This window comes from Pseudemcibacter aquimaris, from assembly GCF_028869115.1.
Taxonomy (GTDB): Bacteria; Pseudomonadota; Alphaproteobacteria; order Sphingomonadales; family Emcibacteraceae; genus Pseudemcibacter; species Pseudemcibacter aquimaris.
This window is the reverse complement of sequence record NZ_CP079800.1, coordinates 115,344-346,029: the sequence shown is the minus strand read 5'-3', so window position 1 is coordinate 346,029 and position 230,686 is coordinate 115,344. Positions and strand designations below refer to the sequence as shown.

Genomic DNA, 230,686 nt, shown 5'->3' with positions numbered 1-230,686 from the left:
AACAACAACCGGGCAGCGGACATACCGCTGAACAGGAACAAGAAAAACACGCTTCGCATCATGACCCGGCTGTGACCCTAGCGTCAACCTTATCAAAACTTGATGCTGGCAGTAATTTTGTCGCCACTGTTACGGGAAAAGATGCCGACGGGCGTCAGATTATTTCATCGGATATTGGAACCTATCTGGTTGATGTTAGTGCAAGCTATGCAGATGATATTCAAAAAATTCCAAGCGAAGCCCATATTGAATTACGCGTAATATCGGTAGGCAAAGAAATAAAAGCGGAAATCATTCGCCCCCCTATTCCTGACAGTGAAAGTTTCAAACCAAACATCATTCCTGTTAGCTTGCTGCTTACTGAACTGGCGCAGCCACTGGATAAAGATTCTTTGAAAACACAAGCCACCGCGGCAAGACAAGACACCCCTATTGATGATGTAAGATCGCAATATCAGGCGACAACTTTGTTCAAGGCGGAACGGATCGCACGGGAAATTTCAGACAAACTGGATAACCTTCCCTTACCGACATCATCACCAAATTACACAATTTTCGGTGCTTCCACGGAAGGGACTATGTCATCCGTCCCAGCACCAAAACAGGTTTCCACTAATATATTTGTTCAGGAAGTAAAGAAACAAGCACCCGTAGCAAGCAAACCTAACACACCACAATCACAGGTCAATCTGGGACAAATTCTTGGAAAAACAGTCGCCGCAGAAGTCATTAAATCTGTTCCAAAAACACCAACTCCATTACCCGCAGGATTGCCGGCATCTGTTGTTAAAGACATAAATGCCTTAACTCCACTGGATTATGTGAACGTCGGTCAAAAAATAAATATCGACATTGCCGCCGTGGCAATTCCCGAGACGGATGATATATCGCTTGCACCACCAACGGATACCCCACCCATAACAAATACAGGGAAAGCGACATCCTTACAGGATACGGTTATGTCTGGCATTATCGTTGAAAATGAGAAGAACAAACAAACAGACAGTAGATCCCAAAAACCGGACAATGAATATTTGCTAGCGACACCGACATCTGTGATGAAATTTAAAAGTGACACGCCGCTTGTACCCGGTACAATTGTTAGCTTTACAATGGCTGCTAAAGAAAGCCGCCCCGAAAAAGCGGCGGTTGAACTGCAGGAAACAAATCCGGGTGCATCATCACAACAAACGGTACAAACACCAACATCTACACCCCAAAGTGAGTTTCAACCATCTAGCCAACCACAAAGTAATGAAATTTCATCAACGCTTGCAAAACAGATAGAACATTTTTATCCGCAACCGGTTGAAAATTTAATCGAAGAATGGAACAGCATTTCACTGGCGATGAGCGCGCTTGCGTCAACAAACTCAGCGGCAGCATCCACCGCGATGATGAGCAGGATACCAAACATTCAAACGCCGGAACAATTTACGGCCACCATGTTTTTCTTCCTTAGTGCCATTAAAGTCGCCAATCCAACCAGAACTTGGTTGGGTAAGGATGTAACCCAAAGGCTCACGCAAATTGGTGCTGATAAAATTATTGAAAAAATTGATGCGGATTTATCCAGAATTGCGCGTCTCTCTTCTGATGTGCCGCAATCAGAATGGCGTCCACATTTAATTCCGGTTCAAAATGGGCCTGACGTAAATGCGATCCCGATGCTCACCAAACATATCGTTGATGAAGATGAACAAAATAAACGCCAGAATGAAAATGATGACGAGGCCGCGAAATCATCTAAACGGTTTATCATCGAGATTAATTTCAGCCAATTCGGCCTTATGACAATTGATGGCATGTTAAGACACGAACGATTGGATATTATTTTAAAATCGAAAAAACAGGTTCCTTTCGCAACCAAAATGAAATTATCACGACACTTTACGGAAGCTCTAAATAAAAGCGACTTCGAAGGAGAACTTGTTATAATTGATAATTCACCTGACGAAGCAAGCGTATCAAAAATAGTCGCTAACATGATCCATAATAAAAAATTTGAAAGTTCGGTTTAAAGGAAAAATATGGTTCAAACATATACAAACCCAGACCCCAGAAAAAAATGGGTCATTAAAGTTGCTGTCCAAAATCCCGTTTCAATATCGCTTAAATTTATTCCGGATAAATTCATGGCCAGTCACGAAGATTTGCAAAATTGCATTATGTCTATCGTGAATAAGGGATATGACACACCGGAAGATCTTGTTCTAAGTATCATGGAAGCCATTAATAATGAGCTGATACCTGACTGGCTTGAGGTTATTTATGAAAAGGATGGTTTAACCATTCAGGCAGAAGACCGCCAACCCGGCAAAGAAAATACCGAGTATCCATCAACACAGATTTAAATGATTAAATTATCTTTGTCCTGAACGGAACATATTTAAGGAAAGCTCATCCAGTCTTTCCTGCTCTTTATGTTTTAGTTTTTCACGTTCACGCTCTTCGGCGCGTTCCTGGGCAATTTCATATTTCTTAAGTTCTTTGAATGCATCTGCCAGTTCGTCTTTCATTTCTTCGATAGAAACGTCGACCTCATTTATTGATGATTCAAGATTCTCTTTTCGGCGCATAACAGAATTGGCATAGTTCGCGTAATTGATATCAACCACATTACTTTCAGCAAGTTGTCTTTGCTCTCTGGCCAGTTCCTGGTCGAGCCTCTCCATTTTCTGGATAAGTTCTTCGCGCATGCTTTCAAGTTCGGCAATTTGACGTCTTTTTTCATCCACTTGCCACTTATGTAATCTGATTACGCCGCTTAAACCTTTAGCCATTATGATACTCTTATTGTTTTTATTGTTATCTTAGTCTCATATCAGAGAACCTATTGTTCAGAATCAGTATTTTCGAACTGAGGTTGATTATGCAATATATTACTTAACAACTCGTATCCAGAAGCCAAATTACTTTGTTCTTCTTTATTTTGTGCAAGAAACCCTTCTAATTCCGGATGGAAATAGATGGCTTCGTCAATTTCACGGTTTGCACCGGGCCTATATGCACCAAGTCTGATCATTTCTTCCATGTCATTATAATCGGCCATATATTTCCGGGCCAATCGTAATAACTGATTTTCATCATCATTATTACAGCCGGGTAATGTACGGCTAACGGAACGTAAAATATTTACGGCTGGGAAACGCCCCCGTTCAGCAATGGACCTATCTAGCACAATATGGCCGTCCAAAATACCCCTCACCGCATCTGATATTGGTTCGTTATGGTCGTCACCCTCTACAAGCACTGTGAACAATCCTGTTATTGAACCCTGATTTGTACCTGGGCCAGCGCGTTCCAATAGTTTCGGAAGCTCTGAAAATACGGTTGGTGTATATCCTTTACTTGCCGGTGGTTCCCCCCCCCGCAAGACCAATTTCACGCTGTGCCATCGCAAAACGGGTTACACTATCCATTAAACAAAGAACATCACGTCCCTGATCACGGAAATATTCACTTATCGCCAATGTCAGATAAGCCGCCTGCCTTCTCATGAGGGCTGTTTCATCTGATGTGGCAACCACAACCACACTTCGTTTTAAACCTTCTTCACCAAGATCATCTTCGATAAATTCCTGAACCTCACGTCCACGTTCACCGATCAAGCCAATAACGGTGATGTCGGATGCCGTATATTTTGCAAACATGGAAAGTAGTACAGATTTACCAACACCGGAACCCGCAAACACTCCCATCCGTTGCCCTTTACAGCATGTGACAAATGTATTGATGGAACGCACACCTAAATCCACTTTACCGCGTACCCGGCCACGCATGTGTGCTGGTGGTGGCCCACTTCTGATTGGATAGGATTCTGGGCCATATTTAATCGGCCCTTTGCCATCAATCGGTTCACCCATGGCATTAACCACACGACCAAGCCATGCTTCGCAAGGATGTACATGGGCGGTATCAGTATCCACAAACGCTTTGCAGCCGACACCAACACCTTCGATCATGGTGTATGGCATTAATAATGCTTTATCGGAATTAAACCCAACCACTTCACACGGGATCATTTTGTCATTTCGTGATTGAATATTTATACGTGAACCAATGCTTAAGCTTCTGGAAGCGCCAGCGACCTCAACCAATAAACCTTGAATACCAGATACACGGCCATAAACCTTTGTTGACTGGAGTCGTTCTATCTCTTTTTGTAAGGTATGCACCGGTTTTGCCCGTTAGATTCTATTAAAATTAACAAATTATACGATGTTAATTGGTTAAAATCCAAAAAATTATCATAAAAATTAACCAAAGTTACTTTTTAATTTAAACCCACTCACATAACCTCAAAATAAAATTTATCCTTTAATATCAATAAATTAATTATTTAACCATAATATAAGCACAAAATAATTCTTTAACATCACGTTATATTAGAGTGAAAATTTTGACATTGATAATACTTTGTTAACCATTTATATTAACAATGGTTAACGTTATATGGTTAACAACGCCTTTGAAAGGTTAATAATAATAACAAGAAAGGAACCTCAAAATGCGGGTTTTACTCATAGAAGATGATCCTTCCACTTCAAAAAGTATTGAGCTGATGCTCTCTGCTGAAGGTTTTAATATTTACAGTACCGACTTGGGAGAGGAAGGTATTGATCTTGGAAAATTGTATGATTACGACATCATCCTGCTTGATCTAAACTTGCCGGACATGCACGGCTATGATGTTTTGAAAAAATTACGCATGTCGAAAGTGAATACACCAATTCTTATTCTTTCCGGCATGGTAGAGCTTGAAAACAAAGTTAAGGGCCTTGGCTTTGGTGCTGATGACTACCTTACAAAACCATTCTATAAAGAAGAACTCGTTGCACGTATTCAGGCGATTATTCGCCGTTCAAAAGGGCACGCTGAATCAATTATACGTACAGGAAAACTATCCGTAAATCTTGATAAGAAAACGGTTGATATTGACGGCCAACGCGTACACCTTACGGGTAAAGAATACGCAATGCTTGAGCTTCTTTCTTTGCGCAAAACAACAACACTTACAAAAGAAATGTTCTTAAACCATCTATATGGTGGCATGGATGAGCCAGAACTTAAGATCATTGACGTCTTTATTTGTAAGCTGCGTAAAAAGCTCGCTTCTATCAGTGGCGAGAATTACATCGAAACCGTTTGGGGACGAGGTTATGTGCTACGTGATCCGGACGAAGACAGTTCTTCGGTCGCTGAAGCAGGTTAATAATCAGAATTTAAAAGAATAAAAACTGCGATTAAAAAACTTAAGGCTAATTCCTAGGAATTAGCCTTTTTTCGTTTTCTATGAATTTCTTCTATGCTCTTAATTTTTCCAATACTTCCGAGCTGGCATCAGATGTGGAATATAGACCACGTTGCCCTGGTACCGGTTTAAATTTATCAGTGATACCAAGCACCGTTTCCGCAGCACCAAGGAAAAGCATCCCATCATCCGGTACAAGCCTTCTCATTTTTTCAAGCACTTCGGATTTTGTTTGCTGATCGAAATAAATAAGTACGTTTCTGCAATAAATAACATCAAACGAACCAAGCATTGTATAGGCATCAAGCAGATTAAATTTACGGTACGTAACCATATTTCTAATATCATCAGAAATTTGCCACAGATCGCCAACCTGATTGAAATATTTAATCAACAGCTGAATTGGCAGTCCACGCTGTACTTCAAATTGGGAAAATAAACCAACCTTTGCTTTATCAAGAACTTCCTGTGAAATGTCAGTTCCCAGAATTTCAATCTTCCAACCTGCAAGCTTTGCTTCCATCTCTTTTAAGATAATAGCCAGTGAATATGGCTCTTGTCCGGTTGATGCCGCAGCACACCAAATTCTAATCCTACGCGAATTTGCTCTGCTTGCAAGCAGTTGTGGAAGAACCGTTTCTTTAAACAAATCAAACGGCTTGTTATCACGGAAAAAGAAAGATTCATTCGTTGTCATTGCTTCTGTAATTTCAACAAGCAGATCTTCCTTACGCTTCAAACGTACTTCATTAACCAGATCGTCTAACGTCTCCAAACCGCGTCTATGTGCAATTGGGGTCAAACGACTTTCAAGCAGATAAACCTTATCCTTCGGGAGAACCAGGCCGGATCTTTGCTTAAGGATGCCGCTGATTAAATCAAAATCTTCTGATCTCATCTTCTTCATCTCCCCTTTACCAGTCTCTGAATTTTACCACCGATTTCGTCAAGCGGTAGAATTGCGTGACAAATTCCAGCTTCGCTTACCGCACCCGGCATCCCCCAAACAACACTTGTTTCCTGATCCTGTGCAACAATTGTACCGCCATTATCAACGACATATTTGCTGCCCTTTAATCCGTCCTGTCCCATACCTGTTAGTATGACACATAATGAACCGGATCCAAATTCATCAGAAATACTTCTAAACATCGGATCAACCGCAGGACGACAGAAATTTTCCGGCGGGTCCTGATTAAGTCTTAAATACCGATTACCACCGTCATTTTTAATCACCATGTGATGATCACCTGGTGCAATATAAACCTTGCCATTTTCAAGCAGAGTTTTATCTTCTGCTTCGATACAATCAAGGCCTGTTGCCTTTGATAAATGACCAGCCAGAATTTTTGTAAATGAAGACGGCATATGCTGCGTAATCACAACCGGTAAATTTAATCCGTCCTTAATACCGTTCAAAAATTTAAGAAGCGCTTGTGGGCCGCCCGTTGAACTACCAACGCCAATAATTCTTGGTGCTGTAAGTGATGCTTTTCTTGTAACCAATGTTTTTGGTTTACTAACAGGTGCCGGTTTAGCAACATCCTGCTCAGGAGCGGATTTAGCATCCGTTTCTTCTTTAAATGGTCTATAACCCAATAGCTTACGTTTCGATGCCGCTAGGTTCTTTACTTTTTCAATGATTTCCGTTTGGAAAGATCTTGATGTAATCACTTCGCGGTTTGTCGTCGGCTTTGGTATATAGTCAGCTGCACCTAGTGACATTGCCTGAAGACTGACTTTTGCATTTTTTGCGGTCAGTGTAGAAGACATCAGAACCTGTACATCAGGCTTGGCTTTCAGAATTAAAGGTAATGCTGTAAGGCCATCCATAACTGGCATTTCAATGTCCAGAACAACAATTTCCGGGTCAGTGCGTTCTAATGAATTAAGCGCAACCTGACCATTGCCAACACTGGCAACAATTTCAATGGCGGGATCAGCCCCTAGCCATCTGGACAATAACCCTCTAATGACAGAGGAATCATCAACAAGCATTACTTTATAAGGGCCGGATCTAGCTGAACTTTTTCGGTTCATCTCTTTATCCAATGGAAGGCTATTCACGTTATAATAATCCAACTTGCACAAATTTTGATTCGATAATTTCGCGATCAAATGGTTTCATAATATATTCATCGGCACCCGCAGAAATAGCAGCGCTGATATGGGCCATATCATTTTCTGTTGTGCAAAATACCACAACAGGTTCTGTCCCACCTTCTGTTTTACGGAGTGTTTTAAGGAAATCCAGACCATTCATAACCGGCATATTCCAGTCTAGTAAAACAACATCTGGCATTTCTGTCTTGCATGAATCCAAGGCGTCTTGACCGTCTACCGCTTCCCTGATTTCGAAGTTCAGTTCTTCGAGTATTCTTCTTGCCACTTTTCTTATGATTTTAGAATCATCTACAACGAGACATGATTTCATTTTAAATTTCCAACATTCTTCTACGTTTTTATTTATTAAGCGGCTGCTTTCGCATCCCCAAATGACAATAATTTCTCGATATCGAGAATAACCAAAAGCTCTTCTTCCAATCTAAAAATTCCTGTCGACACTTCTTGCCAATGTGCTTCAAGAGTAACCGGGTTCTTCTCGAAGGCATCATCCGAAAGCGACAAAACATCACCTACCCTGTCTATAATTAGACTATACGGTTCTGATTGAAATTCTACAACAACATTCATCTCTTCGCTATCATCTTCACGGTCTTTTAACTTAAGACGCTTACGTAAATCAATAGCTGTCACAATTTGTCCACGAAGATTTAACACACCAGCAACAGCGGCCGGGGATTTCGGAATTTTTGTGATCGTCTGTTTTGAAAGTACATCATAAACCTCAAGAACAGGAATGCCGCACATTTGCCCATCCAGCCAGATTGTTACATAATCATTTTTATTTAAAACTTCCATTTTCAATCCTTCAAATATTATTCATATATAACAACTTACGCAGCTGTATCTTTATCACTGATTTGTTCTTCAATGGCTTTGATCAAAGTTTCACGGTCTAACTTTTCGATATAATTATCAAAACCTGCTTCACGACCTTTGGCAAAACGTTTTTCAGAACTGTTTGCTGAAAGCGCGATCATCGGTGTTTCTTTCCAAATACCATTTGAACGAACATCTTCTGCAAATTCAAACCCATCCATTTCCGGCATATCAATATCACTAACGATCAAGTCAAATTCGTAACCCTCGTCTCTTAATTCAAGCGCCTCTGCAGCCGAATTGGCAATCGTGACATTAAAGCCAGATGATGAAAGAAGCGGTTTAAGCAGATTTAAGAAAAATGCACTATCATCAATGATCAGAATATTCTTACGCTTCGCTTTGATTTCTGTTGGCGAATATTCAAGTCCCATTTGCCAGTCATTGAATGTTTGTTCGAAATAATAAGCAATATCGATGACTTCTGTCGCGTCGCCGTCGATAATCGCTGTGCCCAACTGACCAACAGTACTTGATGAAAGTTCAACATTAATGCTGTCTTCTTTAATATCGGAAATTTCATCAACGATGATGCCCATGGCTCTATCATCATCTGTGAATACCAACATTGGCTGGCGGCCTTCTGATTTAATTTCATAATCATCATTAATCATGACAAGAGGCATCAGCTTACCACGGTACTGGACCATTTTCTTGCCTTCTGAAATTTCAATCTGTGCAACATCAAATTCTTCAAGTCTTGAAACAAGTGATAGCGGCACGGCACGCTTTGTTTCTCCACCCGCACGGAACAGCAGAATTGCTTCTTTATCATCAACTGTCGCGATGGCTGTTTCATCTGATTCTTCACCTCTTTGATCAGACATATCAGTCATTGCATCACTTGCTTCGTTCGCAATACCGTTTGGATCAAGGATCATAATCACGGTACCGTCACCAAGAATTGTATTACCGGAAAAGACTGTAAGATCACGAAGAATTGGTGCAACAGGTTTTACAACGATTTCTTCTGTGTCAAACACACGGTCAACAACAATACCGAATGTGAAATCACCAACTTGTGTGATAATGATGAAATCTTCAGTATCATCGGCGGCGGCCTCAGTTCCTGCGGTTTCATCAAACCCGAGAATTTTATTTAAGTGTAATAGCGGCAACAATCTGTCACGAAGACGCAACACCGGCGTCGCATTAATATACTCAATCTTATGCATAGAATCGCCAGATGCACGAACCAGCTCAAGAACACTGATTTGCGGGATCGCAAAACGCTCTTCACCGGATTCAACGATCAGCGCCGAAACAATCGCAAGTGTCAGTGGGATTTTAATAAAGAATGTCGTTCCTTTACCCTCTGTTGATTTAAGTTCGATTGTACCACCGATTTTTTCAATATTGGTTCTTACAACGTCCATGCCCACACCACGACCGGATACACTTGTTACTTTCTGCGCTGTTGAGAAACCAGCGTGGAAAATAAAGCGCTGAATTTGCGTGTCTGACATTTCAGCGATTTCTTCTTCTGTTGCCAGATTATTGGCAAGTGCTTTAGCCGCAAGCTTATCAACAGGGATACCCGCACCATCATCAGCAATTTCAATAATAATTTGACCGCCTTCATGGAACGCATTCAGGCGAATTGTGCCTGTTTCTTTTTTACCCGCTGCAATACGGTCAGCAACACTTTCAATACCGTGATCAGCCGAGTTACGGATCATATGCGTTAGTGGATCTTTAATCAGTTCAAGAACCTGACGGTCAAGTTCTGTTTCAGCACCAAGCATCTGAAGGTCGATCTTTTTGCCCAGTTCCATTTGAAGGTCACGAATAATACGCGGAAGTTTTGACCATGCATTGCCAATTGGCTGCATGCGTGTTTTCATCACACCTTCCTGAAGTTCCGTTGTACACTGACTTAAACGCTGTAATGGAATTTCAAAATCATTTTCACCAGCACGTCTTGAAATTTGCATTAATTGGTTACGCGTTAGCACCAGCTCACTCACCATATTCATTAGGTTATCAAGAACATCAACACCAACACGGATAGACTGGTTGGCAATACTTGTTTCTTTTGCAGCACCGCCACCAGCTGGTTTTGCCACTTCTTTTTTCTTGGCCTTAACAACTGATTTTGAATTTTTCTTGGCTTCAGCAAGAATTCCATCTGAACATTGGAAATAAATATCTTTCATAAATTCAACTTCAGAATTTGGAACACCTACTTCTTTAAGAACACTTTCAAGATGCTTCACTGTGTTATAAAATTGATCTTCAGCAATTCCATTTTTAATAAATGCCACAAACCCGGATGAAATTTTATCCGTGTCACATTTATCTTGTTGAAGCGATCCTACGAAGAACTCTTCCATCGCCTTCTTGCTTTGACGAACGTCTGCGCCTTCAAGAATTGCTTTAAGAGAATCATCGCCAAAAATGCGGTTATGGAATAAATGAGCAAGTACGGCCACAGTATCAGCGCCACCAAATGCATCAAGACGACCAGCGGCAGCAGGAATGTTATCTGCCGGTTCTTCATCATCTGGACCTGGGGCCGCTGCAAAGGCTGCTTCAAGTTCATCCAGTGATACTTCACCGGGTCTTGTCTCACGTTCTTCAGCGACCTCGATTGGCGCTTCTTCCTTAGCAGGGGCGCTTTTGCCTTCTGCCATGGCGTTAAGTTCATCGATTATTGCACTGTCATCGCCTTCGGGCTCTTCTTGTGTTTGTTCAAGCCCTTCAAGAATTTCCTTGATTCGGTCAAGCGCGTTCAGAATAAGTGTCACCGCATCCGGTGTTACTTCCATTTCACCATCACGGAATTTACCCAGTACGTTTTCGCCGGCGTGGGCGACAGATTCAAGTCTTGGAAGTCCAAGGAAGCCACATGTTCCTTTGATTGTGTGAACCAATCTGAAAATATTATCCAGTACAGATTTATTGTTTGGATCTTTCTCTAGCTCCACCAGCTCAACGTCTACGACCTCAATACTTTCGAACGTTTCTGTGAGAAATTCATTTAATAGATCATCCATTCCAATTACCTTTATTATTAAATTCCGGGTATACCTGATCTAATCTCTAGGAAATTGGTTAAAATGAGGTAAAGCTTTTTACGAAAATCCGTAAAAAAAGAGAAATATTTACATAAATTTTATGGAACGTAAGGTAAGCCTTATAAGACAACCTTTAATGTAAAGCTGTTTTCTTCGTCAGAAATATATTCAATTTTGCTTCCAAACTCTGCAGCAACGCTTGCCGCAAGATATGCCGGCGCGATTTTTGGATCAGCTTCCATTTCAGCAACTTCACCGCAAATCATCTCTCTTGCCTTGTCTTGGAAAATAATACGGTCCGCCTTAACGGTAACTTCCGTATTTAGCTTTTCACCGGCCACAGAAATATTAACAATTAAGTCGCCACCACGAATCAATGTTTCACTAGCCACCAATATAACGTTTAGCAGAACCTTAAGAGCGCTTTTTTCCATTTCACCAACCTCGGATTCCCATTCAAGGTTGATTTGTGTGCCTTCAAATAATGAAACGGTCGCGTTTTTGGCATCACGAATTGGAACATGTGCCCCGATGCCCCCTGCGGCACCGAAAGCAAGTCTATAAAATTTAAGACGGTTTGATGTTTGTCCAGCGCTTAATTCCAGAAGCTTCATAACTTCGGCGCGCATCATTTCATCATCTTCATCACTTAGAATTTCAATACCGTTTGATATCGCACCCACAGGACTGATTAAGTCGTGGCAAAGACGCGAACATAGGAGTGAGGCAAATTCTAATTCTTTCATAAGTAATTTTCCGTCTTGTATTTTGTTACTTGCGAAACATATAATACCGAGCATATTTAAAACGACAAGTCTAATATTATAAGATCATAATAAATGAAAATAAATTACATAGAATTCGCGAATACTTTGCGGGATACAGCCGTACGTGCTGGCTTAAAAATTATGGAAATCCGTTCCGGAAACCTTGGCGTTCAGATTAAAGGGGACAGTTCACCCGTTACCATCGCCGATCAGGAAGCGGAAAAAATAATATTAAAAGATATCAGAAAAGTAGCACCGGACATTCCCATTATCGCGGAAGAAAGCGTCAGTGCCGGTGAAATTCCGGAAACGAAAGAAAAATTTTGGCTTGTTGATCCACTTGACGGCACAAAAGAATTTATTGGTGGCGGCACTGATTTTACAGTGAACATCGCACTTATTGAAAATGGTGAACCTACATTCGGTATTATTTATGTACCAGCTACCGGAAAATTATACACAGCCTTTGGTTCGGAAAAAGCCGTTCTTCAAAATGTTACAGACGGCATTATTAATGACGAAGAAACAACAATCACCATTCGCCCTACCCCGGAAGACGGCATGACCGCCGTTGCTAGTAAATCACACATGGATGAAAAAACTGCCAGTTTCCTTGAAGAACATAACATCAAAGACACGGTATCCGTTGGCAGTTCACTTAAATTCTGCATTGTTGCAACGGGTGGTGCGGATATTTACCCGCGATTTGGGCCAACCATGGAATGGGATATTGCGGCCGGACACGCCATTTTAAAAGCAGCGGGCGGCACCGTCACCAACCCTGACGGTTCACCATTTGAATATCAGAAAAAAGGATATTTAAATGGCGCCTTTATCGCAAAAGGCAATGTTTCATAATACGGCCGATAAATTTTTGGCGACAGCCGCAATACCGAAAAGAAAAATGATCACGGCGGAAACATGATTCACGGTTTCAAGTCCCTGGTCCGATAACCCTTTTCCAAGTTTAGCGGCGCCAAATGACACAATAAACCACCAAGATAACGACCCTAATAAAATGCCAGTTGAAATTAGGGTCGCATTCACAAGGTCATTGCCCATTTCACCAAGCCCCATACCGATGAATATCGCCACAAACCCAAGTACGGTAAGTGGGTTCGAAAACGTCAGTAAAAACGTTCCAACAGCGGCCTTTATTCTGTCTTTATAGGTATCCTTTACATCATCTACATGAGGGTGACTGAACCATAATTTAACAGCAATGATAATAAGGGCGCTTCCGCCCACCACTTGAAACCATATATTAAATTCTTCGATGAATGCTGTAAGACCTGCTAGGCCAAACGCGGCGAATGCCCCAAATATGCCGTCTGCAATTGCAGCACCTGTTCCCACCGTAAAACCATTCATTGGTCCCTTGGTCAGTGCGCGGCGGATACAAATGATATTTACCGGACCAATAGGCGCTGCCATCACCAGCCCGATCAATACTCCCCATATGAGATACATTCTACTCTCTTGAATTTAATTAACGTGCATCTTTTAAGAAAACATGTTACATGGCGGGCATGACTGATGCAAATGAACAAAATGAGACAGAGGAAAAAAAGGAAGACCCGGTTCGCCTTTATATCCTTGATGCTGTGGCTGATGGATCACATGTTAGCCCAAACGATATTGCCATTCAAATCGCCAAGGACCGCGCGAAAGACAGCGATCCTGATGATATTTGGCGCAAATATATGCTTGCGGTAAAACAGCAAGCCAAATTTTTGGCGCGCGCAGGTCGCATTAGCATTTTAAGACGTGGCAAAGTAATCGACCCGAATAAAATGAAGGGGCTCGTTAAATTTTCACTGCCAGTGGACGAAGATTAATTGACATTAATCGTGCCGGTAACTTTGCCGGAATAATCAATCAGTAAGATTTTTTGCGCAACACCGTTGATGCCAACGGTCACAAGAATACCTTTTTCACTGCTTGATGTCGAAATAACCTGCTGACCGTTTTCGAGTTTAAGATCCATTTCAAATGGTCTCGAGATGGAAGAAATTGGCCCTGTTGAAGCTTCATACTTTTCAACGAGTGCGGCTTCTGCAGACTTTTGTTCATTATATTTCATGATGGAGGCAACAATGATCACAACAACCATCACAATAATTAAAATACCCAGGGTAATCACTATTCCCTTGAGTAATTTGTAATTTTTTGGCATTTCTTCTTCTGTCATGACCTTAAATGAACCTCACATATTTGAAGCAGTCGCCGATGAAGACGATCAAGGCACACGCCTTGATAAGTTTCTAAGCAATAAACTGCCGGACATTAGCCGTTCCCGTCTTAAAAGCCTGATCGGGGAAGGTCAAGTGATTCTGAAAGAATCAGCACAGAAAATGGATAAACTTTCCTATAAAGTGAAAGAAGGCGAAACATTCGTCATCACTGTACCGGAAATTGTTGACCCCGATCCGATCGGGGAAGACATCCCGCTTGAGGTCCATTATGAAGATGAACATTTAATCGTTCTTTATAAACCGGCCGGAATGGTTGTTCACCCTGCCCCTGGTAATAATAGCGGCACTCTTGTTAATGCTCTCATTCATCATTGTGGTGATAGCTTGTCGGGCATAAATGGTGTTAAACGCCCCGGCATTGTTCACCGTATTGATAAAGAAACAAGCGGCCTTATGGTTGCGGCCAAATCCGACAAAGCCCATAAGGGACTTGCAAAACAATTCGCAAAACACAGCCTTGAACGTGCATATTACGCCATATGCTGGGGGGTTCCAAACCCAACGGCAGATGAAATTTACGCACCCATTAAACGTGATCCGAAAAACAGACTTAAAATGGCGGTACGCGAAGGCGGAAAAGAATCGCTAACACATTACCGTGTCGTCAGAAGACTTGAGCCACCCCGCAAGATCACATCAAGGCAAAATGTAAAACAGGGATTACCCCCAAGTCTTGCCCTTGTTGAGTGTCGGTTAGAGACCGGAAGAACCCATCAAGTCCGAGTCCATATGTCACATAAAGGTTATCCACTTGTTGGTGATCCGCTATATAGTCGCAGAAACAACCCCCAGAAAAATTTTTCTGATAAAGCCAAAGAAGCGATAAATGGCTTTAAACGTCAGGCCTTACACGCATATCTAATTGGATTCATCCATCCAATTACCAAGGAGCACTTGACATTTGAAAGAGAAATACCAAATGATATGAAACAGCTTATTCAAGCGCTTGAAGCCGTCTAATTATGGCCTAATTGTTTTGGTAAGCTCAAAAAAATGAATTAAGGATCAGGGGTAATACTCAAAATGGCACAGAATAACCTACCGACAATATCGCCGGATGGAAGTTTAACGAGCTATCTGCATGAAATCCGTAAATTCCCAATGCTTAAGCCAGACGAGGAATTTATGCTCGCCAAAGCATGGACGGAACACGGTGATACGGATTCCGCGCATAAGCTTGTGACATCACATCTGCGTCTTGTGGCGAAAATCGCCATGGGATATCGCGGGTATGGTTTGCCACTGGGTGACCTGATTTCAGAAGGTAACGTCGGCATGATGCAGGCGGTAAAACGTTTTGACCCTGATAAAGGGTTCCGACTTGCCACGTACGCCATGTGGTGGATTAAAGCATCCATTCATGAATATATCCTGCGTTCATGGTCGCTTGTTAAAATCGGCACGACCGCCGCACAGAAAAAATTATTCTTTAACCTACGCCGTATTAAAGGCCAGCTTGAAGCGGTTGATGATGGTGACCTTCACCCGGATCAGGTGACGGAAATCGCCAACAAGCTTGATGTTAAAGAAGACGAAGTTGTGCAAATGAACCGCCGTATGTCCGGTGGTGATCATTCCCTGAATGCGCCAATGAAAGCCGATATTGAGGGCGAATGGCAGGACTGGCTTGTTGATGAAGACACACCAGATCAGGAAACGGCCTATGCTGATGCGGAAGAAATGGATTATCGCCGCGGATTGATGGCCGATGCCATGAGCGCGCTTAATGAACGTGAACAGCATATTATTGCTGAACGTCGTCTAAGCGATAGCCCAAAAACGCTGGAAGAGCTAAGCATCGAATATAACATCAGCCGTGAACGCGTTCGTCAGATCGAAGCACGCGCGTTTGAAAAGCTGCAGCAAGCCATGCAAAGTGCTGCAGCCGAAGACAATATGATTACGATTGATCAGTAATCAATCGTAATCAATTCATTCTTATTCAAATGGATTTTTAACCAGGATCGTGTCGTCACGTTCCGGGCTTGTGGATAGAATTGCCACTGGCGTTTCGATTAGTTCTTCGATACGGCGTACATATTTAATCGCATTCGCCGGAAGATCAACCCAACTACGGGCGCCGAATGTGCTCTCGCTCCAGCCTTCCATGCTTTCATAGATCGGCTTCACGTTTGCCTGATCATCTGTTGATGCTGGGAAGTAATCGAGCTTTTCACCGTTAAGTTCATAACCAACACAGATTTTAAGTTCTTCCATACCGTCAAGAACATCAAGCTTGGTTAAAGCGATACCCGTGATGCCGGAAATTTTCATCACTTGACGCACCATGATCGCATCAAACCAACCACAACGGCGGCTACGACCCGTAACGGTGCCAAATTCATGACCACGTTCACCAAGGCCTTGACCAACTTCGTCAAACAGTTCCGTTGGGAATGGACCACTGCCGACACGTGTTGTGTATGCTTTCGTGATACCAAGAATATAATCAAGGCTGCCCGCGCCCATACCGGAACCACCGGCCGCTTGTGATGCAACCACATTGGATGATGTTACAAATGGGTATGTTCCGTGGTCAATATCAAGCATGATGCCTTGCGCACCTTCGAACAGGATTTTCTTACCTTCTTTTTTCGCTTCATCAAGGATTTTCCAGCTTGCGCCCACAAGCGGTAATACATGCTTTGAAACTTCCATGATTTGCGCGATCAATTCGTCACGGTTTACTTCATCAAATCCAAGTCCTTTACGCAGTGGGTTATGATGCGCAAGCAGCACATCAACACGTTTTGCAACGGTTTCTTCGGATTTAAGGTCACACACACGTAATGCACGGCGTGCTACTTTGTCTTCGTATGCTGGGCCAATACCACGGCGTGTTGTTCCAATTACCGGACCAGTTTCAGATTTTGCTTTCGCGGCATCTTCGCGGATCGCATCCAGTTCACCATGAAGCGGCAGAATAAGTGAACATCCTTCCGAAATCAGAAGGCTTTCAGCGTTAATGGTTACGCCTTGCTCGCTTAATTTTTTCATTTCTTTCACAAGCGCCCATGGATCGACCACAACGCCGTTACCGATAACAGAAAGCTTTCCACCGCGAACAATGCCGGACGGAAGAAGACTTAATTTATAAACTTCACCATCAATCACAAGAGTATGTCCGGCATTATGACCGCCTTGGAAACGCACGACCACATCGGCACGCTCACTTAACCAGTCAACAATTTTACCTTTACCTTCGTCGCCCCATTGGGAACCAACAACAACTACATTAGACACGTTTTCTTCCTCTCATCATCTTCAGGAAATATTTTCAATCTGACCATCAAGCCAGACACATTCACAACCCATTCTTTTGGCTTCAGAAACAGTGTCATCCGTTTCCGTTAGCCCTTGAATGGTTCTATAATTTTTATTCTGAAGCTCGTTCAGAATGGCTCTATCTGTTCCTAGCGGAATATATATTTTTTCTGCGCCCTTATATTCACCGATCGCACGAATAAGGCTATCAAGATAAAGGGAAAATCCGGTTGCAGGCTCGCCTTCGCCGCGTTCGGCGTTTACGATATATCTGCCACCACGGCCAAGTTCACCACGCACACCGCCCGCAAAGAAACTAAAACTAATACCCGTTTGATATTCAAAGCCGGTATATTCACCCGGATCAATGGTCACAACCAAATCAGGGGCGACATTCGATAATTTTTCAACGAGTTTTACAAGCTCATCAACAATTGATTTCGCAGCCACCGGCAGTGAAAGCACCCCAATAGCATCAAGCGCTTTTTCAGCGGGGCCCGCTGCACCAAGCAACGCGCGGCTAATCTCACCAATTTCGTCCTGAATATTGGAAAGTTCGCCGATATCCTTGGCATCAAGGGCATGACGCACAAGTTTACTTGTCGCATCATCAAGGCCAAGACCATCCGTAATCGCCGGAACCAACATTGGCATCGCCAGATCAATGCTTAATTTCTTTGCGCCTGCGGCCTTAAGCGCATCATAAGCAAGCATAATAATTTCAACATATGCTTCCGTGCTATCGGAACCAATAAGTTCCACACCCGCCTGTTTAAATTGGCGTTCCGGGCGCAGTTGTGTTCCTTTAATTCTTAAAACATCACCAGCATATCCAAGACGTAATGGACGCGGTGCATTTTTAAGCCTTGAATGGGAAATACGGGCCACCTGCCCCGTCATGTCCGTACGCACACCCATCATGCGCTGTGACGCAGGATCAAGCAAGCGGAACATATTGCGAGAGTGTGCCTTTCCAGGCCCCAAAAGAAGGCTTTCTTCGAATTCCACCATCGGCGGCAGAACCAGATCATATCCATTAGAAGAAAAGCTGTTTAAAAGGTTTTCAACAACCTTGGTTTCCTGCATTGCATCGCCGACAAGACTGTCGTGCAATCCTTCTGGCAGCAGGGCTGTTTCATTTGGTTCAAGCATTTTTTTAAAGCCGATTGAAATTAGACTCACAGTTTCGCTGTGCTTATATCACCAATGGCAAAAAACCCAAAACGAAAATACGAAAAAAGGGAGGGCTAAAACCCTCCCTAATTGTAGAAATCAAATTTGGATACAGTTTCTACAATATTAAAAATTTAAAGCCTTAACGCGGCGTACCTGATCGATCTTGCAAATCTCTGCAATAACCGCTTCTGGTGCCGCTTGATCAACCGCAACAAGGGCGATAGCACGACCACCTTCATGGTGACGACCAAGGTTAAATGTCGCGATATTTAGACCGCCTTCACCAAGAATTGTACCTAGTGAACCGATAAAGCCCGGCTTGTCTTCGTTTGTGGCAAAAATCATATTGTCTGTCAGTTCACCTTCAAGACGGATGTCATCAACCTGTACGATACGTGGACGACGATCCGCGAACAATGTTCCTTCAACACCAAACTCACCTTTATCCGTGATAACTTTTACACTTACGAGCGTGTGGTAATCGCCTTCACCTTCGTGTTTGCTTTCAACAACATCGATGTCACGTTCTGTGGCAATGCTTAACGCATTGACCATGTTCACACTGCTTAATAGCGGACGAAGAAGCCCTTCAACAACAATCGCAGTTAATGGACGAACGTTAAGATCCGTTACATCACCTTGATAGCCGATATGGATTTCTTTAATTGCATCTTCTGTAAGCTGACCGACAAATCCGCCAAGCTGGCCAACTAGTGACATATACGGGCTTAAACGTTTTGATTCTTCCGCTGTCAGGCTCGGCATGTTCAGTGCGTTTGTTACTGCACCATCAAGCAAGTAATCTGACATTTGTTCTGCAACCTGCACGGCCACGTTAACCTGTGCTTCTGTTGTGGACGCACCAAGGTGTGGTGTTACCACAACTTTTTCATGACCAAATAGAACGTTTTCTTTTGCTGGCTCAACCGCAAACACATCAAGCGCCGCACCGGCAACCTTACCACTATCGAGTGCTTCTTTCAGCGCATCTTCATCAATAAGACCGCCACGCGCACAGTTAACGATACGTACGCCGTCTTTCATTTTTGTGAATGCATCCGCGCCAAGAATACCTCGTGTGCTATCCGTTAATGGCGTATGAAGCGAGATAAAGTCAGCACGTGGAAGAAGTTCATCCAGCTCAACCTTTTCAACGCCGATTTCTTCTGCGCGTTCTTCGGATAGGAACGGATCAAACGCGATTACTTTCATCTTAAGGCCGATTGCGCGGCTTGCTGCGATCGCACCAATATTACCGCAACCGATAATACCAAGTGTTTTTGATGTAAGCTCGACACCCATAAATTTGGATTTTTCCCATTTCCCTTCGTGGGTTGATGCACTCGCTTGCGGGATTTGACGCGCAACAGCAAACATCATTGCAATGGCATGTTCAGCGGTCGTGATGCTGTTGCCCATTGGCGTGTTCATTACAACAACACCGTTACCTGTTGCTGCTGGAATATCAACGTTATCAACACCAATACCGGCGCGGCCGACAACTTTCAAATTCGTCGCAGCCGCCAGAATTTTCGGTGTTACTTTTGTCGCTGAACGAATGGCAAGACCATCATATTCACCAATTTTTGCTTCTAGTTCTTCTTTAGTTAGTCCAACGATTTCGTCGACTTCAATACCGCGCTGTTCAAAAATTTCTTTTGCAAGCGGGCTCATCTTATCAGAAATAAGTACCTTAACCATCAGGTGTACCTTTCATGTAATTCGGTTTTTAAATGTAAAAAATTATTTATAAATACTGCGTACTTCGTCGTGCGCCCAATCAAGCCATGGCGTCAAATCAGCAAGATTTTCCGCTTCGATGGTTGATCCGGCCCAAATACGAAGGCCCGCTGGCGCATCACGGTAAGCACCGATGTCATAAGCAACGCCTTGCTCATCAAGTAATGATGCAAGTTTCTTTGCCGCTGTCGCTTTGTCATCGTCGGACAGGTTTTGGAACCAGTCAGCCGTGATTTTAAGACACACTGAAGTATTCGATAATGTCGCAGGATCCGAGGCCAGGAAATCAACCCAATCGGTTTTTTCGACCCAAGATTTAAGCACCGCAAGATTATCTTCTGAACGCTTGATCAGTCCTTTTAGACCGCCAACTTCAGCGCCCCAGTTAAGGGTATCAAGGTAATCTTCAACACATAACATAGATGGTGTGTTGATCGTTGCCCCTTTGAAAATACCTTCGATCAGTTTTCCGTTTTTAGTAAGGCGGAAAATTTTCGGAAGCGGCCATGACGGCGTATAATTTTCAAGGCGCTCTACAGCGCGTGGTGACAAAATAAGAATGCCATGCGCACCCTCGCCACCCATCACTTTCTGCCATGAGAAAGTGGTAACATCTAATTTTTCCCATGGAAGATCCATGGCAAATGCCGCTGAGGTCGCATCACAAATTGTAAGGCCGCCTCTATCTTCGGCAATCCAGTCACCATTTGGCACTTTAACGCCAGACGTTGTACCGTTCCATGTGAACACCACATCACGGGCGAAATCAACTTGGCTTAAGTCCGGAAGTTCACCATATGGCGCTTCGATTTTACGGACATCATCAAGCTTAAGTTGTTTGGTTACATCGGTAATCCATCCCGATCCAAAGCTTTCCCATGCAAGCATATCCACGCCACGCTCACCAAGCAGTGACCATAATGCCATTTCAACAGCACCGGTATCTGAACCCGGCACGATACCAACACGGTAACCTTCAGGTAATTCTAAAAGTTCATGCGTTTTATCAATTGCTTCTTTTAAGCGGGATTTGCCGATTGCGGCACGATGAGAACGCCCAAGAGGCGCATTTTTTAATACATCAATCGTCCAGCCCGGGCGTTTCGCACACGGACCTGACGAAAACAGCGGTGACGCTGGTTTCTTTTCTGGTAACATCAATTTTCTCCTATTCCTTCCAGAACAGACGTCCCTCGTTGGGGAGGGATAGCCCACAGCGGAATATAGAGATCAAAAATTAATTGTCAATCAGAAGCTTGATGAAAAATTTATGACGGGTCAAATGGGTAGTCGCCAGTCTGACCGCTGAATGATATTTGATAGAGTTTACTGTCATATTGAAACGTATGACTTTTCACCTTACCGTCCAGCTTTACATTGACTGTATTGCTTTGTTCTTCAAAGAGATCCATTAATATCCGGTTGGTCAAAATCAATGTGTCCTGACCATCTGATAATGGCGCTTCCTGATAAACATAAATGTCGCTGAATGTTACCTCAACACCGATCCAATTCAGTGGAATTTGATCGCCGTCTGTGCCGTAAAGCGCGAATGACTGGATGATATATTCCTGTAAAAACGACTCAATTATGTCGTCGGTTAACTCAACCGGCCCACCGTTATACCGCATCAAAAGATCTTCAATATCATGTGTGAATAAACGGTGGGTAATTTCGATGGTCCCTTTTTCAGATTGCATATCCACTTGGCTAAAGGCCGCGTAGAATCGATGTGCGTGACTAGGAATAGCCACGCACAAAATTAAAATTGGAAATAATATTTTGGTGAAAAATTTCACTATTGATACTCTTTCACAAGTGCATCAAATTTACGCTTTGCACTGCGTTCATCATCTGCATCTTTCTTTTCTTTTTCGGACTTGTAATCCTCAAGCGATTTAACCTCTTCAAGGTTTTCTTTCAGCATGTCACGACGCTGTCTTGCCTTTTGTTTTGCAAGATCAAATCTGCTTTCAAGAATACGGCGCGGGAAGAAGTTATTAAACATATCCGCATCCGCTGTTTCATATTTCGGATCAAGAGTAACCGATGCGATTTCCTTATCAGTTATGATCATTTTGGTCACATTTTTATAATTTTGCTTCCATGTTTCAGCCGGAAAACGCTTTTCTTCCTTGCTGCCATCAGCATATTCAATTTCAAGATAGATCGGCATGATAAGCCCACCAACATTCGAGAAATCCATCAGATAAATATGACTATCATCATTAAGAAGTTCGACCTGCCAATCTTCGAGTTCCGCGATCAATTTATTATATTCGTCGCGTTGCTTGTTAGTGACAGTGAATTCATCATTATCGTTATAGAAATCCTTAATCGATGGGAACTCATCAACGCGTTTGGGAAGTTCATCATTACTGAAATATGATGGATGCGTACGTTTTGCCATTTCTTGACGGCGTTTGAACGCTTCCTCGATTTCAGGATCTTTGGTATCGATGGTGAAATGACGTACATTATCAAGCGAAATATCAACATGTTCCGTGGTATAGAACCATCCACGCCAGAACCAATCGAGATCAACGCCACTGGCATCTTCCATTGTGCGGAAGAAATCAGCGGGTGTCGGACGTTTAAATTTCCAACGCTGTGCAAATTCACGGAAAGCAAAATCAAACAATTCCGGCCCCATGATACTTTCACGAAGGATATTAAGCGCCGTTGACGGTTTCGCGTAGGCATTATTACCTTTTTGAAGCAATGATTCCGAATTGGTCATAATCGGAACCTGATTTGTACTTGTCATATACCCGGTAATATTACGCGGATCGATACGGCCAAGCGGGTAATCATCTTTCCATTCTTGATGAGCAAGGTTTTGAACAAACGTATTTAAACCTTCATCCATCCATGTCCATTGACGTTCATCTGAATTGATGATCATCGGATAATAGTTATGACCAACTTCATGAATAATCACGCCGATAAGACCGTGTTTTGTACGGCGTCCATATGTACGTGTTCCATCAGGGTGCGTTGTTGGGCGCGCACCGTTAAAGCTGATCATTGGATATTCCATACCACCAATCGGACCGTTCACGGAAATGGCCACCGGATAAGGGTATGTCATTGAATATTTATTATAAACCTGAAGCGTATGCATCACGGCTTGTGTAGAAACATCTGACCATAAAGGCTGACCTGCCATCGGATAATAAGACATGGCCATAACAGTTTTGCCGTTTTCTTTCATTCGGTAACCCATGGCATCCCAGATAAATTTACGCGATGATGCAAAGGCAAAGTCACGTACATTTTCCGCCTTATAATGCCATGTTTTGGTTTCAGATGATTTTTCCTTTTCGTTTTCAACCGCTTCTTCCGGAGTTACGATGAAAATCGGAACGGATGCTGTGCGTGCTTCGATCAAACGGTCACGTTGATCTTGTGTTAACACCTCTGCATCATTTTGCAGCACGCCTGTTGATGCCACAATATGATCCGCAGGCGCCGTAATTGTCACGTCATAATTACCAAATTCCAGAGTAAATTCACCACCACCCACGAAATCTTTATTATGCCAACCGTCATAATCTGAATATACGGTTACACGCGGGTACCAGTGGGCGATTTCATAAATATAGTTATCATCACGTTTGAAATATTCGGCCGCCTGACGGGAACGAAGGATTTTTGAATCCATAATATTATATGACCAATCAATCTCGAAATCCGTGATTTGGTTTGGCTCAAGTGCGGTCGGCAAATCAATACGTAGCATTGCACCAACAACAGTATAAGGAAGATCGTTGCCATTTAAATCCTGTAAGCGGCTTACTTTAAAACCACCGTCAAATTTACGGCGTTCAACATGGCTACGAAATGCGGAAAATGACATCCCTTTTGTGTTTTTAGAAACAGTTTCACTGCTAATATCCATCGACGTTTCTGGATCAAAACGGTTTTGATCCATTTGCAGCCAAATATATTTAAGAGCATCCGGGGAATTATTATAATATTTAATCGTTGCTGAACCTGTAATCGATTGATTTTCATCATCAAGCGTCACATCAATTTTATAATCGGCCTGTTGCTGCCAATATTCATGGCCAGGCGCACCTGATGCTGTTCTATACGCGTTGGGTGTCGGCAAATATTCATTTAATTGACGGAATTTATCATTCAGCTGTTCCATGGTTTGTGCATTGGATTGCACAACAAGCGCAGCCGCACCAATAAAACCAAAAATGACGGATTTTAGTTTGAGCATTTCTATAGTCCCCTAACTGACTTTTATATTTTGTTGGGGCGATAGTATATTTTATTGGCGGGTTAGTCCAGTATGACGTTATTCAACACGGACAAGATGATTTAACGGGCCGCAACCACTACCAAATCCGGGCGCTGCCTCTAGTGCTTTTTGAACGAAATTATGGGCACGGTTAACAGCATCCTCAAGCGCTAATCCTTGCGCAAGTCCGGTTGCGATGCCTGATGCAAGCGTGCATCCGGTACCATGATTGTCTTTACCCGGAACACGAAGGGCAGAAAATATTTTTTCTGAATTTTCCGTAACCAACAAATCGGTCAGAATATCCCCTTTTAAATGACCACCTTTTACAAGTACCGCTTTTGGTCCCATTTCCAAAAGATCATATGCCGCGCGTCGCATATCATCCATATTTTTTAATAGCTCAACACCCGTTAATTTTGATGCTTCTGCAAGATTAGGGGTAAGTAATGTCGTTAACGGCAGAATTTCAGAAACCATCGCACGCACACTTCTTGGTTTCAGAAGCATCGTACCACTGGTCGACATCATCACCGGATCAACTACAAGCGGCACATCTGCTGCATGTTTACCGATTATTTCAGCAATGCCTTCAATGATTTCCGGTGACATCAACATGCCGGTTTTAATGGCATCGACACCAATATCACCTATAACAGATAAAACTTGGGATTTGACGATATTTTCCGGCACCGGTTGAACGTCGCTGACCATATTGGTATCCTGAACCGTAATGGCGGTGATCGCCGACATGGCATACGCACCCAGTGATGAAATGGTTTTTATATCCGCCTGAATTCCGGCGCCACCACTTGAATCTGAACCCGCAATTGTTAGTACTCTACCCTTCATTATAATCAGGCACTTCCCACTGTTGCTTCTACGGATGCGACAATATCATTCGCAACATTTTCAATCAGTGTATCATCATCGCCTTCAACCATGACACGGATAAGCGGCTCTGTACCTGATTTACGGATCACAACACGGCCATTACCATTTAATGAATTTTCACCGTCAGCAATAGCTTGTTTTACATGATTATCTGAAAGCGGGTCTGTGGCCTCATCATACCTTACATTTTTAAGAAGCTGTGGATAAGGCTCAAACAGCCTGAATAATTCACTTGCCGGACGTCCTTTTTCCACAAGAACCGCCAAAACCTGAAGCGCTGCAACAAGACCGTCACCCGTGGTGTTAAAATCACTTAGCACGATATGACCTGATTGTTCCCCACCGACATTACAGCCAAGCTCTTGCATTGCTTTAACCACATATCGGTCGCCAACCTTGGTACGCACCAAATTTAAACCGAGCGATTTCATATGTTTTTCAAGACCAAGGTTTGACATGATGGTCGCTACAAGTGCGCCACCCTTAAGCTTGCCTGACTGATCCCAATTGGTGGCAATTGTTGCCATCAACTGGTCACCATCGATGACCTCGCCTTTTTCATTACAAATAATCAATCTGTCTGCATCACCATCAAGAGCAATACCGATATCGGCACCCGTTTCGATGACTTTATCACACATGGCTTTCGGTTTGGTTGAACCGCAATCTTCATTGATATTTGTTCCATTTGGTGAAACACCAATGGCAATAACCTCTGCACCCAATTCCCATAGAATTTCCGGTGCTGTCCTATATGCGGCGCCATTAGCACAATCAATAACAATCTTAAAACCATCTAATCTTAAATGTTTGGGAAAAGTGCTTTTGGCAAATTCATTATAACGACCAACCACGTTTTTAAGACGCTGTGCTCGTCCCAGTTCTTCTGATGCAACAAGATGTTCGTTATATCCGTTATCCATCATGCTTTCTATTTGAAGCTCGATCTCATCCGATAGCTTATTGCCATCAGGCCCAAACAACTTGATACCATTATCATGAAAGGGATTATGTGACGCAGAAAGCATCACACCCAGATCTGCACGCAGTGATCTTGTTAGCATCGCAACAGCCGGGGTTGGCACTGGGCCAAGAAGTACGACATCCATGCCCATTGATATAAAGCCGGATGTTAACGCAGGTTCAAGCATATACCCGGAAAGACGAGTATCTTTACCAATGACGACACGATGCTGATGATCGCCATTGGTAAAATAGCGCCCCGCGGCCATACCAACGCGCATGGCAATTTCTGATGTCATTTTACCTTCGTTCGCTTTACCGCGAATTCCGTCCGTCCCGAAATATTTTCTCGTCATTTTATTTTTTCTTAAATTGAGCTTAACTTTTATACCAATAAATAGCGATTTTGTCTTAACAGAAGCTGAATATTGTTAAAAATTGTCTTTTATATGGCGAATTTTCTTAAATACCGATATGGCTTGCACGGTTTCAGGAACATCATGAACGCGAACAACCTGAACCCCGTTCTGCACACAATATTGCGCCGCAGAAAGTGAACCCGGCAATCTATTCGCCGCAATTTCTTCACCACTGATTTTTCCAATAAAGCTTTTTCTGGAAACACCAATTAAGATTGGAACACCAAGTCCGTGGAAAATTGCAACATGTTTTATCAGTTCAATATTATGATCCACTGTTTTGCCAAAACCAATACCTGGGTCAATAATAATTCTGTTCTTGTCAATTCCGTTCGCAACACAAAATTCAATTCTGCTTTCCAAATAATCATAGATTTCCAGAACAGCGTTTTGATAATTCGGGTTATCCTGCATATTTTCAGGTGTACCCTGCGCATGCATTAAAATGACGGGAACATCGGTTTCTTTCAACACTTCGATGGCTTTAGGATCATGTTCAATCGCACTAACATCATTGATGATATGGGCGCCTTCTTTAACAGCCGCTTCCATAACATCAGCATTGCGGCTATCAATTGAAACATTGATTTTTAAATCAGAAATCTTTTGGATTACAGGAATTACGCGATTTAGTTCTTCATCAATTGAAACGGGTTCTGCACCAGGTTTTGTGGATTCACCGCCAATATCAAGAATATCACAGCCTGCATCTATCATTTCTTGAGCTTGCTTGATTGCTGAATTCGGGTCAGCAAATTTTCCACCATCGGAAAAACTATCCGGCGTTACATTTAACACGCCTTGAATAATTGTATCTTGAAAATCCAGATTTAAAATATTGCTTCTTTTCGCAGCAATATTATCAATCAATGTCCAAAGTTTGGCTTTTTTATCATCATCCAGTGTTGAAAGATAAACGCCAAGACTATTTACAGGAATTGTTTCCGAAGATATTTCACCCGCACTTTTTGTAATAATGCGAACAGCGAAGCAACGTAAATCGCTGCCCAGAATTTCCATGGATACATCATCCAATAAATTAAAGCCCCTGGTAATTCCCAGGGGCTCTATGTAGTAGCTTGAATCTACTGCCATCCCCATTTGTTCTTTATCCTAACCTTCTGGAACAGGGTCCGAACCGACACCGCCTTCCTTGTCATCAGATTTTTTTGCATCATCTGATTTTTTGGTTGTTGGTACAGAACCTGTCGGCTTGTTATCTGTCTTGTCCTCGTCATCGAAATCTTTATGGATATCTTTACCGGCAAGAAGATCGTTTATTTCGTCACCACTAAGTGTTTCATATTCGAGCAACCCTTTACCAAGTGTATGAAGATCATCAAGATTATCATTAAGCACTTGTTTTGCTTTTTCATGTGCTTCATCCACAATACGGCGGATTTCTTCATCAATGATTTTCGCTGTCGCCGCAGAAACATTTTGTGTTTGCGATACAGAATGACCAAGGAAAACTTCCTGTTGGTTTTCACCATATTCAAGTGGGCCAAGAATATCGCTCATGCCCCATTGGGTTACCATGGCACGTGCCATTTTGGTTGCATAAGAAATATCAGATGATGCACCACTCGTCACCTTATCATAACCAAAGATAATCTCTTCAGCCACGCGACCACCCATTGCAACCGCAAGATCAGCATGCATTTTTTCACGTGATTTTGAAAGCTGGTCATGTTCCGGCAGACGCATCACCATACCAAGCGCACGACCGCGTGGAATGATTGTTGCCTTATGAATTGGATCAGATGCCGGACAATGAAGCGCCACTAGTGCGTGACCTGCTTCATGATAAGCAGTTAATTTTTTCTCTTCTTCCTGCATGACCATGGAACGACGTTCCGCACCCATCATCACCTTGTCTTTGGATTGTTCGAAATCTTCCATTGTGACAACGCGCTTGCCTCTACGTGCTGCAAGAAGTGCTGCTTCGTTCACAAGGTTCGCAAGATCCGCACCAGAAAAACCCGGTGTACCACGTGCAATTACGCGTGGCTTAACATCCGCAGCAAGTGGAACTTTTTTCATATGAACTTTAAGGATTTTCTCACGGCCAAGAATATCAGGATTTGATACCACCACCTGACGGTCAAAACGTCCCGGACGAAGTAGCGCCGGGTCAAGAACATCCGGACGGTTTGTCGCCGCAAGCAGGATGATACCTTCATTCGCTTCAAATCCATCCATTTCAACAAGCAGCTGGTTGAGCGTTTGTTCTCGTTCATCGTTACCGCCACCAAGACCGGCACCACGGTGGCGACCCACTGCGTCGATCTCGTCAATAAAGATAATACATGGAGCATTTTGTTTACCCTGTTCAAACATATCACGAACACGGCTCGCGCCAACACCGACAAACATTTCCACAAAGTCAGAACCGGAAATGGTGAAGAACGGTACATTCGCCTCACCCGCAATTGCACGGGCAAGAAGCGTTTTACCAGTTCCAGGAGGGCCCACAAGAAGCGCGCCTTTCGGGATTACCGCACCAAGACGTTGATATTTGCTCGGGTCTTTTAAGAACTCAACAATTTCTTCAAGCTCTTCTTTGGCTTCTTCGATACCTGCGACATCTTCGAATGTGACGCGTCCCGACATTTCATTAAGCAGTTTAGCCTTTGATTTACCAAAGCCCATGGCTTTTCCGCCGCCACCCTGCATCTGACGCATAAAGAATATCCAGATACCGATCAGAATAATGAAAGGAAGCCATCCGGACACAAACATCCAGAATGCGCTGGTTTCAACAGGTTTCGCATTAATATTAATGCCTCTTTCATTCAGCTTATCAATAAGCGTGGCATCATCAGGTGCGTATGTTTGGAACGTTTGACCATTGGTCATCGTACCCGCAATATTATTTTCCTGTATCGTGACGCTGGTGATGCTGCCATTTTCAACACCCGCCAAAAATTCAGAATAGGAAATTTCCTGACGTGCATCACCGCCAGCTGGTCCCTTAAACGCACTGAATAGCGCAAGAAGCAAAATTAAAATGATAAGCCAGAATGCAAAATTACGTTTCATATTGTCCACGCATTAAACCTTTATTTAGTACCTGAAATTCAAACCTTAATGTTCCATAACCAATAGATAGGGGCAAATGCGCCAGAAACAAGTTGAAAATATATATTTTTATCAATGTTAGCCGTTTTTATGGCAATTACATAACATAATACGAGTTAATCGTTAAAAACGGCTGAAAATTTCCCCGAAAAATCCAATTTTATTTTATTAATTAGCAAATCAGGAAGAATCACCTGACCATTATTATCAATTAAAACCGGTAAAGTCGGCAATAATTTATCCCTTAACTTATAATCATCAAAAAGTTCATAAAGTTCTGTTTTTAAATCAGGGTGCTTTTCTGATAACTGATCCATATGATCCGTGCTAAATGAAACCACTGTTCCTATTTGACCACACAAATTGATCATGAAACGACCATCCCATAAAATTTGTTTCGCTTCCGTAATTTTAATTTCATGATCTATATTGGCTGCTTCTCTTACAAACTCAAAATATCCCTCTTTGGTTTTATGAAGCACGACACCTGCGAGTGTTCTACCGTTAAAATCGTTATTACCCAAATCTGAATAGAGACTCAAAAGTTTTTGATATCTAGGCCCATAATCATTGCCACCAATTTTCTTGAAAATACGACTTAGCATTCTTAAAGCGATTTCTTCGTGTAGAGTATGATGAAAACCCGAATTTAACCGCGCATACCCCAATTCATTAATTTCAAGATATTGCGATTCGGCCTGTTCCGTTAGTTCATCAAGCAAATCTCTGACACGTGACATCCGTTTTGCAGTGGATGATAATCGGTCACTATCAAGCCCATCCAAATCTGTTTCTTGTAATAAGTTTCTAACTTTTACCCGTGTGAATGACGTATTTTCATTACTGGGGTCATTGATCCATTCCTGCCCCTTTACTTTTAGGGTTTCAAGCAAGCGTGATTTATCAACATCCAGAAACGGACGGCATAATTTTAATTCAGTATTCACGTTTTTCTGTGGAACCGGTGATACCTTATCCATGGCGGATAATCCATCAACACCACTACCACGCAGCAGACGAATTAAAAATGTTTCCGCCTGATCATCTTTATGATGGGCTAAGAATAAATGATTGATTTTATGGTCCGCGCAATACTCCGCCATTAATCTGTATCTGGCATCTCGTGCATCATTTTGAATATTCGCCGATGGTTTATCACCCTGCCATTTAAGTGTTTCATGATTGATATTATATGCTGATAACCAATTATTGACTTGTTCTGCTTCTTGAGCTGCCTCAGTCCTTAAACCATGATTGACGGTTAATGTCGTCAGATGAACCGAATGTTCACTACACCAATCACCAAGCATTAAAGCAAGCGCCATACTATCCGCGCCACCGGAAACGGCCACAGCGATCTTTGTAGAGCATCCAATATCCAGCCCCGCCATTAATTCATTGAATTCGGCGCTTGTTAAGGGGGAAAGATTACCCCCTTTTAACTGCATCCTGCTTTTCTTTCTTCGGTCGGACGAAGTCGGGTATTTTCCGTGCTGTCCGGGAAGCGGGCATTTAATTCGCGGAATACTTCGCAGGCGTCATTTTTCTCACCCAAAAGGTTAAGCGACATACCGACTTTTAATAAATAGGCCGGTGCTTTTGAACTTTCCGGATATTTGCTCATCCCTTCAAGGAATGTACGGGTCGCATCAGCATAATTGCCGCGCGCATAATATGTTTGGCCAAGCCAATATTGTGCATTACCCGCTAATTCGTCCTGCGGGTGTTGCTCAAGAAATTCTAGGAAATTAATTTCTGCTTCTGCGTAATTGGCATTGGAAACAAGGCCATATGCATAATCATATTTTTCTTTTGGTGTGCCGCCTGCTGTACCACTTGCTGCTGGTGCTGTTGATGCGCCGGCCATTGGTGCCGCCATGCCGCCACCTGCACTACCACTTACCATACCTCTACCATTTTCCAGTTCACCAAAACGGAAATCATTATCTTTCTGCATGGTTTCAATTTGGCGGGTTAATTGATTAACCTTGAAATTTGCCTCTTCAAGTTGGCCTGTCATTTGGCGGATTTGTGTTTCAAGCTCTGAAATACGGATATTAATTTCTGCCATCAATGCACCCTCACCACCCACTGGCATGTCAAGCGGTGCCGATGTCACTGCATCCGCGCTTGATGATTGCTCTTCGCCAGATTGAAAACGGCTACCTGGTGTAAATACGCGGCGCTGAAGCGCATTTAATTGCTTTTCAATCGCGGTCAATCGTTGGCGTGTTGATTGTGCAGACGATGTATCGATGGTCAAAATGAACATCGCCATCGCAAGTGCTGCCGTCATTAATAGGGTCGTTGTTTTATGATGCATTATATTTAACATCTTTTAAGCTCCGTATGCTTTACATATTAATTTTCGGGTTTATCCGTTAGCCCTAAAAAAAATGCCCGCGCGACTGTCCAACGTCCCACGGGCATTCTTTAAATAATTCGAGTATTACTCTACGCGTGTTTTACCACGACGGTTTTTGTTGTGGTCTGTACCCATTGGACGCTCTTTACCGTAGCTTACTGTACGGATACGGTTAGCGCTTACACCCATTGCAACAAGATAGTTCTTAACCGCGTTTGCACGGCGATCACCAAGTGCAAGGTTGTATTCACGTGTACCACGCTCGTCACAGTGACCTTCAACAACGATAGATTTGTTATGAGTTTTCATCCAGTTGGCTTGTGCCTGTAGAATGCGACGTGCATCCGCATCAACATCATAACGGTCAAAACCGAAGTGAACCATTGACGCATCCATACCAGCCATCAGGCTGTTCTCAAGATATTCTTGAGTTGTTGTATCAACTGGTGCAACTTCTGGTGCAGGAGCTGGAGCTGGCGCTGGTGCTGGGTCAGCTGGTGCTTCCGTTACAGCAGTGTCATTTGTATTCGCACATGCACTTAACACAAGTGCGGCCCCTACCATTATTAAATATTTCGCATTAATTTTATTAAGCATTTAGTGATCCTTCACATATAATTTTGTGTATTCTTATTTTTCCAAACTTCTGTCATTCCCCATCAGAATTGACATGCGCAATCAATCATATATTCCCTTGGCCCATATAATTACCCGTGACTATAAACATAGATTCGTCAGGAATCAAGCGGCATCAAGGGGATAAAGTGATAAATTTTTCCATACGTTAACCATTAATCCATTAACGGTGACCACGCCGGGTCGGAACCATCAAGTGGCGTGATAATCTGACGTTCGTTATATCCGGTCAAATCGATGGACCAAAGCTGTGTTTCACCGCCCCCACCACGGTTATCGTATGGGTATTTACGGTAATACATAAGTACACGTCCATTTGGTGCCCAGGTTGGCCCCTCCTCGAAATAACTTTCGGTGAGAATCCGTTCCCCTGATCCATCAGGACGCATCACACCGATATAGAATTTACCGCCAAGCTGCTTAGTAAAGGCGATCAAATCACCCCGTGGTGACCAAACCGGTGTCGCGTAACGCCCTTCACCAAAACTGATGCGGTTTACGTTGCTGCCATCGGCATCCATCACATAAATCTGCTGTGTCCCACCACGGTCAGAGTTAAACGCAATCTGACGCCCAAATGGTGAATAACTCGGGGATGTATCAATGGCTGAATGACTGGTCAAACGCGCGATTTGGCGCGTGCGCAAATCCATTGAGAAAATATCTGAATTTCCTCGTTCCGCTTTTGACATGATGATGCTTTCGCCGTCAGGTGAAAAGCGCGGCGCAAATGTCATACCGTCAAATTCACCAAGCATTTCCGACTTTCCTGTTTCAAGATCAAAAAGATATACACGCGGCATATCGTTATAGAACGACAGATACGTAATAACCTGTTCGGTTGGTGAAAAACGTGGGCTAAGGATCATATATGATCCATCGGTCATAAATTGATGATTATGTCCATCCTGATCCATAATCGCTAAGCGACGAATACGATCAAGGTATGGACCATGTTCTGCAATATAAACAATTCTAGTATCAAAATATCCTTTTTCACCTGTTAGGCGTTCGTATATCAAATCCGAAATTTGATGCGCCACTTTTCGCCATGCTCGTGGCGATGCCGTTAACCGTTTTCCTTCCATCATTCTGCCATCAAATACATCCCAAAGCATGAATTCGATACTGACCTGACCATCTTCGCGCAATGCAACATTACCCGTCACCAGAGCCTGTGCACCAATCGCACGCCAATTGGCGAATTGCGGTGCCGTGCTCGCTGAGCCGGAATTAATAAACGCACGCTGATCAATCGGTGCAAATAGTCCTGATCTTTCAAGGTCCGACGTGATCACCTGAATAATTTGTTGACCCAGTTCTCTTCCCGTACCATGGGACGTCAGGTCCTGATCGCTACCCACAAGGTTCGCAAGCGCAATTGGCATTGGCTGCACGTTACCCTGGGTAATATCAATTTCAATTACCGCGTGGGACGAGAGTGTCCCAAGGGCAAAACCAACTAGGGAAATCAATAAAATTTTCAAGTGTTTCACACGTATTCTCCGGTTCTATATTCTTTTATTATTGTTATTCTTTAGTCATCAATCGTGACAACATTATGATATCATGGCGGACGGGTCAAAATTCATTTTAATATCACGCCAGTAATCATACATATCACTTGGTAATTCAAGGTCACTAAATGGCGCACAGCTTAATACCGCGCGTCTTGCGCTATCGGCGGCGGTACGTTGTGGCCCGGACATTCTTACATAATCATCAATGCGCGGCTGCCCCATAATCGAGCCATCCCGTGACAGGCTAAAAAATACAGTCACTTTAAGTGTGCCTGCCTCAAAAGCGCCGGATGGCGGGTTCCAGCAGCCATAAATTTTCTTTTGAATGGCCGCAACTATGCTCATGGTTTGGCGGCGTACATCAAGTGATGTTGCCTTTTGTTCTCTTTCGCCGAAACGCTCTGTAAGTCTTTCTGTGACAGATTGTGTTTCTGGAATTTTATTCAAAAGCGCGGCCATTCGGTCACTGGTCATTCTGCTTGGTGGGCGTGGCCTTGAGCGCGGGCTAACGGTTGGTGCTTCTGCGCGCACTTCCGGTTTTGGTTTCGGCGCAGGCTTATCTTTTGGCTGATCCATTAATGGCATGGTTGATGCCATTTTCGGTGGTGGGGGTGGTAATTCTGCTGCACGGCGTGGACGGTCCGGCGGCGCGGGTTTGTCTTTTGGTTCAACGCGTTTTGCAATTTCCTGTGTCGCGGTCTCTTTTGCAATTTCGACCATTTCCACCGGAATGATCACCATTTCTACATCTCTGGGGGTGCTGAAAAACGGGATACCCACCGTTGCGATCAGCAACAGTGCCACGTGTGAACCACCAGAAATGTATAATGCGTTCTTCAAATTTAATTACCTCGCCGGATCAGTGACCATGGCCACCCTTGAAAATCCGTTACCGTTTAAAAGCCCCATGACTTCCATCACGCGGCCATAACTTACCCCCTCGTCACCATGAACATAAATGCGGTCTTCTTTACGGTTTTCAAAAATCACCGTAATACGCGGCACAAGTTGTTCAAGGCGTACTTCTTCGTCCTGAAGATATATTTTACCCTCACCATCAATGGTGATGGAAAGCGGCGTATTATTTTCCGGCAAATTGTTTGCCTGACTATTCGGCAGATCAATCGGAACACCCACTGTTAAAAGTGGCGCCGTCACCATAAACACAACAAGCAACACAAGCATCACGTCCACAAATGGCGTCACGTTAATTTCGCTCATTTGCTGATGGCGTTTTGAAAAACCGGTGCGGTGACCGCTGCCACCTTTATTGCCGTGCATTTGCATTAATGGTGCTCCTCTTCCATCTGACGGGATAGAATGGTGCCAAACTCTTCTGCGAAACCTTCCATACGGTTTGCATAACGCCCAAGATCATTCGATAGAACGTTATATGCAACAACCGCCGGGATCGCGGCCACAAGACCCATTGCCGTCGCGGCGAGTGCCTCGGCAATACCGGGGGCCACAACCGCAAGCGATGAATTATTACTTGATGCGATCGATTGGAAACTGTTCATGATACCCCAAACGGTACCAAACAGACCAATAAACGGCGCCGTTGAACCAACGGTTGCAAGCACACTTAAATAATGTTCAAGTCGCTCCATTTCGCGGCTAACTGTCACATGCATCACACGGTAAATACGTTCTTGTGCACCCATGGCAATTTTACCTGTACGGTTTGTTGTCGAGCGTTGCCATTCACGCATGGCAGACACAAAAAGCATCGCAATCGGGTGATCCGGATTATGACGAGTACGGTCATAAAGATCTTCTAAGCTGTTGCCTGACCAAAATTCATTTTCAAAATCATCGGCCTTTTCACGAACTTCGCGTAGGCGTTTATATTTGTCATAAATAATCGCCCAACACCAGACAGACGCGCCCAAGAGCATCAGCATCACACTTTGAACAACAAAGTCAGCCTGCATAAACATGCCAAAAAATGTAAAATCTGGCGCTGCGGCAGCTGTACCGCCCAGATCAACTGCCTCTACTGCGTCAATTGCGCCGGCCGCACTTGGTGCTACTTCTTCTTCCATTTCCGTTCCCTACTAACAAATTCAATAATTATATTTTTAATTTCTCTTTTATTGCCCCCGGCAATCGTTTTGCTTTTCCGTCTTGACCGACAGATGCTATTTTAATCATTCCTGTGACCAAAATATGATCATCAAGTGTAATATCCTGTTTGATGATTACACTGGCACCGCCAAGCTTTGTAATTTCGCTTTTGACCACCAGATGGTCGTCAAACCTTGCGCCTTTATTAAAATCAATTTCGGCGCGTTTCACAACGAAGGCAACATCATCGGAATGGTTATAATCTAACATCTCTGCCTGATCAATACCCAGAACCCGCAGCATTTCAGAACGGGCCCGTTCCATGTATTTTAAATAATTGGCGTAATAAACAACGCCCCCTATATCTGTGTCTTCATAATAAACACGGATAGGAAAATGATGTATTTTGTCCTTCATAACCCCAGAATGTGGCAAAATTTCAGTCATTATTATTTTTTTGCCTCTTCATCCAACAGATTAAGTTGGTTTGTTTCAAAATTCTTTGGCGCCGTAAGCCCGATATGATCAAAGGCCATCGGCGACAACATGCGACCACGTGGCGTACGCTGCACAAGTCCTTTTTGCATCAAATATGGTTCAATAATATCTTCGATCGCATCGCGCGGTTCACTTAATGCCGCAGCCAGTGTTTCAATCCCAACTGGACCGCCACCATAACTTTCACCGATACAGCGCAGATATTTATGATCCATCGCATCCAATCCGTGGGCGTCCACTTCTAATCTCTGCAGCGCACTATCGGCTTTTTCCGCCGTCACGGCACCACCACCATCAACAAGGGCGAAATCAGCAACCCGCCTTAGAAGTCTTCCTGCAATTCGGGGCGTGCCACGGGCACGTCTTGCAATTTCTAGGGCGCCGTCCGTTGTCATTTCCACACCAAGAACGCGTGCCGCACGGCTTACGATTTTTTCGAGATCCTCTGGTTCATAGAAATTAAGACGCGTCGGAATACCGAAACGATCCCGAAGCGGTGTTGTTAAAAGGCCCGACCTTGTTGTGGCACCAACAAGCGTAAAGGGCGGCAGATCAATTCGTACCGAACGCGCGGCTGGCCCCTCACCAATAATTAGATCAAGATGGAAATCTTCCATCGCCGGATAAAGAATTTCTTCCACAGCAGGATTAAGGCGGTGAATTTCATCAATAAAAAGAATATCGTTTTCTTCCAAGTTGGTAAGAAGTGCGGCAAGATCACCGGATTTTGAAATCACCGGCCCCGCTGTTGCACGGAAATTAACCCCCAGTTCCCGGGCCATAATCTGCGCCAATGTCGTTTTCCCCAGTCCCGGCGGACCAAAGAAAAGAACATGATCAAGGGCTTTACCGCGCGCTTTTGCAGCTTCGATAAAAACTTTTAAATTTTCACATGCTTTACGCTGGCCAATAAATTCACCAAGGGTCGATGGTCTGATCGACGCATCAAAATCGCCCTGTAATTCACTGCCGCTGATTAATCTGTCTTCGCTCATTTCGCGAGCTCCTTAAGACCAAGACGGATTAATGTCTGAACATCATCATCTGCGCCTTCATTCAGCGCTTTATTCACAACGGTAAAAGCTTCCGCCTGTTTATATCCAAGGTTCGTTAGCGCCGATACTGCATCACCAAGCGAACTTGATTTTGCAGGTTTGCCACTTTCGGCCTTAACAGGGGCAAGGGCGAATTTCGCGACCTTGTCTTTAAGTTCATTAACAATACGTGTTGCCAGTTTTGGACCAACACCGCTTGCCTGCCCCACCACGGTTTTGTCTTGCGCCGCAATTGAATTTGAAAGTTCATCCGGATTTACCGCAGAAAGAATAGCAAGCGCCACTTTTGCCCCGACGCCTTGCACGGATTGTAATAATGTGAACCAATCTCTCTCAAGTTCAGTGGCAAAACCAAATAAATGGAAATGATCTTCGCGGATATGGGTTTCGATCAATAATGTGACCTCTTCACCAAGGCCATTTAATTTATCAAGCGTTCTGGAAGAACAAAAAACATAATAACCAACACCGTTTACATCGACAATGCACCAGTCATCACCAAAACTGTCTAATAATCCCCTTAATTTGGCAATCAATGTCGGCTCCCCTTCATAATTATTTGCGCGCCGCTTCCCTTTACACCGCTTCCTTTTATTGCTTCGCTTAACCGGCCATGTGCACCACCACTGTGGGCATGACATATGGCAACCGCAAGCGCGTCTCCGGCGTCTTCGCCGTTTATCTTAACACCCGGTAACAAAATGCCAAGCATTGCGGTCACTTGTTCTTTTCCAGCATGTCCAGAACCAACCACAGATTTTTTAATATGGTTTGGCGAATATTCCGAAACCGGAATCCCGGATAACGCCGGCACCAATAATGATACACCGCGCGCCTGCCCCAGTTTTAATGTTGAATTTGGGTTTTTATTAACGAATGTTTCTTCAACGGCGGCGGAAACAGGTTCCCAATCAGATATCACCTGACCTAATCCGTCGTAAAGTTGAACCAAACGTTCCGCGAGTGATAAATTAGCGTCAGATTTAACAATGCCATTTGCAACGTGACTAAGGCGGGACCCTTCAACATCAATGATGCCCCAGCCGGTTTTTCTAAGACCCGGGTCCAACCCTATTAAACGTTGTCGGCCTGTTGTCACGCGCCAAGTTTCTCCATCACATCGTCAGGAATATCATAGTTACCATATACGTTTTGAACATCATCAAGATCCTCTAGCACATCAAGCATCTTCATCAGCTTTGTTGCGCCTTCCAGATCAAGTTCGATTGTATTTTGTGCTTTCCAGATCAGTTTTGCTGATTTTGGCTCTTCGCCAACCGCTTCTGTAAGCGCAGATGACACTGTGTTGAGATCTTCCATCGCACATGTAATTTCATGTGTATTTTCATCAGATTCAACATTATCGGCGCCAGCCTCAAGCGCCTGTTCAAACATGTCGTCTGCTGAAACATTGCTTTCTTCGAAAATGATTTCGCCAACCTTATCAAACTGGTAAGATACGCTTCCTGTTTCACCAAGGTTGCCGCCATTTTTTGAAAATGCAGTACGGATTTCAGTTACCGCACGGTTACGGTTATCGGTAAGACTTTCAACGATAATCGCTGTTCCAGCCGGACCAAATCCTTCGTAGCGGATTTCTTCATAGTTATCGCTATCGCCGCCTTGTGATTTATTAATCGCACGTTGGATATTATCTTTCGGCATACTGTTTGAACGCGCGTTTTGTACCGCAAGACGAAGACGCGGGTTCGCATCCAGGTCTGGTCCGCCCATTTTCGCAGCAACGGTAATTTCTTTTGATAACTTACTGAATAGTGAGGAGCGTTTTTTATCCTGCGCCCCTTTTCTGTGCATAATATTTTTAAACTTGGAATGGCCTGCCATTTTCTTCTCTCTTAATCACCCTGAGACGGGTCTGATTTTGTGATAATTTTGTGTATGAACCCTTGATAAACCAACGAGTCCCATTTGTGAACCGTTTTTCACTAATTTTCAGGAAAAGTTTCCTTTAAACGTCCACCAAGACGGATTGGATCAATGCGTGTGGCATGGCCTGTTTTATCATCTGTTTCAACATATACACCGCAAAGTGTGGCTTCACCCAATGCCGGACTATAGCGGTCCGCGCGCATTTTCTTGGTAAAACGGTTAATTGGTTCCACTTTATCCATGCCGATCACACTGTCATAATCACCGCACATGCCCGCATCCGTTTGATACGCAGTACCGCCATCAAAAATTTGCGCATCTGCGGTTGGAATATGGCTATGAGTTCCCACAACCAGCGACGCTCTTCCATCAAGGTATTGGCCCATGGCCATTTTTTCCGATGTCGCTTCCGCATGCATATCCACAAGAACGAATTTCACGGCACTACCAAGCGGGTATTTTTTTAATTCCTGATCCACCGCTTTAAATGGGTCATCTAGCGGGTCCATAAACACACGCCCCATTGCATTCACGACAAGCATTTTACGGCCGCGGTTATCTTCGACAATGACTGAACCTTTGCCAGGCGTACCTTCTGGGTAATTGATCGGGCGGATCATGCGTTTTTCCGTATTGATATATGTTTTGGTTTCTTTTTGGTCCCAGACATGGTTGCCCGTCGAAATGACATCAACGCCATTTTCAAAGAGTTCGTTTGCGATTTTGCCGGTGATACCAAACCCTGCCGCCGCATTTTCACCATTTACCACGATAAAATCGGGTTTCAGACGTTCTTTAATTTCCGGCAATCTTTCAAGCACGACATTTCTGCCGCTTCGTCCCATGATATCGCCTAAGTAAACTACTTTCACCGTGTTAAACCCTATAAAATTCTTTTTCAGTTACAATCATATCCAGTCGCTGATCATAATCATCCATTGGCACCTGATCAATCTTTTGCCCTTCATAAGCAATCCCCACTGCAATCAAATCTGCATTTTCAGCACGTAATTTGGATAAGGTGCGATCATAAAAGCCACCACCATAACCAAGACGACCACCATTTTCATCAAAGGCAAGAAGCGGAACTAGAATGACTTCTGGCGTCACAACATCTTCCGCACTTTCTTTTGTGCCAAAAGGGCCGTCTTTAAGTTCCGACCTCATATCCCATGACCGAAATTCAAGTGGTTTATCATCACCAACAATACCCGGCAGCGCTATTGGAAAACGTGCGGTATGGAGCGCCTTTAACGTTACCATCAAATCAAGTTCATCCTGAATAGGGACATATCCGGCAACGGTTTTTACCTCGTCCAATTCTTCCATCATGATGATTTTTGACGCAATCAATCTTGCGGCCATACCGCCATCATTATCACGTGCTTCCTTGCGTTTGATTTTCGCGTTTTTTCTTAAATCTGCTTTATCGATCATTTTTTAAATTCTTTAAATTATGAAGGTGCGGGACCGATCGGCCGTGAATTCTATTTTATCCTCCAGAACCTAATACGTATAGGTGGGCGCCGCGATAATAAGGCCACGACCCTAACAGAGGCAGCTCCCGATGGAGAATTATCGCCCCGGGGATAATATGAGACACCAACAGAGCAGTACCCGCAGCCCTTATTTAATGATTATTGAATGCAAGAGCAATGCGAAGTTCAGATATTTTAGGAAGCTTCCAACGATTTGGCTATTTCTTCAATTTTCAGGATCGCCTTGCCCATGGCCACATCCATGCGTTTAAGTTCCGCGTCCGCCTCAGCATTTGATGGCATTTCCCCATCATTTAAATCCTGAAGTTCATCCGCAAGCATGATGGATGTCATTAATAAAAGCCTTGTATCCCCAACCTTTCCAAGGTGTTCCTGTAAAACGGATGCACGCTTATCAACATAAGATGCAAGTTCAAGAAGTCTGTCTTCACCACCATCCTGACAGGCAAGATGATGTTCCTGATTATTAAATGAAACGGTAACCTGACCCATGATTTTTGCCTTTCTGATTAATGCGCGTTTTGATCAGCAATGATGCTGTCGAGCTGTTTTATCATCAACCCCATTTCTTTTTCCGCCGAGTCGCCCGCCTTTTCGAGGTGCTCAACACGCTCTTCCAGCTTTTCGACATTGGCGCGGGCCACCTCGAGTTCACGGGTTAAAGCACGATTTTCTTTTTCAAGTTGATGGATAAAATCGGCCTGTTCACTAGAGCCAGACTGGCCTATCGCCTTATTTGAGGCAATTGCTTTTTCAAGTCTTCCTAAAACTTCCTCTAGTGCCATCACGGTTTTTTCCGCGGAAAGTCGCGTTTCATTCTGTGACATTTCTAAAATCCCAATATTTATTTTTTTCTTTATTTTTCGCACTCATGCTAGCAACATTTTAAGAAAAAAATCCACCAAAAAGCTAGATATTGTAGAAAACGAGCAAAAAAAGTGAAAAGTTCGCACAAAATCTGCTATTTTTCGCACAAGAATATTGACCCAAGGCCCAAGAAAGTCCATTGTGCGCCCATAAAATTCAGATAGGAATTTTTGTTTGAACTGGTTCGATATTTTTCCCGAAATTTTTCGGGTAAAAATTAAAATATTTTATAAGGCTTTTTTTAAAAAAATGACTGCGTCAAAAAGGGAAATGGCAAACGCAATTCGTGCACTTAGCATGGATGCGGTTCAGGCAGCCAAGTCTGGACATCCCGGAATGCCAATGGGAATGGCTGATACAGCCACTGTACTTTTCACAGAATTCATGAAATTTGACCCAAGCTGGCCAGAATGGCCGGATCGTGACCGATTTATTCTGTCAGCTGGACATGGTTCCATGCTGATCTATTCCCTGCTTTATTTGACAGGTTATAAAAACCCAACAATTGAAGACATCAAAAACTTCCGTAAACTGCATCAACCATGTGCGGGGCACCCTGAATTTGGTGAAGCACCGGGTATTGAAATGACAACTGGCCCACTGGGTCAGGGTATCGCAACATCCGTTGGTTTTGCAGCAGCTGAAAAATTAAGCGCTGCACGTATGGGTGATGTTGTTGATCATTACACATATGTGATTGCTGGTGACGGTTGCTTAATGGAAGGCGTTTCACAAGAAGCGATCTCACAAGCAGGTCACCTTAAGCTTGGTAAATTGATCGTTCTTTGGGACGACAACAGCATCTGTATTGACGGTGAAACAGACATGACAACGTCTGATGATCAGCTAAAACGTTTTGAAGCGTCAAACTGGCATACAATTGCCGTTGATGGTCATGACACGGACGCTGTTGCAGCCGCACTTAAAGCGGCACAAGACGATGATCGTCCATCGCTGATCGCATGTAAAACAACAATTGGTTACGGTTCACCGAACAAGGGTGGCACATCCGCAACCCACGGCGCACCACTTGGTGACGAAGAAATCGCAGCAACGCGTGAGTTTTTGAACTGGCCACATGATCCGTTTGTTGTTCCAGATGATGTGCTTAAAGCATGGCGCGAAGCGGGCGCACGCGGTGCTTCTGCATCTGCGGCATGGAAAGAAAAATTTGAAGCCCTTGCTGACGATGTAAAGGCAGACTTTAACCGTCGCCTGAATAAAGACCTTCCGGCTGACCTTGTTCCTGCGATTAACGCATACAAAAAAGATCTGGCTGAAAACCCGGTTGGGCCAGCAACGCGTATCGCATCGCAAATGGCGCTTGAGGTGATCAACCCAATCATGCAAGAAACAATCGGTGGTTCTGCGGACCTTACCGGGTCAAACATGACCCTGACAAAGGACCTAAGTCCGATCAAACCAGATGATTTCACTGGCCGTTACATGTATTACGGTGTGCGTGAATTTGGTATGGCTGCAGCGATGAACGGCATGGCGCTTCATGGTGAATATATGCCATATGGCGGTACGTTCATGGTGTTTACAGATTATTGTCGTCCGGCAATTCGCCTAAGTGCTCTTATGGAACAACGCGTTGTATACGTGATGTCACATGACAGTATCGGCCTTGGCGAAGACGGCCCGACCCACCAACCGATTGAACATCTGGCAAGCCTTCGTGCGATGCCGAACGTGAATGTATTCCGTCCTTGTGATGCGATTGAAACGGCTGAATGCTGGCTCGCAGCACTTGAAGACAAAGACACACCATCGATCCTTGTGCTGACCCGCCAGGGACTTAAGCAAGCACGCCTTGAACATACAGATGAAAATCTATGTGCCAAGGGCGGTTACGTGATCAGTGAAGCAAGCAGTGACGCCAAAGTTACAATCATTGCCACTGGTTCCGAAGTTGAAATTGCGATCGAAGCACAAGCCGAGCTTGAAGCAGACGGCACGCCAACTCGTGTTGTTTCTATGCCTTCGACAGAAACATTTGATGCTCAACCTGCGGATTACCAAGACAGTGTTCTTGGAAATACATCTGTATATGCATCTATCGAAGCGGGAAGCACATACGGCTGGGACAAATATGTTGGCCGTAACGGTGTTAAGATCGGTATTGACGAATTTGGTGCTTCTGCCCCGGCAAAAGACCTATACAAACATTTTGGTGTAACGAAAGAAAACCTCGTTTCACAAATCAAAGCGAAATTATAATTTATTAACTGGAGAATATAATCATGGCAATTCGTGTTGCAATTAACGGTTTTGGTCGTATTGGCCGCCTTGCGCTACGTGGAATTTATGAAAGCGGTCGTGACGACGTAAAAGTTGTTGCTATTAACGACCTTGGTGATGTTGAAATGAACGCTTACCTTCTTAAGCGTGACAGTGTTCATGGCCCATTCCCATTTGACGTTTCTGTCGAAGGCAGCAATATCAAAATTGGTGACGACGTGATCGCAGTATCTGCTGAACGTAATCCTGCTGACCTTCCATGGGGTGAGCTTGATGTGGATATGGTTTATGAATGTACTGGTTTCTTTGCTGACAAAGATAAATCACAAGCACACATCGACGCTGGCGCTAAGAAAGTACTTATTTCTGCACCGGCATCAGGCGTAAGCAAAACAATCGTTTATGGTGTTAACCACGAAACAATCGAAGCGGGCGATACTGTTATTTCAAACGCGTCATGTACAACAAACTGTCTTGCACCGGTTGCACAAGTTCTTAACGAAACTGTGGGCATCGAAAAAGGTGTAATGACAACAGTTCACGCATACACAGGTGACCAACGCGTACTTGATACACTTCACAGTGATCCACGCCGCGCCCGTGCATGTGGCCTAAGCATGATCCCAACATCAACTGGTGCTGCCCGTGCGGTTGGTCTTGTGCTTCCTGAACTTGCTGGCAAGCTAGACGGTACTTCAATCCGCGTACCTACACCGAATGTGTCACTTGTTGACCTAACATTCGTTGCTAAGAAAGACACAACGGTTGAAGAAATCAACGCAGCGATTAAAGAAGCTGCAAATGGCCGCCTTAAAGGTGTGCTTGGTTATGTTGAAGAGCCAACAGTTTCTATCGACTATAACCACGATCCACACAGCTCAAGCTTTGACGCTTCACAAACTGCGGTTATGGATGGCAACCTTGTACGTATCCTTACTTGGTACGATAACGAGTGGGGCTTTGCGAACCGTATGTCTGATACAGCTGTTGTGCTTCACAACGCCGGCTAAGTCATAATGACAAAATTCAGAAACATTGAAAGTCTGGGCGCGCTTGCTGGCAAGCGCGTCCTTCTTCGTGCTGACCTAAATGTACCGATGAAACTTGATGATGACGGTAACCGCGTTGTCACCGACGACACACGCATTAAATCAGTAACCCCAACCATTATGGCACTTGCTGAGGCCGGCGCACGCGTTCTTGTGTTATCTCATTTCGGTCGCCCTAAAGGCGAACGCGTTCCAGAAATGTCGCTAGAACCACTTGGTCAACCATTGGCCAATGCAACACGCCTTCCGGTTTCATATATTGATGACTGTATTGGTGACGAAGTTGGTGAAGTAATCGACGCCATGGAAGACGGTGCAGTTCTTCTTCTTGAAAATGTTCGTTTTTATAAACAAGAAACAGATAACGATGCTGACTTCGCAGAAGCCCTTGCGGCAAATGCTGATTTTTATGTGAATGACGCATTCTCATGTTGTCACCGCGCCCATGCATCAACAGAGGGCATAGCAAAGATTTTACCATCTGCGGCTGGTCTTGCCCTTGAAAAAGAACTGAACGCCCTTGAAGGCGCGCTTGGTTCACCGGTTCATCCTGTAGCGGCCCTTGTGGGCGGTGCAAAAGTTTCAACGAAACTTGATGTGCTTACGAACCTCGTGGAAAAAGTTGATCATCTGATCATTGGTGGCGGTATGGCCAACACATTCCTTGCGGCGCAAGGTGTGGATGTTGGAGCATCCCTTTGTGAACATGATCTGGCGGACACAGCAAAAAATATTCTGGCAAATGCAGATAAAGCAGGATGTAAAATCCATCTGCCAAGCGATGTTGTTCTTGCGAAAGAATTTGCGGCAAACGCAGAAAACAGAACATCAGGCACAGATGATGTTGCTTCAGATGAAATGATCCTTGATGTCGGTGCAGCTTCTGCGGCGAACGTTGCTGAAGCGCTCGAAACCTGCAAAACGCTAATCTGGAACGGCCCAATGGGCGCGTTTGAAATTGAGCCGTTTGATGCGGCAACAGTTACTGTTGCCAAGGCGGCAGGATCACTCACTGAAAACGGAACACTTGTTTCTGTTGCTGGTGGTGGCGACACCGTCGCTGCACTTAACCATGCGGGCGTTGCTGAACAGTTCAGCCACATTTCAACAGCAGGCGGTGCATTCCTTGAATGGATGGAAGGAAAAGAACTTCCTGGCGTTCAAGTGCTACTGGCTTAATCAGATATAAATTCCTAGACAAAAAGCCGGGTCAATAACCCGGCTTTTTTTTGTGACTTTATTCACCAAAACTAACATCCAATATTCGTCGCTTACTTTTAAAGCCTGATTTTAAGATGGCTTTTTGTGCAGCAATGTTACCACTTTCCGTAGAACAAATTGGTTTCAAATCTCGTTTTCTGCAATCATGAAGCATCGCTTTCATAATTTCCGTTGCAATACCTTTACCCCGATAATCTGTGGCCACAACCATACCAAGATCGGCATAGGGTTTTTGGTTGGCGCTCGGTCTGGTTTCACCTGCGGCGATTAAATCTTCATTATTCCAAAGACCAAATAATTCACCGCTATCAATCCGTTCTTTATAATAACCACGCAACCATTCTTCCGGCGCGCCAATGGCAGCCACACCAAAATCAATTGCCGTTTCAAATTCATCCATATTTACAGGTTTGAAAACCATGCCTTTTGGAAAAATAGCTTTGTCCAAAACCTTTTCATCTGCGCATTCGTATAAATGAGCATTTACTGATACCGTTTTCTGATGATCCATCGTCAAAGATAAAAACAGCTCTTCCTGTGTTTCAACAACTGCTCCTTTGATATCCAGCTCACCAATTGCCTGTTTAAAGATTTCCTGATGATCATAATCAGCCGATACAATGAACTGCAGCATTTTATTTTCCGCATTAACGGCAATGCTTCCAATTAATTTATCCTGATGATAAATGCCATAATGATCAGCCATTGAAATAAAAACCATCCACATGCCATCAATGGGTGCAGAAATGCTTTTAAGATATTCACTTTTTAAATCAGCGACATCATCAATATTACATTTATTTATTACAAAGTTACTCATTTACCTGTGCCCTTATATCTTTCAAATAGCTGATTTTTCATTTCTTCGAGTGGGTAATTTTCAAATACTGATAATTCATGTAGGGCTATGCCATCGAGCTCAGCCAAAAACCCACGTGCAATTAATTTGGCGTCATTGATCCCTGCCTTTTCAAACATAATGACCGTTTGTTTTAAAAGTTCTTCTGCTCGTCTCGTAAGCGGTTCTTTTACGATTTCTTTTAAATCCGGCTGGAAAAGAAGGCTTAATTGAAAGGTCAGATATTCTTTGTTTTCCGTTAAAAATGCTATGAACTGATCAAGCGATGTTTTTAAAGTTTCTTCGAAACTTTCATCAGCTGTCATATCATCAGCCACAATCATCATTTGGTCCGTTGCCCGGTTAATAATCGCAAGAAGTAATTCTTCCTTACTTCGAAAATAATTATAGGTAAGCCCTTTTGAAACCCCGGCATCAATCGCAATCTGATTGATTGAAGTTTTGTGATACCCATTTACAGCAAACAGTTTTAAGGCCGTATCCAGAATTTTTTCTTTGCCAATTTTTTGACGCATATTACATCCATTTCATTAAAATGACCGAACGGTCAGTCATATTTAATTTCATGCGCGGGTTTTGTCAAGGTAATAAAAAAGCCCGGCTATTAACCGGGCCTTTCTTTTTAAAATGTTCCTTGTAATGATATGGTCAGTTCCGTCCAATTGGTTGTTTTCCGGTCCGTATGCCCAAAGCTTTCATTAAATCTTCTGTGGTCATTATAAAATGTGAATGTGGATGTGCTTCTGTTTTTCATAATATTTTCGAGCTGTACCGCAAGCTTGATGCCATCCATGACAATATATTCGGCGAAGGCCTCAAGTTTAAAATTCGGATTGGTTGGCCAGTGCCAATTGATATCACGCATTTCATAATCGCTTTTCCATTCACCGCTAAAGCCATAAGCAAACCCGATGTCCGTAATGTCATGACGGTAATTAAAGGTTAGCGTATGATCGGATGCAAACGGGAATTTAATGCTTTCGCCGGTAAACTGATCTGTGGCACGACGTTTCTCATAAGTATAATTGGTGCTGAATACGGCTTGGGGTAAACCAATAAAATCAAGACGTTTCGTGATGTTTAATTTGGCTCCGATCGATGATGCACGGTCAATATTCCCAGCTTTTGAGGTAAAATCAATCATGTCACGCAAGCCCGCTGTCGGTGGTAAGGTGAAAAATTGATCGGCCGTAATCACATCGCCTGATAAATTTTGATACTCTGTAAAATCCACTTGTGTGATGTGGTCTTCATAGGCACGGTAAAATCCTTCAATTGCAATTGACCCACCATCATTTGGCAAACGGTGTTCATATTGCGCCGTGAATTCCCAGACCTGTTCCGGGCGGATATTGGGATTACCGAACCTTAATACTTCTGCTTGTTGGTCATAACGGGTGACAAAATTCCCAAAATCAAGTTGGCTGACCTTTTGTTCAGCTGTGGCGCGGAACTGATCCTGATCGGAAATATCATATCGTAAATTAAAGCGCGGCTTGAAATATGTGAAACTGGTATCACGTCTTGTTGGCGTGCCGCCTGCAAACACGTTATCCGCAATAATGGTTGAAAATTCCGTCACAAGGGAGCTTTGCAAAACAAAGTTACTGGAAATATTATAAGTATGATTGGCAAAAACTTCGTACCTGTTTTCCTTAATCATCACTTCATCACTATTGATAAGCAGAAAATCTTCACTGGCCGCGTTGCGTTGATTTCTGACGAATGATTTATCATATGTATTAATGGCCACTTCACCACCAAATTCCAGTGACTGTTTTTCAGTAAGCCCTTTATTTAAGGATAGACGCAAAATCTTTTCTGACTTGCTCGTCACTTCTGTTTCATTCGTAGCTTCAAAATTGTCAGCATCGCTTCCTTTTGTCACGGACACTCTTTCCGAACCGTCATCACCGTTAATTACAAACAATGCTTTAAAGTTACCAAGTACGCCAAGATTTTTTGTATAATCACCACCAATTTCCCATTCATCAGATGACCCATCAATAAGACGAGAAACCGGGTTAAGTGCATTGGTCGTTTTATTACGGATTTCATAACCATCATTGCCACCCGGCGAATAAAGACCGTTTAATTGTAATTGACTGCCATCCGCGAACTGATAACCAAGATTGGTATTAAAAATAAAGCTATCCCACGCGAAACCGGCATCAACATTTTGTTCTGATGTCACATCACCTGTACTATTAAAGGCAGTCTCATCCCGATTATAAAAATAGCCACTATCTGACCGTTCAATACTGACATTATAATCAAGGCCGCTGACCGATCCGCTTCGGGATAGGGTAAATTCAGGTTTAGTATCCCTGCTGAAAGTTTTTAATGCTGATACTTTCCAGAATGTTGTGGCGTTGCTGCCACCTTCCTGCATCACTACATTGATAATAAGTCCCTGACTTTGAACATCAAGACCGTCCGCAACGCCTCGGATGATTTCAACGCGTTCAACTTGTTCCGCAGAAATTCGTGACAGTGTGTCTTCAATATTATTGGATTTACCAGCAAGACGTTTACCGTTCATCAAAATCTGATCACCGCCAGAACCAAATCCACGCTCACCCTGTCCTTCTGCGCCGCCGCTATATTGGTTACTGTTTTTATCAAGAATTTCTTTACCGCCTGGAATGATAAGCAGCATATCAAGAAGCGTTACGGCATTATAATTTGTAAAAAAATCTTTTTCGTAGGTAACTGTTGATCCATCCGCCGTGGTTTCAACCTTTTGCGCAAAGGCCATTTGACCAAACCCAAATACGGTTGTCATAAGTAGTGCGGTGAATTGATGTGACTTTTTCATAATACTGAACTTTCATTAAATTAATTGCGTTAAAGACATAAAAGCACAGCACCACCCTAAAAAGTGTGTCGAGAAATCAGTAAATTGTATCAAAATGTATCAAGGTCCGGACTTGCGACAATTTGATACAAAATAATTTTCGTAAAACGAAATTCTTCCGCTAAGATGAAATCATGAACACGGAAACACCACATATTCTTGTCATTGACGATCACGCCGATATTCGTGATCCACTTGCACAGTATCTGACGAAACACGGTCTGCGCGTTTCAACGGCCGCTGGTGGCGTGGAAATGGATGCCGTATTAAAAACAGCGTCAATCGACCTAATTGTTTTAGATATCATGATGCCGGGCGAAGACGGCCTATCCATTTGCAGACGCATTCAGGAAACAACGAAAATTCCCGTCATCTTGCTTACAGCATTAACCGATGAAACGGACCGTATCGTCGGCCTTGAATTAGGGGCAGATGATTATGTATCGAAACCGTTTAACCCCCGTGAATTACTCGCGCGTATAAAATCCGTATTAAGACGCACACAATTAATCCCGAAAAATGATCAACCCACAAAAGGCATCGCAACCTTCGCTGGCTGGACATTCGACCTTACGAAGCAAGAAGTCATAAATTGTGATGGTGTTTCAATAAGACTAAGTTCCGGCGAACATACTTTACTGTCCACCCTAATTGAGCATGCGGGAACAGTATTAAACCGTGATCAATTGCTTGATCTGACCAAGGGACGCGAAGCACAGCTATTTGACAGAAGCATTGACAATCAGGTAAGTCGCTTAAGACAAAAAATCGAAATTGACCCTAAAAATCCGGAAATTATAACAACCAAATGGGGCGGCGGTTATGTGTTTTCAGCTGAACTGGAATGGATAGAAAAATGATTAAAAATCTAATGCCATCATCCATTGCTGGACAATTAGTCGCTGTTATCATCATATCAATGATGGCTATTCATATTAGTGAACAAGTCGAAGAATTATTAGAAGATTACGAGGATGAACGAACTGTCGATGAAGATTTAATCGATCATTTAGCAAACATATACGAAATGAACGCAAGTATCGAAGAAGAAAATTTACCCACCTTCCTCGATATGGTAAATTTAAGATATTTACATTACGCCCTTACAGAGACTTCACTCGCAACGCCATATGATGATGCGCCCATAAAATCTGCGACAGAAAAATTAAAAAACAGGTTAAATGTACCTGTAAATGAAGTCATTATTGGTAAAACCAATGTTCTTCCTGATGAATTTAATATCACCTATTACGATTCATATGATCATAGTAAAATCATTAAAACCGTCGTTTCCATAAAGCTTCAAAATGGAAAATGGTTGAATGTGGCGATGAATGTCCACAATCATAATAATTTTAGTTTTGGATGGTTTTATAGTTACTCGACAACCATTTCTATCATCGTAATCATTGTTGCTATATTCGTCGTCTTAAGAATAGCAAGACCGCTTGACCGACTTACCAAATCCATTGGTGAATTTAGCCAGAATTTCGAAGTCTCAGAAGTTAAAGAAGAAGGACCATCAGATCTGCGCCTCGCGACAAGGTCATTTAATAAAATGCAAAAAGATGTGGCAAACCACATCGAAAGCCGTACCAAAACACTCGCCGCCATGAGCCATGACATCAGAACGCCATTAACATCATTAAGGCTTAAAGCAGAACTAATGGATGATGGTGATGAAAAGATAAGTTTCATCGCATCCATCAATAAAATGGAAAAAATATCCGCATCCGCCATTGATTATTTAAAAGGCAGCACCAAAGAACTAACAAAGAGAAAAACGGATCTAAGTTCATTACTTGAAACAGAATGTAATGAATTTATAGATCAGGGTTTATCTGTCAGTTTACAAGAAAACCCATCCATAATTGCCAATTGCGACCCGGACGCCATTTCCAGAGCCATCAGCAACCTGATTGATAATGCCTGCAAATATGGTGAAAAAGCCATAGTTTCCCTATCACAAGACAATGATCAAGCCATTATAACAATTACAGATAATGGTAAGGGAATAGAAAACGAGTTTTTAAAACAAGCCATGGAACCGTTTGAGCGACTAAGCAAAGAACGTCATGCAGATCAAGGCGGGTTTGGTCTTGGTTTATCCATTGCCCGTGATATTGCAGAGGCCCATGACGGCACACTTATTTTAGAAAATATTCCTGATGGCGGACTTAAGGTGACATTTAAAATAAAACTATAAATTCATTAATCTTCATAAATGACATATAGTTTTTTGACGTAATCCACGGTTTCCCATGTACCAACGAAACCTTTTGAAATCACCATATGATCCCCCTTTTTAAGGGTTTGTGGCTCACCGCCAATTTCGGTAATGATTGCTTCACCTTCCAAAATGGTTAGAAATTCTTCTTCGGAATAATCGACAGCCCATTTTCCAGAATTGCATTCCCAAACCCCAACAAAGAAATTTTCCTTGTCATTAGTATATTGGTTCACTGCACTTTGAACGGGCTTTCCACTTAATAACTTATCGGCAGCTACTGGCATTTTTTCATCGGAAATTGCAGAAATATCAATGCGTTTATATTTAGTCATAACTAGCCTTTCTAAAAAAGGCCGGAACATTTCTGCCCCGGCCCGATATGTTTTATTGCATCATTGCTGTCGCCTGATCAAGCTGATCACAATAGGCATTCAGAACCTCGGCGAGTTTTGCCATTTGTTCCTGTGTTTCTTGCCATTTGTATTCTTCGATCCCTTCACGAACACCCGGCAATGTTTTTACACCGTAACCCGTGTAATAACCTGGCGCATAAATGTGATGACGATACCACGGACGACGTGGTAAACCTTCTGGACGGGTAAGCTTGCTTTCGATTTGATACATCAATTTATCAAGCTTGTTCACATCGCTTTTGGACAGGTTAAATCCTGCGGCCCCCATTGCTTTATAGGCTGTATCGAAAGCCTCTGCAGATGCTTGCAGGCGCTTCACGGCATTTTGCATAGGTGACAGGTTAATATACGGCACCTCTTCACGAAGAGTTGGTTCCTGGAATGCTTCACGGATGTTTGCAGCTGCTTTATAATGCCCGTTATTCACAAGCATATTATGACGCAGCACATCAGCGCGTGTTTTTTCCATCGCGCTCACCATTTCATCAGCATATTCGGAAACGGTTCTCGCGAAATTCCCAAACTGGAACGGAAGCACATCCGCATTGGCAAGACGTGTTGCCACACGGCCTGTTACTGAACCAAGCGCATGGGTATAATGAAGTCCCGGATCACGGAAAGTCGTATAATAATGATAGCTATCATAATTGGTGTGATAAGAACCACCACCAAATTCACCACCATATCCGATGTTCATTGATGTAATTCCCAAATGTTGGAAAAATCCGGAATAATCAGAACCGGAACCAAGCGCGCTTAAGTAATAATGGCTTGATTTTTCAGCGCGTGAGCGCGTAACCGGATTACTTGACATTAAATTACGTGACTGAACACGTTCAGCAGCACTCATTCCCTGAATTGGATCTTTTACATCATGTGCGATTTGATCAAAGAATGTTTCAAGTGTATGCGATCCACCCGCACCTAGGAAACCGGCACCATTACCATCGGTATTAATGTAAGCAACCGCCTTTTCGCTTAGCTCTTCTGCTTGATCTTCAACCCATTCAACAGAACCGATCAAACCTTGCTCTTCAGCGCCCCAAGCCGCGAAAACGATCGTTCGTTTTGGCTGCCAACCTGTTTCTTTAGCAATTTCGGAAAGGATACGGGCTTCTTCCATTTCAACGACCATGCCGGAAACCGGATCAGCTGCACCATGCACCCATGCGTCATGATGGTTACCACGAATTACCCACTGATCAGGAAACTCAGAACCTTTCATTTTCGCAATCACGTTATACGCAGGAACGATATCCCAGTTAAATTCAAGCTTCATATGAAGCTTCGCAGGTCCAGGACCCATATGATATGTGATTGGAAGACCACCACGCCATCTTGGTGGTGCAACTGGCCCTTCAAGAGCTTCTAAGATCGGTTGGGCATCTTCATATGAAATTGGAAGTGTTGGAATACCAACAAAAATTTCAACATCATCAAGGTCAATACGTTCCGCGTCCTTCGTTGCACCAACATATGGTGTTAACGGATCACCCGGACGTGTTGGAAGATCCATAATCGAACCACGCTGTGCACCGGATGGATGTTTGTGTGCCCCTTTTGGATAGACATCACCCTGGCCGTAACCATCATCCGCAGGATCAGAATAAATCAATGTACCTATGGCACCTTTTTCTTCTGCCATTTTTGGCTTAATACCGCGCCATGAACCGCCGTATTTCGCCAAAATAATTTTACCCTTAACATCAATGCCGCGACGTTCCAGATCTTCGTAATCTTCACGAAGGCCCTGATTTACAAACACCACTTCTGCTGTTACTTCACCGTCTGGTGAGAATGAGTGATAAATCGGCAGACGATCTTCCTGACCCGATGTTGGGTCTTCTGGAACAGCGTCTTCTTTAAGTTTGGCTGTCCATTTTGTTGGCTCAACAAGTTCAACCACACGCACTTTCGGTGTTGGCATTAAAACCTGATATTCTTTGATTTCCGTATCATATCCCCATTCGGTGAATTTTCCGGCGATAAAATCGGCCACTTCCTTATCGAATGGTTGGCCTGTCGCATGTGGACGCGATGTCATAAATTTCATCCAGTCGTCCATATTTTGTTTGTTGATACGTTTATCAATTTCAGCTTCAAGCGCATATTGCTTTTCACTATTTTCCGGCGTAAAGCCACGAATGACTTCTGCTGCGTTTACGGCAACCGATGATGCCGCAAGTACTGCTGTCATTTTAATTATATTTGATAGTCCCATATAGGGTCCTCCCATTTGATTTATTTTTAAGGGTCAGAATCCTCACCTAAGAGCCTATGAAATATCACGTATTTTTGCAAGTATCCCAAAACAAAAAAGGCCCGGGATTATCCCGAGCCTTTCTTTTAAATATTTGAAGTGGTTATTCCTCTTCTTCGTCTTCATCAAGGCTGATCGGAACGTGGGCATATTCGCCGCGACGATAAACCGAAAGAAGAACAACCGAACGGCCAGCACTCTTTTGCGCTTCAATACGTTCTTTTACATCTTCGATAGATGAAACATCACGTTGAGTAACCTCGACAATCACATCACCACGACGTAGTCGACGTAGTCCTTCGCGGCCACTGTCATAATCAACAGAGGTAATAAGAACACCTTGGATGTCTTCGTCAATTTCAAGTTCTTCACGGGCATCATCATCAAGTTCAGCAAGCGTTAGGTCAATGATGGATTCTGTATCAGAACTTCCTTCATCATCACCTTCACTGCTTTCTTCTTCGTCGCCGTTACCCTCATCAAGTTCATCAATTGTGATGCGTAGTGTCTTACGCTCACCTTCGCGAAGAACGATCATTGGTACTGTGCTGCCAATTTCAGTGTTTGCAACAGTTGATGTCAGATCGCGCATTTCTTTAATTTCAGTGCCATTAAATTCAATAATGATATCACCGAATTCAACGCCTGCACGTTCGGATGGGCTATCTTCTTCGACGCTATTTACAAGCGCACCGTTTGAATTTTCAAGACCAAGACTTTCTGCAATTTCATCAGAAACTTCTGTGATACGAACACCGATACGACCACGTTTTGTGCGGCCATATTCACGAAGCTGTGCAATTACGATTTGCGCTTGTGTTGACGGAACAGCAAAACCAATACCAATGTTACCACCTGTTTGTGAATAAATCGCCGTATTCACGCCGATCACTTCGCCGTCCATATTAAACATTGGGCCACCACTGTTACCACGGTTAATCGCAGCATCCGTTTGGATATAATCATCATAAGGACCTGAATTGATATTACGGTTACGTGCGGAAATAATACCTGCTGTAACAGTACCACCAAGACCCAGCGGGTTACCAATCGCCAATACCCAATCACCAACACGAGATTGCGTATCATCACCAAATCTTACAAATGGAAGCGGCTCATCTGCTTCGACCTTAAGAACAGCAAGATCAACCTTGTCATCTTTACCAATGACCTCGGCTTCAAGTTCTGTACCATCCTGAAGACGAATTGAAATTTCATCAGCTTCATCAATTACGTGGTTATTCGTAATAATGATACCTTCCGCATCAATAATAAACCCGGAACCAAGTGAGCGGCGTTGCTGTACACGTGGGCGGCTATTGCGGTCGCTTTCTTCACCATCCTGATTTGGTTCACCGAAACGTCTGAAGAACTCTTCAAATGGTGATCCCGGCGGGAATGCGCCGCCGCCTCTTCTGTTTCTATCAACGCGAATATTTTGTGTGGTGTATACGTTTACCACCGCCGGAAGCAGTTCTTCCGATAGATCAGCAAAACTATCTGGCGCCCCTTGCGCATTAGATAGTGATGGCGTCAGAACCATATATGCTAATATGATGAACGCACCTGATACTTTTTTAATTAATGTCATGTTTTCTTCCTGATCGTTTAATTTTTTTTATATCAACTATTTTTATTGGCAATTATGACCAAATTACGAACATGATACGCAAATGAGCGAATAAACCCTTCACTTTATCAAATAAATTATCGCAATACCGATGATGGCGGCGATTAATCCGGCGTTACGCAAGCTTTCTGCCGGTTGTTCCAACGCCATCGCCATCATCCGTTTCATATTGTTGGGAAAGAGGGCATATAAAAGACCCTCTATCACCAACACGAGACCGATTGCGATAATGATATCCGTCATTTAAGGCTTTAATTGCCCCCCATATTTTCAAAATATTTGAAAAATTCACTATCCGGTGAAAGCACCATGGATGTATCGCCATTTTTCATGGCGTTTTTATACACTTCCATTGAACGGTAGAATGCATAAAATTCTGGATCCTTACTATAAGCATCCGCATAAATTTTTGCTGCAATTGCATCACCTTCACCGCGAAGTTTTTCAGAATCTCTTGTTGCTTCCGCAAGAATAACAGTACGGTCGCGTTCCGCTTTCGAAGTAATTCTAAGTGCTTCTTCCTGACCACGGGCACGAGTTTCACGGGCCACTTGATTACGGTCAGCAATCATACTTTGGAAAATCGGCGCACTGTTTTCTGGTGGTAGGTCCGTACGTTTAATACGAAGATCAACAATCTGAATACCAAGTTCTGATGCTTCGGCTGTTACAGATTCTCTAACAGCATTAATAATACCGATACGTTCACCACTTAATGCTGTATTAAGCTGCTGAAGACCGAATACCTCACGCACGCTTGATTCTGAAATGTCGCGTAATCTTGCTTCCGCACGAAGTTCCGTACGAAGCGCTTGATAAACACGAAGCGGATCTTCAATTTTATATTCAAGGAAAGCATCCACATTCATACGCTTCTGGTCTGATGTAAAGATGGTGTATTCTTCCATATCTAAAAGACGAACACGTTTATCAAAGAAGACAACATCTTCAATAATAGGCATTTTAAAATGAAGGCCTGCCTCTTTCACCGTTCTTTGATATTCACCGAACTTTAGAATGATCGCCTGATTGGTTTCTTTAATCTGATATGTTGAAACGCTGAAACCAACAAGCGCAAGACCAACAAAGATAAGTCCAAATAAAGCTGATTTATTCATCATATTTCTCCCTTATTGGCCACTGTTTGGTTGGTTGGATGAACCACCAGAACGTTTGTTAATTTCATTAAGCGGCAGGTAAGGCACGACGCCGCCCCCATCGTTATCAATCACGATTTTATTGGTACCAGAAAGAACCTGCTGCATTGTATCAAGATAAAGTCTACTGCGGGTCACATCTTTTGCTTTTGAATATTCCGCTAAGATCGATTCAAATCTTGATGCCTCACCTTCTGCCTCTGCAATAACACGCTCTTTATAGGCTTCTGCTTCTTGCAACATTTTTGCGGCCTGACCACGTGCTTCCGGCACAATTCTGTTTTGTTCTAGCATCGCAAGACTGATTGTACGGTCACGGTCTGCTTCCGCCTTTTGAACATCGTTAAAGGCATCAGAAATTTCAACAGGTGGTCTTACTTCCGCAAGGTTCACGCGTGTAATGGTAATACCGGCTTCATAACTATCCAAAATACGTTGTGTAATTTGACGTACTTCTTCTTCGATACCAGCTTTATCACTCGTAATTACGCGTTCAACTTCGGTTCTGGCAACCACTTCACGCATGGCGCTTTCCGCAATGGATTTTACACTAAACTGTGGGTCTTTCAGATTAAATTGGAAATTTGCCACATCTTTAATCTGCCAGAAAACACGAAACTGTGCGTCCACGATATTTTCATCACCAGTAAGCATTTGACGTTCTTTTTCGCTTGCAAAACCAATTTCCGTTGAACGTTCCTGATCAATGTTTGTCGTTTCAACAGATTCAACAGGCACAAAGTGAAAATGAATGCCAGGCTGCGATGTTTTAACAAGGGCACCAAAGCGTGTTACGACACCTTCTTCACCGGCATCAACCGTATAAAAACATGCGTATAGCCATACACCAACCAATACAAGTAATGCCGTACCGATCCCTTTACCGCCGCCAAGGTCAGAAGCGCCACCGCCTCCACCGCCGCCGCCAAAGGCGCTTTTAAACTTATCCTGGCCTTTACGGATCAGCTCATCAATATCAGGTGGGCCATCGTTACCGCCGCCACCGCCTCTTTTTGGGCCCTGCCCCCATGGTCCACGATCACCACCGTTATTTTGCCACGACATTTATTGCTCCTTACATGAAATACTTAGGGAATTATCATTTTAGCACATTATTCCCTTTAAAAAATGATTACCCTATCTTATATGCTATCAAGTGCCCCACCGCAACGGCGGAACGGTTAATTTATTTTATAGGTAATAACGAAATGTCAGACGTCAAGCGTGATCAGCTTATTGAAGCCCTAAAAACCATTATAAATCCAGTAACTAAGGAAAATATCATTGATTCCGGCATGGTACAGGGACTGGTCATCAAAGACGGTAATGTTGGATACGCGCTTAATATTGATCCCGCCCATGTTGAGGCAATGGAACAATTGCGCGGCACTTGCGATAACCTGCTGCATCAGATTTACGGCGTTAAAAAAGTAACATCGGTTTTAACCGCTGAACGCGATGCTGCAAATGAACCGCCAAAACCGGGTTTTGGTGAAAAACGCACCTTTCAGCAAAAACCACAACCCAAGCCATTTGGTGGCCATGGTACACCACCACCACAAGATGGACCACAAGGCATCCCGGGCGTAAAACACATCATCGCTGTTGCCAGTGGTAAGGGCGGTGTCGGCAAATCAACCACTTCAATCAATCTTGCGCTTTCTTTTTCAAAACTTGGATTAAAGGCTGGGATTTTTGATCTTGATATTTATGGACCAAGTGTGCCGCGCCTTATGGGACTGTCGGATGCAAGACCGGAATCACTAGAAAATGGTCAGATCACACCCCTGAAAAATCATGATATTGTCAGTATGTCTATTGGATACCTGATGGAAAAAGATGCTGCGACAATTTGGCGTGGCCCAATGGTGATGGGCGCCATTCAACAAATGGTAAGGGATGTCAAATGGGACCTGTTTGGCCCGCTTGATGTACTTGTTATTGACCTGCCACCAGGAACAGGCGACGCGCAACTGACCATGGTTCAAAATATCAAACTTGATGGTGCTGTCATTGTTTCAACACCACAGGACCTTGCCCTGATCGACGCACGAAAAGCGATCACCATGTTTGATAAGACAAACACACGCTGTTTCGGTGTCATTGAAAATATGAGCTATTTTGTCTGCCCAAGCTGTGGTGAGCGCGCCGATATCTTTGGTCATGGCGGCGCCAAGGAAACAGCCGCCGAGAAAGGCATGGAATTTTTAGGTGGCATTCCACTTCACATGGAAATTCGCGAAACAGCAGATGCCGGCAATCCAATCGTCATCAGCAATCCGGACAGCGAACATTCAAAACGATATATTGATATTGCGGACAGGGTTTTGGAAGTTTTATAAATATTTCCGCTACGCTTCTTTCGGCCACCGGATCGCATAATAAACAATAGAAAGCGTGACGCAAATTTCAAACACCACTACGATCTGATAAAACAGGTGTGGCATGGTAATTGTTAATGCTTCAATGATTGTGTAGGCGACCCCAAGTATTACATTTAGCCACCGGCTATAGGTCGCCGGGAGTGCTGCCGAAAGAAAAACCATAAGAGCAGGAATGGCTAAAATCATCGATACAGAAACGAGTACCATTTCAGTTGCATCACCAAGTGGACCAATTTGTCCCGTGCTCATATCTTCTATCGTTCCCGGCAGATACATGCTGAAATAATCATTATAGACATATAAAAACATTAATGCCGCCCAAAGAAGCGCGAGCTTGATTTTTACCGGAACTGATTTGTCTTCTAATTTTCTTTTACCACTTTGATCCATCAAGTAATCTCCTGCTGATCATGTAAATTACAATAGCCCCAAAATTCTTAATGACGCTTTCGCCAAAGCTTCACGTTTTGCAATGTCCTGATCATTCATAACGTCAATATTCAAAGCAAATGGGTAATGAATGCCGTTACGGGTCACCCATCCAACCCACCAACCGGTGTCAGGATCAGAGAATGTTGTCAGACCGCTTTTCGCATGTAAAGTATAATCATCCGTTTTTTCATATGTCGTGATTTCCGCCACCGCACGTTGATGCAATTTCATGAAGGGTAACTGTTCATTTGCAAGTTTACCAAGAAACTGCACTTGCTCAACTGCGCTGATTTCAAGTGGACCATCAAGCCAGAATTGGTCAATTTTGTCGCCAATTTTTTGATTACCATATTCTAATTTCGCTAACCCCTCTTTCATCGCATCAGGACCGATGCGGCGGGCCAATGCCTGATAAATCGGCACATTGGAAATTTTAATCGCATCCCGAAGCGACATATTCTTTTCCCAGATTTTTAAATATGCCGGCTTGCCGCCGTAGGGGAGAATTTCATCAACATCAAATACGGCACCAACCGAAAGTCCGATCAATGTATGAGCAATTTTATAACTGCTGGCTGGAATAAACCGCTCTTTCGCGCGCGATGCATTATGACCGATATATTGATCTTTTTCAGGATCATATAATACAAAGGTTCCTGTGACACTTTCAGCATCAAAAAGTGCAGTGATATCTGAATTTTCGCTAATTTCTTGAGCATGGGTCATCACACCCATCATCAAGAATAAAATAAATGCTTTAATTTTCATGAATTAAAAATGTTCTTCTAATTTATCAAGTATTTCCGCGGCCGCAGCCGGGATATTGGTTCCTGGACCAAATATAGCGGATACCCCCGCCTTGTAAAGATCATCATAATCCTGCGCCGGGATCACGCCGCCCGCGATCACCATGATATCATCCGCCCCTTCTGATTTTAAGGCATCAGTCAATGCGGGCACCAATGTTTTATGTCCGGCGGCTTGTGATGATACGCCAACAATATGAACATCATTTTCCACCGCTTCACGTGCAGTTTCGGCGGGTGTTTGGAACAGCGGACCAATATCAACATCAAAACCAATATCGGCAAAAGCGGTTGCGATCACCTTGGCACCACGATCATGACCATCCTGTCCCATTTTGGCAACAAGGATACGTGGCCTGCGGCCCACCTTATCTTCGAAATTTTCGACGCGTTTTTGAATATCCATATAATCATTATCCCCATGATAGGCACCACCGTAAACCCCGGAAATGGATTTTACATCAGCGCGGTGACGACCAAAGACATCTTCCATTGCTTTTGATATTTCACCAAGGGTCGCACGGGCACGCGCCGCCACAATCGCGGCTTTTAGCAGGTTACCGTTACTCTTCGCCGTTTCGGTTAAGGCATTAAGCGCCGCCTGACATTTTTCTTCGTCACGTTCTGCTTTTACTTTCTTAAGTTTTTTGATCTGTGATTTACGTACGGCCACATTATCAATTTCAAGAATGTTGATGTCTTTTTCTTCATCAAGAACATATTTATTAACGCCAACCACCGTTTCTTCACCGCGGTCAATACGCGCTTGTTTTAAGGCCGATGCTTTTTCAATTTCAAGTTTCGGTAATCCCTTGGCAACAGCCTTTGTCATGCCGCCCATGTCTTCGATTTCAGAGATAATTTTCCACGCTTCCTGCACCAATTCATTGGTAAGGCTTTCCACATAATATGACCCACCAAGCGGATCAACCACATTGGTCATGCCTGTTTCTTCCTGCAGTATAATTTGTGTGTTTCTGGCAATACGGGCGCTGTCATCGGTTGGCAGGGCAATAGCTTCATCAAATGAATTTGTATGTAACGATTGCGTGCCGCCAAGCATGGATGCCATGGCCTCGATCGTGGTTCTGATAACATTGTTATAGGGATCTTTTTCAGTGAGTGATGCACCAGATGTTTGACAATGGGTTCTTAACATCATGCTTTTCGGTTTTTTAGCACCGAAATTTTCCATGATTTGCGCCCAAATGGTACGGGCCGCGCGTAGCTTAGCAACTTCCATAAAGAAATTCATTCCGATCGCGAAAAAGAAACTTAAACGCGGGGCAAAATCATCAATATCTAACCCCTTGTTCATCGCGGTTCGTACATATTCCATCCCATCCGCCAGCGTATAGGCAAGTTCCTGAAGCTGCGTTGCCCCGGCTTCCTGCATATGATAGCCGGAAATGGATATACTGTTATAACGCGGCATTTCGCGGGATGTATAATCAATGATATCGCCCACAATCCGCATGCTTGCGTCCGGCGGGTAAATATAAGTATTCCTGACCATAAATTCTTTTAAGATATCATTTTGAATAGTGCCGCTTAATTGATCATGGGCAACGCCCTGCTCTTCCGCTGCGACAATATAAAACGCAAGACACGGGATTACGGCGCCATTCATGGTCATGGATACAGACATTTTATCAAGCGGGATACCATCGAACAGGATTTTCATATCTTCGACACTATCGATGGCAACGCCCGCTTTGCCCACGTCGCCCTCAACCCGTTCATGATCGCTGTCATATCCACGGTGTGTTGCAAGATCAAACGCCACCGAAAGACCCATTTGGCCGGCTTTTAAATTACGGTGATAGAATGCATTGCTTTCTTCTGCCGTCGAAAAACCGGCATATTGACGGATCGTCCATGGGCGCCCCGCATACATGCTGCCGCGCACGCCACGGGTAAAAGGGAAAAAGCCCGGTAAATTTTCACGTTGCGGGATATCCGCAACATCATCCGCGGTATAAAGCGGTTTTACCTTAATTCCTTCTGGTGTGTCCCACGTCAGGTCATCAAGTTCACGGTTCCTAAGTTCACCGGAAACAAGCTTTTGCCAGTCATCAATGGTTGCGCGCCTTTTATCCACGGGACATCCTTCTATAAAATGTTACTGATGAGTAGCATTTTATAGAAGAAAATAAAATCCCGCAAGGTTATAGATTAATTTCGCGAATACCCAAGGTTCGGCGCAAGCCATCTTTCGACTAGATTTAAGTCTATATCTTTACGGTTTGCATAATCCTGAACCTGATCTTTAGAAATTTTACCAATGCCGAAATACTGACTTTCCGGATGGGCAAAATAATAACCGCTAACCGATGACGCGGGTAACATTGCCATACTATCAGTCAGATCAATACCCGCATTCTGACGCGCATTCAGCAGCGCAAAAAGACCCGTTTTTTCCGTATGATCCGGACATGCCGGATAACCCGGTGCCGGGCGAATTCCACGGTATTTTTCCTTGATCAGTTCTTCATTACTGAAATTCTCGTCACTTGCATAACCCCAGAACTCTTTTCTGACGCGTTCATGCATTTGTTCCGCGAACGCTTCCGCCAGTCTATCTGCAAGTGCTTTTAACAAGATGTCGTTATAATCATCATGCTTGCCTTTAAAGAGTTCCAGCTTTTCATCAATGCCGATACCTGCTGTTACCGCAAATCCACCGAAATAATCATTGATGCCTGTTTCTTTTGGTGCAATGAAATCTGCAAGACACATATTGGCTTTACCACTTCGTTTTTTCATCTGCTGACGGATGAAATGAACCGTATCGATCACTTCGGATCTATTTTCATCGGCATAAAGTTCAACATCATCGCCAATCGAATTCGCACCCCAAAAACCAATCACCGCTTTGGCTTTTAGCCATTTTTCATCGACAATTTTCTGAAGCATGGCTTCAGCATCACGGAAAAGTTCCGATGCGCTTTCACCAACAACATCATCGGTTAAGATCGCAGGATAATTACCGGCCAGTTCCCAAGTACGGAAAAACGGCGTCCAATCAATCCGGTTCACCAAATCGCCCAGATTATAATCATCGAATGTTTTTAGTCCGGTGAAAGTTGGTTTTTCCGGAACATACCCATTCCAATCGACCTTGAACTTATTGGCGCGCGCCTCGTCAATTTTGATCTGATTATCTGATTTATCACGGTTTTCATATTTTACGCGCATGTCATGATATTCTTTGGCGACTTCCTGTTGGAATGACACTTTCGTGCTTTCACCAAGCAGCTGCCCAGCAACACCAACGGCGCGCGATGCATCAAGTACATAAACAAGCGGCCCTGTATAATTCGGGGCTATTTTTACGGCTGTATGAACTTTTGACGTGGTTGCACCACCAATAAGCAACGGAATGTTCATTCCTGTGCGCTGCATTTCAGCGGCGACCGTACACATTTCTTCGAGGGACGGTGTAATTAGCCCTGAAAGACCAATCATATCGACATTTTCTTCACGTGCTTTTTGCAAGATATCCTCGCACGGTACCATCACACCCATGTCGATCACTTCATAGTTATTACATTGAAGCACCACACCAACAATATTTTTACCGATGTCATGAACGTCACCTTTTACCGTCGCCATAAGGATTTTACCGTTGGATGAATTTGCTTCACCATCGACCTTTTCTTCTTCAATAAATGGCAACAGATAGGCAACAGCTTGCTTCATCACCCGGGCTGATTTCACCACCTGTGGCAAAAACATCTGACCCGATCCAAACAGGTCACCAACCACATTCATTCCGTCCATCAACGGCCCTTCGATCACGGAAAGTGGGCGGTCTGCTTGCTGACGTGCTTCTTCGGTATCCTCATCAATAAAGGTTGTGATTCCTTTCACAAGCGCATGGGTCAAGCGTTCATTGACAGTACCATTTCGCCATTCTAGGTCTTCTTTTTTAACCTCACCTTTTACGCCTTTATATTTATCGGCGATTTCAAGCAAGCGATCCGTGGCATCTGGACGACGATTGAGAATAACGTCCTCAACATATTCACGAAGTTCATCCGGAATTTCAGAATAAACAGTCATCATACCCGCATTAACGATCCCCATATCCATGCCCGCTTGGATGGCATGATATAAGAACACACTATGCATGGCTTCACGAACCGGGTTATTACCACGGAACGAGAATGAAACGTTACTCACCCCGCCCGACACATGACAGTGTGGTAGGTTATCCGTAATTTTTCGTGTGGCTTCGATAAAATCAACACCGTAATTATTATGTTCTTCAATGCCTGTTGCCACCGCAAACACATTGGGGTCAAAAATAATATCTTCCGGCGGAAAACCAACCTTATCCACGAGCACACGATATGATCTTTCACATATTTCATATTTGCGGTCTAACGTATCAGCTTGTCCCGTCTCATCAAATGCCATTACAACTGCAGCTGCACCATAACGTTTGATAAGCTTGGCTTGCTCAATGAAATTTTCTTCCCCTTCTTTTAAGGAAATACTATTCACAACCGCTTTACCTTGAATACATTTAAGCCCAGCTTCAATCACGGACCATTTGGAACTATCGACCATGATCGGAACGCGTGAAATATCAGGTTCTGACGCGATCAAGTTCAAAAACTTCACCATCGCCGCTTCACTATCCAGCATGGCTTCGTCCATATTGACGTCGATGATCTGTGCGCCTGCCTCAACTTGTTGGCGGGCGACATCAAGGGCCTCGTCATATTCACCATTTAGAATAAGACGTTTAAATTTTGCCGATCCGGTAACGTTAGTTCTTTCCCCAACGTTTATAAATACACCTTGTCTTTTTGTCATATTAGATCACCTTAAACGCTTCAAGGCCACTCAGGCGCATATGGGGTTCAACGACCGGTATTTTGCGTGGTGCAATATTTTCCACCGCATCGCAAATAGCTTTAATATGAGCAGGTGTTGTACCACAACAACCACCAAGAATATTCACGAGGCCGCTCTCGGCCCATTCTTTCAAATGCGCCATCGTTTCTTCTGGTGTTTCATCATATTCACCCATTTCATTGGGTAATCCTGCGTTTGGATGCGCGGAAATATTCGTGTCAGCAACTTTTGCAATTGACGCGACATGCTGTCTTAATTCCTGTGCACCAAGCGCACAATTAAATCCAACACTGATTGGATCCGCATGTCTTACGCTATACCAAAATGCCTCTGCGGTTTGTCCGGAAAGGGTCCTGCCTGACGCATCGGTAATGGTTCCGGAAATCATGATCGGAAGTTTAACACCTTTTTCTTCAAACACCATTTCCACAGCAAAGATTGCAGCTTTGGCATTTAACGTATCAAAGATGGTTTCGATTAAAATAAGATCCGAACCACCATCAACAAGTCCCTCTGTCGCTTCTTTATAAGTATTTACCAGTTCATCAAAACTGATGTTTCTGAATGAAGGATCGTTCACATCCGGCGATAGTGATGCTGTTCTTGATGTTGGGCCAAGCACACCCGCAACAAAACGAGGTTTATTCGGCGTTAAAGCTGTATATTCATCTGCGGCTTTTCTTGCAACTTCTGCGCATGCTTTATTTAGATCATAAACCACATCTTCCATTTGATAATCGGCCTGTGAAACATCAGTTGCGTTAAAACTGTTTGTTTCAATGATATCTGATCCGGCCTCAAGATATTCTTTATGAATATCACAAATGGCATCTGGCTGCGTAATCGCCAGAATATCGTTATTTCCTTTGATTTCCTGATTGATATGCTTGAAACGGTCACCGCGAAATTCTTCTTCGGTAAACTTTTTCGCTTGGATCATTGTCCCCATGGCACCATCAAGAACCAAAATTCTGTTCTTAAGCGCATCTTTCAGTAATTGTGTACGATCAGTCATTTGACCCTCCTTGTGGTCTAATGCCCAGAATATGACAAATAGTATATGTCAGATCAGATCTGTTCAGGGTATAAAAATGATAATTCTTTACTCCGCCCTGATAAAGACGCAAACATTGTTCAGCCGTCACCATTGATGCCACATGGCGTCTGACATCATGTGCGTCTTCAAGACCATCAAATAATCTTTCTAGCCAAGTTGGCACAGATGTACCGCATCTTTCAGAGAAATTCTTGGCCATTTTAAAATTCGTAACCGGCATAATGCCTGGCACAATTGGAACATCAATGCCTGCCGCCAAAACCTTATCCATAAAGCGGAAATAAATATCCGTATCAAAGAAATACTGCGTTATAGCGCGGTCTGCTCCCGCATCAATTTTTCGTTTCAGGTTATCAATATCCGCATTGACATCAGCACTATCTGGATGCATTTCAGGATAAGCAGCAACGGAAATATCAAAATCACCGATTTTCTTTAATCCGTTCACAAGGTCGGCCGCATTTTCATAACCACCGCTGTGGGGTTCATAGGCCTGACCAATTTTTGGCATATCACCACGAAGAGCAACAATATGACGAACACCCGCATCCCAGTATGCGCGCGCCACTTCGTCGACTTCGTCTTTTGTTGCGCCGACACATGTTAAATGCGCCGCCGGCGTAAGTGACGTTTCATTTAAAATACGTTCAACAGTACTATGTGTTCGTTCACGCGTACTGCCGCCCGCACCGTACGTTACAGAAACCATAGACGGGTTAAGCGGTTCAAGTTTTCTAATACTTTGCCATAACGTTTCTTCCATTTTGTCCGTTTTAGGGGGGAAAAATTCGAACGAAACGTCAATATCCTTTGCTGTCGCGGCAAATTGACTTGGTCTAAGCAAGTCTTCCTTTTGATTATTATTCATAATTCTTTCTTTAGTATATTCTGGCTATTTTTATTTCTTAGTGGCAACCCAAATGGCGATATCCAATTCGCTGCCCTTCATAATCTCAGTGGATTTAAGGTTTAATCCTGTTAATGAACACCAGTCCTGAACTTCTGATTTTGAGAACCCTAGTCTTCTATGGGCATATTCCTCACGTAATTTTTCAATTTTATGAGGAAGAAAATCAACAATGACCACACGACCATTTGGTCTTAAAATTCTGGCCGTTTCTTTAATCGCCGCCAGCGGGTCATCAGCAAAGTGTAACACTTGGTGGAAAATAACCAAATCCATTGCTTGATCAGGTAATGCAAGATCATACATATCACCCTGTCTTACCTGCATATGGTTTATGCTCTTTTGCTCAAGATGCGATCTGGCTATAGCAAGCATTTCTCTGCTTAAATCAATTCCTACGCCGGACGTCGCATTCTGAGAAAAGAGCTCAAGCATTCGTCCGGTTCCCGTGCCAACATCAAGCATTTCTTCAATTTGCATATCTTTTGTAACTTTCAAAAGATACTCTTCAACCTGTTGCTCGGGAACATAAAGTGATCTGATTTGATCCCAGTTTGCGGCATTATCGTTAAAATATTCAGCGGCTTTTCTGTCTCTTTCGCGCTTAACCTCAGAAAGGCGTTCTTGATCATGTTGTAAAATCTGATCATCATAAGGCATAAAATCCAAAATGGATTTCACCAGTTTTGACTGTTCTTTTCCTTCTGAAAGGCGATAAAAAATCCAAGTCCCTTCACGGTGGCGTTCTAAAAGACCCGCTTCACATAATAACCTAAGATGTCTTGAAATTCTTGGCTGGCTTTGTCTAAGGACCGATACAATTTCCGTTACCGTCAGTTCACCACTTTTAAAAAGCGCAAGAATACGCAAACGGGTTTCTTCACCCGCGCCCTTCAATGCATGTAATAATTGGTCCAAAGTTAATGTCATAAGAATCACTCTATAAAAATCATAAAGAAATATATAAAGATATCTTTATATAAAGTAAATAACATTATTGTGATCGTTTAGCGATCTAATGTGAATTGATTATTCCGGGTGAGTGATTATGTAATAGTTAACGAGAACGGAGTAATTATAAATTCCTGTATAAGGTGGGTATAACAAACATTTTACAGGTAACAAGACAGAGGATTATAAAATGACTAACATAAAACAAAAAGCAATAGCTCTGGGCGCTGCAGTACTTCTTGGAATTTCTGCATTACCTGCCAGTTCAGTGGCCCAAACTGCAACAGAAGCATGGACAGGCGCAATTCCCGGTGACACAATTTATTTTGGCACTGATGACAATCTGGTAAGAATTCGCGGCATGTTAAACAATGGTGATATTGATAGAGCCGTCGTTTTTGCCAGTGAATATGCAGAATCATTCGAAGAAAACAAGCGTTCCGGCAAAACATCCCCAAGACGTTATGACGCCTATAATGCACTTTGCTTGGCATTATCAGCACAAAAAAATTATGATGCTGCAAGAGAAGCATGTGATGAAGCAATTAATGAATCACCAGAGCGCTGGATGGCTTATAATAGCCGTGGTTCTTTAAATCTTAAGTCCGGCAATGCCCGTGCAGCCGCCGAAGATTATAGAAAAGCACTTGAATATGCACCGGATACAGGTGATATTAAGGCGATTCTAGAACATAATGTTCAGTTGGCACAAAGAGGTAATTAATATTAAGTATGCCGAATTTAAGTAAAATATCATTCGTACTTAGCATGGCCTTAATGGTGACTTTCGCCACCGTTAAGGCTAATGCCCAGGAATATGAGCCATGGACAGGAACCGTAACAGGTGCCACCATCCATCTGGGCAGTCATGATACTTTAAGCAACATTCGCCGCATGATAAATGCCGGCAGAACGGCTGAAGCCGTACTTGAATCCAAAAAATTCATCGCAAGTTTAAACACGAATACCCGTTCAGGGGTTACGCACCGTTATTTATATGATGGTTATAATGCCTTATGCATTAGCCATACCGCCCATAAAGAATTTGATGAGGCCCTAAAAGCTTGTGATCAAGCCATTGAACATACACCTGCCCGTTGGCAAGCCTATAACAGTAGAGGCTCACTGAATTACAAAACTGGTAATTTTGCAAATGCCCTTAATGATTATAGATCCGCGCTTGAAAACGCACCTGATGCGACGCATATCAGACGTATCATCGAACATAACATCAGAATTTCTGAAGCACGCGTTACTGAAAATTAAGATCCGTAATTTTTCATATATCCAATCATAGGCAGATTATATATTATAAATGAATAAATTTCTTATTCATTCATTGAATATTCATATATGAATGATTACATAGCCATTGAAATTCATTAACGGACAAAAGAACAAAAATAATGCTGTCATTAAGAAACAATAAAATTACAGAATATTTTTTTAGATTCTGTATGCTCATCTTAATGATATTATTTGTTTCCGCCTGCGCAAAGCGCCCACCTGAAACTGATATTGAAGCGCGCCTTGTTTATGACGAAGCCAATGACCCGCTTGAGCCTATGAACAGAAAAATATTTGCTGTTAACATGTTCTTTGACCGCACGATCGTGGAACCAACCGCACGACTTTACCGCATGTGGGGTCCACCTGATATTCGTGATGGTATTTCAAACTTTGTGACCAATTGGCGCGAGCCTGTGACATTCGTTAATGATGTTCTACAAGCTGAACCGAAGCGTGCTAGGAATTCCATATCCAGATTTGCCATCAATTCAACATTCGGCATCCTTGGTTTATTTGATACAGCATCCAAATGGGGCATTGAAGGTCATAACGAAGATTTCGGCGAAACATTTGCCGTTTGGGGCGCTCCGGAAGGTCCGTTCTTGATCCTGCCTTTACTTGGCCCATCCAATGCACGTGATTTCACCGGCTTTATGGTCGATTTCTTTTATGATCCGGTCAGTCTTTGGCTTGCCCATAAAAACTGGACTTATGTCAGATATGGAAGATTGGCTCTTCGCGGCCTAATCTACCGTGAAGAAAATCTGGAAACCCTTGATGATTTGAGTAAATCTTCAACGGACTTTTACGCCACAATGCGCAGCAGTTATCGCCAGCTTCGACTTTATGATATCAACAATGGTGATCTAGACACCAGTAACGAAGATGACCTGTTTGACGAAGAATTCGACGACGAATTTGAATTCTAATCATATTTATTCTTGTTTTTTAAAAACTTTTGCTCTTATTATGTTGCCAATTATAAGAATAAAAGGGTTTCAGGTAGATATTTGAAGGATCAATAGTATGACAGATATTACCGAAACGGAAAGTTACGAACAAAAACGCAAGCAAGCCATTAAAGCCAGCCGCACAATGCTGTTGATGCAATGGCCTTCTTATACTGTTCTAGGACTAATCGGCATTATATTACCTATTTTAGGAACCGTAGATGAAACTGCACTTATCGGTACTATTCTATTAATATGCGGCATGACACAACTGGTGATTTTAGCTAAATATGGCATTAATCCAGGGTTTGCATGGCGCTTTACCGTTATGCTGATCACATTCATTGCTTGTTTCCTTATACTGACTGGCGCGTTATCTGATTTATTCACAACGGAACAAATTCTTGGCGGTTATCTTGCCGGAACCGGCGGTTATATTGTTATCGAAGGACGTTATTCCTTTTCAAGCCGTCATATTGAAAGTGTCGTTTATTGCGGATATTTCGCAGGTGTCATGGGATTAATGCTCTTTACAGGATGGCCTGATCTTATTTGGTGGACCCCTGCGGTAGCCCTTAGCTTATATCTGTTGGCACTCGGACATACAGCGCGAGTTTTCATCTATAAAGAAAAATCCGCGCAAAATACTCCCTAAGTAATAAGCTCCGTTAATTAGCGAGATAGATTCGAACTATTTTAAGGTTTGGAAGTACTTTTAAATCTTAAAACACACTTTATAATAAATAATATTCTATTAAATTCTAATTATAGTTTTATTTTACACCTTATAATAGCATTTATTCATTAATAAATTGACTCTACGCTTGTAATATTATACGTCTTATAGTCACATCTCTTCATCGCTAAAGGGGAAAGTCATGAAACTATCATATATTATTAGCATTATGCTTGCTGCTGCATTGATGACGGAACTATCATCAGCACAGACATTATCTACATCAACTGGGCGAACCAATGGCATCACAATTGAATATAACAACAACAATTATGATTCCCTCAAAAAAATGCGCTCACTTATTATTGAAGGCGAGTACGACAATGCTGCTAACCGCGCCATTAAATTTATCCGCAATAACGAAGGAAATGAACGTAACGGCGTTGAGAAAACAGTCTATCTAAAAGAGGCATATAACATCCTTTGTGTCGCTTCGACTTCACTGGGTAAACTTGAATATGCTATGGATGCTTGCAACAGATCGTTACAATTAAGCCCAAATCATTGGGAAAGCCTTAAAAATCGCGGTGTTATTCATTATTTAAAAAATGATTACGATAAAGCGCTTGCTGATCTTAAATTAGCTCATCAAAATTCACCAAGCGATAAAATTCGAGAGGGATTGGCCCAGAACGTTTCTCTTGTAGAATCTAAATTAAATTAGAACCCATGATATGCCAGTAATGCTAGCATATCTTTTTCGTACAATCACAATAAGTTGATTTGCATTTGATGAAGAGCTAAATTATTTTCAAAATACCAACATTAACTTTTAACCCTAGGGGGGGCATTTTCAATGTTTAAACTATCTAAGAAACTATATCTTTCAATTGTTTCACTGCTGTTTGTATTTTCTGTAGCAGAAATTGCAAACGCACAAAGTTTAGCCACATCAACTGGTCGCACAAACGGTGTAACCATGGAGTTTAGTAACAATAATTATAGATCTCTTAAGAAGATGAGATCTCTTATGATGGAAGGCAAACATGAAAAAGCAGCTGACCGTGCCATTAAATTCATTCGCAGCAGCGAAGGAAACGAACGCAATGGTGTGGAAAAAACAGACTATGTAAAAGAGGCTTATAACATCCTTTGTGTCGCTTCAACTTCACTAAGAAAAGTTGAATATGCGCTTGATGCATGTAACAAGTCGATCGCCTATAACCCAGATCATTGGGAAAGCTTAAAAAGCAGGGCGACACTTTATTTCATGACACAGGACTTTGAAAAGTCACTTGCTGATTTCAAACTAGCGCATGAAAATTCACCGAACGATGAAATTGGTAACGTGCTCGCACAGAATATCTCTGTGGTCGAAAGCAAGCTTCAGTAATTTCAAATCATCTGATGCGCTAGGATTTCCTAGCGCGTCAATTTCTTATATTGCATCTTGGTCGGACGATCGGCTGCATCACCAAGTCTTCTACGACGATCCGCTTCATAATCTTCGTAGTTTCCTTCGAACCATTCAACGTGTGAATTTCCTTCGAAAGCAAGAATATGTGTCGCAATACGGTTTAGGAACCAGCGATCATGCGAGATGATAACGGCACAACCAGCGAAATCTTCAAGTGCAGCTTCAAGTGCAGATAATGTTTCCACATCAAGATCGTTTGTCGGTTCATCGAGCAGCAATACGTTTGCTGGCGTTCTAAGCATTTTTGCCAAGTGAACACGGTTTCTTTCACCACCAGAAAGCTGCCCCAGACGTTTTTGCTGATCCGTCCCTTTGAAATTAAACTTACCGACATATCCGCGCGTCGGTACTTTACGGCCATTGAAATCAAACACATCAAGACCATCTGAAATCTCTTCCCAAACCGTTTTGTTATCATCAAGGCCATCACGGCTTTGATCCACATAACCAAGAAGAACCGTTTCACCCACTTTAAGGCTTCCGCCATCCGGCTGTTCCTGCCCAGTTATCATTTTAAAGAGTGTTGATTTACCGGCACCGTTTGCACCGATGACACCAACAATACCACCAGGAGGTAGACGGAAATCCAAATCTTCGATAAGTAAACGATCACCAAAGCCTTTATTCAATTTTTCGGCTTCAATCACATTACCACCAAGGCGTGGTCCCACCGGAATTTGAATTTGTGCTTCACCGTTGCGCCCCTCTTCAGCAGCCGCTAGCAAATCATCATAGGCCTTAATACGGGCCTTACTTTTTGCCTGACGCGCTTTTGGTGATTGCTGGATCCATTTAAGTTCGCGTTTCATCGTACGCTTGCGGGAAGCCTCCATACGCTCTTCTTGAATAAGACGTTTTTGCTTATGCTCAAGCCAATCGGAATAATGCCCTTCGTAAGGAATGGCGCGGCCACGGTCCAGCTCAAGTACCCAGTTCACAACGTTATCAAGGAAGTAACGATCATGGGTTACGAGAATAACAGTACCTGTGTATTCTTTAAGGTGGTTTTCAAGCCATGAAACAGATTCCGCGTCCAAATGGTTGGTTGGTTCGTCAAGAAGTAGAATTTCAGGTTTTTCAAGCAACAAACGACATAATGCCACACGGCGCTTTTCACCACCGGAAAGAACCGTTACATCCGCATCTTTTGGCGGGCAGCGAAGCGCTTCCATCGCAAGCTCAACACGGCTATCCAGATCCCATGCATCAGCGGCATCGATTTGATCCTGCAACTCACCTTGACGGGCGATCAAGTCATTCATTTCATCATCTGACATTGGTTCAGCGAATTTTGCACTGATCGCGTTAAATTCATCAACAACGGCTTTTAATTCACCCATACCGTCCATGACGTTCTCAAAAACGGTTTTATTAGGATCAAGTTGTGGTTCCTGCTCAAGGTATCCAACACGTACACCTTCTGCGGCCCAAGCCTCACCGACATAATCGGTATCAATACCGGCGATGATTTTCATCAGCGTGGATTTACCGGCACCGTTAACACCGATAATGGCGATTTTCGCATCTGGAAGGAACGATAGTGTAATATCACTAAATGTTGGTTTTGCACCTGCGTAAGTTTTTCCTACGCCCTTCATTACATAACTATATTGATAGGAAGCCATTTTGTTCTCTCAAATCCTTAAATAAATTTGGCTCTATATAACGCACTCACGCTCGTGTTAGCAATGATAAAAAAATCCCCCTACCATCAAGCAGGGGGATTTCACAAAATCTGAATTTTATTTTCACTTATGGATTTGTGAATTTCATGACAAATCTGCTTGTTTTACCGCGTACTGCAGGATCGAAAACAGATTTCGTTGGATCATCGGTTGTATTTTTCAGAACATCCAATTCACCGGCAAAATTAAAGCCTGCTTTTTCCATTTCACGCACTACAATCGCAGAATCAATGCGGTGAACGGTAGTACCTGTTGTGCTTGGCGCACCTTCAACTGCCTGATGATCAATAACAGCCATAACGCCGCCCGGCTTTAGTGCCTTTTTATACATGGCAAGAATACGGTCCACATCAACATCAAAACGATCAAAGTAAAAATCGTGGAAGTTTTGAATGAGGAAAACATAATCAAGTGAATTTTCCTTCACATCCAGACTATTAAAGCTCGCGTAAATCGGAATAACATTATTCATATGTTTGCTTTTACGGATATAGGCTGCATATTCGTTATCCGGATCCATACCGGCGTTTGGGAACATATGCGCAATAACACGGCCATTTTCACCAACAACACCCGCAAGAATTTCTGCGTAATAACCGCCATTTGATACCATATCAAGAACGGTATCACCGGCTTCTACGCCCATAAATTTAATCACGTCACCCGGTTTACGTGCGTCGTCACGTGAACTATTTGATTCCATACGGTTCGGATTATTTAATGCGGCATCAATATTTGCGTCGCCCGTTTGTGCAAATGCATTTGCACCTGATATAAGCCCGGCCGTCGCACAGATTAATAATGATTTCAGGATTTTATTATTCATATTAGGTCCTCCAAAATATAATATTTTACCGCCCTTCGCGGTAAGAATACCAAATTTCAAAGGGGTATTACAGCTTTAAATCCAGCGCCTTACCTTTTTCTTATAGGAACGGTATTCATCGCCGAACTTCTCTTCCAGATAAGCTTCTTCTTTTTCAATCACGGCTTTATTCAAGAAAACGATCAAAGGGGCAGACATGATAAATATCCAGGCCTTATCAAAATACACTGCCGCAGCCATCAACCAAATAAGCGCGCCAAGATAAATAGGGTTTCTCGTATAACCATAAATACCAGAAGTATAAATATTATGGGTCGGTGCATGCACGCTTGGGCTTTGTTTATCTTTGGCAAAATTTTTCATGCTTAGAATTGCTATGATGACACCAAGAATAAATAAAAGGATACCTGCTGTTCCTGTCGCCCCTTCAAATCCAAAAGAAAGAGGAAAGAAGTAATCAATACCAAGTCCGATTAAAGCTGCAATAATATAAAACACCGGTGGGTGCATTATGATTTTTGCATGGTCCTGATTTTCATCCATTCTTTCCTCCTGATATATGGTTCATATATTTATTTCTGGTAAAGGATATCCCCGCCAACAATAGTCATAAGAATATTACCATTAAACAGTTCTGCCGGATTTTGATTTCCAACATTCAAGACATCCATATCAACAACTGTGATATCCGCCCATTTGCCAGTTTCCAGTGTTCCTGTTTTCTCATCCAGATGCGATGCATATGCAGCACCAATTGTATAACCACGAAGTGCTTCTTCAGCGGTTAGCTTTTCATCCGGGAACCACCCTTCGCCTGCTTCTAGTTCTTTACTTTTACGGGTGATTGCTGAATGCAAGCCATAAAAAATATTCCAGTCATAGCCCATCAAGTCAGAACCAAACGAAAGCGGTACATTATTCCTGCGGAATGTACGCCACGCATAAGCACCTTTGGCACGTTCCTCACCAACGCGGTCAACTGTCCATAGTTTGTCTTCAGCAACAAACGGTGGCTGTACAGCAGCGACAATGTCTAGTTCGTCATAAAGTTTGAAATCATCAGGATGCACCACTTGTGCATGCTCAATACGGTGACGGTTCTTTTGAAGCTCAGGATTCTTCGCATAATTATCACGGAAGAAATGAAGAACTTCGCGGTTTGCACCATCGCCAATCGCATGAATATTCACCTGAAAACCGGCTTGTACCATTGCACCGATTTCTTTAACAAAGAAACCGTAATCAACACCTGCAACACCATGATGACCAGGCTGATCGGCATATTCTTCGATCATTTTAGCGCCCCTTGCACCAAGCGAGCCGTCATAATATCCCTTTACGGAATTGATAAACAGCTTGCCATTTTCATAATGTTTTGGTCCTTGCGCACGCCATTTTTCCATTTGTTCTTTATCGCGTCCACTGATCATAGCGTAAACACGGATTGGCAACGTATCATCTACTGCAAGCGATTCATACGCATCCATCATTGGCGTATTTACACCGGCATCATGAATTGCAGTAAATCCGCTGTCTGCCATCGTACGCAGACCATTTGTCAGGCGACGTTTCCATTGCTCAAGATTTAGTTCCGGAACAACATTACGGTAAAGCGTCACACCACGGTTTCTTACTTCGCCTGTCGGTTCACCATTTTCATCACGAACCATAATACCACCGACCGGGTCTTCTGCGCCCTTAACAATACCGGCTTCAATCATCGCAAGCTTATTTCCATATGCGGAAAAACCTGTTGCGCCATCAACATATACCGGATGATCCGGAACAGCTTCAGAAATGATTTTATAAGTTGGCTTTTTATCAGCCCATTTACCCTCATCATATCCACGGGCAACAATCCATTCCCCTTTCGGGATATTGTTTTCTGCAATAAACCTTACGACACGTTCTGCCACTTCTTCTTCAGTTTCTACGCCGAATAAATCTACATTATCAAATGTAGCGCCAAGCTCACCAATATGTGCATGGCTATCAACGATACCCGGAAGGGCATATGCCCCCTTTAAGTCAACAACTTTGGTCGAAGAATTCTTATAAGCGGCGATTTCCGCCGATGTACCAACGGCAAGGATATTACCGTCTTTAATCGCAACCGCTTCACCGTCCGGCGTCCATGTCCCATTACTATATGGCGCATTTGCTGCCGGCACCCCTTCAACGGATGGCTCATCCCATGATAATGAATAAACATGTCCGTTCATCAAGATCATATCTGCCGCTTCAACATCTGGAGTTGCGGTTTGTTCAGAACCACAAGCAACCAGCCCCATTGATATTAAAATTGTCCCTAATTTTTTTATCATTTTCTCTGCTCTACTTTATTTTTTAAATACATTATTGATAATTTTTTCCAACCATAACTGATCGATGCTATCAAAGGTAGAAATTTTTGTACTATCCACGTCAAAAACTGCGATCAGTTCGTTATCCTTATTAAAGACAGGTACAACGATTTCGGAATTCGTCTGACTATCGCAGGCAATGTGCCCTGGAAATTCATGGACATTCTCGACGATTTGGGTTTCACCCGTTCTGGCTGCTGCCCCACAAACACCACGGTCATATGAAATCCTTAAACATCCTAATGTCCCCTGATATGGTCCAACCACCAGTTCTCTTTCCTTTTCTGGATCGACAACATAAAAGCCAGTCCAGAAATAATCTTCAAACGCAAGATTAAGAAGACAGCTGACCGTCGCCATATTGGCAATCACATTATTTTCACCATCTGTGACAGCCAATATTTGCTTGTATGTCTGTTCGTATACTGATTCTTTTTGCATGGATATAACACCTATATAACACTGTTTGGCCTTATATATAACACCTATCCATCCAAAATGGGTAAAAAATTAATTCAATTAACTATTTGTTTTTAAACGATAATATTATTGCATTAGAAAAACTTACCTGATTAGTGTTGACATTTTTCGTTTTAGTGTTATATATAACTACAACACTTGAACACCGAAACACACGAACACTTGAAACAAAGGAATCGAAAAATGTTTAACTTATATGCAGATGCAATTGACCAAGATGGTTTCATGGGTCTTGTTAGTAAAAACACAAATGAAATCTCTGAAAGCGATATAGAGAAAAGCAACAGCATCATTGCAAGCTTTGCAATTGCCAGTCTTTTACTTGTATCCGTCATGGTAAACGGTGCACAGTCACAAAAACTTGTTGAGCTAGAGCAATTAGCATCCATCGGATCATATTCATCAATTGTCTAAGGACATCGAAACACAGCCAATAGTGATGTAAAGGGCATAACGATGAACACCAAAGACAAAGATTGGAATAACCCGTGGTAGAACAATGGAAAGATGACAGACCAATTTACCTCCAGCTTAAGGATCAGATCCTTACCATGATAATGGATGGAGTACTCACGGAGGGAGAAGCACTTCCCTCCGTCCGTAAGGTCGCCGTAGAATATCAGATTAACCCCATTACCGCTTCCAAGGCCTATGCAGAATTGGTCGATGAAGGACTGGTAGAAAAAAGAAGAGGACTTGGCATGTTTATCCTTGATGGCGCCAGATCAAAGTTACTCGCAGCAGAACAAAAAGCCTTCCTTGAAGTTGAATGGCCAAAAATTGTTGAACTTATTTCAAGGCTCGGTCTTGATACTGAAGAGCTGTTAAATGCAGCAAAAAATGCGCAGAGCAATTAAAAAGGAATAACCCATGACAAATTATATCAGCGCAACGGGACTAACTAAGTCATATGGTGATTTTAAAGCTCTTGACGAAGTAAACCTTAACATCGCAAAAGGGCAGATTGTCGGCCTTATTGGTTCAAACGGCGCAGGAAAAACAACTCTTATTAATTCAATACTCGGCCTTGCTTCATTCGAAGGTGAACTGGATGTAATCGGTTATGATCCACATACAGAACGTGACCAACTTATGAAAGAAGTATGTTTCATTTCAGATGTAGCAACACTTCCAAAATGGATTAAGGTTAGCGAAGTACTTCAATTCGTTGAAGGTATTCATCCGAAATTTGACCGCGAGAAAGCACTGGGTTTCTTAAAAGAAACATCAATCCCGATGGATAAAACGGTTGGAAAACTTTCAAAAGGCATGGTGGTGCAGCTTCATCTCGCGCTAATTATGGCGATTGATGCCAAGGTGCTTGTACTGGATGAACCGACACTGGGTCTTGATATTCTTTACCGTAAAAGATTTTATGATCAGCTACTCGAAGATTACTTTGATGAAGAACGCACGATCATCATTACAACCCACCAGGTAGATGAAATTGAAAACATCCTAACAGACGTTATCTTCATCCGCGAAGGCCGCATTATGTATGATGCATCCATGGAAGACACACTTTCCACATGGAAAGTGCTTGAGCCAAAACCGGATGTCATTGACGAAGTTCGCGCACTTTCACCATTCCGTGAAAATAAATCATTAGGCCGCGTTAGCTTTATTTTTAACGATAAAGACCGCGAAACATTAAGTGCCTTTGGCGACGTAAGACGCCTATCACTATCTGATTTATTCGTCACATTAATGACCGGAGAATAATCATGCAAAAGTCAGCACAAAAAAAGAAACATTTTCACACATTGATCAATCTTGCGCTTTCAGCCTTTTTGATCCTGACCGCGACAATCGGAATGCGCAGCTTGACTTATACGGGTGACTATAGCCTGACAGGCACAAGCAGCAGCCTGCCGCAGCTTGAGAATGTAATGGTTTGTGCCATTGGCCAATGTGCAATGATGTAAAAAATTTATTGGAGAATATTATGATTTCCACCTTAACAAAAATAAACGGCTACAACCCGACAAAAGCACTCCTTCTTAGAGAGTTCTGGGATCATCGCCGTGCCATGTTAATCACCCCAATGGTCATTACAGGTCTTTTTATTACCTTTATGATTGTCATGATGATCACTGGGAACGATATTATTTTTAACGACATGTCACTTCAGGAAGGCATTCGAAAAGGCTTTATGGAAGCGCGTGAAGAAGGACTTGAATCATCGTTCATCGTAACAAGTATGCTACTTGCATCAACAGCCCTACTTTGGATGGCATCAGGATTTACCATTACATTTACAGCACTTTCATCGCTTCATGATGAACGTAAAGACGGCAGTATTCTCTTCTGGAAATCAATGCCTGTTTCCGACACTAAAGAAGTTTTGATCAAGCTTGTTTCTGTTGCCGTGATGATACCGTTATTGATCGTACCATTTGCCTTTATCATTCAGGCATTCCTTATTCTTGCCATGACCGTTATCGGTCTTGCAAATGGGGTAGATGTATGGACGTATCTATATTCAAACATCAATATCTTCAGATTGATTATTGGTAATATCATTCCGCCGCTTATGACTGTGCTTTGGATTATGCCAATCATTACATGGTTTATGCTGGTATCAAGTTTCTCACGCAGACCACCATTCCTTGTGGCCTTCGCAGCACCTGCATTAATCATCGCGACTGAAGAATTGTTTTTTGAAGGATCATTGTTACTAAACGCAATCGTTTCATTATTCGATAGCATGGGTGATAATTTCGGTGACGGCACATATTTTGCCCTTACAAGCTTCTCTGAACCGGCCTTTTATATTGGCCTCGCGATTTCAGCCGCAATGTTATATGGCTGTGTATATTTCAGAAAGCGTCACACTTTAACCTAAAACCAAGTTTAACTTTCAGGGTGAGGAATTCCCCTCACCCGATATCTTCCGTAACTGCCCCGGTCATTCATTTGGCTGGGGCCTTTTTTATAATTGGTCTTTTTTTATAAATATCTGTAGAGCATCTGACTTGAGACGAACAACAGGAAAAGTCCGAATGCAAAAGTCAGTTTTTGGTGACTTAAACTATGCGCTAGCCGCGCGCCAAATGGCGCCGCAAAATATGATGCCGGTGCAATGATCGCAAGACCAATGAAACTGACATAACCAATGTTGCCGGATGGCATTCCATCAATCCCTTGGCCGGATATCATGAAACTGATTGTGCCGGGTACGGCGATTAAAACACCAAAAAATGCCGCCGTTCCCACAGCACGGTGAATTGGAACACCAAAAAGTGACATATAACTGACCCCCATAACACCACCGCCAATGCCAACCATACTGGAAAGCATCCCAATTGAATAAGGCATGATTTGCACCAATGGGTGATCGGGGATTCCATCGCGGATCATTTTAGTGCCACCCTTAAACAACATCTTAAGTGCAACAAATAACGCAAGTGCGGCAAATAAAATCACCAGAATTGTACCATCAAGCCGCGATGCGGCCCAACTGCCAAGCACCGCACCAAACAACATGGCTGGTGCCCATTTCGTGATAATTCCAATATCGACCGCACCGCGTTTATAATGGGCCCTGGTCGATGAAAATGAAGATAAAATGATGACCGCTAGTGATGTTGCGATGGCAATATGCATGCGCACGCTTTCATTGACACCATATATTTCAAGAGCAATTTCAATAACAGGAACCAGTACAATACCACCGCCGATACCAAGAAGTCCTGCCATCAATCCGCTGATGATACCGCCACCGAGCAGCATCAATACAAGTACGGAAAGGTCAGCGAATTCATTCAACCGAAACTTGCCCCGATTTTTTTAATGCGTTCAACCATGGAAAATAACCCGTTGGTCCGCATTGGTGAAAGATGTTGCGAAAGCCCAAGATCATTTAAAATCGCGGCCGCATCAACCGATTTAATTTCATCTGGTGTTTTACCGGAAAAAATCATCAGGATTAAAGAAACCAATCCTTTCACGATATGAGCATCACTATCGCCATGGAAATTTATTTTGTCACCGTCACGATCATAAATCAGCCAAACCTTGCTTGTGCATCCATGCACACGGTTTTCTTCTGTTTGATCGGCCTCGTCAAATTCAGGAAGTTTTCTACCAAGATCGATGATAAATCTATAACGATCTTCCCATTCATCCATAAACTCAAATGTTTCTTTTACTTCTTCAATATTCATTTTAACGCATTTCTTTTTTGCCGATCATATCAGCATTTTTTAATTAAATAACGAATAAATTCTTCTGTTTCAATTTGTTCAATAATGTCATGGCCAGCCTGATCACAAAAATGCGGCACATCAATTAATGTCATTGGATCAGTAGCAACCAATTCAATTATGGTGTCGGAAGCAAGTTTTTCAAGAGCCCTTCTTAACCGAAGAACAGGGATAGGGCATTTATGGCCACTTACATCTAATATTTCCTGCGCCACTGAAGTCACTCTCTAATCATCCTGATCAATAAATTTAAGTTTACTCATGCACGTTTAGCAATTAGTTTAGTGCCAGGCAAAGAAAAAGAAAAGTATGGCAGAAAATTCCGGCATATTCACTGAAGCATTATATCTGATTATTTCCTTCAACAATGACTTGATGGAAATCATTGGCCTGTCTTTATATGTCAGTATTTCCGCACTTATCATTGCAGCGGTTATCGGCTTGCCTCTTGGTGCGATACTCGCGACCAGGAAATTTAGCGGATCAAAAATCATCACCATTTTGATTAATGCTTTCATGGGCATGCCGCCGGTTGTGGCGGGTCTTATAGTTTATTTGATGTTATCCCGCGCAGGGCCATTAGGGCTACTTGGATTATTATACACCCCAAGTGCCATGATTATCGCCCAAAGCCTGCTTATTTTCCCGATTATCGCCGCACTTAGCCGCCAAATCATCGAAGATATGAATAACGAATATGATGAGCTGTTCCGTTCATTGCTAGTTGGCCAAAGTAACAGAATTAAAACATTGCTTTGGGAAAGTAGGTTTAGCCTGACAACTGTCCTCCTTGCCGGATTTGGTAGAGCGATCGCAGAAGTTGGCGCCGTAATGATCGTGGGCGGCAACATCGAACATGCCACCCGTACCATGACAACTTCAATTCAGATGGAAATCAGCAAAGGAAACCTGGAACTGGCCATGGCACTTGGCATCATCCTGCTGACCATATCACTTGGCATCAATATCATTATGCAACAGGTGAAGGGGCGCTTTAATGCTAATATTGAGGGAGTGCGAAATGAATAAGTCCGCACTATCCATTAAAAATGTAAGCATCAGCCATGATAAAGGCAAAGCGCTGAATAACGTTTCTCTTGAAATTAAAATTGGCAAAAACACTGTAATTCTTGGCCCCAATGGCGCTGGAAAAAGTATCCTTTTGAAATTATGTCATGGCTTATTAACACCCGATACAGGAACAGTTCATTTTGAAAACCCGAACACCCGTACCGCCATGGTATTTCCCAAACCCATTTTTTTAAGAAGATCCGTTTTGGAAAATCTAACTTTTGTGCTTGATCATCAGAAACTTCAAAAAGATGAAAAACAAAAACTAGCCTTACAAGCACTAAATCAATTTAACATGACTGATTTTGCTGACTACCCGGCAAGACAGTTATCTAGCGGCGAAAAACAACGCCTTTCGTTAATTAGAGCGCTGCTTTTAAAGCCGGATATTTTATTCCTTGATGAACCCACGGCAAACCTTGACCCATCCGCAACGGCATCACTTGAAGAAATGATTAAAAAATCGCACCTTACCACCGTAATGGCGTCACATGATTTGATGCAAGCTAAACGCATTGCAGAAGAAATAATTTTCATCGAAAACGGGGTGGTCATCGAAGTTTCGGCTGCTAGTCAATTCTTTGAAAAACCACAAACAGAACAGGCCCAGCGATTTATTGAAGGGCGGTTATGAAATTAAAAACGATATTCATGATCGCCGTAATTGCTGTTTTATCTATTTGGGCTTTAAAACCTTCTGATCAATATCAAATGACCTTAATGGCAACGACCACAACACAGGATTCCGGACTTCTGGATATTCTTATCCCTGCGATGGAAAAAGATACTGGCTTAAAAATTAAAGTAATCGCCTTTGGCACAGGAAAAGTTCTTCGTTCAGCGATGGATGGTAATGCAGATATCATTTTTGTGCATGATCCAGTAGCAGAAAAGCAATTCATGGATAACGGATACGGAAAGATAAGAATTCCATTCATTCAAAATGATTTTATCATTGTTGGACCCGCTGATGACCCTGCGAACGTCGCTAAATCCAAATCTGCGAGCGAAGCATTCACCGCCATTCAAAAATCGCAAATCCCCTTTGTTTCACGCGGCGATGAAAGCGGCACACATAATGCGGAACTTAGAATATGGGAAACTGCTGGATTAAACATCGAAGATTTTACAAATGAAAAATACGTTATCACCGGAAGTGGTATGGGCCGTACTCTTGGTGTTGCAACCGAAAAAAACGGGTATGTCTTAACCGATAAAGCCACGTGGCTATCTTATCAAAATAAAGAAGGATTAATGATACTCTTTGAACAAGATCCGCTACTTGAAAACATCTATAGCTTCATCAGTGTAAACCCGAATCTCTTTGATCATATTTCAGATGAAAATCAACAAATTATCATGAATTGGATTACCTCACCCGCGGCATTAAATACCATTAAACACTTCAAAATATCAGGCATTCAGCCATTTTTGCCGATCAATCCCGCCATGCAATGATTTTGCAATCAAATTAACGTAAAATTAAACAAGAATATTTAATATTTTACCGAAGTAAAAAAAATAGTATGGGGCACAATGAATCAGTTGGGCAAAAAGATTATGGCATTCCGATCAAAAAGTTCTAATGAATTGTTTGATATAGGGTGTCTTTTAAACAGTTTTCCAAACGGGGTCGCACTGTTTGATAAAGATCTAAAGATGGTAAACTGCAATTCCATCTTTCAAGAAAAGATTCAGATTGATAATTTCCAGTCAAAAGAAAACCCATCTCTTTATAGTCTCATGAGTTTTGAACTTGATGATGCAGAACACACGAGAGAAAACATCAATGCCTATGAACTTATTGAAGAGATGTTCAAGGAATCTAGCTCGGCAAATTCCTTTAACTGGGTCAATAAATTTTTCTTAAAGTCCGGCGAGCTGATTAATTTAAAAACAGAATTTTTCCCAGACCGTGGATTGATCATCACCTTAAATGAAATTCGTCAAACCGATGAAAACCAAATGATCGAATTCCAAGCGGCCAAAGATTATCTTGAATCCCAAACTCAACAAGCCATCCACATGGCAGAAGACCTGGCAATCGCGCAGGAAGAAGCCGCAAATTCTGCCGAACGCATTCAAACCATTCTAAACGCCATGGAAGAAGGATTGGTAACGTTAAACCTGTCTGGTAAAATCGTTTCCGCCAACAATGCCATGTCCGTCATTTTCGGATACGCCCCATCTGATTTCATTGGTATGGAACTGATTGATTTTGTTAAATCAACCCAGTTAAATTCATCAGAAGATGTGCTTGCATTGCTGAGCGAGCAAGTAGACGGGTTTAATGTCTATAAATCCGATGAAATGGGTAAACGCAAAGACGGTTCTGAAATTCCGCTTAAAATCGATATCCGTGAAGTTTTTCTTGAACAGGAAAAACATTACACCGTTTTATTTAGAAACGTTAGCGAACAATATGAAGCTGAAAAGCTAATCAGACACATGGCGTGGCATGACAGCCTGACGGGACTAGCCAACAGAAATTTATTATCTGAACGCCTCGATGAAGCCCTAAAAATGGCAAGACGAACCGACAAGCAAGTTGCGGTTATGATTTTGGATCTTGATAAATTTAAGCCTGTTAATGACCTTCATGGACATGCAACCGGTGATAAACTGCTTAAGGTTGTTGCAGATAGACTTTTAAAATGCGCAAGAGATATCGACACGGTTGCCCGTCTTGGTGGTGATGAATTTGCCATTGTCTTTACAAATATCGAAGATGAAAAAAATATCATCACGATCGCCGACAGAATTATCAACAGCATCCAACAACCAACCGATATTGATGGTAACATTCTGCAAATCGGCACAAGCATCGGCATGAGCTTTTTCCCGCAGGATTCAGATACACCTGTTGAACTGATCCGCATGGCTGACGTTGCACTTTATCAGGCCAAAGAAGACGGTCGTCGGGTATACCGCCTTTATGATCAACAAATGGATGCTGAAACAAAAGCGCAGAAACAGATCGAAATGGATCTGAATAAAGCGCTCGAAAACAATGAATTACTTCTTCATTATCAGCCACAATTTGATGCAGAGAATTTAAAACTCGTTGGCGCAGAAGCGCTGATCAGATGGCAACATCCGTTAAAAGGAATGATTTCACCATATGAATTTATTCCGATCGCGGAACTTTGTGGCCTGATGATTCCAATCGGCCAATGGGTATTAAACACCGCATGTATCGCCGCGAAACGGTGGCAGGATATGGGACTACCGAAAATTCGTATATGCGTTAATATTTCTGCGCGTCAGTTCCATGCTGATAATTTCGTGGATACAATCGTGCATGCGATTAAGGTTTCAAATTTAAATCCAAAATGGCTTGAGCTGGAAATTACCGAAGGCATGGTGATTAAAAATGCCGATAGTGTGGTTACAAAACTTGAAGGGCTTAAGGCGCTTGGTGTTTATCTTTCTATTGATGATTTTGGAACCGGATATTCATCACTGGCTTATCTAAAACGTTTCCCGGTAAACAAATTAAAAATCGACCAATCATTCATTCGTAATATTCACGAAGACCATGATGATGCCGCCATCACCGATGCGGTGATTAGATTGGGACACAGTTTGGGGCTTAGTGTCGTTGCAGAGGGTGTGGAAACAGAAGAGCATGTTGAAATATTAAGGCAGAAAGAATGTGATGTTTTCCAAGGGTATCATTTCTGCCGCCCGATTGAACACGATGAATTTGTCAAGTTCCAGAAAAAACAAGCTAAGAAAAAATAATCAATTCATCTCTTCATCATCAGGAAGAAGACTTTGATTGACATTTTTCACATAGAGCCAATGATATAATACTTCCCAGTCACCGCCATCGATGGGACGTCTGCGGTGAAGATTTTCAATCCTGTCATTTTCACCTTTTTTCCAGGAAAGTTCATATTCAAAACCACCGACAGGTTCTTTGCTTTTTAATACAAACCGATCATTGTCCGGGCCACCTTCAAGAATTTGCACACCCGCATTATTATCAACCCACATGTGCACCCATTTTGACCCGTTAAAGGCTGTCAGGCTTTTTCCATACATTCTAAAGGGTACATATTCGGATGAAAAATGATCATCCAGTGAAATCCAACTTTGTTGAATAGCACATCCCCTAAGCGTTCGGCCAATTCTGTCATAGCCGGCCAGTTTCCCTGTATCTTTATGAAAAACCTGCCAGTCACCAACGATAAAATCCAGTTCCCGGTAAAAAGGCACTGCGCAAGGCACAACAAATTTCCCGCTTGCTTGTGCATGTGCAACTGATTGCAATGGCATGATCAGTCCTAAACCAATGATCATCGTTAATAATAATTTCACTTGCTTACCTTTCCCAGAAAAACAATACTGTTATTCTATTTTAAATCACTATAATCTGATGAATAAAATAAGTCCTGATAAATTTGGAATATATGTCAAAAATGGCAACAACGAATAATAAACCATGGTTTAAAAGACCCACCCCAAATAATAAATCAAAATCCGTGGCAATCATCGGTGGGGGTATTGCGGGTCTATGTCTTGCTTTCAAATTAAACGAGGCAGGGTTTAAAGTCAGTATTATTGAAAAAAGGAATAATCTTCTTTCTGCGGCGTCTGGAAACCCGGCTGCAATTCTAGAACCATACTTAACCGTCGGTGATAGTGTTCATCAGGAATTTTATGCTGCCGCTTATCCCTACGCGATTGATTTTTATAATAATGCCGGTGATGGCATATTTCATAATTGTGGTCTTGATCGCATTGCAAAAAACGAGCAAGAACAAGAAAAATTCATTAAATTCCAAAAAATCTATCCTGAGAATTTCTTAGAACTGACCGAACAAGGCATTCATTTTAAAAACAGCGGCTATTTACTGCCGCAAAAGTTATTGGAATATATTCCCGAAACCATTGATATTAAATGTCTAACGCTTGCGAATAGCATCAAAAGAACAAGAAACAAATGGGTCATTAAAGACGAGCAGGATAAGCAAATATTAAAATGTGATATCTTGATTATTGCCAATGCCCATGATGCCCTAAAATTTGAAGAAACAAACCATCTGCCGCTTGATAAGGTTTCTGGACAAATTACATTTACGACGCCGCAGGAAAAAATCAAAAAAGTCATTAGTTCTGAAGGGTATTACATTCCGAACGTTGAAACAAAATATGGCGCGGCTGATATAATGGGCGCAACATTCGAGCGTAAAAACGTAAACGAGGTTACAGAAGAAGCCCACGAAGAAAATATTGAAAAATCACCATCAAAACGAAAAGAAACGGACGTTATTGGCGGTAGAAGATCAAACCGTGCCATGGTTCATGACCATTTACCCGTTGTGGGCGCCGTACCGGATCAGGACTTTTATAACAGCGAATATAAAACGCTCCATCACGGCCCGTTTCATCAGAAATGGAAAGATGCCGAATATCATGATGACTTATATATATTCGCTGGCCTTGGCGCGCGCGGATTTTTAAGTTCTCCCCTACTCTCTGAATATTTAACAAAGATGATTACTGGGGACGAAAACAATTTATCAGAACGTGTATCAAACGCGCTTCACCCGGGCAGATTTATGATCAGAAAACTATCAAAAAAATAGACTTTCAAATCCCAACAAATTACCATCCATAAAAATAAGAAATTAATGGCGAGGCACAAATGTCAGAACATAAAACATATCCGGTTGATCAATCAGTCGCGGATCATGCATTAATCAATAATGATCAGTATATAGAGTTATATGAAAAATCTGTTTCGGATCCGAAAGAATTTTGGTCTGATATGGGACAACGCATTGATTGGATCAAGCCATTTACCGAAATCAGTGACGTGTCATATGATAAACAAGATTTACATATCAAATGGTATGGTGACGGAAGCCTTAATGTTTGTGTGAACTGTGTCGACCGTCATTTGGAAACACGCGGTGACCAAACCGCGATCATTTTTGAAGGGGATGATCCATCCGTTTCTGAACATATTACCTACAAAAAACTGTTTGAAGAAGTATGTCGTTTCGCTAACGTATTGAAAACTAGTGGCGCTAAAAAAGGGGACCGTATCACCCTTTATATGCCGATGATACCTGAAGCCGTCTATGCCATGCTGGCTTGTGCACGCATCGGCGCTATCCATTCGGTGGTTTTTGGTGGTTTTTCACCAGATGCGCTTGCCGGACGTATCATTGACTGTGACAGCCATATTGTCATCACAGCAGACGAAGGAATGCGCGGTAATAAAGCAATCCCATTAAAAAATAATGTCGATAAAGCACTTGAAAATCCGGAAACATCCGTATCAAAAGTGATCGTTGTAAAGGCAACAGGCGGCAACGTCGGATTTACCGAAGGACGTGATGTTTGGTACCGCGAAGCAGCAGAAAAAGTGGACACAGATTGCCCGGCAGAAGAAATGAACGCGGAAGACCCGCTTTTCATTCTTTATACATCTGGATCAACAGGAAAACCCAAAGGCGTTCTTCATACAACTGGTGGATATCTGGTTTACGCTAGCCTTACCCATAAATATGTTTTTGATTATCAGGAAGGCGATATTTACTGGTGTACGGCTGATGTTGGCTGGGTCACGGGGCACAGTTATATCGTTTATGGGCCACTGGCAAACGGTGCAACCACGCTTGTATTTGAAGGGGTGCCTACCTATCCAGATGCATCACGTTTCTGGCAGGTTTGTGAAAAACATAAGGTCAACATTTTCTATACAGCGCCAACTGCAATCCGTGCCTTAATGGGTGCTGGTGATGAATTTGTGAAAAAATGCGACTTAACTTCGTTAAGATTACTTGGTTCTGTTGGTGAACCCATTAACCCGGAAGCATGGGAATGGTATTATCATGTTGTCGGTAATGAAAAATGTCCCATCGTCGACACATGGTGGCAAACGGAAACCGGCGGCATTATGATTACGCCGCTACCTGGTGCCACAGCCTTGAAACCGGGGTCCGCAACAAGACCATTTTTCGGTATTCAGCCACAGCTTGTTGATAATGACGGCAACGTTCTTGAGGGCGAAACAGAAGGTAATCTTTGTATTACTGAAAGCTGGCCCGGGCAAATGAGAACCGTTTATGGTGATCACGAACGTTTCATTCAAACTTATTTTTCCACATATGACGGTAAATATTTCACTGGCGATGGATGCCGCCGTGATGCAGATGGTTATTACTGGATCACAGGACGTGTGGATGACGTCATTAACGTATCCGGCCACCGCATGGGTACAGCCGAGGTCGAAAGTGCCCTCGTTGCCCATGAAATGGTTGCAGAATCAGCCGTTGTCGGTTTCCCACATGATATTAAAGGGCAAGGCATATATGCCTATGTGACCTTAATGGCAGGGAATGATCCATCAGATGAACTTCGTAAAGAATTGGTCGGCTGGGTAAGAAAAGAAATCGGACCGATTGCATCGCCTGATCATATTCAATTTGCGCCGGGATTACCGAAAACCCGTTCAGGAAAAATCATGCGCAGAATTTTAAGAAAAATTGCCGAAAATGATTATTCAAATCTCGGTGATACATCAACCTTGGCTGACCCATCAGTTGTGGATGATTTAATTAAGAACAGAATGAAATAATCATATAGCTTCTGATTTTAAATTTTCAGCAACGCGAAGCGCTTTTTGTGCTTCGCGTAGGTTTCCAACCCTTGCATAAATCTGACTTTTCAATTCATGAAAGCGTGGTTCCTGTTCCTTTCTTTTAATGGCCTGATTTATATGATCCATCGCGAGGTCATATAAATTTTCTTCCATTGCTTTTTTTGCTTTTACATACCTGAAATAAGGGTTCTTATTCTGGTATTTTTTTACAAGGTTACCAAAATAATCGGCCTTTTCGTTTTCCCCTAATTCACGGTACATAAAAGAAAGGTTATTTAACGTCGCTTTATCTTGGCTATTTAATGAAAGCGCCTTGAAGTATGACTTTTCAGCAGTTTTATTATAGCCTGCCCGACGATAAAGCACACCAAGATTTGCCCAGTATGATGAATTATCCGGGTCCATCTTTATGGCTTTGACGAAATATTTAAAAGCCGTTTGAAAATCATTATTGATTAAATATTCGGCCCCAATATTTCCGTAATACAGGGCTTCAACATCATTTTTGGATAACAATGTATAGTCAAGCTGGCGTTCAGGAAGCACTTCATCAATATCGACAATTAAATCAGGGTTTCCGGAAACCTTTACACGAATATTTACATGCTTGTTTTCCACATAAATATCATCACTGGCGTAATCCCATTCCGGCAAAATATGAATTTCTTGGAATTGAATATCGAGCCCTAATCTACGGGCCAAAACAGAATATAAATAGCTGAACGAAAGACAGTTTCCATACCCTTTAATAAAGGCTTCATTTGCAGTGTATGTTAATTTGGGATCATAAATAAGCCCTAAACTCTTTTCATCGAAAATCGCTTTCGATAACTTTCTCGCTTTATTAGCGTCCCCATTAACTTTACCCAATTCATCGGTAAGAAATTTTTCCATTTCCGGTGTGACGGTTAAAATATCCGTTTCAGGTAGGTCGCTATCCTCAAGTTTTTTACCGAGTATTAAATAACCATCCAATAATGTTTGTTCTGAATAGGAAGCGGTATACGAATATTCAAACGTATTCGTGCTACAAGCTGATAAAGCCAGTAACCCAAAAAATATGAATATATTTCTAACAAAAGTGAACAAGCAATCTCCCGATCATTAAACAGGAAAAATCGACTTATTATACCATTTATACGCGAAATCAACAATTCACGTTGTCGTGAAAGGATTGTTAAAAAATCATTTTGATAGTAATTTCAATGCATTAGAGCGAAGGATAAGTTCCTTATCATCATCAGAAAGCCTGCTTTCCTTGATTACGTTCAAACCAGTTTCACCGGAAAAGATCGGCGTATCCGTTCCAACAATCAACTTATCGGCCCCATAAATTTCAGCAGCCAGTTCAACGGCACGTGATCCTAATGATGACGTATCAACATAAAGATTGTCTTTGCGGCTTGATGGCATTTTGGCATCAGGGAAACGCGCTTCCACTGTATGATGCATACGTTCAACCACCATTGGAAATGTTCCGCCAAGATTGGCAATATGTGTTGTCATATTCGGATATTGATCCAAGAAATCAGTATAAAGCAGTGTGATTAACGCAAGCGAAACACTATGCTGGACACCCAATGCACCGCGGGCAATTAGAAGTTCATCCGGATCATCTTTTGGCCTTGTATCAAGGACCGGATATTCATCGGCACGCCATCCCGGATGGATAAAGAAATGAAGCTTCTTTTCATTGGCATATTCAAAAAGCGGCGCTAATTCACGTGCATATTCCAGTGACAGAAATGCATTGTTTGGAAGTATAGCACCAATAAAACCCAGATCTTCCACGCATCTTTTTAATTCATCCAACATGGCTTGCTGATCCGCGAGCGGAACGGCAGCAAGTGGAACAAGACGATCCGGATATTTATTACATGCGTCCGCAATGCCATCGTTGCTGGCTTTAATCATTGGCAAGGATTGATCAATCGGCAAATAATCTATTCCAAGTAATCCAGGCAATGAAATGACCTGTTTTTCCATACCAATGTGATCCATATATTCTATACGTTCATCAGCATCATAATAGGCACTCGAATATGGAAGCGTGCTTATCGGCATATGATAAAGTGATCCACTTTCAGGGTGCGTAATACGCGGGTCACTATCACGTGCTTCGAGCATTTCCATTAATTTCGGTGCGATAAAATGTGCGTGAAAATCTATGGCCATTATTGTTTCTTTTCTGCTGCTAATCGTGCTTTTCTTTTCTTGTTTGCTGCTTTTTTAATATAGGGATAAATAAACATCCACAGCCCCGTAATCCAAAGAACAAACAGAATAATGCCTGTCGGTAAAATTATGTAATATTTGGCAAAATCACCAAAATAAGAACCATCATGAAGTTTTTCAAAGAAATCAGAACGGCGTTCTGCAACAGATAGAACCTTTGCATTGGTGGTATCAACCTGCACTTCCCAACCATCAACAGTCATAAATTTTACCATGCCGCGATCGACTTTATAATCGATGCGGTCAAATTCCGACCACTTCATTCCTGCAGTTTGCGGGATACTGGTCGCGGCGGCCAATAATGCTTCATGGGAAACCACGGGAAGCGCATCACTTTCACCACGAACGCTAGACGGCTGTATCCATTCAAAATCTTTCTTCAGTTGCAGAAATAACCCAGAAACAATGATCAACAATAACGGAAGCGCGATAAAAATTGACACCCAGTTATGAATGGTACGGTTTAATTTATTCAGGTTCATTATACTATTTGGCTCGTTTCTTCTCTTAAGAGAATCCCTTTATTTGCTCGGGTAATGTAGCAATTCCATGAGAATCTTCAATATCAATATTATTCGCAGATCAACTTGATATTCAAATCTTTCAATTCCGACATATATTCATCCAGATCGATTAGGCCAACACAGGGCATTGCACCAGATTTTTCCATTAGTCCGAATGCAATTTTTCTGGCAAGAATGATAGCAGGGGCGCACGGTATAAAGGGACCGTCCCCTTCTTTTGCAAGGATATAAACCTTTTCAGATTTATTTTCATTCTCTTTGCCTTTACCCTTTAAAATCATATGGAACGCGCTATTGCTGCTTCCGATCCAATCAAATTTATTGGCAATATTAACAAATAATTTCGCAGCAGGTCGAAGGCTCTTAAAAATTCTTAAACGCACGAACCATGAAAGTAACCACAATCCTATATGAAGAAATGTAATTTCAGTACCCGCATAAAATCTTACCGTTTTAAGGTTAGGATATATTTTAGGAAATAATTCAAGATCCGGAATTTCACAGTTACCAAGTGCCCTGTAACCGAATTCAGGATACTTATGGAAACTTAAATCTTGCCATCCATATACCGTTTCCATTTTCCCATTGATAAGTGTTTTAAACGGCTTACCCGTATAGTTTAAAATCGATGCTGTTGTTGCAAGGCCGCGATTGGTTTGTTGCGCTGTTGCAATGCCGTATTCGATTTCTTCCAAATACTCGAATTCATCTTTATATTTTTCGATAATCGCGGATGAAAGACAAGGCACCGAACTTGCCCCGCTTATCACCGAAACTCCACTTGATTTTGCCTTCTCATCAAGTTTATGAATGTTAGCAACAAATTCTCGACCATCCGCCAGATCAATATAATGACAGCCATATTCAATACATAATTTTGCGACATCATATCCTTGTTCCTGATAAGGGCCAGACGTGTGAATAACAATATCAGGTGTAATTTCCGCAAATGGGATCGAGATGGTTATATCAAAAATGGAATATTCCAGTGGATGTTTAAAATCATCAACTCCCTCAATGAAATCTAGACATTTTATCTTAGACCTGCCGCCAATGATGATTTGCAAATCATCCTTTGCCAATGTTTTGGCAATATATGAACCAAAATTGCCATACCCGCCAATGATCAACACGCGTTTGGTCATATTGTATTACCATTTAACATTTTAAAAGTACCGCTATAGCCCAAAATTTTTCCCCACCATGGATGAACAACTTCCATCATCATATGAAAATGATCATCATCAATTGCCTTTTCTTCCGCATACCCTTTTCCAAAAAGAAAGCCGATTGGTAAAGGAATAAATTTACCAAATAATTTAAGGCAGTATCCTTTATGTAATAGCAACACTTTGCTGCCATCCCATTTAAATTCGCATTTCCACCCAATGCCAAGTTTCATTACTTCTATGACTTCACTTTTTCCGATTGGATGTAATGTGGAATAAAATTGATAGGGCTTTTTATCTGGAAATTGAAAAATGCGATCAAATACGAAATGATTATTTTCAGGGGCCGACCTAAAAGCAACCGTAACAGGAATATTGTTGCCAGTAAAAGGAACCAATAAACCAAACAATCTTGCAAATGGTGATAATAGCGACCAGATTTTTGACCCTTCCACCTTCATCAAGCCTGACGTTTTGGTAACATCAGAACTAAAAGGCGTATTGGCATAATGTTTCTTCATAACCGCAGGTAAGTCATCCCAACATTCACCGAAAATTGATTTAAATATTGGCTCGCTCATACCGGTTTAAAGACCATCAAGAAAAATACCGCCACGAGACCAATGAACGCCGGCCATCCTAACAAAAACCAAATTCTGAATAATCGATCATATCTTTGCGGTAATTCAGTTTTATCCTTAATCGCGATGGCAATCATTTTCTTTAGCTCGATTTGTATCCAAACCACAGGTGACCAACAAATACCAGCAACAATATAAATGATATAGGTCGCAAGTAACCAAAACTCAAAATAATCATACCCCATTTCCATGATCAACCATATGCCACTAATAGGCTGTATGATTACAGCTGGTAATGTGAAGATGTAATCGGCCAAAACCGTATTTTTTGCGGCATAATATTTTTGAAATAGATTGTCGGAAAAATGCGAACAAAACATAAAAAATGCAATGCCCATTCCCGTCCCGAAAAGTATAGTTGCGGATATAATGTGAATGGTTTTAACGATTAAATATATGTCCATTGGGCCTCCCCCGGTTAATAAGACGATATACCTAAAAAATTTCCCCAACAAATAAAAAATGCCCCATAAGGGGCATTTTCTTAATTTTTATATTAGCTTAAAAACACTTACATTTGAGCAGCACGTTTATCGAGTTCCTTCATAACCATCCACGCGCTTTCAAATGCACCGACCATCCAGCCTACATTATATGGCGATGCACCATCACCGCCAAAGAGTACACGTTTTTCGCCTTTAAGGATTGTTGGAAGATTTTTTCTGATGCCGCGGCCAAACCAGCCTGCAGCACCACCTAATGCATATTTATCTTTATGCCAGGAATAGGAAACAGCATTACCATTATAATATTTTCGGTATTTACCCGGGTGCAATTTTTCACCAATATTAAGGGCGTGTTCAATTCGCTCGTTAAGCGTCATGTTACTAAGCACAACCGAACCTGCAAACGCAAAAATATAGTTCGCAAGAATAACCCCTTTATCACCATGAAGATCACTGGATGGATAGCTGGTTTCACCGTGATGTTCCAGATCGGAATAAGACGAACCACCATAAATCATTTCGTCCTTTTCCCAGAAACGATTATCAAACTGAAGGCCGATTTTATAAGCTGGCGCTGTACGTGCCGTTTTTAATGCATCGGTTAGTTCCTGACTAAAATTCGTGGGAATTTTGGTAAGTACAGGATATGGTATTGTAGAAATAACAAAATCACCTTCGATAGCTTTTTCAGTATCCGTCTTTGTATCTTTATAAGTAATTCTTACCTTTTCATCATCATGATAGATATCTGTCACTTCAGAATTAAAACTGATTATGCCATTCGGTAGATTATCTTCAAATGCGAAAGCAATTTGATCCATTCCACCTTTTACTTGAAACATACCTGCAGGATGATCTGCTGTGTGATAAAGCGCAGCCAGTTTCACTTTTAAGATATCTGATAATGCAAATGGTTCTGACAGTTTACCGCCATCAAGTCCCGCTCCAGGATATTCTGAATGACCACGGGCACGATTAGCACGGTAATTAAGCTCTTTGCGGCTTAGCAGTCCCGTACTTTTCAGATAATCAAGTAATCCTTCAACATCTTCTTCATTTAATTCATCATCAAGTTTTCCGCCGCTAGCTGCCTTGGCAAGTAATTCAGAAATATAGCCTTGCCTGTCAATTTTCGCATCAATTTGTTTGATCCGTTTTCCTTTAAGCGAGCCTTCAATATTTTCTGAATATAGTAACGCATGATTACTTTCATTAAGCATCGGTTCAAGCGGCACACCCAATTCATGACAATAATGAATAGTTGGCTTATGTTCCGCAGGAATGCGCCATGGGCCAATGTTTAAATATTGATCATCTTCAAAGCGGCAGACTTGTGTTTCACCGCCCACTTCCTGAAGAACCGTTCCTTTTCGTGCGGATTGACAACGACCGCCGACAAATGAGCGGGCCTCAATGATTTTACAATCATAGCCCTTTTTCGTCATTTCATAAGCCATCGCCATTCCGGAAAGACCAGCGCCGAGAATAATGACTTTTTTACCGTTTGCTTCTGTGTTCATAACCGGTGGCTTTTCGGATGTTGCTGCCTTGGCTATTCCCATGCCCTGCATCGCCGTATAAACGGCTGCTGATCCCCCAATTACGCCTAGTGATTGTAAGAAATCACGTTTGCTTTGAAATGATTTTATCTCATCTGTCATTCACTACTCCTAAAATTTAATTTAGTAATGCCCAAAGAAATGTTTCAATTGATTTGGCCATTTCTTTTTCTAATTCTTCTTTTGTAAAATGCTTAATGCCCATGATTAACGGAAAATAAAAACGCCCACTAATGATCGCGAGTAAATTATTGGTTGTGGTTTCAATATCATCCACATCAATTACGCCGTCTTCGCGCGCATCACTAAACCATTTTCTTAAGAGCATTTCTTTTCTTGAATTGTCATAACCTGGTACATCTTCATCGCGCCTGATGGTTTCAATCAGTAATGCACGATAAAATTTTAAGATATCCTGATTTAAAGAACGCTCCATATGACGGTTAAAAATGGCAATTAACTGCGTAACCGGTTCAATGGTTGGATCATAAGAAAAATTATCTTCTTCAATAAGTTCTTCCGTCATTTTGGCGAGAACCGCTTCAAACAAATTATCTTTTGATCCGAAATGCGCATACAAAGTAGGCTTGGTTGCACCAGCCTGCTCTGCTATGATATCCATTGATGAACCCTGAACGCCAAGTTCAGCATAACAATGTATGGCAGCATCAATAATTCTGTTTCTTGTTGCCTGCGCCTTTTTATTCATAATATGATCCCAATATTCATGTGACAGATGCAATATAACTTTACTTAACCGTAAAGTAAAGTTATATTGGTGATATCCTATGTATAAAATGTTTAAAGGGATTATTCCAAATGATTTTAACCATCAACCGTCGCAAGTATGAAGTCAACGTTGAAGAAGACATGCCGCTTCTTTGGGTATTAAGGGATGAGCTTGGCATTACGGGCCCTAAATATGGTTGCGGTATCGCCTTTTGCGGCGCCTGTACCGTGCATATTGACGGGGAACCGATCAGATCCTGTTCCATGCCCGTGGGTGATGTCGATGGTGAAATTACAACAATTGAAGAACAAGATTCATCAAATTCCATAAATGCCGTGAAACAAGCATGGCTTGATCACCAGGTGGCGCAATGTGGATATTGCCAGGGCGGTCAAATGATGACCGCCGCATCATTATTAAATGAAAATCCAAACCCATCTGATAGGGACATAGATGACGCCATGTCAGCGAACCTTTGTCGTTGTGGCACATACCCCCGAATACGTGAGGCCATAAAATCGGCTGCCAAAACGGTAAGAGGGGCATAATCATGGGAAAAATTGCAACCATCACCCGCAGAACATTTCTTGTTGGCTCTGCTGCCATCGCCGGGGGCATTGGCTTTGGATATTATTCATATCAAAAACCAATTAAAAACCCACTTCTTGATACCCTTGGGGACGGTGAAGGGGCCATTACCCCTTACGTGTTAATCAATCAGGATGGTGTTACATTAATCACACCACGCGCAGACCTTGGGCAAGGTGCCTATAGTATTCAGGCGGCACTACTCGCCGAAGAGCTCGACGTGGATTTAAATGAAATTAACGTTGATCCCGGCATGCCAAATGGTGGTGTTTATTATAATACGGCCGTTGGTGCAGAAGCCGTTGGCTTCCCATCCACTGATGAAAGTTTCCTCGCGACGAAAGCAAGGCTACTCGGCCCCGTAATTGGTAAATTGATGGGCTTACAAATCACCGGCGGTTCATCAACGGTACCAGACTGTTATGAAAAATTACGTGTCGCCGGCGCCCTCGCACGCGAAACATTAAAAACGGCCGCTGCCATGAAACATGGTGTTGCCATCGGCACATTAAAAACAGAAAATGGCAATGTCATCTTACCTGACGGCAAAAAAATTCCTTATAGCGATCTTGCTTTAGAAGCCACCAAAATAGCATTGCCGGAAAGTGTCGTACTTAGACCGGAACGTGACTGGAAATATATCGGCAAGGATATGACCCGTGTTGATATTCCCGCCAAATCAACGGGAACTCAGGAATTTGGTATTGATGTCAAAATGGATGGCATGGTTTATGCCACTGTAAAAACCAATCCACGCATCGGCGGCAGTCTTTCCGGATTTGATGCGACCAATGCACGTGAAATGAATGGTGTCATTGATATTGTCCCTGTCACTGGCGGGTTTGGTGTTATTGCCGATAATACATGGCGTGCCTTTCAAGCGGCAAATGCGGTTGAGGCTGAATGGGGCCCTGCCCCATATCCCGCGGAACAAGAGGAAATCTGGAAACAAGTTTCAGATAGCTTTACCGAAGAAAGACAAGACAGCCGGAAACGTGATGATGGTGATGTGGAGCTATCATTTGCTACTGGTGGGTTGGTGACTGCTGAATATAAAGTACCATACCTTGCGCACGCCCCGCTTGAGCCAATGAACGCGACCGTGAAATATGGTGGCGGAAAGCTAGAAATTTGGACTGGCACCCAAATACCAACATTCATGATGGCTAATATCGAACGCATTTACGGCATTTCGCAGCAAAATATTTTTGTCTATGCCCTTTATTCTGGTGGCAGTTTTGGCAGAAGGTTAGAGGATGACTATGTTCACCAGGCCGTTGAACTGGCAATCCGACATCAAAATGTACCGATTAAAATGACGTGGATGCGTGAAGAAGACATGACCCATGACTTTCCAAGAACCATCGGCATGGCAAGAGGACGGGGCAAGATTAATAACGGACGGGTTGAAACATTCGATCTTTCCATCGCCCATACATCCACCATTGAATCATCAATGCAGCGTATGGGGCAATCCGTACCGGGACCCGACCAATCCATCGTTGATGGCGCATGGGATCAGCCGTTTGATATTCCAAATTACCGGGTAACCGGATACCGCGCCCCGGTAATGGTTCCCGTCAGTTCATGGCGGTCCGTTGGTGCATCAGGAAACGGTTTTATGCATGACTGCTTCCTTGATGAATTGATCCATGAAGCAGGCGCCGACCCAATGGAAGAGCGTATCCGCCTTTGTTGGCATGATGCGTCCCGTAAAGTTCTTGAAACAGTCCGTGATATGTCAGGATGGGGTACAGAACTTGGTGAAAATCGTGGACGCGGTGTGGCGTTTACGCTTTCATTTGGTGTTGCAACAGCAGAGGTCGTCGAAGTCACGAACACACCAGACGGCATTCGTATTGATAAGGTTTATATCGCATTGGAAGTCGGTAAAGTGCTTGATCCGGTTAACTTTGATAATCAGGTGAAAGGCGGCATTGTTTGGGGGTTAGGACATGCCATGAACTGTGAACTGACCTATAGCGACGGCAAACCCGAACAAGATAATTTCCACGCATTCCAAGGAATGAATATGGCACAATGCCCAGAAATTATCGTTAAAGGGTTAGAAAACGGAAACACAGTACGCGGTGTTGGTGAACCAAGTGTTCCACCCGCCGGCCCAGCACTTGCAAATGCCATTTTCGCAGCCACTGGTAAACGGATAAGGGAACTTCCGCTAAACAAACATATAGATTTCGTCTAGCGGAAGCATGAGAGCAATTAGAATGCACCCGGCGGGGTTTGATTTCGTCTTGGCGGGTTCCAGAACGGCTTTTCGGAAATTTCACATTTAGCCCAGTTGGCTTTCCATTCCAGTTCTTTCTGATAATAAATTTCCGCCCAAATTTCATTTGGAACTCTGCCATTTTGATATTCAATATCGGCCATGGCAAAATTTTGTTTCATGATCGGCGACCATACGGTTTTTCGTATTGATCCAATGCGGTTACCATTTTTACCATCATAAAGAAAACTATCTGTTGGTGGTTTATTACCCTCAATTGAAAGCTTAACAAGTCTACGTTTTATTGGCGTAACTCTTTCTTTTTCAAGCGCCTTACGCCCTGTAAAATACGGCTTATCAAAACTCACTGCCCATCCAAGGCCCAGCTCAAATGGCGAACGATCACGCCCGGAACGAACGGCCGTTTCTGCGGTAACGAAATCATCACCCGGTAGCAGGAACCCAGCCTCAATACGCACCATTTCCAGTGCATCCAGCCCCATGGCCCGCACATCATAAAGACCGCGTTCCTTAACACCGAAAATCGCATCCCAAAGCATTAAAGCATCACTTGGATCAACCCACACTTCATAACCAAGGTCACCAGTAAATCCGGTTCTTGAAATCATGACATCTTTGCCACCGAGTTTGGTATTTAAAATACCAAATGGCTTAAGATCCGAAAGCCCGTCAATGCCGGCTTCGGTCAGGACAGAATATGACGTTGGCCCCTGTACGGAAAGAGCGGCGACGTCATGGGTTTCTTCCTCGATGGTGACATCAAAACCAATACTTGATAACAGCAACCAATCAAGTTGATGATGCGCTGCACAAAGCCGGAAACCATCATCACCAAGGTGGAAAATTGTCCCATCATCAAGCACGCGGCCCGCATCATTACACCACACGACATAAGTCACACGGCCCGGTTTTAAATTGGAAACATCCCTTGTCACTAACCTGTTTAAAAATTCAAGCGCATCAGGTCCTTTAATGCGATATTTTTCCATGGGCGTCATATCAAATACGGAACAGCCACTACGTACCGCAAAATATTCAGCGGCAAGCTTGTCCAAGACCCTTGACACTTTATAACCACCCCAAGGGGCCCATGAATTCATCAGGTTTAATTTTTCAATTCGGTCGTGGAAAGGTGTTGGTTTCAGGACTTCTTTAAAATCATGCATTTCTGACATCTTATTTACCCCCTTCCATGTTGATAATTCGCTCTGCAGCATTATGACCGGGTATTCCCGTTATCCCACCACCCGGATGGGCTGCTGCGCCGCATAAATATAATCCATCAATTGGGGTATTATATTGCGCCGTTCCGTGAATGGGACGCATCATAAACATTTGATCAATCATCATTTCACCTTGATGCCATGAACCGCCTTTACACTTAAAATCGCGTTCAATATCGACCGGCGTCAAAATATCATCCGCTTTTACATCCGCAGAAATTCCCGGTGCGTATTTCTCAATGGTTGAAAGAACCTTATGGGCAAATACACTTTTGTTTTTATCCCATCCCGCTTTAAGCGTATATGGCGCAAAACTCGCCGATACTGACATGACATGTCCGCCGTTTGATGCAAGCGATCCGTCAACAAGGCTCGGGAACGTAATTTCAATGATCGGATTTTCTGAAATTTCACCGTATTTTGAATGATTGAATGCATGCTCAATATACCGCATGTCTGGCGCAATAATCAGCCTGTTTGAAAGATCACTTTCATTCAATCCCGTAAATGTTGGTAATTTAGATAGTGCGAAATTAAGCTTGGCCACATTACCGTTTGTTCTGGTTTTGCTTATGCGGTGTGTGAACATGGCATCCATTTCACGAACGCCAACCATATCAAGAAACGTCGTTTTCGCGTCCGCATTGGACACAACCACATCCGCAGTTCGTGTTTCACCATTTTCAAGCTCAACACCCACAGCACGACCGTTTTCAATGATCACTTTCCGAACAGAAATTCCCGTTTCGATTTTGACACCTGCCTTTTCGGCAGCCACCTTATAATCATTACCCATATCAGCGGTTGGTATATATTGTCCGCCATAAGTTTCACCGCGCAAGCGGTTCAAATATGTAAGCACTGTGGTTGGCGTACGTGGCCCCATTTGATGACCAAGAACCGCATCAAACGCGATCGCGCCTTTAAGCTGTTCATCATCAAATAATTCATTAAGCACATCATAAATATTGATACCGCCAACACGTAAAAATTCCCGCATGGATGATGCGCCAAGACCGAAACGAAGCGACCATCCCAATTTCGCGAGCGTAAATTTATCTTTATTATCCATATCTTTAAGACGTGGAGGCTTATTCAAGGTTAATGGCTCAAGCGCCTTCGCATATTTTAAAAACTCTTTTTTGAAATCCTGATAGGCCTTTTGATCCTTTTCAGATAATCCATTTCTGGAAATCTGATTAATGCCGAGCGTCAAATGACGGCCATCTTCACCAAGTGAAATGGTTTCAATGGCAGTTCCAATGTTTTTAAGGCCAATAGATTTTGCAATTTTCGGATTAACCGGATGCACAACACTCGCAAGGCCCGGCGCATGATACCCATTTGCGAATTCATATTTGGCTGCACTACCGCCACAGGTTTCACGTGCTTCTAATACATTTACATAATGGCCCTCTTTTGCAAGTTTTGTTGCACATACAAGACCGTTATGACCGCCACCAATGATAATTACATTTTTCTTAGTCATCACCAAAATCCTCCGGCGTTGTATTTGTTCGTTTTAAATCACGAAGGATTTCACGTGCCGCATTGGCGCCCGGCGCACCCATCACACCACCACCCGGGTGGTTTGATGATCCACACATATACATATTTTTCACTGGTCCCCGATATTGGGCGTACCCCGGGAACGGTCGGTTAAACATCAATTGATCAAGTGTCAGTTCACCTTGGAAAATATTCCCTTCGGTAAGACCGACTTCTGCTTCTATTTCTTTTGGTGTTCTGATTTCCGCATGCAGCAGTATATCTTTAAAATTCGGGCTATATTCTGCGATTTGATTAATCACCGTTTGACCAAAGGCTTGTTTTTTCTCTTCTGTCCAGCCGCCCTCTACTTCGTATGGGCAATATTGAACAAAGACACTCATCATATGTTTACCCGGTGGTGACATGGTCGGGTCATATTGTGTTGGAATAACGATATCAACATATGGATCCTGTGACCATTTATTGTCTTTCCAATCGTCATATGCACGCTCGAGCCGTTCTAGCGTATCTGAAAAATGCATATGCCCAAGCGTTAATGGCGACCCTTTCGGCAGCGCTGAAAATTCCGGCATCGCATCAAGAGCAATGTTTAATTTCCCTGATGAACCACGGATTTTGAAATTCTTTGCTCTGGTGACCACTTCATCCGGAATATCGTTCGGGTTCATAATATTAAGGAAAGTTCGTTTCGCATCCAGGTTTGAAACGACTACCTTGGCATTAATTTCTTCACCGTTTGCTAAGGTCACACCCGTTGCTTTATTTCCTTTAACCTTGATCTCTTTTACTTCGGCACCACTTCTTATTTCGCCGCCATGGGATTTATAAGACGATGCGATTGCCTTGGAAACAGACCCCATTCCCCCACGGGCAAACCCCCATGATCCGACATTTCCGTCTACATCACCCATTGCGTGATGAAGCAGCACATAAGCCGTCCCCGGTGAATAAACACCAAGTCCCGTACCAATGATACTGCCACCGGAGAAATGCGCCTTGATTACTTCACTTTCAAAATATTCATCCAAATATTCCGCGATAGACATGGTGAAGAAACGAATAAATTCATAAATTTGTTCCTCACTTAGCTCATAAAATGCTTTAAGAAGTGCCGCAAATTCCATGGCATCTCGAATTTTAAATGACGCGGGATCTGGTGGCGTACGTAGCAGGAAACCACGGATCAATCGACACCATTTCATCAAATCCGCATCAAAACGGATGGCCGCGTCAGCGTCCCTTTTTGAATGGCGGGCAATTTCGCGGCGCTGAACATCATGTTGATGATAGTTGCCGTAATAATCACCATTTTGCATGAAAGTAATGCCGCCCTGAATGGGCACAACTTCTAATCCATGTCTACCAAGTTCCAGCGCCTGATAAATTTCCGGACGAAAAAGACTGCAAACGTAAGAGCAGTTTGAATATTTCCATCCCTCATACAGTTCACGACTAACTGTCGCGCCACCGATATAATCATTCTTTTCCAGCACCAAAACATCAAGTCCCGCTTTTGCGAGAAAGGCTGCATTGGTCAGGCCATTGTGACCCGCGCCGATGACGATTGCGTCATAATTTTTCAATCCCAAACCCCTTCGTTATCAGGCAATAATAAAATACACTTTACGCACAGTTTCAATGACTTCTGCCGTGCCTTTCCATCCTTTTGGAAAGATCCAGCTATCCCCTGCCTTAATTTCTGTGACGTTACCCGCTTCTGATGTTAATTTCCAATGCCCTTTCAGCAAGTGACAAAATTCCATCAAATCCAAATCAAGCTTTAAAATACCCGGCTCTGCTTCCCATGTGCCGGCAAAAAGATTGCCTTCTTCATAAAAGCAACTATCCGTTTGTTTTGGCAGCGGTCCTATCGGTTCACCGAAACTTTCGGCAGCAACCAAATCTGTTAATGAAGCACATTGATGCTGAACAATTATTTCCGGCAAACTCATCTCCCTTTCATATAAACTATATTTGTGATCACAAATATAGTGATTCATATCAAATAGCACAAGTGTTTGTTTTTAATTTGTGATCACATATTGAAAATAGCTCTAATACCAACGAAAAAGGGCCGCTTAAACAAGCAGCCCTCGATCAAAATATTTCACTGATTATCAGCTACCGCCAAATCTATATGACAGTCTTGCGCCAAATGTTCTTGGGCGACTTGGCCCAAAGAATACAGTTGGCTGAATATCGCCACCTTCATAGCCGCCGTCATAATAAACTTTATCAAAGACGTTTTCGACATATGCAGTGATCGACCAACCTGCATCATCCGCGTATCCTAGTCGCACTGTGGCATCAGCCCATCCTTCCATCTCACCAGATGGAATGTTGCCAAGACCAACAAATAGACTGCTTTGTGCAGCAAGTTCAAATGACGCATTCACTTCACCAGTTTGTGTAACCGGCGCAGTATAATTAAGAAGGAATGCACCCTTGTATTTTGGTGCACCTGAAAGACGGTTTCCGTCACTGCCCGGTGCAATCAAATTGGCGTCTTTAATCTCGTTGTGGTTATAGGAACCAGATAAGATCACATTGACATTTTCACCAAGGAATGCCTGAACGGTACCTTCGACACCATATGATGTTACCTCACCAACGTTTGCCGTTTGGGTACTACGGTCAAAATATGTAAACTGCAATCCTTCATATTTATAATAGTAACCCGCAAAGTCATACTTAATGGTATTTTCAGGGTTGCTACCCTTTACACCCAATTCATATGACCAAACTGTTTCCGGTCCAAACTCATTCGGTGTGGTACCTGGAAGCGCGACATAATCATCATCAACGCCAGAACCGCCGTTACCATCTGTCAAATCAGCACCAAAACTATTAAAGCCGCCGGATTTATAACCTTTGGTAATACTACCGTAAATCATGGTATTATCATCGGGTCTATAGCGTGCAATAAAGCGCGGTGTATAATCATCCCATGTGATTTTTTCTCTTACATATCCATCGGTTGTGAAACCGATATTCCAATATGGGCCAAGGTCACTGGTAACCGGCAATGCATTGAATGAGAAATCTTTTGTATCTTTCGTATAACGAACACCGACTTCAACATCAAATTTGTCTGTTACTTCGTAAGCCATATTCACATAGGCTGCCCAACCGGTATATTCACCGATAATTGCACTTGGTTCATTTAGACCATCTGACGGGGTAAAGGCATATGAATAATAAGCATATAAATCCGCACAGTTATCATAACCATAATAGTTATAATAAGCACACATGATATCTTCTGAAGAACGTGATTTGAAAAGTGCATCAATATTTTCCTTATAGAATGACGCACCGGCATACCAGCTTAACGGCCCATCAGTATTGGAAACCAGTCTAATCTCTTCTTCGAAATAATCACCGTCTTGTTCCTGACCATAATCAAGCATATCAAGGCCAGTACCACCATAATTTTCGGCGTAATTATACTTATGATCTTTAAAACCCGTTAAGGATGTTAAGGTCGCAAATTCAAGATCAATGTTAATTTCTGCATTAATAGTAACAATTTCACCTGAATCATCATTACCAAGCCCAAGGTGTGATTTAAATGATCTTAAATCATCCGTATCCGGCATCCAACCAGTACCGAATATATCTTCGAGATTATCGGTAAATTCATCTGACTGTGCACGGTAAACCGTACCATCCTGATCGCGGTCTTCATATTCTGCGACAAAAAAAGCATCCCAGCCTTCACCTTCGATGGCTGCGGAAAAACGGCCTGCCGATTTTTTATGGCCGCCATATTTTTTACCTGCTGCTGTTGTCGCATTTAATGTATTTGTCATCCAACCATCTTCATGGCTTGTATAACCCGCCACACGGATAGCAAAATTTTCATTCACTGGCAGGTTAATGGCACCGTCCGCTTCCCATAAGCCACGCTCACCAACACCTAGATCCACATAGCCATTTACACTTTCCATATCCGGTCTTTTTGTATGGAAACTAATGGCACCGGAAATTGCATTACGGCCAAATAGGAAACCTTGTGGCCCACGTAGCACTTCCGCGCGTTCCATATCATACATTGACGTCACTGCTGAACCCTGACGGCCCTGATACATATTATTTTTAAAGAAACCAACGGATGGATCACCACCAACACCATAATCAATGGTCGAAATACCACGGATATTAACGAAATCGATAAAACTGTCTTTACTGTCTCCGGCAAATCCTGGTGAAAACTTAATCAGGTCCTTTACATCATCCAAATTTACACGGTCCATGAATTCTGCATTATATGCCGTCATCGCAACCGGTACATCAAGTACATTTTCCGGTCGTTTACCAACCGTAACGATTGTTTCTACATCCCCCTGATCACTGTCCTGCGCCTCTTGCGCAGTGGCCGTACCAGCCATTCCAAGGCCCAAAGATATGGCGGAAACACCCGCCAATAGTCTGGCCCTTTTATTACCCATTCGTATTTTCATTGTCTTCTCCCTTAAATGGTTGAATTTCTAATAATAGTGTACATTTCCTTTAGTTCGTTTTCGAAGCGACGCCATTTTCCAACAGATCGACTGTGTACTTTTTCTCTAACCTGCGTCGCACTTGCGGTAGTTACAGCAGTCTTTTGCTTATGAAACTCGAGACTGGCATCTTGCCATTCGAGCCCCAAATACTTAATGAGGCGTCTTGCCTCAAATTCCATATTGTCCACCACATCTTCGTAAGCGACCTCAATCATCCGGTCGCCCATAATATCGCGGTAATGTTTCATCAATTTTTGATAGCGAATGCTATGTCTCGCCATCTCACCTTGATCGTATGAATAAAAATATGCTTCTGCGAAAAGCTGTTTATAACTGGCAAAACACGCATCCATTGGATCACGTTTCACATGAATGATTTTCGCATTCGGAAGCGCTGCCGCAATCAGCGGCACATATAGATAATTGATCGGCAATTTATCAACAAAATAAGGAAGATCGCCACGTAAACTGCGAGTTGCTTCCATATAAAATTTGCCTAAATATTTTGGGTCAGCATTTGCAGCGGCAATGACATTTTCGCTGGATACCATTCCAGGAATTCTTGCGCCGCCCGTGCTTTTTACAGCATGGCCGAATTGTTGAAGTTCGCCTGCAGAATGGACATCATCACGTGCCGTAATGATACGTTCAATTAGTGTGGTACCAGTACGTGGCTGACCCACAATAAAAATCGGCGAAGATGCATCATGCCCTTCGCCGATATTTTCCAGCCATTCTTTCGTAAATGTCTTTTGCAGTGTTTCAAAAGCATCAATTTCTGCCTTCTCATCATACTGGACATGCGCGCGTTTAATCTTGGCGCCTTTTTCATATGCTTTAAATGCGTCCGACCACATTTCAAGGTCTTCATATTCTTTTGCAAGACCATAATAAAGATATGCGGTTGACTGCCTTGTTTCATCCACATCTTCCAATAGCTTAATAATATCATTGATGTGATTTGTATCTTTGGCTTTCTCAAGTCTTGATAAAATCCAATGTGCTTCTGCATTTTTGGGAAGCACCGAAAGTACTTTTAAAAGTGCTTCGCGCGCCTCATCAATCTTACCTAAGAACACTAAACTCTTGGCTTTATTCAGAACAAACATCGGTGAATTATTCTTCTCGCAGGCCTTACTATACCATTCAAAAGCCGCTTTCTGATCACCAAGCAAATTATAAGCCGTCCCAATGACATTTTGAACGAGCGGATCATTTGAGCCATATTCAACCGCCTTTTTCAAGGCCTGTTCAGCACCATTATAATTTGCCATTTTTAGCATTACGCGCGCATATTGTGCCCAAGCGGCTGCATGCTTTTCATCAATTTCAACGACAGTACCAAATGCGCTTAACGCTATTTTCCAATCTTCAGTTTCAAGAGCAATTAAACCCACAAGAAAGTGTGCTTGCGAGAGTTTCGGCATATATTTAAGGACCAGTTGGGCGCACGCCCCCGCATCCTTTAGATCCTTTTTCATTAAAGCATTGAAACCGCGTTCAAGATATTTCGATGCATGTTGCATCGTAAATTCAGGTGGTTTTTTAGTCGTCGTTGTTGTTACCATCCCAGCGCATCCCTCATTCTGTAATACGCCATTCCAATCGCATAGGCAGGCTGCATAAGATAACGCCCCCCCGGGAACGGCATATGTTTAACGGATGCCAGTATATCATACCTTGTACTATTTCCGGAAATCGCCTCGCTGATCAGCTTTGCGGACATGTGGGTTGGGGCAACACCATGACCACCGTAACCAGTTGCGTAATATACATTTTCACTTAAATGTCCAACCATTGGGATACGGTTAAGTCCAATGCCCATATACCCGCCCCATTCATAATCGATTTTAACACCTTTCAGTGTTGGGAAAACCTTATGCATTTTTGGCTCAAGCACCGATTTGATGCTGTTCGGATGACGACCGGAATATGTAGCGAGACCGCCAAAAATCATTCTTTTATCCGCTGAAATCCTGTAATAATCAAGCGCCCAACGTTGATCACATGTGGGCCATCCATACGGAATTGTTGCGGCGATTTGTTCATCACTTAATGGTTCAGTACCAATAATATAACTGCCCGCGGGCAGAACCCGTGAGGCAAGATGCGGAATTAAATTGCCAAGATACCCGTTACCCGTAACAACAACATGATCCGCAGTAATTGTTCCTTTTTCGGTAATGACCTTTGGTTTATGTCCATGAATAATATCTGTGACAGCGGTATCTTCGAATATTTTTGCGCCCAGTCCTTCGGCTGCGCGTGCCTCACCTAACACGAGGTTAAGCACATGGATTTGCCCCCACCCCATGTTGATACGACCGCCAATATATTGATCACTTTTCACATATTGCTTAAGTTCGTCCCCTTCAACGATGCGCGTTTCATAGGCGTAATCCTTGTCAGCCAATTTATCATTATCGCGCTTTAAACCATCCAATTCTTTATTGTTCATGGCCACGTCGATATAGCCAAATTCCATATCGCAATCGATATTATATTTGCTGACCCAATCCTTTATGATTTCAACGCATTCAACGGACATATCCCATACAGCTTTTCCCCCTTCTTCGCCAAAAGATTTTACCATTTTCTGATGATCCCATAATGAATGGGCATATCCGCCAATAATATGGCCACCGTTGCGTCCTGTTGCGCCCCAGCCGATTTTATTTTGTTCAACGACCGCAACCTTGAAACCGCGTTCGCTTAAATGTAGTGCCGTTGCGATACCGGAAAAACCGCCGCCAACGATACAAACATCTACCGTTTCATCATTTTCAAGCACAGAAAAACCACCGCGATCATTGCGTGTCGCAGCGTAATAAGAATTGGGGTACTCGTTACTATGAATATGGTCGTTTAAACGCATCTAATTCCTTAAATTCAACATCACGTTAAATCTTTTAAAAACACAAAAAATATTGTGATCACATTTTTGAGAATTGTCAAGTTCTTTGCATGCAATTTATCGGGATATCAGACTATTCAACACTGATATCATCGAATTATTTCTTGACTGATAAATATTTTTGTGATCACCTTCTATGGGGAAATGACGTAAATGAGGGTAAAGTTAAATGAAATCCGTTCCCGAAATCGACCTACATGATCTGACATATGATGAACATGAAACATCACAGGAATGGGTTTATCGTGCAATTCGGTTTGCAATTATGTCAGGGCAATTACAGCCAAGCCAAGCTCTCACCATAAGACAAATTGCTGCATTACTTGACGTCAGTGCAATGCCGGTCCGTGAAGCATTAAAAAGATTAACCGCCGAAGGGGCGCTGACCATTAAATCCAACAGACGCATCATTGTTCCCACTTTGGTGCCCGCAAGGCTCGCTGAATTAATCGAGCTTCGTGTTGAGTTGGAATCATATGCTGCTGCACGGGCGCTTCCTTATATCGATGGCGATAAACTCAGCCTATTAGAAAAATTAAACAGCAAACAAAATGATGCATTCGAACGCAGAGATTTTAGAGGCATTATTTTGGGCAACCAGATTTTCCATAGAACACTTTATACCGCACACCCGCATCCGGTTACCATGCCCATGATAGAACAAATCTGGCTTCAAATTGGTCCCTTGCACAGATTATCTGTTGCCAAGCTACCGGAACATTATACCCATGATCGTCACTGCGATATCATTGAATCACTAAAGAGCCATAACCCGTTTGGTTTAAAAAGCGCAATCGAAGCTGACATACGTGAATCAATGGGTTTCTTAACGGAAAGCGACCTGCTGACAGAACATAAGAACTTACCGCTTCCGAAAACGGGTTACGTCAAATCATTAAAAAATTAAATTAGGCGATTGCTTCTTTGGCTTCGGTTGTTTCCTGATGCCATTGGAATAGATTCATTTCAATGAATACAAAGGCAACAATCCAAAGAAACGCATCCCAGAAATCCAGAAAACTTCCAAGTACACCCCAATATACAGCACACCCAACAAGCGCACTATAAAGAACGATTTTTGCAATGGTGCTCACACGTAGGATCATTCCTTCATATAATCCTTTAAGCTGCAGCCATACATCTGCCTCAAGTAAGAAAACAACAATCAACCAGGATGACGCATTGATAATGTCACACCAGGCAAGTCCTTGTGCGGATGACAGCCCCTCTTCATTCCCAAAGAGAGATTGGCCGTTAATGCTAAATAATTGCTGTCCTGTAAATTGTGCGCAATTTTCGGCGGTCAAATAAATATATTCATCCATTGTCACGACAAAGGCCAATTCACCATCAACAAGATTACAGACGTTATCAACCAACAGTGGCGCAACATCATGAAGCATGAAAAATTTACTGAAATACCCATAAAGGGCATAAACAAGAAACACATAACATATGGTTTTTATGCCCGTTAATATCCATTTTACGCCTTTTTTCTCAAGCACCTCGTCGGATATAACCCAGGTTTCAAGTTCAAAAAGCAAAAGCAAAACGACCCAATTGACGGTATCAATGGTCGCGGTGAAAGCTTCGATAACATTTGAAAAAGTTACACCGTCACTAAATGTATGGGCCGCAGCGGCGTAATCATCCACAAAGAAAAAATATATATTGGCACTGAGCAACGTATAGATCGAATATTTAAACAGGATATATAATTTTTCACCTGTGGTTTTATATGTGTGATCTGTGCTCATTAATTCCTACCCTAATTTACTGATCAAAAAAGATCTTTCATTCGGTAATACAGCATCCCTAATGCCACCATCTGATTACCGACCCACCTAGGTACCGGAAGTCTGATTTGTTTTGCCTTGGCAAAAATATCATATCGTTCCATTTGCCCTGCAACCGCATCCGATACAAATTCACTTAAAATATGCGTCGCGTTTAAACCGTGGCCGCTATACCCTTGTGAATAATAAACATTGCCGTTTATTCTTCCGACGTGTGGTGTTCTATTAATTGTGATGCCGATCATGCCACCCCATTCAAAATCAATATGCTTATCTTTTAATTGCGGGAACGTATTCAGCATATCCGGCAGCATTGCGCCCTTAATACTGGCCGGGTCACGACCAGAATAATTGGCCTTACCGCCGTAAAGCATTCTTTTATCCGCCGACAGACGGTAATAATCGAGTATCTCGTTCACTTCGAATACAGATTGGTCTTTTCCAAGAAGTTCTGCTGCAAGCTCATCTTCTAGTGGTTCCGTTGCAATAATGTATGAACCCGTCGGAAACACATATCCGGTTAGCTTTCTTTTTTCGAGCCGGTGATAAGCATTACCCGCAAGTACAACCTTGTCCGCAACTATATGTCCTTTTTCCGTGTGAACTTCCGGCTTTTTACCGTGCTTTATGTGTGTGACCGGGCTTTGTTCAAATATTAGTGCGCCCAAGCTTGCGGCTGCCCTAACTTCCCCTTTACACAGATTAAGCGGATGAAGATGACCATCAATATTGTTATATAAACCACCAACATAACGGTCAGACCCGATATAATCCTGAATGGTTGATTTATCCACGAGAGTAAAATGATCTTCGTAACCGAGCGATGACATATGGTCATATTCTTCGGCAAGATCATCCTGTTGTCTTTGTTTACAAGCGGCCGCCATATTGCCCGCTTTAAAATCACAATCAATGCCATACTTTTCAATGCGAGTCTTGATGATATCATGACCTAAGAAATTCATTTCCTTGATCAATTTATCAGCTGCTTCCTTTTGTCCGCGGCGCAGATTTCCTTCACCTGACACGGCATATCCAACCTGACCGCCGTTTCTGCCCGATGCACCCCAGCCAACCCTGTTTGCTTCAATAAGGGCAACTTTAAAACCACGTTCAGAAAGATTGAGTGCCGTAGAGGTTCCCGTAAAACCAGCACCGATCACGCAAACATCGACATTTACCTGCCCTTCAAGTTCAGGATATGTGGTCGTATCATTTGCGGTCGCCGCGTAATAGGACGAACAATGTTCTTCTGACATTAAAGCACACCCAAATCTTTTGCTGTTGCATCAAGACAGAATTTCGCCTTTTCAAGAAGCTCATCAATTTCTGAAATTGAAATGGTAAGCGGCGGACTTAAAATCATCGATTGATCTGTGGCGCGCATAATCAGATTATTATTGAAACAATGTTCTCTGCAAATAAATGCCGCGTCCGTATCACCGGAATAAATTTCATGTGTCTCTTTATCTTTCACCAGCTGAATGGCCGCCATTAAGCCGCGCCCTCTGGCCTGACCAACCAATGGATGATTTTCTTCCAGATCTGTTAGACCCGCCATTAAATGTGGCCCGGTTTCTTCGCGAACTTTTTCAACCAGTTTATGATCTTTGATATAATTGATATTAGCAATACCAACGGCCGTGGCCACAGGATGACCGCTATAGGTATATCCGTGGTTAATATCACCACCTGAATTCAGCACTTCAAAAACATCGTCACTGATGCCTGTTGCTGAAAGCGGGATATATCCGGATGAAATCCCCTTTGCCATTGTAATCATATCAGGTGTGATGCCGAATGTGTCACAACCAAACCAGTTTCCTGTGCGGCCAAAACCACAAATGACTTCATCAACAATCAACAAAATGTCGTATTTTTTACAGATGCGCTGAATTTCCGGCCAATAATTATCCGGCGGAACAATCACGCCACCCGCACCCTGAATTGGTTCACCAAAGAAAGCACCCACATTGTCCGCACCAAGTTCAAGAATTTTTTCTTCCAGTTCTTGTGCACGAGTAAGGCCGAATTCTTCTTCGGTCATATCGCCACCTTCAAGATACCAGAATGGCTGATTAATATGTTCAAATCCCGGCAGCAGTGAACCATCCTTACCGCCCATATTATGCATATAACCCATTCCACCTAGGCTGGTTGCCGCAAGTGTACTGCCGTGATACGCATTTTTACGGCTGATGATCGTACTTTTTTCCGGTTTCCCTTTAATATTCCAATAATGGCGAACCAATCTTACATTTGTGTCATTGGCTTCTGAGCCGGAACCCGCGAAAAAGAAATGATTGATCGCTTCTGGCGTTACTTCAGAAAGCAACCGTGATAATTCAATCTGCGGCGGATGTGCGGTTTGGAAAAAGCTATTATAATATGGCAGTTCTTTAATCTGACGGTCTGCGGCATCGATTAATTCCTGACGGCCATAACCAACATTCACACACCATAATCCCGCCATACCATCAAGGATTTTATGACCTTCTGAATCGAAAATATAACTGCCTTCTGCCTTTGTTATAATGCGGGCACCTTTTTTACCCAGCGCATCAGGATCCGAAAAAGGGTGCACATGATGATCGCGGTCAAATTCCTGCCATTGCTCGGTTGTTCTGTTGTAATTCAGCATAATTTATTCTCCTAAACCGATAATCCGCGCTTAAAGCGAAATCCAGGTTGTTTTAAGGTCTGTATATTTTTCAAGCGCATGAATTGATTTATCACGGCCAAATCCTGATTGTTTAAATCCACCAAACGGGATTGTCATATCGCCGCTTGGGTCCCATCCGTTCACCCATACGGTTCCTGCACGCACAGCGCGCGCCATTCTATGTGCGGTTGAAATATCTTTTGTCCACAGTCCCGCAGCAAGGCCGTAAATGGTATCATTGGCAATTTTCACCGCTTCTTCTTCGCCGTTAAATGTCAAAACAGAAAGCACGGGGCCAAAAATTTCTTCCTTCGCGATGGTCATGGATGGCTTAACATCATCAAAGATTGTCGGATCAACAAAGAAGCCATCACGACCTGCACTTCTTGTACCACCAAGCTTACAAGAAGCGCCCTCTTCGTTTGCTTTATCGATATAAGAAAGCACCTTATTCATATGGCCTTCTTCAACAAGCGATCCCATCGTCGTATCAGGGTCAAGTGGGTCACCAACATTATGGCTGCCACTTGCCTTGATAAGTTTTTCCATAAATTCGTCTTTAATGCCTTCTTCAACAAGAAGCCTTGAACCCGCTGTACAGACCTCACCCTGATTAAAGAAAATCGCGCTGGCCGCATCACCTGCTGCACGGTCAAGATCCGGACAATCATTCATCACGATATGCGGTGATTTTCCACCGCATTCAAGCGACACACGTTTCAAATTCGACTGACCGCTATATTCCATGAAAAACTTGCCAACCTGGGTTGAACCGGTAAAGGCAATCATATCAACATCCATATGAAGGCCAATGGCTTTACCCGCCGTTTCACCAAACCCCGGCAGCACATTTAAAACACCATCCGGAATACCCGCCATTGATGCAAGTTCCGCAAGTTTAAGAACAGACAGCGGTGACTGTTCAGCAGGCTTAAGAACGATACTATTACCCGCCGCGAGAGCAGGCCCCAATTTCCAACACGCCATCATCAGTGGGAAATTCCATGGAACCACCACACCGATCACACCTAAAGCCTCACGCGTTACCATCGCAAGTGCCGATGGATCAGTTGGCGCAATTTCATCCATTAATTTATCGGCGGCCTCACCATACCAATGGATACAGCGCGCGCAGCCCGGAATATCAATGCGCGTTGATTCCGTAATAGGCTTACCCATATCCAACGTTTCTAAAAGCGCCAGTTCATCCTGATGCTCTTCAATAAGTTCAGCAAGCCTCATTAAACGCTTGCCACGTTCGGATGGATGCATATTTGACCAACGGCCGTCATCAAACGCTTTTCTGGCTACAGCAACTGCATAATCAACATCGGCCTTATCGCATTCGGCAACATTAATCAGCTTTTCTGCAGTTGCAGGATTAATATTACTAAACGTTTTCCCAGAAATGGAATTTACAAACTTACCGTCGATAAACGCCTGATTTCTGATGGATAGCCATGATGCTTTATCTTTCCAGTCGCTATATGTGTTCATGCTTTAACTTTCTTAATCTCTATACATTGGCAAGCAGATAGCGAATTTCCCACTCGGTTAATTTGCTTTCATTTGCCTGACATTCAAGTTGCTTGACCCCTTTAAAGGTGGTCACAAATTCATCCCCAAGATATTTTCGGATCATCTTCGATTTATCGAAATCATTCAGTGCTTCATAAATATTTGTTGGTAACAATAGTGTTTTAATCTCATATGCTGAATCATCGACGGCTTCGCTCGGTTTCAAACCTTGCTCAATACCAAGATATCCCGCCATCAGTGACGCCGCAAAAACAAGATACGGATTAACGTCCGATCCCGCGATGCGGTTTTCAACACGCCTTGCTGCTCTACTGCTTCCGGCTGGGACGCGCAGGCCTACTGAGCGATTTTCAACACCCCAATGCAAATTGGCAGGTGAACTTAATGCACTGCCAAAACGCAGATAACTGTTTGAATAGGGTGCGAATATCGGCATCAGGTTCGGTACATATTTCTGAATGCCGGCCACATAATTTTCAAAAATTTCCGTGTTATTGCCATCATCATCCGCGAAAATATTTTTACCATCGTCTGCACCCACAACACTTTGATGAATATGCATGGAATTACCATAGTCAGACGGGAAAGGTTTCGCCGCCATCGTCGCGGTTGCACCATGATTATTGGCTGATTGCTTTAAAATTCTTTTGAAATGAAAGGCCTGATCCGCCACATCAAGTGGATCACCATGCTGCATGTTAATTTCAAATTGTCCTGCGCCCGCCTCTTTTTCAATTGTATCAATGGGAACACCCATGATCGCGGAATATTCACGAACATCAGAAAACAGCCCTTCAAATTCATCAAGGCTATCCATGGAAAACATTGCCTTATCCCCAATTGGTTTTCCGGTTTTTCCAGATGCTGTACTTGGGTCATCAAGACTGTCGCCCTGCTGTGCAATAAGGTGAAATTCAAATTCCGGCGCAACAATCGGCTGCCATCCCTTTTCTTTATAAAGATTAAGCACATTTTTAAGGATTTGACGCGGGTCCATTTTTGCATTTTCACCGTCATCATCAATTAAACTACAGATCACGGATGCGGTTTTCTTTTTACGCCATGGCGTCATGCGTAATGTTTCATATTCCGGTATCAGATAAAGATCAGATTCCAGATCATCAAGATATTCATTTAAAGCAAACTGGCCGTCAACGGTCGTAGAAAAAATTGAATCCGGCATTCTTAAATCACGCCCGCCAAGGCTGCCGATAAATTTTTCAACCGGTATTAATTTTCCACGGGCAATCCCCGCAAAATCGCACACCACGATTTCAACCTCCACCACGTCATTATCGCTTAACCACGTTTTAAAGTTATCTATATTGCTCGCCTTTTCCATTTTTCACCTGTTTATTTATTTTTATAAGACGTTCAGTTTAGCGGTTTTTCTATGAAATCCAACCAATTACCGATTTCCTTAAGCCTAAGACACGGGTCAAGTACATCTTCACCAATTTCAAGATTCTCAATAATGTCTTTTCGTGTTTGATCATTGTGAACAGCAAGATAATCCGATGATAACTTTTCGGCCGCTTCATTGCTTTCACAAATGTCTTCGTCCACCATCATTTGTTTATATTTCCTGACGATGTAAGACATATATTCAAGATCAAATTCAGGATGATATTGAACACCCCAGAAAATCGCGTCCCCACGTTTAATTTCAATTGCCTGCACTTCGGACATTTCATTGCCAGCAAGAACCGTTGCCCCTTCTGGAATTTTTTCAACATGATCAAGATGAATGGCATTTGCATCGAAAATACCGCGCTTTCCACCAAACATTGGATGATTTTCACCTTGATGTGTTGGCGCGATATCACGTGCGATACCCACTTCGCGGCCCTTTTCATTTTTCACAACCGTGCCACCCGTTGCCACCACGGCCATTTGTAATCCCCAACAGCTGCCGAAAATCATTGCACCGCTTTCAAAGCACAGTTTCATAAAATCGACCTGCCTTGTAATCGCTGGGTCATCTTCATAAATATTAAGCGACGATCCCGTCCAGACAACACCGGCATAGTTATTCAATCTATCAGCATCAGGTAAGCCCACTGACCCATCAGCAGGATATACGATATCACATGAAATGCCTGGCTTGAGCCATTCCAGCGTTTTATGATACAGCGTACTTTGCGCCATACTGCCAGCGGCGACTGCCTGATCCCTCGCTTCAGCGGTATTTCCTTCAACTATTAATAACTTCAATTTGGTCCTCAATGCTTCAATACATGCAATTTTGTGATCACAAAATTATGTCATTATATAATCCTATATTCAAGTCTTTTCAAACACACATTTTACATTCTGACTAAGTTATTGATTTAACTCGAAAATAAGTTTTACTTAACTGTGTAAATAGAAGAAAACCCTTGCATTTCCTAATGAAATGGGTCATTGAGGTTGTGAATAGGGACAAAATACAACAATACCAATAAATTGGAAAAAAAAGTGGCACTAACAAATACTGTTGATAACCAGCCAAGTGAACGAGAAATCACCCATGAAACCGTTTACAATAGTCTGTACGAAGCAATTATTTCGGGCAAGTTTGGCCCGGGTCGTACGCTTACCATTCGGGGACTAGCGGAAGAACTAAACGTAAGCCCAATGCCGGTACGCGAAGCGATCCGCCGTTTGGTGGCACTTGGGGCGCTTGAAATGCGCAGTACACGGCGCGTTTCCGTAGCCAGTATGACCGATGAAAAATACCGCGAAATTGTGCATACACGCACAATTTTGGAGCCGGAAATTGCGGCCCTGGCAATGGCAAATTGTGATGATAAACTGATTAAAACGTTAGAAAAAATCGATCTGGAAATTTCAGAAGCGATTGATAACGGCGACCCGGATGCCTATAGCGAAAGAAACAGAGAGTTCCATTTCACACTTTATAAAGCAGCCAATAGCCCAATTATGTTAAGACTTATTGAAAGCATCTGGCTACAATTTGGCCCATTTATGCGGGTTGTGGTCGGAAGGCTGGGTACTTCACTGGTCATTGATCAGCACATTTGCGCCATTGATGCCCTTAAAAAGGGCGATGAACAAGCGCTTCGCGAAGCCATCAGACTTGATATTTATGATGGTATGGACCGCATTGGCATGGAATTACTTGGGCATACATCATCCAAATAACCCATTATTGTGATCACAATTTATAAGCTTATTTGCTCATTAACGGCACGAACGGCAGCATCAATTGCGCCGTTCACATACGCATATGCGGATGCATCGGCGTTGGCAATTGAAATGCGTCCAATTCTGGCGCGTCCTGCAATATGGGGCCCGTTATATGGTGTATAGGAAGGATCATCATGAAGATGATTATATTCCCACGAATAACCATGCGGCCACCTGTTTACAGTAATGGCGGCAATATCATGTTCAGCGTCAAAACCGCCCCCCTTAAGCATGCCATCAAAACTTTCATAAACATGCTTTTCAAATTCTGAAAAATCCGTTTGATATACTTTCATCCGGCCCATTTGGCTTTGTTCTTTTTGGTTAAACCCCTGATCTGGTACTGTCGGTACATAGGTTCCATGCACCACAATTGGCCTGTCCGGATTTTCAGAAAAATCATACCCGCCCATTGATACCGGGAAATCCAGATAATAATCCTGCGTCAAATCGCTGTTTGGAATATGAAATCGGCTTGTTTCAAGTTCTGCAAATGCGCGCCAATTTCTGATCACCACATTCGTGTAAACTAGAGGAATCTTGGTGGCATAATTGATGGCCTCCTCTTGTTTTTCTGGCACTTCCGGGCAAATATACGGGATTATATTATTATAACATGCCATCACAACATGCTTTGCCCTTACGCGATATGGGGTATCCTTATTCACATATGTGACATCAACATGTGACTGATCAGCCGTATGCTGCACATTAACAGCGGTACTGCTTAATCTGATGCGGTTATCATTTTCGCCCTGATCCAGTTTGCTATAATCAACACGAGCAAGCACCAGATCTTCCATGGTTGATCCAGGTACTGCATCCGGTATTAATTTTCGCACAAGTGATCTGGCAACACCGGCATTTCCGTCTGGAAAATGAAAAATATAAGGCTCACTTTCCTTTTCATCTGCAAAGATCACTTCATTAACGTCATCATAATGACGCATGCCCGGTTGCCACATGTTAATTGCCTCAAGCGCAGAAAGCGCATCCCATCCAGCACCCCAAAGGCCAATTGCAGAATCGCGGATAATGTCTCTGGCTTCTTTGGGCATATCGCAATGTTTTTCCAGAAAATCCGTATAGCTCATACCACGTAATTTTACGATTTTTTCTCCCGTAGATAGATCAGGCAATCGATCTTTTGCATCAAACACATGTTCTATAAGTGCATCTTGTGCTTCCTCTGAAATGGGAAAATCTCGAATTAAGGCGATACGTTCTTTTTTGTTCATTTTTATCCCGCCGATAAAGCCATTTTCGCCCTGAAAAGGGTCACGAATAACTTTTTTATCATCTTTAAAATAAAGCGCAGAAGAGAGTTTCCATTTCTTATAAAAATCCTGATCATAATACCCATAAAACCTATCTGTTTCGATGGATATATCCTTTAGCAATTGTGCTGCTTCTGGTGAATATTGTCCTGGGTCCTGTATAGTTTGACTGCCGCCATAACCTATGATCAGTACATCATCAACGGTAAATTCATTACGTTTTGCATGACCGCCAAAATCATCATGATTATCAAGGATGAGTATCTTTTTCCCGCCACCTGATTTTTGCTGATAAAGAAACGCGGCAGAAAGACCGGAAATACCACCACCGACAACAATCATGTCATATGTATCATCGGTTTGGTCCTTGGGAATTCCCCAATCCTTTCCTTCCCATGATACGGAATGTGCAACCTCGAAAGAGCCAACATGACTGCCGCGCATACCTGTAAGTGCCGGTGGATAATAATTCGCAGCCGTTCCAGATTGTTTGGCCAATAATTCTGCTGGTGATAACATCATGCCTGCGGCACCTGTTAATGCAACACCCCCCAGGAAGTCACGTCTATTGATATTTGCGAAAGTTTTATTCTTCATTTTCTGCTTATCTTTCTCTCTTTACATCCATTCTACTATATGACATCTTGCTGAAATAGAAAATGTGATCACAAAATATTATAGAGATAAAAATGACAAAATCAATTCCCGGACCAAATGCAAAAGCGATACTTGAACGTGGCATTCCTGTTTTCCATAATGGATTAAGATACGCCGAAGATGTGCAAAAAGCATCCAGACGCGGTTTTAGGCCAGCGGGACAAGTCATGGTCGACCGCGCCAAAGGGGATTACATTTGGGATGTTGATGATAATAAATATATCGATTTTCAAAATGGCTGGGCAACGAACCCTATCGGCAACGCCCACCCTGAAATTATTGAAGCCGTTCACGAAGCCCATAAAAGATACGGTTTTCATTATGATCACCCACTTAGATACGAACTGGCGGAAAAAATAGCGGCCATTACCCCGGAAAAAGCACTCCCCCGTTTTACATTCGAAGTATCCGGTACCGAAGCCGCCGAGTCCGCTTATTACATGGCCATGTGTTACAAAAAAAGACGCCATGTCATTACCTTTTCATCGTCGTTCCATGGCAATAGCCTTGGCACAAAAATATTCAGCGGTTTAAACACCAAAAAATATATGGAAGGCTGGAATGGCGGCGCCATTATCGCGCCATATCCACACAGCGATCATATTCCAGCAAACATGACCGAAGATCAATATTCAGATTACTGTCTTCATTATCTTGAGCATCACATTCCGAAATATATAGCCGACAAAGATAACATCGCTGCCGTAATGGTGGAACCGGGCCTCGCGGAAGGCGGCAACTGGATCCCGACCAAGAACTTCTTAAAAGGCATACGTGATATATGTGACCGCAATGACTGGCTGATGATCGCTGATGAGGTCTTAACGGGCCTTGGCAGAACCACAAAAATGTGGGCCGTTGAACATTATGATGTGGTACCGGATATCCTCGTGATGGGTAAAAACCTTTCCGGCGGGATCGAGGCACTGGCTGGCGTTTCTGCAAAAGATGAAATTCTTGGTAACAATCCTGATTTTTCCGCAAGCTCAACATTCGCAGGCACCCCTGCCGGATGTGCTGCTGCCCTTAAAACGCTGGAAATATATGAACGCGATAATGTACTTGCCCATTCCGTGAAACTAGCGGACATCGCAAAAGATGTTATGGGAAAATGGGAATGCAAATATGAAATCGTCAGACAAGTCCGTCTCAGCGGATTACTTATGGGCGTCAGTTTCCAAAAACCATCTGATAAGCCGGATGATGAACATTGGTGGTACGCCCGCGCCGTCAGAAGCGAAATGCTTCATACAGGTGTATGGGCCATCAGCGACCGTGAAGAAAACATCCGCATGTATCCGGCCCTAAACATGAATATTGATACCTTTAAAGAAGGGCTTGAAATCATGGAAACTGCCATCGCCAAGATTGACCGTGAAGGTCAAAATGTTGGTGACAGCCCGGCTTGGCCAACAGGTGATGCCGGTTTTTAATCAGTGCCTTCTGGTTTTAATGCCACGGGCATACCGCGTTCGCAGAATATATATCGTCAAACAGCCAAGCGGAACATGGATGAACACCCATGAAACCGCCAGGATCGGTTCAACTTGTGTCCAATCCAAACTGCCGTCTGGTAATAATTGTCCCGCACCGCGTTGATATGGAATGACATAATTATAAATCAATAAGAACGGCATAATGAAGCCGAATATGATCTGAATAATTGGCGCAATCATCGTTTTCTTAATCGCCGCCGGATCACAATCTTCTTCTGGTGGGCGGTGCATGCGCATTCGGTATCTGGCTTCTGCGCGTGTAACCGTGGTTCTTGTGCACATGAATAAAGTCACTATCAGACTTACCACAACGCCGATAATGGCCGGGTTCATGTAACTGGGTAACGATATAAACTCAAAATAAACAAGTGCCGCGGGCACCACATTAAACACCAAGCCCGATATCATGCCCCAGAATGCGGCGTCCGCCGTTAATTTCTTACTCCAGACGCTCATGAACCCAACAACACCCCATGATGATGAAAAAACAGTACCGATAAAAATCATCAGCCAGAAAATATTCGCCGGAAAATAAAAACTGGCGATTAAAACCACGATGCCCGTGATCATCATAATTATTCGCGTTTTGCCAAGCGTAAGCGGTTCATCACGCTTAACGATATCGTTAGAAAGGCTGAACCCGATCAATGATAAAAAGGTGGACGCCGATGAAAGCGCCGCCGCCATAATACCCGCAAGCAACAAAGCCCCTAGGAATTCAGGAACCATATTTTTAGCGGCCCAAATGATCACCGTTTCAACGGGTTCAATATTCGGATTTGCCAAGTTTACAAATCCGCCAAGTCCATAAATGGCATACTGCATAAAGATGATAATAATAAGCGCATAAATTGACGCACGTAAAACCACATGTTCATTTTTGGCCATCAGATGACGGCCAGCCTGCCATGGGCCAATGGCATAGGCAACAGACCAGCTAAGCCCGTCAATGAAAACAATCCAGATCAGCAAATCAAACTCGGTTAACCACATTCATGATCCAGTATATGGGGCCGCCCTCTTCTTCCATCCAGTATGTTTCGGCCTCTAACATAAACAGAATAACAAACCACCCAAGTTCGTCCAGTGACGTGGCAAAGGCAGAAGTGATTTGTAAAAAGCTTGATTGATCCGTCAGGGTTGCTTGTGCTGCGCGCAGATCATCAAAAATATAATATCCGAAATTAAGCAGCAAAAGAGCATATACCGTCCATTTCAACTTTTGCTGATGCTGGGCGATAAAGGCCAAAAAAATATCATATATCCCCGCTTGTTCAGCAGGTGATCTCACTGTCAATTTTTATGTTTCCCTATATTTCTACCTATGACTATAGGGATGATAACATTTTTTCGTCTTCTTCGCGGGACCGATTGGAAAATCGGGTTATCGTTTCAAGTGCCTTAAATATTGTGCGGGTGTTTTCGATGTTTGCTTTTTAAAGGCGTTATAAAATCCGGATACAGAGTTAAAACCCGCATCAAAACCAAGCTCAAGAATTGATAGGTTATTGTCCGGCAATGACATTCTCGAAATGGCATGATCAATCCGATGACCATTAAGTAAATCATAAAATGTTTTATCAAGGACATGATTAATGACGAAGGATATTTGATTGCGGGTATATCCCAACCTATCCGCCACCGTCGCCAACGTCAAATCCGGAAGCAGGTATGGGCGTTCCTTTTTAAGATATTCTGTAAGTTCAATTTTAATCTGTTCAACCATTTCTTTGGAAAGACCAAGCTTGGTCATTTTTTCCATGTAACTTTCGGTGCCGGGTGATGGCATCAATAATGACGCCGTGGTTTGATATTCATAAAATTCATGAATACTTATGATCTTGCCATCTTGAAATTTAATCAGTTCCACACCGTTAATTTTCACATTCCGTCCTGTATCGGTTGATAAGAAGCTCTGGGTCCAATGAATGAAAGCGGAATTCCCCTCGATCACGGTCGTTTCATTTAACTTAATTCTTGGATCAGATTGTAATTCAAATGTGTCTTTTAAAAACTGATACAGTTCATCATATTTTATCACCTCGCCCGATGGCAGATCATGATACGACATGGATTTATCATACATGGACATAAGTCCGTCAATATCCGAACTGTCCCAATACCCCATGTAACGGGTCACCAAATTTTTTATGCTTTGTGCATCCTGTTTCATCATTAGAGATTATAAAATTAAAACGGTGGCGTACAAGCACTAATAATTTCACATGGTTCCGGGCTGACGTTTCTGAAACTATGCGGTGTTGTACTGTTGAAGTAATAACCCTCACCGGCATTTAAAACACGTCTTTGATCCCCTACTGTTACTTCTAGCTGCCCGGAAAGAATGAAACCTGCTTCTTCGCCTTCATGAACAAGTGACTTATGACCCGTTGATGCGCCACCCTCATAAAATTCCCTTAGGAACTGAATTTTTCGCCCTGCAGTTGATGGCCCCATTTGTAAAAATTTCACTTTACCGGATCCGACATCAACGAGTTCATCTTCGGCATAAAATATTTTTTGCCGTGGTTGGATTTTCTCTTCAAAAAAATCGGCGATCGAAAGCTCTAGCCCCTCTAATATCTGTTTCAAAAGCCCAACCGAAGGATCGCTATTTCCTTTTTCAATTTGTGAAATTGTTCCGTTACTGACCCCGACTTTCCGTGCTAGTTCCCGCTGTGAAATTCCGGCCGTTTCACGCATTAATCTTAAACGATTCGCAACATTTACCATTGTACACCTGTTCAATTGTTTATTATTTTAAACACATTAAAATATGTACTGATTAATTTCAATAACTTAATCTTATACACAAAACACTTGAAAATATTACCCTAATTTCGCTACATTCTCATTATCTATCAATATTAACAAAGAAGAATTTGTGCTATGAATCACACAGACGCAAAAAATGACCATTTGGGCGCCTATTGGATGCCATTTACGCCAAACCGTGCTTTTAAAGAAGCACCGCGCCTTTATAAAAGCGCAAAAGGGCTTTATTACGAAACAACAGATGGACGTAAAATTCTCGATGCATTTTCCGGCCTTTGGTGTTCAAACCTAGGTCACTGTCATCCCAAAATTACCGAAGCCATTCAAAATCAAGCCGGGGAAATGGATTACTCAACGGCCTTTAACTTTGGTCATGAAAAGGCATTTGAACTTGCCAATGTTATCGCGGATCAATTCCCGGGTGATTTAAATCATGTGTTTTTCACCAATTCCGGATCAGAAGCCGTGGATACCGCCCTTAAAATGGCGCTGGCTTATCACCGCATTAACGGCGAAGGAACACGCACCCGTCTGATCGGCCGCGTTAATGGTTATCATGGTGTTGGTTTTGGTGGCATTTCCGTCGGTGGCATGGTCAATAACCGCAAATTTTTCGGCAGCATGTTAAGTGGCGTTGATCATATTCCGTTTCCATATGATGTGGCTGAAAATGCCTTCACCCGTGGTCAACCAGAAACAGACCCGATGAAATATCTTAAGGAACTGGAACAAATCATCACCCTACATGATGCATCAACCATTGCTGCGGTGATCGTTGAACCAATGGTCGGTTCTGCCGGTATGTTTGTGCCACCAAAAGGATACTTACAGAAACTTCGTGAAATTACAGAAAAACACGGCATTCTGCTTATTTTTGATGAAGTCATTACCGCGTTTGGCCGTCTGGGTGAGGCAAACGCCGCTACTTATTTCGGTGTGACACCTGATATCTGCACGATGGCGAAAGCGATCAATAACGCCGCCGTTCCAATGGGTGGTGTTATCGCAAGTAAGCAAATTTATGATACATTCATCGATGGCACTAAAGCCGGTGTTGAATTTTTCCATGGGTATACATATTCCGCCCATCCGCTTGCGGTCGCGGCAGCCCTTGCGGCACAGGAAATCTTCATCGAAGAAGGCATCTATGAAAATGTTAGAAATAATGCGAAATTCTTCGAAGATTGCATTCATGATTTAAAAGGCAGCCCATTCATCACCGACATTAGGAATATTGGATATGCGGGCGGCCTTACCATTGAACAACGTGATGGCCAAATTGGTGCCCGTTCCTATGATTTCTTCTTAAGGGCATACGATCATGGTATTGGCATCCGGTCAAATGGTGATACAGTAGCCATTGCACCGATCTTGACGAGCAGTCAGTCAGAATTAGAACCAATTTTTGATGCCTTGAAAAAAGCAGCAAACGAAATCGATTAAGAAAAGAGAATAAAATGTATAAAGTAGACCATTATATTGGTGGTAAAACCGTTGCCGCAACAGGTGGCCGCACGGCACCAATTTATGATCCATCCACAGGTGACGTTCAGGGTGAAGTAGGCCTTGCTAGCACGGCTGACGTTGATGCGGCGGTTGCCACTGCGGCTGCAGCTTTTGAAAGCTGGTCAGATACGGGACTGATGAAACGTGTCGCCATCATGTTCAAATTCCGCGAACTGCTTGAACAAAACCGTGATGAGCTTTGTAAACATGTTGTAAAAGAACACGGCAAGGTGTGGGACGATGCAATGGGTGAGCTAACCCGTGGTTTTGAAATTGTTGAAAACGCGTGTGGCATTCCTGAAATGTTAAAGGGCGAATTTTCCCAGCAAGTGGGTGGCGGTATTGATGTTTATAACACCCGTCAGGCCCTTGGTGTTGTATGTTCCATTACCCCGTTCAATTTCCCGGCGATGGTGCCATTATGGACAATTCCACTGGCGATTGCCTGTGGCAATACATTCATTCTTAAACCATCGGAACGTGATCCGTCATGTGCGAACTTGCTTGCGAAATTATTTTCTGAAGCAGGTCTTCCGGATGGCGTGTTTAATGTGGTGCACGGCGATAAAGAAGCCGTTGATCATATCCTTAAGCATGACGGTATCGAAGCCGTAAGCTTTGTTGGATCAACACCAGTTGCGGAATATATTTATCATACCGGTACTGCACACAATAAACGCGTACAGGCACTTGGCGGCGCAAAAAATCACGCAATCATCATGCCGGATGCTGACATTCAACAAGCTGTTGATGCCATGATTGGCGCGGCATTTGGTTCCGCTGGTGAACGCTGCATGGCGTTATCGGTTGCGGTCGCTGTCGGGGACGAAGTTGCCGATGAAATGATCGCTAAGATTAAAGAGCAAGCCGAAAACATTAAAGTTGGCTGTGGTATGGTTTCCGGCAATGAAATGGGCCCGTTGATTACCAAAGAACACTGCGAACGTGTTAAGGGATTAATTTCCGAGGGTGAAAAAGACGGTGCAACAATCGCACTTGATGGCCGTTCTTTTGAAGGACCAGAAGGAAAAGAAGGCGGTTATTTCTGTGGCCCAACCATTATTGACAATGTCACAACGGATATGTCCGTCTATACAGAAGAAATCTTTGGCCCTGTTCTTTCCGTTGTACGTGTAAACAGTTACGAAGAAGCCGTGGAACTTGTGCAGAACCACGAATATGGAAATGGCACCTGTATCTTTACCCGCGACGGCGATATCGCCCGCGAATTTACCCGTAAAATTAAAGTGGGCATGGTTGGTGTTAATGTACCACTTCCGGTTCCGCTTGCTTTCCATAGTTTTGGTGGCTGGAAAAGATCCATTTTCGGTGACCATCATATGTATGGCCCAGAAGGCGTTCGTTTCTGGACCAAAATTAAAACAGTAACAAGCCGCTGGCCAACCAGTATTATGGCAGGAGCAAACCTAAGCTTCCCATCCAGTGATTAATAGTTAAAGGGAAAATATATGAATATGGAGCAATCTTACACCGGAAAAGCAATACCGGATAGAATACGTGCAGACGGCAGTAAATCCGGCTGGTCAATGCCACGTCAATTTTATAAAGATCCATCCATATTCGAACGGGAAAAAGAAGCCATTATTTACAACAGTTGGATTTTTGCGGGGCATGCCTCGCAAATTCCAAATGTTGGTGATTTTTTCCTGTTTAACCTGCTTGATGAAAGCATCATTTTGGTCCGCACCAAAGACGAAAGCATCGCGGCTCATTATAATGTTTGCCCGCACCGTGGTTCCCACGTCTGCCTTGAAAAAAGTGGTAATTCAAAACGTTTTTCCTGTCCTTATCATGCATGGAGCTTTGATCTGGATGGTAAACTATTCGCGGCCCACAGCATGCCCGATGATTTTGATAAAGATAAAATCAGTCTGCATAAATGCGCAATGGAAATTATTGATGATCTTATTTTCGTGAATTTAAGTGATAACCCGCAATCCCTTGATAATGCGAGACGTGATCTTATGCCCGCCATGGAAATCTTTGATTTCAAAAACATGAAAGTGGCCGAACATAGAAATTATCCGATAAACGCCAATTGGAAAATCACGCTTGAAAATTATCAGGAATGTTATCACTGCGCCCCGTCACACCCTGAATATGCAAAAAGCCATACGTTAAAAGTAACCGACAACGACAAATATAATGCGCTGCAGGAACCCATGCTAGAAAAGATGGAAGCCTGTGGCATTAAAGATTACGATGTTTATCATCAATTCTGTGAAAAAGAAGAGGGCCAAGAACAATATAGCTATGGTCGATATGCACTGTTTGACAAATATGTAACCGGCAGCGAAGACGGCAAACCATTGGCACCATTTCTTGGCAGCATTACAGGGTGGGATCATGGTGCCTCTGATTTCGGGATTGGTCCGCTTACCTATATGCTTGCTTATAATGATCATGTGGTTGTTTATGTATTTACGCCCACATCTCATGAAACATCACAGTGCGATCAATATTGGCTGGTACGTGCGGATGCAGAGGAAGGAAAAGATTACGATTTGGACCGCCTGACATGGTTATGGGACGTGACAACACGCGCCGATGAACGCATTATTGTTGATAATCAAAAAGGGGTAAACAGTAAGAAATATGCACCAGGACCGCTTTCCAATATGGAATATCTGGTTGATGATTTAATCACCTGGTATCTGAATGCACTTGAAAAACAAAATACAAAATAGGGTAAATACATATTCATGGATGACGGGAAACCAATAACGCGACCGAAAACAACATTACACCATTCAAAAACCGAATTTGACGGCTGGCAATCAATCACCATCGCACTTTATATGGCCCTTCTTGGCTATGCCGTTGTTGTGGGTATTCCTGTTATCAGTTCCGCATGGGTTAACCTGCTTGGGTTCACTGAAGAACAAGTTGGCCGCGTTGCAGGTGCCGATCTTGGTGGTATGTCGATTGGTTCCTTGCTTGCATCATTACTTTTAAACCGCATTAACCGCCGCATTGTCGTATTCGCGGGCATTGTCATGGCCGTGGTTGCCAATGGCCTTTGTATGGTATTTCTGGAATATGAATATACGCTTTGGTTACGGGGCCTTGCGGGCATTGGTAGTGGCGTATACACATCCGTTGCAATTGCCACGCTGGGCGGCACGGCAAAGCCAGCACGTGCCTTTAATATGATGCTTTTTGCTTTTGCCTTTACACAGGCAGCCGAAATGCAAATATTACCGCAAATGTCAATGAATGGTATTTATACGCTTTTCATTTCATTATATCTCGTCAGTGTTCCTTTCCTTGGTTGGGTGCCAGCCAAGGCCGCCCACCGCGAGGATGAAATCGAACTGGATATCGAAGAAGCTGAAAACAAACATCGATTTGAACAAAAATATATGCCGCACTATGTGCCATGGGTCTGTCTAACCGCGATTTTCTTTACCTATATTAACATTGGTACGTATTGGACATATATTGAACTGGCGACCGTTCGTGCGGGTGTTGATGCCGAATTCATAGGTGATATGCTTGTGCTTGCATCATTCATGAGCCTTTGTGGATGTCTGGTTGCCACGTTAATCAGTGACCGAATGGGCCTCGTTAGACCGTTACTTGTAACACTTTCCTGTGTTGCATTATCCGCGGGTATTATGATTGGCAACCCGGATCAAACCAGTTTCGTCACCAGCGTTTTCGCCTTTAATTTCTTATGGATTTTTGTCGATGTTTATCAAATGGGCACCATGTCCAATTATGACCCGAGCGGCAAGTACGTATCCCTAATCCCGGGCGCACAAGGCGTTGGTCAAATCATCGGCCCAAATATCGCGGCAAGCTTGCTTGGCTATAATATGGGCTACGACGCCGTCTTTATGATGTGTGCCTGTGCAGCCTTAATGGGCATGCTGATCTATGGATGGATTTACGTGAAATTACGCAGATCATTACCGGCGCTTGCCGATGCATCATAAAAAAAAAGGCCGTATCAAACGACCTTTTCTATTCATTCCTAAAAACTTATGGTTAGTTAGCACCCGGCCAACTTGCCCACCAGTTTCTAAAGCGTTGCCAATGTTCCTCGATAAAGGCCTTTTGTGAAGGACTTAATTTATCGGAACCATATAGCTGGTGTTCATATTCTTTATTGCCTTCAAGAACCATTAGATGCTTATAGTAAAGAACCAGATCAGGCCCCTCATCAAATGTGGATAGAACATGTAATGCTTCATCAAGTTCTTTCGCAAGACGTCTGCTTTCCGCGTCGCCTTCTGCTGCTTTCTTACAAAGTTCAACAAGACGTAGGATTTCTTTTGGAAGTGCGTTACCAACACCCGTGATCGCGCCACCTGCACCACAGTTCACGTAACCATGGAATACTTGAGTATCAACACCAATCATCAGAACAACTTCAGGATGACCTGCACAGATATGTTCTGCCGCGTAACTTAGTGACGGGCCGCCACCAAATTCTTTAAAACCAACAAGGTTCTTATGGCTATCACGAAGTTTAAAGAACAGGTCCGCTTTGGTTTCAAAACCGTAATATGGGCTATTGTAAATAACAGCCGGAAGATTTGGTGCCGCTTCAAGAATTGCTGTAAAATGTTCAAATTGTGCCTGATGGGAAATACCACGTGATAACACGCGTGGGATAACCATAAGACCAACTGCACCGGCCGCCGCCGCATGCTCAGTAATTTTAACTGCACATTTTGTATTTTGTGCGCCAGTTCCAACAACAACCGGGATACCTGCATCGCATAAACGTGATACGCCTTCGCATCTTTGTTCATCCGTAAGCAGCGGCCAATCACCCATGGAACCACAATAAATAACAGCATCCATACCGGCAGCCATTAGATCCTTTGCAGTTGCAACCATTGCATCGAAATTTGGTTCACCATTTTCATCACATGGTGTCATTAACGCTGGCATACAGCCTGAAAAAATATTGGGGTTCGATCCCATAATGCCATCTCCTATAAAATAATAAACTTGATGTTGGTAATATATAAACGATTGCTGCTTTTCAACAGCTTTTTTTCGGTTAAATTTAACATTTTCAATGACTTGTATAAATTGTATATTATATTCAATTGTTTAGACCAAATAAAATTCACGAACTTTTTTCATGATTTTTTACGAAACCATCATAGATGAATGTGAATCATTCAATCAGTGTGATCACTTAACTAACTTGCTTAAGCGAATAGGATGCGTAAACTCAAATTATAAGATCGTAACCCGTATCGGAGTGTATTGATAAGTGACTAAACAAAAAATCGGAATTGCGCTGGGCAGTGGCGCCGCAAGAGGCTGGGCCCATATCGGTGTATTACAAGAACTTCATAACGAAGGGATCGAACCGGATATCGTCTGCGGCAGTTCAATGGGCGCCTTGGTTGGTTCCGCTTATGTCGCCAATAAATTAGATCCGATGAAAGAATGGGCTTGTTCAATCGGGTGGCGTGATATCGTTGGTTTTTTGGATATTGATCTTTCCAATGGTGGGTTAATCCAAGGCAACCGTCTTATGGATTTTATGAAAACCTATAATATTGAAATGCCGATCGAAAATTTCAAAAAACCGTTCATCGCGGTTGCAACCGACCTTACCACCGGTCGTGAAGTTTGGCTGCAAAAAGGTTCAATGAAAGATGCCGTGCGCGCATCCATCACATTACCGGGTTTATTTAGCCCCGTAAAACTAGATGGTAAATGGCTCATCGATGGCGGGATCGTCAATCCTGTCCCCGTTTCCGCCTGCCGTGCTTTGGGCGCCGATATCATTATTGCCGTCAATTTAAACGGTGATCTTGTTAGTAAGAAACAAGAAAAACTCGATAGTAAATCACCCAATAAAGACAAAATGTTGGAAAAATTAATCTCTAATCTTCCCTCAAGGCTTGGCCGAAGTTTACAAAATATTGCACCTGACCTGCTTGAACCCGAGGATCAAGCCCCAGGTTATTTTGATGTAAGTGCAAATGCCATTAACATTATGCAAGATCAAATTACCCGCAGCAGATTGGCCGGTGAACCGCCCCATATTTTAATCACGCCACAAATCAAAAACATCGGTATTTTAGAATTTGACCGCGCAGAAGAAGCCATCGAAGAAGGCCGCAAGGCTGTAAGGCGTGCACTACAGTTAATTCGTGAGTATTTCTGATTAATGGTGCCCCCAGTCGGACTCGAACCGACACTTCCAAAGGAAACCGGATTTTGAATCCGGCGCGTCTACCAATTCCGCCACAGGGGCTCTGTGATATGGAATGAGAGTAATGCTATAAGCATAACAAATGCCCCCGTCAAGCACAGACACAACAATTTTACTTTTCATCGCATCAATTTTGTGTAGAAGTTAAGAAAAATAAAAATATGGCTTCTTAATGCTTCAAAAATTATACGATAGAACACTTGAGCTTTCCGATCACCCAAAGGCAATTTGGATATTGGCACTGCTTTCTTTTGCAGAAAGTTCCTTTTTCCCGATCCCGCCGGATGTATTGCTGCTGCCGATGGTACTCACGGCACCAACAAAAGCATTTCGCATTGCTTTTGTCTGTTCGGCCGCATCCGTATTAGGTGGTATTTTCGGCTATATCATTGGTGCCTATTTCTTTGATGTAGTTGGCCAGCCGATTGTTGATTTTTATTCACTGCAACATCAGTTTGAACAATTCAAAGTGTTATATAATGACCACGGCGCTATTATTGTTGCTGTGGCTGGGTTTTCACCAATTCCCTATAAGGTATTTACAATCGCGAGCGGTGTAACCGGACTGGACATCAGTACATTTATAACTGCCAGTGCCCTATCCAGAAGCGCCAGGTTTTTCCTTGTCGCGGCCCTTCTTTGGAAATTTGGCGAACCGATCCGTGGATTTGTGGAAAAGCATCTTGCAAAATTAACATTACTTTTCTGTGTTCTTTTGGTTGGATCATTTATCATACTGAAGTATCTTTGAGATCATGATGGAAAATATTAAAAAAATATACGGGTTTATCTTTGACAATATTTTAATCCTGTCTTGGATTGCATCCATATTGATGCTCTCGGGTGCATATGGTTTTGAATATATCGGCGGACTTGTTCCGTGTGATTTATGCTGGCCGCAACGGTATGCCCATATGGCGGTGATTGTTTTCGGTGCATTTGCATTATATTTCAAAAAACTTAACCCCATTAAATGGCAACGCTTCAAAGTACTAACCTGTGTTTCATGGGCGGTGAGCGTTGGATATTCCGGCTATCACGCCGGCGTCGAACAAAAATGGTGGGAAGGTCCAGATAGCTGTACCATGCAAGCGTCAGATATGGGACTTACGTTTGAATCGTTTCAAAGATCGCTTGAAAACACAACCTTTATAAGATGTGATGAAATTCCGTGGGAAATGTTCGGAATTTCGATGGCCGGATATAATTTTCTGATTTCCCTGGGATGTTTTATCATGTTATCATTAAGCCTTAGAAAGGATCTGGCAAAATGACCGATTTAAAAGGCAAGAATATCCCAAACCAAATGAGCAAAGATGAACTGCTTGACCGCATTATCCGTGTTGACCACGCCGGCGAATATGGTGCCGTGCGCATTTACGAAGGGCAGCTTGCCGTTTTTGGTGATAATCATCCCATGTCAGATACAATCAAACACATGAAAGAACAGGAAGATGTGCATCTGGAACGGTTTAATAAACTGGTCAAAGAATATAATGCCCGTCCGACTGTCATCACGCCAATTTGGCATGCGGCGGGTTTTGCGCTTGGTGCCGGTACAGCGTTATTGAGTACCGAAGCCGCCATGGCGTGCACCGAAGCGGTCGAAGAAGTGATCGATAAACATTACGCCGAACAAATCGAAGAATTAGAAGCTCTCGGTGATGAAGGCGCGCTTGCGGAAACACTGGAAATTTTCCGTCAGGAAGAAGTAGAACACAAAGAAATCGCCATCCAAAACGGCGCACAAGAAGTGCCAGCCCACGGTGTTCTTTATGGTGCGATTAAGCTTGGTGTAAAGGCCGTGATTAAAATCGCCGAACGCGTTTAATTAAAGCTTCGCTAAAAAATCAAGCGCCACTTGTAATCCATCCGGACCAATTGAATGCATCACGCCCGGTGAAACATGGCTTGTTACATCCACATCAACTTCTTTTAACGAACTTGCGGCTTCATGCATCATGCCGACTGGCACAACATTATCCATATCGCCATGAATAAGCGCGACGGGTGGTTTTGACGTTATTTCTTCTTGCCAGTTTTCCGGCAAGGTCATTACGCCTGAAAAACCGATAATTCCGGCAATATCACTTTTACGACGAAGCCCCACATGAAGCGACATCATGGTTCCCTGTGAAAAACCAACTAAAACCAAATCTTTATTTTCAAGGCCATATTTTTCAAGTTCCTGATCAATGAAATGATCAAGTGTTGGCGCGGCTTTTAATGTACCCACGAGCCTTTCTTCGCGGCTAAGTGTCGAAAGCGGAAACCATTGATAGCCATTGGGCGCGCCATAACAAATTTCCGGTGCATTCGGGGAAATATATACGGCATTCGGCAACGCTTGTTTTAAATGAGGGATAAGACCATAAAGATCATCACCATTTGATCCAAACCCATGACAAAGGATTACCAGTTTTTCAGGGTTGCCCCCTTCCGGTTCAAGACGTGGTCCATTTAATTCTGGTAATTCGCTCATTGTAACAGTACCTTTGGTAAAATAATATTTAAGCCCTTTTAAACCAAAGATGAAAATGACGCAAACTGATAAAATCATCACTCGTTTTGCCCCAAGCCCAAGCGGGCTTTTGCATCTTGGTCATGCCTATAGCGCCAAACTGAATTATGACTTTGCCATGGAAAATGGTGGTGAATTTATCCTGCGGATAGAAGACATTGACCATTTAAGATGTAAGACGGAATATGAAAATCAGATCTTCGTTGATTTACATTGGCTTGGGTTAAAATGGCCAACCCCAGTAAGACGCCAATCCGATCATTTTGATGATTATGCCGCGGCGCTAAACAAACTATCCGATATGGGTTTGCTCTATCCCTGTTTTTGCACCAGACGCAACATTCGTGAAGAAATAAACGAAAGCAGTCGTGCCCCCCATCTTGGACCAAAAATGGGACCGGAAGGGTTACTCTATCCCGGGATTTGCAAACATCTGACGGACAAGGAAATTGCAGAAAAAATGGCGGCAAACATTCCCCATGCCATGCGTCTGAATATGGATAAGGCGTTAAAGTTAGTGAATGAGCCACTATATTGGGAAGATTTGAACACCGGCATTCAAAAAGCAACCCCGGAAGTCATGGGAGATGTGGTACTTGCCCGTAAAGATTTCCCGACCAGTTATCATTTATCGGTGGTGGTGGATGATGATATCCAGAATATTACCCACGTCATACGCGGCGAAGATTTATATTACGCAAGTCACTTACAGAGGCTATTACAGCATTTACTGGGATTAAAAACCGTGACTTATCAACATCATGGTTTATTAAAAACAAAAGATGGCAACAGACTGGCCAAAAGGGACAAATCCATTACCATCAATTCATTACGTGAAAGCGGAACGCATCCAGAAGAACTGGATGCCATTATAAGTGATTATCTTTAATTATGTTCAGGATGTTTTTTACGTTCTTCCGCGATTACTTTACCCACTTCGCCGCCAATTTCGTTATAAACAAGATAGCTTAAAACATAATGGGCAATTTTCCATTTACCGTCCACTTTTTCAAGAACGCCTGACCCGCGAAAGCGACCATCATTACGGTTGGAAATGCTGGTTTCATCAAACCATGCAACGGTGCCGTCTTTTGAAAAATTAATATTTTTCTTTTCCGAATGGTAAGACCAGCCACCATTTGCAAAACGCATATCAACATAGTCGGTGAAATCCGGTTTTAAGGGCCAACGTTCCCATTCATCCGTTCCGAGAAAAACACCATCTTCAGTAAAATGACCAAGATAACGGTCTTTATCCGCTTTGGATGCTGCATCATGGAAATCATCAAGCACCGCAATGATTGCTTTTCTGTCTTGTTCAAACTCCTGGGCACTCGCCGCCGTAAAGCCAAGGCAGGTAGCGATGATTAAAAACAGTAATTTCTGCATAATTCTTTCCTTGTTGCTTAATTATTCTTTTTCTTCGTTTCTTCCGCCATCAGATTGATAACGTCGTCCCAAATCTCGTTATAAATCATGAAGCTTTGAATATATTGTTTAAACTTCCATCCGCCGTCTTCTTTAACAACGACACCCGATCCACGGAAACGGTTACCACTTGAATTGGAAATCATAATTTCATCAAACCATCCGAATGCGCCGTCCGGTGAAATGTAAATATTGCGGTCTTCTGAATGATATGACCAACCGCCATTATCAAAACGCATTCCGACGTAATCGGTAAAATCAGGCTTAATCGGCCAGCGTTCCCATTCATCTGTCCCCATATAAACGGCACCTTTTGCAAAAGAACCCAGATATTTTTCTTTATCCGCGTTTTTTGCTGCATCATGAAGGCCATCAAGCAATGCACTGATTTCTTTTTGATCTTGTGAGAGTTCTTGTGACAATGAAATGGATGTCATGGCCACAAAACTGATTAATAATACTAGTAAATTTTTCATAATATGTTCCCCGTTTTTTTATTCATCAAATACGATGTTCACTCTGCGGTTACGCTTTCCTTTATTTTCAATTTTTGAAACGCGTAAACGCCCGATTTCTGATGTGTTTTTCACATGCGTTCCGCCACATGGCTGAAGATCAACCGCATCCCCCACATGCATTAACCTGACGCGTCCCCCTTTGCGTGGCGGCTTTACAGACATGGTGCGCACCAGTTCTGGATTTGCATCCATTTCTTCGTCCGTTATCCATGATGAATTTACATCATGATTGCCTTGTTGAAATTCATTGATCTTCGCGGTGATTTCTTCCTTATCCAAGGTCATGTCACCAATATCGAAATCAAGGCGGCTTTTTGCTGCGCCAATTTGCCCGCCGGTTACACCGCACGGCACGGCCGCGCATAATAAATGAAGCCCCGTATGCATACGCATATGAAGATAACGTCTATCCCAATCAATACTCGCTGTGACCGCATCCCCTTCTGAAGGCAGGATCTGTCCTTCTGATGGGACGTGAACAATTTCACCCGTATCCCTGTCATAAACAGTTGTGGCTATTTCAACATCACCGATTTTTCCACTATCGCCCGGCTGTCCGCCACCCGTTGGATAAAAGACCGTACGGTCCAAGATAATACCGCCAAGATCATTGATTTTTAAAACCTTGGCATCACAGGATTTCAGATACGCGTCTTCGCGGAATAACTCTTCCGTCATTTAATTATTTTCTCCTAATATCTCCAGCTAGTGAGATCTGCCCCTTTTGGTGCAGATTTCTCAATTCGTTTTAAAATTTTATCCACATACATAAAGTTATAATTCAGCCTAGAAACTGCATTTGGATTATCATGATCACCATTCCAGCAATGCTCTGCCCGATTACCATAATCGATTTCACCTTCATAATACGGATTTTTTGTATTTTCCAAAAACTCTTCTGTCAAATATACAGCATTATTCAGATAATAATTATCCATATCACCTGTATATATATGAATTTTTCCTTTTAATTTAGGACCGATTTTGGCCCAATCACGCTCCATAATATGGCGTAGGTCATAATTCTCACGCCAGTATTCTGCGACCTCATGATTGATTTCACCAGTTAGTTTATCCCATAGGCGAACAGGATAACCATCATCCCCCATTGGGGAATATGTTGCTTCCCAGATATCATATTGACGACCACTGCGGGATTTACTGCCGATCACGGCTTCTAATCTGTTATCATCATATAAACTATACCCAACATTACCTAGATAATCACGTTGCCCCGGACGTGGTTTCTTACTGAAATCACTTTCATAGAAGTAAGCATTTTTATCTTCATAAATATTGAGCGCTGTATAAGCACGAAAATCAATTGGGTCTGGGCAAGCTGCAAACGCCCCATTATACTGATCGGGATAAAATACCTGCACTGCAAGTGCTTCCCATCCCCCCGTTGATCCACCATAAGTAAATCGTGACCAACCTTCACCGATACCCCTGAACATTTTTTCAACATGCGGAATCAATTCAAAGGTAATCGCATCACCATACGGCCCCTGATTGGCAGAGTTAACAGCATAGCTATCATCATAATATGGTGTGGCATGTTGTACTTCAATAATTATGAAGCGAGGAAAATCTTCACTGGTCCATTTTTTAAAAAAATCATATGCGGCCTGCGCTTGATAAATATTATATCCATCCCAATTAAAACGAGCACTGTAAACTGGCTTCATATCTGGACTAGGCGGGTTTTCACTAAACCCCCTAAATGTATGTGGAAAATGCCCGTGAAAAATCATTAAGGGATATTTCGCTTCCGGATGCTCTTCAAATCCTTCAGGTAACAATACATTGGCACCTAGATATATATCCTCCCCCCACCATTTGCTTAACATTTCACTCTTCAATTTAATGTGTTTGATGTATTTCGTGTCTTTTGGCGGCTCTATTGGTGCTATTTCCTGATCCAGGATAATGTGAATATTTGCAACACCCTTTTCAGGAATAGTTACTTTTATCGGTTTGCTATAAAAATTGCCGGGCTTTCTGTTCCATTGCTGTCCTTCACCCATATCCGGCGGCAATGAAACTGTTTTTCCATTTGAAAGATGAAAATCCTTATAACGGTTAATGATCGCTTGAATATAATATTCACCTGCTGGTACATCTTCTAAGCTATCAAATGGATAACCAATAACTGAATTGTCAATTACTTCAATCGTGTCAGGTTGCCAATCTTTAACGTCTTTGCCGAAGATAATCTGCCCTCTTGCACCCGGGTTAATCTGAAAACGTGGCTCATTAAGGTTATTATTAGCAAGCATAACCATCAATCTGCCATCCTGCTTATTCCCCAATACAGAAGGGAACTCCACAGAAATCTTAATTTCATCATTGGCTGAAGCAGATAACACCAAACTGAATATAAACCATATTATTAGAGATATTTTTCTCATTTCATTCCCCTTTATGTCTATGAAAATCATTATTACAGCATTTTTTATAAAACACCATAGGAGCAGATAATTTCCTTTATTCTTCATAATCATAAGGGTAAGGTTTATCCATTAAAGGAGAGCGCAAATGAAATCTTGGCTTAATCTGTTTTTTGTTGGCATTGCCGCTATGGGCGGTTATTTGGCCGCGGTTAGTAATCTATCATCCGGAAACCAGAATACCCCACAAGTTCAAAGCGCTGATTTGGGGTCAATTCTTGCGAAAGCGACGCTTGTCGATCTGACACACACAATGGAAGAAGGCATGCCGCCCGGCCCATCCGGTGACACCCCACCAACAATCACACCCGTTGCCCCACGCGAAGACGGCACATCAGGCATCCACCGTTACAATTTCCCGGGCCAATGGGGAACACATGTTGATCCGCCGGTACATTTTGTTGGTGGACTGCGTGACCTTGAGGACATTGCACTATCCGAAATGATCCTGCCGTTAATTGTCATTGATGTGCATGAAAAGGTCGAAGCTGATCCCGATTATCAAGTTAGCATGAGCGATGTTTACGCATGGGAAGAAAAACACGGCCCCGTTCCGGCAAATAGTTTTGTCGCCTTAAGAACAGATTGGTCAAAAAGATGGCCGTCACTTGAAAGAATGAGAAACCGTGATGCAAATGATGTCAGTCATTCCCCGGGATGGAGCCGCGAAGTCATTGATTATCTGGTTTTAAATCAAAAAGTGACCGCAATCGGCCATGAAACGCTTGATACGGACCCGGGAAAAATCGCCGGAACTGGTAATTGGCCATTGCAAACTTATTACATGGGACTGGATAAATATCAGATCGAAAATATGACCAATCTGGATCAGGTTCCTGAAAATGGTGCCTATATCGTTGCAACATGGGCCAAGCCACAAAACGGCAGTGGATTTCCCGCGCGTGTCTTTGCTATAATACCGAATAATGAATAAAAAGCAGGTTTATCTATGCAGATTTTACTAGAAATTCTCATCCCGATCAGCGTTATTGCGACCATTGGCATTATGTTTGCCGGTGCGTTTAGTATGACCAAGAAAGTGAACGACGGACGCCAAAGCAATAGACTGATGCGTTACCGTGTTGCGTCGCAATTTATCACAGTTGTTTTGATCGTCTTATATATCTGGATCAGGAATGGTTAAATTAGATAAGATTTACACACGCGGCGGTGATAAGGGGGAAACATCGCTGACCGATGGAACGCGCGCAAAAAAATATGCCCCCCGTGTTGAGGCATACGGCAGTATTGACGAAAGCAATGCCATCATCGGCATCGCGAGACTGCATACGTCCGGCGCAGAAGATGACATGTTAGGCCGCATTCAAAATGATCTTTTTGATCTGGGTGCGGATGTATCCTTGCCACATGGGACAAAATTTGAAGAACATGCGTTAAGGGTCACCGATGAACAGGTCACAAGACTGGAAAATGAAATTGACCAGATGAACGAGGATCTTTCCCCATTAAAATCATTTACCCTTCCGGGTGGATCGGCCGCTTCCGCATATCTTCATCAAGCGAGAACCGTTGTTCGTAGATCAGAACGCCTGCTTGTGCGCGTATCTGAGGAAGAAGAGATTTCAGATATCGCCATTAAATATTTAAACCGGTTATCCGATCATTTATTCGTCATGAGCAGAAAAACCAATAACAACGGTACGGATGACGTGCTTTGGGTACCCGGGAAAAACAGATAGTATTTTTGAGAATAGATCGGACGGGCCATTATTCCCATTAACACTTATCAAAATGTTCCTTGAAGATACACTGACCATTCACGCACATAATTCCAGTTACGTTTTTCATAACGGTTAAGATCGTTATAACGGATATGATCATTATAAAAATCAACATGTGTCGCATATTTTAATGGTGTGATATGTTCAAACTGGAAAATCAAGCGCATATCACCCAGAATTCTTTTTTCCAAGAACGCCTCATAGTTATCACCATTATATGAATTGGCAACCTGGTCTAATTCATGGCGACTATTATCCGTTTTAATGGTGCCGCGACCGCCATATGATATGCCCCAATCGGTAATATCGTGGCGGAAATTAAACGTAATTTCATGTTCGCTTTTCCATTTAAATGGTCTTAAAACACCACTGAATTGATCTTCTACCTCTGTATCATCCCAAGTGTGGTCAACACTAATAACAGCATTACGTAACCCGATAAAACCAAGGCGAATGCTTCCGGTGGTTTTGATACCATATGACCTTGCTGTTGGGATATTGCCTGATTTCGAAATCAGATCAAGATCACCACGTGCAATTGGATTTCCAAGCTCGTCTTCAAATTCTGTAAAATCAACAAGTTCAATATAATCGGTTAGGTCACGGTAAAATAATTCCACCTGTATTGCACCTGCATCATTTGGAAAACGGTGTTCATAGGCGATATTATAATTCCATGATTTTTCCGGAACAATGCCAGTATTCCCAAGGCGCAATAAATCATTGCTTTGGTCATAGCTTGCCACGAAATTCTGGAAATCAAGTTGGCTTACTTTCTTTTCAACCGTAAGCCTTAACTGATCGGAATTTGAAAAATCATAACGGAAATCAACACGCGGCTTTAAAAAGCTGAACTTTTTACTGCGTTCGATGTTTTCACCGACAAGTGGCACAGTCACAGAACTAATTTTTGAAAATTCACCAATAAGCGAGCTTTGTAAAACCATACTGGATGAAATATTATAAGTGTGATTGGCAAAAATTTCGTAGCGGTTTTCCTTAACCGCCACATCATCATTGATACTGACGGTATATGCGCCCAAATCATAATCTTCGCTGACGAATATTTTATCAAATTTATTGATCGCTGCTTCCGCACCAATTTCCAGACTTTGATCTTTAAAAATATTGGTCGTTAAAGATGTGCGAATAATTTTTTCCGATTTAACGCGGTATTGATCATTTCGAAATGACGGTACACCATCACCATCAATTATATTTTCATAGAGATCCAATTTATCTGATCGGTCACGGTTTGCAATAAACAAGGTTTTCCATGAACCAATGCCATCTATTCTTTTGGTATAATCGCCGCCAAATTCCCATTTTTGCGTATCGGCATCTTCATTCCATTGTTGGAATGCTCGTTCTTCACCGGTTGTCTGGCTGAAACGAGGCTCTCTAATTTTTAATGATCCCGGTTCAAATTGTCCGTTTAACCTAATCTCATCCCCATTTTCCGGGGTATAGGTAATATTGGCATTTAACCTTACGTATTTATTCTGTCTATCCAGTCTTCTTTCGGCAATGCCCGTTTCCACATCATCCGGCGTAAAAATGGTATCATCACGATGTTCAATATGCTGGCCTTGTTTGGCCTCAACACCAAACATATAATCAAGATTACCGTTTGAACCGTTATGGGATATCTGAACATTCGGGGTAAAAATATATCCTTCGGATAAGCGGCCACCAATTTTCCAGAACGTGCTGGATGATGAACCACTTTCATCCATAATCACATTAACCACAAGTCCCTGACTTTGCACATCAAGATCACCCGATGCGCCACGAATAATTTCCACACGTTCGACTTGAGAGGAAGAAATACGTTGAAGTGTACTATTGATATTGTTGGCTTTACCGGAAAGTCGTTTGTTATTGATCAAAATCTGATCACCGCCAGAACCAAATCCGCGTTCCTGTTGACCACCCCGTTGCGTGCCGCCTGTTTGTCTGTTGGCATCAAGGATTGCCTGTACACCCGGCACGCGTTGAAGCATATCCAATAGGGTAACAGGGGCAAATTTTTCAAAATAATCCTGTCCATATGTAACAACAGATTGATCACTATCAGCATTTTGTGCAAATGCATTTAATGAATAAAATGATACTGCTGATAATAGTGTCGCTTTTACAATTGGTTTAAACATATGGATAAGCCTGATTTATATGATTTTTGTTATGCTATAACAAAACGCACGATAAATAGCCAACGATTTATACAGTTTCCCTGTCGTAATAAAGCCTGACCACATGCTCTGCCTCCGCAAAAAAGAGCCAGCGTTCCGCCATCATCCCCATTAAACAAATTACCGTAATCAATATGGTTAAAGGAAATCCAATAAACAGTAAAATAGCCGGAATGATGAAGCCACACCCAAGCGCAGCCCATCTCATCAACGCTCTTTTACCCGGTTCAAGATCATAACCCATTTCCCGCTGAAGATAATTTTTCTGGCTATGAGCAGGCTCAAACGGGCGCGCTTTGCCGAAATCAGATAATCCAAGCGCATCTTCGCGTTTATACTGACCGCGGTTTTTATCCACATGTATCCATGTCATGATTTTTACAACAAGGGCCGCAACTAATAATCCAATAACGATTAAATAATGGTCCCAACCCGCGATCATTATATAGGCCACCCCACCGGATGATAATGCATATACCTGATAACCGATTTTCACCCAGATATTATGCCAAGCGGGGATCGCCTTAAGGGATGCATAAATCATACTAGTGGTATAAATAGTGATGATAGACCCGATTACACCAAAAACAGCCATTGGTTTTACCAAATCAGAAAACCAATACCCCATATTGGTTTGTGCACAGATGAACACCATTGGGCCAAATGTCAGAATTGCCATAATTCCTTCACGACTAAGCCATGAAGTACGCCATTGACTGAATGCACGCCACGCCCGTTCAGGATGTCCCAAATGTGCTGTTGATGATAACAGTCCAATTGTCACCATGACAAATGACATAGCCGTTCCAGTAAAAACCTGATCATCGGATAATGGATGCGCGCCAAGGATAGAAAAACAAAGCCAGATAAACAGACCATATCCCATGCCGGAAAATGTCGTAAATATAATAACTGATAAAGCTGGATGCATGATATTACCCCGTAAAATCCAATTTGGCCCATTTTACAAGGGCATCTTTAACGCTTGATACTTTTTCATTGAGTGTCCGGTCCGTATGCTGTTCACGCTTGCGTGGCGGCAAATACTGATTGACCGGTTTCGTTTCCATTTCCGGGAAAAGGTCACGACCATCCATTTCACTGGCCAGTTTCGAAACATTTGAATTTGGATCTGCGAAATCACCAAAATGACGTGCACCCGCCGGACAAGTTGTCACGCATGACGGTTGACGTCTTTCTTCGGGAATAGTTTCATCATAAATTTTATCAACGCATAATGTGCATTTCTGCATCACGCCACCGGTCGTATCATATTCACGTGCACCATATGGACACGCCCAAGAACATAATTTACAGCCAATACAAACATCCGGATTTACAAGCACAATACCGTCTTCTGATCTTTTCAGTGACGCACCCGTTGGGCATACCGTCACGCATGGCGCATCTTCACAATGCAGGCAGGATTTCGGGAAATAAACGGTACGGTCGGCTTCACCTTCCTTTTTAAATTCATAACTGTGAATGCGGTTGTACCAAACGCCACTTGGGTCATCACCGTATGGCTTTAAATCTTCCATCGGGCCAGTGATGCCGCTTGTGTTCCATTCTTTACAATTTACCGCGCAAGCATGACAGCCCACACAGATATTTAGATCAATAAGCAACCCAAGTTTTTTATCAGTTTTTTCAGGTAAGCAGGTCATTATACTTCCTCCTTATCTGTTCCAAGAGAACGTTCATATTCATCAAATGGCTGATTTTTATCAAACCCATATTGCATCACATCCGGGCGCGGATGCTTGTCATAAAATTTCACCGGATCAAGAAGTGGTGCTGTTGTCTCATCACTTTGGTCGTCGGCCTTTGTGACCTTCACACGTGTATCAAACCACGCGCCCTGTCCCGTTACCGGATCGGAATTTGAAATCTTGTTACCATCTTGATCTTCGAGGACTTCTGAAATCACATGATTAAGCAGAAATGCTTTTTGAAATTCCGGTGATTTTTCATCCAGTGACCATGCACCGCGGCGCTTGCCGATCGCGTTCCAAGTCCAGACCGTCCCCGGATTAAGCCCATCCATATATTTGGCTTGCACCCGAACCTTCCCATACGGGCTTTCGACCCAAACCCAGTCAAGATCATCAATGCCTTGTGATTTTGCAGTGTCACTATTGATATATAGGTAATTCTGTGATGTCAGCTGTCTAAGCCATACATTCTGACTGCCCCATGAATGATACATATGGGCTGGGCGTTGCGTTAATGCCGAAAGCGGATATTCACTGCTGTATTTATCCACGTGTTCAAGAACCGGATACCATGTCGGCACAGGATTGAAATACGTTTTGATATGATCTTTCTGTGCTTCTGGCGGTGTATGTTCCCCATGCCCCTCTGCCGCGAGATGGAATTTTTGCAACATTTCATTATAGACATTAAGCGTGATTGCCTCAGGTGACCCCATCCAGCCCATTTTGGTCGCAGTTTCCAAATACTCCTGATTGGCGAAACGGTAATATTGCTGATCTTTTGGAAGTTCAAATTCCCAGTAGCACCCATTATCAATATATTTCTTTAACTGATCTTTATTTGGTGCACCTTTACCGTGGCTTTCACCATCTTTACCGCGCCAGCCGGATAACGGGCCAACGCCCGGTGCCCGTTCATGGCCCATCAAATATTCACTATACCCACCGGGATAAAGCGCCTTACCATCATCATCCACCATTCCCGGAAGCCCAAGTCTTGCACCAAGATCAAGAACAACATCCTGAAATGGTCTTACATCACGGTCAGGCGCAACTACAGGATGACGGATTGAATCGGCCGCAGCCTCAGCAGTTCCAATTGGTCGGTCGAGCATGGAAATAGCATCCCATCTTTCAAGATAGGTTGTGTCAGGCAGCACCAGATCCGCATAAGGCACCGTTTCCGAATAAAAGGCATCCGAATAAATGAAATACGGGATTTTATAATCACCCGTTTCCGGATCTTTATCCGTTAAATATTTGATGGCATTTTCCGCATTCATGGATGAATTCCACGCCATGTTTGCCATATACATCATCAAAACATCGATTTTATACGGATCACCCGCCCATGCATTATGCAGCACCATATGCATCATTCCATGGATCGCTAATGGATATTCCCAAGAGAAAGCTTTATCAAGCCTTGTTGGGTTTCCGTTTTCATCAACGGCCAGATCTTCTGGTCCTGATGGGAAACCAAGCGGTTCCGCGGTACATTCTTCACCCGGTGCTGCGGCATTTGTCGCATTTTTCTTATGGGGCGGTGTCGGTCTTGGGAATGGTGGCTTATATCTAAACGCGCCCGGCACATCGATCGCACCCAGTAACATCTGCAATAAATGGATCATCCGGCATGTTTCAAAGCCGTTTTTATGGGCGGCAATACCGCGCATGGCATGGAATGATACAGGGCGACCAATCATTTTTTCATGTTTATTACCAAAGCTATCCGTCCATGGTTGATCAATAATAATTTCATTATCAAAGGCGGTCTCGGCAATTTCAGCGGCAATTCTTTTTATGTCTTTTGCGGCAATTCCGGTTTCCGTTTCAACCATACCAAGATCATATTTTTCGCCCATAAATTCCTGAATGATATGCTGAAACGCCGGCACCGCAACCGTACCATCGCCAAGATCAAATTCACCCACCATAGCGGGTTTTGATGTTCCGGATTTAAAAGGCGTAATTTTTCCTAAATCCTGATCATAACAAAGCGGATTATCCGCACCGTCACGGGCAAAAAGACCATGATAAGCAGAACCCGGGTTATCAATTACAAGCCACGGGCTATTGGTATAACGGATCAGAAAATCCCAATCGATTTTTTCTGATTTTAAAAGCTCTGATATAAGCGCGCCAACAAAAAGCCCATCTGTTCCCGGTCGAATACCAAGCCATTCATCGGCGATCGCCGCATATCCAGATTGCACCGGATTGACGGACACATATTTTGTATCTTTTCTTGATTTGACGGTGCCGATCCCTTTTTTAATCGGGTTACTGTCATGATCTTCGGCGACACCAAACATCATAAAATATTTGGTTTGATGCCAATCCGGTTCACCAAATTCCCAGAATGACCCACCAACGGTATAAAGCCCTGCGGCGGCCATATTCACAGAACAAAACCCACCATGGGCCGCATAATTATGGGTGCCGAATTTGGCGGAAAACCATCCGGTCAGCGCCTGACTTTGATCACGCCCGGTAAAGAAAGCCAATCTTTTTGGATCTTTTTTACGGACAGTAGCCAATTTTTCGGTGGCGATTTCCATGGCTTCTTCCCATGAAATCTCTTCAAATTCACCGCTGCCGCGCGGACCCACTCTTTTTAATGGGGATGTCAACCTTGCCGGGGAATAATGCTGCATGATCCCTGCGGACCCTTTGGCGCATAAAACCCCTTCATTAACAGGATGATCTGGATTTCCTTCGATATATTTAACACGCCCATCTTTTAAATGAACATTAATCCCACAGCGACAAGCACACATATAACAAGTCGTGGTTTTAATTTCTGTACTATTATCGATTTTCATGAAGTCCCGCTGTCGTTTACCCTGATATATTTTTGTGATCTACTTTATACTTTAAACTTTTTAACATAACTTCAAATAGTAATATTTTGTTTATATCGTTTAATTCATGAGCAACATTAGAATATTTTTTCAACAGCCATGCAGGTTAAGAAACACTTTCCAGAAAATAAGATTGAATCGCAAAATTTTCCCACAATCACATTATATCACGCCACTCGATACTAGACAGCGCACAAACGTTATGATATTACATTTCCCGTTTTGGCATAACTGCGTCTGAGTTTGATGTTAGCAGGGGAAACATTTAGCAAGCAGCGCCATAAATATTAAATAATACTAATATATATATTTTTTTAAGGATAATTACTGTGTTGCTTAACAAGAAAACCATATTTGGTTTGACGATGATGTCTTTGATGTCAACGACAGCCCTCGCCCAGGAACTAACAACTGACGACAATTCATCAACTGTAACATATAAAGAAGATTACTTTGTTCAATATAACCCTGTAACACTTCAAGATATGCTACGAAGCGTCCCTGGAACAGCAGCACTACTCGCACAAGCCGATGAAGAACAAGGCGGTCGTCGTGTACGTGGTTTTGGCTCAAACGGTGACCAGATCCTTATTGATGGTAAGCGTATCGCAGGTAAAACAAACTCACTTGGTCTTCAGCTAAAGCGTATTCAAGCGGACTCTGTCAGTTATATTGAACTGATCCGCGGAACAAAAGCCGGGCTTGATGTGCAATCAGAAGGCTTGATCATTAACGTTGTGATGAAAGAAAGCGCATCCAAATCAAACACTGTTTGGATTGGTGGTGGTGAATATGTTGATGGCGCGTCTGTTAACCCGCTTCTTAAAATTACGCATACTGGTGAAGTCGACCGCTTAAAATATTCTTTGGCGATTGATTCAGCGATCAAGCAAACACGAAGAAATTTTAATGATACATTCTTCTTTGCCGATGGCACACAGTATCAAGACAATATGCTGACCAATAATATGGATCAGAAAAAAGCGCTTGTGAACGGCGGCATCGAATATAATGGTGAAAATGGTGACATCCTGCGCCTGAATGGTCAGCTTGAATTTGACACACAGGATACAATTGAGCTGGATAATCAATCCCACCTTGCAGAAAATACTTTCTCTGTTTTTGGCGATTCAAGAACCCTAACCGCTGGCGATGATTACCAAGTATCAAGAACAACATACCATCGCCCCTTCCACTGGGAATTTGGTGGTGACTATGAGCGCCGTTTCGACAATGTCGGATTATTAAAAGCACTATTCGTGATCAACCACGGTAAACATGATTTCACAAGAATTTTTGAAAGCGGCCTTAATGGCGCTGAAATCAGCGAAGATGTGACAAACTTCAGTACTCGTACACACGGTGAAAAAATTCTTCGTGCTTCACTGACCCAAACATTCGCAGAAGTACACACCATTGAATATGGCGGCGAAGTTGCGATCAATGATGTCGGTACATCAACGGAAACGACACGTTTTGATGGTGTTGTTCTACCAGGAACTAACGACACGGACACACAGGAAAAACGCGCAGAAGCATTCATCAGTCATAACTATGCTATTGCCTCAAATATCTCGCTTCAAAGTTCATTGAATGCTGAATTTTCAAAAATCACACAGACAGATAATATCAATGATGTACCGGATAACAGCCGTAACTTCTCATTCCTGAAGCCACGTATGAACCTTCGTTATGATATCAACGAGCAAAACCAAATTCGTGTGACAGCAGAACGTAAAATCAGTCAGCTTGATTTCGGCGCTTTCGGTAGTAACTTTGACGCCGAAGATGGTGAAACAGATGGCGGTAACGGCGAACTGGTTCCAGAAGACCGTCTTGAATTTTCCGTGGCCTATGAAAATCGTTTTGCCGATGATCAGGGCTCGATCGCAATCCGAGGTTTCTATAATAAAATCCGTGACCATATCGCAAGAATTGGTGTCTATAGCGGAGACCTTCCTGCCCCAGATAACATCAATCAGGTTGTAACCCTTTCGGTTCCGGGCAACATTGGTGACGCAGAAGAATACGGTGTAGAGATTAACGGTAGCTGGCGCCTTAAGGCAATGGATCTTCCAAATGCGATCATCAGCGGTAAATATATCCTGCGTGAAACAGAAGCCATGGATCCATTCCTTGAAATGGAACGCCCTATTCAATATGTCCAAAAACATGAATGGCTCGTCTCATTCCAACATGATCTGCCAAGTACTGGTACGTCATATGGTTTCAGCGTGACTAATAAAGGTCCTGTAGGCCCAGGTGGCGGTTCAGTTGGTTTTAGAACAGACGTTATTGAATTATGGGAAAAAACCATCGAACCAAAAGCATCATTTTATGTTGAACAGCTTGTATTCGGAAATATGAAGCTAAGGTTTGACGCGAAAAATATTCTTAAAGCGAAAACAGGTTACGACCTGACAAAATACACAGGAAACATTTCACTGGGTAATGTAAATTACAATGAAATCCGTGAAGCGTCACAACAACGTGTATTCTCGCTAACGTTACAAGGTTCATTCTAATATCTAAAAATAAACTCCATTTATGGACTGGCCGGGCTTTAATGACCCGGCCTTTTTTTTGACTTCATGATTTTCTTATCCCATAATACATCAAAATATATTTAGGGAGAGAATATATGCGTCTGTTGATCGCAATTATGTGCCTGATTTTACCATCATTATCATCGGCACAGGACACAGCAAAAATCGAAGCCATCAAAAATGAAGTCACCCAAACAGTTGAAAATAATAAAAAAATGGTGCAGGAAATCGTCGATAGCCTGTTCAGTTTTTCCGAACTGGGTTTTCAGGAATATGAAACACAACGTTACCTTTCCGATATTCTATTAGATAACGGCTTTCGTGTTGAAAAAGATGTGGCGGGACTACCGTCCGGCTGGGTTGCCAAATGGGGCAGTGGTCATCCGGTAATCGCTTTAGGCACAGATGTTGATGGTATTCCAAAAGCATCGCAAAAACCGGGCGTCGCTTATAAAGACCCGATGATCGAAGGCGCACCGGGCCACGGCGAAGGGCATAATTCCGGTATGGCAGTTATCATTGCAGCCGCGCTATCCATGCAAGATGTGATGATGCGCGAAAATTTACCCGGCACCATCATGATCTGGCCAGGCATCGCAGAAGAATTACTTGCCGGAAAAGCATTCATGACCCGTGAAGGGGTATTTGATGAAGTGGATGCCGTCTTATTCACCCATGTATCCGGTAATCTTGGTGTATCATGGGGGAAAGCCAATGGCACGGGCCTTATTTCCGTGGAATATACATTTAAAGGGGAAAGCTCCCATAGTGCGGGTGCACCATGGCGCGGCAAAAGCGCCCTAGATGCGGTTGAATTGATGAATGCAGGATGGAACGCACGTCGTGAACATCTGCATCCATTACAAAGATCACATTATATTATCTCCGATGGTGGTGATCAGCCAAACGTTGTGCCGCAAACCGCGTCCGTTTGGTATTACATTCGAGAAATGACCGCAGAAAAAATTCTGGAAAATTATGAAAAGCTGAATAAAACGGCCGAGGGTGCTGCGCTCATGACCGACACAACCGTATCACACCGTGTGGTCGGTGGCGCATGGCCAAGGCATTTTAACAAAGCAATTGCAGAGGCGGTCGATAAAAATATTCAAGTCATCGGTATGCCAGAATGGGATCAGAAAGACCAAACATTCGCAAGAGCGGTTCAAAGACTGGCGGATACAGAACCAACAGGCTTAAAGACAGAAGTCAATGAATTAAGCGGCCCATCCGAATATCCGATCAGTGGTGGATCAGATGACATCGGTGATATATCGTGGCTTGTGCCAACCATTAACCTGCGCTTCCCGGCCAATATTAATAACCTGGGTGGTCATAACTGGCGCAACACCATCGCCATGGCAACCCCCGTCGCCCATAAAGGATCCGTTGTGGGTGCAAAGGTTATCGCCAGAACATTGGTCGATTTGTTTATGGATCCTCAAATACTGGCAGATGCGAAAAGATATTTTAATGATGTTCAGTTAAAAGAAGCCACATACGTGCCTTTTATTAGTGCCACTGAAAAACCGGCGATTGAGAAAAATGTGGACATCATGGCCAAGTTCAAACCTGAACTTGAAAAGCTATACTATGATCCAAAACGGTATAATACTTATCTGGAACAGCTCGGTATTGAATATCCGACATTACCTTGAAATTAGAAATTAAAAGGGCGGCTATTCAGTCGCCCTTCTTCATTCTGGTATTTAGAAAATATAAGAAACTGCCAAGCCCCACAAAAGAAATTAGATAATACCAATTTCGCAGTTCCGATTGTGTCATCGCAAAAATGCATACAAAAATAGCAATCACCGGGATGACATATCCGCCCGGAATTTTAAAAGCTTTGTCACGCTCTTCTTCTGTCGCATCTCGTCTTACAAAAGGAAGTGCGGAAATACAAATCGAATAAGCGATCATTCTGGCAAGCGTTCCCGCCACCGCCAAATAAACAAAGGTTCCTGTGGTCGCGAGCAGGATCACCAATCCCCCCTGAAATAAAAGCGAATTGGACGGCGTATAATATTTTTCATGGATATTACCGAACCATTTCGGCAGCGTTCCTTCATGGGCCATGGCAAATGATGTGCGTGATGCAAATAAAACAATCCCCGACACATTGCCAAGAATAGAAAAGATCGCGACCAATATGATAAAGGTGCCACCCACAGGCCCCATAAAAATCCGCCCCAGTTCCACAAGCGGCGCTTCAGTAATATTGGTCGGTGCAACCGACACATAGACAAGCTGCAACATAAAATAAACGATGCTTGAAAAAATCAGCACTGCCATCAATGCAATCGGCAATGTTCTTTTCGCATTTTTTGTTTCCCCTGCGGATGCAAGTGCCGATTCAAAGCCTGTAAAGGCAAAAAAGATCAACAGAACCACCGCACCCGTATCATCAAAGCTTGGCATTTCGCCTGGCGTCCAATTTTCAGCGGGTATGTGGCTTAAGCCCAACAACACTAACAATAAAAGCGGTAACAGCTTTAAATAAGTCAGTATGCTGATCGCGCCGACCGCTTTTTTAACGCCATAAATATTGATGATGGTTAAAGTACCAACCACGAAAGCGATCATCAAATTTCTGAATAAACCCGGTTCTGCGCCATGCCACAAATACATGCCATAATCAAAAAGCAGGTTTACATTGGCAGCAAATGCCGCAATTCGGCCGATATAAAAAAGCCATCCCACTTGAAACCCCATAAGGGTGCCATACGCTTTCGATACATATTTTACCGGCCCTCCCGTATCACTGAAATAACTGGCAAGGGACGCAAACGACCAAACGACTGTGAGCGTTAAAAACCCAAAGATTAAAATAAGCCAAGGGCTAAAATCACCGGCGGCATTAACGAGCCTTCCGGGAAGGCCGAAAATACCCGCACCGATAATACCGTTTAGCACCAAAAAACACGCGGCTAAAAAACCAATCTCACGTTTTAATGATGCTTTTTCAACGATATCAAAAATCCTTATTTATTCTGATTTTCTGGTAAAAATATAATTGGCAAAATATAAACCGCTACCAAGTGCAATAAAGCCCGCGATATAAGCCCAGTTAATGATGTCCGCCTGCAGAATTGCAAACACACAAACAATAACGGCTATCGCCGGAATTAGGTACCCACCAGGAAGCGGTGTTGCATTTTCCAGTGTTTCTTTATCTGCTTTCTTTCTAATCCTAGGCAGTGAAACCATACAAATGATATAGGCAATCATTCGCGCGAGCGTACTCGCCGCTGCCAGATAAATAAAAGTTCCTGAAATTGCCAGTAAGAATGCAAGCACCCCTAAGAACATAATCGAATTTGCAGGCGTCGAATATTTGTCATGAACCTTCGCAAACCACGCTGGAAGCGATCCTTCCTCTGCCATCGCAAATGTCATACGCGGGGCAGCCACCACGATGGCCGTCGCATTACCAAGGATAGAAAAGATCGCCGCAATCACGATCATCACCACACCGACCTGCCCCATCAGCACTTCACCCATATCGATAAGCGGCGTATCACCACCGGTATTTTCCACCGCATTCACATAAGTAAGCGAGATTAGGAAATAGATTGCTGTGATAACAAAAATCCCAGTAAAGAGCGCACGCGGAATTGTTTTCTTTGGGTTTTTGGTTTCACCAGCCGTTACAAGCGCCCCTTCAAAGCCAACAAAGGCATAAAGAATAACAAGCACAAGGCCGCTGACCTGATCAAATTCAGGAACGCCCGCTGGGAATACTTTATCCGGTGTAAGGTACGGTATCGCAAGTAATATCAATAAAAGCACAGGCAGGATTTTAATCATTGTGATTAAATTAATCGCTTTAACCGTTCTTTTGACGCCCATAATATTAATGGCGACCAAGCCACCGATAATAAGGAATAATAAAAACCCACGCAGTATCTCGGTATCTGCCACTGACGCCAAATCAAGGGCATATGTCACAAGTACGTTGGTATTGGCACCAATCGCGGTGACGCGACCAATATATAATAGCCAACCCGTCTGAAATCCGACCAATGGACCAAAGGCACGGTTTGCATAGGCGACCGGGCCACCTGTCGTATTAAAATAACTGGCGATAGAGGCAAACGTCCAAACAACCGATGAAATTAAAACACCAAATATGATAATAAGCCACGGCCCCCAAATGCCGGCTTGTTCAACTAACTTCCCGGGAAGTCCAAAAATCCCGGCACCGATGACACCATTTAATACTAATAATCCTGCTGCAAATAACCCAATGTCACGTTTTAACTTAGCTTCATTGGCTTCGATATTGATATCGCCGCTCATTAATTTCCCTATTTTTTGTGTTTTTATTGATTGCTTTTATGAAACATAATAAAAATCCCGTCATAAATATAACAAAAAATATTTTATCTTTAATTTTCACACAATTCACATAATATAATAATCAATTAGATATCAAATTTCGGAAAAAACATGTCATTAGGTCTCGTACATAGAAAAGAAGTTCAAAAACGCCGCAAAAGAAGATTATGGGCCATGATCAAATTTGTTTTTGTCGTCGGCCTTTGTGGCGGGATTGGTTATTACGCCCATGAAATTGGACTTTCTGTTGCACAGGAAGAAGTGCTGATCTGGCAAACCAGATACGAAAATCAAGCGGCCGAGAATGAAAAATTAAAAGTCGAGCTGGGCCAAGACAAGGCAGAACTCGATCAAATGAAACAGCTTCTACCTAATGAAGACATGAGAAACGTTATTGCCGTCGTTACAGCCAAAGCAAACGAAGGCGTGGACCTTGCCAGAATGGAAAACATCATCAGCGGCATTTCCAAAGATGCCACATGTGACGCAGAAATTGACAGCAAACGTTTCATGGTGCTTACCCCCGTTTCACCGGATGAAGTATCAACAGCCAGTTATTACCGTGGTCTGATTACCGTATCCGGTACCGGAAGTTCAGTGATGAATGAAAACGGCGCACCGGAAGCATGGTTTGATCCTGCGAAAGAAGTCTTTATCAGTTTTATGATGCCGGGCGGTGAAAAACAGGATATTTCAGGCACACTTCCCCTATATCACAGCGTGATCACCGGTGGTTCAGAATACCGCTTCAGCATCACCGCTGGCCGCACAAGTTTTGCTGACGCCAGCGTACAAAGATGTGATCTTTAGGCGATATCACCCGCATCACAATCATCAAGCCATGCTTTGATGTCATCGTGACTTAACATGCTATTGCAATAATCCTGAATGATTTCCGGCAATTCAATGCCGTATGCTTTGAACCGGAACACCACCGGTGCATACATCATATCGGCTATTGAATATTCACCAAAAAGATATGGTCCCTGATCGCCATATTTTTCACGGCATTCCGTCCAGATATCCATTACCCGATTAATGTCTTTTTCAAGTTCCGGTGTCATTTCCGGCGTGTCATATGAATTTAGACAATCCATCGGCATAATAGATCGTAACGGCACAAACCCCGAATGCATTTCCGCAGAAACCGATCTTGCGTGACCACGAACATTTACATCCGCTGGCCAATATTTTTTTTCAGGATATAAATCCGCCATATATTCCGCGATGGCAAGACTATCCCAAATATACATATCCCCACGTTTTAACGCCGGAACTTTACTGGCTGGCGTTAAGGCATCAAGTTCTTCTTGGTTCCACGTTGGGCGAAGTCTGATCAGAATTTCTTCGAAATCCACACCCGAATGTTTAACCGCAAGCCAACCACGCAGCGACCAGCTTGATACATTTTTATTGCCAATGATTAAAGTAAAGTCAGACATCAATTTATCCTGTCATTTTTTAAAAGCCATATTACAATGGCACGATAACCGAGATAACAAGGATTGCAAGTGCCTAAATACATAAATACCGAAAATCATTTCGCCGTGATAAATTCATCTGATGAAAACCACATTCCCCTTCATTTAATTAATATTAATGAACTGGATGAATGGAAAGATAGCTTGTCTGATACTCATACAAGCTGGCTTGCGGCAAACCAGATAAAAGAAAAGCATGGTGATCTGGTTAAGTTCCCGGGTGAAGGAGGCACAATTGGCAACATAAGTATTATTTTTGATGCCAAAAAAAGTGACCCGTGGTTCTTTTCTAAAATTGCATCTTCGCTGAGTAACGGGACTTATAAAATCGAAACAGACCTACCCAACAATCAAGCAGAAATGGCTGCTTTTGGCTGGGCGATGGGCCATTATAAATTCGATCAATATCTAAAAGAAAAAAATGACAAATGCGCAGTTCTTATCGCCCCTGAAAATTGTAACTTTGACCATATATCAGCCATTATTAATGGCACCAACTTAACCCGTGACCTGGTCAACATCCCTACGTGTGATATGGGACCAACGGAATTGGCGGACGCATCCCAAGAACTTGCGAAAGAATATGGCGCGGCATGTGACATTACCGTCGGTGATGACCTGCTTGAAAAAGGATATGAGACAATCCATACCGTTGGACGTGCGGCTGAAAAAGAGCCGCGATTAATTGATATCACTTGGGGTGATGAAAATGACCCAAAAATCACGCTTATTGGTAAGGGGGTTTGTTTCGATACCGGCGGACTTGATATCAAACCATCAAGTGCCATGCTGACGATGAAAAAAGATATGGGCGGAGCCGCCCATGTATTGGGGTTAGCGCAAATGATCATGGAAGTGGGATTAAAAATCAGGCTTCGTGTATTGATCCCGGCCGTGGAAAATAATATTTCCGCCAATGCCTTTAGACCAGGCGACATCATCAAAAGTTACGAAGGCACAACGATTGAAGTCGGTAACACCGACGCCGAAGGCAGGCTTGTATTATGCGATGCCATTGCGCTTGCCAGTGAAGAAAACCCTGAATTAATGATTGATTTCGCGACACTAACAGGCGCAGCGCGGGTTGCCATGGGTGTCGATGTTCCGCCATATTTCACAGATGACGAGGAATTGAATAGCAAACTTCTTGAAATTCAGCATGATCATCATGACCCGTTATGGCCACTGCCTTTATATACGCCATACCGTAAAATGCTTTCCAGCAGCATCGCTGATATCAATAACGTGGGAAGCAGTGGATTTGGCGGCGCAATTACTGCGGCACTCTTTCTAAAACACTTTGTTGGTAAAGATATTCCGTGGATACATTTTGATGTATATGCATGGAACGCCAGTGACCGCCCCGGCAAACCAAAGGGGGGCGAAGCGATGGGAATAAGAGCCGTATTCGCATATTTATCAGAGCGTTTCGGATAATCTGAAGCCGCTGATTTTAGAAATTCATTGATAAATCTTTGATTCCTTGGCATTATCTAGGTTGTAAGAGTGCAAAATATAGTAATATGGGTAGTATCATGGAATTTGAACTTAGCGGTCATGCCGGATTAAAACTCTGGAAACAAACCCTTTCGAACATTGTTCTAAAGAAGGGGCCGGATCTCACGGCCCGACAGCTAAGTGTTTTATTGGCGGTTTATCTTGAACCAAAACAGCATACTGTTCGCGGACTTGCCGCTGCCATTGATGTTTCAAAACCGGTGATTACCCGCTGCGTGGATACATTGAGTATCCTTGGTCTGGTAAAAAGGATCCGTGATGAAAAAGATAAAAGAAATGTATTCATCACACGTACTGTTAAAGGGGCAGTTTTCCTTACGGATTTCGCAGAGATGATCGAAAGATCAAATGACGAAGCACAAGAAGAAGAATAAAAAATTAAACAATACCTTAGGGCGGGAAATGACACATATGGATCTGGATAAGCGTATATACGCATATCGTGACGATATCGCCGACATCAATCTCAAAGACAAAGTCAAAGCAACCCTGTTTAAAGAACCTGATAAATATCAGGTGGCAATTGGCGTTGCACCACTTTATCCAGAGGCGGGCTATTCAAAACCAATGGTCAGCCAGCTTTTGTTCGGTGAATATTTCAATGTCTTTGAAATAAATGACGGATGGGCATGGGGCCAATCAATTAAGGATGGTTATGTAGGCTATTGTCCGGTTGGAAACTTAACACCTGATTTGCATGCTGCGACCCACCATGTCAGTGCCTTAAGCACACATATTTATCCAGAACCAAATCTGAAATCCATGCCGGTTGATAAAATTCACATGATGTCGGATGTCGCCGTCATTGATGAAAAACAGCAAAATGGTTTTGTTCCGCTTGCTGATGGCAATTGGATTTATGCCACCCATATCGCCAAGGATTACGGCAAGGACGCCGTATCGGAAGCGTTAAAGTTTTTATATACCCCTTATCTTTGGGGTGGCAGAACAAACGCGGGAATTGATTGCAGCGGTCTTGTTCAAATTGCCTTTGCATCCATCGGTATTTCCGTACCCCGTGATGCTGACCTTCAGGAAGCAGGTTTTGGCAATGCCTTAAAAGAAGATGAGGTCCCCGAATATGGTGATCTGGCCTTTTTCCCGGGCCACGTTGGCATTATGCTTGATGATATGCATTTGCTACACGCCAATGCCCATCATATGCGCGTCAGCATTGATCCGTTAAAAGAGGTTATCGACATAGTCAGCTTCCAAACAGACAAACCACCGCTTAGTTGCATTAAACGCGTTTCATTTTGCATTTAATCAAAACACAAAAAAAGCCGCTGAAAATTCAGCGGCTTTTTAATTCTGTTATGTAATTTAAATTACATTGCTTCTGGTGCAGCTGCCTCTACGGCTTCTTCTACTGCCTCTTCAACAGCAGCAACTGTTGGAAGTTCAATAGGAGCATCAGAGAATGAACGTAGATACATGATTACGTTAGCACGGTCAGAACCTTTTTTAAGACCAGCGAAAACCATTTTATTACCAGGGATCGCATCTTTTGGCTTAGTAAGATATCTGTTTAGAAGTTCATAAGTCCAACCACCCTCAACGGCAAGAACAGCGTCAGAGTAGCCAAATGAACTGTTTGAACCAACATCGTTACCAACAACGTTCCATAAGTTAGGACCGATCTTGTTAGCACCGCCATTTTCTGTTGTATGACATGCTGCGCATTTTCTAAATACGCCAGCGCCTTTTTCAGCATCAGCAGTTTGCATTAGTTCCGCGATAGATGGCCCTTCTTCAACAGCAGCCGTTGCCACAGTTGCAGATGCAACCGCAGATGTATCAATTGGATATGCATTTGCAGTCAGTGGATCCTGATGGAAAATCTCTTCAGCAATAAGGTTGAAACCAATAAGGCCAAGCATCGCAATCAAGATGCCCATGGCGAATTTATTTAAATCATGTGAATTCACGGTAAATCCCCGTAATCATTAACAGTAAAATATTTAAAGAGTATTCAAAAATTATCCCTAATCAGAATCATCACTCTTCACGATGCCCCTTATGTACATATTTTTTTCATCCGAGACAAGGGTGATTTAATCATAAAATCATTAAATATCCTTAATATACACACAAAAAATATAATTATTTTTTATCTCAGGTCTTTCATTGACAGCATAATAAGAAAAATGAATACTGCCGAGATATTTTTGGAGACATTAAAAATGACAAATAACAACAGCGATAATTTGATATCTTTTCAGGGTGATCTTGGTGCATATTCCAATCTGGCAGCAAAACAAATGTTTCCGGATATGGAGGTTCTGCCTTGCCGCATTTTTGAAGATGCTCTTGCCGCTGTTGATGACGGAAAAGCAAAATACGCCGCCATTCCCATTGAAAATAGTGTGGCGGGACGTGTTGCCGATATCCACTATTTAATCCCGCATTCCAATCTGCATATTATCAAGGAACATTTCCTTAGAATTAATCATAACCTGCTTGTTATTCCAGGCACCAAAGTCGAAGACCTTAAATCCGTAAGAAGTCATGAACAAGCGCTTGGCCAATGCCGCAGAACCATGGATGCGCTTGGCATTAAAAGAGAGGTTTACGCCGATACAGCCGCCGCGGCAAAACATGTGGCCGAACTGGGTGATCCAACTGTTGGTGCCATCGCATCATCACTTGCCGGGGAAATTTACGGCCTAGAAAGCATTAAAAAAGATATCGAGGACGCCGAACACAACACAACCCGTTTTGTTGTGTTTTCAAGAGAACCTCTTACCAATCTTCCGCAAGATCAACCGACAATGACATCATTTATTTTCCAGGTTCGAAACACACCTGCGGCCCTTTATAAAGTGATGGGCGGTTTTGCCACAAACGGCATTAACATGACCAAGTTGGAAAGCTATCAGCTTGACGGGGAAATTTGCGCGACCCAGTTTTATGCTGACATCGAGGGCCACCCTGATGATGAAGGGGTAAAACACGCTTTTGAAGAACTATCATTCTATACGGATGAATATAGAATTCTTGGAAGCTACCCGCAGTCACAATACCGCATTGATCAACGCGGCTAATCTTAACTATTAGCCCATTGCTCTAAAATATGCCTTGCGATCGCGAGCTTATCAGGCACGGAAAATTGATCATCACCGCCTGTGGCAAGTACGTCACGGATTTCATCCTTGCTCACCCATCTCGCGTCTTCAAGTTCATCTTTATCAATATCGATTTCTGTGGTGATCGCCTCACCAATCACACCAATCATTAATGATGATGGAAATGGCCACGGTTGGCTTTTGATATATTCAACATGACCGACCTTTATGCCTGCTTCTTCAAGAACTTCTCTTCTGCAGGCTTCTTCAATGGTTTCACCAGGTTCCATAAATCCGGCGAGCGCGGAATATCTTCCCGGTAAAAAATGCGGGCTGCGCCCCATTAAACATTTATCACCATCGGTGATCATCATAATCACTACAGGATCAATACGCGGAAAATGTTCCGTATTGCAATTCTCACAATATCGTTGATAGCCACCTTTACGTAATTCACTTATTGAACCACAATTGGCACAAAATTTGTGCCGCGCATGCCAATCAAGTAACATCTTTCCTCGGGCCAATAATGATGGTGTCGCCGAAAATCCGTTCTCTGATGCTTTATTTGCAATTGAACGCATATCAATAAGTTCTGTACCATCTGGAATTTGGTAATTTTCATCAATATTTGCTGCAAAATAAGAATATTCGTCATCCTTACCTAAAAATATAACCTCAGAATCAGGGCTTGGTTCATCAAGGAAATAAACATCATAGTTCTCATATAATAGAATATCACCGTTCAAATACCCAATATATCTGGCATTCTGGCTTTCTTTTAATTTTGAAATTTCATGTTCATTTCCACGCAATAGATCGCATGGATCCAGCGGAAACTCTGCAAAAATACAAGAATTTTCAAAAAACATGACGGCTCCTTTTTTGTTACCTGTGACATATTTCTTGATGAATTACTACCCATGTTATTGATCATTACAAATTTATCTTGAAATCACTTTAAAAAAAGACCATATAGAGCGCGAGAGATTGGCGGACAGTCTACCCGCCAATCCGGTCAGGCCCGGAAGGGAGCAGCCGCAACGGGATCGCTGGGTCGTTCAATCTCTCACTTACCATTCTTTTTTCTAAAAAATTCAAAATAATTTCATATCCCTATAGCAATCATGACGCAGTGATTTTATAGTCATTCGTGAACTGATTCATTTAAGCAAGGGACATTCAATTCAATGGCAGAAAATACCGAAGGCGATACCCATTACAGAGTGTTAGCGCGAAAATATCGCCCTGTCGATTTTGCCGAACTTATCGGACAGGACGCAATGGTGCGTACCCTATCCAATGCTATTGAAACAGGCCGCCTTGCCCATGCGTTTATTCTGACCGGTGTACGCGGTATTGGTAAAACCACCACCGCCAGAATTATTGCCAAAGCACTTAACTGTATTGGTAAAGACGGCAATGGCGAAGCAACCATTGAACCATGTGGTGAATGTGAAAATTGCGTATCCATCAGTGAATCTCGTCATGTCGATGTGATGGAAATGGACGCCGCCAGCCGCACTGGTGTTGATGATATCCGTGAAATTATTGACGGTGTTAAATATGCATCCGTATCTGCACGCTATAAAATTTACATCATCGACGAAGTGCACATGTTAAGCCGTAATGCGTTTAACGCCCTTCTGAAAACGCTTGAAGAACCACCGGAACATGTGAAGTTTATTTTCGCAACGACCGAGATTAGAAAAGTACCGGTTACAGTTTTAAGCCGCTGTCAACGTTTCGATCTGCGCCGAGTATCCATCGAAGAACTTATGAACCATTATTCCAATATCGCGGAAAAGGAAAACTGCGAAATTGAAGAGCCAGCTCTTGCAATGATTGCACGCGCAGCAGAAGGTTCCGTGCGTGATGGATTATCCCTTCTTGACCAGGCCTTTGCCCACGGCGCAGGAAAAGTTAGCGAAGAACAAGTACGTGATATGCTTGGACTTGCTGACAGGGCGCAGGTTTTTGATCTTTATAATGATATTCTTGCGGGCAAAACCGCTGATGCGCTTGCCAAACTGCGTCATCAATTCCATCATGGTGCCGACCCAGCCGTAATCATTCAGGATATGCTCGAATTAACACATTGGCTTACACGTCTTAAGGTCGTACCGGATGCCGGTGACGATCTTGTGACATCAGAAGCAGAACGTAAACAGGGCCTTGAAATGGCTGGTGGCCTTTCAATCCCTGTGCTGACACGGACATGGCAAATGCTTCTTAAGGGTACGGAAGAAGTGCGCGTTTCACCGAACCCGATTTCAGCCGCAGAAATGGTCATTGTGCGCCTGACTTATAGTGCGAACCTGCCCACACCGGAAGAGTTGGTAAAACAAATTAAAAACAATCCCGCGGCCGCAGCAAGTGGTGCCGGAGCTGCCCCATCAACAGGTGGCGGCGGCGCATCCGCACAAGCGCAAACGACGATTAGCAACGGTTCGCCTGATATGGGCGGTGCACCACATGCTTTTAATGTTATTCAAGGATCAGGTGGCCAAACAGCAGTACGCGTGAGTGATCCAATTCCGCAAACGGACGGTGGATATGCAATATCAATATCCAGTTTTGAAGAACTCGCAGCCCTTTTTGAACAAAAAGGCGAACCTGATATTGCATTTCATTTAAATGATAACGTTCATCCAGTAAGCTTTGATCAAGGCCGAATTGATATTCGTGCCAATGAACGTGCCCCTAAAAACCTTACGGGTCGCATGTCTGCGTTACTCAAAGAATGGACTGGTCAAATATGGGCCGTTTCCTTATCAAACGAAATCGGTGAAGATACCCTTTATCAAAAAGAGATCGCCGAACAGGAAGCCTTGAAAGATATGGTTTCAAATAATGAACTGGTAAAATCCATCATTGAAACATTTGAAGGCGCCTCTATTTCTGATATTCAGAAAATCAAAGATGAGTTTACGTTTGAAACGCAAGTTTTTGATACGGAGTTTTCCGTCAGCCCCGATGAATTCGGGCTTGATGAAGAATAATTTACCCTTTACACCCCTTATTTAAATAATGGTGTCTTATTTTTAAAAGAGAGTAGAAATGAAAAACCTTGGTAAAATGATGAAACAGGCCCAGGAAATGCAATCCAAAATGCAGGAAATGCAGGCTGAGCTTGAAAAATCAGAACATATGGGCACGGCCGGTGGGGGAATGGTTAGTGTCAGATTAAACGGAAAATTTGAAATGCGCAGCTTGGAAATTGACCCAAGCATTTTTAATAGCGACGATGCTGAAATCGTACAAGATCTGATCGTTGCCGCATTCAATGACGCAAAACGCAAGGTTGATGAATTTAACAAAACTGAAATGGCCAAACTGACGGGCGGTCTTCAGTTGCCAGAAGGCATGAACCTGCCATTTTAAATCATGTATAAGTCGTCCTCTAACAATAATGAACTTGATCATTTAATAAGCCTCCTCGGTAAGGTTCCGGGGCTTGGGCCGCGTTCAGCAAGACGCGCGGCACTTCAATTGATCAAGAAAAAGGACAGCTTAATGAAGCCGCTATCCAGTGCACTTGCGGATGTGGCGGAAAATGTCCACCCTTGCTCTACTTGTGGCAATCTGGATGTTGAGAACCCCTGCCATATTTGTGAAAGCACGAAACGTGACAGATCAACGATCTGTGTAATTGAGGATGTATCAGATCTTTGGGCGCTTGACCGGGCGGGTTCTTACCGTGGTCTTTATCATGTGATTGGCGGCACACTTTCCGCACTTGATGGCGTTGGTCCGGATGATCTAAACATTAATACATTGATCGAACGCGCAGCCGACCCTGATTTAAAAGAAGTGATTATCGCCACCAACGCGACTGTGGACGGCCAAACAACTGCGCATTACATCACAGAACAATTAAAATCATTTGATATAGAGGTCACACGCCTTGCACATGGTGTTCCAATTGGTGGGGAACTTGATTATCTGGATGACGGAACACTGACGACCGCCCTTAATTCAAGAAGACCATTTTAACGGTTTTTGCGTCAAAACTTGTCTTAAATCAATTTTACCTCTTTATTTTCAATTATCCTTAATTTGTAAATTCACAAAGATTTTTATATTTGTGACTGGACTTATCGGCAAATTTTAATAATCTGTCATAAGTTATTTACTCTGAAGCCTGAACGCCTAACTCAATAACGATATGGTTGTCAGGCCGTGGGTTCGCCCACCGGGTTTGGATGGAAACGTCCCGGCCTCCCGTGCTTGGAAAAGAGATGAACATGCTTGTTGACAATTATAACAGAACCTTTCCGTATCTTCGGCTGTCTATAACCGAAGTTTGCAATTTCAGTTGCAGTTACTGCTTACCCAACGGCTATCAAAAAGATCATGAAAAATCATTCCTGCGCCAGGATGAGATTATGCGCCTTGTGAATGCTTTCGTTGAGTTAGGTGTCTGGAAGATAAGAATCACAGGTGGTGAGCCGACAATCCGAAAGGATTTTACCGAAATTGCCAAAATGATCGGTGAAAAGTCAGAAATCACCAAATTGGCATTTACCACAAACGGTTATAAATTACGTGAAAAAGCGGCGGAATGGCGCGATGCTGGCTTAAATGCTATTAACATCAGCATCGACAGCATGAATGCGAAAAAATTTCATGACATCACTGGCCATGACCGCATGCAAGAGGTCCGCGAAGGCATCGAAAAAGCATTAGAGGTCGGCTTCGAAGATGTGAAGATCAATGTCGTTCTTTTAAAAGGCGTCAATGATGATGAACTAGATGCTTATCTTGAATATGTGAAAGATACGCCGGTGAGCGTCAGATATATTGAACTTATGCAAACAGGTGACAACCTGACTTATTTCAATAAATATCATCAAAGTGCCGATTATGTTAAAGACCAACTTATTGATCGTGGTTGGGTTGAAAACATAAGACAAATTGGTGCGGGCCCAGCCGTCAATTTCACCCATCCTGATTATAAAGGATCTATTGGTTTAATCGCACCTTATTCAAAAGATTTCTGCACTGGATGTAACCGTCTAAGGATTACCTCAACAGGCGACCTACGACTTTGTCTGTTTGGTAATGTCGGTATTCCTTTGCGCCATATGTTACAAAGCGATGATCAGAAAGATGACCTAAAAGCCGCAATTTCAAAGCAACTTGATTACAAGGCATCATCACATTTTCTACAGGACGGCAACACTGGTATTATGACAAACCTGTCATCAACTGGTGGCTAATATGAAGCTTAGGATAGAGCCTAAAAAAACAACATTAAGACTGAGCAAGGCCGAATTTCAATCCTTCCTTGATACGGGTGAACTTTCTCAAATTACCCATTTTCCAGGTGGTGGAAACATATCAATCAGTGCCCAACTTGATCACGATCCCTCATTTATGGTAAAAGATAATAGATTTCAAATTAAGTTACCGAATCATTTACTACGTGAGTATAAACCTTCAAAATCAGGTATTTCTTTTGAATTTCAATTAGATAACGGGGAAAGCCATGAATTGGTTTTCGAAGTGGATATTAAGAAAAAACCGCTAAATAAATAAAACCAATAATATTTATATTTATTTTGAATTTTCCCCTTTTATTTTGATAAAAAAGCGTTATTTTACGGGGCTTAGGAAGGGGTTATACCTTTTGATGGCAATGGTTCTTAATATTATAAGAAATTACCAATAACCCCATTCCGATCAGGGACAAATACATTATTTGCATAATTTTCATAGATATGTTATATCATAATGTAACATTCTGATTTTTTAAAAAATTAAAACATCATGTGATCCTAGTCACGTGATGAAATAAGTATTCTAAAGCATAATTTTAAGGGAACAAAATGACAAAGACTGAGAATTCACAACCTACCGCTATTACGAAACGCTCTTTCTTGCAATCTGTTGGCATGATCGGTGGCACAGCAGCTGTAATGACTGCATTACAAGGCTGGGACATGGGTTTTGCATCCGAAGTGGATCGCCCGCCAGAAATGTCCACAGATGGTAATGGTAAAAAGGTTATTATTCTTGGTGCCGGACTTGCCGGTATGGTTCTCGCCTATGAAATGTCAAAAAAGGGCTACAAAACGAAAATTATCGAAGCACTCGATTATGCTGGTGGCCGTTGTGTATCCGCCCGTAAAGGCCATGTGATCGAAGAAATCGGCGGCGAAAAACAAGTTTGTAATTTCCAAGATGGGAACTATGTGAACTATGGTCCATGGCGTATCCCTGCCGAACATAAATCAACCATTTATTATTGCCGCACGCTTGGTGTTCCCCTTGAAGTGCTCGTAAATAAATCAGGTAAATCTTATTACTATTATGAAAATAAAGAAGGTGCCTTTAAAGGTCAGCCTGTCCGTCAGGAACTTGCAGATATAGATTTCAAAGGTTATTCAACTGAACTCCTTGCAAAGGTTGCTGACCAAGGTGGTCTTGATCAGCTGATTTCACAAGAAGATAAAGAAAAATTACTAGAAAACCTGCGTCGTTCCGGACTAATCAATTCACGCGAACTTAACTACCGCGCAAACCGCGCCCGTGGCCACAGTGTTTATCCAGGTGCTGGAACAAACTTTGGTGAACTATCAGAGCCATTTGCCCTTGCGGATGCGCTTTCAATTACGCCTGCAGCACGCAATGAAACGGCCGATCATCCACCGGTTATGTTCCAAGCCGTTGGCGGTATGGATCAGATCGCGCAAGGTTTGAAAAATGCACTTAAGAAAAACCAAATTCGTTATAATTCTGAAGTCACAGATGTGGTTCAAGACGATAACGGTGTTAAGGTTACTTATAAAAATACTCAAAATGGCCGTGTTCGAACAGAAGAAGCTGATTATGTGATTTCAACTGCTCCACTTGGTGTGATGCAGAAAATGAATATTAACTTAAGCGAAGATTTTGCGAACGCGATGAAGGCCACAAACGGTAATCCGGCTTGTAAAATCGGTGTTGAAATGGATCATCGTTTCTGGGAACAGGAAGAAATGATTTATGGCGGTGTAACAAGCACTGATATTCCTGGTCACCGCATTTTGGCTTATCCATCAGGCAACCTATTTGGTCAGGCACATGGTGATACTGGTGTTATTCTTGGTTATTACCCAATTGGCGGTCAATCTGTTCCGATCAGTAATCTTTCCATGTCAGAACGGATTGAATTTGCATTATCAGTTGGTGAAAAAGTTCACCCTGGCAAATATAGAAAACATTTCACTGGCGAAGCGATGTCAGTGGCATGGCACAAGATGAAATATGCACTGGCAGGTTGGGAAAACTGGACACGCCGTGGACGCACACGTGCATTCCCAATTGTGCATAAAGGTGATAATCGTATCTTTGTTTCAGGTAACATCGCCTCCCCTGCTCTTGGTGGCTGGATGGCTGGTGCGATTGAAGGTGCGTGGTCTACAATGGAAGTTATCGACAAACGTGTTGCACAACAAGGATAATTTGATATCTTGATTTTGAGGACATAATGTCGTCACATTAATATCAAATAATGATATAATGTAACGATTAATAATAAATATATATAATATATAGTGTGGTGAATATGAAAAATTACTTTAAGTTACTAGTTGCTTTAATGGGCGCAACGACAATTATTTCAAACGCAAATGCGCAAGATCATTCTGCAGAAGGCGCACAAATCTATACTGATTTTTGTGAAGCATGCCATCAACCAGGTGGTGAAGGATATGAAGATATCTATCCTGCGCTAAAAGGAAATGAGTTTGTTCTTGGCGATAAAGAAGAACTTATTTATCTGCTTCTTGAAGGCCGTGCAGGAATGCCAACCTTCATCAGCGATCTTGAGGTTGACGAACTAACAACGATCGTTAACTACATTCGAAACAGTTGGGGCAATGCAGGCGGTGAGATTACACAAGAAGAAATGGACGTCGCCTATGAAGAAATTGCGGAAGAAGACGACGGCTTCGGTCCTGGTAACTAAAAATTCATGAAAAATCGCAATGATTTCAAACAGATTTCATTGCGATTTTTTTTTAATCCTATAAGCTATCTTCCGTCCTTGCATGAAGATGCTGAAAAATAAATTCCTAGGGAGAAAACAATGTCTAAACTAACTAAAATCGCAGCGGCACTGGTTATCGGTGGTCTAACTGCTTTTTCTGCAAATGCACAAGAAATCGAAAGAACAAGTAAAGGTTTCCTAGATCCAGGTATCGCAATCCCTGCTGGTGCAGAAACATATTACATGAGTGGTAAAGGTAACCACGCGTGGGGCGAAGGTTGCATGACACGCGAAGAGCGCCAAGCAAAAGGCGACGAATGTAAGCCGGGCGATATGTATGAACAAGGTAAAGCAATTTTCGAATCTTTCAAAACTCAGCTTGAAGACGCTGGTTGGTCACTAAGCGATGTTGTTATGCTTCGTATTTATGGTGTACCGGGTGAAGACGGCAAAGTTGATTCAGCAGCATTCAACAAAGCATACCGTGAATATTTCGGTGAAAATTCAACAAGCGGTAACACAAACCTTCCATCACGTACATTCGTAGGTATTCATTCACTTGTTGTACCAGGTTGGTTGGTTGAAGTTGAAGCACGCGCCATCCGCATGCCAAAATAATAAGATACGAAGGAAGAAATCATTATGACTAAATTCTTTAAAATTGCACTTGCTGCCTTTGCTGCGCTAACCGTGACTGCAAACGCACAGGAAATTACACGTATCGACGAAGGTCGTCATTTCTATTCAACGATCGAAGTACCTGCTGGTGCGGATCAGCTTTATGTATCTGGTAAAGGCCCAGGCGCCATTAACCCAGACGCAGAAGGTGTAGCACGTTACGGTTCAACAGAAGAACAAGCACGCAGCACATTCACAAAGATCAAAGAAGCCGTTGAAAAAGCAGGCTGGAGCATGAGTGATCTTGTAATGGTTCGTGTGTATCTTGTTGCTGATCCGGCAATGGGTAAAATGGATTTCGCAGGTTTTAACACTGCATACCGTGAATTTTTCGGTACAGAAGAAAATCCAAATAAACCAGTTCGTGCCGTTGTTGAAATTTCCGGTCTGGCTGTTGATGGCTGGCTCGTAGAAATCGACGTACGTGGTGCGAGAACCAAATAAACTTCAAGTTAATTCTTGATTGCAAAAGAAAAGACGCTGATTATTTTCAGCGTCTTTTTTATTTTACGACTCTCAATTTCTTAACCCTGATATTTCCCCGGTCTGTCGGTTTGACCCGGTTCCATTTGCGGCAATAATGCCGGGCAAGCATCCCCCATATTTTCACCGGTGGTTTTTACATCCACAAATACAGTCGTTGCATTGGCAACCATGCCATTTATACCGTCCTGATCAAGGGTGTCTGCTTTCACATGCTCAACAAAAATCGGATAAATCATCCCCGCTTTTAATTGATCCGCATGCAGGCGGTATTGAGTTTCACGAAATGTCATCGCCCCACGATCCGTGAACGCCGTACCGCTATGATCAACGCGGTTACCGTGACAATCTGTAACGGATACAAAAATCATATCATCGATAATACCGTTCGGATCAGCACGCCCACTGCTAAAGGGTGACCATGTTATTGTCAGGTCTTTATCCGGATTAATATTATCCTGCGAAACCGGAATGCCGCCTTGTTTAAAAGTGACCTTGATGAAATCAGGAATGGTTCTATCCCCATTTTCACCACCGACCATAAATTTCAAATCATGGTTTTTACCGTCGCTGGTTTTAAAATTATAATGATATTCACCATCAGGATATTTGACGTCCATTTCTTCACGGGTTTTATAACGATCCCCTTTTACCTTAAGCATGTTATCAATAAGATCAAAATCCACGGTTTTACCGTTACCGGTAAACTTGGCATCGGTTACCGATCCGCCTTCTTTGATGAATAATTCAGCATAAAAATGATAATTTAAAACCTTGGTTTCACCGTCATTCATCTGCCTCAAGTTGACGGCCTTGCCAATTGGAATAAATGAAATATCAGGATGGCTATCCTGCGCCATTACGGGCAGGCTTAATGATAAAAGAGCCGTCGTTAAAAGTAACCTTTTCATCGGTTCATCCACTGGAAAAATTCAACCGTATAACCACCCGGGTCACGGATCAGGAAGGCACGAATTGGTGTACCCTGATGGGTTTCGATTTCTTTTTCAATTTTGATGTTCTTGGCATTCAGGATCGCACCATACCAATCATCAACACTTTTTGAAACAATGCTGACCATCACCGCACTATCCGGGTTGGGTTTATGAAAACCACCATCGCTGTCTTTCACGACCCCAACGAACGCACCGGCGTTAAGCTTATAAATTTTAACCCAGTCATCATCATATGTGGCTTCTAATGACAGATCACGACCATAGAAATTAACGGCCTTTTCCCAATCATCTGCTGAATAATAAAGCATTGTGATTTGTTCATCGATTGTTGGTAAATCCATGGTTCCTTTTAAGCTCCTGTCTGTTTGTCCTTTGTCCATCTGAACCGGCAGTTCCGTGCACTGCAAACCGCCAACATTTTCCCCTGTCGTATTAAAATCCAAGAAAGACGTGGATGCATAAGTGGCAATGGTTGGTACATTGCCCACATAATTTGTGTCCATCACCGCATGTTCAACGGAAACTGAATATACTTCGCCGGGATTAAGAAGATCCGCGCTAATGGTCACATCCGTATCAGCGTAGGTCAAATGCGCCCCGCCGCCAAACGGCACACCAGAATGGGATATTTTTTCGCCCTTGCAGTTCCCAACCACCGCGAACACAAGATCATCAACAAAGCCATTTTCGTCCGAGCCCCCCTCTGTAAATGGTGTCCATGAAATATTAAGGTCCTTTTCCGGATCAATATCATATGAATTCACGACACCGCCGTCTTGCTTGAATGTAATCACGGGCGCCGCAGGGATACGGGTTTTTCCGTCTGCTTTCTTGCTTAAATTCACAGGGATATTAAGGGTATTATTCCCCGTTTCCGTATAGGTAAAATTATAATCCCCATCTGGATATAATGCATCGAGATCGGCTTCCGTTTCATAACGGCCGCCATGCGTTTCAAGTACGCTTGGGTGATCCGCGAAATTCATGGTATCAATGCCCGCATTGGCAAGGGTTCCATCCGTAACCGCGCCGCCCTCTTTCACGAAAATTTCAGCGAAGAAATGATAATTGATCATTTCCTGATTTTCAGAATTTCGGTCTTGTCTGTAATTGGCGGTTTTACCCACCACAAGAAACTGCGTGTCACTGCTGTTCACCGTGCTATCTTGCGCACAAGCCATCACGGACATAGAAGATAAAACAAGTAACGACGTACCCCATTTTTTAAGCATTAGTTATTCCCATTATTTTATTTTAGGTTTATGTTCAAACCTTAACGTAAATGAGTGACAGAATAAAGATATAACACATGGCAAAAACTTCTAAGGAAATGGTCCAGGCCGCAAATGCGGAAATTGAAACCATCAGCGTGGATCAGGCAAAATCAATGCTTGATGATCCCAATAACACATTCGTGGATATTCGCGATGTGCGTGAACTGGACGCGGAAGGAACCATTCCCGGCGCATATCATATGCCGCGCGGCATGATTGAATTTTGGGCCGATCCGCAAAGCCCTTATTACAAGAAAATTTTTGCCTCCGGTAATAAGTTCATTTTTTACTGTAAATCTGGCTGGCGCAGTGCACTTGCGACCAAGGCCGCACAAGATGTCGGCGTGGAAAATATCTGTCACATCGATGGCGGTTTTAGCAAATGGGTTAAGGAAAATGGCGCCGTTGTGCCAAAACGCGCCGGAAAATCACCCGCCGTTAAAGAGGGCATTTATGATCTGCTGCCGTTTGTGGTTAACCCGGACAATATCGCAAGGTTCGATGGCGATAAAGTGCTGATCGGTGACCGCCGCAAATACCCATTTGAAAAGGTCATGCATGAATGCGCATCCGTCACCGATGTCGCCACCGCAATTAAAGACATGGTCACACAAGGAAGCGGCCCATGGATGGCGGCGGTTAATGCATTACGGTTTGTTGCAAATGACGGGCCGGATGCGTTAAAAACGGCCCGCGATGAATTGGTCGCCACCCGCCCAACCAACACCGCCATGTCATTACGCCTTGATGAGGTTCTTGAAGCGGCCCGCCTTGCGGACGAAAATGGTATCAGCGTTGATGACGCGATTAAAAATAAAATCGAAAGCATTAAAAACAGCATTTATGATAATTACGCCCTGCGCGCCCGTGCCATGGCCGATGTAATTGATGATGGTGACGGGATCCTAACCATGTGTTTTGGTGAAGCCGGATTTATCCTGTCACTGGCGCTCGCAAAACGTGACGGTAAAAATATCACCGCTTACGTCCCGGAAACAAGACCATACCTACAGGGTGCCAAATTAACCGCGCCAAGCATCACGGAACTGGGTATTGAAGCCAACCTGATCACCGACAATATGCCCGCACACATCATGCGCGAAGGCAAAATCAATAAATATATCACCGCCGCCGACCTAATCACGGTTGATGGCCATGTGTGCAATAAAATCGGCACATACCAAAATGCCATCACCGCGCATGCCCATGATATCCCCTATTTCGCGTTTGCGTGGGGGCGTGACGATAATAAATTAAGCCGCGATGACATCGTGATCGAAGAACGCGACCCCGCGGAAATCAGGCAGGCGCTAGGCCAGCCAACAACCCGTGATGACGTGGGTGCAAGATACCCGACATTCGATATCACACCACCGAAATATGTATCCGGTGTGGTAACCACATCGGGTGTCGTCAGCCCCTACACACTTAAGAATTTAAAGGAATGGTAATGTCAAAAGCAGCAATTCTTGGCGGCACGGGGATTTATAACCTGCCCGGTATCGAAATTGATGAAGTCCGCGTTACCAATGAATATGGTGAGGCCGTCTATTATCAGGGTAAAGGGGATTACGCCGATATCATTTTCATGACCCGCCACGGTGTGGATCACACGACCCCACCCCACCGCGTTAATTACCGCGCCAATATGAAGGCATTAAAAGACGCAGGCGTTAAACGCATCATGGCCACCTATGCGGTTGGGTCCATCACCGCCAAATATCAGGTCATGGAACTGGCGATTATGCGGGATTTCCTTGATTTCACAAATGGCCGTGAATTTAGTTTCTTTGACACCATCGAACGCGGCATCGGCCACGTGGAAATGAGCATCCCATACTGCCCGGTGATGAGCGCCAAGGCAATCGAACTGGCGGATAAACATAATATCAGGGTCAATGACGGTGCCACTTATGTGGCGACAAACGGCCCCCGTTTTGAAAGCCCGGCCGAAATTAAAATGTATCAAATGCTGGGCGGTGATGTGGTTGGTATGACCGGATGCCCGGAAGTATACCTTGCTGGTGAGCTTGGCATGGTAATGGGTGCGGTTGCATTACCCATTAACCTTGCGGCCGGGTTAGAGGAAAAAATAACCATTCACGAGGGCAACATTGATGAGGTAAGAGAAAATATGGTGCGTTTGATGCTGGATGTCTTAAAATCCACCACCGACGATGCGTGCGAAGCACCAATTTTGCTTTAGGGGGATTTTATGCAGGAAACATTTCAAAATATCACACCGCTTGATGATTTTTCAGAAATCTGTGAATGGCTCGCCTTTAAGGGCTGGTCAGAAGCAGAAGGCGGCAATCTGTCCCTTAGGATTGATGCGGAAAACATTCCGGAAATTTTAAGAAATCCTGATAGTGACCCCGTGCCACTGCCGTTAACGGTTGCGGCACTGGGCGGTCAGTATTTGTTGATCACCGGATCGGGCACCCGTTCCCGTGATATTGCCTTAATCCCGGAAGAGGGCGTCGGATTATATAAAATCGCCGACGACGGCAAATCATATCAGTGGATTATCGGCAACAACCGCCCCACCAGCGAAATGCCAAGCCACTGCGCCATTCAAAATGAATTTATGTTAAGCCGCCCGGAATATCGCGCCATTGTCCATACCCATCCGGTAAAATTAATATCGCTGACCCATATCCCGGAATTCCATGACCCAAAGGTCTTAAGCGACTGTATATTAGGACTTCAAAGCGAGGCTCGCATCCAATTACCGGAAGGCATCGGCCACTTACCGTTTCAGGTACCGGGTAGTTTAGAGCTCGGCCTGTTAAGCGCGGAAGAAGTTAAACACCGCAATGTGATCCTGTGGCATATGCATGGCGCGTTAAGTGTCGGCACGTCCCTCACCCACGCATTTGACCAGCTTGAGGTCGTCGAAAAAGCCGCCGATATATTCTGGACATTAAAACAATCCGGCCTAAGCGTCGACGGCATGCGCGGCGAGGACCTTGATAAATCAATGGAATATTTCGGCCGCACCGACAGATATAAAAACGCATTTAAAGATAAAGATTAAATTATAAAAGTATTAATAAAGGTAGACATTAAAATGAGCAAAGACGGAAAAGTATCAAAAGACGCCGGCATGGGCACCATCGTAAACCACGTGGGCGAAGGCATTCATGACCGCCATTCCCATCAAATGCCGATTTATCAGACGTCTACCTTTGGGTTTGACACGGTCGATGACGCCGCCGATGTTTTCGCGGGCCGCGTTAAGGGTTACGCATATACCCGCACCCACAACCCCAATTATGATCATCTCGCCAATAAAATCGCCTATATGGAAGGGATCGATTTAATCAAGGCTAACCCGGACAAAGAACCAAATGAAATCGTCATGGGTAAAGTGACATCATCCGGCATGGGTGCCACATCCGCGGCTGTGCTCGCCCACATCGGCGCCGGTGATAAGGCCATTGTTCAAATGGGCCTATATGGCAACACTTTTAAATTTTTCAATGAACTGGCCCCAAGGTTGGGGATCGAGGTCATGTGGGTTTCCGATTGCAGCCGCGAAGGGTTAGAAACCGCAATCAACGCCCATCCGGACGCCAAACTGGTGTTTGTGGAAACACCGTCCAATCCAAAACTGGAAGTGATTGATTTAAAAGCACTGTGTGACAAGGCCCACCAACACGGCATGTGGGTGTTTGCCGACAATACATTCGCGACCCCATTTCACCAGCGCCCGTTAAATTTCGGTGTTGATGTAATTGTTCATTCAACATCCAAATATATTTCCGGTCACGGCCAAATCATCGGCGGCGCCATCGTCAGCACCCACCTTGATTACATGCACCCTGGCGGACAAGGCGTGGGGTTAACTTATAAAATGCTGGGCGTGGCCCCAAGCCCGAAAGACACATGGCTGATTAATAACGGCCTAAAAACATTTGAAATCCGCATGCAGCGCCACGCGGAAAACGCGCAAGCCATCGCCGAATGGTTAGAAGCCCGTGACGAGGTTAAAGCCGTTTACTACCCGGGTCTAAAATCAAACAAGGGCCATGAAAAAGCAAAAGCGCAAATGATCAACGGTTTCGGCGGCATGCTATCTTTTGAACTGCATGACGGCAAAAACGGCGGCGCGGAAAACGGCAAAGCCTTCACCAATGCCCTGACCGTCCCGACACTTGCGGTGTCACTCGGAAATGTAGACAGCCTAATCCAACACCCCGCCAGCATGACCCACAGCGCCACCCCAAAAGCGGAACGTGAAATCGCGGGGATTACGGACAGCATTATTCGTTTGAGCGTAGGGATCGAGAATGTGGAAGATTTGATTGCTGATCTTGAGCAGGCGATGGGGGTTGTTAGGTAGGAGACAGCAAAAGTTATTGTTTGTAATCGCTATAAAACAAACTAACTCAGTTTTAAGAATCTATCCAATTTTAACTTAGGTGATGCTCTCATTCTATCTTTACGCCCTTTATCATCTGCAGCCCCTGGTTCCACATATGTGAAATTCATAGGCCTAGAATTGTCATATAAACCAACATCAATCATATATGCTTCATATCTTTTACCATCGCTAGGTGCGCAACTTGTATTTATATGGATAATATGAATTAACCTTAAATCTACAAGTTCTTTTAATGCCTGCCTAAACTCTCTAATGTTTTCCAAATCTTCCTTAGAAACTAAAAATACATTTGTTCTATTATCATGATAAACAAAGGTTTTTATCTCTTGTAAATATTTCTCTAATAAATTGGCATCTTCTTCTGAATCTTTTCCGATACCCTCCATTTTTTTTCTAATTGATGAGATTGCTTCATCAGTTACCTGAATCTTATTAATTTTTTCACCTTCAGGCTTTGATTGAATAAGTTTTACAAATAGAGATAAAAAATCTCTCGGTACCCCACCAGAAGCTAAACACAATTGTTTAAATGAATCTCCGGCAAAAATCTCATTTATCTTTAATCCTAATGCGCCACTCTTCTCAATTGAATGCTCTAATAAGAATTTCATAAAAACTTGTAAATCATCAAACTTATCTAATGTATAATCTAAATCTATATCATAAATATCATGACCTAATTCAGTTCCAATATATGAATCATCTTCTTGGACATAAAGAGTACTTCTATGTTTAATTGTAGCTACTTTTAAATATAAAGATGTCCCTTTTGATATTCGATGAAAGAAATCTACAAAATATGCTTGAGTATTCCTTTTTAAAAAATAAAAATCATCTAATATCAAAAAGATAAATTGCCCATCATTGGCTTTGCTATAATCGTTACAAACCTTTTGGTATTTATTTATAGTTAATTTTAAATTTTCTATTTTATAATAGGAAACACTAGTAGAAGTTTCCTTCTCTCTCAACTTTTTTCCTGTTAAACTAGCACTTGCATGTTTACCACTTATTTCACCCGCACCACCATTTTCGGATAGATTTCTTTCTTTTAGGTCAGTTTCTTGAAAATCTGGTTTTTGTATTTCTAAATTAATATCTTTTAATACTTGATTTAAATGTCTTCTAAAGATTGATGCTTTAAAGTTACATTTATAGAGAGGTCTTTCTTCTCTAGAGACCTTAATTAATTGTTCAATCAATGTCTTTAAAACATATAAAATAATATTTGGAAAACTAATATCTTTATAATCTTCTAGATTAATATAAATAAAAGCATATTTTTTTTGGTCATTAATAGAAGATACTAATGATGATTTTCCTGCCCCTCTTCTACCAAAGACAACATGATTTTGCTTAGAAAGTAGTTTCTTTTTAAAATTCTTAGGGTCTACAAAATCCATACCAGAATTTACTGTAGCTCTCAAATTTTCTTCAATATATAAGGTTAATTTTTCAATATTAGACAATCTAGTCCCCCCTTAAAGTAATTTCTAGTAATTCTATTAACAAAATTTGTACGTGTCAAATTTCAATCAATGTATGAAAATCAAATTGCTAGTCTCTACTTGATAATTTTTTCCACTTCGAGGATTCTTACCGCTTGAGTGTGTAAAGTTTCTTTGTTTGATGGGGGCGTTGCCCCCGCGCTCGCGCGCTCCCCCTCCGCGAAAACGTTCGCGCGGCGCAGAAGCGCCGTTCTCAGACCTTGATGATCAAGGTCTTCGGGGGGTGACATTATCGTGAATGATGGTTAAAGTGCAGGTAATTCATTTTTTACCGGAGTTTATTCATGAAAAGATTTGTTGCATTCATTTTAGTGGCCCTGTTTGGGATGGTGCAGATTGCGCAGGCGGATGGGACCTATTATGTGGTGCGTCATGCGGAAAAGCAGGATGGGGATAACCCGATCCTGACCGAAAAGGGCGTCAAGCGCGCGGAACATATCGTTAAAATGTTAAAAGATGAACCGATTTCACGGGTCTTTTCAACGGAAACTTACCGCACCGTAATGACTGCAACACCAACCGCCGCCGACAGGGGTGTCGCGGTTGAGCTTTTCAGCACAGATGATCTTTCCGGCTTTGCGGATATGTTAAAATCACTGGACGGTACGTTTCTGATCGTCGCCCATAGTTCATCAACACCCGATCTCGCGTCACTGCTTTCCGGTACCAAGCAACCAAAACTTGCGGAAACAGATTACGAGCAAATGTTCAAGGTCGTGATCAAGGATGGCAAGGCGACATTGACGCAGTTTCAGACGAGTTTTTAGTTTAATGGGGGGATCTACCGCTCGTGGCCCTCGCTACTTGAGCTCCCCCCGGCCTTACGGCCTCCCCCCTCAAGGAACCTCATTGTTGAAAGCAGTGCTATGACCACATTGATTTTTGATATCATCGGGATGACTGGTGTTGTGATGATTTTAGTTGTTTATTCGTTGGTGCAATTGGACCGTATGGATGTGAAATCGTTGCTTTATTCTTTGGTCAATGCGCTTGGGGCTATATTCATTCTGATCTCATTAACGGTCAGTTTCAACATGGCGTCTTTCGTGATTGAAATTGCGTGGTTGATGATCAGTTTATTTGGTATTTTTCAAGCGATTAAAAAAAGTCGGTCATAATCCGGTTTTGACCTTAAGCCTAACGGTCACGTCATTTTCGGCGAATATGCCTTCTGCTTTTCTGACGTCCTTTTTGATGGGTAAGACATACCCTTCTAAATCTTTGCTTGGGAACATGCTGGTTTCCCATGTGGTATTGCCGATGGTGGCCGTGACCTTCACCGAACCCCAGCCCCGGCGTTTTCGGCCCGTGTTGGCGGGGTCCGTGAAAAAGCGCACTTTTGCGGCCTCTTCCCCGTCAATGGTGATGAAATGCCATGCGCCCTTGCCTTGATAAATCCACATGGGGGCCGTTATTTCAAAATCCAGTTCTTCCATTATGACCCGCTGCAATCATTGCGGAGCGCGACAAGCATTTCAGCGTCCTGTTTATTGGATAATATTTCCTCGTCAGAAAGGCCATCCAGTTCATGGGGAAAAATAAGCCAGTCTTCGGTTTTATGGGTATAATAATCCGGCACGCGGTCGGTCATGTTTTTATTTGGTTTATAATAAACCGTACCCACCCGTAAATCGGTCGGCATGTTTTTGCGCATTTGATTTTTAAGCTCTTCGATGATCGCTTTAATGCTGCGTCCGCTATCAAATACATCATCGAGAATAAGCAAGCTATCATCCGCATTCATATTTTCCACCAGATAATGAAGGCCGTAAACACGGACGTTTTTATCCTGTTTGCCAATACCCGTATAGCTCGCGGTGCGAATGGCGATATGGTCTGATTTTATATCACAGAAATCCATCAATTCCTGAACGGCAATGCCCACGGGTGTGCCGCCACGCCAGACACCGACGATAAAATCCGGACGAAACCCATCGCGGATAATCTGTTCCCCAAGTTTCAGTGACGCGCTCATCAGTTCGTCTGCTGTGATATAAACTTTATCCATATTATTCCCTTTCCCGCGTACTATAACGCCCATAATATAAAAAAGGAATTCCATTCTTGCCGATGATTGATAGAATGCTCGCATGGTTCGCATTGCATTCATTTTGGTGATTATTATTTTGGCGGCTGTCGGTTGGCAGGCGGCATTAGACCGCGACCGTGACCCCAACAGGTTACTGATTGTCGAGGTCAATACATCCGCCGAACGCACCGGATTATTAAGATCACAGCTCGACAGTTTCGAGGCGGAAAACCCGGGTCTTAAGGTCGATGTTATCTCGCTTTCATGGGGGCAGGCCTTTGAAAAATTAAGCATGATGATCGCGGGCGGGCAAATTCCCGATGTGATTGAAATGCCAGATTTCTGGTTATCCCGTTATGTCAGTGCCGGACAAGTGGCCGATATGACGGATTATCTTTCCGGTGAAACATTTGATGCTGATCTGGAACAGGATACCTTTGCATATGGTAGCATTCATGACCGCATTTACACGGTGCCTTATGGTTATTACTTACGGGCGATGCTTTATAACAAGAAAATATTCCGCGAGGCCGGCATTTCAAAACCACCACTGACCATGGATGAATTTTATCAAACGGCCGCGAAGATTTCCGAGCTGCCCGGCACAAGCGGGTATTGCCATCATGGCGGACGCGGGGGTGCTGTTTTTTATTACTGGATCATGAACACGATGAACGGCAAAAATGAATTTTTTGATCAGGATGGCAACAGCACATTTTATGATCAGGGGGCCATTGATGGCCTGACGTTTATTCGTGATCTTTATCAAAACGGCTATGCACCACAAGACAGCCTTAACTGGGGCTTAAATGAAACCGTTTCCGGTTTTTATAGCGGCACCTGTGCCATGCTTCATCAAACGCCCGATGCGCTTACGAGCTTAAGAAAAAGAATGAATGATGATGAATATGCATCGGCGCCAATGCCGCTTGGCCCATCGGGGAAAAGCTTCCCACATTTAGGGTATATCGGCTGGTCCGTGATGGAAGGATCAACGAAAAAGGATGCGGCCTTTAAACTGGTTCGTCACTTACTTGAACGGGAACAGCACGAAGCATGGGCAAGACGTTCGGGACTTGTGCCTATTTATAAGAACCTCGCGAAAGATATATTCGCGGGTGGTGACATTGGCGCAGGATGGCTTGAAACCACACAGGATGACCGCTGGAATTATATGATTAATCCCAATTACTTACCGGATATCGCAGAATTTGACAGCATCGAAGTTGTCCAAAGCGGCCAAGCCATGATGCTTGGTGAACAAACACCGGAAGAAACGGCGCGCGCCTGGGCTGATTTTTTAAGTGCATCTCAAAAAAGGTGGTTAAAGGCCAATGAATAACATACGTGAACCATGGCTTTATCTTGCGCCGACGCTCTTGTTTATATTCCTGATGGTGCTTGTGCCGTTGGTCACGGGGATCACATACGCCTTTTATGATTTTGATCTAATTTCCGGCTCCAAGGAATATGTGGGGTTTGATCAATTTAAACGGATATTAAGTGAAGACGCGCTTTTCACCAAAAGTTTGCTTAATACGCTTTTCTGGACAAGTGCATCGCTTTTTTTCCAATTTACGCTCGGGTTATTGCTGGCGCTTATTTTAAACAGTGGCTTTAAGGGGGTTAAATTCATTCAACCGGTGCTGTTTATCCCCTGGGCTGTGCCATCCTTTTTAATTGGTTTGATGTGGGTATGGATGTTTAATCCGGTGACAGGACCACTGCCATATCTGTTCGAAGCTGTGGGTATATTACAAGAGCCGGAAAATATCTTAAGTGATCCTGATCTTGCCATGTGGGGGCCAATCACGGCCAATGTGTGGTTTGGTATCCCGTTTTTCACCATCATGCTGCTTGCGGCATTAAGGTCCATACCAAACGATATATATGAAGCTGCCCAAATCGATGGCATTAGCGGATTTCAGGCATTTCGCCATATTACAATACCGCTAATTGCGCCAACAATAATCATTACGCTACTGGTACGAGCCATATGGATAGCCAATTTTGCGGAAATAATCATCGTCATGACCAATGGTGGTCCCGCCAATTCAACACAGATTGTCGCCACCTATATTTATGACACCGCTTATCAGGAAATGGATTTTGGTTACGCATCCGTAATATCCATTGCATTGATGAGCCTTTTGCTTGTTTATGGCCTGATATTAGGGCGCATCAGACAACGTATGACAACGTATTTTTAGGGAGGCGGAAATGAAAAGTTCAAAATATGCATTCATTGTCGGTTTTCTTATCTTTACCCTGTTTCCTGTTTTCTGGATGCTGAAAATATCGCTTACGCCAGACAGGCTTTTATTTAGCGAAGGCATTACCACTTGGCCAAGTGAGATAACATGGGATCATTATTACGCCGTGCTCATCGAGGGAAGCTTCCCCGATTATTTCCTAAACAGTTTCATCGTGTCTTTTTCAACGGCCATATTGGTGACCGTGATTGCCTGTCTTGCGGGGTATGGGTTATCACGGTTTAATTTTAAAGGCCGCACGGCCATCATGACTATCTTGCTTATTACGCAAATGTTCCCGATCGTGATGATCATTGCGCCAATTTATAATGTGCTGACCTATATTAATTTGGTGGACCATATCGCGGGACTTATTCTTGTTTATACCGCGTTTAATTTGCCGTTTGCCTGTTTCTTGATGCAGTCATTCTTTGATGGATTACCCATTGAGCTTGAAGAAGCGGCTATGATAGATGGCTATACACGTTTTCAAGCATTAGAAAAAGTCACCATTCCATTATGCCTGCCTGGCATTGGTGCGACGCTTGGGTTTGTGTTTACCGCCGCATGGTCGGAACTTCTATTCGCACTTATGTTCATAAGCCGCCAGTCGCAGATGACTTTTCCGGCTGGGATTATGAATTTTGTCACCAAATTTTCTGTGGATTGGGGGCAAATGGCGGCCGCCATGATCCTCGCACTGATTCCGGTTTGTATCTTTTTTGCATACATTCAGAAATTCATCGTGCAAGGCTTAACCGCCGGCGCGGTTAAGGGATAATCAGCGGTTTAAATATTCCTGTTCAAACAGTGTGAAGCTTTGACGTAATCTATTGGTCAAAATATCTTTATATTTGGCATTGGCAAAACTTGTGGAAATACTATTAAAGCTCATTTGCTGAAGTTCGGCGTAGGTCACATCAGTCGTGCTGACGGCTGCGATACATTCTTTGGAAATATTGGTGTCAAAAATACCGTCGTTATCGGTGGAAAGACTAACAGGAATACCAAGACGCAAGAATTTTAAAAATGGATGCGGCGCAGCATTTTTATCGTGAACACTTAATTGATGATTACTGTTGATATTCATTTCAATACCGATACCAAGGTTTCTTGCATATTCAATATTGATTAAATCTTCATCCAAAAGAACCCCATGACCAATGCGCGATACACCCATGATCATCGCGTCCCTGACGTTACGCGGATCTCCCATTTCCCCCGCATGCATGGTCATCTTTAATGGGTGATCCTGATTTTCCCAATTATAACCACTTAAATATCCATAGGCATTCTGCGCTTTTTCAAGCGCCGGATTGCCGCGTTCAATGGCATAAAGATCGGTCCCGACAATGCTTGTCGATGGATTTTCAGCGAGTAATTCGTTCCATTTACGGATCATTTCCGCGTTCATTTCTGCTGGTAAAAACCTTAACTGGCCAAGGTTCCACCTAACGACCACACCCGTTTCATTAAAGAATTTCTCTGACCAGGCATCAAGCTTTTCAATGCTGGAAAGTTCCGGTGAAAAACCATTGGTAAATTCAATATAACTGATGCCGTGACCTGCTGCGCGGGCGAGGAAATCCAGATACAGTTTTTCCATCTTTGTATCCAGATAATCATCCTCGACCATCCATATGACAAAGGCAAAAATTGCGTCAAACCTAGTAAAATCATGGGATACCGGATCAGTTGGCAAAAAGAAGAAATCTATAAACAGGCTTCTATCGGCATCAGATAAATCAAGGAAATTTGCGCTCCCCGGCAAGCTTCTTAACGCGTCCAGTTCATGATCATATAACACTTGCCCATTATTACTAATGGTGGTGATAAACTTTTCCGGTTCGATCACCGGATTATATTCATTCAATATTTCTTCAATAACAGGTCTGGTAAATAATCCATATGGATGAACATGCAGCATGCCCCCTTTTGGAATAGCATGACAAAATTCTGCGAGTGCCGCGGGATCATTCCGCAGTGGTTCAACATCAATTGCCGATTTTCTGATCGCGGTTGCTTTGCTTGCTTCAATGATCAAACGTTGATTTTCACGAAGCAAGCCCATTTCAATATCGGTAAATTCATCAGAAGGGTCAACTTTTAAAAATTCTTCCCACTCCTCACGTGAAATGGGATTACTTGAATGAAAATTACGCTCTCTAATAAGTTCTTTCGCCTGATCAAATTTTTTAAGATGCGCCGCTAATTTAATATTCGCAAGATCATGTTCAGAACAGGATATAAGTAAACCAGATGATAACGAAATTAAACCAACATATTTCAGTATATTCATTTTATTCAACGGCCTACTCCCACGAATTTATTTTTTAATTATTTTCCGGTAAAAATTGTTCAAACCTTTTTAAGGTTTCTTCACCAAGGCTGTCAAATAATTGTCCCAGTTCATCTTTTACCGGCATCCATTGACCCATGCCTTTTGTATAAATAGGCTGTCTGACTTGTTCGCTGCTGGCTGTTTTTACGGCTCTTTTATTTTTATAAAATTCAAGACAGCCTTCTTCAAAATCAACACCGATATGATCAAGTAATTTTCTGACGGTTGCTTCGGTATTTCTCACCATTTCTTCATATTGGATACAGATCACTTTACCCGGCAATACATTATCCCAATGATCCATAAATTTCAGATAATTATTATAATATTTCCCAATATTTTCAAGATCATAACTATATTCATGTCCACCCGCAAAATGCTGCTTAAAGGCACTATAACTACAATCAAGCGGGTGTCTTCTCGCATCAATAATAATTGCTTGTGGCATTATCTTATGAATGAGGCCGACACGTTCAAAATTGGGGGGCATTTTATCAATGAAAAATTCTTTATTCGTACGGTAAGGTTTCGTTTTTTCGATATATTCCTGACCAAAATTTGCAAGTTCCGTCTCATCGAATTTTTCCACAACTTCCGGGAAATGTTCTTTATATTTTTTACCGCCGAATATTTTAATTTTTCGCTCTAGCTTCGGCAAAGTAGAAAGTTCCATCGTGCCTTCAATTTTGCTATGGCTTGATAATATTTGTTCAATGAGCGTGGACCCCGCACGCGGCATTCCGACAATGAAAATTGGCGTTGCTCCTGCTGGCTGCGGTGCCGCTTGTTTTTTCAAAGTATTTTTCTCATATGCCTTTAAATGCCTATTACAAAATTGATCATTATATTCAGGCTTATAGTCAATGTTTGGACGCATACCATTGGCAATCTTATATTGATCAATAGTTTCCTTGATTTTACCTTCGCTTTCATAGGCTTTCGCGAGTGCAAATGCCACCTGACAACGTTGGGCCGGATCAATTTCTTCTGATGCGATTAACCTTTTCATTTCCATCTTATCTTCTTCTGAAAATTTATAGGTTTTAAGATCCGCAAGCCCCCACCATCCCGCGCCATTATAGGGTGTATTTTTTAAGCAATTTTTATATGCTTCTTCGCTTTCTTTACGGCGCCCAAGAACCCTGTATGCATGTCCAAGCATTAGGTCGACTTTCCCTAACTCATCAACATCATCTTTTACTTTTTCTGCGGTTTTTTCTGCAGCAATCAACGCGTTCTCATGATCCCCTAAATGACCAAAAATTCGGCTTTGAACCCAATAATTTTTATAATTATCATCTGTCTGAACCAGAATGGCTGCCTCGTCTCTCGCGAGTTCATAATCGCCAATAGCTTCATATGCAGTAACGAGTTCATTACGCAAAATCATGTTGGCTGGATGATATTCCAAACAATGTCTTAAAATATCAGCTCTTTCTTCGTGGGCCTCAACTGTACTTGCCAAATGAGCCAACATAAATCCGGCACGTGGGTGCCCAGGTTGCTTTCTTAATATGTCTCTTGCAATTTGCTCAGCAATATTTGGTTTTTGTTCCTGCATCGCTTGTTGCATTCTTTTATAATCTTGATCAAACGGATCATATTTTTCTGCTTCTTCTACGGCATTTACGGCGTCTTTATATTTTTTTTCGTCAAAATATAATTTTCCAAGAAATACCCAGGCCTGATAAAAGTCAGGTTTCAAATTTTTTGCTTTTTCAAAAGAATCTATTGCTTGCTCGTTATTCCCCAGTTTCATCGATGTAAATGCAAGATCTGCATGCGCCGCATATGATTCGGGATAAATAGCGATAATTTGATGCAAAACATCAATTGCCCTTTTTTCTTCGCCTTTACGCATTAAAGCGCTGCTATAAATCGACATGGCCGTTTCATCATTCTTGTTTTGCTTTAAAAATGATTCTAGTTCGTTGATGGCATTATCATAATTATTCTGGCGAATAAGATTCGTAACTGATTGATAAAATTGATGGTCTTGATTGCTCATATAATCTGGTTTCTATGCTGCGAAATGAAATAAAAGATTAGTTTACTTTAAATTAGAAAAATATTATTACAAAATAATATTTCATAACATAATTTAATTCTAAGCCCTTTCTAATCTTGACTTATTGTTGATATACTACAAAAAAATCAACAGATATTATTTATTTTCCAATCACATGCCGAATATTATTTTGTAACTAACATAAAAACGTAACATTGTTTGAAAAAACTAGCAAATGCGCGCTTTTGGAATGTTATATTATAATTATTATAAATTGACCGTGATCACAATTGAATGCTGTAGGCATGATAAGGCATTTTTTATTAAATTGCTGATGAGAGCCGTGTTGATTTATTCCTCGAAATTTCTCAACACAAATTGTAAAGGGAAAAGTTTGTTTCCCATTTTTATTTCTATGGAGGAAATGAAATGAAATCCAACCCATTGAGCACTATGCTCAAAACATCTCTGATGTGTGGTGTTGCAGCGTCAGGGTTTGCTGTAACAGGTGCATTCGCACAAGATGCTGCACAAGCAGACGAAGACAACGTAGATATTATCTATGTGACATCACGTAAAAGACCTGAAATCGTAACTGAAATCCCAATGAATATTGCGGTTGTTGGTGCAGAAGAAATCAGTCATCGTAACCTTGTTATGGCTGAAGACGCATTCCGTACATTCGCGGGTGCTGCGAACCCACGTGGTGAGCTTATTCTTCGTGGTCTATCAGGTGGTAACGACAGTACACCAGAAACAACAGCGACATTTACTGACGGCATTCCTTTTGACTTCGGTAACCTATATGACGTTGAGCGTATCGAAGTACTTCGTGGCCCACAAGGTACACTTTGGGGTTCAAACGCTATCGGTGGTACAGTTCAGGTTATTACTAACAAGCCAAACCTAAACGAATTCCTTGGCAGTGCATCTGTAATGATTTCTTCTGAAAAGAATCGCCCTGGCATGGGTACTCGTGCATCTGGTATGTTCAACATGCCACTTGTTGAAGAAAAAATGGCTATCCGTGTTACAGCTTCATCTGGTCATGAAGATGGTAAGATTTATAACCCATATACAAACAATTCAGGTAAAGAAGATGATTTCTTCGTTCGTGCTCAACTAGGTTGGGAACCAACAGAAAACACCAAAGTAAACCTTTCTTGGATTAACACACGTGATTTCGATAGCGGCCGTGATGGTTCTGACCATACAGTCCCTGGCTATTACTATGATTTCCAACTTACTGCGAATGATAGTGCACTTTACGGCTATGACGTAACACCAGCATTCACAGATTGTGCCGATCCAGGCATGTCACGTGTTGAATGTTATAATGATCGCTTCGGTACTTCATTAAATGGTCATAACCCTAAGTTCGCTGACTGGGAACTTATGGATCCATATAACGAAGATAAATATCACGTTGTTGCATTAACACTTGAACAAACAGACATTATCGAAGGTGTTGACCTGACATATGCTGGTTCATGGCGCCATTACAGAAACCGTGGCCAACAATCTGGTTGGACTCGTCTTGATGCAAACGACATGTTCCGTACATGGATCATCGATGAATATGATGATGAGCGTATCACACAAGAACTTCGTTTACAGAACAATGACTTCGATGCTCCACTTCAGTGGACTGTTGGTGCGTTCTATGACAAAACGAAACAGGATCCAACAGATTCTGAACAGTGGCAGTATCATGCATCTGATCCACAAAGTCGTGCGATTGCAGCATACCTATGGAATGTTTACTGGGATAGCCCAAGCACACCATATGCTGATTATGCTGATCCAACTGCACTTGGTATTGCTATGTATGGCGATCCAACCAAGAACTATAACGTAACAACAAACAAATACGAACAAAGAGAATTCGCACTATTCGGTGAAGTTGGTTATACAGCTGATCTTGGCGATGCTGGTCGTATGGAATTTGTTGCTGGTCTTCGTTATTACGATCTTAAAGATGTTGAAGATTCACATCAATCAGGTCAATGGGTTGATCCAGTAAATCAAACACTTGATACAACAATGGTTAATGACGGTGAAACTGGCTTCCGTAAGAAGTTCAGCGTGAACTATATGCCAAACGATGATTTCTCAATCTACGCTCTTTATGCTGAAGGCTACCGCCCAGGTGGTAACAATGGTCCATCAGCACCTAACGACTGTAGAAATGATGAAAACATCGGTTCATATGTTGACCGTTATGAATCAGACCAAATCAAAAACTATGAAATTGGTTTCAAAGGTTTTGCATTTAACCGTAACATGAGCTTCTCTGCTGCAGCTTACCAAATCGACTGGGAAGGCGTACAAGCAAGCGTTTATATGCCATCTTGTGGATTTAGTTATACTGCGAACGCTGCTGCTGCACGTTCAAAAGGTGTTGAGTTCGAAAGTACTACAAACCTTACTGACACATTGAAGTTCCTTGCGAACGCGTCATACACTAAATCAACAATGCAAGAAGCTGTTCCAGCACTTCAAGCTGAAGCTGGTGATGACATGACAATGGTACCGAAGTATAACTTCTACCTTGCTCTTGACCAAGCTTTCACAATCGGTGAACAAGATGCGTTTATCCGTGTTGAAGCAAACGGTTATGGTGAAAGTAAATCTCACTTCCGTGCGAAGGATACAGATATTTCACCTGCATACACAGTTGTTGGTCTTTCAGCAGGTCTTAACCTATCTGAAAACATGGACGTTAGCGTTCACGTAAGAAACCTATTCAACAAAGAAATCATCAACTATAAGAGACAACGTTACAACAGTGATTGGTCACTGGGCGCACGTACATATTACTATGGCCGTGAGCGTACTATCTCAGTACGTCTAGACGCTACATTCTAATATAGTCGATAATAAAAATATTAAAGGCGGACCTTAATTTTAAGGCCCGCCTTTTCTTTTGTCTGAGTTAGATCTTTATTAAATCATTCTTCTTCCATCGCGAAGAGTTCAGTATTACCACCGGTTGCCACCGTATTAATCGTTAATGTTTTTTCAGTCGCAAATCGGTATAGATACCTTGGTCCGCCTGCTTTTGGCCCTGTACCAGATAACCCTTGCCCACCGAATGGCTGAACACCGACAACCGCACCAACGATATTGCGGTTTACATAGGTATTACCAACATCCAGATTGCGGAAAATATAATTTGCACTTTCCTCAATGCGGCTATGAACACCAAGTGTTAAGCCAAAACCAGTGTTTTGAACCTGCGCCAGAATATCATCCAGTTTTGATGCCTTATAACGGATCACGTGAAGAACCGGACCAAAAACCTCGTTGGTTAGTTGATCAAGTGAACCAATTTCATAAAGGCACGGGCCAAAGAATGTACCGTCTTTATATTCATCCGGTGTTTCCAGCTTATGAAGAAGCGTTGCTTCACGGTCCATACGTTCAATATGAGCATCAAGCAATCCGCGCGCATCCCCATCGATCACCGGCCCCACATCGGTTTTAAGGCTTAATGGATTACCAAGCGATAAACAGTCCATGGCACCTTTTAACATTGGGATAATGGTATCAGCCACATCATCCTGAATATAAAGAACGCGTAATGCAGAACAGCGCTGCCCGGCTGACTGGAATGCTGATGAAATAGCATCGTCAACCACTTGCTCAGGCAAGGCCGTGCTATCAACGATCATAACATTTTGGCCACCCGTTTCCGCAATAAGCGGCACAATCGCACCTTCACGGTTTGCGAGGCTTCTATTGATGATTTTCGCCGTTTCCGTTGAACCCGTGAAGGCCACACCGGAAATACGTTCATCTGCAACCAATTTTGCACCCACTGTTGCACCATCACCCGTCATCAAATGAAGTACATCAACCGGCACACCCGCTTCATGCATTATTTTTACAGCTTCCGCAGCCACAATCGGTGTTTGTTCGGCTGGTTTTGCAATAACCGCATTACCGGCCGCAAGGGCAGCTGTAACCTGACCCAAGAAAATCGCAAGTGGAAAATTCCACGGGCTGATACAAAGAAATGTACCACGGCCATTAAGATATAGCTCGTTACGCTCACCCGTTGGGCCAGGCAGTAAAATACCACCTTCGAATTTTTCTTCTGCCTGTCCTGCGTAATATCTTAAGAAATCAACGGCTTCACGAACCTCTGATAATCCGTCCGCAAGTGTGCGACCCGCTTCCTTGGCTACCAGACCCATAAAATAATGGGTTCTGGCTTCAAGCTCATTGGCGGCTTCGTTTAATATTTTTGCACGTGCGGCACCGCCAATAGCATTCCATGCTTTCTGTGCTTTCGTGCTTGCGGATAATGCGCGCTCAATATCATCATCGGACGCGATACCAACCTTACCAACAGCATGTCCAGTTGTGGGGCTTAAGACATCTTCCAGATTGGAAAGTGACATTTCACCGGAAACAATCGGCCCCACTGTCCAATCATGTTCAATTTTTAGGTTTTCTGATAATTCCTCAATTTCAAGCGGGTCTGTTAGTTCAAAACCACTTGCATTTTTTCGGCCAATGGCCTCACGTTCAGAAGCACTTAAAATATCAGCTGGCAGTGGAATCATACTGTGACGCTTTGGTGATTTTTCCTCAACCAACTTAATGGTATCTTGCATCAAATCATCAACCGCCACTTCACTATCCATAAAGCGGTTCACAAATGAACTGTTCGCCCCATTTTCAAGCAAACGACGCACAAGATAAGGCAGCAAATCTTTATGTGCACCCACCGGCGCATAAACACGAATATTAAAATCAACATCCGTATTATCCGACACCGTATCATATAATAAATGACCCATACCGTGTAGACGTTGAAATTCAAATTCTTCCGCAGCCACATTCCATTTTTTCACGAGCTCTAATATAAGAGCGACGGAATAGGCATTATGCGTTGCAAACTGTGGATAAAATACATCACGTGCCGACATAAGACGTTCCGCGCAAACCTGATAAGAAAGATCAGTTGATGGCTTACGAGTATAGACAGGATAATCAGAAAGTCCTGCTTCCTGGGCATGTTTAATTTCACTATCCCAATAGGCACCCTTAACCAGACGCACCATAAATTTACGGTTTAATTCACGGCCCAGTTTAGTAAGCCAGTCAATCACATATGGCGCACGCTTTTGGTATGCCTGCACCACAAGACCCAGACCTTCCCAATCCTGAAGTTCTTCTGATCTTGCCATTGCTTCAAAAATATCAAGGGATATATCAAGACGGTCTGCTTCTTCCGCATCGATTGTAAAGCCAAGGTTCCTTTCTTTAGCAAGTTTTGCAAGCTCAATAATACGCGGCGCCATAAATGACATCACAACATCATGATGACCCATTTCATAACGTGGGTGAAGCGCGGAAAATTTCACCGAAATACCATTGGCTGGATACGGATGTGTTTCTTTTTCACCCTTACCAATTTCAAGGATCGCCGTTTTATAAGCTTCAAAATATCTATCGGCATCGGCCATAGTGCGCGCGCCTTCACCTAGCATATCAAATGAAAAACGCGTGCCAGGTTTATTTTCCTTGATACCACGTGAAATAGCTTCCTCGATGGTGCGGCCAAGAACATATTGACCGCCCATGATGCGCATGGCTTGCATGATCGCAGTACGAACCACCGGTTCACCGGCCTTTTTAATAAAGCTTTTAAACCAGTTATCCGTGTTACCAGCAACATCGCCAAGATCAACAAATTCACCCGTCAGCATTAAGCCCCAAGTGGACGCATTGACAAATGTGCTTTCGGAATGTCCCTTGTGATCAGACCATTTGCCCGCCTTAATCTTTTCATTGATAAGCTTATCAGCCGTGGCACCATCGGGAACACGCAGTAGCGATTCTGCCAGACACATAAGAGCAACGCCCTCTTTATTAGATAGATCAAATTCCTGAAGGAAATAATCCATTGTCCCTTGGCTATCGCTTTTATCACGTGATTTGGTAACGAAATCACGGGCACGGTCAACAAGTCTGTTACGTTCACCGAATGTCAGTTCTGTTGCATGCAACAGATTATCGATACATTTTTCTTCATCCGCATGGATATTTTTACGAAGATTTAAACGGATATCATCCAATGATAATGAAAGTGCGTTTTCACGGTCGTTAAGCGCGTACATATCGGCCACTCCTGTAAATTAATGTAAATGAGATTACAAAAATTATGCCAAGTTTATAGCAGAATGTCCTACTTTTTTCAGGATTGTGCCGATATTTTATCTAAGTTTAGATGCTTAAAACAGGATTTTATGCTACTAACATTCCACAACATTCACAGCAAGACCACCTTTTGAGGTCTCTTTGTATTTTTCCTGCATGTCCTTTCCGGTTTGTCGCATCGTTTCAATAACCTTATCAAGTGACACATGATGAACCCCGTCACCGTGCATGGCAAGACGCGCCGCATCGATGGCCTTAACCGCCCCCATGGCATTGCGTTCAATACACGGAATTTGCACAAGGCCGCCAATTGGATCACACGTCAGACCCAGATTATGTTCCATGCCGATCTCGGCGGCATTTTCCACCTGAAGCGGGGTACCACCTTTTACGGCTGCAAGTCCTGCCGCTGCCATAGAACAAGCCACGCCAACCTCGCCCTGACAACCGACCTCGGCACCGGAAATAGATGCATTCTTTTTATAAAGAGACCCAATCGCCGCCGCCGTTAATAAAAATTCATGGATCGGTTCCATGTCGCCATTTCGGTTATAAAACCTGTCATAATACCGCAGAACCGCCGGGATAATTCCCGCTGCCCCATTGGTGGGGGCCGTGACCACACGACCACCGGCCGCATTTTCCTCATTCACCGCAAGCGCCCATAAATTAATCCAATCAAGAATAACGGAAGGATCGCTTAATTGTTTTTCCTGAGCATCGCGTAATGCTTTTAATGTCTGGGCAGCACGTCTTTCCACATTAAGGCCACCCGGAAGCTTTCCTTTGGTTTCGCATCCTCGATTGATGGAAAAATCCATTGCTTCATATATTTGATCAAGTCCGGCTTTAATCTCGTCTTCTGATTTTAAGGCCTTTTCATTTTCCCAAATCAGCTCAGCAATTGAACAATCATGTTCTTCACATAATTTCAACAGATCTTCACCCGTATTAAAGGGGTGCGGAACTGGAATTTCTTCCGGTGGCGGTGTATTTCTACCAAAATCTGCCTCACGCATAATCGCGCCGCCGCCAACTGAATAATAATTATCTTTGGAAAGTAATTTTCCTGCTTCGTCATACGCGCTTAATGTCATGCCGTTGCTATGATGTGGCAATAATTTTTCCATATGAAACGGCATATGGTCAGCAACCGAAAAATAAATCTCATGCTTGCCGAGCAGTTTTATACGCTGGCTCGTTTTTATCTCGTCACAACGCGCATCAATGATGGATGGATCAATTGTGGCTGGTTCATTGCCCTCTAATCCCATCAGGATGGCTTTATCAGTGGCGTGACCAATACCGGTTAATGCAAGTGAGCCATAAACATCAATTTTTACGGATGAAACAGCTTCAATTGAAACGATATTTTCAAGGAAATCTTTGGCCGCAAGCATCGGCCCTACGGTATGCGAACTGGATGGCCCCACACCAATTTTAAAAAGGTTGAAAACGCTGTAATACATGCCCTCACCCTTACTCTGTTATTTAGGGAGTTGTGTTGAAAAAGATATTAAAAACGCAGACTATGCGTTTTGAGCATTCTTATCAAGTGATTTGATATGCTCTAATACCCTTAACCATTTATTCGCTTCACATATTTCGATGGCTTGGCTACGACCCATACGTCGGATCAACTTCTTTGCAAGCTCTTCAATTGTTTGGTCGCTCATGGTTTTACCTGCTCTTTGGTACTGACTTAACGTTCACTATTTTCACATAATGACACAACATTATGGCAATAAGATGCCCTAAAAAACACAGCATTTACGCCCCTGAAAACCCAAAGTCAACCAAAGATATTCACAAATATTTACATAGGTTTCACAGGCATATTTCACACGGTATATTTAAATCTGTGCATTTGCAAGTTTATAGAATAAAATATTGCCATGTTATGATTCTTCATTCGATTCATCTAACCAATCTATAATGAAAAGAGATATTCGCCATAGTGAAATCAAGATACGATTTAACGGACAAAACGCCACCAAGACCGCTGGATAAAATTGACCGAAAAATTCTCGACCTGCTGCAAGAAGATGGCCGTATTTCAAATGTCAAACTGGCTGAAAAAATTCATCTCAGTCCCACACCGTGCCTTGAACGTGTAAAGCGCTTGGAAAAAGAAGGCTACATTAAAAAATATGTCGCGGTCTTAGAGCCTAAAATGTTGAATTCAGCATTGGTTTCATTTATCGAGGTTTCATTAGGACGGACAACAACCGAAGCATTTGATAAATTCAGTGAAGTAATCCTGAGAATGGATGAGGTTCAGGAATGTCATATGGTCGCCGGTGGATTTGATTATCTGATTAAAGTCAGAACCCGCGATATGGAACATTACAGACGGTTTTTAAGTGAGAAACTGGCCCTGATTGAAGACATTAGTAACACACATACCTATGTGGTGATGGAAGAAATAAAAGCCAGCAGTGCCATTAACGTAAGTAACGAAGTATAAAATAAATGCCAAAATTCACCTTTATTTCCCCAGAAAAAAAAGAATTTAATGTTGAAGCCCCCATTGGTGAAACATTAATGGAAATCGCCGTCAAAAATAATGTCGACGGCATTGATGCAGATTGCGGTGGCGCATGCGCCTGCGCCACATGCCATATCATTTTTAATCATGCCGATTTATCAAAGGTAGGCTATGCCGACGAAGATGAAAGCGCACTGCTTGATTTCTTAAATGGCAGAAAAATGGGCAGCCGCCTTAGCTGTCAGGTCATAATGAAAGAAGACCTCGACGGATTAACCGTCGAGATCCCCTATCCAGATTGAATAGAAACTTATTCGGCAGCACCGACTTCTTTTGTCTCGCTTTCGGCCTCATGGCCGGATGTGCCATGTAATGCGCCAAGTTTATCGGCAATTGTGTCCTTAATATCGTAAAGACAAGGCACTAGTACTAAGGTAATCATAGTGGCAAAAAGCACACCGAACGTTAATGACACAACCATTGGAATGATGAAAATCGCCTGATAACTTGTTTCAAGCATGATCGGTACAAGTCCAACAAAAGTGGTAATCGATGTCAGAATAATCGCACGGAAACGCATGCGCCCGCCTTCGGCGATTGCTTCTGTATAAGCCATTCCTTCTTTTTTAAGGTTTTTGATACAGTCCACAAGCACCAGATTATCATTCACCACCACACCAGCGGCTGCAAAAAGCCCAAGGAATGAATAAAGACTGACCGGCATGTCCATGATCAAATGACCAATCAACGCACCCACAAACCCAAACGGAATAGCCGTCAGAATAATGAATGGTTCCACATATGATCTTAGGCCAACTGCAAGCAATGTATAAATCGCAAGCAACACCAGTGATAAATAGAAACTAATTTCACCAAAGAATATTGCTTGTTCTTCAACCGCCCCTTCCGGAATGACGGAAAAGCCCGTGACTTCGCCTTTTAATTCCTGGAAAATTCCGTTTTCAAGATATTGGAAAGCCTCATAAGGCGACACAATATTTTTGTTCATCCGTGCCTGAACCTTAATAATATTTTGGCCATTAATACGTTCCGGTGAATTTAACATCGGTACATATTCCATTTCAGCGACCATATTAAACGGGATTTCACCACCGCCCGGGGTACGAATATACATTTCCCTAAGCGCGTTCATATCCTGGCGTGCTTCAAGTGGATAACGGACATGAATATCAATGGTTTCCCCGTCACGTGGGATACGCTGCACAATCCGTCCAAAGAAACCAAGACGTACTTGATCACTTAAGGTGCCAAGCGTTAAGCCATAATGTTCAGCTTCGGGTTTTAAGGATAACCTTAATTCCTGACCCTGACGGTCACGGTTATCATAAATTTGTGTCAGCCCCTGAATATCACGCATTTCTAACTTAATACGTTCAACGGATGCTTCAAGTTCCGCATCATTATTTGCCGACACATAGAAACTTAAATCACCACCACGGCGGCCCGTGTTTCTTGAATTTCTTAAAGTAACCTCCACCGCTTCTGGTACTTCACCGACACGTTCCTGCCATTCATTCATAATGGTTTCCGCGTCCAGTATCGCCATCGCTTCTGATGACATTTCTAGCGACATAAAGATACGGTTGCCGAACGCAAAGCTACTGTAATTGGGGAATAGAATATTACGGGCTAACCCTGTTTTTTCTTCATATTCTTCTTCGATGCCGCCCGGGCCACTAATGGCGGCGACCATTTCATCATGAAGTCGTTCACCCGTTCCGTCCGGTGCCGTTTCAGAAAGTTCGATTGAATATCTTAAAATATTACTCGGGATTTCTGGATTAAAAGACGAACGGATAAAACCAAGCGAATAAGCCGCCGTAAATAATATCAGCACAGAAAAGAATATTGCTGCGGTAAGATATTTATACCGCAAACATTTTTCCACGAACGGCTTATATTTATAACGGGAAACATCGATTAACCATTGTGCGACCTTACGTTGGAATGTCACGAATTTTTGATACCACTCGGCCTTAAGTCCAAAATGCTTTGTTCCTGATAAATGATTCGGCAAGATAAGCAAACATTCAACAAGCGAGAATAAAAGCGCGCCCGCAACCACCACTGCAATATCACGGGCCTGTTGTCCGGTTTCAGAAACAAAAAACAACAGTGGCATCACCGCAAGGATGGTCGTTAATACTGATAAGGTAATCGGTAAAGAAAGTGTCTGCGCCCCGAATATAGCACCAGAGAGCCCCTTCCTGCCGCGCCGCTGAGTCGCATGAATGCCTTCGCCAATAACAATGGCATCATCCACCACAATCCCGAGCACCAGCAAAAACCCAAAGAGCGATATCTGATTAATCGAGAAATCAAAGAGCTTCAACACCATAAACGAACCACTAAAAGCAATTGCGATACCAAATGTTACCCAAAGCGCAAGATCAAGACGCAAAAACATCACAAGAAGCACAAAAACAAGTAATAACCCTGTCAAACTGTTCGAAATCAGCATTTCTAATCGTTGATAAAATTCAACACTGTCATCGCGCCATGTGGAAACAGTGATACCTTGCGGGAAACTTCCTTCTGCATTTTCAAGATATCCATTAACCGCTGATGTTAATTTAAGCACATCCTGCCCTGGACTAAGCTGTGTTTCCAAGACGATAGACGGCTTTCCTTTTGAGCGGAATATAAATGGTCGTTCACTGACGCCATCTTTAATGACAGCAATATCACCCAGCTTAATACGTGTGCCGTTTGGTTGCTGTAAAATGGTAATCTCTTTAAATTCTTCAGAATAATAAGCCCGACCCTCAGCACGGATTTGTAGTGGCCTCATACCCGTACGGATTGATCCCACAGAAACATCCACGGAACTGGCGCTAATGGCTTGCGCCACAGTTGCCATAGAAATGCCAAGACGGCGAAGATCAAATTCCGATACTTCAATACTGATTGTGTTTGGAGGCATGCCGTTTACTTCCACAAGCGTCACGTCGGGCAGCGCAAGCAGGTCTGATCTTACACGTCTGGCGACACCCGCCAGTGTTTTCTGATCCGTATCACCGGATACAATCACATCAATAATATCATCGTTTTGAATATTATGACGAACACGGGGTGGTTCAATATCACTTGGAAAAGAGCGAATACCATCAATGCGCGATTGAACTTCATCCATCACGATCTGGATGTTGGCACCGCGTTCAAGTTGAAGTGTCACCGTTGAAGTGCCGCGCGAAGAACGTGATGACATTTTACGGATGTTCGCCACGCCTTTCAGCGTTTCTTCAATAGGAATGGTGATATTGTCCTCGACCTCTTTTGGGCCAGCACCAAGATATGATACCGAAACGGTAATTTCATCAGATTCTACCACTGGAAATACTTCTGTGCGAAGCATTGGAACACTGACAACACCTGCCACAATGATCAAAAGCATCAACAGATTGGCTGCAACACCGTTATCCGCAAACCATGCTATTAAGTTTCTCATTGGCTACCTCCTTGTGGTTGGCCCCCTGATGCACCATTTTGGCCACTTGCCTGACGTCTGGCGCGCAAAGCAGCTCGTTGTTCCGGTGTCATATTGGCAATTGCCGCGCGTCTTTGCTCTGGTGTCATATTAGCAAAATCTGGTCTCTGTGTCTCCCCATCCGCAGCGGTTTGCGCAGGCGCATCACCAGCCGGTGCCGCGTTAGCCGTTGTTGTACCACCACCACTTGGTGCAGAACCACCGCCAGGACGCCCGCCGCCTGATCCACCGGGACCGCCACGGCCGCGTGGGCCGCCAACTGGCATACCGTCAAGGCTAGCGATTGTTGACTTCATTCCCGGCACATATGAAAATGGCGGTGAAATAACAATCATTTCGCCATCATCTATACCAGAAATCACTGTCGTCATTTGTTGATCACGGTCCAGCACCTGTACCGGTTTGGTGAGTAGCTGTTCATCATTATAAATATAAATATTGTTATCATCCCGCATGGATTTTGTCGGCACACGGTAAAGGTTTTCCATTGTTGCACCCATGACTTCAAGGTCCACAAAAACACCCGGCAATAACGGCGGCGTATCTTTATCCCCTTTTAAATTCATTGGGTCATAAACTGTACCAATACCGAAATAAACACGGCTTTGACGATCAATGTTACTTTCAATACGTGTGATTTCCGCATCCCAAGCAATGTTCGCATCACGGGTCAGATCACGTACCTTAATATCCAGTCTTTCTTCTTCTGGTAAAATACCAACGCTTTTAACACTCAAAAGATCCATTTGCTTTTGACTAAGTGGCATACGGATTTCAAATTCATCCGTTCCAAAGACAGCGGCAAGATCCTGATTATTGCCAACGATCTGACCAAGATCCACTTGTTTTGTTGCGATCATAAGCGGAAATGGTGCTTTTACCTCAGTCCGCTCAAGGCGGATTTTCTGTGTTTCATATGCAGCCTGCGCACCTTTCAACCCTGCTTCGGCAGTTTTAATTTGCGGAATTCGTAAAACCAAATCCGTTGGTTCACCTTCGCCATATTTTTCCCAATCAAGACGTGCTAGCTCACCCTGTTCAAGTTCAAGGCTAAGCGTTTGTTCCGCACGGGCCACGTTTACTTCGGCCTGTGCAAGCGCCAGTTCATAATCACTTGGATCAATACGCATAATCACTTCACCGGTATCAAAGAAACCGCCTGAAATAAATTTAGGTGAAATATAAATAACCTGACCGGCCACTTGTGATTTAATCGTGATGTTAAAACGGCTTTCCACGACGGCCTGCGTTTTCACACTTGGGGTATAATCACCGCGTTTTGCTGTAATAACCTCGAGCCTTTCAACACGGTCTTCAAGCTTTTCAACTGGCGCTGTGGGCCGCATGATATACATGCCTGTGAATACAATAGCTGTAACAGCAGCGATTGCGGCAACGATCATAAACTGTGAATGTGACTTTTTCATTATAAACTACCTTGATTATTCACCGGTTCATTCGTACCAGTCATTTGATTAATATAAGTTTCGAGATTTTCCCCACCCAGTGCCAAATGAAGATCAGCACGATTAAGTAAACGACGATATTTCACACGCAATAAACTCTGCTGTGAAGAAATTCGGTTACGCTGTACGTTCACAAGGGAAAGAATATCCACAAGACCCTTACTATATTGATCGAGGGCGCGTTCCTCACTATAGACGGCACGGTCAACCGCAATGGTTAAGTGGCGTTCCTGCTCAGCAAGTGTCATTTCGGCCGTTAGGGCATTTTCTGTTTCCTGATAAGCGTTGAGCACAGTTTTTAAATAATTTGCAAGACTTGTATCCAGCGCCACTTCATTGATGACAACCTGACTACGACGACGTGTGCCATCCAGAATAGGTTGCACCATATTGCCAACCACACTCCACACCAGTTCATCAATATCCGCAATATCGCTAATTTCACTACCGCTCATTGACGTACTGCCGGAAACCCTTAATGACGGATAAAGCGCTTTTTTCGCGGATTCTAGATTATAATTCGCCGCCAATACACGGTTCTTCGCCGCCATAATATCTGGTCGTTTTTCAAGTAAATTCGTTGGAATACCCGTATTCATTAGGGTATCAAGTGACGGAAGCGTTAAATCCCCATCAGCCTTTCCAGATGGATAAGATCCGATCAATACTTCAAGTGTACGCATGCGTTGAATAACGGTCTGCTGCTGATTAGCAAGGTTTGATTTCGCCGTTGCCACGTTGGTTTGAATTTGCAACATATCCAAAACATCGGCAATACCACGGTCGTATCTACGGTCCACTAGGTCCTGCGCCTGCAGCAATTTTTCAAGGTTCTGTTCCAAAAGCGCAACCTGCATCACGGCTTCGATCACATCGAAATATCGTTGTGCCGTTCTGGTTGCGAGCGACATACGCGCATAATCCAGATCATTTTTTGTGGCACGAACCGATTGTTCTGCGGATGCACTGTTGCTTGCAAGGCGTCCCCAGATATCCGCTTCCCACGCTAGACCACCACGTAAGGAAAAATTTTGATTATCCGGTGTACCGCTTTCAAAATCACCATTTCTGGATGCGCCAAGGGTCAGATCCCCCGTAATACTACGTGCGCCATCGGTAATTGATTGTTGTGCCAAAGATGTTCTTAAACGATTGGCAGAAATCCTTAAATCCGGATTATTATCGAGCGCCTTTGTCACAATTTCGGTTAGATCAGCCATATCGCTGTCATTGCTTAGCCAGCTCAGCTGATCATCAACCGAAACAATATCTGCGCTTTGCCAACTGGCTGGAGTTGCCACCATATCCAGTTGGTCATCAACATTTAATTGGGGTGCGCAGCTTGCAATCAACATACTACAGCCAAGCAATAGCGCTTTGTACCCCTTTGATCCTACATTGATCATGAAGGCTCCATTTTAATATAATTTACATTCTGATACACGTTATACGTAAAAATAACATAAACCATGCTAAATTTATTATATTAAATCAGAATGCCATTATATTAAAAACGAAGCGATAGACAGCTCAGGCCACCATCAAGTTTTTGATATTCAGATACATCGACCTCGCGAACTTTATAGCCCGCCTTTTCAATCAACGCCGATGTTTCAGGGAACCCGGCCGGTACAAGTACAGTGCCGTTGATCCATACGCTATTGGCTGAATAGCTGTCATTTTGGTCAATTTCCATCAGATTATATTTCTGAAATTCAGGCTTTGATAAAAATTCACCACACGCCACTAGATTATTGTCTTCAAGATATCCAAGCCCAGTTTTGAGATGCAGCATTTCAGACATTTCAACCACCGATCCCGTCATGCCATATTTTTCCAAAATGGCAATCATTTGATCCGCACCTTCCTGGTTTGTACGTTCGGATAGACCGATATAATAATGATCACCGACCATCATAATGTCACCAGCTTCAACAAAACCCGGTGTTTTGATCTCTTCGACATTATCATAAAAGCTTTTTACCGCGTCCGCGATATGGGCCACTTCGCCGCGGCGGCTTTCTGCACCCGGGTTTGTCAGGATTGCACAATGTGGTGTCATAAGGGCCGGATCCTCAACAAAACAGCTATCCGGATATTCTTCCACCGCCGGAAGTACCGTTACCTCAAGCCCGCATTCTTTTAAGGCCTCAATATAATCGGCGTGTTGCTTTAGCGCGTTTTCATAATCCGGCTTACCCAGATCCGCTTCGGTGATGCCATCAACCATGGAACGACTTGGAGTTCTGACAATTGCATTTTTAAACATACTATATTCCTTTAAATTATTGATAGAGCACATATGCCCCGATAATCGCAATTACCGAGAATATGGCCGCTAATGTTGAAACGAAGAAAAGTGCGGGCTTTAAAGAAACGCCCTTTTTTATATCTGTAATCTGAAGCTTGATACTGGCAAATGCCGATCCTAAATATGCAATCAACACCGTAAATGTTGAAAGCAGGATCATGAATTCGAATGCTTTTAATAACCCTTTATTCGAATTCACCAGTATGACGATTGACGCCAAAATACTGGAATAAATAAGCGCAGAAACAGGCGTTCCGCTTTTATTCTGTTTGGCAAAAATTTTGGGAAACATTTTATCTTTGGCACCAGCCATCGGTACCACACCAGAAAGAAGGATCATTGAATTTAATGCACCACCAATGGCAATAAGCGCACCGACACCAATAATAAGCGCACCGACATCGCCGAAAATCATCATAGCCGCATCCGCAAACGGCGACGTTGACGTCATGAGGTCAATTGGCGGGATCATGGCCATCACCCCTGCCATCGCAAGCATATAAATAAAAGTTGCCGTCAAGGTGCCCGCAATCAAGGCACGTGGAATTGTTTTTTTCGGATTTTCTACATCATCCGACGGGATCGTTGCCGCCTCAATCCCGATATACGACCACATAATAAGTAAACACATGCTTGAAATCATAATGATCATCGGTTCACCGTTTGGATTAAGTGCGGGTACGGATGTGATATCCCCCATACCAAGTCCAATGGCACCAATGACAAACAGCGGGATCATTTTTAATACTGTGGTGATCAGCTGCACAATACTGGCTTCTTCCACGCCGCGAATATTGATGTATGTGAATATCCAAACAACGGTTATCGCAACAGCCGCGCTTAAGCCTGGCTGACTTGCGACAGAAGGAATAAAGACACCCATATATCCTGAAAATGAAATGGCAATGGCCGCCACACCGATCCATAATGATATCCAATACCCCCACGCCACGACCACTGCCGGAATATGACCGAACGCTTCAAAGACATAAGCATATGGTCCACCGACCTTTGGCGCACGTGCGGCCAGATGACATAGGGAAAAAGCAATTGATAACGCGCCTATCCCCGTTGCAACCCAACCAAGAAAACTGAAACTACCATATGGTGCCAGTATCGCTGGAAGGGTAAAAACGCCCGAACCAATGACCGTACCAACCACCAGCGCCCATGAGCGCCAAAATCCCAAAGATTTCTTCATATAGCTTCCCTTACCGTCTGCTTTCATGTATTTATGATGAGAAATTAGCATAGGGTTAGCAGAATGTGCTGCTAAATTTATGAAAAAGCCGATATTTTATCCATTGAAATTCATATTTCGCAGTTATTAAAACCAGAAAAAGTTAACAATGCCTTTTATTTACAACCCACCAAGTGATCCTTTTCTTGAGGTTATCTATCAGGATGATGATATTTTGGTGCTGAATAAACAGGCCGGATTATTAACGGTACCGGGGAAAGATCCAAAACACGCGGACTGTCTTGAAACACGGGCCCAAAAAGAATTTCCCACAGCCCTGACAGTACATAGACTGGATATGGACACATCAGGATTGATTGTGATGGGATTAAATAAATTTGCCCACCGTCATTTAAGTCTTCAATTCCAAAACCGTAATGTGGATAAAATATATGAGGCCCTTGCTATTGGCACACCACAGGAAACAGAGGGCTTAATTGATTTGCCGCTTATTTGTGACTGGCCCAATAGGCCGAAACAAATGGTCGATCATGACCGTGGCAAACCATCCCAAACGAAATGGCAGACCATCAATCAAGATGACGATTATTTTCGGGTTCAACTGACCCCGATTACAGGGCGTTCTCATCAATTAAGAGTACATTTAATGGAACTTGGCCATCCAATTCTTGGTGATCGTTTTTACGCCAATGAGCGAGCGCTAAAAATGAAGAACCGTTTATGTCTTCATTCAAAAGAAGTCACCATCATGCATCCTGTATTAAAAGAAAAAATGACCTTTACCAGTAAAGTGCCATTTTAAAGTTCCAGATCACCACTTTTCGGCACATCAAAATGCGCCATCACCATGGCATGGCTAACCTCACTTAATGTCGGCGGCACCCAGTTTGGGTTATGATCTTTATCAATCAATACGGCACGTACCCCTTCATAAAAATCACTATCATACGACGAAATAGCTGCGACAATGCGGTATTCCATGATCATACAATCATCAAATTCCAGTTTTGCGCCGCGGTTAAGTTGTTCAACGATCACTTTTAAACTGATTGGTGACATTTTATTAAGCACGGCCCCGGTTTCCCGTGCCCAGTCATGATCGATATCAGATAAATGATCGAGAATATCTTCCATCGTAGTTTCTGAAAAAGCGGCATCAATTAAATCACGAAATTCATCAATTGGTGCCTCGCCCGGATCTTCCGCGAAGCGGGCAATGATCTGGTCAACATCTTCATCCGATGAAATATCTTCTTGCATCAATGTGGCTACGAATTCTTCTAATTTCTCTGACGACATATATGCGGTTCCTATCCCGGCATATAATACATCCGATCCTTTAAGCCTTGCGCCCGTAAGCCCAAGATATTTACCCAGTGAACCCGGCAAGCGCGGCAAAAAATAACTGCCGCCCACATCAGGAATAAGGCCAATGGCCGATTCCGGCATGGCAAAAAGCGTTTTTTCAGTGACAATCCTGTGTGAACCATGAATGGAGACGCCAACACCGCCCCCCATAACAATACCATCAAGCAGTGCGATATACGGTTTTTTAAAATGATGAATGCGGGCATTCATTTTATATTCGGTGGCAAAAAACTCATCCGCCATTTGGTTATTTTCAAACCCTTGTTCAACAATGGTTCTTACGTCACCACCCGCGCAAAATGCCTTGCCACCTTCACCGCGAATGATCACCGCTTGAATGCTATCATCGCTTTCCCATTCAGAAAGCTTTTGATCAAGTTCCAGGCACATTTCCAGTGACAGAGCATTCAGTACATCCGGTCTATTTAATGAAATGACGCCGAGACCGGATTGTTGATGAAATTGAATTTCTTCGCTCATAATATACCCTTAAAGTGTTGTGATGGATTCAGTGGCCGCCATCAGCCATTCTTTATCTTCGCCATCAAGTAATGGTCCAATTTCCTCGCGTACTTTTGCATGATAAATATTAAGCCACGTAATTTCCGCTGCCGTCATCATATGGGCGTTCACAAGACGAGTATCAATGGGCACCAACGTCACCGTCTCAAAAGTTTGCATCGGTCTATCTTGTCCTCTGAAATTGCTGTTTCTTACAATCACAAGATTTTCAATGCGAATGCCATATTCACCAGTTTTATAAAACCCCGGTTCATTGGATAAAATCATACCGGCCTTAAGCGGTGTATGATGACCAAGTGGCGAAATATTTTGCGGCCCTTCATGAACCCCAAGGTAACTACCGACACCGTGGCCCGTGCCATGATCATAATCAAGGCCAACATCCCATAATGATTTCCGCGCCAGCGTATCAAGATGCGCCCCTGTCCTGCCCACTGGCCATCTGGCCTGTGCCAATGCAATATGGCCTTTTAGAACACGGGTGAAATTATCACGTTGCTCTTCTGTTGGGTCACCAATGGCAATGGTTCTTGTGATATCCGTGGTACCATCCAAATATTGTCCACCAGAATCCACCAGATATAACATCTGGTCTTCTAATTTTTTCGGACTGGCTTCTTTTACATTATAATGAACGATGGCACCGTTTGAACCTGCGCCGCTTATGGTTTCGAAACTGTTTCCTTTAAAAAGCGACACTTCTTGACGATATTCATATAATTTTTCAACGGCGTCGAGTTCATCATATTCACCACTCGCCGCATTTTCATCAATCCAGCGAAGGAACTTACAAACGGCAACCGCATCACGGACATGAGCCGCCCTACATCCATCCAGTTCCACATCATTTTTTTGCGCCTTATCCAGCTGGCATGGATCTTCATGATCAATGATAGTTGCACCCGCCTTTTCAAGCACATCAAAAATAGCGACGTGTGATCTTTTCGGATCAACCAACACTGTTTTCTTCTTTGCACCAAGTTTTTTCAGCGCGCTTTCAAATTGATCTTTGGCATAAATTTTTACGTCATCACCCAAATGGTTTTTAATATCATCATCAAGTTTATCCGGATCAATGAATAATTCTGCTTTCCCGTTCTTTTTCAAGATCGCGAAACTTAAAACCAAGGGCGTACAATCAACATCAGAACCACGGATATTTAATAGCCACGCAATGCTATCAAGTGTCGTGATGATTTGTGCTTCGGCTTGCTTTTCCTTGATGATTTTGGCAAGTCTTTTTCTTTTATCTTTCGATGTTTCCCCCGCATATTGAATATCATGAGGGACGGCCATTTCTTTTGATGGTTCCGGGCGGTCTTGCCATATTTCGTCAATCGGGTTTTCAGATACGGCCTTTAACTCAATACCGTTTTTTGCCAACTTTTCCCGTATATTTTTGACCAACCCTTTATCATGAAGCCATGGATCAAATCCAACGACATCGCCATCGTTCAAAACATCTGAAAACCAATCTTCCGGTTTATCTTTATACAATTTCATTTGTTGATAAAGCTTCATATCAACCTGATCACGTACCTGAAGCGTATATCTTCCGTCCACATAAATGGCGGCCTGATCCAAGGTCACAGATACAAGGCCCGCTGATCCCTTAAACCCGGTTAGCCAAGCAATTCTTTTCGCGTATCCCGGTGTATATTCGCTTTGATGTTCATCGGTATGAGGTACCAGAAATCCGTTTAATTTCTGATCCCGCATTTTCTGCCTTAATGCCGATAATTTATTATCCATTTCAACCTCTGAATTTTGCTGTCACTATATTTACAGAATCCGTTATTTTTGCAAGAAGATAAGTAGGCAATATGTGTTTTTTATGACCAATCTGCGCAGGCATTAAATGCCTCTTCTGTTTATCACTCAAAATAATCTCCCGTAAATTCAACCTTTTAACAAATGGCATGTTTATTGCTTCTAATTACTCCATCAGAAAAGGAGTATAAAATGCAATCAAATATCATTATCCAACAACCACTTCCAAAATCCGCAAATGCCAATCTTAAGGAAAGTGCAGGAATATTGCTGGAAATGGAAATGATGGGTATTGATCCTACTCCTTTTCTTGAAATTGCCGCACGTGATCTTGCCAATCAATATGGTGCAATTGCTCTTGATTATTCCCTTCAAATTGAAAGCGATTTCAAAGATGAAGGAAATATGGAAGCCGCCGCCATTTGGAATGCGATCACCGCACAATTAAACAATCTTGAAAAAACCGGAAACTTGATCGCACATTAATATCACGAAAACTTTCGGGCGACATAACCACTAAAAAGACCCGCTGATATTGCGACAATAATGGCCATGATACCGTAAAATGGCGGATAATCATGAGCGAAGTTATAAATCAATCTTTCAATACCTTGCTTATCAACAAGTAACGGTGTGCTATGTGACATGATGATATTGCCGTCACGCACCAAATATACTTCCGCATTATAATTCCCGACGGGCATGTTTGATGGGAAAGTCAGATTGGCACGGAACAAAATTTGATTTTTCACTTCTACATTACCGTAATTTTCAAGATATAGCCCACGGTCAATCATATTTCTGATCAAGGCCGCCTTATAATCACGCACTTCTGCAGGATCGGCATCACTATTAAAGGTCAGGTTTTCGAGACCCAATTCAAGTTCAACCTGTTTATCAGCCGGTAAAAAATCATCAAGTGATCTTGTTGAACCGATCACATAATAACCTGGCACACCTGAAACATTCACATTTTGATTATTAATCCAGATACCCGCGACATTTTCTTTTTTGCGGATCACAAGGTCAGTTGGGTCACTTTGCACCACAACGATGATGTCATAATCAAGTCCCTGCACCTGAATTTCATCTGTTTGCGTGGCTTCAACGGCATGGCGTTCGATGGCGCCAAATAACAATAGCTCACTTCCGGCAAACTGAGACGTTATTTGAATTTCACTTTGCGAAAGATCAGTTACCAGAGTTTCCGCACGTATTGGTAATATACTTGATAATAATACGAATACTGATGCTATCAATTGACGAAGGTTCATGATCAATGCCCCTCCACAATCATTGTTGAAACGGTATAAAGTTCATCCGGTTCAATAACCAGATCAAGTGCCATCTTAGCACAAACAAGAAGCACCATTCCCGCAAGAAGAATTCTTAATTGCTCGCCTTTTAATTTTGCGCCCACAACCGCACCAACCTGCGCCCCGATAACTGCGGCAACAAGCAAGATAACAGCAAGCACCACATCCACAGTTTGCGTATTAATCGAATGCAAATATGTGGCCGCTGCAGTTACAAATGTAATTTGGAAAAGCGATGTTCCAATCACAACATTGGTCGGCATATGCAGCAAATAAATCATGGCCGGCACCATAATAAAGCCACCGCCAACACCCATAATCGCAGCCAATATCCCGACAAAAGCGCCAATCGCAAGCGGCATAATCACACTGATATACATTTTCGATTTACGAAAACGCATTTTAAATGGCAACGCATCAATCCATGTTCTTTGACGTCTAACGGCCTTTACCACTTCGCCGCGACGGGCACGTAGCATGCTTCTGATGCTTTCAACGAACATAAGCCCACCGACGCTGCCAAGAAACAAAACATAGGCCACAGAAATCATTAAATCCACCTGACCAATGGTTCGCAGGTAAGTAAATATCATCGCACCGATATAGGTACCGACAATACCACCCGCAATCAGCACCATGCCCATTTTAAAATCAACGCCGCCTCTTCGCCAATGGGCCGCAGCACCGGAAACGGATGCCGCCGTAATCTGGTTGGCTTCTGTCGCCACAGCAATCGCAGGAGGAACACCGGAAAAAATCAAAAGCGGCGTCATCAAAAACCCGCCACCAACACCAAACATACCGGATAAAAAGCCCACACCACCCCCCATGGCAAGCAGAACAAATATGTTCATAGAGAGTTCAGCGATGGGCAGGTAGATCTGCATGGTTATTCTTTTTTCTGTGGTGTTTAAAAATTACATTTCGGTCGCCATGATAGAAAATCAATTAGACCCAATAAAAGAATCATTCCTTTGGCCTTGTATAGACCCAAAAATTCGTTCCTGCAAGGGGTCTATGGTGAATTCAATATGACAATCAAAAGTAGCATTATCACAAAGAAATTAACATATGTTTACGGTGAACATTTTTTTGACTAAATTATAACTTAATGCAATGATAAGAAACTGATATCAGCCATAAGAGGTTCAAAAATGCCATCCTATAAAGCACCCGTAAAAGATTACCAATTCTTACTACATCAAGTTTTTAATCTTTCTGACTATGAGCACTTAAAATCATTTGAAGAATCCTCACCTGATCTCATTGACGCTATTCTAGAAGAGGCGGCAAAATTAACGGAAAATGTTTTCCAGCCATTAAACCAGTCTGGCGATGAAGAAGGATGTAAACTTGAAAATGGTGTGGTCTCAACACCAAAGGGTTTCAAGGACGCTTATGATCAATTTACCGAAAGCGGTTGGCAGGGAATTTGTGGCGACCCTGAATATGGCGGACAAGGATTACCGATGGTGCTTGGTCAAGCCATCAATGAAATGATGGTTTCATCCAACTGGGGCCTATCAATGTATCCGGGTCTTACCAATGGCGCGGCCGAAACCATTCATACATGGGGAACAGATGAACAAAAACAGGCATACCTTCCTAAAATGACATCCGGGGAATGGTCCGGCACCATGAACCTAACGGAACCGCATTGCGGCACAGACCTTGGAATGCTTAGAACCAAAGCGGAACCAAATGATGATGGGTCCTATTCAATTTCAGGCACCAAAATATTCATTTCGGCGGGTGATCATGATCTAACTGAAAATATCATCCATCTTGTGCTGGCGCGCATAACAGGTGCACCGGACGGCACAGACGGCATTAGTTTATTTATCGTTCCAAAATTCCAGGTTAACGACGATGGATCACTTGGCAATCACAATGGTGTCACCTGCGGATCGCTCGAAGAAAAAATGGGCATTCATTCAAACGCAACCTGTCTTTTGAATTATGATAATGCAAAAGGATATTTGCTTGGCGAAGAAAATAAAGGCATGCGCGCCATGTTCACCATGATGAATGAAGCCCGTCTTGGCGTTGGTGTTCAGGGACTTGCCATTGCGGAAGTCGCACAACAAAACGCAGCCGATTATGCAAAAGAGCGCATTCAGGGCCGCGCGTTAAAAGGTGCAAAATTCCCAGACCAAGCCGCCGACCCGATCATTGTACATCCTGATGTCAGACGTATGTTAATGACAACCCGTGCATTCACAGAAGGGGCGCGTGCCATCGTTGTTTGGGCCGCCCTTCAATCGGATGTTGCCCGCCATGAACAGGACGAAAATAAAAAAGCACTTGCTTATGATCTGCTTTCACTGATGACGCCGGTGATTAAATCATATCTGACCGATCAAGGCGTTGATGCCGCCAGCCGTTCGATGCAGTGCCTTGGTGGTCATGGATATATTACAGAATGGGGCATGACACAGTTCTTATCAGATGCCCGTATCGCACCAATTTATGAAGGTACCAATGGTATTCAGGCAATGGATTTGGTTGGACGTAAATTACCGCGTAAAAACGGCGAGGTCATAAGAGCATATTTCACCATGATCCAAGAATTCATCGATGAACATAAAGGCAATGAAGATTTAACCGAATATTGCACATTGCTTGAAAAAGCACTGCAAAGACAACAGGCTGCTACCATGTGGTTAATGCAAAATGCCATGAGTGATCCGGATCAAGCGGGTGCCACCGCGCATTATTATCTGAACCTTATGGCGCTCGTTTGTATGGGTTTTGCATGGCTTAATATTCTTATTAAAGCCAAAGCAATGATCAAGGCTGACGAAGGTGATAAAAATTACCTGAAAAATAAGGTCATAACGGGTAATTTTTTCTTCCATCATATTTTGCCAGAAACAACGTCACTAAGATATAAAATCGAGGCCGGCGCAGGAGATGTAATGGCAATGGAAGCAGAAGATTTCTGATTAAGCCTTGCATCTGTCGAATCGTTGTGAGATATAGGTTTTACGCGACTTTTTCATAATAAATAATCAGGGTGTTCAAAATGAGAACTTTTAAAAATCTAATCGGCGGAACGATGGTTCTGGCTGCATCATTCTTATGTGCAAATTCTGCGATGGCTGACTGGAAATTGGTTGAGGGCAGCTCAAACTTATCATATGGCACAATCAAAAACAGCATGATCGGCGAAAATAACACTTTCAAAAAAGTTTCCGGTTCCCTGAATGACGATGGTCATATTGATATTACAATTGACCTTTCATCCGTTGACACACAAATCGAACTACGCGACCAACGCATGCGCGATATTGTGTTTAAGGTTGCTGAAAATGCATCTGCCAAATTAACAGGGGATATGAACCTGCAAGCCCACAATGATCAGGAAATCGGCACCAGTAAAATGGTCGAAGCCACAATCGGTCTAGAACTTGTTGGTGAAAAAATTGAACATGACGTCACCCTAATGGTCACAAGACTTGCTGAAAATAAGGTCCTGGTAACACCACATGGTGTGATGTTTATCGATGTTGATGATTATAATCTGGTATCCGCAATCGAAACATTACGCGGTTTAGCGGGCCTGGATTCCATTGCAACTGTTGTTCCAATGTCTTTTAACCTAACTTTTGAAAAATAGATTTTAATATAAGGATTAAACTATAAATTATGGCCTATAGAATTTCCAAAACAGCGCTGGCTGCCAGCCTGTTCTGTTTGCCTGTGCTTGCCACCAACGCCCTTGCTGAGGTTACACCCGATCAATATAAGTTACTTGCCACTGCTGCCAGTAAAGATGGCGGCAAAGATTTAGCAACGCTTGTTGAATTGCTCGCTGCAACATACCCTGAAGACGCGGAAGAATTCAGACGCATTGCTGAAGAATTAAAACCAACCCCGCCAGTGCAGACGCCATCAGGCCCAACGACACTTGCAGCGGCACGTGGCACTATTTTCTCTGATGAGGGTGCAGAAAAACTTTCGCAAGCGTTCCTACCCGGCTGGGATAAAGAGGTCGAGGTCAACCTGCTGTTTACAACAGGTAACGCCAGACAAAGATCATTTGGTACAGGCACAAAGTTCGTCCGCGAAGCTGAAGCATACCGTCAAGAGGTCACCACATATTTTGATTACAACAACAGTGAAGGCATCACTAATAAACGTAGATATGGTCTTGCCTATAAAAACGATTATTTCATTAATGACCGTTCCTATATCACAGGCTTTGGAAGCTTCGAAGGGGATAGTTTTGGTGCCTTCAACAAACGTTTCACGTTAAACGCCGGTTACGGTATCCGCGTTCTTGATAATGATGAATATAGTTGGAACCTTGAAGCAGGTCCTGCGATGCTAATCACAAAAGCAGCCAGTACAGAAGATTATGATACAACCCTAACCGGTTTTGCCAGCAGTATCTTTTCATGGGTTATCAATGACCGCAGTCAATTTGACAATGAAACAAAAGTTTATATAGGTAATAAAGTCGTTATTGAAAATAAATCAGATTATAAAATACAAATCAGTGGCGCTTTGAGCGGTAAAGTTTCTTTTGATGTGCTTTATAACCGTGACGCACCGATTGACCGTAAAAAAACCGACACGATCACCCGTGTCGGTATTCTATATGATTTCTAATCATCCTATCTTAAGCCCTAGTCATCATGACTGGGGCTTAAATATATTCCTTTAAAATCGCGATCATTTTATCCACGTCCGCATTGGTCGTGAACATATGATTTGATACACGGATTGCATTATACTGCGGTAAGCGTTTAATGGTCATATTGCGCTCACGCATGGCACGCACCAAATCACCATTGTTGACCCCATCAGGTAAACTAAAACTGACGATCGCCGTTCCAAGTTCAGGATCATTTGACGTAATGATTTTAATGCCGTCCAGTTTGGATAATTGCTCGTAACAATAGGCAGCCAGTTCCATACACCGTTTTTCAATGCGGTCTTTACCGATGGCCATATGCCATTCTGCCACATCCCCAAAACCAATTATGTTGGGCGCATTGCGTGTACCCGTCGCCGCCGTATAGGTTTTATAACCACCACTTAAAAACACACTGTTTATTTTCTTCTGTATCGATTTCTTTAAATATAAAACGCCTGTTTCCTTTGGTCCCATAATCCATTTATGACCGCTACAGGCATAAACGTCACAGTCCAATTCATGAACATCAACATTGATCATACCCGGTGCCTGTGCGCCGTCCACAATGAATAAAATATCGCGGCCCTTTATCATTTCAGCCACATCTTTAATCGGCCAACGAAGCCCCGTTACAGTTTCAATATGACTAAGCAGTAATATTTTGGTTTTATCAGTCAAATGTGATTTCACCAAATCCAGAAGTTCAGCTTTACTTTTTGCCGGATAAGGCATTGTCATTTTTTTGATCACCGACCCTTTTGTCGATGCCAAATAATTTAACCCTGTTTCCGCACCGCCATGTTCATGGTTTGTGGTTAATATTTCATCGCCCGCTTGCCAATCGATCCCTGAACAAACAGTATTGATCCCTTCGGTGGTATTTCGGGTTAGGATAATTTCATCTTCCTGTGCCCCAAGAAATTTGGCAAGCTTAGCTCGGGATTTTTCCATTTCCCTGCCCATAGGGCCAAAATTTTCTGCAGCCGGGTTGGCTTCAAGTCGTTTCATTAACGTAAAGACCTTATCCATAACCACTTTGGGTGCTGGGCCAAGTGTGCCCGTATTTAAGTAAATAAGATCATCTTTTAACATCACCTGCTTTCTGACTTCTGCAAATAATTCATCGTCAGAAAGTGTGCTGCTATTGTTAAAATCAACCCCTTGCGAGAAAGCCTTCGCATTGCCGCTCATCAGCGCAACAGTACTTATGCCCACCGCTTTTAAAAGACCGCGGCGCTTATCAAGAAGTTTATTTTCTTTAATGACATTATCCATACTCATATCCCTAACTTTTTTAGAGATTATAAGCGTGGCATTAAAGAAATGTACAGGAATTATTCGCCCATTATATGAAGCGACAATGTTCTTTTATGGGCGTGTGAACGATGTTCGAAAATATAAATTCCTTGCCATGTCCCAAGTTCAAGATCATGAGCAGTGACAGGAATAGAAAGCTGGCTTTGTGTCAGGGCAGATTTAATATGCGCGGGCATATCATCTGGCCCTTCTAATGAATGGCGATATAGCCCCGGCCCTTCTGGCACCATTTTACGGAAGAATTGGTTAAGGTCATAAAGCACATCCGGGTCGGCATTTTCCTGTATCACCAGTGATGCTGATGTATGTTTAATAAAGATAGTCAGCAAACCATCCCTGATATTTAGGCCATGTATCCAGCTTTTAATGGGGCCCGTAACATCCAGAAGACTGGAACCGGTTGTTTGAAACGTTATGTTATGTGTGAACTGCTTCATGTTTATTTCTGTTTGCCCGTTTTGTTTGCTTGATTTTATAACTATAAAGTCGATACCCCAACAAACCTGCAAGAATTATAGCATGAATAGTTGGCACAAGTACATCCGCTTTCACCATCATGTAATTATGGGTCACGGCAAAGATGGTAATCACATAAATTATGTTATGTAATTTTTGCCACGCTTTACCCATTTTTTTCATGAAATAGCTGGCTGATGTTACCGCAAGTGGCACAAGCAACACGAAAGCCAACATGCCAAATGTAATGGCTGGACGCTTAAAGATATCCTCTAAAATCAGTGTCCAATCAAAAAAGTAATCAAGCACCATATAATTTAGAAAATGTAAAAGACCGTAATAAAAAGCATAAAGACCAACTGCACGACGATATTTCAAAATCCGTAGCTTGAATATTTTTGCAAGCGGTGAAATGCTTAATGTTAAGAGCAAAAACCGTACCGTCCAGTCGCCTGTAAAATCTGTGATATATTCAATCGGGTTCGCCGTTAGATCATGCGGTGCAAAATTGTACCAAAGCCACACTTGATGAAACAGCCACAATGATGGCAGCACGCATATAAGATGTAAAATCGGTCTTTTAATATCTTTGAACATCAATAATTTTTTCTTAGATCCATACCGTCATATAAATGTGCCACCTGTTCACCATAACCGTTGAACATCAATGTTGGCCTTCTTGCGAAATCACCGATGCGGCGCTCTTTTGCCTGTGACCAACGCGGGTGTGGCACCGACGGATTTACATTGGCATAAAATCCATATTCTTGCGGGGCCAGTCGCATCCAGCTTGTATTGGGTTCTCTTTCCCTAAAAGAAATACGGACAATGGATTTAACCCCTTTAAAACCATATTTCCAAGGCACAACAAGACGCATTGGCGCACCGTTCTGATTGGCCAGCGTTTCACCGTAAATACCCACCGCCATAATAGTCAGTGGATGCATGGCTTCATCCATACGAAGTCCTTCTTTATAAGGCCACTTAATGATGCCACGTCTGATGCCGGACATGGTTTCACGGTCGACCAGTGTTTCAAAATAGATATATTTTGCCTTTGATGTCGGTTCTAGTTTCTCGATGATACTGGATAAAGGTACACCAATCCACGGGATCACCATGGACCATGCTTCAACACAACGCATTCTGTAGATACGTTCTTCAAGGGCGTTAAAATCAATCAAATCTTCAATGCCATATGTCCCCGGTTTTGCGCATTCACCGTCCACCTTTACGGACCATGGATCGGTCACAAGGCTGTGTGCATATCTTGCTGGATCATCTTTATCCATACCAAATTCATAGTAATTGTTATATCCAAGGATCGCGCGCTTATCAGTACTTTCACCTTTGATATCACGGCCGTCATATGGATTTGCCGCGGCATTTAATGTTTTTGATTGTGCCATACCGGGCATCAACATCGATCCTGCAACGCCAGCACCAACGATACCGGCCGCCTTAATAAAATCACGACGGGTTTTATACTCGGCCATTGTGGTTACTTGATTTTCTGTTATGTCCCAAGAATTTCTGGATTTGATTAACATGTCATTACCTGATTTATTATCGCTTACTTTTAAACTAGTATTTTTTATATATGTCTAAAATATGTTCTGCGCTATTAACAGCATATCACATTTATGTTATTGGCATAAAAACTAATCATCAGGAAACAAAAATATGGCGCCGCCACTACTGACATTAACCGATATGGCCTTACGGTATGGTCCCGACCCTCTCTTTCGCGGGGTTGAGCTATCTATTGGGGAAACAGACCGTATTTCACTAGTGGGCCGTAACGGTGCCGGTAAATCAACACTGATGAAAATCATTCATGGTTCCGTTGAATTTGATAGCGGTGAACGATTTGTAAAACCCGGTACCCATGTTACTTATCTGGAACAGGATCCTGATTTAAGCCGTTATAAAACAGCCCATGATTATGTGATTAGCGGCCTTGTCCATAGTTCAGAACATGATCATTTCCAAGCGGATATCATCCTTGCTGAAATTGGCCTTGAAGGCAAAATGGAAACGGCGAATATGTCCGGCGGTGAAAAAAGACGCGCCGCCATCGCAAGAGCGCTGATCAGTGAAACCGACATATTATTATTGGACGAGCCAACAAACCATCTTGATATCGCCACCATTGAATGGCTGGAGAGCAAGTTAAAATCATGGCGTGGCGCGCTGGTTCTCATCAGTCATGATAGAACATTTTTGAATAACCTGACCAATACGACATTCTGGCTCGACCGTGGACTGGTCAGAAGACTGGATAAAGGATTTGCCCATTTTGAAGAATGGTCAAACACGATCCTTGAACAGGAAACAGCCGAGAAAGAAAAGCTTGATAAATTAATCGCCAAGGAAACTGATTGGTCCCATAAAGGCATCACCGCAAGACGAAAACGTAATATGGGCCGGATGCGCAGGCTTTGGGAATTACGTCATCAACGTGAACAGCAGATCGCCGTACAAGGTACCGTAAAATTATCCACAGAAACCGATAAAACATCCGGTAAAAAAGTCATCGAAGCGCACAAAGTATATAAATCCTATGATGATAAGGTGATCCTTAAAAACTTTAACACCAAAATATTACGGGGTGACCGTGTTGGCATTATCGGCCCAAATGGTGCGGGTAAATCGACACTTTTAAAAATTCTGACCGGTGATTTGGACCCTGATCAGGGCCGCGTGAAGCTCGGCACAAATCTGGAAGCGACATATCTTGATCAAAACAGAACATTGATCAAGGATACAGATACCGTATGGGAAACCTTAAGCGATGGCAGCGATCATATTATGGTTCGTGGTCATTCAAAACATATTATATCCTATATTAAAGATTTCCTTTTTGATGCGTCACAAGCCCACAGCCCTGTCGGGTCATTATCCGGTGGGGAACGAAACAGGTTACTGCTTGCCAAAACACTGGCGCAGCCAACCAATCTTTTGATCCTTGATGAACCTACCAACGACCTTGATATGGATACGCTTGATTTATTACAAGATGTCCTTAGTGAATATAACGGCACGCTTTTGCTGGTCAGCCATGACCGTGATTTTCTTGACCGCCTTGTCACATCCACCATCGTGATGGAAGGAAATGGTGACGTAATTGAATATCCGGGTGGATATAGCGATTATGTCAGGCAACGTAAAAACAGGAAAGATGCCTCTGTAAAAACAGCGGCAAAACCAAAAGAGAAAAAGCCGGAACAACCGACGGAAAAAGCACCCGCGAAAAAAATAAGTTACAAACATAAATTCGCGCTGGAAAATCTGCCAAAAGAAATCGCGAAAATTGAAAAAAACATTAAAATGTTTGAAGAAAAAATCTCCGAACCAGATTTTTATAATAAAGACCCAGAACTTTTTAATAAATGTTCCGCGGAGCTAGAAAAGTTAACCTTACAGTTAGAAGAAAAAGAAGAAGAGCTTTTAGAGCTGGAAATAATGATGGAAGAACTGGAATAACAATCCTTCCATCATCAATTTTTATTTCGACAGTAAATTACCGACCTTTAACCAATCTATGACTTTAAAGTTCTGAATACCGCCCTCGTTTTCACCGTCCTGAACCACCAGAATGCCTTCTGGATATTTGGCGGATAACGGGAAGTTTGTCACAGCGAGGCCATCCGTTTCCTGAACACCATCAATATTTAATTCCGGTCTATCGGCAATTCTGAACTTGGTAAGTGGAACCAATGAATTTTCAGTAATATCGAAAGCAACAAATGTAAAATCACCCTGACTGGATACAACCAATGTTTTCTTATGTTCGCCGTGATAAATATCCATACCTTCAACGTCGATCACGAGGCCAGTTCTTGGGCCAATTTCCGCTTGTAATTCGCCTTTTCCTTCTGGATTATTCATTGGAAAACGCCATACACCACCATCTTCTTGTCCAAGGAAAAATTCCTGTGCCTGATCATCAAAAACACAGCCTTCAAGCTGACCCGGCATCGTAAATTCTGCCAGTCTTTCATATTTCATTTCCTGCCCGTCAAAACTGACATCGGTAATTTGAACAAGGCCGTCTTTATAATTCAACAGGACACGTAACGCCTTCTTATCAGCAGGTAGGCCAACACATAAACCGTATGGATCAGCGTTTGTGGGATAGGTTCCAAGAAATGATAATTTTCCTGACGGGCCCATTGTCATAATATCAACCGTATTGGTTGTTCTGTTTGATGATGCCATTAATGTGTCATATCCGCCAAACTGATCACCAGTTAGGTTCTGTCTTAAATCCACATTATTTTCATTGCCGTATGGTTGATAATCAACGATTTCACCATCCAGATTATAAACAAGCAAGCCTGATTTCTTATCAGTACCGATAATGTATGAATTTTCAGGATGTTCATGATTGATCCAGATCGCAGGATCATCTGCCGCGTCATCATCACTTTTCACAGGTGCTGTTTCCAGGTCCGCCGTAATTGAAACCACATCCATGTTGGCTTCACCTTCCATCTGTCTGGATTGATGTTCACCACCGGAACATGCCGCAACTGCAAAAACCATACTTAATAACAGTGAATGTTTAATCATTTTTCCGCCTCTCTAAACTGAAAAGGAATGAGCGGTTAACACCCCGCTCATTCCAGAAATAAAATGTGGATTTTTAGTATTTGAATTTAATACCTGTGTTACCTGTCCAGCCAAATTCATCACGCTGACTTAGGTAATCCGTTGAACCATGTCTAAGGGCCGCACGGAAATTACGATTGTTCAAGTTTGATACTTGCGCATAAACCTCGAAACCTTCGAAAAATTCATATGATGCTTGGGCGTCAATTTGAACGTGATCAAGGACATATCTATCGTCATCACCTTCCGAGAATACTTCATCCAGATATTCGCTTTGGTATGACACTGCAAATCTTGCTGCAAACCCGCCTTTTTCATAACCGATGATAAAGTTGGCAATGTTGCTTGAAGTTTTTGGAAGTGGTGTTAGATACGGATTTCCATCACCATCTTCGATGCTTGCGCTACTGTCAACATATGTATAGTTAACACCAAGTATCACACCATCAAACGGCGCAGGAAGTGATGACAGTTGTGTTTGTGCGTTAAGCTCAACACCTGTTACTTCTGCTTCTTCACCGTTATTTGGAATGCTTAGATCATCATAAAAACGACCAAGATAATTCGTATCACTTAAGCCCTGTTCATAGATAAAGCTGCCAAGTTTTTTATGGAAAATACCCGCAGAAAGAATGCTTTTGTTATTCGGGTAATATTCAATACCGAAATCAAAGTTGTCAGCTTTATATGGACTTAAATCCGGATTACCGAGCGATCCGGAACGAATACCATCTTCATATTCAATTGTACCTGACGGCACCATATCAGAGAAGTTAGGGCGTACCACTGTGCGGTAATATGCACCCCTGATCACCAAATCATCTGACGGCGAATATTTGATGTTCAGACTTGGAAGGAAGTTGTCATATTTTCTGCTTCTTGTGAATTCCTGAAAACCTTCATCATCACCTTCCTGTAGTACGTTACCAAATGTATCAACCTTGGTTTGTTCCCAGCGTACGCCACCGATGATGGTAAAATCATCAACATTGAATGTACCCATCGCATATGCAGCGAAGATATCTTCTTCTACTTTATAATCATCAAGAATGGCATCTTCATGGGCATCGTCAGGATCAAATGTTCCACCCGCAGTTTGTAATGCAGAAAGATATTCTTTGCTCCAGTCAGTTCTTACGCCATTGTTAAAAGTGGTCGTGTCAATATTATGATCAATAGGTGCCGATACATCAGCAAGCGTCATGCCATCAAAAACAGTACCTACAAAATCACCTTCATCAAAATCTTCATATTCAACGAACGATACATCACGCACTTTTTCACGCGTCGCATATTTGGTACCGAATTTAAAGGCTGCCTGAACACCATTTAAGTCCGTTTCATATGTCATATCGAATTTAAAGGTCCATTGCTTATCTTCTGTGATGCCGTCAATCCATTCAATGCCGTCTAATTCATATGCCGACAGGTCATTTAATGCTGCTAATTGGTCATTATCAAATGCAAGCATAGGCATCATTGGATCAGCAAGATTGATACCACCGGAAAGATCTTTTTGACGGTAGGCTATATCTAGTCGGTCTGGCTCTGTTTCTTCTGCATGGGCATAAGACGCTGAATATTCAAATTTGAAATTATCAACGTAGCTTTCACCACCCGTGATTACAGAATAGATTTTCTGTGTTTCAAGACGGTCTTTTAGTTCACGGTCAACACGGAAATCCGTGAAATTAACTGTGCTGCCACTGCTGTTATCAAAATCAATATCACCTTTACCGAATGATACTTCCATACGGTCGCGGTATTCTTCGTCTTTGAAATCAGTGTACATTGAACGGATATAAAGTTCGTTGTCTTCGTCCGGACGAATATCAATATTGAAAGCCGCACCAATACGGTCACGTGTCACTTTATAATCTCTAAATTCAAGCTCTTCCATCGCTGGAACATCCAGATCATCTTCATCGGCATATTCACCACCGGATTCAAAATTGGTCGCACCAAACTTACGGCTTTTATAACTAATGCCGCCAGAAACCGCGAATTGCTCACTTAATGGATTAGCAAATGTAAAACTGCCCATTGGGTTATATGCATCTTCAAGATCGTTATAACCAAGTTCCAATTTCCCTTTTAAGAAAAGCTCTTCACGGTCAAAACCGGAAATGGTGCGAACTTCAACGTTACCACCAATAAAGTTACCATCCATATCCGGTGTTGCGGATTTGGTGACCTCTACTGTTTCAAGCATGTCACTTGGAATAACATCAAGCGCCACTTTACGTGTATCGCCCTCTGGTGACGGAAGACTTACACCGTTAAATGATGTTGAGTTTAAATTACTATCAAGACCACGTACAACGATATAGCGTCCCTCGCCCTGGTCATTTTCAACGGAAAGACCAACAAGACGGCGGGCGGCTTCAGCGATATTTTGGTCTGGGAAGTTACCGGCATTATCCGCAGTTAGAAAGTTTGATATATTATCAGCCGCACGCTGTTTTGAAATCGAGCTGTTCAGACTTCCGCGCTGACCAACAACCAGAATATGGTCCACCGCGCCCGCAGCTGAAAGGGCGATTTCAACCGGTGCACTTTCACCATCAACAACATCGATTGTCTTTGCGATGCTATCCGCACCAATATATTTTACAACAAGCGTATGTTGACCCGTTGGCAGATTTGGAATTCTAAACGAACCATCACGTTCTGTTGTCGCACGGTAGTTTGAATCTGATACTGATACGATTGCGCCTTCAAGGCCGTTGTTATCACTTTTTGCTACAACACGTCCTGTTACATCCGCCGCATGTGCACTCGCAGCCATTAATGCATAAGAGCTGATACCTGCCATAAGGGCAAGGCGACACTTCTTCTTTGAAAAAGCCATTTGAATTTCCTCTAATATATATTTTTATGTGCGAAAGCACATATTGCTTTTGCTTATCAGCGATGGTTCTAAGAGGAGTTTGTTTCAGCTTAATTGAGTAAAAATGAATATAAGTTGACGTGTTTCTTTCAGATATGTGCAAAAAATATATCAATTACTTGATAATTTTATGACTGATATGTTTCAATGCGCATATGAGGCAATTAGTTGCAAATGAAACAAAATGCTGTTATCATTTGAATAATCAAATAAATGGAGGGCCACAAATGTCAGAAAACGATAAAAAATATCAATCATCAATACCGCTTGATCATGAATATAAAGCATTGCCAATTCCCGATCGTTGGGACATGAGCGATGACGAAATGATCGCAAAATCAGAAGAATTTTATGAGCTAATGAAAACACGACACACAGTCCGTGAATATTCATCACGTCCTGTACCACGTGAAGTCATCGAAAACTGCATTAAAGCGGCCGGCCTTGCCCCAAGTGGCGCAAATCATCAACCGTGGCATTTTGCTGTAATTGAAAGTCCGGAACATAAACAAAAAATCCGCGACGCCGCTGAGGAAGAAGAACGTACATTTTACGCAGGACGCGCCAGCGATGAATGGTTGGGTGCACTTGAGCCAATCGGCACCAATGATCATAAACCGCATCTAACCGAAGCACCGTGGTTAATCGTTATCTTTGCGCAGCGTACGAGTGTTGACCGAAATGGTCGCAAATTTAAAAATTATTATGTCAATGAATCCGTTGGTATTGCCACAGGGTTCCTAATCACCGCGCTTCATAAAGCAGGACTTAGCACACTGACCCATACACCAAACCCGATGAAGTTCTTAAATGAACTTTGTGACCGTCCGGCAAGCGAAAAACCGGAAATGATTTTGGTGGTAGGCCATCCTGATGAAAAGGCAACTGTACCCGTACACGCCAAATGGAAAAAGCCGCTTGATGAAATCATGACAGTGTTTTAAAGCAATAAAAAAGGCCCCTATCCGGGGCCTTTTCTTTATTAAAATCTTTAATATTAATGAACGCCGTGCATCCATTTTTTCATAATGGGGGCCAATAATAATATGAATAAACCAACACCGGCACTAAACACACCGATCATGGTATAAAGCTCAACGGTCGCTGCCATATCCAATGTTCCAGCAGCGGCACCATGTTCACCACTTCCCATTAATGAACTAATGACGCCAGCAAGGTTACTACCGAGTGCAGTAAACAAGAACCAAGTTCCCATCATCATACCAACGATTTTCGGCACACTTAATTTCGTTACCATGGAAAGTCCAACCGGACTTAAGAATAATTCCGCCAAAGTCACCATAAGATAAATAAACACCAGCCAGATAAAATCTTTATTTGATGTATCATCTAATGTCAGCGCCCATGAGAATATAATAAAACCCGCACCAATAATAAGCAGTGCATATCCAAATTTAGCAGGCGTCGATGGCTCAAGATTTCGCTTTGCAAGTGCCAGCCAAAGCCATGCCATCACCGGAGCCAGCATTACAATAAAGAGAGCATTTAAAAGCTGCACTTGCGACGCTTTAAACGTTATACCAAGAAACGTAAGATTAAATTGCTGATCCGTAAGCAATGTTAGACTTGCTCCCTGCTGCTCAAAGAGCGCCCAGAAGACACTTTGCACCGCAATCAATATTAGTGCGACCCAAAGTCTTTCTCTGTCCTCTTTTTCACATTGAGAAAAGGAATAAAACAAGATAATGGATACCATTATCAAACCTGAAATACCGACAAACTGAATGACAAGTTCATCATATTTCATCATTATATAACTGGCCGCGACCAGACCCATACCAAACAAATAAATTGTATTTTCTTTATTTAATCCAATCGGGGATTTTTCTTTTAAGACCTCTGGGTTCGCTGGATCACCTCTTCCATCAAGGTATTTCTGCCCCCATAGAAAGACACAAAGACCAAAAAACATGCCAATACCGGCAATGGAAAATCCATAATTCCAACCGTATGTTTCACCGACATAACCAACTAGGCCCATCGAGAAAAGAGATCCAAGGTTAATGCCCATATAAAAAATGGAAAAGCCACCATCACGACGTGGATCATTTGGGCCATATAAGGCGCCAACCACGGTAGAAATATTAGCCTTCAGAAAACCGACACCCGTAATAATTAATGCAAGTGATAAGAAGAAAATATTGATATAAAATTCATCTCTAACAACGATATCACCATCCATATAGGCAGCAGGGCCATGAAAGCCCATCAACCCATGTCCCGCAACCAGTAAAATTGCGCCATATGTTACGGCTTTACGGCTACCGAGATATCTATCGGCCATATATCCACCGATGATTGGCATCATATAAACCATGCCCATATAGGCACCATAAATCATATTTGCTTTATCGGCACCAAACAGATGATATTTCGTTAGATAAAGTATAAGGATGGCACGCATCCCATAATAGGAAAAACGTTCCCACATTTCTGTCAAAAAACAGATCGATAACCCAATTGGATGGCCCATCAAGTTTCGTTCTTGCGAGCCTTTATACATTTCTTCGGTCGTGTCAGACATCCTTACTCCCTAATACATTTTGTTTGTCGCTACTGTGCCAGAAGATTTTCAAAATGTCACGTTTACGTTTCAAAGAATTAAGATTATAAATACAATCAAGAACAACAAATGAGAGACCATCATGAAAATCAGCAGCAATTTCGACAGCGGCAATATCAATGTAATTGATGCAAGCAACCCTGCCAATATCCGCCTTTCAATTAATAAAGATAACAATTCTGATTTTTATCAATGGTTTCATTTCCGCCTTACGGGTGCCAAAGGGCAGCTATGCGCACTGAACATCGAAAATGCGGAAGGCGCAGCATATCCGGGTGGCTGGGAAGATTATCAGGCATGTGCATCATATGACCATGAAACATGGTTTAGAGTGAGCACCGTTTACAAAGACGGCACATTAACCATCCAACACGTTCCGGAAACAGATAGCGTTTATTATGCATATTTTGCACCCTATAGTTATGACCGTCATCAGGAACTGGTTTCAACGGCAGCAACGCATCCACGTGTGAAGCTGGATGTAATCGGCGAAACATGTGACGGACGGGATCTTGATTTACTGACCATCGGCGAAGAACGTGATGAAAAGAAAAAAATATGGATTTTCGCCCGCCAGCATCCAGGTGAAAGCATGGCCGAATGGATGGTTGAGGGAATTTTGAACCGCTTACTTGATGATGATGACGCGCTTTCAAGAGAACTGCTTAATCAATGTGTGTTTTATGTAATGCCGAATGCTAACCCAGATGGCAGCATTCGTGGTCATTTAAGAACCAATGCAAAAGGTCAGAATCTGAACCGCGATTGGGCCGATCCTGATCCTGATGTCAGCCCGGAAGTATTCCACCTTAGGAATAAGATGGATGAAAAGGGGCTTGATTTTTCATTGGATTGCCACGGTGATGAAGCGCTTCCTTATAATTTCATTGCTTGTTTCGAAGGGGTTCCAAACCTTAATCAATATAATCTTGATACGGCCTATATGTTTGGCCGCGAACTGGAACGCGTAAATCCTGATTTCCAAAATGAAAAGGGATATACCAAAAGCGCACCAGGCACCGCTAATTTAGGAATGAGCACCAATCATATCGCTGACCGTTATGACGCAGTTGCCATGACACTGGAAATGCCATTTAAAGACACAGTCGACAGCCCAAATCAGGAAACCGGATGGTCCCCTGAACGCAGTATTAAATTAGGGCATAGTTCGCTTGATGCGTTATACGCAGTGCTTGAGCGCCTTTAATTTTTTTCAGGCAATTTTAAAATAAACTTTGTGTCCAGATCACGAAGCAGATAAAGCATGATGCATCCTGCAAACATCGGCCATGCCGCATAAAAAAGCAGTTCCATGTTTATATATTGCTTCCATGAAGACAGGGTGCTAATGCCGTGTAAAACCAGCACGGCCGAATAAGTAATATTTTTCCATAGACCTGCCACAAAGGCCAAAATTAAAACCATTTCGATCGCACCAAGTGCCAGCATAATTTCTGTGCTGACGCCGCCTATGAAATAAAAAGCTTCATAAATCTGGATTGCCATATTTGTGTCGGTAAACTTATCCACAGTCCAGACAAACATGACGAGAAAAATGCTCACCCGCATTAAAAAAAGCGATATTTGAATTTTATTTTGTAATGCTTGATTTACGCTCATTAAAGTTCCCCTAATTATTTTTTAAGCTGATCCGCAATTGGAAGTTTGCGTATGCGAATACCGCTTGCGTCATAAATCGCATTTAATAGCGCCGGTATCGCAGGCGGTAATCCGATTTCGCCCGCGCCTGTTGGGTGATGATCATTTTCAACGAAATGCACCTCTATTTCCGGTTCCAATTCACCGATCCGTGCCATTTGATACTGATCATAATTGTTGGAAACAGCCATGCCGTCCTTAAAATCAACACTTTGGTTTAAGGCGGCACTGAAACCATCAAGTGCGCCCCCTTCCATTTGCGCTTTAACCCCAAGCTTATTAACAG

General features: G+C 42.8%; 210 protein-coding genes, 1 tRNA gene, 1 other RNA gene, 2 pseudogenes and 1 riboswitch (2 of these 215 only partly in view). Of the genes and pseudogenes, 84 read left to right on the top strand and 130 right to left on the bottom strand.

Features of this window, described 5'->3' with window-relative positions:
• Both KW060_RS01610 and KW060_RS01605 read left to right on the top strand, forming a co-directional pair.
• Positions 1-2,021 carry the 3' portion of a hypothetical protein gene (locus KW060_RS01610; RefSeq protein ID WP_249036731.1) on the top strand. Its footprint begins 115 nt before the window's first position, so 2,021 of the gene's 2,136 nt are visible here — the last part of the coding sequence; its start codon lies off the left edge, out of view; it ends in the stop codon at positions 2,019-2,021.
• Positions 2,022-2,030: 9 nt separating this feature from the next.
• A complete protein-coding gene (locus KW060_RS01605) occupies positions 2,031-2,354 on the top strand; it encodes a hypothetical protein (RefSeq protein WP_249036730.1) in 324 nt (107 codons plus the stop codon).
• A gap of 9 nt (positions 2,355-2,363) precedes the next feature.
• On the opposite strand, the gene KW060_RS01600 is transcribed toward KW060_RS01605, so the two are convergent.
• Both KW060_RS01600 and fliI read right to left on the bottom strand, forming a co-directional pair.
• Complete coding sequence (locus KW060_RS01600; protein WP_249036729.1) at positions 2,364-2,783, bottom strand: flagellar FliJ family protein; 420 nt, start codon at positions 2,781-2,783, stop codon at positions 2,364-2,366.
• Positions 2,784-2,833: 50 nt separating this feature from the next.
• Positions 2,834-4,178, bottom strand: a pseudogene (gene fliI / locus KW060_RS15870) (flagellar protein export ATPase FliI).
• 332 nt (positions 4,179-4,510) lie between these two features.
• On the opposite strand from fliI, the gene ctrA reads away from it, so the two are divergent.
• Entirely contained in the window at positions 4,511-5,215 is a 705-nt protein-coding gene (gene ctrA, locus KW060_RS01585) for a response regulator transcription factor CtrA (RefSeq protein WP_249036728.1), read from the top strand.
• 91 nt (positions 5,216-5,306) lie between these two features.
• Here the strand turns inward: ctrA and KW060_RS01580 are convergent, their stop codons facing one another.
• The 6 genes from KW060_RS01580 to KW060_RS01555 form a co-directional block, all read right to left on the bottom strand.
• The gene (locus KW060_RS01580; protein WP_249036727.1) at positions 5,307-6,152 is read right to left on the bottom strand and encodes a CheR family methyltransferase; all 846 of its coding nucleotides are present in this window, start codon (positions 6,150-6,152) and stop codon (positions 5,307-5,309) included.
• Between the two features lie 5 nt (positions 6,153-6,157).
• On the bottom strand, positions 6,158-7,294 hold the full coding sequence (locus KW060_RS01575; RefSeq protein ID WP_249036726.1) for a protein-glutamate methylesterase/protein-glutamine glutaminase: 1,137 nt from the start codon (positions 7,292-7,294) through the stop codon (positions 6,158-6,160).
• A gap of 28 nt (positions 7,295-7,322) precedes the next feature.
• On the bottom strand, positions 7,323-7,688 hold the full coding sequence (locus tag KW060_RS01570) for a response regulator (protein WP_249036725.1): 366 nt from the start codon (positions 7,686-7,688) through the stop codon (positions 7,323-7,325).
• A 35-nt stretch (positions 7,689-7,723) separates the two neighbouring features.
• On the bottom strand, positions 7,724-8,176 hold the full coding sequence (locus tag KW060_RS01565) for a chemotaxis protein CheW (protein WP_249036724.1): 453 nt from the start codon (positions 8,174-8,176) through the stop codon (positions 7,724-7,726).
• 35 nt (positions 8,177-8,211) lie between these two features.
• A complete protein-coding gene (locus tag KW060_RS01560) occupies positions 8,212-11,253 on the bottom strand; it encodes a chemotaxis protein CheW (RefSeq protein ID WP_249036723.1) in 3,042 nt (1,013 codons plus the stop codon).
• Between the two features lie 140 nt (positions 11,254-11,393).
• The gene (locus tag KW060_RS01555; protein ID WP_249036722.1) at positions 11,394-12,020 is read right to left on the bottom strand and encodes a histidine phosphotransferase family protein; all 627 of its coding nucleotides are present in this window, start codon (positions 12,018-12,020) and stop codon (positions 11,394-11,396) included.
• Positions 12,021-12,113: 93 nt separating this feature from the next.
• Between KW060_RS01555 and cysQ the strand changes: the two genes are divergently transcribed.
• Entirely contained in the window at positions 12,114-12,899 is a 786-nt protein-coding gene (cysQ, locus tag KW060_RS01550; protein WP_249036721.1) for a 3'(2'),5'-bisphosphate nucleotidase CysQ, read from the top strand.
• Here cysQ and KW060_RS01545 read toward each other — a convergent pair.
• Complete coding sequence (locus KW060_RS01545) at positions 12,894-13,511, bottom strand: LysE family translocator (protein WP_249036720.1); 618 nt, start codon at positions 13,509-13,511, stop codon at positions 12,894-12,896. The two genes, cysQ and KW060_RS01545, sit on opposite strands and share 6 nt — an antisense overlap.
• A gap of 50 nt (positions 13,512-13,561) precedes the next feature.
• On the opposite strand from KW060_RS01545, the gene KW060_RS01540 reads away from it, so the two are divergent.
• The gene (locus KW060_RS01540; protein ID WP_249036719.1) at positions 13,562-13,879 is read left to right on the top strand and encodes a DUF3253 domain-containing protein; all 318 of its coding nucleotides are present in this window, start codon (positions 13,562-13,564) and stop codon (positions 13,877-13,879) included.
• Here KW060_RS01540 and KW060_RS01535 read toward each other — a convergent pair.
• Complete coding sequence (locus tag KW060_RS01535; protein WP_249036718.1) at positions 13,876-14,232, bottom strand: hypothetical protein; 357 nt, start codon at positions 14,230-14,232, stop codon at positions 13,876-13,878. The genes KW060_RS01540 and KW060_RS01535 overlap by 4 nt on opposite strands.
• Between KW060_RS01535 and KW060_RS01530 the strand changes: the two genes are divergently transcribed.
• Both KW060_RS01530 and rpoH read left to right on the top strand, forming a co-directional pair.
• Entirely contained in the window at positions 14,231-15,256 is a 1,026-nt protein-coding gene (locus KW060_RS01530) for an RluA family pseudouridine synthase (protein WP_249036717.1), read from the top strand. The two genes, KW060_RS01535 and KW060_RS01530, sit on opposite strands and share 2 nt — an antisense overlap.
• A 63-nt stretch (positions 15,257-15,319) precedes the next feature.
• On the top strand, positions 15,320-16,213 hold the full coding sequence (gene rpoH, locus KW060_RS01525) for an RNA polymerase sigma factor RpoH (RefSeq protein ID WP_249036716.1): 894 nt from the start codon (positions 15,320-15,322) through the stop codon (positions 16,211-16,213).
• A gap of 21 nt (positions 16,214-16,234) precedes the next feature.
• Here rpoH and KW060_RS01520 read toward each other — a convergent pair whose 3' ends face one another.
• The 26 genes from KW060_RS01520 to KW060_RS01395 form a co-directional block, all read right to left on the bottom strand.
• Positions 16,235-17,539, bottom strand: a complete 1,305-nt coding sequence (locus tag KW060_RS01520) for an adenylosuccinate synthase (RefSeq protein WP_249036715.1) — start codon at positions 17,537-17,539, stop codon at positions 16,235-16,237.
• A gap of 21 nt (positions 17,540-17,560) precedes the next feature.
• Complete coding sequence (locus tag KW060_RS01515; RefSeq protein WP_249036714.1) at positions 17,561-18,712, bottom strand: ATP phosphoribosyltransferase regulatory subunit; 1,152 nt, start codon at positions 18,710-18,712, stop codon at positions 17,561-17,563.
• Between the two features lie 147 nt (positions 18,713-18,859).
• A complete protein-coding gene (gene serA, locus KW060_RS01510; protein WP_249036713.1) occupies positions 18,860-20,437 on the bottom strand; it encodes a phosphoglycerate dehydrogenase in 1,578 nt (525 codons plus the stop codon).
• Positions 20,438-20,479: 42 nt separating this feature from the next.
• Positions 20,480-21,634 (bottom strand): phosphoserine transaminase, encoded by a 1,155-nt coding sequence (locus tag KW060_RS01505; RefSeq protein WP_249036712.1) that lies wholly within the window; start codon positions 21,632-21,634, stop codon positions 20,480-20,482.
• Between the two features lie 110 nt (positions 21,635-21,744).
• The gene (locus KW060_RS01500) at positions 21,745-22,230 is read right to left on the bottom strand and encodes a DUF6702 family protein (RefSeq protein ID WP_338050556.1); all 486 of its coding nucleotides are present in this window, start codon (positions 22,228-22,230) and stop codon (positions 21,745-21,747) included.
• A gap of 44 nt (positions 22,231-22,274) precedes the next feature.
• Positions 22,275-24,707, bottom strand: a complete 2,433-nt coding sequence (locus KW060_RS01495; protein ID WP_249036710.1) for a M1 family metallopeptidase — start codon at positions 24,705-24,707, stop codon at positions 22,275-22,277.
• Positions 24,708-24,785: 78 nt separating this feature from the next.
• Positions 24,786-25,580 (bottom strand): bifunctional hydroxymethylpyrimidine kinase/phosphomethylpyrimidine kinase, encoded by a 795-nt coding sequence (thiD, locus tag KW060_RS01490; RefSeq protein ID WP_249036709.1) that lies wholly within the window; start codon positions 25,578-25,580, stop codon positions 24,786-24,788.
• A 5-nt stretch (positions 25,581-25,585) separates the two neighbouring features.
• Entirely contained in the window at positions 25,586-26,941 is a 1,356-nt protein-coding gene (gene glmM, locus KW060_RS01485; RefSeq protein WP_249036708.1) for a phosphoglucosamine mutase, read from the bottom strand.
• A 75-nt stretch (positions 26,942-27,016) separates the two neighbouring features.
• Positions 27,017-28,039 (bottom strand): dihydropteroate synthase, encoded by a 1,023-nt coding sequence (gene folP / locus KW060_RS01480; protein ID WP_249036707.1) that lies wholly within the window; start codon positions 28,037-28,039, stop codon positions 27,017-27,019.
• 78 nt (positions 28,040-28,117) lie between these two features.
• On the bottom strand, positions 28,118-30,046 hold the full coding sequence (gene ftsH / locus KW060_RS01475; RefSeq protein ID WP_249036706.1) for an ATP-dependent zinc metalloprotease FtsH: 1,929 nt from the start codon (positions 30,044-30,046) through the stop codon (positions 28,118-28,120).
• Positions 30,047-30,201: 155 nt separating this feature from the next.
• Positions 30,202-31,533: a tRNA lysidine(34) synthetase TilS gene (tilS, locus tag KW060_RS01470; protein ID WP_249036705.1), complete on the bottom strand. Its 1,332-nt coding sequence runs from the start codon at positions 31,531-31,533 to the stop codon at positions 30,202-30,204.
• On the bottom strand, positions 31,524-32,420 hold the full coding sequence (gene ybgF / locus KW060_RS01465; protein WP_249036704.1) for a tol-pal system protein YbgF: 897 nt from the start codon (positions 32,418-32,420) through the stop codon (positions 31,524-31,526). The genes tilS and ybgF overlap by 10 nt, the downstream gene beginning before the upstream one ends.
• Before the next feature lie 114 nt (positions 32,421-32,534).
• On the bottom strand, positions 32,535-33,047 hold the full coding sequence (locus KW060_RS01460; RefSeq protein WP_249036703.1) for an OmpA family protein: 513 nt from the start codon (positions 33,045-33,047) through the stop codon (positions 32,535-32,537).
• Positions 33,048-33,241: 194 nt separating this feature from the next.
• Positions 33,242-34,582, bottom strand: coding sequence for a Tol-Pal system beta propeller repeat protein TolB (gene tolB, locus KW060_RS01455; protein WP_249036702.1), 1,341 nt, complete (start codon positions 34,580-34,582; stop codon positions 33,242-33,244).
• 63 nt (positions 34,583-34,645) lie between these two features.
• Positions 34,646-35,446, bottom strand: coding sequence for a TonB C-terminal domain-containing protein (locus KW060_RS01450; RefSeq protein ID WP_249036701.1), 801 nt, complete (start codon positions 35,444-35,446; stop codon positions 34,646-34,648).
• Between the two features lie 6 nt (positions 35,447-35,452).
• The gene (gene tolR / locus KW060_RS01445) at positions 35,453-35,893 is read right to left on the bottom strand and encodes a protein TolR (RefSeq protein ID WP_249036700.1); all 441 of its coding nucleotides are present in this window, start codon (positions 35,891-35,893) and stop codon (positions 35,453-35,455) included.
• Positions 35,893-36,651, bottom strand: a complete 759-nt coding sequence (gene tolQ, locus KW060_RS01440; protein ID WP_249036699.1) for a protein TolQ — start codon at positions 36,649-36,651, stop codon at positions 35,893-35,895. The genes tolR and tolQ overlap by 1 nt, the downstream gene beginning before the upstream one ends.
• Before the next feature lie 28 nt (positions 36,652-36,679).
• Complete coding sequence (gene ybgC / locus KW060_RS01435) at positions 36,680-37,090, bottom strand: tol-pal system-associated acyl-CoA thioesterase (protein ID WP_249036698.1); 411 nt, start codon at positions 37,088-37,090, stop codon at positions 36,680-36,682.
• Between the two features lie 32 nt (positions 37,091-37,122).
• Complete coding sequence (ruvB, locus tag KW060_RS01430) at positions 37,123-38,166, bottom strand: Holliday junction branch migration DNA helicase RuvB (protein ID WP_249036697.1); 1,044 nt, start codon at positions 38,164-38,166, stop codon at positions 37,123-37,125.
• Entirely contained in the window at positions 38,163-38,762 is a 600-nt protein-coding gene (gene ruvA / locus KW060_RS01425; protein WP_249036696.1) for a Holliday junction branch migration protein RuvA, read from the bottom strand. Before ruvA ends, ruvB begins: the two co-directional genes overlap by 4 nt.
• A complete protein-coding gene (gene ruvC, locus KW060_RS01420) occupies positions 38,759-39,325 on the bottom strand; it encodes a crossover junction endodeoxyribonuclease RuvC (RefSeq protein WP_249036695.1) in 567 nt (188 codons plus the stop codon). Before ruvC ends, ruvA begins: the two co-directional genes overlap by 4 nt.
• The gene (locus tag KW060_RS01415; RefSeq protein ID WP_249036694.1) at positions 39,322-40,071 is read right to left on the bottom strand and encodes a YebC/PmpR family DNA-binding transcriptional regulator; all 750 of its coding nucleotides are present in this window, start codon (positions 40,069-40,071) and stop codon (positions 39,322-39,324) included. Before KW060_RS01415 ends, ruvC begins: the two co-directional genes overlap by 4 nt.
• Positions 40,072-40,172: 101 nt before the next feature.
• On the bottom strand, positions 40,173-40,988 hold the full coding sequence (locus KW060_RS01410) for a TIGR00282 family metallophosphoesterase (protein ID WP_249036693.1): 816 nt from the start codon (positions 40,986-40,988) through the stop codon (positions 40,173-40,175).
• A gap of 4 nt (positions 40,989-40,992) precedes the next feature.
• Complete coding sequence (locus KW060_RS01405; RefSeq protein WP_249036692.1) at positions 40,993-41,553, bottom strand: 5-formyltetrahydrofolate cyclo-ligase; 561 nt, start codon at positions 41,551-41,553, stop codon at positions 40,993-40,995.
• Positions 41,554-41,789: 236 nt separating this feature from the next.
• Entirely contained in the window at positions 41,790-42,107 is a 318-nt protein-coding gene (locus KW060_RS01400; protein ID WP_249036691.1) for a cell division protein ZapA, read from the bottom strand.
• Positions 42,108-42,124: 17 nt separating this feature from the next.
• The gene (locus tag KW060_RS01395) at positions 42,125-42,442 is read right to left on the bottom strand and encodes a hypothetical protein (protein ID WP_249036690.1); all 318 of its coding nucleotides are present in this window, start codon (positions 42,440-42,442) and stop codon (positions 42,125-42,127) included.
• Between the two features lie 289 nt (positions 42,443-42,731).
• On the opposite strand from KW060_RS01395, the gene tkt reads away from it, so the two are divergent.
• From tkt to KW060_RS01380, 3 genes are read left to right on the top strand one after another with little or no spacing between them, the layout of a single operon-like run.
• A complete protein-coding gene (tkt, locus tag KW060_RS01390; RefSeq protein WP_249036689.1) occupies positions 42,732-44,705 on the top strand; it encodes a transketolase in 1,974 nt (657 codons plus the stop codon).
• Between the two features lie 23 nt (positions 44,706-44,728).
• Entirely contained in the window at positions 44,729-45,736 is a 1,008-nt protein-coding gene (gene gap, locus KW060_RS01385) for a type I glyceraldehyde-3-phosphate dehydrogenase (RefSeq protein WP_249036688.1), read from the top strand.
• A 6-nt stretch (positions 45,737-45,742) separates the two neighbouring features.
• Positions 45,743-46,954 (top strand): phosphoglycerate kinase, encoded by a 1,212-nt coding sequence (locus tag KW060_RS01380; protein WP_249036687.1) that lies wholly within the window; start codon positions 45,743-45,745, stop codon positions 46,952-46,954.
• A gap of 58 nt (positions 46,955-47,012) precedes the next feature.
• On the opposite strand, the gene KW060_RS01375 is transcribed toward KW060_RS01380, so the two are convergent.
• From KW060_RS01375 to KW060_RS01365, 3 genes are all read right to left on the bottom strand, one after another.
• Positions 47,013-47,816 (bottom strand): GNAT family N-acetyltransferase, encoded by an 804-nt coding sequence (locus tag KW060_RS01375; RefSeq protein ID WP_249036686.1) that lies wholly within the window; start codon positions 47,814-47,816, stop codon positions 47,013-47,015.
• Positions 47,813-48,370 (bottom strand): TetR/AcrR family transcriptional regulator, encoded by a 558-nt coding sequence (locus KW060_RS01370; RefSeq protein ID WP_249036685.1) that lies wholly within the window; start codon positions 48,368-48,370, stop codon positions 47,813-47,815. The genes KW060_RS01375 and KW060_RS01370 overlap by 4 nt, the downstream gene beginning before the upstream one ends.
• Positions 48,371-48,477: 107 nt before the next feature.
• Positions 48,478-50,673 carry a TonB-dependent receptor plug domain-containing protein gene (locus tag KW060_RS01365; protein WP_249036684.1) on the bottom strand — a complete coding sequence of 732 codons (2,196 nt, stop codon included), beginning with the start codon at positions 50,671-50,673 and terminating at the stop codon, positions 48,478-48,480.
• Between the two features lie 173 nt (positions 50,674-50,846).
• Here KW060_RS01365 and KW060_RS01360 point away from each other — a divergent pair, with 173 nt between their 5' ends.
• The gene (locus KW060_RS01360; RefSeq protein ID WP_249036683.1) at positions 50,847-51,572 is read left to right on the top strand and encodes a response regulator; all 726 of its coding nucleotides are present in this window, start codon (positions 50,847-50,849) and stop codon (positions 51,570-51,572) included.
• On the top strand, positions 51,569-52,918 hold the full coding sequence (locus KW060_RS01355; protein WP_249036682.1) for a sensor histidine kinase: 1,350 nt from the start codon (positions 51,569-51,571) through the stop codon (positions 52,916-52,918). The genes KW060_RS01360 and KW060_RS01355 overlap by 4 nt, the downstream gene beginning before the upstream one ends.
• A 5-nt stretch (positions 52,919-52,923) precedes the next feature.
• Here KW060_RS01355 and KW060_RS01350 read toward each other — a convergent pair whose 3' ends face one another.
• From KW060_RS01350 to hflK, 6 genes are all read right to left on the bottom strand, one after another.
• Positions 52,924-53,274 (bottom strand): cupin domain-containing protein, encoded by a 351-nt coding sequence (locus tag KW060_RS01350; RefSeq protein ID WP_249036681.1) that lies wholly within the window; start codon positions 53,272-53,274, stop codon positions 52,924-52,926.
• A 52-nt stretch (positions 53,275-53,326) separates the two neighbouring features.
• The gene (locus KW060_RS01345; RefSeq protein ID WP_249036680.1) at positions 53,327-55,576 is read right to left on the bottom strand and encodes a transferrin receptor-like dimerization domain-containing protein; all 2,250 of its coding nucleotides are present in this window, start codon (positions 55,574-55,576) and stop codon (positions 53,327-53,329) included.
• Between the two features lie 142 nt (positions 55,577-55,718).
• Positions 55,719-57,206 carry a Do family serine endopeptidase gene (locus KW060_RS01340; RefSeq protein WP_249036679.1) on the bottom strand — a complete coding sequence of 496 codons (1,488 nt, stop codon included), beginning with the start codon at positions 57,204-57,206 and terminating at the stop codon, positions 55,719-55,721.
• 99 nt (positions 57,207-57,305) lie between these two features.
• Positions 57,306-57,488, bottom strand: coding sequence for a DUF2065 domain-containing protein (locus KW060_RS01335; protein WP_249036678.1), 183 nt, complete (start codon positions 57,486-57,488; stop codon positions 57,306-57,308).
• A gap of 8 nt (positions 57,489-57,496) precedes the next feature.
• A complete protein-coding gene (hflC, locus tag KW060_RS01330) occupies positions 57,497-58,366 on the bottom strand; it encodes a protease modulator HflC (RefSeq protein WP_249036677.1) in 870 nt (289 codons plus the stop codon).
• A 9-nt stretch (positions 58,367-58,375) separates the two neighbouring features.
• Positions 58,376-59,467 (bottom strand): FtsH protease activity modulator HflK, encoded by a 1,092-nt coding sequence (gene hflK, locus KW060_RS01325; protein WP_249036676.1) that lies wholly within the window; start codon positions 59,465-59,467, stop codon positions 58,376-58,378.
• A 143-nt stretch (positions 59,468-59,610) separates the two neighbouring features.
• Here hflK and KW060_RS01320 point away from each other — a divergent pair, with 143 nt between their 5' ends.
• On the top strand, positions 59,611-60,744 hold the full coding sequence (locus KW060_RS01320; RefSeq protein WP_249036675.1) for an Mrp/NBP35 family ATP-binding protein: 1,134 nt from the start codon (positions 59,611-59,613) through the stop codon (positions 60,742-60,744).
• A gap of 9 nt (positions 60,745-60,753) precedes the next feature.
• On the opposite strand, the gene KW060_RS01315 is transcribed toward KW060_RS01320, so the two are convergent.
• The 6 genes and pseudogenes from KW060_RS01315 to KW060_RS01285 all read right to left on the bottom strand — a co-directional run bounded on the left by KW060_RS01315 (position 60,754) and on the right by KW060_RS01285 (position 69,784).
• Positions 60,754-61,176 (bottom strand): DUF6326 family protein, encoded by a 423-nt coding sequence (locus KW060_RS01315; protein ID WP_249036848.1) that lies wholly within the window; start codon positions 61,174-61,176, stop codon positions 60,754-60,756.
• A 27-nt stretch (positions 61,177-61,203) separates the two neighbouring features.
• Positions 61,204-61,986, bottom strand: a complete 783-nt coding sequence (gene blaOXA, locus KW060_RS01310; RefSeq protein WP_249036674.1) for a class D beta-lactamase — start codon at positions 61,984-61,986, stop codon at positions 61,204-61,206.
• A 3-nt stretch (positions 61,987-61,989) separates the two neighbouring features.
• Positions 61,990-64,125: a methylmalonyl-CoA mutase gene (scpA, locus tag KW060_RS01305; protein ID WP_249036673.1), complete on the bottom strand. Its 2,136-nt coding sequence runs from the start codon at positions 64,123-64,125 to the stop codon at positions 61,990-61,992.
• A gap of 74 nt (positions 64,126-64,199) precedes the next feature.
• Positions 64,200-67,905: pseudogene (metH, locus tag KW060_RS01300) on the bottom strand (methionine synthase).
• On the bottom strand, positions 67,898-68,815 hold the full coding sequence (gene metF / locus KW060_RS01290; RefSeq protein WP_249036670.1) for a methylenetetrahydrofolate reductase: 918 nt from the start codon (positions 68,813-68,815) through the stop codon (positions 67,898-67,900). Before metF ends, metH begins: the two are co-directional and overlap by 8 nt.
• A 30-nt stretch (positions 68,816-68,845) precedes the next feature.
• Positions 68,846-69,784 (bottom strand): ArsR/SmtB family transcription factor, encoded by a 939-nt coding sequence (locus KW060_RS01285; RefSeq protein WP_249036669.1) that lies wholly within the window; start codon positions 69,782-69,784, stop codon positions 68,846-68,848.
• Positions 69,785-69,995: 211 nt separating this feature from the next.
• Here KW060_RS01285 and KW060_RS01280 point away from each other — a divergent pair, with 211 nt between their 5' ends.
• The 6 genes from KW060_RS01280 (at position 69,996) to KW060_RS01255 (ending at position 74,114) form a co-directional block, all read left to right on the top strand.
• Positions 69,996-70,529 (top strand): hypothetical protein, encoded by a 534-nt coding sequence (locus KW060_RS01280; RefSeq protein WP_249036668.1) that lies wholly within the window; start codon positions 69,996-69,998, stop codon positions 70,527-70,529.
• 8 nt (positions 70,530-70,537) lie between these two features.
• On the top strand, positions 70,538-71,071 hold the full coding sequence (locus tag KW060_RS01275) for a tetratricopeptide repeat protein (protein ID WP_249036667.1): 534 nt from the start codon (positions 70,538-70,540) through the stop codon (positions 71,069-71,071).
• A gap of 203 nt (positions 71,072-71,274) precedes the next feature.
• Entirely contained in the window at positions 71,275-72,024 is a 750-nt protein-coding gene (locus KW060_RS01270) for an MlaA family lipoprotein (protein WP_274757308.1), read from the top strand.
• Positions 72,025-72,121: 97 nt separating this feature from the next.
• Positions 72,122-72,700 carry a hypothetical protein gene (locus KW060_RS01265; protein WP_249036665.1) on the top strand — a complete coding sequence of 193 codons (579 nt, stop codon included), beginning with the start codon at positions 72,122-72,124 and terminating at the stop codon, positions 72,698-72,700.
• A 223-nt stretch (positions 72,701-72,923) separates the two neighbouring features.
• Entirely contained in the window at positions 72,924-73,445 is a 522-nt protein-coding gene (locus KW060_RS01260; protein WP_249036664.1) for a tetratricopeptide repeat protein, read from the top strand.
• A 132-nt stretch (positions 73,446-73,577) separates the two neighbouring features.
• Entirely contained in the window at positions 73,578-74,114 is a 537-nt protein-coding gene (locus KW060_RS01255) for a tetratricopeptide repeat protein (protein WP_249036663.1), read from the top strand.
• Positions 74,115-74,143: 29 nt separating this feature from the next.
• On the opposite strand, the gene ettA is transcribed toward KW060_RS01255, so the two are convergent.
• From ettA to KW060_RS01230, 5 genes are all read right to left on the bottom strand, one after another.
• Positions 74,144-75,823, bottom strand: coding sequence for an energy-dependent translational throttle protein EttA (gene ettA / locus KW060_RS01250; protein ID WP_249036662.1), 1,680 nt, complete (start codon positions 75,821-75,823; stop codon positions 74,144-74,146).
• A gap of 127 nt (positions 75,824-75,950) precedes the next feature.
• Entirely contained in the window at positions 75,951-76,709 is a 759-nt protein-coding gene (locus KW060_RS01245) for a class I SAM-dependent methyltransferase (RefSeq protein WP_249036661.1), read from the bottom strand.
• Positions 76,710-76,784: 75 nt separating this feature from the next.
• A complete protein-coding gene (locus KW060_RS01240) occupies positions 76,785-77,252 on the bottom strand; it encodes a methyltransferase family protein (RefSeq protein ID WP_249036660.1) in 468 nt (155 codons plus the stop codon).
• Between the two features lie 29 nt (positions 77,253-77,281).
• On the bottom strand, positions 77,282-79,033 hold the full coding sequence (locus tag KW060_RS01235; RefSeq protein WP_249036659.1) for an amidohydrolase: 1,752 nt from the start codon (positions 79,031-79,033) through the stop codon (positions 77,282-77,284).
• 15 nt (positions 79,034-79,048) lie between these two features.
• Entirely contained in the window at positions 79,049-79,513 is a 465-nt protein-coding gene (locus KW060_RS01230; RefSeq protein ID WP_249036658.1) for a GAF domain-containing protein, read from the bottom strand.
• A gap of 222 nt (positions 79,514-79,735) precedes the next feature.
• Between KW060_RS01230 and KW060_RS01225 the strand changes: the two genes are divergently transcribed.
• The 5 genes from KW060_RS01225 to KW060_RS01205 all read left to right on the top strand — a co-directional run bounded on the left by KW060_RS01225 (position 79,736) and on the right by KW060_RS01205 (position 82,397).
• On the top strand, positions 79,736-79,966 hold the full coding sequence (locus KW060_RS01225) for a hypothetical protein (protein ID WP_249036657.1): 231 nt from the start codon (positions 79,736-79,738) through the stop codon (positions 79,964-79,966).
• A 74-nt stretch (positions 79,967-80,040) separates the two neighbouring features.
• Positions 80,041-80,409 (top strand): GntR family transcriptional regulator, encoded by a 369-nt coding sequence (locus KW060_RS01220; RefSeq protein ID WP_249036656.1) that lies wholly within the window; start codon positions 80,041-80,043, stop codon positions 80,407-80,409.
• Positions 80,410-80,422: 13 nt separating this feature from the next.
• On the top strand, positions 80,423-81,274 hold the full coding sequence (locus tag KW060_RS01215; RefSeq protein ID WP_249036655.1) for an ABC transporter ATP-binding protein: 852 nt from the start codon (positions 80,423-80,425) through the stop codon (positions 81,272-81,274).
• 2 nt (positions 81,275-81,276) lie between these two features.
• On the top strand, positions 81,277-81,477 hold the full coding sequence (locus tag KW060_RS01210) for a hypothetical protein (RefSeq protein ID WP_249036654.1): 201 nt from the start codon (positions 81,277-81,279) through the stop codon (positions 81,475-81,477).
• Between the two features lie 20 nt (positions 81,478-81,497).
• The gene (locus KW060_RS01205) at positions 81,498-82,397 is read left to right on the top strand and encodes a hypothetical protein (protein ID WP_249036653.1); all 900 of its coding nucleotides are present in this window, start codon (positions 81,498-81,500) and stop codon (positions 82,395-82,397) included.
• 104 nt (positions 82,398-82,501) lie between these two features.
• On the opposite strand, the gene KW060_RS01200 is transcribed toward KW060_RS01205, so the two are convergent.
• The 3 genes from KW060_RS01200 to KW060_RS01190 are packed head-to-tail and all read right to left on the bottom strand — an operon-like array spanning position 82,502 to position 83,981.
• Entirely contained in the window at positions 82,502-83,320 is an 819-nt protein-coding gene (locus tag KW060_RS01200; protein ID WP_249036652.1) for a sulfite exporter TauE/SafE family protein, read from the bottom strand.
• Positions 83,317-83,718: a SufE family protein gene (locus KW060_RS01195; protein ID WP_249036651.1), complete on the bottom strand. Its 402-nt coding sequence runs from the start codon at positions 83,716-83,718 to the stop codon at positions 83,317-83,319. The genes KW060_RS01200 and KW060_RS01195 overlap by 4 nt, the downstream gene beginning before the upstream one ends.
• 29 nt (positions 83,719-83,747) lie before the next feature.
• On the bottom strand, positions 83,748-83,981 hold the full coding sequence (locus KW060_RS01190; protein WP_249036650.1) for a sulfurtransferase TusA family protein: 234 nt from the start codon (positions 83,979-83,981) through the stop codon (positions 83,748-83,750).
• Between the two features lie 85 nt (positions 83,982-84,066).
• Between KW060_RS01190 and KW060_RS01185 the strand changes: the two genes are divergently transcribed.
• The 4 genes from KW060_RS01185 (at position 84,067) to KW060_RS01170 (ending at position 88,572) form a co-directional block, all read left to right on the top strand.
• Positions 84,067-84,786 (top strand): ABC transporter permease, encoded by a 720-nt coding sequence (locus KW060_RS01185; protein ID WP_249036649.1) that lies wholly within the window; start codon positions 84,067-84,069, stop codon positions 84,784-84,786.
• The gene (locus KW060_RS01180) at positions 84,779-85,462 is read left to right on the top strand and encodes an ATP-binding cassette domain-containing protein (RefSeq protein WP_249036648.1); all 684 of its coding nucleotides are present in this window, start codon (positions 84,779-84,781) and stop codon (positions 85,460-85,462) included. Before KW060_RS01185 ends, KW060_RS01180 begins: the two co-directional genes overlap by 8 nt.
• Positions 85,459-86,286 (top strand): ABC transporter substrate-binding protein, encoded by an 828-nt coding sequence (locus tag KW060_RS01175; protein WP_249036647.1) that lies wholly within the window; start codon positions 85,459-85,461, stop codon positions 86,284-86,286. The genes KW060_RS01180 and KW060_RS01175 overlap by 4 nt, the downstream gene beginning before the upstream one ends.
• Positions 86,287-86,487: 201 nt before the next feature.
• On the top strand, positions 86,488-88,572 hold the full coding sequence (locus tag KW060_RS01170) for a putative bifunctional diguanylate cyclase/phosphodiesterase (RefSeq protein WP_249036646.1): 2,085 nt from the start codon (positions 86,488-86,490) through the stop codon (positions 88,570-88,572).
• Here KW060_RS01170 and KW060_RS01165 read toward each other — a convergent pair whose 3' ends face one another.
• Complete coding sequence (locus KW060_RS01165) at positions 88,573-89,151, bottom strand: hypothetical protein (RefSeq protein WP_249036645.1); 579 nt, start codon at positions 89,149-89,151, stop codon at positions 88,573-88,575. It abuts the gene before it with no gap.
• A 101-nt stretch (positions 89,152-89,252) separates the two neighbouring features.
• Between KW060_RS01165 and mnmC1 the strand changes: the two genes are divergently transcribed.
• Both mnmC1 and acs read left to right on the top strand, forming a co-directional pair.
• A complete protein-coding gene (gene mnmC1, locus KW060_RS01160) occupies positions 89,253-90,422 on the top strand; it encodes an FAD-dependent 5-carboxymethylaminomethyl-2-thiouridine(34) oxidoreductase MnmC1 (protein WP_249036644.1) in 1,170 nt (389 codons plus the stop codon).
• Between the two features lie 59 nt (positions 90,423-90,481).
• Entirely contained in the window at positions 90,482-92,422 is a 1,941-nt protein-coding gene (acs, locus tag KW060_RS01155; RefSeq protein WP_249036643.1) for an acetate--CoA ligase, read from the top strand.
• Here acs and KW060_RS01150 read toward each other — a convergent pair whose 3' ends face one another.
• From KW060_RS01150 to KW060_RS01115, 8 genes are all read right to left on the bottom strand, one after another.
• Complete coding sequence (locus KW060_RS01150; RefSeq protein ID WP_249036642.1) at positions 92,423-93,535, bottom strand: tetratricopeptide repeat protein; 1,113 nt, start codon at positions 93,533-93,535, stop codon at positions 92,423-92,425.
• Positions 93,536-93,631: 96 nt separating this feature from the next.
• On the bottom strand, positions 93,632-94,621 hold the full coding sequence (locus KW060_RS01145) for an amidohydrolase family protein (RefSeq protein ID WP_249036641.1): 990 nt from the start codon (positions 94,619-94,621) through the stop codon (positions 93,632-93,634).
• Positions 94,621-95,163 carry a PepSY-associated TM helix domain-containing protein gene (locus KW060_RS01140; RefSeq protein ID WP_249036640.1) on the bottom strand — a complete coding sequence of 181 codons (543 nt, stop codon included), beginning with the start codon at positions 95,161-95,163 and terminating at the stop codon, positions 94,621-94,623. The genes KW060_RS01145 and KW060_RS01140 overlap by 1 nt, the downstream gene beginning before the upstream one ends.
• Before the next feature lie 89 nt (positions 95,164-95,252).
• Complete coding sequence (locus tag KW060_RS01135; RefSeq protein WP_249036639.1) at positions 95,253-96,350, bottom strand: saccharopine dehydrogenase family protein; 1,098 nt, start codon at positions 96,348-96,350, stop codon at positions 95,253-95,255.
• On the bottom strand, positions 96,347-96,955 hold the full coding sequence (locus tag KW060_RS01130; RefSeq protein WP_249036638.1) for a DUF4166 domain-containing protein: 609 nt from the start codon (positions 96,953-96,955) through the stop codon (positions 96,347-96,349). Before KW060_RS01130 ends, KW060_RS01135 begins: the two co-directional genes overlap by 4 nt.
• Positions 96,952-97,419: a DUF2269 family protein gene (locus KW060_RS01125; protein ID WP_249036637.1), complete on the bottom strand. Its 468-nt coding sequence runs from the start codon at positions 97,417-97,419 to the stop codon at positions 96,952-96,954. The genes KW060_RS01130 and KW060_RS01125 overlap by 4 nt, the downstream gene beginning before the upstream one ends.
• Before the next feature lie 107 nt (positions 97,420-97,526).
• Positions 97,527-99,122, bottom strand: a complete 1,596-nt coding sequence (locus tag KW060_RS01120; protein WP_249036636.1) for a flavin monoamine oxidase family protein — start codon at positions 99,120-99,122, stop codon at positions 97,527-97,529.
• A gap of 16 nt (positions 99,123-99,138) precedes the next feature.
• Positions 99,139-99,729, bottom strand: coding sequence for a TetR/AcrR family transcriptional regulator (locus KW060_RS01115; RefSeq protein ID WP_249036635.1), 591 nt, complete (start codon positions 99,727-99,729; stop codon positions 99,139-99,141).
• A 110-nt stretch (positions 99,730-99,839) separates the two neighbouring features.
• Here KW060_RS01115 and KW060_RS01110 point away from each other — a divergent pair, with 110 nt between their 5' ends.
• Entirely contained in the window at positions 99,840-100,298 is a 459-nt protein-coding gene (locus tag KW060_RS01110) for a (2Fe-2S)-binding protein (RefSeq protein ID WP_249036634.1), read from the top strand.
• Positions 100,299-100,300: 2 nt separating this feature from the next.
• Positions 100,301-102,544, top strand: a complete 2,244-nt coding sequence (locus tag KW060_RS01105) for a xanthine dehydrogenase family protein molybdopterin-binding subunit (protein WP_249036633.1) — start codon at positions 100,301-100,303, stop codon at positions 102,542-102,544.
• Positions 102,545-102,561: 17 nt separating this feature from the next.
• Here KW060_RS01105 and KW060_RS01100 read toward each other — a convergent pair whose 3' ends face one another.
• From KW060_RS01100 to KW060_RS01070, 7 genes are all read right to left on the bottom strand, one after another.
• A complete protein-coding gene (locus KW060_RS01100) occupies positions 102,562-103,761 on the bottom strand; it encodes an aminomethyl transferase family protein (RefSeq protein WP_249036632.1) in 1,200 nt (399 codons plus the stop codon).
• A gap of 1 nt (position 103,762) precedes the next feature.
• Positions 103,763-105,298, bottom strand: coding sequence for a phytoene desaturase family protein (locus KW060_RS01095; protein ID WP_249036631.1), 1,536 nt, complete (start codon positions 105,296-105,298; stop codon positions 103,763-103,765).
• Positions 105,291-106,904, bottom strand: a complete 1,614-nt coding sequence (locus KW060_RS01090; protein ID WP_249036630.1) for a phytoene desaturase family protein — start codon at positions 106,902-106,904, stop codon at positions 105,291-105,293. Before KW060_RS01090 ends, KW060_RS01095 begins: the two co-directional genes overlap by 8 nt.
• 18 nt (positions 106,905-106,922) lie before the next feature.
• Positions 106,923-107,267, bottom strand: coding sequence for a cupin domain-containing protein (locus tag KW060_RS01085; protein ID WP_249036629.1), 345 nt, complete (start codon positions 107,265-107,267; stop codon positions 106,923-106,925).
• 171 nt (positions 107,268-107,438) lie between these two features.
• Entirely contained in the window at positions 107,439-109,784 is a 2,346-nt protein-coding gene (locus KW060_RS01080) for a TonB-dependent receptor (protein WP_249036628.1), read from the bottom strand.
• Between the two features lie 11 nt (positions 109,785-109,795).
• A complete protein-coding gene (locus tag KW060_RS01075) occupies positions 109,796-111,394 on the bottom strand; it encodes a tetratricopeptide repeat-containing sulfotransferase family protein (RefSeq protein ID WP_249036627.1) in 1,599 nt (532 codons plus the stop codon).
• The gene (locus KW060_RS01070; RefSeq protein ID WP_249036626.1) at positions 111,388-112,701 is read right to left on the bottom strand and encodes an NAD(P)/FAD-dependent oxidoreductase; all 1,314 of its coding nucleotides are present in this window, start codon (positions 112,699-112,701) and stop codon (positions 111,388-111,390) included. Before KW060_RS01070 ends, KW060_RS01075 begins: the two co-directional genes overlap by 7 nt.
• A 208-nt stretch (positions 112,702-112,909) precedes the next feature.
• Here KW060_RS01070 and KW060_RS01065 point away from each other — a divergent pair, with 208 nt between their 5' ends.
• Positions 112,910-113,647 (top strand): GntR family transcriptional regulator, encoded by a 738-nt coding sequence (locus KW060_RS01065; protein WP_249036625.1) that lies wholly within the window; start codon positions 112,910-112,912, stop codon positions 113,645-113,647.
• Between the two features lies 1 nt (position 113,648).
• Here KW060_RS01065 and KW060_RS01060 read toward each other — a convergent pair whose 3' ends face one another.
• The 6 genes from KW060_RS01060 to KW060_RS01035 are packed head-to-tail and all read right to left on the bottom strand — an operon-like array spanning position 113,649 to position 120,951.
• Positions 113,649-114,497 (bottom strand): hypothetical protein, encoded by an 849-nt coding sequence (locus KW060_RS01060; protein ID WP_249036624.1) that lies wholly within the window; start codon positions 114,495-114,497, stop codon positions 113,649-113,651.
• Positions 114,498-114,520: 23 nt separating this feature from the next.
• Entirely contained in the window at positions 114,521-115,795 is a 1,275-nt protein-coding gene (locus KW060_RS01055) for an NAD(P)/FAD-dependent oxidoreductase (RefSeq protein ID WP_249036623.1), read from the bottom strand.
• Positions 115,795-117,177: an aspartate aminotransferase family protein gene (locus KW060_RS01050; protein ID WP_249036622.1), complete on the bottom strand. Its 1,383-nt coding sequence runs from the start codon at positions 117,175-117,177 to the stop codon at positions 115,795-115,797. The genes KW060_RS01055 and KW060_RS01050 overlap by 1 nt, the downstream gene beginning before the upstream one ends.
• 30 nt (positions 117,178-117,207) lie before the next feature.
• Positions 117,208-118,695 (bottom strand): aldehyde dehydrogenase, encoded by a 1,488-nt coding sequence (locus KW060_RS01045; protein WP_249036621.1) that lies wholly within the window; start codon positions 118,693-118,695, stop codon positions 117,208-117,210.
• Positions 118,696-118,714: 19 nt separating this feature from the next.
• Positions 118,715-120,079, bottom strand: a complete 1,365-nt coding sequence (locus KW060_RS01040; RefSeq protein WP_249036620.1) for a glutamine synthetase family protein — start codon at positions 120,077-120,079, stop codon at positions 118,715-118,717.
• A 32-nt stretch (positions 120,080-120,111) separates the two neighbouring features.
• Complete coding sequence (locus KW060_RS01035; protein ID WP_249036619.1) at positions 120,112-120,951, bottom strand: type 1 glutamine amidotransferase; 840 nt, start codon at positions 120,949-120,951, stop codon at positions 120,112-120,114.
• Positions 120,952-121,194: 243 nt separating this feature from the next.
• Between KW060_RS01035 and KW060_RS01030 the strand changes: the two genes are divergently transcribed.
• Entirely contained in the window at positions 121,195-121,881 is a 687-nt protein-coding gene (locus KW060_RS01030; protein WP_249036618.1) for a GntR family transcriptional regulator, read from the top strand.
• A gap of 20 nt (positions 121,882-121,901) precedes the next feature.
• Here the strand turns inward: KW060_RS01030 and KW060_RS01025 are convergent, their stop codons facing one another.
• Positions 121,902-123,800 (bottom strand): NAD(P)/FAD-dependent oxidoreductase, encoded by a 1,899-nt coding sequence (locus KW060_RS01025; protein WP_249036617.1) that lies wholly within the window; start codon positions 123,798-123,800, stop codon positions 121,902-121,904.
• 92 nt (positions 123,801-123,892) lie between these two features.
• On the opposite strand from KW060_RS01025, the gene KW060_RS01020 reads away from it, so the two are divergent.
• Positions 123,893-125,293 (top strand): aspartate aminotransferase family protein, encoded by a 1,401-nt coding sequence (locus KW060_RS01020; protein ID WP_249036616.1) that lies wholly within the window; start codon positions 123,893-123,895, stop codon positions 125,291-125,293.
• On the opposite strand, the gene KW060_RS01015 is transcribed toward KW060_RS01020, so the two are convergent.
• From KW060_RS01015 to KW060_RS01000, 4 genes are all read right to left on the bottom strand, one after another.
• A complete protein-coding gene (locus tag KW060_RS01015; protein ID WP_249036615.1) occupies positions 125,294-126,349 on the bottom strand; it encodes a sodium:solute symporter family transporter in 1,056 nt (351 codons plus the stop codon).
• Positions 126,330-126,653, bottom strand: coding sequence for a hypothetical protein (locus tag KW060_RS01010; protein ID WP_249036614.1), 324 nt, complete (start codon positions 126,651-126,653; stop codon positions 126,330-126,332). The genes KW060_RS01015 and KW060_RS01010 overlap by 20 nt, the downstream gene beginning before the upstream one ends.
• Positions 126,654-126,740: 87 nt before the next feature.
• The gene (locus KW060_RS01005) at positions 126,741-127,532 is read right to left on the bottom strand and encodes a nuclear transport factor 2 family protein (protein ID WP_249036613.1); all 792 of its coding nucleotides are present in this window, start codon (positions 127,530-127,532) and stop codon (positions 126,741-126,743) included.
• A gap of 14 nt (positions 127,533-127,546) precedes the next feature.
• Positions 127,547-128,089, bottom strand: coding sequence for a cupin domain-containing protein (locus KW060_RS01000; RefSeq protein ID WP_249036612.1), 543 nt, complete (start codon positions 128,087-128,089; stop codon positions 127,547-127,549).
• 156 nt (positions 128,090-128,245) lie between these two features.
• Between KW060_RS01000 and aptA the strand changes: the two genes are divergently transcribed.
• Genes aptA through KW060_RS00980 form a run of 4 tightly spaced genes read left to right on the top strand, consistent with a single transcriptional unit; the run spans position 128,246 to position 133,596 of the window.
• Positions 128,246-129,574 (top strand): omega-aminotransferase AptA, encoded by a 1,329-nt coding sequence (gene aptA, locus KW060_RS00995; protein ID WP_249036611.1) that lies wholly within the window; start codon positions 128,246-128,248, stop codon positions 129,572-129,574.
• Between the two features lie 14 nt (positions 129,575-129,588).
• Positions 129,589-131,088 carry a CoA-acylating methylmalonate-semialdehyde dehydrogenase gene (locus KW060_RS00990; RefSeq protein WP_249036610.1) on the top strand — a complete coding sequence of 500 codons (1,500 nt, stop codon included), beginning with the start codon at positions 129,589-129,591 and terminating at the stop codon, positions 131,086-131,088.
• A gap of 24 nt (positions 131,089-131,112) precedes the next feature.
• Positions 131,113-132,345 (top strand): aromatic ring-hydroxylating oxygenase subunit alpha, encoded by a 1,233-nt coding sequence (locus KW060_RS00985; protein WP_249036609.1) that lies wholly within the window; start codon positions 131,113-131,115, stop codon positions 132,343-132,345.
• 15 nt (positions 132,346-132,360) lie between these two features.
• Positions 132,361-133,596: an MFS transporter gene (locus KW060_RS00980; protein WP_249036608.1), complete on the top strand. Its 1,236-nt coding sequence runs from the start codon at positions 132,361-132,363 to the stop codon at positions 133,594-133,596.
• A 52-nt stretch (positions 133,597-133,648) separates the two neighbouring features.
• Here KW060_RS00980 and KW060_RS00975 read toward each other — a convergent pair whose 3' ends face one another.
• Positions 133,649-134,593 carry a dihydrodipicolinate synthase family protein gene (locus tag KW060_RS00975; protein WP_249036607.1) on the bottom strand — a complete coding sequence of 315 codons (945 nt, stop codon included), beginning with the start codon at positions 134,591-134,593 and terminating at the stop codon, positions 133,649-133,651.
• A 298-nt stretch (positions 134,594-134,891) separates the two neighbouring features.
• Here KW060_RS00975 and rssA point away from each other — a divergent pair, with 298 nt between their 5' ends.
• Positions 134,892-135,797, top strand: coding sequence for a patatin-like phospholipase RssA (gene rssA, locus KW060_RS00970; protein ID WP_249036606.1), 906 nt, complete (start codon positions 134,892-134,894; stop codon positions 135,795-135,797).
• Between the two features lie 4 nt (positions 135,798-135,801).
• On the opposite strand, the gene KW060_RS00965 is transcribed toward rssA, so the two are convergent.
• Positions 135,802-135,887, bottom strand: a tRNA-Leu gene (locus KW060_RS00965).
• Positions 135,888-136,017: 130 nt separating this feature from the next.
• On the opposite strand from KW060_RS00965, the gene KW060_RS00960 reads away from it, so the two are divergent.
• Genes KW060_RS00960 through KW060_RS00950 form a run of 3 tightly spaced genes read left to right on the top strand, consistent with a single transcriptional unit; the run spans position 136,018 to position 137,676 of the window.
• Positions 136,018-136,596 carry a YqaA family protein gene (locus tag KW060_RS00960; RefSeq protein WP_249036605.1) on the top strand — a complete coding sequence of 193 codons (579 nt, stop codon included), beginning with the start codon at positions 136,018-136,020 and terminating at the stop codon, positions 136,594-136,596.
• Positions 136,597-136,603: 7 nt separating this feature from the next.
• Positions 136,604-137,119: a disulfide bond formation protein B gene (locus KW060_RS00955; RefSeq protein WP_249036604.1), complete on the top strand. Its 516-nt coding sequence runs from the start codon at positions 136,604-136,606 to the stop codon at positions 137,117-137,119.
• Positions 137,116-137,676 carry a demethoxyubiquinone hydroxylase family protein gene (locus tag KW060_RS00950; RefSeq protein WP_249036603.1) on the top strand — a complete coding sequence of 187 codons (561 nt, stop codon included), beginning with the start codon at positions 137,116-137,118 and terminating at the stop codon, positions 137,674-137,676. The genes KW060_RS00955 and KW060_RS00950 overlap by 4 nt, the downstream gene beginning before the upstream one ends.
• Here KW060_RS00950 and KW060_RS00945 read toward each other — a convergent pair whose 3' ends face one another.
• The gene (locus KW060_RS00945; protein ID WP_249036602.1) at positions 137,677-138,327 is read right to left on the bottom strand and encodes an alpha/beta hydrolase; all 651 of its coding nucleotides are present in this window, start codon (positions 138,325-138,327) and stop codon (positions 137,677-137,679) included.
• Positions 138,328-138,382: 55 nt separating this feature from the next.
• Between KW060_RS00945 and gluQRS the strand changes: the two genes are divergently transcribed.
• Positions 138,383-139,255, top strand: a complete 873-nt coding sequence (gluQRS, locus tag KW060_RS00940; protein ID WP_249036601.1) for a tRNA glutamyl-Q(34) synthetase GluQRS — start codon at positions 138,383-138,385, stop codon at positions 139,253-139,255.
• On the opposite strand, the gene KW060_RS00935 is transcribed toward gluQRS, so the two are convergent.
• From KW060_RS00935 to KW060_RS00920, 4 genes are read right to left on the bottom strand one after another with little or no spacing between them, the layout of a single operon-like run.
• Positions 139,252-139,755 carry a nuclear transport factor 2 family protein gene (locus tag KW060_RS00935; RefSeq protein ID WP_249036600.1) on the bottom strand — a complete coding sequence of 168 codons (504 nt, stop codon included), beginning with the start codon at positions 139,753-139,755 and terminating at the stop codon, positions 139,252-139,254. The genes gluQRS and KW060_RS00935 overlap by 4 nt on opposite strands.
• Before the next feature lie 17 nt (positions 139,756-139,772).
• Positions 139,773-140,270 carry a nuclear transport factor 2 family protein gene (locus KW060_RS00930; protein WP_249036599.1) on the bottom strand — a complete coding sequence of 166 codons (498 nt, stop codon included), beginning with the start codon at positions 140,268-140,270 and terminating at the stop codon, positions 139,773-139,775.
• Between the two features lie 18 nt (positions 140,271-140,288).
• Positions 140,289-140,990, bottom strand: coding sequence for an alanyl-tRNA editing protein (locus tag KW060_RS00925; RefSeq protein ID WP_249036598.1), 702 nt, complete (start codon positions 140,988-140,990; stop codon positions 140,289-140,291).
• 14 nt (positions 140,991-141,004) lie between these two features.
• The gene (locus tag KW060_RS00920) at positions 141,005-142,723 is read right to left on the bottom strand and encodes an alpha/beta hydrolase (protein WP_249036597.1); all 1,719 of its coding nucleotides are present in this window, start codon (positions 142,721-142,723) and stop codon (positions 141,005-141,007) included.
• A gap of 127 nt (positions 142,724-142,850) precedes the next feature.
• Here KW060_RS00920 and KW060_RS00915 point away from each other — a divergent pair, with 127 nt between their 5' ends.
• The 3 genes from KW060_RS00915 to KW060_RS00905 are packed head-to-tail and all read left to right on the top strand — an operon-like array spanning position 142,851 to position 144,462.
• On the top strand, positions 142,851-143,696 hold the full coding sequence (locus tag KW060_RS00915; RefSeq protein WP_249036596.1) for a cyclase family protein: 846 nt from the start codon (positions 142,851-142,853) through the stop codon (positions 143,694-143,696).
• Between the two features lie 15 nt (positions 143,697-143,711).
• Complete coding sequence (locus KW060_RS00910; RefSeq protein WP_249036595.1) at positions 143,712-143,906, top strand: twin transmembrane helix small protein; 195 nt, start codon at positions 143,712-143,714, stop codon at positions 143,904-143,906.
• Positions 143,899-144,462 carry a cob(I)yrinic acid a,c-diamide adenosyltransferase gene (locus KW060_RS00905; RefSeq protein ID WP_249036594.1) on the top strand — a complete coding sequence of 188 codons (564 nt, stop codon included), beginning with the start codon at positions 143,899-143,901 and terminating at the stop codon, positions 144,460-144,462. Before KW060_RS00910 ends, KW060_RS00905 begins: the two co-directional genes overlap by 8 nt.
• Positions 144,463-144,509: 47 nt before the next feature.
• Here the strand turns inward: KW060_RS00905 and KW060_RS00900 are convergent, their stop codons facing one another.
• From KW060_RS00900 to KW060_RS00885, 4 genes are all read right to left on the bottom strand, one after another.
• Positions 144,510-146,657, bottom strand: coding sequence for a TonB-dependent receptor plug domain-containing protein (locus tag KW060_RS00900; RefSeq protein ID WP_249036593.1), 2,148 nt, complete (start codon positions 146,655-146,657; stop codon positions 144,510-144,512).
• Between the two features lie 67 nt (positions 146,658-146,724).
• The gene (locus KW060_RS00895; RefSeq protein WP_249036592.1) at positions 146,725-147,627 is read right to left on the bottom strand and encodes a dimethyl sulfoxide reductase anchor subunit family protein; all 903 of its coding nucleotides are present in this window, start codon (positions 147,625-147,627) and stop codon (positions 146,725-146,727) included.
• Between the two features lie 4 nt (positions 147,628-147,631).
• Complete coding sequence (locus tag KW060_RS00890) at positions 147,632-148,363, bottom strand: 4Fe-4S dicluster domain-containing protein (protein ID WP_274757307.1); 732 nt, start codon at positions 148,361-148,363, stop codon at positions 147,632-147,634.
• Positions 148,363-151,236: a molybdopterin oxidoreductase family protein gene (locus tag KW060_RS00885; protein ID WP_249036591.1), complete on the bottom strand. Its 2,874-nt coding sequence runs from the start codon at positions 151,234-151,236 to the stop codon at positions 148,363-148,365. Before KW060_RS00885 ends, KW060_RS00890 begins: the two co-directional genes overlap by 1 nt.
• A gap of 416 nt (positions 151,237-151,652) precedes the next feature.
• On the opposite strand from KW060_RS00885, the gene KW060_RS00880 reads away from it, so the two are divergent.
• Positions 151,653-153,800, top strand: coding sequence for a TonB-dependent receptor plug domain-containing protein (locus tag KW060_RS00880; protein ID WP_249036590.1), 2,148 nt, complete (start codon positions 151,653-151,655; stop codon positions 153,798-153,800).
• 116 nt (positions 153,801-153,916) lie between these two features.
• Positions 153,917-155,479 (top strand): amidohydrolase, encoded by a 1,563-nt coding sequence (locus KW060_RS00875; protein WP_249036589.1) that lies wholly within the window; start codon positions 153,917-153,919, stop codon positions 155,477-155,479.
• Between the two features lie 25 nt (positions 155,480-155,504).
• Here the strand turns inward: KW060_RS00875 and KW060_RS00870 are convergent, their stop codons facing one another.
• Together KW060_RS00870 and KW060_RS00865 are read right to left on the bottom strand one after the other, a co-directional pair.
• Positions 155,505-156,764, bottom strand: a complete 1,260-nt coding sequence (locus KW060_RS00870) for an APC family permease (RefSeq protein ID WP_274757339.1) — start codon at positions 156,762-156,764, stop codon at positions 155,505-155,507.
• A 45-nt stretch (positions 156,765-156,809) separates the two neighbouring features.
• The gene (locus tag KW060_RS00865) at positions 156,810-158,123 is read right to left on the bottom strand and encodes an APC family permease (protein ID WP_249036587.1); all 1,314 of its coding nucleotides are present in this window, start codon (positions 158,121-158,123) and stop codon (positions 156,810-156,812) included.
• Between the two features lie 150 nt (positions 158,124-158,273).
• On the opposite strand from KW060_RS00865, the gene KW060_RS00860 reads away from it, so the two are divergent.
• Complete coding sequence (locus KW060_RS00860) at positions 158,274-158,972, top strand: hypothetical protein (RefSeq protein WP_249036586.1); 699 nt, start codon at positions 158,274-158,276, stop codon at positions 158,970-158,972.
• Here the strand turns inward: KW060_RS00860 and KW060_RS00855 are convergent.
• Positions 158,969-159,604: a glutathione S-transferase family protein gene (locus tag KW060_RS00855; RefSeq protein WP_249036585.1), complete on the bottom strand. Its 636-nt coding sequence runs from the start codon at positions 159,602-159,604 to the stop codon at positions 158,969-158,971. The genes KW060_RS00860 and KW060_RS00855 overlap by 4 nt on opposite strands.
• A 69-nt stretch (positions 159,605-159,673) precedes the next feature.
• Here KW060_RS00855 and KW060_RS00850 point away from each other — a divergent pair, with 69 nt between their 5' ends.
• The 3 genes from KW060_RS00850 (at position 159,674) to KW060_RS00840 (ending at position 162,427) form a co-directional block, all read left to right on the top strand.
• Positions 159,674-161,080 carry a leucyl aminopeptidase family protein gene (locus KW060_RS00850; RefSeq protein ID WP_249036584.1) on the top strand — a complete coding sequence of 469 codons (1,407 nt, stop codon included), beginning with the start codon at positions 159,674-159,676 and terminating at the stop codon, positions 161,078-161,080.
• A 98-nt stretch (positions 161,081-161,178) separates the two neighbouring features.
• Positions 161,179-161,535: a MarR family winged helix-turn-helix transcriptional regulator gene (locus tag KW060_RS00845; protein ID WP_249036583.1), complete on the top strand. Its 357-nt coding sequence runs from the start codon at positions 161,179-161,181 to the stop codon at positions 161,533-161,535.
• 28 nt (positions 161,536-161,563) lie between these two features.
• Positions 161,564-162,427, top strand: coding sequence for a C40 family peptidase (locus KW060_RS00840; RefSeq protein ID WP_249036582.1), 864 nt, complete (start codon positions 161,564-161,566; stop codon positions 162,425-162,427).
• A gap of 62 nt (positions 162,428-162,489) precedes the next feature.
• Here KW060_RS00840 and KW060_RS00835 read toward each other — a convergent pair whose 3' ends face one another.
• Positions 162,490-163,089 (bottom strand): c-type cytochrome, encoded by a 600-nt coding sequence (locus KW060_RS00835; RefSeq protein WP_249036581.1) that lies wholly within the window; start codon positions 163,087-163,089, stop codon positions 162,490-162,492.
• Positions 163,090-163,344: 255 nt separating this feature from the next.
• On the opposite strand from KW060_RS00835, the gene KW060_RS00830 reads away from it, so the two are divergent.
• Positions 163,345-164,205: a prephenate dehydratase gene (locus KW060_RS00830; protein ID WP_249036580.1), complete on the top strand. Its 861-nt coding sequence runs from the start codon at positions 163,345-163,347 to the stop codon at positions 164,203-164,205.
• A gap of 2 nt (positions 164,206-164,207) precedes the next feature.
• Here the strand turns inward: KW060_RS00830 and nudC are convergent, their stop codons facing one another.
• Positions 164,208-165,098, bottom strand: coding sequence for an NAD(+) diphosphatase (gene nudC / locus KW060_RS00825; RefSeq protein WP_249036579.1), 891 nt, complete (start codon positions 165,096-165,098; stop codon positions 164,208-164,210).
• Positions 165,099-165,207: 109 nt separating this feature from the next.
• Here nudC and ffs point away from each other — a divergent pair.
• The 10 genes from ffs to KW060_RS00775 all read left to right on the top strand — a co-directional run bounded on the left by ffs (position 165,208) and on the right by KW060_RS00775 (position 173,323).
• Positions 165,208-165,303, top strand: an RNA gene (gene ffs, locus KW060_RS00820) — signal recognition particle sRNA small type.
• Between the two features lie 113 nt (positions 165,304-165,416).
• Complete coding sequence (locus tag KW060_RS00815) at positions 165,417-167,228, top strand: DNA polymerase III subunit gamma/tau (RefSeq protein ID WP_249036578.1); 1,812 nt, start codon at positions 165,417-165,419, stop codon at positions 167,226-167,228.
• A gap of 58 nt (positions 167,229-167,286) precedes the next feature.
• Positions 167,287-167,610: a YbaB/EbfC family nucleoid-associated protein gene (locus KW060_RS00810; RefSeq protein WP_249036577.1), complete on the top strand. Its 324-nt coding sequence runs from the start codon at positions 167,287-167,289 to the stop codon at positions 167,608-167,610.
• A gap of 3 nt (positions 167,611-167,613) precedes the next feature.
• A complete protein-coding gene (gene recR / locus KW060_RS00805; protein ID WP_249036576.1) occupies positions 167,614-168,222 on the top strand; it encodes a recombination mediator RecR in 609 nt (202 codons plus the stop codon).
• 127 nt (positions 168,223-168,349) lie between these two features.
• Positions 168,350-168,485: riboswitch (molybdenum cofactor riboswitch) on the top strand.
• The gene (gene moaA, locus KW060_RS00800; RefSeq protein WP_420833139.1) at positions 168,468-169,448 is read left to right on the top strand and encodes a GTP 3',8-cyclase MoaA; all 981 of its coding nucleotides are present in this window, start codon (positions 168,468-168,470) and stop codon (positions 169,446-169,448) included. It overlaps the preceding riboswitch by 18 nt.
• Position 169,449: 1 nt before the next feature.
• A complete protein-coding gene (locus KW060_RS00795; protein ID WP_249036574.1) occupies positions 169,450-169,767 on the top strand; it encodes a DUF7009 family protein in 318 nt (105 codons plus the stop codon).
• A 290-nt stretch (positions 169,768-170,057) separates the two neighbouring features.
• The gene (locus KW060_RS00790) at positions 170,058-171,674 is read left to right on the top strand and encodes a flavin monoamine oxidase family protein (RefSeq protein WP_249036573.1); all 1,617 of its coding nucleotides are present in this window, start codon (positions 170,058-170,060) and stop codon (positions 171,672-171,674) included.
• Positions 171,675-171,778: 104 nt separating this feature from the next.
• The gene (locus KW060_RS00785; RefSeq protein ID WP_249036572.1) at positions 171,779-172,180 is read left to right on the top strand and encodes a c-type cytochrome; all 402 of its coding nucleotides are present in this window, start codon (positions 171,779-171,781) and stop codon (positions 172,178-172,180) included.
• A gap of 120 nt (positions 172,181-172,300) precedes the next feature.
• Positions 172,301-172,819, top strand: a complete 519-nt coding sequence (locus KW060_RS00780; RefSeq protein WP_249036571.1) for a Rid family hydrolase — start codon at positions 172,301-172,303, stop codon at positions 172,817-172,819.
• 24 nt (positions 172,820-172,843) lie between these two features.
• On the top strand, positions 172,844-173,323 hold the full coding sequence (locus tag KW060_RS00775; RefSeq protein ID WP_249036570.1) for a RidA family protein: 480 nt from the start codon (positions 172,844-172,846) through the stop codon (positions 173,321-173,323).
• 80 nt (positions 173,324-173,403) lie between these two features.
• Here KW060_RS00775 and KW060_RS00770 read toward each other — a convergent pair whose 3' ends face one another.
• Both KW060_RS00770 and KW060_RS00765 read right to left on the bottom strand, forming a co-directional pair.
• On the bottom strand, positions 173,404-174,273 hold the full coding sequence (locus KW060_RS00770) for a hypothetical protein (protein WP_249036569.1): 870 nt from the start codon (positions 174,271-174,273) through the stop codon (positions 173,404-173,406).
• A complete protein-coding gene (locus tag KW060_RS00765) occupies positions 174,270-175,550 on the bottom strand; it encodes a VOC family protein (RefSeq protein WP_249036568.1) in 1,281 nt (426 codons plus the stop codon). Before KW060_RS00765 ends, KW060_RS00770 begins: the two co-directional genes overlap by 4 nt.
• A gap of 77 nt (positions 175,551-175,627) precedes the next feature.
• Between KW060_RS00765 and KW060_RS00760 the strand changes: the two genes are divergently transcribed.
• From KW060_RS00760 to KW060_RS00745, 4 genes are read left to right on the top strand one after another with little or no spacing between them, the layout of a single operon-like run.
• Complete coding sequence (locus tag KW060_RS00760) at positions 175,628-177,043, top strand: rhodanese-like domain-containing protein (protein ID WP_249036567.1); 1,416 nt, start codon at positions 175,628-175,630, stop codon at positions 177,041-177,043.
• Entirely contained in the window at positions 177,043-177,798 is a 756-nt protein-coding gene (locus KW060_RS00755; protein WP_249036566.1) for an MTAP family purine nucleoside phosphorylase, read from the top strand. The genes KW060_RS00760 and KW060_RS00755 overlap by 1 nt, the downstream gene beginning before the upstream one ends.
• A 9-nt stretch (positions 177,799-177,807) precedes the next feature.
• Entirely contained in the window at positions 177,808-178,629 is an 822-nt protein-coding gene (rhaD, locus tag KW060_RS00750; protein WP_249036565.1) for a rhamnulose-1-phosphate aldolase, read from the top strand.
• Between the two features lie 33 nt (positions 178,630-178,662).
• On the top strand, positions 178,663-179,937 hold the full coding sequence (locus tag KW060_RS00745) for a trans-sulfuration enzyme family protein (protein ID WP_249036564.1): 1,275 nt from the start codon (positions 178,663-178,665) through the stop codon (positions 179,935-179,937).
• A gap of 41 nt (positions 179,938-179,978) precedes the next feature.
• Here the strand turns inward: KW060_RS00745 and KW060_RS00740 are convergent, their stop codons facing one another.
• Entirely contained in the window at positions 179,979-181,448 is a 1,470-nt protein-coding gene (locus tag KW060_RS00740) for a hypothetical protein (protein WP_249036563.1), read from the bottom strand.
• 323 nt (positions 181,449-181,771) lie between these two features.
• Here KW060_RS00740 and KW060_RS00735 point away from each other — a divergent pair, with 323 nt between their 5' ends.
• Together KW060_RS00735 and KW060_RS00730 are read left to right on the top strand one after the other, a co-directional pair.
• Positions 181,772-182,254 (top strand): SixA phosphatase family protein, encoded by a 483-nt coding sequence (locus tag KW060_RS00735; protein ID WP_249036562.1) that lies wholly within the window; start codon positions 181,772-181,774, stop codon positions 182,252-182,254.
• Positions 182,255-182,353: 99 nt separating this feature from the next.
• Positions 182,354-182,605: a CBU_0592 family membrane protein gene (locus KW060_RS00730; protein WP_249036561.1), complete on the top strand. Its 252-nt coding sequence runs from the start codon at positions 182,354-182,356 to the stop codon at positions 182,603-182,605.
• Here KW060_RS00730 and KW060_RS00725 read toward each other — a convergent pair.
• Complete coding sequence (locus tag KW060_RS00725; protein WP_249036560.1) at positions 182,600-182,923, bottom strand: DUF1905 domain-containing protein; 324 nt, start codon at positions 182,921-182,923, stop codon at positions 182,600-182,602. The two genes, KW060_RS00730 and KW060_RS00725, sit on opposite strands and share 6 nt — an antisense overlap.
• On the bottom strand, positions 182,923-183,495 hold the full coding sequence (locus KW060_RS00720; protein WP_249036559.1) for a phosphoribosyltransferase: 573 nt from the start codon (positions 183,493-183,495) through the stop codon (positions 182,923-182,925). Before KW060_RS00720 ends, KW060_RS00725 begins: the two co-directional genes overlap by 1 nt.
• A gap of 82 nt (positions 183,496-183,577) precedes the next feature.
• Here KW060_RS00720 and KW060_RS00715 point away from each other — a divergent pair, with 82 nt between their 5' ends.
• The 3 genes from KW060_RS00715 to KW060_RS00705 are packed head-to-tail and all read left to right on the top strand — an operon-like array spanning position 183,578 to position 186,549.
• On the top strand, positions 183,578-184,858 hold the full coding sequence (locus KW060_RS00715) for an ABC transporter substrate-binding protein (protein WP_249036558.1): 1,281 nt from the start codon (positions 183,578-183,580) through the stop codon (positions 184,856-184,858).
• The gene (locus KW060_RS00710) at positions 184,851-185,726 is read left to right on the top strand and encodes a carbohydrate ABC transporter permease (protein ID WP_249036557.1); all 876 of its coding nucleotides are present in this window, start codon (positions 184,851-184,853) and stop codon (positions 185,724-185,726) included. Before KW060_RS00715 ends, KW060_RS00710 begins: the two co-directional genes overlap by 8 nt.
• Before the next feature lie 10 nt (positions 185,727-185,736).
• Entirely contained in the window at positions 185,737-186,549 is an 813-nt protein-coding gene (locus tag KW060_RS00705; RefSeq protein WP_249036556.1) for a carbohydrate ABC transporter permease, read from the top strand.
• Here the strand turns inward: KW060_RS00705 and KW060_RS00700 are convergent, their stop codons facing one another.
• Positions 186,550-188,067 carry an amidohydrolase family protein gene (locus KW060_RS00700; RefSeq protein WP_249036847.1) on the bottom strand — a complete coding sequence of 506 codons (1,518 nt, stop codon included), beginning with the start codon at positions 188,065-188,067 and terminating at the stop codon, positions 186,550-186,552.
• Positions 188,068-188,101: 34 nt separating this feature from the next.
• On the bottom strand, positions 188,102-190,117 hold the full coding sequence (locus KW060_RS00695; protein ID WP_249036555.1) for a tetratricopeptide repeat-containing sulfotransferase family protein: 2,016 nt from the start codon (positions 190,115-190,117) through the stop codon (positions 188,102-188,104).
• A 429-nt stretch (positions 190,118-190,546) separates the two neighbouring features.
• Here KW060_RS00695 and KW060_RS00690 point away from each other — a divergent pair, with 429 nt between their 5' ends.
• Positions 190,547-192,985, top strand: coding sequence for a TonB-dependent receptor (locus KW060_RS00690; protein ID WP_249036554.1), 2,439 nt, complete (start codon positions 190,547-190,549; stop codon positions 192,983-192,985).
• Between the two features lie 83 nt (positions 192,986-193,068).
• Here the strand turns inward: KW060_RS00690 and putA are convergent, their stop codons facing one another.
• The 3 genes from putA to KW060_RS00675 all read right to left on the bottom strand — a co-directional run bounded on the left by putA (position 193,069) and on the right by KW060_RS00675 (position 197,964).
• The gene (gene putA / locus KW060_RS00685; protein WP_249036553.1) at positions 193,069-196,248 is read right to left on the bottom strand and encodes a bifunctional proline dehydrogenase/L-glutamate gamma-semialdehyde dehydrogenase PutA; all 3,180 of its coding nucleotides are present in this window, start codon (positions 196,246-196,248) and stop codon (positions 193,069-193,071) included.
• 135 nt (positions 196,249-196,383) lie between these two features.
• Positions 196,384-197,757, bottom strand: coding sequence for an L-serine ammonia-lyase (locus KW060_RS00680; RefSeq protein WP_249036552.1), 1,374 nt, complete (start codon positions 197,755-197,757; stop codon positions 196,384-196,386).
• 60 nt (positions 197,758-197,817) lie between these two features.
• Complete coding sequence (locus KW060_RS00675; protein WP_249036551.1) at positions 197,818-197,964, bottom strand: hypothetical protein; 147 nt, start codon at positions 197,962-197,964, stop codon at positions 197,818-197,820.
• A 281-nt stretch (positions 197,965-198,245) separates the two neighbouring features.
• Here KW060_RS00675 and KW060_RS00670 point away from each other — a divergent pair, with 281 nt between their 5' ends.
• On the top strand, positions 198,246-198,755 hold the full coding sequence (locus KW060_RS00670) for an Lrp/AsnC ligand binding domain-containing protein (RefSeq protein WP_249036550.1): 510 nt from the start codon (positions 198,246-198,248) through the stop codon (positions 198,753-198,755).
• Between the two features lie 5 nt (positions 198,756-198,760).
• On the top strand, positions 198,761-199,078 hold the full coding sequence (locus KW060_RS00665) for a 2Fe-2S iron-sulfur cluster-binding protein (RefSeq protein ID WP_249036549.1): 318 nt from the start codon (positions 198,761-198,763) through the stop codon (positions 199,076-199,078).
• Between the two features lie 8 nt (positions 199,079-199,086).
• On the opposite strand, the gene KW060_RS00660 is transcribed toward KW060_RS00665, so the two are convergent.
• The 5 genes from KW060_RS00660 to KW060_RS00640 all read right to left on the bottom strand — a co-directional run bounded on the left by KW060_RS00660 (position 199,087) and on the right by KW060_RS00640 (position 207,262).
• Positions 199,087-202,245 carry an efflux RND transporter permease subunit gene (locus KW060_RS00660; RefSeq protein WP_249036548.1) on the bottom strand — a complete coding sequence of 1,053 codons (3,159 nt, stop codon included), beginning with the start codon at positions 202,243-202,245 and terminating at the stop codon, positions 199,087-199,089.
• Positions 202,242-203,711, bottom strand: coding sequence for an efflux RND transporter periplasmic adaptor subunit (locus KW060_RS00655; protein WP_249036547.1), 1,470 nt, complete (start codon positions 203,709-203,711; stop codon positions 202,242-202,244). Before KW060_RS00655 ends, KW060_RS00660 begins: the two co-directional genes overlap by 4 nt.
• Entirely contained in the window at positions 203,711-205,156 is a 1,446-nt protein-coding gene (locus tag KW060_RS00650) for a TolC family protein (protein ID WP_249036546.1), read from the bottom strand. The genes KW060_RS00655 and KW060_RS00650 overlap by 1 nt, the downstream gene beginning before the upstream one ends.
• A 101-nt stretch (positions 205,157-205,257) precedes the next feature.
• Positions 205,258-206,019 carry a dimethylarginine dimethylaminohydrolase family protein gene (locus KW060_RS00645; protein WP_249036545.1) on the bottom strand — a complete coding sequence of 254 codons (762 nt, stop codon included), beginning with the start codon at positions 206,017-206,019 and terminating at the stop codon, positions 205,258-205,260.
• 16 nt (positions 206,020-206,035) lie between these two features.
• Positions 206,036-207,262, bottom strand: a complete 1,227-nt coding sequence (locus KW060_RS00640; protein WP_249036544.1) for an APC family permease — start codon at positions 207,260-207,262, stop codon at positions 206,036-206,038.
• A 148-nt stretch (positions 207,263-207,410) separates the two neighbouring features.
• On the opposite strand from KW060_RS00640, the gene KW060_RS00635 reads away from it, so the two are divergent.
• Positions 207,411-208,064 (top strand): pseudouridine synthase, encoded by a 654-nt coding sequence (locus KW060_RS00635; RefSeq protein WP_249036543.1) that lies wholly within the window; start codon positions 207,411-207,413, stop codon positions 208,062-208,064.
• Here the strand turns inward: KW060_RS00635 and KW060_RS00630 are convergent.
• Positions 208,061-209,110, bottom strand: a complete 1,050-nt coding sequence (locus KW060_RS00630) for an enoyl-CoA hydratase/isomerase family protein (protein ID WP_249036542.1) — start codon at positions 209,108-209,110, stop codon at positions 208,061-208,063. The genes KW060_RS00635 and KW060_RS00630 overlap by 4 nt on opposite strands.
• A gap of 9 nt (positions 209,111-209,119) precedes the next feature.
• On the bottom strand, positions 209,120-210,904 hold the full coding sequence (locus tag KW060_RS00625) for an aminopeptidase P family protein (RefSeq protein WP_249036541.1): 1,785 nt from the start codon (positions 210,902-210,904) through the stop codon (positions 209,120-209,122).
• A 210-nt stretch (positions 210,905-211,114) separates the two neighbouring features.
• On the opposite strand from KW060_RS00625, the gene KW060_RS00620 reads away from it, so the two are divergent.
• Positions 211,115-211,408, top strand: coding sequence for a hypothetical protein (locus KW060_RS00620; protein WP_249036540.1), 294 nt, complete (start codon positions 211,115-211,117; stop codon positions 211,406-211,408).
• 2 nt (positions 211,409-211,410) lie between these two features.
• On the opposite strand, the gene KW060_RS00615 is transcribed toward KW060_RS00620, so the two are convergent.
• Positions 211,411-212,196 carry a TIGR02186 family protein gene (locus KW060_RS00615; RefSeq protein WP_249036539.1) on the bottom strand — a complete coding sequence of 262 codons (786 nt, stop codon included), beginning with the start codon at positions 212,194-212,196 and terminating at the stop codon, positions 211,411-211,413.
• 2 nt (positions 212,197-212,198) lie between these two features.
• Positions 212,199-213,125: a sulfite exporter TauE/SafE family protein gene (locus KW060_RS00610; RefSeq protein WP_249036538.1), complete on the bottom strand. Its 927-nt coding sequence runs from the start codon at positions 213,123-213,125 to the stop codon at positions 212,199-212,201.
• A gap of 267 nt (positions 213,126-213,392) precedes the next feature.
• On the opposite strand from KW060_RS00610, the gene KW060_RS00605 reads away from it, so the two are divergent.
• The 3 genes from KW060_RS00605 to KW060_RS00595 all read left to right on the top strand — a co-directional run bounded on the left by KW060_RS00605 (position 213,393) and on the right by KW060_RS00595 (position 216,852).
• The gene (locus tag KW060_RS00605; RefSeq protein ID WP_249036537.1) at positions 213,393-215,183 is read left to right on the top strand and encodes an acyl-CoA dehydrogenase C-terminal domain-containing protein; all 1,791 of its coding nucleotides are present in this window, start codon (positions 213,393-213,395) and stop codon (positions 215,181-215,183) included.
• A gap of 80 nt (positions 215,184-215,263) precedes the next feature.
• Positions 215,264-215,857 carry a YceI family protein gene (locus KW060_RS00600; protein ID WP_249036536.1) on the top strand — a complete coding sequence of 198 codons (594 nt, stop codon included), beginning with the start codon at positions 215,264-215,266 and terminating at the stop codon, positions 215,855-215,857.
• Positions 215,858-215,886: 29 nt separating this feature from the next.
• On the top strand, positions 215,887-216,852 hold the full coding sequence (locus KW060_RS00595; protein WP_249036535.1) for a DUF481 domain-containing protein: 966 nt from the start codon (positions 215,887-215,889) through the stop codon (positions 216,850-216,852).
• Positions 216,853-216,889: 37 nt separating this feature from the next.
• Here KW060_RS00595 and KW060_RS00590 read toward each other — a convergent pair whose 3' ends face one another.
• From KW060_RS00590 to msrP, 4 genes are read right to left on the bottom strand one after another with little or no spacing between them, the layout of a single operon-like run.
• The gene (locus tag KW060_RS00590) at positions 216,890-218,155 is read right to left on the bottom strand and encodes an aminotransferase class V-fold PLP-dependent enzyme (RefSeq protein WP_249036534.1); all 1,266 of its coding nucleotides are present in this window, start codon (positions 218,153-218,155) and stop codon (positions 216,890-216,892) included.
• Between the two features lie 59 nt (positions 218,156-218,214).
• Positions 218,215-218,634 carry a secondary thiamine-phosphate synthase enzyme YjbQ gene (locus tag KW060_RS00585; protein WP_249036533.1) on the bottom strand — a complete coding sequence of 140 codons (420 nt, stop codon included), beginning with the start codon at positions 218,632-218,634 and terminating at the stop codon, positions 218,215-218,217.
• Entirely contained in the window at positions 218,615-219,250 is a 636-nt protein-coding gene (locus tag KW060_RS00580; RefSeq protein WP_249036532.1) for a protein-methionine-sulfoxide reductase heme-binding subunit MsrQ, read from the bottom strand. Before KW060_RS00580 ends, KW060_RS00585 begins: the two co-directional genes overlap by 20 nt.
• Complete coding sequence (gene msrP / locus KW060_RS00575) at positions 219,250-220,203, bottom strand: protein-methionine-sulfoxide reductase catalytic subunit MsrP (RefSeq protein ID WP_249036531.1); 954 nt, start codon at positions 220,201-220,203, stop codon at positions 219,250-219,252. Before msrP ends, KW060_RS00580 begins: the two co-directional genes overlap by 1 nt.
• Before the next feature lie 133 nt (positions 220,204-220,336).
• Between msrP and KW060_RS00570 the strand changes: the two genes are divergently transcribed.
• Positions 220,337-222,139 (top strand): ABC-F family ATP-binding cassette domain-containing protein, encoded by a 1,803-nt coding sequence (locus KW060_RS00570; RefSeq protein ID WP_249036530.1) that lies wholly within the window; start codon positions 220,337-220,339, stop codon positions 222,137-222,139.
• A gap of 21 nt (positions 222,140-222,160) precedes the next feature.
• Here KW060_RS00570 and KW060_RS00565 read toward each other — a convergent pair whose 3' ends face one another.
• Positions 222,161-223,228, bottom strand: a complete 1,068-nt coding sequence (locus tag KW060_RS00565; protein WP_249036529.1) for a phytase — start codon at positions 223,226-223,228, stop codon at positions 222,161-222,163.
• Between the two features lie 73 nt (positions 223,229-223,301).
• On the bottom strand, positions 223,302-226,118 hold the full coding sequence (locus KW060_RS00560; protein ID WP_249036528.1) for a TonB-dependent receptor: 2,817 nt from the start codon (positions 226,116-226,118) through the stop codon (positions 223,302-223,304).
• Between the two features lie 266 nt (positions 226,119-226,384).
• On the opposite strand from KW060_RS00560, the gene KW060_RS00555 reads away from it, so the two are divergent.
• Positions 226,385-227,101: a nitroreductase family protein gene (locus tag KW060_RS00555; protein WP_249036527.1), complete on the top strand. Its 717-nt coding sequence runs from the start codon at positions 226,385-226,387 to the stop codon at positions 227,099-227,101.
• Positions 227,102-227,154: 53 nt separating this feature from the next.
• Here KW060_RS00555 and KW060_RS00550 read toward each other — a convergent pair whose 3' ends face one another.
• Positions 227,155-228,702, bottom strand: a complete 1,548-nt coding sequence (locus tag KW060_RS00550; protein WP_249036526.1) for a peptide MFS transporter — start codon at positions 228,700-228,702, stop codon at positions 227,155-227,157.
• Positions 228,703-228,823: 121 nt separating this feature from the next.
• Between KW060_RS00550 and KW060_RS00545 the strand changes: the two genes are divergently transcribed.
• Complete coding sequence (locus KW060_RS00545) at positions 228,824-229,948, top strand: M14 family metallopeptidase (protein WP_249036525.1); 1,125 nt, start codon at positions 228,824-228,826, stop codon at positions 229,946-229,948.
• Here the strand turns inward: KW060_RS00545 and KW060_RS00540 are convergent.
• Both KW060_RS00540 and KW060_RS00535 read right to left on the bottom strand, forming a co-directional pair.
• The gene (locus KW060_RS00540; RefSeq protein WP_249036524.1) at positions 229,945-230,361 is read right to left on the bottom strand and encodes a hypothetical protein; all 417 of its coding nucleotides are present in this window, start codon (positions 230,359-230,361) and stop codon (positions 229,945-229,947) included. The genes KW060_RS00545 and KW060_RS00540 overlap by 4 nt on opposite strands.
• Before the next feature lie 14 nt (positions 230,362-230,375).
• Positions 230,376-230,686: the end of a xanthine dehydrogenase family protein molybdopterin-binding subunit gene (locus tag KW060_RS00535; RefSeq protein ID WP_249036523.1), read on the bottom strand. 1,903 nt of this gene lie beyond the right edge of the window; the window shows 311 of its 2,214 coding nt (coding positions 1,904-2,214); its start codon lies off the right edge, out of view — the gene reads right to left on this strand; it ends in the stop codon at positions 230,376-230,378.

Coding starts and splice junctions, on each gene's coding strand:
- KW060_RS01605 (WP_249036730.1), top strand. CDS start 2,031: ATGGTTCAAACATATACAAACCCAGACCCCAGAAAAAAATGGGTCATT.
- KW060_RS01600 (WP_249036729.1), bottom strand. CDS start 2,783: ATGGCTAAAGGTTTAAGCGGCGTAATCAGATTACATAAGTGGCAAGTG.
- ctrA (WP_249036728.1), top strand. CDS start 4,511: ATGCGGGTTTTACTCATAGAAGATGATCCTTCCACTTCAAAAAGTATT.
- KW060_RS01580 (WP_249036727.1), bottom strand. CDS start 6,152: ATGAGATCAGAAGATTTTGATTTAATCAGCGGCATCCTTAAGCAAAGA.
- KW060_RS01575 (WP_249036726.1), bottom strand. CDS start 7,294: ATGAACCGAAAAAGTTCAGCTAGATCCGGCCCTTATAAAGTAATGCTT.
- KW060_RS01570 (WP_249036725.1), bottom strand. CDS start 7,688: ATGAAATCATGTCTCGTTGTAGATGATTCTAAAATCATAAGAAAAGTG.
- KW060_RS01565 (WP_249036724.1), bottom strand. CDS start 8,176: ATGGAAGTTTTAAATAAAAATGATTATGTAACAATCTGGCTGGATGGG.
- KW060_RS01560 (WP_249036723.1), bottom strand. CDS start 11,253: ATGGATGATCTATTAAATGAATTTCTCACAGAAACGTTCGAAAGTATT.
- KW060_RS01555 (WP_249036722.1), bottom strand. CDS start 12,020: ATGAAAGAATTAGAATTTGCCTCACTCCTATGTTCGCGTCTTTGCCAC.
- cysQ (WP_249036721.1), top strand. CDS start 12,114: ATGAAAATAAATTACATAGAATTCGCGAATACTTTGCGGGATACAGCC.
- KW060_RS01545 (WP_249036720.1), bottom strand. CDS start 13,511: ATGTATCTCATATGGGGAGTATTGATCGGGCTGGTGATGGCAGCGCCT.
- KW060_RS01540 (WP_249036719.1), top strand. CDS start 13,562: ATGGCGGGCATGACTGATGCAAATGAACAAAATGAGACAGAGGAAAAA.
- KW060_RS01530 (WP_249036717.1), top strand. CDS start 14,231: ATGACCTTAAATGAACCTCACATATTTGAAGCAGTCGCCGATGAAGAC.
- KW060_RS01535 (WP_249036718.1), bottom strand. CDS start 14,232: ATGACAGAAGAAGAAATGCCAAAAAATTACAAATTACTCAAGGGAATA.
- rpoH (WP_249036716.1), top strand. CDS start 15,320: ATGGCACAGAATAACCTACCGACAATATCGCCGGATGGAAGTTTAACG.
- KW060_RS01515 (WP_249036714.1), bottom strand. CDS start 18,712: ATGCTTGAACCAAATGAAACAGCCCTGCTGCCAGAAGGATTGCACGAC.
- serA (WP_249036713.1), bottom strand. CDS start 20,437: ATGGTTAAGGTACTTATTTCTGATAAGATGAGCCCGCTTGCAAAAGAA.
- KW060_RS01505 (WP_249036712.1), bottom strand. CDS start 21,634: ATGTTACCAGAAAAGAAACCAGCGTCACCGCTGTTTTCGTCAGGTCCG.
- KW060_RS01495 (WP_249036710.1), bottom strand. CDS start 24,707: ATGCTCAAACTAAAATCCGTCATTTTTGGTTTTATTGGTGCGGCTGCG.
- thiD (WP_249036709.1), bottom strand. CDS start 25,580: ATGAAGGGTAGAGTACTAACAATTGCGGGTTCAGATTCAAGTGGTGGC.
- glmM (WP_249036708.1), bottom strand. CDS start 26,941: ATGACGAGAAAATATTTCGGGACGGACGGAATTCGCGGTAAAGCGAAC.
- ftsH (WP_249036706.1), bottom strand. CDS start 30,046: ATGAAACGTAATTTTGCATTCTGGCTTATCATTTTAATTTTGCTTCTT.
- tilS (WP_249036705.1), bottom strand. CDS start 31,533: ATGCAGTTAAAAGGGGGTAATCTTTCCCCCTTAACAAGCGCCGAATTC.
- ybgF (WP_249036704.1), bottom strand. CDS start 32,420: ATGTTAAATATAATGCATCATAAAACAACGACCCTATTAATGACGGCA.
- KW060_RS01460 (WP_249036703.1), bottom strand. CDS start 33,047: ATGCTTAATAAAATTAATGCGAAATATTTAATAATGGTAGGGGCCGCA.
- tolR (WP_249036700.1), bottom strand. CDS start 35,893: ATGCAAATGCACGGCAATAAAGGTGGCAGCGGTCACCGCACCGGTTTT.
- tolQ (WP_249036699.1), bottom strand. CDS start 36,651: ATGGAAGAAGAAGTAGCACCAAGTGCGGCCGGCGCAATTGACGCAGTA.
- ybgC (WP_249036698.1), bottom strand. CDS start 37,090: ATGAAGGACAAAATACATCATTTTCCTATCCGTGTTTATTATGAAGAC.
- ruvB (WP_249036697.1), bottom strand. CDS start 38,166: ATGAGCGAAGACAGATTAATCAGCGGCAGTGAATTACAGGGCGATTTT.
- KW060_RS01415 (WP_249036694.1), bottom strand. CDS start 40,071: ATGGCAGGCCATTCCAAGTTTAAAAATATTATGCACAGAAAAGGGGCG.
- KW060_RS01405 (WP_249036692.1), bottom strand. CDS start 41,553: ATGATCGATAAAGCAGATTTAAGAAAAAACGCGAAAATCAAACGCAAG.
- KW060_RS01400 (WP_249036691.1), bottom strand. CDS start 42,107: ATGGGTCAGGTTACCGTTTCATTTAATAATCAGGAACATCATCTTGCC.
- KW060_RS01395 (WP_249036690.1), bottom strand. CDS start 42,442: ATGTCACAGAATGAAACGCGACTTTCCGCGGAAAAAACCGTGATGGCA.
- tkt (WP_249036689.1), top strand. CDS start 42,732: ATGACTGCGTCAAAAAGGGAAATGGCAAACGCAATTCGTGCACTTAGC.
- gap (WP_249036688.1), top strand. CDS start 44,729: ATGGCAATTCGTGTTGCAATTAACGGTTTTGGTCGTATTGGCCGCCTT.
- KW060_RS01380 (WP_249036687.1), top strand. CDS start 45,743: ATGACAAAATTCAGAAACATTGAAAGTCTGGGCGCGCTTGCTGGCAAG.
- KW060_RS01375 (WP_249036686.1), bottom strand. CDS start 47,816: ATGAGTAACTTTGTAATAAATAAATGTAATATTGATGATGTCGCTGAT.
- KW060_RS01370 (WP_249036685.1), bottom strand. CDS start 48,370: ATGCGTCAAAAAATTGGCAAAGAAAAAATTCTGGATACGGCCTTAAAA.
- KW060_RS01365 (WP_249036684.1), bottom strand. CDS start 50,673: ATGAAAAAGTCACATCAATTCACCGCACTACTTATGACAACCGTATTT.
- KW060_RS01360 (WP_249036683.1), top strand. CDS start 50,847: ATGAACACGGAAACACCACATATTCTTGTCATTGACGATCACGCCGAT.
- KW060_RS01355 (WP_249036682.1), top strand. CDS start 51,569: ATGATTAAAAATCTAATGCCATCATCCATTGCTGGACAATTAGTCGCT.
- KW060_RS01350 (WP_249036681.1), bottom strand. CDS start 53,274: ATGACTAAATATAAACGCATTGATATTTCTGCAATTTCCGATGAAAAA.
- KW060_RS01345 (WP_249036680.1), bottom strand. CDS start 55,576: ATGGGACTATCAAATATAATTAAAATGACAGCAGTACTTGCGGCATCA.
- KW060_RS01340 (WP_249036679.1), bottom strand. CDS start 57,206: ATGACATTAATTAAAAAAGTATCAGGTGCGTTCATCATATTAGCATAT.
- KW060_RS01335 (WP_249036678.1), bottom strand. CDS start 57,488: ATGACGGATATCATTATCGCAATCGGTCTCGTGTTGGTGATAGAGGGT.
- hflC (WP_249036677.1), bottom strand. CDS start 58,366: ATGATGAATAAATCAGCTTTATTTGGACTTATCTTTGTTGGTCTTGCG.
- hflK (WP_249036676.1), bottom strand. CDS start 59,467: ATGTCGTGGCAAAATAACGGTGGTGATCGTGGACCATGGGGGCAGGGC.
- KW060_RS01320 (WP_249036675.1), top strand. CDS start 59,611: ATGTCAGACGTCAAGCGTGATCAGCTTATTGAAGCCCTAAAAACCATT.
- KW060_RS01315 (WP_249036848.1), bottom strand. CDS start 61,176: ATGGATCAAAGTGGTAAAAGAAAATTAGAAGACAAATCAGTTCCGGTA.
- blaOXA (WP_249036674.1), bottom strand. CDS start 61,986: ATGAAAATTAAAGCATTTATTTTATTCTTGATGATGGGTGTGATGACC.
- metF (WP_249036670.1), bottom strand. CDS start 68,815: ATGAATAATAATCAAAAGGAAGACTTGCTTAGACCAAGTCAATTTGCC.
- KW060_RS01285 (WP_249036669.1), bottom strand. CDS start 69,784: ATGACATTAACTTTGGACCAATTATTACATGCATTGAAGGGCGCGGGT.
- KW060_RS01280 (WP_249036668.1), top strand. CDS start 69,996: ATGACTAACATAAAACAAAAAGCAATAGCTCTGGGCGCTGCAGTACTT.
- KW060_RS01275 (WP_249036667.1), top strand. CDS start 70,538: ATGCCGAATTTAAGTAAAATATCATTCGTACTTAGCATGGCCTTAATG.
- KW060_RS01270 (WP_274757308.1), top strand. CDS start 71,275: ATGATATTATTTGTTTCCGCCTGCGCAAAGCGCCCACCTGAAACTGAT.
- KW060_RS01265 (WP_249036665.1), top strand. CDS start 72,122: ATGACAGATATTACCGAAACGGAAAGTTACGAACAAAAACGCAAGCAA.
- KW060_RS01260 (WP_249036664.1), top strand. CDS start 72,924: ATGAAACTATCATATATTATTAGCATTATGCTTGCTGCTGCATTGATG.
- KW060_RS01255 (WP_249036663.1), top strand. CDS start 73,578: ATGTTTAAACTATCTAAGAAACTATATCTTTCAATTGTTTCACTGCTG.
- ettA (WP_249036662.1), bottom strand. CDS start 75,823: ATGGCTTCCTATCAATATAGTTATGTAATGAAGGGCGTAGGAAAAACT.
- KW060_RS01245 (WP_249036661.1), bottom strand. CDS start 76,709: ATGAATAATAAAATCCTGAAATCATTATTAATCTGTGCGACGGCCGGG.
- KW060_RS01240 (WP_249036660.1), bottom strand. CDS start 77,252: ATGGATGAAAATCAGGACCATGCAAAAATCATAATGCACCCACCGGTG.
- KW060_RS01235 (WP_249036659.1), bottom strand. CDS start 79,033: ATGATAAAAAAATTAGGGACAATTTTAATATCAATGGGGCTGGTTGCT.
- KW060_RS01230 (WP_249036658.1), bottom strand. CDS start 79,513: ATGCAAAAAGAATCAGTATACGAACAGACATACAAGCAAATATTGGCT.
- KW060_RS01225 (WP_249036657.1), top strand. CDS start 79,736: ATGTTTAACTTATATGCAGATGCAATTGACCAAGATGGTTTCATGGGT.
- KW060_RS01215 (WP_249036655.1), top strand. CDS start 80,423: ATGACAAATTATATCAGCGCAACGGGACTAACTAAGTCATATGGTGAT.
- KW060_RS01210 (WP_249036654.1), top strand. CDS start 81,277: ATGCAAAAGTCAGCACAAAAAAAGAAACATTTTCACACATTGATCAAT.
- KW060_RS01205 (WP_249036653.1), top strand. CDS start 81,498: ATGATTTCCACCTTAACAAAAATAAACGGCTACAACCCGACAAAAGCA.
- KW060_RS01195 (WP_249036651.1), bottom strand. CDS start 83,718: ATGAATATTGAAGAAGTAAAAGAAACATTTGAGTTTATGGATGAATGG.
- KW060_RS01185 (WP_249036649.1), top strand. CDS start 84,067: ATGGCAGAAAATTCCGGCATATTCACTGAAGCATTATATCTGATTATT.
- KW060_RS01180 (WP_249036648.1), top strand. CDS start 84,779: ATGAATAAGTCCGCACTATCCATTAAAAATGTAAGCATCAGCCATGAT.
- KW060_RS01175 (WP_249036647.1), top strand. CDS start 85,459: ATGAAATTAAAAACGATATTCATGATCGCCGTAATTGCTGTTTTATCT.
- KW060_RS01170 (WP_249036646.1), top strand. CDS start 86,488: ATGGTAAACTGCAATTCCATCTTTCAAGAAAAGATTCAGATTGATAAT.
- mnmC1 (WP_249036644.1), top strand. CDS start 89,253: ATGGCAACAACGAATAATAAACCATGGTTTAAAAGACCCACCCCAAAT.
- acs (WP_249036643.1), top strand. CDS start 90,482: ATGTCAGAACATAAAACATATCCGGTTGATCAATCAGTCGCGGATCAT.
- KW060_RS01145 (WP_249036641.1), bottom strand. CDS start 94,621: ATGGCCATAGATTTTCACGCACATTTTATCGCACCGAAATTAATGGAA.
- KW060_RS01140 (WP_249036640.1), bottom strand. CDS start 95,163: ATGAACCTGAATAAATTAAACCGTACCATTCATAACTGGGTGTCAATT.
- KW060_RS01135 (WP_249036639.1), bottom strand. CDS start 96,350: ATGACCAAACGCGTGTTGATCATTGGCGGGTATGGCAATTTTGGTTCA.
- KW060_RS01130 (WP_249036638.1), bottom strand. CDS start 96,955: ATGAGCGAGCCAATATTTAAATCAATTTTCGGTGAATGTTGGGATGAC.
- KW060_RS01125 (WP_249036637.1), bottom strand. CDS start 97,419: ATGGACATATATTTAATCGTTAAAACCATTCACATTATATCCGCAACT.
- KW060_RS01120 (WP_249036636.1), bottom strand. CDS start 99,122: ATGACAGATGAGATAAAATCATTTCAAAGCAAACGTGATTTCTTACAA.
- KW060_RS01115 (WP_249036635.1), bottom strand. CDS start 99,729: ATGAATAAAAAGGCGCAGGCAACAAGAAACAGAATTATTGATGCTGCC.
- KW060_RS01110 (WP_249036634.1), top strand. CDS start 99,840: ATGATTTTAACCATCAACCGTCGCAAGTATGAAGTCAACGTTGAAGAA.
- KW060_RS01105 (WP_249036633.1), top strand. CDS start 100,301: ATGGGAAAAATTGCAACCATCACCCGCAGAACATTTCTTGTTGGCTCT.
- KW060_RS01100 (WP_249036632.1), bottom strand. CDS start 103,761: ATGTCAGAAATGCATGATTTTAAAGAAGTCCTGAAACCAACACCTTTC.
- KW060_RS01095 (WP_249036631.1), bottom strand. CDS start 105,298: ATGACTAAGAAAAATGTAATTATCATTGGTGGCGGTCATAACGGTCTT.
- KW060_RS01080 (WP_249036628.1), bottom strand. CDS start 109,784: ATGAAAATACGAATGGGTAATAAAAGGGCCAGACTATTGGCGGGTGTT.
- KW060_RS01075 (WP_249036627.1), bottom strand. CDS start 111,394: ATGGTAACAACAACGACGACTAAAAAACCACCTGAATTTACGATGCAA.
- KW060_RS01070 (WP_249036626.1), bottom strand. CDS start 112,701: ATGCGTTTAAACGACCATATTCATAGTAACGAGTACCCCAATTCTTAT.
- KW060_RS01065 (WP_249036625.1), top strand. CDS start 112,910: ATGAAATCCGTTCCCGAAATCGACCTACATGATCTGACATATGATGAA.
- KW060_RS01060 (WP_249036624.1), bottom strand. CDS start 114,497: ATGAGCACAGATCACACATATAAAACCACAGGTGAAAAATTATATATC.
- KW060_RS01055 (WP_249036623.1), bottom strand. CDS start 115,795: ATGTCAGAAGAACATTGTTCGTCCTATTACGCGGCGACCGCAAATGAT.
- KW060_RS01050 (WP_249036622.1), bottom strand. CDS start 117,177: ATGCTGAATTACAACAGAACAACCGAGCAATGGCAGGAATTTGACCGC.
- KW060_RS01045 (WP_249036621.1), bottom strand. CDS start 118,695: ATGAACACATATAGCGACTGGAAAGATAAAGCATCATGGCTATCCATC.
- KW060_RS01040 (WP_249036620.1), bottom strand. CDS start 120,079: ATGGAAAAGGCGAGCAATATAGATAACTTTAAAACGTGGTTAAGCGAT.
- KW060_RS01025 (WP_249036617.1), bottom strand. CDS start 123,800: ATGAAGAATAAAACTTTCGCAAATATCAATAGACGTGACTTCCTGGGG.
- KW060_RS01020 (WP_249036616.1), top strand. CDS start 123,893: ATGACAAAATCAATTCCCGGACCAAATGCAAAAGCGATACTTGAACGT.
- KW060_RS01015 (WP_249036615.1), bottom strand. CDS start 126,349: ATGTGGTTAACCGAGTTTGATTTGCTGATCTGGATTGTTTTCATTGAC.
- KW060_RS01005 (WP_249036613.1), bottom strand. CDS start 127,532: ATGATGAAACAGGATGCACAAAGCATAAAAAATTTGGTGACCCGTTAC.
- KW060_RS01000 (WP_249036612.1), bottom strand. CDS start 128,089: ATGGTAAATGTTGCGAATCGTTTAAGATTAATGCGTGAAACGGCCGGA.
- aptA (WP_249036611.1), top strand. CDS start 128,246: ATGAATCACACAGACGCAAAAAATGACCATTTGGGCGCCTATTGGATG.
- KW060_RS00990 (WP_249036610.1), top strand. CDS start 129,589: ATGTATAAAGTAGACCATTATATTGGTGGTAAAACCGTTGCCGCAACA.
- KW060_RS00985 (WP_249036609.1), top strand. CDS start 131,113: ATGGAGCAATCTTACACCGGAAAAGCAATACCGGATAGAATACGTGCA.
- KW060_RS00980 (WP_249036608.1), top strand. CDS start 132,361: ATGGATGACGGGAAACCAATAACGCGACCGAAAACAACATTACACCAT.
- KW060_RS00975 (WP_249036607.1), bottom strand. CDS start 134,593: ATGGGATCGAACCCCAATATTTTTTCAGGCTGTATGCCAGCGTTAATG.
- KW060_RS00960 (WP_249036605.1), top strand. CDS start 136,018: ATGCTTCAAAAATTATACGATAGAACACTTGAGCTTTCCGATCACCCA.
- KW060_RS00955 (WP_249036604.1), top strand. CDS start 136,604: ATGGAAAATATTAAAAAAATATACGGGTTTATCTTTGACAATATTTTA.
- KW060_RS00950 (WP_249036603.1), top strand. CDS start 137,116: ATGACCGATTTAAAAGGCAAGAATATCCCAAACCAAATGAGCAAAGAT.
- KW060_RS00945 (WP_249036602.1), bottom strand. CDS start 138,327: ATGAGCGAATTACCAGAATTAAATGGACCACGTCTTGAACCGGAAGGG.
- gluQRS (WP_249036601.1), top strand. CDS start 138,383: ATGACGCAAACTGATAAAATCATCACTCGTTTTGCCCCAAGCCCAAGC.
- KW060_RS00935 (WP_249036600.1), bottom strand. CDS start 139,755: ATGCAGAAATTACTGTTTTTAATCATCGCTACCTGCCTTGGCTTTACG.
- KW060_RS00930 (WP_249036599.1), bottom strand. CDS start 140,270: ATGAAAAATTTACTAGTATTATTAATCAGTTTTGTGGCCATGACATCC.
- KW060_RS00925 (WP_249036598.1), bottom strand. CDS start 140,990: ATGACGGAAGAGTTATTCCGCGAAGACGCGTATCTGAAATCCTGTGAT.
- KW060_RS00920 (WP_249036597.1), bottom strand. CDS start 142,723: ATGAGAAAAATATCTCTAATAATATGGTTTATATTCAGTTTGGTGTTA.
- KW060_RS00915 (WP_249036596.1), top strand. CDS start 142,851: ATGAAATCTTGGCTTAATCTGTTTTTTGTTGGCATTGCCGCTATGGGC.
- KW060_RS00910 (WP_249036595.1), top strand. CDS start 143,712: ATGCAGATTTTACTAGAAATTCTCATCCCGATCAGCGTTATTGCGACC.
- KW060_RS00905 (WP_249036594.1), top strand. CDS start 143,899: ATGGTTAAATTAGATAAGATTTACACACGCGGCGGTGATAAGGGGGAA.
- KW060_RS00900 (WP_249036593.1), bottom strand. CDS start 146,657: ATGTTTAAACCAATTGTAAAAGCGACACTATTATCAGCAGTATCATTT.
- KW060_RS00895 (WP_249036592.1), bottom strand. CDS start 147,627: ATGCATCCAGCTTTATCAGTTATTATATTTACGACATTTTCCGGCATG.
- KW060_RS00890 (WP_274757307.1), bottom strand. CDS start 148,363: ATGACCTGCTTACCTGAAAAAACTGATAAAAAACTTGGGTTGCTTATT.
- KW060_RS00885 (WP_249036591.1), bottom strand. CDS start 151,236: ATGAAAATCGATAATAGTACAGAAATTAAAACCACGACTTGTTATATG.
- KW060_RS00880 (WP_249036590.1), top strand. CDS start 151,653: ATGTCAACGACAGCCCTCGCCCAGGAACTAACAACTGACGACAATTCA.
- KW060_RS00875 (WP_249036589.1), top strand. CDS start 153,917: ATGCGTCTGTTGATCGCAATTATGTGCCTGATTTTACCATCATTATCA.
- KW060_RS00865 (WP_249036587.1), bottom strand. CDS start 158,123: ATGAGCGGCGATATCAATATCGAAGCCAATGAAGCTAAGTTAAAACGT.
- KW060_RS00860 (WP_249036586.1), top strand. CDS start 158,274: ATGTCATTAGGTCTCGTACATAGAAAAGAAGTTCAAAAACGCCGCAAA.
- KW060_RS00855 (WP_249036585.1), bottom strand. CDS start 159,604: ATGTCTGACTTTACTTTAATCATTGGCAATAAAAATGTATCAAGCTGG.
- KW060_RS00845 (WP_249036583.1), top strand. CDS start 161,179: ATGGAATTTGAACTTAGCGGTCATGCCGGATTAAAACTCTGGAAACAA.
- KW060_RS00840 (WP_249036582.1), top strand. CDS start 161,564: ATGACACATATGGATCTGGATAAGCGTATATACGCATATCGTGACGAT.
- KW060_RS00830 (WP_249036580.1), top strand. CDS start 163,345: ATGACAAATAACAACAGCGATAATTTGATATCTTTTCAGGGTGATCTT.
- nudC (WP_249036579.1), bottom strand. CDS start 165,098: ATGTTTTTTGAAAATTCTTGTATTTTTGCAGAGTTTCCGCTGGATCCA.
- KW060_RS00815 (WP_249036578.1), top strand. CDS start 165,417: ATGGCAGAAAATACCGAAGGCGATACCCATTACAGAGTGTTAGCGCGA.
- KW060_RS00810 (WP_249036577.1), top strand. CDS start 167,287: ATGAAAAACCTTGGTAAAATGATGAAACAGGCCCAGGAAATGCAATCC.
- recR (WP_249036576.1), top strand. CDS start 167,614: ATGTATAAGTCGTCCTCTAACAATAATGAACTTGATCATTTAATAAGC.
- moaA (WP_420833139.1), top strand. CDS start 168,468: ATGAACATGCTTGTTGACAATTATAACAGAACCTTTCCGTATCTTCGG.
- KW060_RS00795 (WP_249036574.1), top strand. CDS start 169,450: ATGAAGCTTAGGATAGAGCCTAAAAAAACAACATTAAGACTGAGCAAG.
- KW060_RS00790 (WP_249036573.1), top strand. CDS start 170,058: ATGACAAAGACTGAGAATTCACAACCTACCGCTATTACGAAACGCTCT.
- KW060_RS00785 (WP_249036572.1), top strand. CDS start 171,779: ATGAAAAATTACTTTAAGTTACTAGTTGCTTTAATGGGCGCAACGACA.
- KW060_RS00780 (WP_249036571.1), top strand. CDS start 172,301: ATGTCTAAACTAACTAAAATCGCAGCGGCACTGGTTATCGGTGGTCTA.
- KW060_RS00775 (WP_249036570.1), top strand. CDS start 172,844: ATGACTAAATTCTTTAAAATTGCACTTGCTGCCTTTGCTGCGCTAACC.
- KW060_RS00770 (WP_249036569.1), bottom strand. CDS start 174,273: ATGAAAAGGTTACTTTTAACGACGGCTCTTTTATCATTAAGCCTGCCC.
- KW060_RS00765 (WP_249036568.1), bottom strand. CDS start 175,550: ATGCTTAAAAAATGGGGTACGTCGTTACTTGTTTTATCTTCTATGTCC.
- KW060_RS00760 (WP_249036567.1), top strand. CDS start 175,628: ATGGCAAAAACTTCTAAGGAAATGGTCCAGGCCGCAAATGCGGAAATT.
- KW060_RS00755 (WP_249036566.1), top strand. CDS start 177,043: ATGTCAAAAGCAGCAATTCTTGGCGGCACGGGGATTTATAACCTGCCC.
- rhaD (WP_249036565.1), top strand. CDS start 177,808: ATGCAGGAAACATTTCAAAATATCACACCGCTTGATGATTTTTCAGAA.
- KW060_RS00745 (WP_249036564.1), top strand. CDS start 178,663: ATGAGCAAAGACGGAAAAGTATCAAAAGACGCCGGCATGGGCACCATC.
- KW060_RS00735 (WP_249036562.1), top strand. CDS start 181,772: ATGAAAAGATTTGTTGCATTCATTTTAGTGGCCCTGTTTGGGATGGTG.
- KW060_RS00730 (WP_249036561.1), top strand. CDS start 182,354: ATGACCACATTGATTTTTGATATCATCGGGATGACTGGTGTTGTGATG.
- KW060_RS00725 (WP_249036560.1), bottom strand. CDS start 182,923: ATGGAAGAACTGGATTTTGAAATAACGGCCCCCATGTGGATTTATCAA.
- KW060_RS00720 (WP_249036559.1), bottom strand. CDS start 183,495: ATGGATAAAGTTTATATCACAGCAGACGAACTGATGAGCGCGTCACTG.
- KW060_RS00715 (WP_249036558.1), top strand. CDS start 183,578: ATGGTTCGCATTGCATTCATTTTGGTGATTATTATTTTGGCGGCTGTC.
- KW060_RS00710 (WP_249036557.1), top strand. CDS start 184,851: ATGAATAACATACGTGAACCATGGCTTTATCTTGCGCCGACGCTCTTG.
- KW060_RS00705 (WP_249036556.1), top strand. CDS start 185,737: ATGAAAAGTTCAAAATATGCATTCATTGTCGGTTTTCTTATCTTTACC.
- KW060_RS00700 (WP_249036847.1), bottom strand. CDS start 188,067: ATGAATATACTGAAATATGTTGGTTTAATTTCGTTATCATCTGGTTTA.
- KW060_RS00695 (WP_249036555.1), bottom strand. CDS start 190,117: ATGAGCAATCAAGACCATCAATTTTATCAATCAGTTACGAATCTTATT.
- KW060_RS00690 (WP_249036554.1), top strand. CDS start 190,547: ATGAAATCCAACCCATTGAGCACTATGCTCAAAACATCTCTGATGTGT.
- putA (WP_249036553.1), bottom strand. CDS start 196,248: ATGTACGCGCTTAACGACCGTGAAAACGCACTTTCATTATCATTGGAT.
- KW060_RS00680 (WP_249036552.1), bottom strand. CDS start 197,757: ATGTATTACAGCGTTTTCAACCTTTTTAAAATTGGTGTGGGGCCATCC.
- KW060_RS00675 (WP_249036551.1), bottom strand. CDS start 197,964: ATGAGCGACCAAACAATTGAAGAGCTTGCAAAGAAGTTGATCCGACGT.
- KW060_RS00665 (WP_249036549.1), top strand. CDS start 198,761: ATGCCAAAATTCACCTTTATTTCCCCAGAAAAAAAAGAATTTAATGTT.
- KW060_RS00660 (WP_249036548.1), bottom strand. CDS start 202,245: ATGAGAAACTTAATAGCATGGTTTGCGGATAACGGTGTTGCAGCCAAT.
- KW060_RS00655 (WP_249036547.1), bottom strand. CDS start 203,711: ATGAAAAAGTCACATTCACAGTTTATGATCGTTGCCGCAATCGCTGCT.
- KW060_RS00650 (WP_249036546.1), bottom strand. CDS start 205,156: ATGATCAATGTAGGATCAAAGGGGTACAAAGCGCTATTGCTTGGCTGT.
- KW060_RS00645 (WP_249036545.1), bottom strand. CDS start 206,019: ATGTTTAAAAATGCAATTGTCAGAACTCCAAGTCGTTCCATGGTTGAT.
- KW060_RS00640 (WP_249036544.1), bottom strand. CDS start 207,262: ATGAAGAAATCTTTGGGATTTTGGCGCTCATGGGCGCTGGTGGTTGGT.
- KW060_RS00635 (WP_249036543.1), top strand. CDS start 207,411: ATGCCTTTTATTTACAACCCACCAAGTGATCCTTTTCTTGAGGTTATC.
- KW060_RS00630 (WP_249036542.1), bottom strand. CDS start 209,110: ATGAGCGAAGAAATTCAATTTCATCAACAATCCGGTCTCGGCGTCATT.
- KW060_RS00625 (WP_249036541.1), bottom strand. CDS start 210,904: ATGGATAATAAATTATCGGCATTAAGGCAGAAAATGCGGGATCAGAAA.
- KW060_RS00620 (WP_249036540.1), top strand. CDS start 211,115: ATGCAATCAAATATCATTATCCAACAACCACTTCCAAAATCCGCAAAT.
- KW060_RS00615 (WP_249036539.1), bottom strand. CDS start 212,196: ATGAACCTTCGTCAATTGATAGCATCAGTATTCGTATTATTATCAAGT.
- KW060_RS00610 (WP_249036538.1), bottom strand. CDS start 213,125: ATGCAGATCTACCTGCCCATCGCTGAACTCTCTATGAACATATTTGTT.
- KW060_RS00605 (WP_249036537.1), top strand. CDS start 213,393: ATGCCATCCTATAAAGCACCCGTAAAAGATTACCAATTCTTACTACAT.
- KW060_RS00600 (WP_249036536.1), top strand. CDS start 215,264: ATGAGAACTTTTAAAAATCTAATCGGCGGAACGATGGTTCTGGCTGCA.
- KW060_RS00595 (WP_249036535.1), top strand. CDS start 215,887: ATGGCCTATAGAATTTCCAAAACAGCGCTGGCTGCCAGCCTGTTCTGT.
- KW060_RS00590 (WP_249036534.1), bottom strand. CDS start 218,155: ATGGATAATGTCATTAAAGAAAATAAACTTCTTGATAAGCGCCGCGGT.
- KW060_RS00585 (WP_249036533.1), bottom strand. CDS start 218,634: ATGAAGCAGTTCACACATAACATAACGTTTCAAACAACCGGTTCCAGT.
- KW060_RS00580 (WP_249036532.1), bottom strand. CDS start 219,250: ATGTTCAAAGATATTAAAAGACCGATTTTACATCTTATATGCGTGCTG.
- msrP (WP_249036531.1), bottom strand. CDS start 220,203: ATGTTAATCAAATCCAGAAATTCTTGGGACATAACAGAAAATCAAGTA.
- KW060_RS00570 (WP_249036530.1), top strand. CDS start 220,337: ATGGCGCCGCCACTACTGACATTAACCGATATGGCCTTACGGTATGGT.
- KW060_RS00565 (WP_249036529.1), bottom strand. CDS start 223,228: ATGATTAAACATTCACTGTTATTAAGTATGGTTTTTGCAGTTGCGGCA.
- KW060_RS00560 (WP_249036528.1), bottom strand. CDS start 226,118: ATGGCTTTTTCAAAGAAGAAGTGTCGCCTTGCCCTTATGGCAGGTATC.
- KW060_RS00555 (WP_249036527.1), top strand. CDS start 226,385: ATGTCAGAAAACGATAAAAAATATCAATCATCAATACCGCTTGATCAT.
- KW060_RS00550 (WP_249036526.1), bottom strand. CDS start 228,702: ATGTCTGACACGACCGAAGAAATGTATAAAGGCTCGCAAGAACGAAAC.
- KW060_RS00545 (WP_249036525.1), top strand. CDS start 228,824: ATGAAAATCAGCAGCAATTTCGACAGCGGCAATATCAATGTAATTGAT.
- KW060_RS00540 (WP_249036524.1), bottom strand. CDS start 230,361: ATGAGCGTAAATCAAGCATTACAAAATAAAATTCAAATATCGCTTTTT.